Source organism: Paracoccus xiamenensis (genome assembly GCF_011308835.1).
GTDB lineage: Bacteria > Pseudomonadota > Alphaproteobacteria > Rhodobacterales > Rhodobacteraceae > Paracoccus > Paracoccus xiamenensis.
Map to the genome: position 1 here is coordinate 1 of NZ_JAAOHY010000002.1, position 226,826 is coordinate 226,826.

219 protein-coding genes, 1 tRNA gene and 4 pseudogenes (1 of these 224 running past the window's edge) are annotated in these 226,826 nt (G+C 63.6%); 109 read left to right on the plus strand and 115 right to left on the minus strand.

Annotated features, from left to right (window positions below; genetic code table 11):
• Nucleotides 1-217: 217 nt before the first annotated feature.
• Both G7044_RS06795 and msrP read right to left on the minus strand, forming a co-directional pair.
• Complete coding sequence (locus G7044_RS06795) at nt 218-835, minus strand: protein-methionine-sulfoxide reductase heme-binding subunit MsrQ (protein ID WP_235931196.1); 618 nt, start codon at nt 833-835, stop codon at nt 218-220.
• Nucleotides 835-1,731 (minus strand): protein-methionine-sulfoxide reductase catalytic subunit MsrP, encoded by an 897-nt coding sequence (gene msrP, locus G7044_RS06800; protein ID WP_166327471.1) that lies wholly within the window; start codon nt 1,729-1,731, stop codon nt 835-837. Before msrP ends, G7044_RS06795 begins: the two co-directional genes overlap by 1 nt.
• A 365-nt stretch (nt 1,732-2,096) precedes the next feature.
• On the opposite strand from msrP, the gene G7044_RS06805 reads away from it, so the two are divergent.
• Entirely contained in the window at nt 2,097-2,366 is a 270-nt protein-coding gene (locus G7044_RS06805; RefSeq protein WP_166327473.1) for a hypothetical protein, read from the plus strand.
• Between the two features lie 60 nt (nt 2,367-2,426).
• On the opposite strand, the gene clpB is transcribed toward G7044_RS06805, so the two are convergent.
• From clpB to G7044_RS06820, 3 genes are all read right to left on the minus strand, one after another.
• Nucleotides 2,427-5,060, minus strand: a complete 2,634-nt coding sequence (gene clpB, locus G7044_RS06810; protein WP_166327475.1) for an ATP-dependent chaperone ClpB — start codon at nt 5,058-5,060, stop codon at nt 2,427-2,429.
• A gap of 129 nt (nt 5,061-5,189) precedes the next feature.
• The gene (locus tag G7044_RS06815; protein ID WP_166327477.1) at nt 5,190-5,462 is read right to left on the minus strand and encodes an NfeD family protein; all 273 of its coding nucleotides are present in this window, start codon (nt 5,460-5,462) and stop codon (nt 5,190-5,192) included.
• Entirely contained in the window at nt 5,459-6,352 is an 894-nt protein-coding gene (locus G7044_RS06820; RefSeq protein ID WP_166327479.1) for an SPFH domain-containing protein, read from the minus strand. Before G7044_RS06820 ends, G7044_RS06815 begins: the two co-directional genes overlap by 4 nt.
• An 85-nt stretch (nt 6,353-6,437) precedes the next feature.
• Between G7044_RS06820 and pyrF the strand changes: the two genes are divergently transcribed.
• The gene (gene pyrF / locus G7044_RS06825) at nt 6,438-7,124 is read left to right on the plus strand and encodes an orotidine-5'-phosphate decarboxylase (protein ID WP_166327481.1); all 687 of its coding nucleotides are present in this window, start codon (nt 6,438-6,440) and stop codon (nt 7,122-7,124) included.
• Here pyrF and G7044_RS06830 read toward each other — a convergent pair.
• The 4 genes from G7044_RS06830 to G7044_RS06845 are packed head-to-tail and all read right to left on the minus strand — an operon-like array spanning nt 7,121 to nt 12,337.
• Nucleotides 7,121-8,413: a TRAP transporter large permease gene (locus tag G7044_RS06830; RefSeq protein ID WP_235931197.1), complete on the minus strand. Its 1,293-nt coding sequence runs from the start codon at nt 8,411-8,413 to the stop codon at nt 7,121-7,123. The genes pyrF and G7044_RS06830 overlap by 4 nt on opposite strands.
• A 4-nt stretch (nt 8,414-8,417) precedes the next feature.
• Nucleotides 8,418-8,918, minus strand: coding sequence for a TRAP transporter small permease (locus G7044_RS06835; RefSeq protein WP_166327483.1), 501 nt, complete (start codon nt 8,916-8,918; stop codon nt 8,418-8,420).
• Nucleotides 8,919-8,977: 59 nt separating this feature from the next.
• Nucleotides 8,978-10,003 carry a TRAP transporter substrate-binding protein gene (locus tag G7044_RS06840; protein WP_166327485.1) on the minus strand — a complete coding sequence of 342 codons (1,026 nt, stop codon included), beginning with the start codon at nt 10,001-10,003 and terminating at the stop codon, nt 8,978-8,980.
• 36 nt (nt 10,004-10,039) lie between these two features.
• Nucleotides 10,040-12,337, minus strand: a complete 2,298-nt coding sequence (locus G7044_RS06845; RefSeq protein ID WP_166327487.1) for a cytochrome P450/oxidoreductase — start codon at nt 12,335-12,337, stop codon at nt 10,040-10,042.
• A 90-nt stretch (nt 12,338-12,427) separates the two neighbouring features.
• Between G7044_RS06845 and G7044_RS06850 the strand changes: the two genes are divergently transcribed.
• Nucleotides 12,428-13,078 carry an IclR family transcriptional regulator gene (locus G7044_RS06850; protein ID WP_166327489.1) on the plus strand — a complete coding sequence of 217 codons (651 nt, stop codon included), beginning with the start codon at nt 12,428-12,430 and terminating at the stop codon, nt 13,076-13,078.
• Between the two features lie 4 nt (nt 13,079-13,082).
• Here G7044_RS06850 and G7044_RS06855 read toward each other — a convergent pair whose 3' ends face one another.
• The 5 genes from G7044_RS06855 to G7044_RS06875 all read right to left on the minus strand — a co-directional run bounded on the left by G7044_RS06855 (nt 13,083) and on the right by G7044_RS06875 (nt 17,067).
• On the minus strand, nt 13,083-13,529 hold the full coding sequence (locus tag G7044_RS06855) for a MarR family winged helix-turn-helix transcriptional regulator (RefSeq protein WP_166327491.1): 447 nt from the start codon (nt 13,527-13,529) through the stop codon (nt 13,083-13,085).
• 13 nt (nt 13,530-13,542) lie between these two features.
• Nucleotides 13,543-14,829: a TRAP transporter large permease gene (locus G7044_RS06860; RefSeq protein ID WP_166327493.1), complete on the minus strand. Its 1,287-nt coding sequence runs from the start codon at nt 14,827-14,829 to the stop codon at nt 13,543-13,545.
• A 9-nt stretch (nt 14,830-14,838) separates the two neighbouring features.
• Nucleotides 14,839-15,318: a TRAP transporter small permease gene (locus tag G7044_RS06865; RefSeq protein WP_166327495.1), complete on the minus strand. Its 480-nt coding sequence runs from the start codon at nt 15,316-15,318 to the stop codon at nt 14,839-14,841.
• A complete protein-coding gene (locus G7044_RS06870) occupies nt 15,315-16,334 on the minus strand; it encodes a TRAP transporter substrate-binding protein (protein ID WP_166327497.1) in 1,020 nt (339 codons plus the stop codon). The genes G7044_RS06865 and G7044_RS06870 overlap by 4 nt, the downstream gene beginning before the upstream one ends.
• 109 nt (nt 16,335-16,443) lie before the next feature.
• Complete coding sequence (locus G7044_RS06875) at nt 16,444-17,067, minus strand: nucleoside/nucleotide kinase family protein (RefSeq protein WP_166327499.1); 624 nt, start codon at nt 17,065-17,067, stop codon at nt 16,444-16,446.
• A 162-nt stretch (nt 17,068-17,229) separates the two neighbouring features.
• Here G7044_RS06875 and G7044_RS06880 point away from each other — a divergent pair, with 162 nt between their 5' ends.
• The 5 genes from G7044_RS06880 to G7044_RS06900 all read left to right on the plus strand — a co-directional run bounded on the left by G7044_RS06880 (nt 17,230) and on the right by G7044_RS06900 (nt 21,303).
• Nucleotides 17,230-18,189 carry a PDR/VanB family oxidoreductase gene (locus tag G7044_RS06880; protein WP_166327501.1) on the plus strand — a complete coding sequence of 320 codons (960 nt, stop codon included), beginning with the start codon at nt 17,230-17,232 and terminating at the stop codon, nt 18,187-18,189.
• A gap of 11 nt (nt 18,190-18,200) precedes the next feature.
• The gene (locus G7044_RS06885; RefSeq protein ID WP_166327503.1) at nt 18,201-19,520 is read left to right on the plus strand and encodes an aromatic ring-hydroxylating dioxygenase subunit alpha; all 1,320 of its coding nucleotides are present in this window, start codon (nt 18,201-18,203) and stop codon (nt 19,518-19,520) included.
• On the plus strand, nt 19,517-19,984 hold the full coding sequence (locus tag G7044_RS06890) for an aromatic-ring-hydroxylating dioxygenase subunit beta (RefSeq protein WP_166327505.1): 468 nt from the start codon (nt 19,517-19,519) through the stop codon (nt 19,982-19,984). Before G7044_RS06885 ends, G7044_RS06890 begins: the two co-directional genes overlap by 4 nt.
• A complete protein-coding gene (locus G7044_RS06895) occupies nt 19,981-20,700 on the plus strand; it encodes an SDR family oxidoreductase (protein ID WP_166327507.1) in 720 nt (239 codons plus the stop codon). Before G7044_RS06890 ends, G7044_RS06895 begins: the two co-directional genes overlap by 4 nt.
• A gap of 84 nt (nt 20,701-20,784) precedes the next feature.
• Nucleotides 20,785-21,303, plus strand: coding sequence for a MarR family winged helix-turn-helix transcriptional regulator (locus G7044_RS06900; RefSeq protein ID WP_166327509.1), 519 nt, complete (start codon nt 20,785-20,787; stop codon nt 21,301-21,303).
• Here G7044_RS06900 and G7044_RS06905 read toward each other — a convergent pair whose 3' ends face one another.
• The 11 genes from G7044_RS06905 to G7044_RS06955 form a co-directional block, all read right to left on the minus strand.
• Nucleotides 21,304-22,905 (minus strand): ATP-dependent acyl-CoA ligase, encoded by a 1,602-nt coding sequence (locus tag G7044_RS06905; RefSeq protein WP_166327511.1) that lies wholly within the window; start codon nt 22,903-22,905, stop codon nt 21,304-21,306.
• A 5-nt stretch (nt 22,906-22,910) separates the two neighbouring features.
• Nucleotides 22,911-23,702 carry an aspartate/glutamate racemase family protein gene (locus G7044_RS06910; RefSeq protein WP_166327513.1) on the minus strand — a complete coding sequence of 264 codons (792 nt, stop codon included), beginning with the start codon at nt 23,700-23,702 and terminating at the stop codon, nt 22,911-22,913.
• 5 nt (nt 23,703-23,707) lie between these two features.
• Nucleotides 23,708-24,133 carry an organic hydroperoxide resistance protein gene (locus G7044_RS06915; protein ID WP_166327515.1) on the minus strand — a complete coding sequence of 142 codons (426 nt, stop codon included), beginning with the start codon at nt 24,131-24,133 and terminating at the stop codon, nt 23,708-23,710.
• 1 nt (nt 24,134) lies between these two features.
• Complete coding sequence (locus G7044_RS06920) at nt 24,135-24,758, minus strand: EthD family reductase (protein ID WP_166327517.1); 624 nt, start codon at nt 24,756-24,758, stop codon at nt 24,135-24,137.
• 4 nt (nt 24,759-24,762) lie between these two features.
• Nucleotides 24,763-26,073 (minus strand): TRAP transporter large permease, encoded by a 1,311-nt coding sequence (locus tag G7044_RS06925; protein WP_166327519.1) that lies wholly within the window; start codon nt 26,071-26,073, stop codon nt 24,763-24,765.
• Complete coding sequence (locus tag G7044_RS06930) at nt 26,073-26,585, minus strand: TRAP transporter small permease (RefSeq protein WP_166327521.1); 513 nt, start codon at nt 26,583-26,585, stop codon at nt 26,073-26,075. Before G7044_RS06930 ends, G7044_RS06925 begins: the two co-directional genes overlap by 1 nt.
• Before the next feature lie 71 nt (nt 26,586-26,656).
• Nucleotides 26,657-27,634, minus strand: coding sequence for a TRAP transporter substrate-binding protein DctP (gene dctP, locus G7044_RS06935; RefSeq protein ID WP_166327523.1), 978 nt, complete (start codon nt 27,632-27,634; stop codon nt 26,657-26,659).
• Between the two features lie 206 nt (nt 27,635-27,840).
• A complete protein-coding gene (locus tag G7044_RS06940) occupies nt 27,841-28,614 on the minus strand; it encodes a cyclase family protein (RefSeq protein ID WP_166327525.1) in 774 nt (257 codons plus the stop codon).
• A complete protein-coding gene (locus tag G7044_RS06945; RefSeq protein WP_166327527.1) occupies nt 28,611-29,864 on the minus strand; it encodes an SDR family NAD(P)-dependent oxidoreductase in 1,254 nt (417 codons plus the stop codon). The genes G7044_RS06940 and G7044_RS06945 overlap by 4 nt, the downstream gene beginning before the upstream one ends.
• Nucleotides 29,861-31,063, minus strand: coding sequence for a thiolase family protein (locus G7044_RS06950; protein ID WP_328803825.1), 1,203 nt, complete (start codon nt 31,061-31,063; stop codon nt 29,861-29,863). The genes G7044_RS06945 and G7044_RS06950 overlap by 4 nt, the downstream gene beginning before the upstream one ends.
• Nucleotides 31,064-31,215: 152 nt before the next feature.
• Complete coding sequence (locus G7044_RS06955) at nt 31,216-31,677, minus strand: MarR family winged helix-turn-helix transcriptional regulator (protein WP_166327531.1); 462 nt, start codon at nt 31,675-31,677, stop codon at nt 31,216-31,218.
• Between the two features lie 319 nt (nt 31,678-31,996).
• Between G7044_RS06955 and G7044_RS06960 the strand changes: the two genes are divergently transcribed.
• Together G7044_RS06960 and G7044_RS06965 are read left to right on the plus strand one after the other, a co-directional pair.
• On the plus strand, nt 31,997-34,144 hold the full coding sequence (locus tag G7044_RS06960) for a thiamine pyrophosphate-dependent enzyme (protein ID WP_166327533.1): 2,148 nt from the start codon (nt 31,997-31,999) through the stop codon (nt 34,142-34,144).
• Nucleotides 34,141-35,661: an indolepyruvate oxidoreductase subunit beta family protein gene (locus G7044_RS06965; RefSeq protein ID WP_166327535.1), complete on the plus strand. Its 1,521-nt coding sequence runs from the start codon at nt 34,141-34,143 to the stop codon at nt 35,659-35,661. The genes G7044_RS06960 and G7044_RS06965 overlap by 4 nt, the downstream gene beginning before the upstream one ends.
• Nucleotides 35,662-35,722: 61 nt before the next feature.
• Here the strand turns inward: G7044_RS06965 and G7044_RS06970 are convergent, their stop codons facing one another.
• The 6 genes from G7044_RS06970 to G7044_RS06995 are packed head-to-tail and all read right to left on the minus strand — an operon-like array spanning nt 35,723 to nt 41,521.
• The gene (locus tag G7044_RS06970) at nt 35,723-36,121 is read right to left on the minus strand and encodes a RidA family protein (RefSeq protein ID WP_166327536.1); all 399 of its coding nucleotides are present in this window, start codon (nt 36,119-36,121) and stop codon (nt 35,723-35,725) included.
• Nucleotides 36,118-36,525, minus strand: coding sequence for an acyl-CoA thioesterase (locus tag G7044_RS06975; RefSeq protein ID WP_328803826.1), 408 nt, complete (start codon nt 36,523-36,525; stop codon nt 36,118-36,120). Before G7044_RS06975 ends, G7044_RS06970 begins: the two co-directional genes overlap by 4 nt.
• 1 nt (nt 36,526) lies before the next feature.
• A complete protein-coding gene (locus G7044_RS06980; protein ID WP_166327538.1) occupies nt 36,527-37,687 on the minus strand; it encodes an acyl-CoA dehydrogenase family protein in 1,161 nt (386 codons plus the stop codon).
• Nucleotides 37,687-38,487, minus strand: a complete 801-nt coding sequence (locus tag G7044_RS06985) for an enoyl-CoA hydratase family protein (protein WP_207630217.1) — start codon at nt 38,485-38,487, stop codon at nt 37,687-37,689. The genes G7044_RS06980 and G7044_RS06985 overlap by 1 nt, the downstream gene beginning before the upstream one ends.
• Nucleotides 38,487-39,230, minus strand: coding sequence for an SDR family NAD(P)-dependent oxidoreductase (locus G7044_RS06990; RefSeq protein WP_166327539.1), 744 nt, complete (start codon nt 39,228-39,230; stop codon nt 38,487-38,489). The genes G7044_RS06985 and G7044_RS06990 overlap by 1 nt, the downstream gene beginning before the upstream one ends.
• Nucleotides 39,227-41,521 (minus strand): bifunctional salicylyl-CoA 5-hydroxylase/oxidoreductase, encoded by a 2,295-nt coding sequence (locus tag G7044_RS06995; protein WP_166327540.1) that lies wholly within the window; start codon nt 41,519-41,521, stop codon nt 39,227-39,229. Before G7044_RS06995 ends, G7044_RS06990 begins: the two co-directional genes overlap by 4 nt.
• A gap of 143 nt (nt 41,522-41,664) precedes the next feature.
• On the opposite strand from G7044_RS06995, the gene G7044_RS07000 reads away from it, so the two are divergent.
• The 6 genes from G7044_RS07000 (at nt 41,665) to G7044_RS07025 (ending at nt 47,055) form a co-directional block, all read left to right on the plus strand.
• Nucleotides 41,665-42,900 carry an acyl-CoA dehydrogenase gene (locus tag G7044_RS07000; RefSeq protein ID WP_166327541.1) on the plus strand — a complete coding sequence of 412 codons (1,236 nt, stop codon included), beginning with the start codon at nt 41,665-41,667 and terminating at the stop codon, nt 42,898-42,900.
• Between the two features lie 233 nt (nt 42,901-43,133).
• Entirely contained in the window at nt 43,134-44,621 is a 1,488-nt protein-coding gene (locus G7044_RS07005; protein ID WP_166327542.1) for an FAD-binding oxidoreductase, read from the plus strand.
• Nucleotides 44,618-45,025 (plus strand): DUF4383 domain-containing protein, encoded by a 408-nt coding sequence (locus G7044_RS07010; RefSeq protein WP_166327543.1) that lies wholly within the window; start codon nt 44,618-44,620, stop codon nt 45,023-45,025. The genes G7044_RS07005 and G7044_RS07010 overlap by 4 nt, the downstream gene beginning before the upstream one ends.
• Entirely contained in the window at nt 45,022-46,071 is a 1,050-nt protein-coding gene (locus tag G7044_RS07015) for a hypothetical protein (protein WP_166327544.1), read from the plus strand. The genes G7044_RS07010 and G7044_RS07015 overlap by 4 nt, the downstream gene beginning before the upstream one ends.
• Nucleotides 46,061-46,351, plus strand: a complete 291-nt coding sequence (locus tag G7044_RS07020; RefSeq protein ID WP_166327545.1) for a hypothetical protein — start codon at nt 46,061-46,063, stop codon at nt 46,349-46,351. Before G7044_RS07015 ends, G7044_RS07020 begins: the two co-directional genes overlap by 11 nt.
• Before the next feature lie 47 nt (nt 46,352-46,398).
• Nucleotides 46,399-47,055, plus strand: a complete 657-nt coding sequence (locus G7044_RS07025) for an HAD family hydrolase (protein ID WP_166327546.1) — start codon at nt 46,399-46,401, stop codon at nt 47,053-47,055.
• A 48-nt stretch (nt 47,056-47,103) separates the two neighbouring features.
• Here G7044_RS07025 and G7044_RS07030 read toward each other — a convergent pair whose 3' ends face one another.
• The 3 genes from G7044_RS07030 to G7044_RS07040 form a co-directional block, all read right to left on the minus strand.
• Entirely contained in the window at nt 47,104-48,426 is a 1,323-nt protein-coding gene (locus tag G7044_RS07030) for a TRAP transporter large permease (protein WP_166327547.1), read from the minus strand.
• A complete protein-coding gene (locus G7044_RS07035; RefSeq protein ID WP_166327548.1) occupies nt 48,423-49,046 on the minus strand; it encodes a TRAP transporter small permease in 624 nt (207 codons plus the stop codon). The genes G7044_RS07030 and G7044_RS07035 overlap by 4 nt, the downstream gene beginning before the upstream one ends.
• A 74-nt stretch (nt 49,047-49,120) precedes the next feature.
• Nucleotides 49,121-50,122: a TRAP transporter substrate-binding protein gene (locus tag G7044_RS07040; protein ID WP_207630218.1), complete on the minus strand. Its 1,002-nt coding sequence runs from the start codon at nt 50,120-50,122 to the stop codon at nt 49,121-49,123.
• A 188-nt stretch (nt 50,123-50,310) separates the two neighbouring features.
• Here G7044_RS07040 and G7044_RS07045 point away from each other — a divergent pair, with 188 nt between their 5' ends.
• The 3 genes from G7044_RS07045 (at nt 50,311) to G7044_RS07055 (ending at nt 54,790) form a co-directional block, all read left to right on the plus strand.
• The gene (locus tag G7044_RS07045) at nt 50,311-51,180 is read left to right on the plus strand and encodes a helix-turn-helix domain-containing protein (protein WP_166327549.1); all 870 of its coding nucleotides are present in this window, start codon (nt 50,311-50,313) and stop codon (nt 51,178-51,180) included.
• 95 nt (nt 51,181-51,275) lie between these two features.
• Complete coding sequence (locus G7044_RS07050; protein WP_328803827.1) at nt 51,276-52,682, plus strand: aldehyde dehydrogenase family protein; 1,407 nt, start codon at nt 51,276-51,278, stop codon at nt 52,680-52,682.
• A gap of 20 nt (nt 52,683-52,702) precedes the next feature.
• A complete protein-coding gene (locus G7044_RS07055; RefSeq protein ID WP_166327550.1) occupies nt 52,703-54,790 on the plus strand; it encodes a copper amine oxidase in 2,088 nt (695 codons plus the stop codon).
• Nucleotides 54,791-54,840: 50 nt separating this feature from the next.
• Here the strand turns inward: G7044_RS07055 and G7044_RS07060 are convergent, their stop codons facing one another.
• A complete protein-coding gene (locus G7044_RS07060) occupies nt 54,841-55,269 on the minus strand; it encodes an NUDIX hydrolase (protein ID WP_328803828.1) in 429 nt (142 codons plus the stop codon).
• On the minus strand, nt 55,266-56,144 hold the full coding sequence (locus G7044_RS07065) for an N-formylglutamate amidohydrolase (protein ID WP_235931200.1): 879 nt from the start codon (nt 56,142-56,144) through the stop codon (nt 55,266-55,268). Before G7044_RS07065 ends, G7044_RS07060 begins: the two co-directional genes overlap by 4 nt.
• A gap of 164 nt (nt 56,145-56,308) precedes the next feature.
• On the opposite strand from G7044_RS07065, the gene G7044_RS07070 reads away from it, so the two are divergent.
• From G7044_RS07070 to G7044_RS07080, 3 genes are all read left to right on the plus strand, one after another.
• Nucleotides 56,309-56,383 (plus strand) — tRNA-Val (locus tag G7044_RS07070).
• An 81-nt stretch (nt 56,384-56,464) separates the two neighbouring features.
• Nucleotides 56,465-56,590, plus strand: coding sequence for a type B 50S ribosomal protein L36 (ykgO, locus tag G7044_RS07075; RefSeq protein ID WP_042245282.1), 126 nt, complete (start codon nt 56,465-56,467; stop codon nt 56,588-56,590).
• 259 nt (nt 56,591-56,849) lie between these two features.
• Nucleotides 56,850-57,467, plus strand: a complete 618-nt coding sequence (locus G7044_RS07080; protein ID WP_166327551.1) for a TetR/AcrR family transcriptional regulator — start codon at nt 56,850-56,852, stop codon at nt 57,465-57,467.
• Between the two features lie 35 nt (nt 57,468-57,502).
• Here the strand turns inward: G7044_RS07080 and G7044_RS07085 are convergent, their stop codons facing one another.
• Complete coding sequence (locus tag G7044_RS07085) at nt 57,503-58,489, minus strand: asparaginase (RefSeq protein WP_166327552.1); 987 nt, start codon at nt 58,487-58,489, stop codon at nt 57,503-57,505.
• Nucleotides 58,490-58,635: 146 nt separating this feature from the next.
• Between G7044_RS07085 and G7044_RS07090 the strand changes: the two genes are divergently transcribed.
• Together G7044_RS07090 and rlmN are read left to right on the plus strand one after the other, a co-directional pair.
• Nucleotides 58,636-59,160: an invasion associated locus B family protein gene (locus G7044_RS07090; protein WP_166327554.1), complete on the plus strand. Its 525-nt coding sequence runs from the start codon at nt 58,636-58,638 to the stop codon at nt 59,158-59,160.
• Between the two features lie 123 nt (nt 59,161-59,283).
• Nucleotides 59,284-60,456 (plus strand): 23S rRNA (adenine(2503)-C(2))-methyltransferase RlmN, encoded by a 1,173-nt coding sequence (rlmN, locus tag G7044_RS07095; RefSeq protein ID WP_166327556.1) that lies wholly within the window; start codon nt 59,284-59,286, stop codon nt 60,454-60,456.
• 14 nt (nt 60,457-60,470) lie between these two features.
• On the opposite strand, the gene rbsK is transcribed toward rlmN, so the two are convergent.
• From rbsK to G7044_RS07135, 8 genes are all read right to left on the minus strand, one after another.
• Nucleotides 60,471-61,841, minus strand: a complete 1,371-nt coding sequence (gene rbsK, locus G7044_RS07100; protein ID WP_166327558.1) for a ribokinase — start codon at nt 61,839-61,841, stop codon at nt 60,471-60,473.
• Complete coding sequence (locus G7044_RS07105) at nt 61,838-62,926, minus strand: DUF4432 family protein (protein ID WP_166327560.1); 1,089 nt, start codon at nt 62,924-62,926, stop codon at nt 61,838-61,840. Before G7044_RS07105 ends, rbsK begins: the two co-directional genes overlap by 4 nt.
• On the minus strand, nt 62,927-63,916 hold the full coding sequence (locus tag G7044_RS07110) for an ABC transporter permease (protein ID WP_166327562.1): 990 nt from the start codon (nt 63,914-63,916) through the stop codon (nt 62,927-62,929).
• Between the two features lie 10 nt (nt 63,917-63,926).
• On the minus strand, nt 63,927-64,919 hold the full coding sequence (locus tag G7044_RS07115) for an ABC transporter permease (protein WP_166327564.1): 993 nt from the start codon (nt 64,917-64,919) through the stop codon (nt 63,927-63,929).
• A complete protein-coding gene (locus tag G7044_RS07120) occupies nt 64,916-66,427 on the minus strand; it encodes a sugar ABC transporter ATP-binding protein (RefSeq protein ID WP_166327566.1) in 1,512 nt (503 codons plus the stop codon). The genes G7044_RS07115 and G7044_RS07120 overlap by 4 nt, the downstream gene beginning before the upstream one ends.
• A 49-nt stretch (nt 66,428-66,476) precedes the next feature.
• On the minus strand, nt 66,477-67,520 hold the full coding sequence (locus tag G7044_RS07125) for an autoinducer 2 ABC transporter substrate-binding protein (RefSeq protein ID WP_166327568.1): 1,044 nt from the start codon (nt 67,518-67,520) through the stop codon (nt 66,477-66,479).
• Nucleotides 67,521-67,797: 277 nt separating this feature from the next.
• Complete coding sequence (gene mtgA / locus G7044_RS07130) at nt 67,798-68,529, minus strand: monofunctional biosynthetic peptidoglycan transglycosylase (protein ID WP_166327570.1); 732 nt, start codon at nt 68,527-68,529, stop codon at nt 67,798-67,800.
• A 44-nt stretch (nt 68,530-68,573) separates the two neighbouring features.
• Complete coding sequence (locus G7044_RS07135; RefSeq protein ID WP_166327572.1) at nt 68,574-69,125, minus strand: DUF1269 domain-containing protein; 552 nt, start codon at nt 69,123-69,125, stop codon at nt 68,574-68,576.
• A gap of 172 nt (nt 69,126-69,297) precedes the next feature.
• On the opposite strand from G7044_RS07135, the gene G7044_RS07140 reads away from it, so the two are divergent.
• Nucleotides 69,298-70,077, plus strand: coding sequence for an SDR family oxidoreductase (locus G7044_RS07140; RefSeq protein ID WP_166327574.1), 780 nt, complete (start codon nt 69,298-69,300; stop codon nt 70,075-70,077).
• A 346-nt stretch (nt 70,078-70,423) separates the two neighbouring features.
• On the opposite strand, the gene G7044_RS07145 is transcribed toward G7044_RS07140, so the two are convergent.
• From G7044_RS07145 to G7044_RS07170, 6 genes are all read right to left on the minus strand, one after another.
• Nucleotides 70,424-71,527, minus strand: a complete 1,104-nt coding sequence (locus G7044_RS07145; RefSeq protein ID WP_166327576.1) for a flagellar basal body P-ring protein FlgI — start codon at nt 71,525-71,527, stop codon at nt 70,424-70,426.
• Complete coding sequence (locus G7044_RS07150) at nt 71,524-72,537, minus strand: flagellin (protein ID WP_166327578.1); 1,014 nt, start codon at nt 72,535-72,537, stop codon at nt 71,524-71,526. The genes G7044_RS07145 and G7044_RS07150 overlap by 4 nt, the downstream gene beginning before the upstream one ends.
• Nucleotides 72,538-72,539: 2 nt before the next feature.
• Nucleotides 72,540-73,997, minus strand: coding sequence for a flagellar hook-associated protein FlgK (flgK, locus tag G7044_RS07155; protein ID WP_166327580.1), 1,458 nt, complete (start codon nt 73,995-73,997; stop codon nt 72,540-72,542).
• 13 nt (nt 73,998-74,010) lie between these two features.
• Nucleotides 74,011-75,372 carry a flagellar hook protein FlgE gene (locus G7044_RS07160; RefSeq protein WP_166327582.1) on the minus strand — a complete coding sequence of 454 codons (1,362 nt, stop codon included), beginning with the start codon at nt 75,370-75,372 and terminating at the stop codon, nt 74,011-74,013.
• 83 nt (nt 75,373-75,455) lie between these two features.
• Nucleotides 75,456-76,217 carry a flagellar motor protein MotB gene (locus G7044_RS07165; RefSeq protein ID WP_166327584.1) on the minus strand — a complete coding sequence of 254 codons (762 nt, stop codon included), beginning with the start codon at nt 76,215-76,217 and terminating at the stop codon, nt 75,456-75,458.
• A gap of 70 nt (nt 76,218-76,287) precedes the next feature.
• Entirely contained in the window at nt 76,288-77,880 is a 1,593-nt protein-coding gene (locus G7044_RS07170) for a GMC family oxidoreductase (protein ID WP_166327586.1), read from the minus strand.
• A gap of 181 nt (nt 77,881-78,061) precedes the next feature.
• On the opposite strand from G7044_RS07170, the gene G7044_RS07175 reads away from it, so the two are divergent.
• The 4 genes from G7044_RS07175 to G7044_RS07190 are packed head-to-tail and all read left to right on the plus strand — an operon-like array spanning nt 78,062 to nt 82,137.
• Complete coding sequence (locus tag G7044_RS07175; protein ID WP_166327588.1) at nt 78,062-78,745, plus strand: paraquat-inducible protein A; 684 nt, start codon at nt 78,062-78,064, stop codon at nt 78,743-78,745.
• Nucleotides 78,742-79,446, plus strand: a complete 705-nt coding sequence (locus G7044_RS07180; RefSeq protein WP_166327590.1) for a paraquat-inducible protein A — start codon at nt 78,742-78,744, stop codon at nt 79,444-79,446. Before G7044_RS07175 ends, G7044_RS07180 begins: the two co-directional genes overlap by 4 nt.
• Nucleotides 79,446-81,491, plus strand: coding sequence for a PqiB family protein (locus G7044_RS07185; protein ID WP_166327592.1), 2,046 nt, complete (start codon nt 79,446-79,448; stop codon nt 81,489-81,491). The genes G7044_RS07180 and G7044_RS07185 overlap by 1 nt, the downstream gene beginning before the upstream one ends.
• Nucleotides 81,492-81,495: 4 nt before the next feature.
• On the plus strand, nt 81,496-82,137 hold the full coding sequence (locus G7044_RS07190) for a PqiC family protein (RefSeq protein WP_166327594.1): 642 nt from the start codon (nt 81,496-81,498) through the stop codon (nt 82,135-82,137).
• Nucleotides 82,138-82,140: 3 nt separating this feature from the next.
• Here G7044_RS07190 and G7044_RS07195 read toward each other — a convergent pair whose 3' ends face one another.
• The 7 genes from G7044_RS07195 to G7044_RS07225 form a co-directional block, all read right to left on the minus strand.
• Nucleotides 82,141-82,929 (minus strand): 3'(2'),5'-bisphosphate nucleotidase CysQ, encoded by a 789-nt coding sequence (locus tag G7044_RS07195; protein WP_166327596.1) that lies wholly within the window; start codon nt 82,927-82,929, stop codon nt 82,141-82,143.
• A complete protein-coding gene (locus G7044_RS07200; RefSeq protein WP_166327598.1) occupies nt 82,916-84,253 on the minus strand; it encodes a TldD/PmbA family protein in 1,338 nt (445 codons plus the stop codon). Before G7044_RS07200 ends, G7044_RS07195 begins: the two co-directional genes overlap by 14 nt.
• Nucleotides 84,254-84,355: 102 nt before the next feature.
• Nucleotides 84,356-86,107, minus strand: coding sequence for a DUF2125 domain-containing protein (locus tag G7044_RS07205; protein ID WP_166327600.1), 1,752 nt, complete (start codon nt 86,105-86,107; stop codon nt 84,356-84,358).
• 246 nt (nt 86,108-86,353) lie between these two features.
• Nucleotides 86,354-86,695, minus strand: a complete 342-nt coding sequence (locus G7044_RS07210) for a DUF2853 family protein (protein WP_166327602.1) — start codon at nt 86,693-86,695, stop codon at nt 86,354-86,356.
• A gap of 101 nt (nt 86,696-86,796) precedes the next feature.
• The gene (locus G7044_RS07215; RefSeq protein WP_166327604.1) at nt 86,797-92,826 is read right to left on the minus strand and encodes a translocation/assembly module TamB domain-containing protein; all 6,030 of its coding nucleotides are present in this window, start codon (nt 92,824-92,826) and stop codon (nt 86,797-86,799) included.
• On the minus strand, nt 92,826-94,742 hold the full coding sequence (locus G7044_RS07220; protein ID WP_166327606.1) for an autotransporter assembly complex protein TamA: 1,917 nt from the start codon (nt 94,740-94,742) through the stop codon (nt 92,826-92,828). The genes G7044_RS07215 and G7044_RS07220 overlap by 1 nt, the downstream gene beginning before the upstream one ends.
• 82 nt (nt 94,743-94,824) lie before the next feature.
• Nucleotides 94,825-95,751, minus strand: a complete 927-nt coding sequence (locus G7044_RS07225; protein ID WP_166327608.1) for a glucokinase — start codon at nt 95,749-95,751, stop codon at nt 94,825-94,827.
• A 123-nt stretch (nt 95,752-95,874) separates the two neighbouring features.
• Here G7044_RS07225 and ahcY point away from each other — a divergent pair, with 123 nt between their 5' ends.
• Together ahcY and metK are read left to right on the plus strand one after the other, a co-directional pair.
• The gene (ahcY, locus tag G7044_RS07230; RefSeq protein ID WP_166327610.1) at nt 95,875-97,266 is read left to right on the plus strand and encodes an adenosylhomocysteinase; all 1,392 of its coding nucleotides are present in this window, start codon (nt 95,875-95,877) and stop codon (nt 97,264-97,266) included.
• A gap of 4 nt (nt 97,267-97,270) precedes the next feature.
• Nucleotides 97,271-98,458 carry a methionine adenosyltransferase gene (gene metK / locus G7044_RS07235; protein ID WP_166327612.1) on the plus strand — a complete coding sequence of 396 codons (1,188 nt, stop codon included), beginning with the start codon at nt 97,271-97,273 and terminating at the stop codon, nt 98,456-98,458.
• A gap of 137 nt (nt 98,459-98,595) precedes the next feature.
• Here the strand turns inward: metK and G7044_RS07240 are convergent, their stop codons facing one another.
• From G7044_RS07240 to hrcA, 3 genes are all read right to left on the minus strand, one after another.
• On the minus strand, nt 98,596-99,222 hold the full coding sequence (locus G7044_RS07240; protein ID WP_166327614.1) for an ATP-dependent Clp protease proteolytic subunit: 627 nt from the start codon (nt 99,220-99,222) through the stop codon (nt 98,596-98,598).
• Nucleotides 99,223-99,254: 32 nt separating this feature from the next.
• Nucleotides 99,255-99,746: a nucleotide exchange factor GrpE gene (locus G7044_RS07245; RefSeq protein WP_235931218.1), complete on the minus strand. Its 492-nt coding sequence runs from the start codon at nt 99,744-99,746 to the stop codon at nt 99,255-99,257.
• A 65-nt stretch (nt 99,747-99,811) separates the two neighbouring features.
• Entirely contained in the window at nt 99,812-100,867 is a 1,056-nt protein-coding gene (gene hrcA, locus G7044_RS07250; protein ID WP_166327618.1) for a heat-inducible transcriptional repressor HrcA, read from the minus strand.
• Between the two features lie 62 nt (nt 100,868-100,929).
• Between hrcA and rph the strand changes: the two genes are divergently transcribed.
• Genes rph through G7044_RS07275 form a run of 5 tightly spaced genes read left to right on the plus strand, consistent with a single transcriptional unit; the run spans nt 100,930 to nt 104,119 of the window.
• Nucleotides 100,930-101,640, plus strand: coding sequence for a ribonuclease PH (rph, locus tag G7044_RS07255; protein ID WP_166327620.1), 711 nt, complete (start codon nt 100,930-100,932; stop codon nt 101,638-101,640).
• Complete coding sequence (gene rdgB / locus G7044_RS07260) at nt 101,637-102,248, plus strand: RdgB/HAM1 family non-canonical purine NTP pyrophosphatase (protein WP_166327962.1); 612 nt, start codon at nt 101,637-101,639, stop codon at nt 102,246-102,248. Before rph ends, rdgB begins: the two co-directional genes overlap by 4 nt.
• Nucleotides 102,241-102,615, plus strand: a complete 375-nt coding sequence (locus G7044_RS07265) for a RidA family protein (RefSeq protein ID WP_166327622.1) — start codon at nt 102,241-102,243, stop codon at nt 102,613-102,615. The genes rdgB and G7044_RS07265 overlap by 8 nt, the downstream gene beginning before the upstream one ends.
• Nucleotides 102,615-103,766: a radical SAM family heme chaperone HemW gene (gene hemW / locus G7044_RS07270; RefSeq protein ID WP_166327963.1), complete on the plus strand. Its 1,152-nt coding sequence runs from the start codon at nt 102,615-102,617 to the stop codon at nt 103,764-103,766. The genes G7044_RS07265 and hemW overlap by 1 nt, the downstream gene beginning before the upstream one ends.
• The gene (locus G7044_RS07275) at nt 103,766-104,119 is read left to right on the plus strand and encodes a YbaN family protein (protein ID WP_166327624.1); all 354 of its coding nucleotides are present in this window, start codon (nt 103,766-103,768) and stop codon (nt 104,117-104,119) included. Before hemW ends, G7044_RS07275 begins: the two co-directional genes overlap by 1 nt.
• Here the strand turns inward: G7044_RS07275 and G7044_RS07280 are convergent.
• From G7044_RS07280 to G7044_RS07310, 7 genes are all read right to left on the minus strand, one after another.
• Entirely contained in the window at nt 104,116-105,000 is an 885-nt protein-coding gene (locus tag G7044_RS07280) for a ParB/RepB/Spo0J family partition protein (protein WP_166327626.1), read from the minus strand. The two genes, G7044_RS07275 and G7044_RS07280, sit on opposite strands and share 4 nt — an antisense overlap.
• Nucleotides 104,997-105,776: a ParA family protein gene (locus G7044_RS07285; protein WP_166327628.1), complete on the minus strand. Its 780-nt coding sequence runs from the start codon at nt 105,774-105,776 to the stop codon at nt 104,997-104,999. The genes G7044_RS07280 and G7044_RS07285 overlap by 4 nt, the downstream gene beginning before the upstream one ends.
• Nucleotides 105,769-106,362 (minus strand): 16S rRNA (guanine(527)-N(7))-methyltransferase RsmG, encoded by a 594-nt coding sequence (gene rsmG, locus G7044_RS07290; RefSeq protein ID WP_166327630.1) that lies wholly within the window; start codon nt 106,360-106,362, stop codon nt 105,769-105,771. Before rsmG ends, G7044_RS07285 begins: the two co-directional genes overlap by 8 nt.
• Nucleotides 106,362-108,200: a tRNA uridine-5-carboxymethylaminomethyl(34) synthesis enzyme MnmG gene (gene mnmG, locus G7044_RS07295; protein WP_166327632.1), complete on the minus strand. Its 1,839-nt coding sequence runs from the start codon at nt 108,198-108,200 to the stop codon at nt 106,362-106,364. The genes rsmG and mnmG overlap by 1 nt, the downstream gene beginning before the upstream one ends.
• 12 nt (nt 108,201-108,212) lie before the next feature.
• Nucleotides 108,213-109,472 carry a tRNA uridine-5-carboxymethylaminomethyl(34) synthesis GTPase MnmE gene (gene mnmE / locus G7044_RS07300; protein ID WP_166327634.1) on the minus strand — a complete coding sequence of 420 codons (1,260 nt, stop codon included), beginning with the start codon at nt 109,470-109,472 and terminating at the stop codon, nt 108,213-108,215.
• A 6-nt stretch (nt 109,473-109,478) separates the two neighbouring features.
• Entirely contained in the window at nt 109,479-110,750 is a 1,272-nt protein-coding gene (gene rho / locus G7044_RS07305) for a transcription termination factor Rho (RefSeq protein WP_166327964.1), read from the minus strand.
• Between the two features lie 141 nt (nt 110,751-110,891).
• On the minus strand, nt 110,892-111,338 hold the full coding sequence (locus G7044_RS07310) for a CopD family protein (protein WP_166327636.1): 447 nt from the start codon (nt 111,336-111,338) through the stop codon (nt 110,892-110,894).
• Between the two features lie 368 nt (nt 111,339-111,706).
• Between G7044_RS07310 and G7044_RS07315 the strand changes: the two genes are divergently transcribed.
• Genes G7044_RS07315 through G7044_RS07330 form a run of 4 tightly spaced genes read left to right on the plus strand, consistent with a single transcriptional unit; the run spans nt 111,707 to nt 114,824 of the window.
• A complete protein-coding gene (locus tag G7044_RS07315; protein WP_166327638.1) occupies nt 111,707-112,567 on the plus strand; it encodes a shikimate dehydrogenase in 861 nt (286 codons plus the stop codon).
• Nucleotides 112,564-113,163, plus strand: coding sequence for a dephospho-CoA kinase (gene coaE, locus G7044_RS07320; RefSeq protein WP_166327640.1), 600 nt, complete (start codon nt 112,564-112,566; stop codon nt 113,161-113,163). The genes G7044_RS07315 and coaE overlap by 4 nt, the downstream gene beginning before the upstream one ends.
• Nucleotides 113,156-113,875, plus strand: a complete 720-nt coding sequence (gene dnaQ, locus G7044_RS07325) for a DNA polymerase III subunit epsilon (protein ID WP_166327642.1) — start codon at nt 113,156-113,158, stop codon at nt 113,873-113,875. The genes coaE and dnaQ overlap by 8 nt, the downstream gene beginning before the upstream one ends.
• A gap of 49 nt (nt 113,876-113,924) precedes the next feature.
• Complete coding sequence (locus tag G7044_RS07330; RefSeq protein WP_166327644.1) at nt 113,925-114,824, plus strand: YihY/virulence factor BrkB family protein; 900 nt, start codon at nt 113,925-113,927, stop codon at nt 114,822-114,824.
• Here G7044_RS07330 and G7044_RS07335 read toward each other — a convergent pair.
• Nucleotides 114,806-115,909 carry a THUMP domain-containing class I SAM-dependent RNA methyltransferase gene (locus G7044_RS07335; RefSeq protein WP_407947394.1) on the minus strand — a complete coding sequence of 368 codons (1,104 nt, stop codon included), beginning with the start codon at nt 115,907-115,909 and terminating at the stop codon, nt 114,806-114,808. The two genes, G7044_RS07330 and G7044_RS07335, sit on opposite strands and share 19 nt — an antisense overlap.
• The gene (locus G7044_RS07340; protein ID WP_166327966.1) at nt 115,906-116,709 is read right to left on the minus strand and encodes a response regulator; all 804 of its coding nucleotides are present in this window, start codon (nt 116,707-116,709) and stop codon (nt 115,906-115,908) included. The genes G7044_RS07335 and G7044_RS07340 overlap by 4 nt, the downstream gene beginning before the upstream one ends.
• A gap of 92 nt (nt 116,710-116,801) precedes the next feature.
• Between G7044_RS07340 and G7044_RS07345 the strand changes: the two genes are divergently transcribed.
• The 9 genes from G7044_RS07345 (at nt 116,802) to trxA (ending at nt 129,218) form a co-directional block, all read left to right on the plus strand.
• Nucleotides 116,802-116,948, plus strand: coding sequence for a NepR family anti-sigma factor (locus tag G7044_RS07345; RefSeq protein WP_166327646.1), 147 nt, complete (start codon nt 116,802-116,804; stop codon nt 116,946-116,948).
• Between the two features lie 4 nt (nt 116,949-116,952).
• Nucleotides 116,953-117,543, plus strand: coding sequence for an RNA polymerase sigma factor (locus G7044_RS07350; protein WP_166327648.1), 591 nt, complete (start codon nt 116,953-116,955; stop codon nt 117,541-117,543).
• Between the two features lie 6 nt (nt 117,544-117,549).
• On the plus strand, nt 117,550-119,334 hold the full coding sequence (locus tag G7044_RS07355; RefSeq protein WP_166327650.1) for a histidine kinase dimerization/phosphoacceptor domain -containing protein: 1,785 nt from the start codon (nt 117,550-117,552) through the stop codon (nt 119,332-119,334).
• Between the two features lie 61 nt (nt 119,335-119,395).
• Nucleotides 119,396-120,454 carry an aldo/keto reductase gene (locus G7044_RS07360; RefSeq protein WP_166327652.1) on the plus strand — a complete coding sequence of 353 codons (1,059 nt, stop codon included), beginning with the start codon at nt 119,396-119,398 and terminating at the stop codon, nt 120,452-120,454.
• Nucleotides 120,436-121,866: a tRNA (adenosine(37)-N6)-threonylcarbamoyltransferase complex ATPase subunit type 1 TsaE gene (tsaE, locus tag G7044_RS07365; protein ID WP_166327654.1), complete on the plus strand. Its 1,431-nt coding sequence runs from the start codon at nt 120,436-120,438 to the stop codon at nt 121,864-121,866. The genes G7044_RS07360 and tsaE overlap by 19 nt, the downstream gene beginning before the upstream one ends.
• Entirely contained in the window at nt 121,854-122,534 is a 681-nt protein-coding gene (locus G7044_RS07370) for a nucleotidyltransferase family protein (protein WP_235931201.1), read from the plus strand. Before tsaE ends, G7044_RS07370 begins: the two co-directional genes overlap by 13 nt.
• Nucleotides 122,524-125,472, plus strand: coding sequence for a double-strand break repair protein AddB (gene addB / locus G7044_RS07375; protein WP_166327656.1), 2,949 nt, complete (start codon nt 122,524-122,526; stop codon nt 125,470-125,472). The genes G7044_RS07370 and addB overlap by 11 nt, the downstream gene beginning before the upstream one ends.
• Nucleotides 125,465-128,842 (plus strand): double-strand break repair helicase AddA, encoded by a 3,378-nt coding sequence (addA, locus tag G7044_RS07380; protein WP_166327658.1) that lies wholly within the window; start codon nt 125,465-125,467, stop codon nt 128,840-128,842. Before addB ends, addA begins: the two co-directional genes overlap by 8 nt.
• Nucleotides 128,843-128,897: 55 nt before the next feature.
• Nucleotides 128,898-129,218: a thioredoxin gene (gene trxA / locus G7044_RS07385; RefSeq protein ID WP_166327660.1), complete on the plus strand. Its 321-nt coding sequence runs from the start codon at nt 128,898-128,900 to the stop codon at nt 129,216-129,218.
• A 30-nt stretch (nt 129,219-129,248) separates the two neighbouring features.
• On the opposite strand, the gene G7044_RS07390 is transcribed toward trxA, so the two are convergent.
• Entirely contained in the window at nt 129,249-130,127 is an 879-nt protein-coding gene (locus G7044_RS07390) for a hypothetical protein (RefSeq protein WP_166327662.1), read from the minus strand.
• Nucleotides 130,128-130,226: 99 nt separating this feature from the next.
• On the opposite strand from G7044_RS07390, the gene hslV reads away from it, so the two are divergent.
• The 3 genes from hslV to G7044_RS07405 all read left to right on the plus strand — a co-directional run bounded on the left by hslV (nt 130,227) and on the right by G7044_RS07405 (nt 132,476).
• Nucleotides 130,227-130,784, plus strand: coding sequence for an ATP-dependent protease subunit HslV (hslV, locus tag G7044_RS07395; protein ID WP_166327664.1), 558 nt, complete (start codon nt 130,227-130,229; stop codon nt 130,782-130,784).
• A 72-nt stretch (nt 130,785-130,856) separates the two neighbouring features.
• Entirely contained in the window at nt 130,857-132,161 is a 1,305-nt protein-coding gene (gene hslU / locus G7044_RS07400) for an ATP-dependent protease ATPase subunit HslU (RefSeq protein ID WP_166327666.1), read from the plus strand.
• A 123-nt stretch (nt 132,162-132,284) separates the two neighbouring features.
• On the plus strand, nt 132,285-132,476 hold the full coding sequence (locus G7044_RS07405; protein WP_235931202.1) for a PLD nuclease N-terminal domain-containing protein: 192 nt from the start codon (nt 132,285-132,287) through the stop codon (nt 132,474-132,476).
• A gap of 3 nt (nt 132,477-132,479) precedes the next feature.
• On the opposite strand, the gene G7044_RS07410 is transcribed toward G7044_RS07405, so the two are convergent.
• Both G7044_RS07410 and G7044_RS07415 read right to left on the minus strand, forming a co-directional pair.
• A complete protein-coding gene (locus tag G7044_RS07410) occupies nt 132,480-134,030 on the minus strand; it encodes a PAS-domain containing protein (RefSeq protein ID WP_235931203.1) in 1,551 nt (516 codons plus the stop codon).
• Nucleotides 134,031-134,108: 78 nt separating this feature from the next.
• On the minus strand, nt 134,109-135,410 hold the full coding sequence (locus tag G7044_RS07415) for an ActS/PrrB/RegB family redox-sensitive histidine kinase (RefSeq protein WP_328803829.1): 1,302 nt from the start codon (nt 135,408-135,410) through the stop codon (nt 134,109-134,111).
• A 130-nt stretch (nt 135,411-135,540) separates the two neighbouring features.
• On the opposite strand from G7044_RS07415, the gene G7044_RS07420 reads away from it, so the two are divergent.
• From G7044_RS07420 to G7044_RS07430, 3 genes are all read left to right on the plus strand, one after another.
• Nucleotides 135,541-136,167 carry an SCO family protein gene (locus G7044_RS07420; protein WP_166327674.1) on the plus strand — a complete coding sequence of 209 codons (627 nt, stop codon included), beginning with the start codon at nt 135,541-135,543 and terminating at the stop codon, nt 136,165-136,167.
• 76 nt (nt 136,168-136,243) lie between these two features.
• A complete protein-coding gene (locus tag G7044_RS07425; protein WP_166327676.1) occupies nt 136,244-136,798 on the plus strand; it encodes an ActR/PrrA/RegA family redox response regulator transcription factor in 555 nt (184 codons plus the stop codon).
• 77 nt (nt 136,799-136,875) lie between these two features.
• Nucleotides 136,876-137,190: an H-NS histone family protein gene (locus tag G7044_RS07430; protein WP_166327678.1), complete on the plus strand. Its 315-nt coding sequence runs from the start codon at nt 136,876-136,878 to the stop codon at nt 137,188-137,190.
• 57 nt (nt 137,191-137,247) lie between these two features.
• Here the strand turns inward: G7044_RS07430 and G7044_RS07435 are convergent, their stop codons facing one another.
• The 3 genes from G7044_RS07435 to G7044_RS07445 all read right to left on the minus strand — a co-directional run bounded on the left by G7044_RS07435 (nt 137,248) and on the right by G7044_RS07445 (nt 138,987).
• On the minus strand, nt 137,248-137,811 hold the full coding sequence (locus G7044_RS07435) for an HD domain-containing protein (RefSeq protein ID WP_166327680.1): 564 nt from the start codon (nt 137,809-137,811) through the stop codon (nt 137,248-137,250).
• A 36-nt stretch (nt 137,812-137,847) separates the two neighbouring features.
• Nucleotides 137,848-138,357: a protein-export chaperone SecB gene (gene secB / locus G7044_RS07440; RefSeq protein ID WP_166327682.1), complete on the minus strand. Its 510-nt coding sequence runs from the start codon at nt 138,355-138,357 to the stop codon at nt 137,848-137,850.
• A gap of 81 nt (nt 138,358-138,438) precedes the next feature.
• On the minus strand, nt 138,439-138,987 hold the full coding sequence (locus G7044_RS07445) for an FxsA family protein (RefSeq protein ID WP_166327684.1): 549 nt from the start codon (nt 138,985-138,987) through the stop codon (nt 138,439-138,441).
• 107 nt (nt 138,988-139,094) lie between these two features.
• Between G7044_RS07445 and G7044_RS07450 the strand changes: the two genes are divergently transcribed.
• Both G7044_RS07450 and G7044_RS07455 read left to right on the plus strand, forming a co-directional pair.
• Nucleotides 139,095-139,757, plus strand: coding sequence for a Tim44/TimA family putative adaptor protein (locus G7044_RS07450; protein WP_166327686.1), 663 nt, complete (start codon nt 139,095-139,097; stop codon nt 139,755-139,757).
• Nucleotides 139,757-140,353 (plus strand): Smr/MutS family protein, encoded by a 597-nt coding sequence (locus tag G7044_RS07455; RefSeq protein WP_166327688.1) that lies wholly within the window; start codon nt 139,757-139,759, stop codon nt 140,351-140,353. The genes G7044_RS07450 and G7044_RS07455 overlap by 1 nt, the downstream gene beginning before the upstream one ends.
• Here G7044_RS07455 and G7044_RS07460 read toward each other — a convergent pair.
• The 6 genes and pseudogenes from G7044_RS07460 to G7044_RS07480 form a co-directional block, all read right to left on the minus strand.
• Nucleotides 140,338-140,685: a TfoX/Sxy family protein gene (locus G7044_RS07460; RefSeq protein WP_166327690.1), complete on the minus strand. Its 348-nt coding sequence runs from the start codon at nt 140,683-140,685 to the stop codon at nt 140,338-140,340. The two genes, G7044_RS07455 and G7044_RS07460, sit on opposite strands and share 16 nt — an antisense overlap.
• A gap of 12 nt (nt 140,686-140,697) precedes the next feature.
• A complete protein-coding gene (locus tag G7044_RS07465) occupies nt 140,698-141,834 on the minus strand; it encodes a saccharopine dehydrogenase C-terminal domain-containing protein (protein ID WP_166327692.1) in 1,137 nt (378 codons plus the stop codon).
• A 1-nt stretch (nt 141,835) separates the two neighbouring features.
• Entirely contained in the window at nt 141,836-142,090 is a 255-nt protein-coding gene (locus G7044_RS07470; RefSeq protein ID WP_328803830.1) for a GFA family protein, read from the minus strand.
• Nucleotides 142,091-142,139: 49 nt separating this feature from the next.
• Nucleotides 142,140-142,226: pseudogene (locus G7044_RS18280) on the minus strand (hypothetical protein); the annotation flags it as partial.
• Nucleotides 142,207-142,659 (minus strand): GAF domain-containing protein, encoded by a 453-nt coding sequence (locus tag G7044_RS07475; protein ID WP_166327693.1) that lies wholly within the window; start codon nt 142,657-142,659, stop codon nt 142,207-142,209. The gene G7044_RS07475 and the pseudogene G7044_RS18280, both read right to left, overlap by 20 nt.
• Nucleotides 142,660-142,713: 54 nt before the next feature.
• Nucleotides 142,714-143,193 carry an Lrp/AsnC family transcriptional regulator gene (locus tag G7044_RS07480; protein WP_166327695.1) on the minus strand — a complete coding sequence of 160 codons (480 nt, stop codon included), beginning with the start codon at nt 143,191-143,193 and terminating at the stop codon, nt 142,714-142,716.
• A 118-nt stretch (nt 143,194-143,311) separates the two neighbouring features.
• Here G7044_RS07480 and G7044_RS07485 point away from each other — a divergent pair, with 118 nt between their 5' ends.
• The 5 genes and pseudogenes from G7044_RS07485 (at nt 143,312) to G7044_RS07500 (ending at nt 147,456) form a co-directional block, all read left to right on the plus strand.
• Nucleotides 143,312-143,614: a DUF2849 domain-containing protein gene (locus G7044_RS07485; RefSeq protein WP_166327697.1), complete on the plus strand. Its 303-nt coding sequence runs from the start codon at nt 143,312-143,314 to the stop codon at nt 143,612-143,614.
• Nucleotides 143,614-145,275 carry a nitrite/sulfite reductase gene (locus G7044_RS07490; protein WP_166327699.1) on the plus strand — a complete coding sequence of 554 codons (1,662 nt, stop codon included), beginning with the start codon at nt 143,614-143,616 and terminating at the stop codon, nt 145,273-145,275. The genes G7044_RS07485 and G7044_RS07490 overlap by 1 nt, the downstream gene beginning before the upstream one ends.
• A pseudogene (locus tag G7044_RS17975) lies at nt 145,275-146,003 on the plus strand (phosphoadenylyl-sulfate reductase); the annotation flags it as partial. The gene G7044_RS07490 and the pseudogene G7044_RS17975, both read left to right, overlap by 1 nt.
• A complete protein-coding gene (locus G7044_RS18150) occupies nt 145,995-146,417 on the plus strand; it encodes a DUF934 domain-containing protein (RefSeq protein WP_268935370.1) in 423 nt (140 codons plus the stop codon). The pseudogene G7044_RS17975 and the gene G7044_RS18150, both read left to right, overlap by 9 nt.
• 76 nt (nt 146,418-146,493) lie before the next feature.
• Nucleotides 146,494-147,456 carry an NAD(P)H-dependent flavin oxidoreductase gene (locus G7044_RS07500; protein WP_166327701.1) on the plus strand — a complete coding sequence of 321 codons (963 nt, stop codon included), beginning with the start codon at nt 146,494-146,496 and terminating at the stop codon, nt 147,454-147,456.
• Between the two features lie 53 nt (nt 147,457-147,509).
• Here the strand turns inward: G7044_RS07500 and cobA are convergent, their stop codons facing one another.
• Complete coding sequence (cobA, locus tag G7044_RS07505) at nt 147,510-148,259, minus strand: uroporphyrinogen-III C-methyltransferase (RefSeq protein WP_166327703.1); 750 nt, start codon at nt 148,257-148,259, stop codon at nt 147,510-147,512.
• Between the two features lie 92 nt (nt 148,260-148,351).
• Between cobA and G7044_RS07510 the strand changes: the two genes are divergently transcribed.
• The 5 genes from G7044_RS07510 to G7044_RS07530 are packed head-to-tail and all read left to right on the plus strand — an operon-like array spanning nt 148,352 to nt 152,801.
• A complete protein-coding gene (locus tag G7044_RS07510) occupies nt 148,352-148,789 on the plus strand; it encodes a MarR family winged helix-turn-helix transcriptional regulator (protein WP_166327705.1) in 438 nt (145 codons plus the stop codon).
• 60 nt (nt 148,790-148,849) lie between these two features.
• Nucleotides 148,850-150,058, plus strand: coding sequence for a fumarylacetoacetase (gene fahA, locus G7044_RS07515; protein WP_166327707.1), 1,209 nt, complete (start codon nt 148,850-148,852; stop codon nt 150,056-150,058).
• 3 nt (nt 150,059-150,061) lie between these two features.
• Nucleotides 150,062-151,012 carry an MBL fold metallo-hydrolase gene (locus G7044_RS07520; RefSeq protein ID WP_166327709.1) on the plus strand — a complete coding sequence of 317 codons (951 nt, stop codon included), beginning with the start codon at nt 150,062-150,064 and terminating at the stop codon, nt 151,010-151,012.
• Between the two features lie 23 nt (nt 151,013-151,035).
• Nucleotides 151,036-152,619 (plus strand): FAD-dependent oxidoreductase, encoded by a 1,584-nt coding sequence (locus G7044_RS07525; RefSeq protein WP_166327711.1) that lies wholly within the window; start codon nt 151,036-151,038, stop codon nt 152,617-152,619.
• Nucleotides 152,616-152,801: a DUF2783 domain-containing protein gene (locus tag G7044_RS07530; protein ID WP_166327713.1), complete on the plus strand. Its 186-nt coding sequence runs from the start codon at nt 152,616-152,618 to the stop codon at nt 152,799-152,801. Before G7044_RS07525 ends, G7044_RS07530 begins: the two co-directional genes overlap by 4 nt.
• A 511-nt stretch (nt 152,802-153,312) precedes the next feature.
• Here the strand turns inward: G7044_RS07530 and infB are convergent.
• The 7 genes and pseudogenes from infB to pip form a co-directional block, all read right to left on the minus strand.
• Nucleotides 153,313-155,271, minus strand: a pseudogene (infB, locus tag G7044_RS07535) (translation initiation factor IF-2); the annotation flags it as partial.
• Nucleotides 155,272-155,432: 161 nt separating this feature from the next.
• Nucleotides 155,433-155,853 (minus strand): annotated as a pseudogene (locus G7044_RS18230) (translation initiation factor IF-2 associated domain-containing protein); the annotation flags it as partial.
• Between the two features lie 7 nt (nt 155,854-155,860).
• Nucleotides 155,861-156,475, minus strand: a complete 615-nt coding sequence (locus tag G7044_RS07540; RefSeq protein WP_166327717.1) for an RNA-binding protein — start codon at nt 156,473-156,475, stop codon at nt 155,861-155,863.
• 19 nt (nt 156,476-156,494) lie between these two features.
• Entirely contained in the window at nt 156,495-158,171 is a 1,677-nt protein-coding gene (gene nusA / locus G7044_RS07545; protein WP_166327719.1) for a transcription termination factor NusA, read from the minus strand.
• A 3-nt stretch (nt 158,172-158,174) separates the two neighbouring features.
• Nucleotides 158,175-158,789: a ribosome maturation factor RimP gene (rimP, locus tag G7044_RS07550; protein ID WP_166327721.1), complete on the minus strand. Its 615-nt coding sequence runs from the start codon at nt 158,787-158,789 to the stop codon at nt 158,175-158,177.
• A 115-nt stretch (nt 158,790-158,904) separates the two neighbouring features.
• Nucleotides 158,905-159,363, minus strand: coding sequence for a tryptophan-rich sensory protein TspO (gene tspO / locus G7044_RS07555; RefSeq protein WP_166327723.1), 459 nt, complete (start codon nt 159,361-159,363; stop codon nt 158,905-158,907).
• A complete protein-coding gene (pip, locus tag G7044_RS07560) occupies nt 159,360-160,328 on the minus strand; it encodes a prolyl aminopeptidase (protein ID WP_166327725.1) in 969 nt (322 codons plus the stop codon). The genes tspO and pip overlap by 4 nt, the downstream gene beginning before the upstream one ends.
• A 44-nt stretch (nt 160,329-160,372) precedes the next feature.
• Between pip and ubiG the strand changes: the two genes are divergently transcribed.
• The 3 genes from ubiG to G7044_RS07575 all read left to right on the plus strand — a co-directional run bounded on the left by ubiG (nt 160,373) and on the right by G7044_RS07575 (nt 163,871).
• Nucleotides 160,373-161,113 (plus strand): bifunctional 2-polyprenyl-6-hydroxyphenol methylase/3-demethylubiquinol 3-O-methyltransferase UbiG, encoded by a 741-nt coding sequence (gene ubiG, locus G7044_RS07565; protein ID WP_166327727.1) that lies wholly within the window; start codon nt 160,373-160,375, stop codon nt 161,111-161,113.
• A 93-nt stretch (nt 161,114-161,206) separates the two neighbouring features.
• On the plus strand, nt 161,207-162,559 hold the full coding sequence (locus G7044_RS07570; protein WP_166327729.1) for a DUF4123 domain-containing protein: 1,353 nt from the start codon (nt 161,207-161,209) through the stop codon (nt 162,557-162,559).
• Nucleotides 162,560-162,578: 19 nt separating this feature from the next.
• Nucleotides 162,579-163,871, plus strand: a complete 1,293-nt coding sequence (locus tag G7044_RS07575; protein ID WP_166327731.1) for a zinc metalloprotease — start codon at nt 162,579-162,581, stop codon at nt 163,869-163,871.
• Between the two features lie 63 nt (nt 163,872-163,934).
• Here the strand turns inward: G7044_RS07575 and G7044_RS07580 are convergent, their stop codons facing one another.
• Together G7044_RS07580 and G7044_RS07585 are read right to left on the minus strand one after the other, a co-directional pair.
• Nucleotides 163,935-164,318: a GFA family protein gene (locus tag G7044_RS07580; protein ID WP_166327733.1), complete on the minus strand. Its 384-nt coding sequence runs from the start codon at nt 164,316-164,318 to the stop codon at nt 163,935-163,937.
• Nucleotides 164,315-165,040, minus strand: a complete 726-nt coding sequence (locus G7044_RS07585; protein WP_166327735.1) for a rhomboid family intramembrane serine protease — start codon at nt 165,038-165,040, stop codon at nt 164,315-164,317. The genes G7044_RS07580 and G7044_RS07585 overlap by 4 nt, the downstream gene beginning before the upstream one ends.
• 125 nt (nt 165,041-165,165) lie before the next feature.
• Between G7044_RS07585 and G7044_RS07590 the strand changes: the two genes are divergently transcribed.
• The 3 genes from G7044_RS07590 to G7044_RS07600 all read left to right on the plus strand — a co-directional run bounded on the left by G7044_RS07590 (nt 165,166) and on the right by G7044_RS07600 (nt 168,367).
• Nucleotides 165,166-166,434, plus strand: coding sequence for a 4-aminobutyrate--2-oxoglutarate transaminase (locus G7044_RS07590; RefSeq protein WP_166327737.1), 1,269 nt, complete (start codon nt 165,166-165,168; stop codon nt 166,432-166,434).
• Nucleotides 166,435-166,667: 233 nt separating this feature from the next.
• Nucleotides 166,668-167,606, plus strand: coding sequence for an ABC transporter ATP-binding protein (locus G7044_RS07595; protein WP_166327739.1), 939 nt, complete (start codon nt 166,668-166,670; stop codon nt 167,604-167,606).
• Nucleotides 167,606-168,367, plus strand: a complete 762-nt coding sequence (locus G7044_RS07600) for an ABC transporter permease (protein WP_166327968.1) — start codon at nt 167,606-167,608, stop codon at nt 168,365-168,367. The genes G7044_RS07595 and G7044_RS07600 overlap by 1 nt, the downstream gene beginning before the upstream one ends.
• A 1-nt stretch (nt 168,368) precedes the next feature.
• Here G7044_RS07600 and G7044_RS07605 read toward each other — a convergent pair whose 3' ends face one another.
• Entirely contained in the window at nt 168,369-168,824 is a 456-nt protein-coding gene (locus G7044_RS07605; protein WP_207630222.1) for a hypothetical protein, read from the minus strand.
• A gap of 195 nt (nt 168,825-169,019) precedes the next feature.
• Here G7044_RS07605 and G7044_RS07610 point away from each other — a divergent pair, with 195 nt between their 5' ends.
• From G7044_RS07610 to ettA, 4 genes are all read left to right on the plus strand, one after another.
• The gene (locus tag G7044_RS07610) at nt 169,020-169,526 is read left to right on the plus strand and encodes an HdeD family acid-resistance protein (protein ID WP_166327741.1); all 507 of its coding nucleotides are present in this window, start codon (nt 169,020-169,022) and stop codon (nt 169,524-169,526) included.
• 91 nt (nt 169,527-169,617) lie between these two features.
• Nucleotides 169,618-170,982, plus strand: a complete 1,365-nt coding sequence (gene rimO / locus G7044_RS07615) for a 30S ribosomal protein S12 methylthiotransferase RimO (RefSeq protein WP_166327743.1) — start codon at nt 169,618-169,620, stop codon at nt 170,980-170,982.
• Complete coding sequence (locus tag G7044_RS17985) at nt 170,979-172,742, plus strand: sulfotransferase family protein (protein WP_235931204.1); 1,764 nt, start codon at nt 170,979-170,981, stop codon at nt 172,740-172,742. The genes rimO and G7044_RS17985 overlap by 4 nt, the downstream gene beginning before the upstream one ends.
• 59 nt (nt 172,743-172,801) lie before the next feature.
• A complete protein-coding gene (gene ettA, locus G7044_RS07630; RefSeq protein WP_166327745.1) occupies nt 172,802-174,457 on the plus strand; it encodes an energy-dependent translational throttle protein EttA in 1,656 nt (551 codons plus the stop codon).
• 224 nt (nt 174,458-174,681) lie between these two features.
• Here ettA and G7044_RS07635 read toward each other — a convergent pair whose 3' ends face one another.
• The 8 genes from G7044_RS07635 to hppD form a co-directional block, all read right to left on the minus strand.
• Nucleotides 174,682-175,254, minus strand: coding sequence for an outer membrane protein (locus G7044_RS07635; RefSeq protein WP_166327747.1), 573 nt, complete (start codon nt 175,252-175,254; stop codon nt 174,682-174,684).
• A gap of 226 nt (nt 175,255-175,480) precedes the next feature.
• Nucleotides 175,481-176,077 carry an outer membrane protein gene (locus G7044_RS07640; protein WP_166327749.1) on the minus strand — a complete coding sequence of 199 codons (597 nt, stop codon included), beginning with the start codon at nt 176,075-176,077 and terminating at the stop codon, nt 175,481-175,483.
• Nucleotides 176,078-176,465: 388 nt separating this feature from the next.
• Nucleotides 176,466-177,443, minus strand: a complete 978-nt coding sequence (gene nrdF / locus G7044_RS07645) for a class 1b ribonucleoside-diphosphate reductase subunit beta (protein WP_166327751.1) — start codon at nt 177,441-177,443, stop codon at nt 176,466-176,468.
• A gap of 8 nt (nt 177,444-177,451) precedes the next feature.
• The gene (gene nrdE, locus G7044_RS07650) at nt 177,452-179,596 is read right to left on the minus strand and encodes a class 1b ribonucleoside-diphosphate reductase subunit alpha (RefSeq protein WP_166327753.1); all 2,145 of its coding nucleotides are present in this window, start codon (nt 179,594-179,596) and stop codon (nt 177,452-177,454) included.
• Nucleotides 179,578-179,994, minus strand: coding sequence for a class Ib ribonucleoside-diphosphate reductase assembly flavoprotein NrdI (gene nrdI, locus G7044_RS07655; RefSeq protein ID WP_166327755.1), 417 nt, complete (start codon nt 179,992-179,994; stop codon nt 179,578-179,580). The genes nrdE and nrdI overlap by 19 nt, the downstream gene beginning before the upstream one ends.
• Nucleotides 179,995-180,027: 33 nt before the next feature.
• Nucleotides 180,028-180,249 (minus strand): glutaredoxin-like protein NrdH, encoded by a 222-nt coding sequence (nrdH, locus tag G7044_RS07660; protein ID WP_166327757.1) that lies wholly within the window; start codon nt 180,247-180,249, stop codon nt 180,028-180,030.
• A gap of 298 nt (nt 180,250-180,547) precedes the next feature.
• Nucleotides 180,548-180,892 (minus strand): Rieske (2Fe-2S) protein, encoded by a 345-nt coding sequence (locus G7044_RS07665; protein WP_166327759.1) that lies wholly within the window; start codon nt 180,890-180,892, stop codon nt 180,548-180,550.
• Nucleotides 180,889-181,992, minus strand: coding sequence for a 4-hydroxyphenylpyruvate dioxygenase (gene hppD / locus G7044_RS07670; RefSeq protein ID WP_166327761.1), 1,104 nt, complete (start codon nt 181,990-181,992; stop codon nt 180,889-180,891). The genes G7044_RS07665 and hppD overlap by 4 nt, the downstream gene beginning before the upstream one ends.
• A gap of 112 nt (nt 181,993-182,104) precedes the next feature.
• On the opposite strand from hppD, the gene G7044_RS07675 reads away from it, so the two are divergent.
• Nucleotides 182,105-182,572 carry an Lrp/AsnC family transcriptional regulator gene (locus tag G7044_RS07675; RefSeq protein ID WP_166327763.1) on the plus strand — a complete coding sequence of 156 codons (468 nt, stop codon included), beginning with the start codon at nt 182,105-182,107 and terminating at the stop codon, nt 182,570-182,572.
• Nucleotides 182,573-182,590: 18 nt separating this feature from the next.
• Here G7044_RS07675 and G7044_RS07680 read toward each other — a convergent pair whose 3' ends face one another.
• A complete protein-coding gene (locus G7044_RS07680; protein WP_166327766.1) occupies nt 182,591-183,349 on the minus strand; it encodes a TSUP family transporter in 759 nt (252 codons plus the stop codon).
• Between the two features lie 56 nt (nt 183,350-183,405).
• On the opposite strand from G7044_RS07680, the gene G7044_RS07685 reads away from it, so the two are divergent.
• Entirely contained in the window at nt 183,406-184,416 is a 1,011-nt protein-coding gene (locus G7044_RS07685; protein ID WP_235931205.1) for an NAD(P)H-dependent flavin oxidoreductase, read from the plus strand.
• On the opposite strand, the gene epmA is transcribed toward G7044_RS07685, so the two are convergent.
• Nucleotides 184,413-185,459, minus strand: a complete 1,047-nt coding sequence (gene epmA, locus G7044_RS07690) for an EF-P lysine aminoacylase EpmA (RefSeq protein WP_166327770.1) — start codon at nt 185,457-185,459, stop codon at nt 184,413-184,415. The two genes, G7044_RS07685 and epmA, sit on opposite strands and share 4 nt — an antisense overlap.
• Before the next feature lie 88 nt (nt 185,460-185,547).
• Between epmA and efp the strand changes: the two genes are divergently transcribed.
• Nucleotides 185,548-186,114 (plus strand): elongation factor P, encoded by a 567-nt coding sequence (gene efp, locus G7044_RS07695; protein ID WP_166327772.1) that lies wholly within the window; start codon nt 185,548-185,550, stop codon nt 186,112-186,114.
• A gap of 92 nt (nt 186,115-186,206) precedes the next feature.
• On the opposite strand, the gene serB is transcribed toward efp, so the two are convergent.
• Nucleotides 186,207-187,085, minus strand: a complete 879-nt coding sequence (gene serB / locus G7044_RS07700) for a phosphoserine phosphatase SerB (protein ID WP_166327774.1) — start codon at nt 187,083-187,085, stop codon at nt 186,207-186,209.
• Nucleotides 187,086-187,204: 119 nt separating this feature from the next.
• Here serB and lysM point away from each other — a divergent pair, with 119 nt between their 5' ends.
• Both lysM and G7044_RS07710 read left to right on the plus strand, forming a co-directional pair.
• Nucleotides 187,205-187,759: a peptidoglycan-binding protein LysM gene (gene lysM / locus G7044_RS07705; RefSeq protein WP_166327776.1), complete on the plus strand. Its 555-nt coding sequence runs from the start codon at nt 187,205-187,207 to the stop codon at nt 187,757-187,759.
• 137 nt (nt 187,760-187,896) lie between these two features.
• Nucleotides 187,897-189,789, plus strand: a complete 1,893-nt coding sequence (locus G7044_RS07710) for an acyl-CoA synthetase (protein WP_166327778.1) — start codon at nt 187,897-187,899, stop codon at nt 189,787-189,789.
• Between the two features lie 161 nt (nt 189,790-189,950).
• Here G7044_RS07710 and G7044_RS07715 read toward each other — a convergent pair whose 3' ends face one another.
• Genes G7044_RS07715 through G7044_RS07725 form a run of 3 tightly spaced genes read right to left on the minus strand, consistent with a single transcriptional unit; the run spans nt 189,951 to nt 194,449 of the window.
• Entirely contained in the window at nt 189,951-192,272 is a 2,322-nt protein-coding gene (locus tag G7044_RS07715) for a sulfatase-like hydrolase/transferase (RefSeq protein WP_166327780.1), read from the minus strand.
• Between the two features lie 3 nt (nt 192,273-192,275).
• Entirely contained in the window at nt 192,276-193,028 is a 753-nt protein-coding gene (locus G7044_RS07720) for a hypothetical protein (protein ID WP_166327782.1), read from the minus strand.
• A complete protein-coding gene (locus G7044_RS07725) occupies nt 193,025-194,449 on the minus strand; it encodes a hypothetical protein (RefSeq protein ID WP_166327784.1) in 1,425 nt (474 codons plus the stop codon). The genes G7044_RS07720 and G7044_RS07725 overlap by 4 nt, the downstream gene beginning before the upstream one ends.
• 156 nt (nt 194,450-194,605) lie before the next feature.
• Between G7044_RS07725 and G7044_RS07730 the strand changes: the two genes are divergently transcribed.
• The 5 genes from G7044_RS07730 to G7044_RS07750 are packed head-to-tail and all read left to right on the plus strand — an operon-like array spanning nt 194,606 to nt 200,252.
• On the plus strand, nt 194,606-195,424 hold the full coding sequence (locus G7044_RS07730; RefSeq protein ID WP_166327786.1) for a hypothetical protein: 819 nt from the start codon (nt 194,606-194,608) through the stop codon (nt 195,422-195,424).
• A 6-nt stretch (nt 195,425-195,430) separates the two neighbouring features.
• Complete coding sequence (locus G7044_RS07735) at nt 195,431-196,129, plus strand: FkbM family methyltransferase (protein ID WP_166327788.1); 699 nt, start codon at nt 195,431-195,433, stop codon at nt 196,127-196,129.
• Nucleotides 196,130-196,136: 7 nt separating this feature from the next.
• On the plus strand, nt 196,137-197,981 hold the full coding sequence (locus G7044_RS07740) for a glycosyltransferase family 2 protein (RefSeq protein WP_235931206.1): 1,845 nt from the start codon (nt 196,137-196,139) through the stop codon (nt 197,979-197,981).
• Nucleotides 197,982-198,017: 36 nt separating this feature from the next.
• Nucleotides 198,018-199,187: a nucleotide sugar dehydrogenase gene (locus G7044_RS07745; protein ID WP_166327790.1), complete on the plus strand. Its 1,170-nt coding sequence runs from the start codon at nt 198,018-198,020 to the stop codon at nt 199,185-199,187.
• A gap of 15 nt (nt 199,188-199,202) precedes the next feature.
• A complete protein-coding gene (locus G7044_RS07750) occupies nt 199,203-200,252 on the plus strand; it encodes a glycosyltransferase family 2 protein (RefSeq protein WP_166327792.1) in 1,050 nt (349 codons plus the stop codon).
• A gap of 48 nt (nt 200,253-200,300) precedes the next feature.
• Here G7044_RS07750 and G7044_RS07755 read toward each other — a convergent pair whose 3' ends face one another.
• From G7044_RS07755 to G7044_RS07765, 3 genes are all read right to left on the minus strand, one after another.
• Nucleotides 200,301-201,785 carry a tripartite tricarboxylate transporter permease gene (locus tag G7044_RS07755; RefSeq protein WP_166327794.1) on the minus strand — a complete coding sequence of 495 codons (1,485 nt, stop codon included), beginning with the start codon at nt 201,783-201,785 and terminating at the stop codon, nt 200,301-200,303.
• Nucleotides 201,786-201,788: 3 nt separating this feature from the next.
• The gene (locus tag G7044_RS07760) at nt 201,789-202,274 is read right to left on the minus strand and encodes a tripartite tricarboxylate transporter TctB family protein (RefSeq protein ID WP_166327796.1); all 486 of its coding nucleotides are present in this window, start codon (nt 202,272-202,274) and stop codon (nt 201,789-201,791) included.
• Nucleotides 202,275-202,356: 82 nt separating this feature from the next.
• On the minus strand, nt 202,357-203,310 hold the full coding sequence (locus tag G7044_RS07765; RefSeq protein ID WP_235931207.1) for a Bug family tripartite tricarboxylate transporter substrate binding protein: 954 nt from the start codon (nt 203,308-203,310) through the stop codon (nt 202,357-202,359).
• A gap of 362 nt (nt 203,311-203,672) precedes the next feature.
• Here G7044_RS07765 and G7044_RS07770 point away from each other — a divergent pair, with 362 nt between their 5' ends.
• The 18 genes from G7044_RS07770 to G7044_RS07855 all read left to right on the plus strand — a co-directional run bounded on the left by G7044_RS07770 (nt 203,673) and on the right by G7044_RS07855 (nt 219,856).
• Complete coding sequence (locus G7044_RS07770) at nt 203,673-205,661, plus strand: type VI secretion system Vgr family protein (protein ID WP_235931208.1); 1,989 nt, start codon at nt 203,673-203,675, stop codon at nt 205,659-205,661.
• A complete protein-coding gene (locus tag G7044_RS07775; protein WP_166327800.1) occupies nt 205,661-205,915 on the plus strand; it encodes a PAAR domain-containing protein in 255 nt (84 codons plus the stop codon). Before G7044_RS07770 ends, G7044_RS07775 begins: the two co-directional genes overlap by 1 nt.
• A 533-nt stretch (nt 205,916-206,448) precedes the next feature.
• Nucleotides 206,449-206,865 carry a GtrA family protein gene (locus G7044_RS07780; protein WP_235931209.1) on the plus strand — a complete coding sequence of 139 codons (417 nt, stop codon included), beginning with the start codon at nt 206,449-206,451 and terminating at the stop codon, nt 206,863-206,865.
• Nucleotides 206,862-208,478, plus strand: coding sequence for a hypothetical protein (locus tag G7044_RS07785; protein ID WP_166327804.1), 1,617 nt, complete (start codon nt 206,862-206,864; stop codon nt 208,476-208,478). The genes G7044_RS07780 and G7044_RS07785 overlap by 4 nt, the downstream gene beginning before the upstream one ends.
• Nucleotides 208,475-209,290 (plus strand): glucose-1-phosphate cytidylyltransferase, encoded by an 816-nt coding sequence (gene rfbF, locus G7044_RS07790; protein ID WP_166327806.1) that lies wholly within the window; start codon nt 208,475-208,477, stop codon nt 209,288-209,290. Before G7044_RS07785 ends, rfbF begins: the two co-directional genes overlap by 4 nt.
• Nucleotides 209,290-210,420, plus strand: a complete 1,131-nt coding sequence (gene rfbG, locus G7044_RS07795) for a CDP-glucose 4,6-dehydratase (RefSeq protein WP_166327808.1) — start codon at nt 209,290-209,292, stop codon at nt 210,418-210,420. Before rfbF ends, rfbG begins: the two co-directional genes overlap by 1 nt.
• Nucleotides 210,421-210,450: 30 nt before the next feature.
• A complete protein-coding gene (locus G7044_RS07800) occupies nt 210,451-211,644 on the plus strand; it encodes a DegT/DnrJ/EryC1/StrS family aminotransferase (RefSeq protein ID WP_166327810.1) in 1,194 nt (397 codons plus the stop codon).
• Between the two features lie 18 nt (nt 211,645-211,662).
• Nucleotides 211,663-212,892: a class I SAM-dependent methyltransferase gene (locus G7044_RS07805; protein WP_166327812.1), complete on the plus strand. Its 1,230-nt coding sequence runs from the start codon at nt 211,663-211,665 to the stop codon at nt 212,890-212,892.
• 13 nt (nt 212,893-212,905) lie between these two features.
• On the plus strand, nt 212,906-213,886 hold the full coding sequence (locus G7044_RS07810) for an NAD-dependent epimerase/dehydratase family protein (protein WP_166327814.1): 981 nt from the start codon (nt 212,906-212,908) through the stop codon (nt 213,884-213,886).
• The gene (locus tag G7044_RS07815; protein WP_166327816.1) at nt 213,883-214,863 is read left to right on the plus strand and encodes a glycosyltransferase family 2 protein; all 981 of its coding nucleotides are present in this window, start codon (nt 213,883-213,885) and stop codon (nt 214,861-214,863) included. The genes G7044_RS07810 and G7044_RS07815 overlap by 4 nt, the downstream gene beginning before the upstream one ends.
• Before the next feature lie 86 nt (nt 214,864-214,949).
• The gene (locus tag G7044_RS07820) at nt 214,950-215,564 is read left to right on the plus strand and encodes a ribonuclease D (RefSeq protein ID WP_166327818.1); all 615 of its coding nucleotides are present in this window, start codon (nt 214,950-214,952) and stop codon (nt 215,562-215,564) included.
• Nucleotides 215,565-215,573: 9 nt separating this feature from the next.
• Nucleotides 215,574-216,518 carry a KpsF/GutQ family sugar-phosphate isomerase gene (locus G7044_RS07825; RefSeq protein WP_166327820.1) on the plus strand — a complete coding sequence of 315 codons (945 nt, stop codon included), beginning with the start codon at nt 215,574-215,576 and terminating at the stop codon, nt 216,516-216,518.
• On the plus strand, nt 216,518-217,084 hold the full coding sequence (locus G7044_RS07830; RefSeq protein ID WP_166327823.1) for an LptA/OstA family protein: 567 nt from the start codon (nt 216,518-216,520) through the stop codon (nt 217,082-217,084). The genes G7044_RS07825 and G7044_RS07830 overlap by 1 nt, the downstream gene beginning before the upstream one ends.
• A 23-nt stretch (nt 217,085-217,107) precedes the next feature.
• On the plus strand, nt 217,108-217,596 hold the full coding sequence (lptA, locus tag G7044_RS07835) for a lipopolysaccharide transport periplasmic protein LptA (RefSeq protein ID WP_166327825.1): 489 nt from the start codon (nt 217,108-217,110) through the stop codon (nt 217,594-217,596).
• On the plus strand, nt 217,596-218,339 hold the full coding sequence (lptB, locus tag G7044_RS07840; protein WP_166327827.1) for an LPS export ABC transporter ATP-binding protein: 744 nt from the start codon (nt 217,596-217,598) through the stop codon (nt 218,337-218,339). Before lptA ends, lptB begins: the two co-directional genes overlap by 1 nt.
• A gap of 156 nt (nt 218,340-218,495) precedes the next feature.
• Complete coding sequence (gene hpf, locus G7044_RS07845; RefSeq protein ID WP_166327829.1) at nt 218,496-219,074, plus strand: ribosome hibernation-promoting factor, HPF/YfiA family; 579 nt, start codon at nt 218,496-218,498, stop codon at nt 219,072-219,074.
• Nucleotides 219,075-219,145: 71 nt separating this feature from the next.
• Complete coding sequence (locus G7044_RS07850; RefSeq protein ID WP_166327831.1) at nt 219,146-219,610, plus strand: PTS sugar transporter subunit IIA; 465 nt, start codon at nt 219,146-219,148, stop codon at nt 219,608-219,610.
• Nucleotides 219,611-219,664: 54 nt separating this feature from the next.
• Entirely contained in the window at nt 219,665-219,856 is a 192-nt protein-coding gene (locus G7044_RS07855; protein WP_166327833.1) for a hypothetical protein, read from the plus strand.
• Here G7044_RS07855 and mutY read toward each other — a convergent pair whose 3' ends face one another.
• Nucleotides 219,857-220,867 (minus strand): A/G-specific adenine glycosylase, encoded by a 1,011-nt coding sequence (mutY, locus tag G7044_RS07860; protein ID WP_166327835.1) that lies wholly within the window; start codon nt 220,865-220,867, stop codon nt 219,857-219,859.
• Nucleotides 220,868-220,950: 83 nt separating this feature from the next.
• On the opposite strand from mutY, the gene G7044_RS07865 reads away from it, so the two are divergent.
• The 3 genes from G7044_RS07865 to G7044_RS07875 are packed head-to-tail and all read left to right on the plus strand — an operon-like array spanning nt 220,951 to nt 223,309.
• Nucleotides 220,951-221,475, plus strand: a complete 525-nt coding sequence (locus tag G7044_RS07865) for a DUF721 domain-containing protein (RefSeq protein ID WP_166327837.1) — start codon at nt 220,951-220,953, stop codon at nt 221,473-221,475.
• Nucleotides 221,472-222,185 carry a DsbA family protein gene (locus tag G7044_RS07870; protein WP_166327839.1) on the plus strand — a complete coding sequence of 238 codons (714 nt, stop codon included), beginning with the start codon at nt 221,472-221,474 and terminating at the stop codon, nt 222,183-222,185. The genes G7044_RS07865 and G7044_RS07870 overlap by 4 nt, the downstream gene beginning before the upstream one ends.
• A complete protein-coding gene (locus tag G7044_RS07875; RefSeq protein ID WP_166327972.1) occupies nt 222,182-223,309 on the plus strand; it encodes a CaiB/BaiF CoA transferase family protein in 1,128 nt (375 codons plus the stop codon). The genes G7044_RS07870 and G7044_RS07875 overlap by 4 nt, the downstream gene beginning before the upstream one ends.
• Here the strand turns inward: G7044_RS07875 and lpxK are convergent.
• Genes lpxK through G7044_RS07895 form a run of 4 tightly spaced genes read right to left on the minus strand, consistent with a single transcriptional unit; the run spans nt 223,282 to nt 226,522 of the window.
• Nucleotides 223,282-224,283, minus strand: coding sequence for a tetraacyldisaccharide 4'-kinase (gene lpxK / locus G7044_RS07880; protein ID WP_166327841.1), 1,002 nt, complete (start codon nt 224,281-224,283; stop codon nt 223,282-223,284). The genes G7044_RS07875 and lpxK overlap by 28 nt on opposite strands.
• Nucleotides 224,280-225,521 (minus strand): 3-deoxy-D-manno-octulosonic acid transferase, encoded by a 1,242-nt coding sequence (locus G7044_RS07885; protein WP_166327842.1) that lies wholly within the window; start codon nt 225,519-225,521, stop codon nt 224,280-224,282. The genes lpxK and G7044_RS07885 overlap by 4 nt, the downstream gene beginning before the upstream one ends.
• A 2-nt stretch (nt 225,522-225,523) precedes the next feature.
• The gene (locus G7044_RS07890; protein WP_166327843.1) at nt 225,524-225,769 is read right to left on the minus strand and encodes a DUF4170 domain-containing protein; all 246 of its coding nucleotides are present in this window, start codon (nt 225,767-225,769) and stop codon (nt 225,524-225,526) included.
• A gap of 33 nt (nt 225,770-225,802) precedes the next feature.
• A complete protein-coding gene (locus tag G7044_RS07895; RefSeq protein WP_166327844.1) occupies nt 225,803-226,522 on the minus strand; it encodes a CbiX/SirB N-terminal domain-containing protein in 720 nt (239 codons plus the stop codon).
• A gap of 80 nt (nt 226,523-226,602) precedes the next feature.
• Here G7044_RS07895 and G7044_RS07900 point away from each other — a divergent pair, with 80 nt between their 5' ends.
• On the plus strand, nt 226,603-226,826 hold the 5' portion of the coding sequence (locus tag G7044_RS07900) for an NnrU family protein (RefSeq protein ID WP_166327845.1). It continues 457 nt past the right edge of the window; the window shows 224 of its 681 coding nt (coding positions 1-224); it begins with the start codon at nt 226,603-226,605; its stop codon lies off the right edge, out of view.

Consider the following 226,826-nt stretch of genomic DNA (forward strand, 5'->3'; position numbering starts at 1 on the left):
GCTTCCAGATTGTTGCCCCGTTCCCGAAGCAGAAGCCCTACTTAAGAACCACTTCCAAATCCGTCAAGACACAATCTCAACTTTTTCGTCCGCAGCACCTTCGCGCCTCCCCGTCCCCTTCCAGCGTTCCCGCCAGTCCGTTTCGGTGAGCGGGTATCTAGGCGGGCAGCGCAGAACCCGCAACCCAATTCCGACACAAAATCGAAATAAAATCATATCATGCTGATTTTACTTGGTAATTCTTGATGGCCCGCCCGACCGCAGGCAGGCGCACCCCAAGCAGCACCAGAATCACACTCGCACAGAACAGCGGCCATCCGGTCCACAGTTTCAGCGCCCAAAGCCAGTGCAGACAGGCCAGAATTGCCGCAGGATAGATCAGTCTGTGAAGACGAAGCCAGTTCCGCCCCAGCCGCCGAATCGAGAATCGATTCGACGTCAAAGCAAGAAGCAGAAGCGCAACGAAGGCCAGCATCCCGAAGACAAGATAAGGACGCTTCACCACGTCCTTCAGCATCTGCTGCCACAACAGCCCCATGTTGAAGACGATCCAGGACGCCAGATGCAGGCAGGCGTAGCTGAAGCTCAGCAGGCCAAGCGCGCGGCGCAGATGGGTGGCATTGATGCGGAACAGCTTGCGGATCGGGGTGACGGCAAGCGTCGCGATCAGGAAATACAGCGCCGTGCGGCCGAGGCGATGCTCGATGTCGCGCACCGGGTCGACGCCAAGCCCCCCGTTCAGCGTATCATAGACCAGCAGCGCCAATGGCAGCGCACCAGCCAGCCAGACCGCCCATTCCGGGATCCGCCGCAGAAAGAGATTCGCGCGTTGCATCAGTAATTCTGCGCAAGATCCATGCCGGCATAGAGACTGGCGACCTGATCGCCATAGCCGTTGAACATCAGCGTTTCCTGTCGCCCGCCCAGCAGCCCCGCGCCGATCCGACGCTCGGTCGCCTGGCTCCACCGGGGGTGATCCACGGTCGGGTTCACATTGGCATAGAAGCCGTATTCGTTCGATTGCAGCATCTTCCAGCTGGTCGGCGGCTCGCCATCGGTCAGAGTGATCTTCACGATCGATTTGATGGATTTGAAGCCGTATTTCCACGGCACCACCAGACGGATCGGGGCGCCGTTCTGGTTCGGCATCGGCTTGTCATAAAGCCCGGTTGCCAGGATCGTCAGCGGGTGCATGGCCTCGTCCAGCCGCAACCCCTCACGATAGGGCCAATCGATGCCGCCGCCATTCTGGGCCCGCATCTCAGACGGGCGCAGCAGGGTTTCAAAGGCGACGTATTTCGCGCCAGACTGCACGCCGGCCTTGTTCAAGACCGACGACAGAGGCACCCCCAGCCAGGGAATGACCATTGACCACGCCTCGACACAGCGCAGGCGGTAGATGCGTTCTTCAAGCGCGTTCTCCGGCGCCAGGTCTTCCACGCCATAGCTGCCGGGGCGGTCGACCATGCCGCCGATTTCGATGGACCACGGATCAGTGGTCAACGCCCCGGCGTGGCGCGCCGGGTCTTCCTTGTCAAAGCCGAACTCGTAGAAGTTATTGTAGTTGGTGATTTCCTCGAAGCTGTTCGGCTTTTCATCCGTAGAAAAGGCCGACCGCTTGCCGCTGAGCGCAAGCGCCGGACTGGCAGCCATAATGGCCGCGCCAGTAACGAAGGCGCGTCTGTTCAGCCAAACGCTCTCCGGGGTAACATCAGCCCAGCCGAGTTTCATCGCGCTCTCCTGCAATCCTGTTAAGGCCATCATGCCCGACAAGGCGGGCGGCCACCAAGAAAAGAGTTGTCACAAAAGCGTTTGCGCCATCCTGCACGGCAACCGGCGCAGCGGCTCCTTGACGCCCAAACAGCTGCCGCCCGAACTGCCCCCGCCGCGCGCCCCGTCAAACCGCATGGGGCAGGTCACGACAAAATCGTGTAAATTACCTTGTAATAACAACAGAATCGGCAGGGTGGGGGCCGATGCAGCGACTGCCAAATTGCTCCGCCCGATAGTGGGGGGATACTGCAATGCAAAGACAGACGACTGCCATTATCTGCGTCGTTTCCGGCTTCATGGCCCATGGTGTCGCCGCAGAGCCCATGATGATCGCAAACGAACAGCAGTTCCGGGACGCCGTCGCAGATAAGCCGATGGTTCGCGGTGGGGACGAAATCGTCGTCAATGCCGCCGGCCAGATCGTCGGGACACTGGACGGCAAGGCGATCACGGCCTCAAAATGGATGTGGGACGGGTCGACATTTTGCCGGGCCCTTCAAACGGCCGAGCGTGATTTTCCGTCTGCTTGCCAGAACGTAACCATGGATGGTCGCGAGGTCACCTTTGGGCAGACAACCTGGACGCTGAAATAGCGCGCGGAAACCGAAGGCCCCCGCCATTTCTGGCGGGGGCATCGCATCGTCAAGGCCGGCTTAGTGCAGCGTTGCGTCTTTCGGACCCTCGCCGACCGCGCCCAGCTTGTGACCGGCATGGCCGACATGATTGCCGACCAGCAACCCGTTTTCGTCCGCGCTGACATGAACGGTCTGGCCGTCCAGCACTTCACCCGACAGCAGCATTTCCGCCAGCGGGTCCTGCAAGGCGCGCTGAATCACGCGCTTCAGGGGACGTGCGCCGAAGACCGGATCATAGCCTTCATCGGCCAGCCAGGTCATCGCCTTGTCATCCAGATCCAGCGTGATCTTGCGGGCCGCAAGGCGCTGTTCCAGCAACCACAGCTGAATGCGGACGATGCCGTCCATATTCTCGCGCGTGAGGCGGCGGAAGATGATCATCTCATCCAGGCGGTTCAGGAATTCGGGGCGGAAATGGGCCCGCACCGCCTCCATCACCTCGCGCCGTGCGGCAGTTGAATCGGCGTCGTCGGGCAGCGTCGACAGCGCCTGACTGCCCAGGTTCGAGGTCAGCACGATCAGCGTGTTCTTGAAGTCGACCTTGCGGCCCTGCCCGTCCGTCAGTTGCCCGTCATCCAGCACCTGCAACAGCACGTTGAACACGTCGGGATGGGCCTTTTCGACTTCGTCGAACAGGATCACCGCATAGGGGCGGCGGCGCACGGCTTCGGTCAGCGCCCCGCCCTCGTCATAGCCGACATAACCCGGAGGCGCGCCGATCAGGCGGGCGACCGAGTGCTTCTCCATGTATTCCGACATGTCGATGCGGATCATCGCATGTTCATCGTCGAACAGGTATTCGGCCATGGCCTTGGTCAGTTCGGTCTTGCCGACGCCGGTCGGGCCAAGGAACAGGAAGCTGCCCAGCGGGCGGTTTTCGTCATTCAGGCCCGCGCGCGCACGGCGCACCGACCGCGAAACCGCGGTCACGGCCTCGTCCTGACCGATCACCCGCTGGCCCAGGATTTCTTCCATCTTCAGCAGCTTTTCACGCTCGCCTTCCAGCATCTTGCTGGTCGGGATACCGGTCCAGCGTTCGACCACCTCGGCGATCTGTTCCGGCCGCACGGCTTCTTCGACCAGCACCCCGTCGGCGTTGGTTTCGCTGTCGGCCAGCTGCTTTTCCAGCCCCGGAATGATGCCGTAGGACAGTTCCCCCGCGCGGGCGAGGTTGCCTTCGCGCTTGGCCTGGTCCAGTTCGGCCCGGGCGCGGTCCAGCTGTTCATTCAGCCCGCGCGCACCTTCCAGCTTGTCGCGTTCGGCCTGCCAGCGGGCAGACATGGCGCTGGATTTGTCCATAAGATCGGCCAGATCCTTTTCCAGCCGTTCCAGCCGGTCGCGAGAGGCCGCGTCGTCTTCTTTCTTCAGCGCCTCGGCCTCGATCTGCATCTGCAGGATCTGGCGATCCAGCTGGTCCAGTTCTTCGGGCTTGCTGTCCACTTCCATCCGCAGACGGCTGGCAGCCTCGTCCACCAGGTCGATGGCCTTGTCGGGCAGGAAGCGGTTGGTGATATAGCGGTTCGACAGTTCGGCCGCAGCCACCAGGGCGGCATCGGTGATGCGGACCCCGTGGTGAAGTTCGTACTTCTCCTTGATGCCGCGCAGGATGCTGATCGTATCCTCGACGGTGGGTTCCTCCACCATCACCGGCTGAAAACGCCGGGCCAGGGCCGCGTCCTTTTCGATGTATTTGCGGTATTCGTCCAGCGTGGTGGCGCCGACGCAATGCAGCTCGCCCCGCGCAAGCGCAGGCTTGATCAGGTTCGCGGCATCCATGGCGCCATCGGTCTTGCCGGCACCGACCAGCGTGTGCAGTTCGTCGATGAACAGGATGATTTCGCCAGCGGCGTTTTCGATTTCCTTGAGGACCGATTTCAGCCGCTCCTCGAACTCGCCGCGATATTTCGCGCCTGCGATCAGCGCGCCCATATCCAGCGCCCAAAGCTGCTTGTTGCGCAGGGATTCGGGCACATCCCCATCGACGATGCGCAGGGCGAGGCCTTCCGCAATCGCGGTCTTGCCGACGCCGGGTTCGCCGATCAGCACCGGGTTGTTCTTGGTCCGGCGGCTCAGCACCTGCATGGCGCGGCGGATTTCCTCGTCCCGGCCGATGATCGGGTCGATCTTGCCCTCGACTGCGGCCTCGGTCAGGTTGCGAGCGTATTTCGACAGCGCTTCATAGCTGTCTTCGGCGCTTGCGGTATCGGCGGTGCGGCCCTTGCGGATGTCGTTGATGGCGGCGTTCAGCGCCTGCGCGGTCACCGCGCCCTTCTGCAGCGCGTCGCGGGCATTGGTGTTCACGATCGCCAGCGCGGTCAGGATGCGCTCGGCGGGCACGAAGCTGTCGCCAGCCTTCTGGGCCAGCTTCGAGGCCTCATCCAGCACGCGCACAAGCGAGGGGTCCACATAGACCTGACCGTCCCCGCCATTCACCTTCGGCAGCTTGGCCACGGCCTGATCGACGGCCATACGCACGACCTGCGCATCGCCGCCGGACTTGTTGATAAGATTGGATGCAAATCCCTGATCGTCATCCATCAGGGCCTTCAGCAGGTGTTCCGGCACGACCCGCTGGTTCTGTTCGCGGATCGCAATGGTCTGCGCAGCCTGCATGAACCCGCGCGACCGTTCGGTGAATTTTTCCATATCCATGGACATCTCCTTCTCAGCCCCCGGCTTTTGTGCCGCCCGCATTGGCACGGCACGGTCCGGGTCTCGTTCGAATAGATGGGAAAGGAGTCCGCTTGCTGCAAGCCGGCGAGGCCGGGAATCTGTCGCCTGTCAGTCGTCGTTGATGTCGCGGTCCCAGATGCGGACCTGACCTTTGCGCACACCGACCAAGCGGCGCAGGATCAGCCAGGCGATGCCTGACAGCACGGCAATGCCGATCAGCAGGACTGGCAGGCTGGGGGCGGCCACGCCCGCCATCAATGCCAGACCGACGACCGCGCAGCCAATCGCAATGCCCAGAAAGACATAGCCGGGGGCCAGCACCTCCACCAGGCCCAACACGGCGGCAACGATGATCCAGAACCAGCCGCCTTGCCAGATCACTTGACCGCCCCCCGCAGCATCTTGAAGGCATCACCAAGCGCTTCCACCGCATTTGCCGGCAGCACCAGCGTCTGCTTGCCAGAGCCCTGCCCGATCTTGGCCAGCGTCTCGACCTGCTTCATCGCCACCTGATACTGCGCCGCTTCCAGCCCGCCCTTGGCGATGGCTTCGGAAATCGCGGTGGTGGCAAATGCCTCTGCCTCGGCCAGGATACGCTTGGCCTTGGCCTGCTGTTCGGCGGCGTAAAGATCGCCATCGGCGGCCAGTTCGACCGCGCGGCGCTTGCCCTCGGCCTCGGTCACCTGCGCACGGCGGGCGCGTTCGGCGTTCAGCTGCTGCAGCATGGCGGCGCGGGTGGCGTCATCCAGATTCACATCCAGAATCTCGGCCCGCGTCACCTCGACCCCCCAGTCATCGACCGCATTGGCAACGGATTCCTTCACCCTCTCGATCAGCTGGGCGCGGTTCGACTGGACCTGGTCCAGCTCCATCTGGCCGATTTCGGACCGCACGATCCCCGCCACGGTGGTCGAGATCGCCGCATCGATGTCGCGGATCCGGTAGACAGTCTTTTCCGGTTCCAGAATGCGATAGAAGACGCTGGTTTCGACCTGCACCAGCACGTTGTCGGCGGTGATCGCGTCCTGCGTGCTGCTGGGCAGCTGGCGCTCAAGGATCGAGATCTTGTGCTTCACGCGGTCCACGAAGGGCAGGATGAAGTTGATGCCCGGCCCCAACACCGCGCGCAGCCTGCCGAACCGCTCGACCACGTATTTTTCCGACTGTGGCACGATGCGGACGGCCAGCATCACGGAAATGAAAATCAGGGCCGCGATCAGGATCAGCGCGGAATTTTCGGTCAGGAACTCGGTAATCGACTGGCTGGGCATGGTATTCTCCGGTAAATGTCTTGCGCCGCAGCGTGGACAGCCGGGGCAGGAAATACAAGCGGAACTGGGCAATAAGGGGATAGCAATGGATGACCGTCTGATCGTGGCGCTGGATGTGGGTAATGCGGTGGCCGGGCTGGAACTGGCCGAACGCATCGGGGATGCGGCCAGCTTCTACAAGATCGGCCTTGGAATGCTGACCGGCGGCGGGCTGGCCCTTGCGCGCGAGCTAAAGGACGAACACGGCAAGCGCATCTTTCTGGACATGAAGCTGTTCGACATCGGCGCCACGGTCGAGGCGGCTGTGCGCGGCCTTGCACAGTTCGATCTGGATTTCCTGACCGTCCACGGCGACCCTCAGGTCGTGCGTGCCGCCAAGGAAGGCGCGGCGGGATCGAACACGAAGATCCTCGGGGTGACGGTGCTGACCTCGCTGGACCGGGCCGATCTGGATGCCTCGATGATCGTGCCGGGCGACATCCATGACATCACCGTCGAGCGCGCCGCCCGCGCGTTCGAGGCAGGCGCCGACGGTGTCATCGCCTCGCCGCGCGAGGCCGCAGCGATCCGCGCCCTGCCTCAGTCGGCGGGCCGTCTGATCGTGACGCCGGGTGTGCGGCCCGCGGGCGCGGCACTTGGCGATCAGAAGCGGGTGGAAACCCCGGCAGCGGCAATCGCCGCCGGTGCCGATCATATCGTCGTCGGCCGCCCGGTCTGGCAGGCGACCGACCCGCGCGCCGCGGCGCAGGCCATCGTGGCCGAGCTGGCCTAGAACCCGGCCACGACCAGCCAGGGAAAGAACAGCAGCAGCGCCAGCCGAAGAATGTCGGCCACGATGAAGGGCAGGATGCCGCGTATGACGGTTTCCTGCCGCAGCCCCGGCGCGGTCGCCTGCACCACGAACAGGTTCATCCCGACAGGTGGCGTGATCAGCCCGATTTCGGCCACCGTCACCACCAGCACGCCGAACCAGACCATGTTGAAATCCAGCGCCACCGCGACCGGCGCCAACAGCGGCACGGTCAGCAGGATCATCGACATCGAATCCATGAAACACCCGAGGATGACATAGAAGATCAGGATCAGCACCATGACAACCGTCGGGTGCAGGCCTGACTGGCCGATGGTTTCGGCCAGCATGCGCGGCAGCCCGGTCGTTTCCAGAAAGAAGTTGAAGAAGGCCGCGCCGATCAGGATCAGAAAGATCATGCCGGTCAGGGCTGCGGTTTCGCGGGCGACCTCGCGCAGGACCGGCAGGCTCAGCCCGCCCATCACAAGCGCCAGCAGAAAGGCACCGACCGCGCCCACGGCGGCGGCCTCGGTCGGGGAAAACCAGCCAAGCTGCATGCCGCCGATCACCATGCCGAACAGCAGCATCACGGGCCAGACCCGGCCCAGCAACGCGATCCGGCGCCCCCATGGGCTGCGCTGCCCGGCGGGTGCCAGCGCCGGATTGCGCCGCGCCCGGACGATCACCGCCAGCGCATACAACACCGCGCCCAGCACGCCCGGCAGGATCGCACCCATGAACAACGCCCCGATCGAGGTCTGCGTCAGGAGCCCGAAGATCACTAGAATGATCGAGGGCGGGATCAACACCCCCAGCGTCCCCCCCGCCGCGACCGAGGCCGAGGCAAGGCTGTCGTCATAGCCATAGCGCCGCATTTCCGGCATGGCGACGCGGCCGATGGTGGCGACCGTGGCCAGCGACGACCCGCAGATCGCCCCGAACACGGCGGACGCGCCGACGGTCGACACCGCCAGCCCGCCGCGCCAATGGCCGACAAATGCTTTTATCAGGTCGAACAGCGACCGCGACAGCCCCGCATGGGCAGCAAAGACGCCCATCAGCACGAAAAGCGGGATGACGCTGAAGGAATAGGGAAAGATCGCCTCGAACGGCGCGGTGGACAGGACGTAAGCGGCCTGATCCCAGCCGCCGCTCAGCGCGATGCCGCCAAGGCCCACGACCGCCATGGCGATGGAAACCGGAAAGCCGAACGCGATCAGCGCCAGCGTCAGAAGAAACCCGGCCAGACCGAGGAAAGGTGTCGACATCATCGCCTCAATGTGCTGCGTTGCGGGTCAGCGGCAGGTTCATGACCAGCCGCAACAGGATCGGGATCAGCGCCAGGATCGAGGCCCCGACCCCGATCAGCAGCGGCAGCCAGTACAGGCTGATCGGAATGCCAAGCTGCTGCGACTTGTCACCCAGCATGACCTGCAACCGATATGCCTCGCTGCATTTCCACAAGATCAGCGCCATCAGCACCATCGCGGCCACCGCAGCCAGCCCGCGCAGCAGCCGCTGCCAGCCCTCTGGCATCCGATCGACCAGAAAATCGACGCCAACATGACCGCCAACCGTGAAGCCCCAAGGGATCGACAGCCACGCACCCGCCATGATGAAAAGCTGGACGAGGTCGACGACACCCGGAACGGGCGTGCCTATTCGTCGGCCGATCACATCGGCAACGCTGATCAGCGCCGCGGCGGAATAGGCCAAAAGGCCGATCACGGCCAAAATCTCGATCAGGCCGTCGATGCGGCGCAGTAACTTGGGCATGTGCTGTCCTGTTCGCAAAAGAAGGGGGCGCAGACCTGCCGCGCCCCCTGTGACCCGGCTTATTGCGCGGGCTTGGTTGCCTCGAATTCGGCGACCTTGTCCTGAAATTTCTGATACAGAACGTCCGCGTCCTCGACGCCTTCGGATTTCATCGTCTCGATGTATTTCTCGGCCATCGGCTTCAGCGCCTCGCGCCAGCGGTCGCGTTCCTCATCCGACAGCACGGTGATCGTGTGGCCTGCGGCCTCGGCCTCTTCGCGGCCGGCGGCATCCCACTTGTCCCACCAGTCGCCGAATTTCGGCACCAGCGCATCGCCCGAGGCCTGATCGATACAAGTCCGCACGTTTTCCGGCAGCCCGTCATATTTCGCCTGGTTCATCACGAAGAAGAACGACACCGTATAGGCACCCATATCCAGGTGGTCGGTCAGCACCTCGTTCAGCCCGAAGCTTTTGACCGGATCCCAAGGGAAGACCGTGCCGTCGATGACCTTGCGCTGAAGGTTTTCGTAAACCTCGCCCGGCGGCAGGCCCTGCGGGGTCGCACCGAGGAAGGTCAGCATTTCCGATACCGGCGGCGATGGCGTGCGGATGCGCAGGCCCTTCATGTCCTCCATCGTCTCGACATGCTTGCCATTGGTGTGCAGCAGCCCGCCATTATGGGCATGCAGCGCCAGCACCTTCAGGCCCTTGTATTCATCGCCCAGCTCGCCCTCGCCATAAAGCGACCACAGCGCATGTGTCGCAGCGCCCGCGTTGCGGGTCAGGAACGGCATTTCGACCAGCGAGGTCCGGTTGAACCGCCCGCGCGGGATGCCCGACAGCCCATGCGCGATGTCGACAACACCCGCCAGAACCTGTTCCTGCTGCTTGGCGACATTGCCCTTCTGGGTGCCGCCGGGGAAGATTTCAAAGGTGACTTCGCCGCCGGTGCATTCGGTGATCTGCTTTGTCCACGGCTCGATGAAATCGGTGTGGATGCCGTGCACCGCCGGCAGGTAATGGCTCAGCGACAGCCGGGTTTCCGCCAGCGCAGGCGCGGCAATGGTCATCGCCAGAATGCTGGCGGTGATGGTGGTCTTCATGGTTCTTACCTCCCAGTGAACCTGTTTTGTCGGGGCTTATATTTTCAGCACCAGCCTGCCTTTTCCCCGTGAACAGCAGGTGATGATCCTGTCCGCGCCAGCCCGTTCGCCGGCGGTCAAAACGCGGTCGCGGTGGTCGATTTCGCCCGCCGCCACGGCCAGCTCGCAGCTGCCGCAAAGCCCTTCCTCGCAGTCTGAGGGCACGTCCAACCCGGCGGCGCGAAGGGTCTGCAGCAGGCTGCGATCCTCGGGCACGTCAAGGGTCAGGTCGCTATCGGCGCAGACGACCTGGAATGGCTGGCCCGAGGCCATATCGGCGGCGCTGTCATCGCTGGCGAAATGTTCAAACCGCAGCGTCAAATCGGGCCGGGCCGCCACCAGCACATCCAGCGCGTCCAGCAGCCGCGCCGGCCCGCAGGCGGCGATAAAGCTGCCCGCCGGCGCGTCTGCCACCAGCGCCGCCAGATCAGCGCGGCCCCCGTCTTCCGAGACATGCAGATGCAGCCGCTCGCCGTGATCGGCGCGGGCGCGGTCAAGAAAGGCCATCCGCCCCCGCGCGCGCCCGGCGTAATGCAGCGCATAGTCGCGCCCCAGCGCCCGCAGCCGGTCGGCCATGGCCATGATCGGGGTGATGCCAATGCCCCCCGCGATCAGGATGTGGTGGGGGGCGTCTTCCTCCAGCCGGAAATGGTTATGCGGCCCGCGCACCCGCAGGGCTGCGCCGGCGCGGGCGTGGTCGTGCATCCAGCGAGAGCCGCCGCGCCCCGCTTCGTCGCGCAGCACGGCGATGCGCCAATCCCCCGACCCCGCAGGCCCGCACAGCGAATATTTCCGGCTGCCGCCCTCGGGCAGTACGATGTCGATATGCGCGCCGGGTGTCCAGGATGGCAGCGGCGCGCCCGAAGGATCGGTCAGCGTGATCCCCAACACCCCGTCAGCAAGCTCCGCCGCATCGGAAACCGTCAGTTGCCGCACGATCGCCTTGCGATCCGGCGCGCCGACCGGAAAATCCCGCCCCCCTTCACGCAGCGCCGGATCGGCGCGTTCGGGGTTCTGCGCCACGTCCCAGCGCACCCGCAACGCCTCAGGGCCGCGCAAAGAGATATTGGGCAGATAGGTGAAGTCCTGCGCTTCCAGTTGCAGATGCGGGATGCGCCGCGTCAGCTCCTCCAGAATGATCGCCATTTCCATGCGGCCGATATTCTTGCCCATGCATTGATGCGCGCCATACCCGAAGGTCAGGTGATCGGCGGCATTGTCGCGCCAGATGTCCAGCTGGTCGGGGTTTTCGAAATGGCGCGGGTCGTGGTTGGCCGAGGCCATGACCATCAGGATCTTGCCGCCCTTCGGAATGGTCACGCCGCCGACCTGCGCATCCTTCGCGGCGATCCGCCTCCATGCCACCATCGACCCGGAATGGCGCAGGCATTCCTCGACCGCCGCCGGGATCAGGGCGGGATCGTCGCAGATCGCCTGCCACTGGGCACGGTGGGTCAGCAATTGCCGCAGCGCATTGGCCGATGCCAGCGCCGTGGTTTCATGCGCGGCCACGATGATCGCCATCATCATCGAATGCAGATAGCTGTCGGTGACGATTTCGGGAAATTCGCGGTTCTGACGGATCATGTCGTACATCCAGCCATGCACGTCTTCGCCGGCATCGACCTGCGCCGACATCCGGGCCAGCACCTCGCCCGAATAGTTCCAGAACTTCGCCACGCCTTCGGCCACGGCGACCTGCTGTTCCGGCGTGGGCTTGCCCCAGGTATTGACCGTATGCGCGACCGAAAAACCGCGCAGCGTCACCATGTCGTCTTCCGGCACGCCCAGAAATTCCAGCGCCACCGTCAGCGGCACGTCCCACAGCATGTCCTCGACCAGATCGGAATGGCCGCGATCAATGATCGCGTCCAATTTCGCGCGCACCAGCTTGCGGACCATGGGGGCGTGGGCCGCCAGCGCCTCGGGCGCAAAGGCATCCAGCAACAGGCGGCGGCGCGCCATATGGGCGGGCTCGTCCTCATTCACCAGGGTGCGGTTCATGCCGTAGCCTTCGCGCTTCAGCACCGCCAGCGCCTCGGGCGTGGCGGGGGTGATTTTTTCCAGCGCATTGGCGGGCGAGAAGGTGATGTTGTCACGAAACACCGCCTTGATGTCGTCATAGCGGCTGACAACCCAGTACCCCATGGCCTCGCTGAAAAACACCGGCTCGGCGTCACGCGACCAACGCAGCGCCTCGGCGGGATCGGCGCTGTAGGCCGGGCCAAACGGATCGAAAGCGCGGGCCTGCGCGGAAAAGGGACATGCGGTCGCTGCGGGTTGTGCTTTCAACATGGCCTCCCGTCCTGTTGTCGAATATCGCACTGCCTGTTACATATACCGTAATCTGTGATTCATGTTTCTGTCAACGAACAGGTTTGACCAATGGTAACGACGACCTTGCAGACGCTGGACCGGGGCCTTGCCGCCCTGTCGGTGCTGGCCGAGGCCCCCGCGGGTCTGAAGCCGGCAGAGCTGGCAGACAGGCTGGGCGTCCACAAAGCCATCGCCTATCGCTTGCTGGCGACGCTGGAAGGCCACAGCCTGATCCGCCGCCTGCCGGACGGGCGCGCGGTGCTGGGGACCGGACTGATTCCGCTGGCCGCAAAGGTGGAAAAGCAGCGCCTGACGGCGGCGGCACCGCTGCTGGCGGCGCTGTCAGCCTCGACCCGGACGACGTCCTGTCTGGTGCTGGCGGACGGGCCGAATGCGGTGGTGGCGCTGGTGCATGAAGGGGGCGACGGCTATCTGCGCGTCACCTACCGGCTGGGCGTGCGCCATCCGCTGACGCGCGGGGCGCCGGGGCTGGCGATCCTGTCAGCCCGCACGCCCGCCGAGGACGAACCGCCCGGCGTCGCCGAAGCCCGCGCGCGGGGCTATGCCCTGACGAGGGGAGAGTTGCAGCCCGGCGCGGTTGGCATCGCCGCCCCCGTTTCGGACGAGGCTGCCATTTCCATTGTCGCCCTGCAGGAACTGCCCGAGGGCGCCCCCGACGAAGTCATCGCCTGCGCCCAGGCAATCGCAGAGCTTTGGTAGCCGTTCAGCCCGCCGGGTCGGCCATCAGCTTGCGCAGCAGGTCGTGAAAGACCCGCGTATCCTCGGCCCCCAGCCGATCAAGGATTGCCGCCTTTTCGTGCGCCTTGGCCTGCGCCACCAGATCGGCGGCAAGGGTGGCACCTGTGGGCGTCAGCGTCACCTCGACATTGCGGCGGTTGCGGCTGCTGCGCTTGCGGTCGACCAGCCCGCGCGCCTGCATTCGCCCGATCAGATGGGTCAGGCGCGACTGTTCCATCAGCGACAGCCGTGCCAGGTCGGTCACGCTGGCGGCCTTGCGGTCGTGAAGGCAGGCCAGCACCCGCCATTCCGGCACTGACAGCCCCTGATCGGCGGCGATCCGGTGAAACTCGGCGCTGACATTCGCGCTTGCCATCGCCATCAGGAACAGCGTGTAGGATTCCAGGAATCCGCTTTCGTCGCCCTCGGCCATCGCCCCCGCTCCCTTACATCGAGCGGGGGATCGCCAGCGCCAGGATCGGGAACAGGATCAGCAAGACCAACCGCACCAGATCCAGAATGACAAACGGCACCACGCCCTGAAATATCTGGCCGATGGGCACATCGCGCGCGACCACGCGCAGCACGAAGACATTCATCCCCATCGGCGGCGTGATGTAGCTGAGTTCGGTGGCCACGACAAGAAACACCCCGAACCAGATCGGATCGAACCCCAGCGCGGTGACGATGGGAAACAGGATCGGCGTCACCAGCATGACCATGGACAGGCTTTCCAGCAGGCTGCCCAACACCAGCAGCATCAGCATGATCATCACGATCACGCCCAGGGGCGGCATGTCCAGCCCCAGCACCCAATTGCGGATGTCGGTCGAAAGCCCGGAGAGGTTGACGTAGTTCAGGAAATACAGCGCCCCGAACAGCACGAAGAACATGACGGCGGTGGTCTTTCCCGTCTCGAACAGGGTGTTCAGCGTGGGCCGCCAGGTCAGCTTTCCGCGCAGCGCTGTCAGCAGGATCGCCGCGCCCGCACCCATGCCGGCGGCCTCGGTCGCGGTAAAGATGCCCAGATAGATGCCGCCCAACACAAAGGCGAACAGCAGCAGCGCGGGCGCCACGCCTCGGGTCGCGGCAAGACGCTCGGCCAGCGACAGGCGGGGCAGATCGGCGATCTTTTCCGGCCGCATGACCAGCGACAGCCGCACCGCCAGCATATAGCCGATCACGCCCAGCAGGCCCGGCACGATGCCGGCCAGAAACAGCTTGCCGATATCCTGCTGGGTCAGGATCCCATAGATGACCAGAATGACCGAGGGCGGGATGATGATCCCCAGCGTCCCCCCGGCGGCAATCGCCCCCGTCGCCAAACTGTCGGAATAACCATGCCTCCGCATGGCCGGCAGCGCGATCCGGCCCATCGTTGCCGCCGTCGCCAATGACGATCCGCAGACCGATCCGAAGCCGCCGCAGGCGACGATGGTCGCCATCGCCAGTCCGCCCTTGCGGTGGCGCAGCCAGGCATTGGCGGCGTCATAGATCTCGTCTGCGATGCCGGACTGCACGATCATGTTGCCCATCAGCAGGAACAGCGGCACCACCGACAGGGTATAGCTGCGCCCGGCATCGGAATAGACCTGCCCGATCATCGCCAGCGCCGGGTCAATGCCGATGATGCTGGCCACACCGGCAAAGCCGACCAGCGTCAGGCAGTAGCCGATGGGAATCCCCGAAAACAGCAGCGCAAACAGGATTGCGGTTCCGATGGGCCAATCCATACGCGCCCCCTAGCCGCCCTGCGGCGCGCGGCTGATCGCCAGCGCCGCCACGATCACCGCCGAGGCAGCACAAACCACCGCCGCGACCTGAATCACGGGCCCGACCGGGATGTGCAGATAAACCGTCGTCTGGCCATAGCCGGCCAGCCGCGCCCCATGTTCCCACATCTGTTTCGCAATCAGCACCAGCGCCACCACCGCACAGGCCCGCGCCGCGAACAGCTGCACCGTCCGGCCCCTTTGTCCAAGCTGATGCGACAGCAGGTCGGCGGTGACATGGCCGTCATCCAAAGAGATCGCCGGCAGACCGGTGAAGATGACCGCCATGACCAGCAGTTCCGTCAGTTCGGCACCGCCCGGCAGCGGCGCGTTCAGCAGATAGCGCCCGGTCACGTCCAGCACGGTGATGCAGGTCAGCGCCAGCAGCATCATGCCCACAAGGACCGCCGTTGCCGTGCCGACCCGCTGACGCAGACCGGCGATCTTCACGGCTGCACCTTCGCCAGTTCTTCCTGAAACATCGCCAGCGCGGCATCGAAATCGACACCCTTGGCGGCGTAGTTCTGGCGCACCCGGTCATAGATCGCATCGGCATCGGTCTTGAAGGTGGCGATCTCCTCCTCGGTGGCGTCGTGGAAGGTGACCTTGCCATCCAGCGCGGCCAGCCCGGCGGCATCTGCGGCGTCCCAGGCCTTGCCCGCCATCCGCGCCAGCGCCTGACCCGAGACCTGGTCGATGGCGGCGCGGTCAGCCTCTGACAGGCTGTCAAACCGCGCCTGATTCATCACGAAGAAGAAGGATACGTTATACATCCCACCGGGCACCCGCAGGCCGTTCTTGACCAGCCCGTCCAGCTTGAAGAAAGGTACGGATTCGTAAGGAAACACGATCCCGTCGGCCACACCGTTCGACAGCAGTTCATAGCTTTCCGATGACGGTGCCTGCACCGAAACCATGTCCAGCCCCTGCACCAGCTGATCGGTCACGGCACCCGCTACCCGGATCTTCGCGCCTTTCAGACCGTCCAGTGGCGAGACCGGGCGTTCCGTCGTGAACAGATGCCCCGGCCCGTGGCCAAACAGGCCCAGCACCTTGACGCCGGCATGTTCGCCCTTGTCGGCCAGCATGTTCGACCAGACATTCCACAGCGCGACCGAATTCGCCTCGGAGCTGGGGGTGAGGAATGGCAGTTCGGCAATTTCGGTCAGCGCGAAACGGCCGGGCGTATAGCTGTGCGCCGAAAAGCCCAGATCGGCGGCGCCGCTGGCGACCAGGTCGAAATGCGCCGGCGGCGGGCCAAGTGGCGCATCCAGGATCTGGACCGCGACCCGGCCCTCGGTCGCTTCGGTCACCTGTTCGGCCCAGGGCACCATGATGTCCTTGACCACCGGATGCGACGGCGGCAGCCAGTTCGACAGCCGCAATGTCACCTCTTGCGCGTTGGCACCGGCCGCGAATGCCAGCGCCATCAGGCCCGGCAGAATGAATTTCCCCGTCAGTCGCATGTCACTCCTCCCGTAGCGCATAGCTGCGATTCTTCAGGGAAGCCTGCCACCGGCTGATATTTCAGGCAAGAAAAATATGAATTTTCACCTTTTTAAATTTGAAGCACTGTCAGGAAGGGTGCAGCAAATAATCGGGTGCCGCACTTTCGTGCAGAATAAGCCGGCCATTGGGCAAGTCGTTTTCATCCAGCTTGAAGGCGATTTCGGCCTCGGTCAGGCCGTAACCTATCCAGCGCCGGGTCAGGCGGCGGCGCAACTCATCCTCGGGAACCTCGATGCGGACGGTCAGGTCAAACAGCGGGCGCAGGCTGGGCCAAGGCGCGCGGTTCAGCAGCAGGTAATTGCCCTCGACCAAGATCAGCCGCGCCTCGGGGCCGATGATGCGGGCACTGCCGCGCGAGATTTCAAGATCGCGATCAAATACCGGCACCGAAACGGCGCCCTCGGCCCGATCTCGCAGCCGCGAGAGGGTGCTGCGCAGCCCGCCCACGTCGAAGGTGTCGGGCGCACCCTTCCAAGGCCTGCGGCCCATCTGGTGCAGCACCGCATCGTCATAGTGAAACCCGTCCATCGGCAGAATCGCCGTATCAGCCAGCGATTCGGCCAGCCGTTCGACCAGCGTCGACTTGCCAGAGCCCGGCGCGCCGACAATCGCGATCACCTGACGCCCCGGTCGCGCCGGAAGGTTCTGCGCCAATGCAACAAGGCCGTCAAAATCAATATCTTCCGACATATTCGCCCCTTCAAGCTGGCCGCCAGATTATGCCAGTTTACAGCCGCCGCCAAACCCAATCGCCGGGCTGCACATATATGAATTTTCACTATTTCAAACTTAAAGCTTGACGAAATACGGGCCTCTCCCGGATAGTTTTCCCATCACCCACGTCCAGCAGGGATGAAGGCATTGACCGATTTGACGCTGATCGTCCGGCGCACCGACGATGTCGGAGAGCTGATCCGGGAAATCGAACTGACCCGCCCCGATGCAGCGCCCCTGCCCGCATTCGAAGCCGGCGCACATATCCTGCTGACCCTGCCGGGCGGGACTGAAAACGCCTATTCGCTGATCGACCTTACCGGCGATCCGGCGACACCGGGCAGCTATATTCTGGGCGTACGCCGCGACGCGAATGGCGCGGGCGGCTCGCGTTTCATGCATGATCTGAAACCGGGCGATCAGGTCACCGCCAGCCTGCCCAAGAACCATTTCCCGCTGGATCCGGGCGACGGGCCGGTGCTGCTGCTGGCCGGCGGCATCGGGGTGACGCCGCTGATCTCGATGGCGTCGGCGCTGGCGCGGCGGGGGCGCGATTTCCGCATCGTCTATGCCAGCCGCAGCCCGGCCGCCGCAGCATTTGCCGACCGGCTGGCCACCCATGGCGACCGGCTGCGCCTGCATCACGACGACCGCGACGGCGGCCCGCTGGACGTGGCAGCACTGATCGCCGAAGCCGACCCCGCCACCCATGTCTATGTCTGCGGCCCGAAGCCGATGATCGACGCCACCCGCGCCGCGATGGAGGCCGCCGGCCGCGCCGACCTGTTCCATGCCGAGCTGTTCGAAAACGTCTCGCACCAGTCCGGCGACAAACCGTTCGAGGTCGAGATCGCCTCGACCGGCCAAGTTTTCACCATCCCCGCCGACAAGACCATCATCGAGGTGTTGGAGGCCGAGGGCATTGACCTGATCTTCGACTGCCAGCGCGGCGATTGCGGGATCTGCCAGACCGACGTGCTGGAAGGCACACCCGACCACCGCGACGTGGTGCTGTCCAAGGATGAACGCGACAGCGGCAAGGTCATGCAGATCTGCGTCAGCCGCGCGCTGTCCGCACGCCTGAAACTCGACCTTTGAAGGAGAAAGCCATGACCGACGCCGCCCTGCGCGACCGTATCGACGCGCTGATCCGCCCCCAGCAGGTTCACCGCGATGTCTACACCAGCCCGGAAGTCTACCAGCTGGAAATGAAGCACCTGTTTCCGAATGCATGGGTCTATATCGGCCATGAAAGCCAGACCCCGAACAAGGGCGACTACATCACCGCCCAGATCGGCGACCAGCCGCTGCTGATGGTGCGCCATACCGATAACGAAATCCACGTCCTGTATAACCGCTGCCCGCACAAGGGCACCAAGATCGTCATCGACAAGGCGGGCAATACCGGCAAGTTCTTCCGCTGTCCCTATCACGCGTGGTCCTTCAAGACCGATGGCTGCCTTTTGGCGATCCCTTTGAAGAAGGGATACGAAGGCACCGGGCTGGAGGAGACAGAGGCCGCAAAGGGTCTGGCCCCGGTCGGCGACATGAAGAACTATCGCGGCTTCGTCTTTGCCCGACTGGCGAAAGAAGGCATCAGCTTCGAAGATTTCTTCGGCGATTCCCTGTCCTCGCTGGACAATATGGTCGACCGCTCGCCCCAGGGGACGCTGACCATTGCCGGTGCGCCCCTGCGCTATATGCACAAGTGCAACTGGAAGATGCTGGTCGAAAACCAGACCGATACTTGCCACCCGATGGTCGCCCACGAATCTAGCGCCGGCACCGCCGTGAAGATCTGGGAGGAGATGGACAAGCCCGAAGGCACCCCCAAGCCCCCCGCGATGGAGATCATCGCCCCCTTCATGTCGCCCTATGAGTTCTTCGAAAACATGGGCATCCGCACCTGGCCGAACGGGCATGGCCATACCGGCGTGCACCACTCGATCCACTCCGATTACTCGGCCATCCCCGGCTATTACGACGCCATGGTCGAGGCTTATGGCGAAGAACGGACGCAGGAAATTCTGGGCGAGAACCGGCACAACACCGTCTATTTCCCCAACATCATGATCAAGGGACCGATCCAGCAGTTGCGGAACTTCATTCCGCTTGGTCCCGACAAGACGCTGGTCGAAAGCTGGATCTTCGCGCTTGACGGCGCGCCTTCGGAACTGACTGCCCGCACGGCGATGTACAACCGGATGATCAACGCCCCGACCTCGATGGTGGGACACGACGATCTGGAAATGTATGAACGCGCGCAGGAAGGGCTGATGTCGGACGGGCTGGAATGGGTCAACATCCAGCGACTTTACGAAGACGGCGAGGATTTCACCGAAACGGCAGAGCTGAACGGCACCACAGAACGCCAGATGCGCAACCAGTTCGACGCATGGAAACGCTTCATGCTGGGGGGTGCGGCATGAACCGCGAGGAAGTCACCGATTTCATCTATGACGAGGCATGGATGCTGGACGAGGGCCAGTTTCACGAATGGCTGGATCTGTGGCTACCCGATGCCGTCTATTGGATGCCACTGAACTGGAACCAGCAGGATCCGGTTAATGAGACCTCGCTTCTGTATGAAGACAACTTCATGCTGCGCCTGCGGATCGAACGCCTGCACGGCGCGCGCACCTTCAGTCAGAAGCCCAAAAGCCGCTGCCATCATGTGCTGAACCGCCCTCGCATTCTGGAACTGGCCGAGGACAGCGCCAAGGTCGTGACCAAGATGCATTATGTCGAGACCCGGCTGGACGAACAGCAGATGCTGGCGCTGACCGTCACCCACGATCTGAAGGCCACGCCGGACGGCATCCGCATCGCCGGCAAGCGCGTCGATATCCTGAATTGCGACGCCGCTTTCGGCAATATCCAGTTGCTGCCATGACCGAATACACAGCCGTCATCACCGGCGGAAACAAGGGCATCGGCGCCGATCTGGCGGCGGCGATGCTGGCGAAAGGCTGGCATGTCGTTTCGCTGGCGCGGCACGAGGGCGAGGCGGCGGATGTCGAACATATCATCTGCGACCTGTCCGATCCGGTGGCCGTGGCGCAGGTGGGCGCGGACATTGCCGCGCGCCATCAGGTCACCCATTTCGTCCAGAATGCCGGGATCATCCTGCCGAACCTGATCGAAGACGCCGGGCCCGAGGATATGCTGGCGCTGACCCAGCTTCACCTCGGCGCCGCGCTGTCGCTGACGCAGGCCTTTCTGCCGGAGATGAAGGCGCGGGGCTTCGGGCGCATCCTGTTCAACGCCTCGCGCGCGGCACTGGGGGCGAAAACCCGCACCGCCTATTCGGCATCGAAGGCCGGGATGATCGGCATGGCGCGGACCTGGGCGCTGGAACTGGCCGAACATGGTATCACCGTCAATGTCGTGGCCCCCGGCCCGATCCTGACCGACAATTTCTGGGGCATCGTCCCCAAAGGCAGCGCGCAGGAAGGTGACCTGGCCCGCCGCATCCCGGTCGGACGGCTGGGCACGGTTAACGACGTGAGCCGCGCGTTCATGTTCCTGGCCGACCCGGATGCCGGTTTCATCACCGGCCAGACGCTGTTCGTCGATGGCGGTGCCAGTATCGGAACGGTGCCCATCTGATCGGACACAGGCCAATGCAAAATTTTGCTCTTAAAATATTTGTGGTTGATGCAATATGAATATATCCGAACCACGGAACACATGATGAGCAATGATTTGAGCACCGATATTCATTCCCGATCCGCCCTCGGGTCCGAGGACGATCCCCTTGCCATGCGCCGCCTCAAGCTGTGGATCCGCATGTTGGGCGTGACCCGGCAGGTCGAAAATCAGCTACGCGAATTTCTGCGCGTCAGCCATGATACCACCCTACCCCGCTTTGACGTGATGGCGGCGCTGCATCGCTGGCGCGACGGGCTGACCATGACCGAGCTTTCACGTACGCTTCTGATTTCCAACGGTAACGCGACCACGGTGGTCAATCGACTGGTCAAGGACGGGCTGGTCGCCCGCATCCACTCCGAAGAAGACCGCCGCCGCATCACCGTCCGCCTGACGCCCAAGGGGCTGGAAACGTTTGAGGCCGTCGCCGCCGAACATCGCGACATGGTCAATGATCTGTTCGGCGACATGACCGAGGCAGATCTGGACGCGATGCGCGGCGTACTGCGCCGTCTGCGCGACGGGCTTTCGACGCAGAACGTCAGTTTGCCGATGGAGTGATCAGCGCCGGACGGTCACGCCCGCCGCTTCCCGGTCCCAGGTCGCATCTGTCACGCCGCGCTCGCGCAGGATGAATTTCTGCACCTTGCCATTGGCGGTCTTGGGCAGCTCGGCCATGAATTCGACGTAACGCGGCACGGCGAAATAGGACATCTTGCCCTCGCAATGGCGGATGATCGCCTCGGGGTCGGGCGCGGCCCCGTCATGCAGGATGATCGCGGTCATCACCTCGTCCTCGGCCAGTTCGGATGCCACGGGGAAGACCACCACCTCGGCCACATCCGGGTGAGCGGCCAGCACCTGCTCGACCTCATAAGACGAGATATTCTCGCCCCGGCGGCGGATCGAATCCTTCATCCGGTCGAGGAAACGGAAATAGCCGTCAGGCGCGCGCAGCATCCGGTCGCCCGTATGCAGCCACAGGTTCTGCCATGCCTCGGCGGTTTTTTCGGGCATGCCGAAATATCCCAGCGACATGGCAAAAGGTTCATCGGCGCGGATCACCAGCTCTCCTGCCTCGCCATCGGGCACGGGGTTGTCGGCCTCATCCACGATGCGGGCGTCGAAACCGGGCAACAGCAGCCCGGTCCAGCCGGGCTTCAGCGTCGATTCCGTAGTGCCGATCACCACGTTGCTTTCGGTCGCACCGTAAGCGTCCAGCAGCACGACCCCGGTGCGGCGGGTGAATTCCTCGGCAGCGGGTGCCGGCACGCCGGGCGCCAAAGCCACGCGGACCGTATGCGCCTTTTCATCGGCGCCTTCGGGCCGCGACAGCAGCATCGGCACCATCGCCCCCAGCACATAGGTCACCGTCGCACCTGATGCCCCCATTGCACCCCAGAAGCCCGAGACCGAGAATTTCTGCTCAACCACCTGCTGACAGCCGTTCAGCAGCGCCTGGAAAAAGCAGTTGAGCGCATTGGTGTGAAACAGCGGCAGCGGTGTGTGCAGCACATCGCCTGTCCGCAAGCCCAGCATGTGGCCGGTATAGACGCCCCACCAGAAGAATTGCGCATGCGGGCAGACCACACCTTTCGACAGGCCGGTCGTCCCAGAGGTGTAAAGGATCGTCAGCGCATCGCTGGGTTTGACTGCGGCAGCGGTGGCCTCGGTGTCGGTCTGCGGCAGGTGCTCGACACTGATGCCGGGCAGATCCGGCAACGCGCCTTCGCCGATCACCCAGATGCGCTGAATGGCCAGCTTGTCTAGCTCAAGACCCTCCAGCACCTCCAGCAGGCTGTCCTCGATCACCAGCAGCTTCGCGCCTGAATTCGACAGGATATGCTGCAGCTGAAACCCGCGCGACGCGGTGTTGATGGGAACCGAGACCGCCCCCATCCAGCCGCAGCCCAGAAAGACCGGCATGAATTCGGGTCGGTTGCCGCAGATGATCGCGACCCGGTCGCCCTGCGCGATGCCGCCAGCTTCCAGCGCCGCCGCCGCCTGCGCAGCCGCCCGCCGGGTCTGGCGATAGGTCAGCTTCGCCTCGCCGCAGGCAAACAGCGGCGCGTCGGAAAAGCGCGCCTCTTGCGCCAGCAGAAGCTTGGGCAGCACACGCTCGGCCGGAGGGAAGGCGGATTTGAAGGCTGCAATCTCGGTCATTTGGGTCAATCCTTCCCGGCAGAATGGCGGGCCAGAAGGCCGCGAAAATCACTGATAGCCTGCGCACCGGCGCGGGCGCAGAAAGGGCCGCGATTGGGTTCAAGCCCGTTCAGCGCGAACAACCGCGCCTGCATCTCGGCTTGCAGCAGGGCAACGGCGACGCGGTTGAGCACCGGCGCATCACCGATGCACAGACCCCGCTCGCCACTGATCAGCAGCCCCGGTAACACCCCTGCCGGCACGATCACGTCACAACCGGCATCGACCATCGGCTGGGCGATGCGGCGCAGTTCGGCGATCATGCGATCCTTCGCCGCGCCGTCGCCGCGAAAGGCATCGGCGAAATAGCCCGGCGTGACATTCAGCCCAGAAACATGCGTCACGCGCTCGCCAAGGCCGTAGCGGTCGGCCTGTTCGTGATGCAGGTGCCGAAACGTCTGGTCCAGCGTGATCAGCCCGATCTGGCGGCCAAGCTGAGCGGCAAAATGCAGGCTGGCCTCGCCCACGCCGATGACGGGGATGCCGATGGCGGATTTCAGTTCCATCAGGCCGGGGTCCTGGAAATGGCCCAGCACCACGGCGTCGAAACCGTCGGCCTCGGCGTCGATGGCCTGATCTATGGCCTGAATGGCGCAGCGGAACTCTGACAAGCGGCTGAAATCCCGGTCGGGCGGAGAGATGCCGCGCAGCGTGACCTGCGTATCCGCTCCGGCGATCTGGTTCAGATAGGCCGACAGCCGGGCCATGTAATCCGGGTTCGATTCCGCGTCGATGAAGCTTTGCCAGAAGATCCGCATCGCACTCAGGCCAGCGTCAGCTGAACGTCGATATTGCCGCGCGTGGCATTGGAATAGGGGCAGGTCTGATGCGCCTTTTCCACCAGCGCCTGCGCCACGTCGCGGTCCAGCCCCGGCAGATGCACGACCAGTTCGACCGCAAGGCCATAGCCGGTTTCAACCTTGCCGATGCTGACCTTCGCCGCGACCTGCACATCGTCAGGCACGGCAACCTTGTCCTGCCGCCCCGCGACCTTCAGCGCGCCGATAAAGCAGGCGGAATAGCCGGCGGCGAAAAGCTCCTCGGGGTTGGTTCCTTCGCCGCCCGGCCCGCCAAGCGCGGTCGGCACGGTCAGCTTCAACGGAAAGCTGCCATCGGGCCGGTTCGAGGTACCGTCCCGTCCAGCGGTCGAGATCATTTCGGCGGTATAGATCGCTTTTTCAAAGGGCATTTCAGGATTCCTTTCTGATTGGGCGGATCGCCTCGGTCAGCATGGTGAAATGAAAGACGCCGCCGTGATATGGTGGATAGGCATCGACATCGGCGCGCATCGCCGCGCGGATGGGCGATGCAAGCGCGGCGGCCAGATCCTGCGGGCTGTCGAAGGCCACGCGATTGCGCTGCATGTGATTGTCGCGCGGGAATGGCAGGGACGAGAGGTGGTCGATCCGGGTCAGCATCTCGACCGCGCGAATGCCGGGAAGGCGACACATCAGCGGGATGTGGTGATCCGCATAGTGTTGCAGCCATCCGTTCCGGTCCTGCGCGGGGCCGGGATAGTGGACCAGATAGGAACAGCCACCCTCGCCCGGTTCGGCAACCGAGTAGCTGCGGCGCAGGAATGCTTGCTGGCGCGGGCGACCGGGTAAAGTCCGCAACGCGCCGTCTGGGCCACAGGCGGCTTCCAGTGCTTCGATGCCGTCGAATTCCAGTTGCATCGCCATTGCCGGGGCGTCCGGTTCGGCGCCTGTGGGACAGTGGATCAGCCCGCGTTGAAGTCCCGGCAGCTGAGCAAACGGCAGGCGCAGATCTCCCCCGATCTCCTTGTCCCAGACCAGCATCAACACGCAGGTCATGGCGTCAGATCAGGCTTGGCAGCAGCAGCGCCAGCTGCGGGAAGACAACCACCAGCACGATCAGCACCAGCGTCAGCAGCACATAGGGCAGCGCCGCCATCGCGACCGTCTTCAACCCCATATCGCCGCTGGCCGATCCCATCACCACATACAGAAGCAGGCCGAAGGGCGGGGTGGACAAGCCGACCTCGAACGCCAGCAGCAGGATAAGGCCCAGCCAGACGGTATCAAACCCGTATTGCGCCGCGAATGGCATGAACAGCGGCAGGGTAATCAGCATCATGGACACCTGATCCATGAACATGCCCAGAACCAGAATAACCAGCACCATAAGCAGGATGATGCCATAGCGCCCCAATTCAAGGCCGATCACCGCATTGATGAAGCCGTTCGACGCCCCCGAGAAGGCGAAGATCTGCGAAAACGTCATCGAGGCCGAGATGATCAGGAAGGTCATCCCCGTCACCTTCATCGCGTCGTCCAGCGACTGCCAGACCACCGACCAGCTGAACTTGCGATAAACGACTAGAAGCGCCGCCACACCGACACAGCCGAGGCCCGCCGATTCCGTCGGGGTCGCAATGCCAAGGATGATCGTGCCGACCACTGTGAAAACCAAGAAGGACATGGGCAGGATGTTGACCAGCACCCCGCGCCATTTCTCGCGGCCTGACACCTCGGGGACGGGATATTGCGGCGCGGCCTCGGGGTCGATCTTGGTCTGGAACCAGATCAGCCCGCAAAACATCACCGTCAGCAGCAGCCCCGGCAGAATGCCCGCGATCAGCAGCGCGCCCACGTCAATCTGCGCCAGCGACCCAAGCAGCACCGCCAGTGTCGAGGGCGGAATGATAACCGCCAAGTTACCCGCGCCCAGCACCGGGCCATAAGCCATATGCGGCTTGTAGTTCCGCTTCAGCATTTCCGGGGCCATCAGCGATGACATCATCCCGGCATTGGCAAGGCTGGACCCCGACAGCGCAGCAAAGATCGCGCCTGCCATCAGCACCACATAAGACAACCGCCCGCGCAGATTACCAACAGCGATATCCAGCGCGTGGATGACCCGCTCTCCCAGTCCCGAACGGAAATACAGGCTGCCCATGACCAGGAACATCGGCAGCGGCGCCAGCGCATAGGTGCCCACGGCCTCGGAAAAGTTGGCGACCATCTGCGTGATGCCGCGCTGCCCGCCGAAGAACAGCATCAGGCCAAGGATATTGGTGGCGAAGAAGGCGAAGGCGACCGGCAGACCCAGCCCCATGAGGGTGATGATGGTGCCAATCAGGATCGCGAAGGGGTATAGCCAATCCATCACATTCCCTCGGCTTCAAGTGGGCTGGCGTCATAGATGGATGCGGGCGTCAGAAGGAAGCGCAGCCATTCCAGCGCCGAAAGCGCAAAGCCCAGAAAGATCGGCAGGAAGATCGCCCATTTCGGCATGTCGAAGGTGCGGCTTTCGAAGCTGGCCTTCTCGATCGCGGTCACCATCGACGCCCATGCGACCCAGCCGAGATACAGGCACAGCAGGATGCAGACCACATAGACCAGCCTTTCCAGAAGCTGCTGGATGGCTGGCGGGAACAGGGCGCGCAGGAAGACCACGAAGACGTGGCCCTTGATCCGGACCAGCCAGGGCATGGCCAGAAAGGTGATATACAGAAGGCTATATTCGGATGCCGAGATCGCCCAGGTCATCGCCTTCAACCCAAGGTTTCGGGCGACGACATCGGCCACCACCATCAGGATGACCGCGCCGATCAGCAGCTTCGCCGCCGAGGCAAGAAGCCAGGAGATATAACCGACAATATCAAAGAACCGTTCCATGGGATGCCTTGGCGTTCCTGCGTTGCGGTGCGGGGATCAGCCCGGCCGCGGCAGGCGGCCGGGCACTTGGATCAGTTGAACAGCTCGCGCAGTTCCTCGACATGGGTCGGGTCGCGTTCGGTCAGGCGGTCCCAGCTGGATTTGGCGGCGGCGTCCAGAAAGGCGTCACGGCCTTCGCCCGTCATCTCGACGACCTGCATGCCTTCGGATTCCATCAGGGCGCGGGTTTCCTCATCCTCTTTGCGGATCGCGTCCGAGCTTTCGCGTTCGAATTCCTGCGCGGCCTTTTCCAGCACCGCCTTGGATTCGTCCGACAGGTCGTTCCACGCGTCGAGATTCATCGAGATCAGCACATCCATCCCGAAAAAGCTGGGATCGACGCGGTAGCGGGTGAACTTGTCCCAGCCGAATGCCTTGTACCCGATCGAGGGATAGGCCAGCCCGTTGATCATCCCGCGTTCCAGCGCCGTATAGGTATCGCCCATCGGCATCACCACCGCCTGCGCGCCGATGCTGTCGAAGAACTGTTTGTAAAGCGGCGAGGCGCGCAGGACGAGACCGTTGAAATCGAGCATGCCATTGTCCTGCACCTTGGGTTCATCCACGGTCCAGATGTGGAAGCCGACGCCGGTATCGACCCATGCGATCAGCTTGGCGTTGCCCTTTTCCTGATAGACTTGGTCGATCTTCTCCCACGCGCCGTTTTCGCGCGCTTCCCAAGGCGTGATCGTGGCGGCCGAAAACGCATCGCCTTCCGGCACGATTTCCAGATACAGGCCGGCGGGGTTGTTGATCATGTCGATCAGCCCGGATTGCTGCGCCGCGCCCAGTTGAGTGTTCGGGATCACTTCCGGACCGCCGCGCACCTCGATCCGCACCACGCCTTCGCCGGCCGCGTTCACCTTGTCGACAAAGCGCAGGAAACTTTGGGCAAAGCCCACCTGCGTCGGCGTGAAATGCACGGCATTGATGACATCTTCGGCCCGTGCCGGCAGCGCGAAGGCGCTGGCGATGATGGCGGCGAGCGCGGTATTCTTCCACATCTTCATCTGGCTACCCCTGTCAGGATGGAATCATTCTGTTTTGATTCATGTTACGCATGAGTTTTCATGGAATCAAATTTAAATTCAAAATATTCGTGCTTGATGTAGATTTCCGCGCAACTTCAGGGCCAGAGGGCAGTCCCCTTTGCGCCAAACAAAACGACCTGCCCAAATATCGGGCAGGTCGCTGTCGGCTAGCCAAGGCCGAAGGTTCAGTTTTCGATCAGCGCCATGACCCGCAAGGGGCTGCCGGTGCCGCCCTTGATCTTCAGCGGTGCGGCCAGCAAGACCGCCCCGGTCGGCGGCAACTGATCGAGATTGCGCAGGCATTGCAGCCCGTATTTACCGGCGCCGTGCAGGGTGAAATGCGCGGGATAGGGCGGTGTGTAATGGCCACCCTGCCCCGCATCCGTGCCCACCGTTTCGGTGCCAAAGCCGCGAATGTCGCGATCATGGACCAGCAACTGGATCGCCTCGGGCGTGGGGCCGGGCGAATGGGCGCCGTCGTCGCGCAGGTTCAGATATTCAGCGCCGCTTCGCTTGGACCAGTCGGTCCGCAGCAGCACCCATGATCCGGCAGGGATGCGGCCATGTTCGGCCTCCCACGCCTCGATGATCTTTGGCGTCAGTTCGTAATCGTCATCCTGCGCCGCGCCTGCGGAGCAGTCGATCACCACCACCGGACCGACAAAGACGCCGGGGTCGATTTCGTCCACCGCCCCGTTCGGCACGTCGCGCCCGGAAATCCAGTGGCTTGGCGCGTCGAAATGGGTGCCGGTATGTTCGCCCATGCTGATATTGTGCCATTTCCACGCCGGGCCGCGTTCATCATAGGCACTGATCTCCTCAATCCGGAAGCGGGCGCATTGGCCGAATTCCGGGGGCAGCACGATGACCGGGAAATCCGGGTCCAGTGTGTGGGTCAGGTCGACCACCCGCACCGCTCCTGATGCAAGGGCCTGTGTCAGTCCGGCAAGCGCGCTCATGATCTTCCTCCCATGGTCATTTCGCGTTCAAGCACTTTCGGGCCGGCGCGGAAGCGCGCGACCAATTCCTTCGCGACATCGCCGCAATAGACATCCTCCAGCCCGGCCTGCAGACCCTTCACGAGGTCGTTGGCCAGCGATCCGGGCGCGACCTTGGGCGGCGGCAGAGGCTGATGCCAATCATCCTCGGTCGGGCCGACAAAGACATGCATGACGCGCAACCCGCTGTCACGGAACTCGCCGCGCAGCGACTGCCCCAGCGACAGCGCCGCCGCTTGCGAGGCCGCGAAGCTGCCGAACTCCGGCATATTCACCAGCGCATAGGCCGACAGGATGTTGACCCATGCCACGGCAGAGTTCACCCCGTCCGCCGTCCGCGCGCACATCCCCGGCCCGAAAGCCTGCGCAAGCCGCATCAGACCCATCACGTTCACGTCGAATTCCTGCTGGGCAAAGGCGGTATCGCCCCGCGCCAGCACACCGCCGGGGCGGATGAAACGGGCGTTGTTGATGAGAATATCGACCTTGCCGCCGATCTCGCCCGCCAGTTCGCGGATGCTGGCGCTGTCGGTCACGTCCAACGGCAGCACCTGCACGCCGGGCACGGCCTGCAAGGCGGCGCGATGCGGGTTCGGGCGCCAGCCTTCGGCCTCGCCCACGAAAATGGTCGTGGCACCGGCCTTGTGCAGCGCCTTGGCGATGGCCGGGGCATTGTCGCTGCGCCCGTCCACGATCAGCACGCGGCGCAGTTTCGGGTCCGAGGTCATGGCACGCAATTGCGGATCATCCTCCATATCCGGGGCCGGAGTTTCGGGCATGGCCAGCAGCACGCCCTGCCCGGCCCGGTCCAGCCGATTGGTCATCACCACGCGGGCGCGCGGCGGTACATCGCCATGAATATGGCAGATGATGATCGGCCCGGCATCCAGCCGCACGGTCCCGGCCCGCCACGGCGCGCGTTCGCGGAAATACAGGTTGGTCGAGGTCCGCACCGTGGTTTCGGCCAGCAGTTCGCCGCGTGGGTCCACATCCTGCCAGCTTAGTTCGACTGACAGGCACTTGTTGCAGGCGTCGCGCGCCGGATACAGCACCGCCCCGCATTCGCCGCAAACCTGCATGGCAAAGCGGCCCTCGGCGGCGGCGGCGGTCAGGCCCATCGCGGCACGGCTGCGCGCCTGCGGGGGTATCGTCGGGGACAGCGTGCGCCGTTCGGGGTTCTTCTTCGGCGGAGGCCTCAGCGGCGTGGTCATGGCCCGTTTCCTTTCAGGATCGCCGCCCCCGAACACAGCCCGCGATCATAGTTGATCATCCCAAAGCCCGACACCATCGCCCGACGCGCCCCCGGCACCTGCGTCGGTCCTGCGGTGCCGGTCACCTGCCGGATCGCCTCGACCAGCCCCAGAAAGCCACCTGCGGCCCCCGCCTGCCCGGCCGACAGCTGCCCGCCAGAGGTGTTATGCGGGAAATCCCCGTCAATGGTCAGGTCGTGGTCGCGGACGAATTGCGCGGCCTTGCCCTTGGCGCAGAAGCCCAGATCCTCAATCTGCATCATCGAGATCACCGGATAGTCGTCATAGGTTTGCAGCAGGTCGATATCCTGCGGGGTGCAATCCGCCATCTGATACAGCTGATCGGCGTCCACCGTCCAACCGCCGCGCAGCTGGATCGGGTCGTCGGGATTGGCGTTGTGACGTTCTATCGCGGCTTCAAGCGTGGCATAGGGAAGGTTGCGCCGTTCAGCCTCGTCCACGGTCATCACCAGGAACGCCTCGGCCCCGGCGCAGGGCATCACGCAATCGAACAGCGCGATGGGGTCGGCGATGGGGCGGGCATCCAGATATTGCTGCAGGCTCAGCGGCTTTTTCATCAGCGCATTCGGGTTTCTCAGCGCATTGTCGCGTTGCGACACGGCGATTCGGCCGAAATCTTCGCGCGTGGCGCCGTATTCATGCATGTAGCGGTCGGTCAGCAGCGCGAAATTCGCATTCGGGCCGCCATAGCCATAGGGATAGGCAGCGTCGGCCTGAAAGCGCGAAAAGCTGGACAGAAGCTGACGGAAGCTGTCGATGTGGTTGGTGTCGCCCGCCACGCAGGCAACGATATCGGCGTCGCCGGATTGCACCGCGCGCGCCGCACGGCGCAGCGCCACGATGCCGGCCGCGCCCCCCATCGGGATATGATCCAGCCAGCGCGGCGACAGGCCCAGATGCTGGGTCAGACCGACGGCGGTATCGGGAAACAGGGTAAAGCTGGCCATGGACAGCCCGTCCAGGTCGCCCGACCGCAGCCCCGCCGCATCCAGCGCCATCCGCAGCGCGCGGGCAATCCACCAATGCGCGGTCTGCGTCGAATAACGCTGATAGGGAACGCTGGCGGGTGCCACCAGTGCAACGCCCTCATATGACTGCCGGGGGCGGCTGCGGGTGGTTGGGCTTGCGGGTGTCGGCACGAAACTCCCCCATCTCATCACCGGCCGGGATCAGTCGAAACGCGGCGGCATGCTGGCATTTAAATGAGTATTCATATAGTATTGTGCTGTGGCAAGCTTTTTGATTTCCACAGCACAATATATAATTTTCAACAGGTTATGACCGCACGGCTTCAGATCTGGCGCAGATTGGCCAGCACGCGGGTCAGCCCGGTCAGAAAGATTTCGCGTTCGGCGGCGCTGAATCCGGCCATCATCGAATCATTCACCCGCGAGATCTCCGGGTGGATCTTGTCAAAGACCTTTTGCCCCTCCGGCGTCAGACTGACCAGGCGCAGCCGGCTATCCTCCAGGCTGACCTGGCGTTCGATCAGCTTCTGCTTTTCCAGGCTGTCCAGCGCGCGGCTCATGGTCGGCTGTTCGGCGATGGCATAGCCACACAGCTCATTCACCGTAAGCCGGCCATAGATCTTCAGCGAGATCACGATCCGCATTTTCAGCGTCGAGGCCCCCACCGATTTCAGCCGCGACTGCAGCACCCGATGGTATTGATGAACAATATGGTTCAGCAAAAACGAGGGCATCCGTTCCAGATCAATCCCCGGTGCGGTCCCTTGTTCATCCTGTTTCGCCAAGTCCATCCGCCTTCTGCCGCCTAATGGATTCGATTGCTAACGCTGTTCTTCGACATCCGCCAGCAACCTTGTTGGTGGTGTGACATCCCATGACTCTGCCGATTCGTTGCAGGAAATGCCAGCCCAGCCCCCTGTAAACGCCCGGAAATAATTTTGAACACAAAACATTTGCGCGATAATATGATTTTTCATACACTAAGTCCAACCACCCCGACAGATACCGCGCGAGGGGTGGCGGGACCGGATACCGGCCGCGCGGCCAAAGCTGGCCCAGCTTGCCAACAGGCAGCGGGCAAACCCATGATTTCAGGGAAACGCCATGGCAGAACGTTCATTCAAGGCCGAAGTGCAGCACCTTAAGCTGGGGCAGGGTCAGACCTTCACCGGCGAGGGCATTCTTGCGATAACCAAGGCGTTGCTGGAATCGGGCGTGGGCTATGTCGGCGGTTATCAGGGGGCGCCGATCTCCCATCTGATGGATGTTCTGGCCGATGCCGAGGAGCTGCTGCAGGATCTCGGCGTCCGGTTTGAGGCGAATGCGAACGAGGCCGCCGCCGCCGCCATGCTGGCCGCATCCGTCCATTACCCCATCCGCGGGGCGGTGACCTTCAAGGGCCCGGTGGGCGTCAATGTCGCATCAGACGCGCTGGCTAATCTGGCATCCAGCGGCGTGACCGGCGGCGCACTGGTGATCGTGGGCGAGGATTACGGCGAAGGCTCGTCCATCATGCAGGAACGCACCCATGCCTTCGCGATGAAATCGCAATTCTGGCTGCTGGATCCGCGCCCCAACCTGCCCAGCATCGTCAAGGCCGTCTCGGACGGGTTCGACCTGTCCGAGGTCTCGAACACGCCGGTCATGCTGATGGTCCGCATCCGGTCCTGCCATGTCACCGGCAGCTTCGAATGCCGCGACAACAAACGCCCGGACTTCACCGTCAAGGATGCAGTGGCCAATCCGCGATCCGATTTTGCCCGCGTGGTGCTGCCGCCAGCATCCTATCAGCATGAACAGGACAAGGTGAAAAACCGCTGGCCCGCAGCCGAGAAATTCATCCGCGACCGCAAGCTGAATGAGGTCTTCGGCCCCGAAAAGGCCCCCGTCGGCATCGTATTGCAGGGCGGCATGTATAACGGCGTGGTGCGCGCGCTGCAGCATCTGGGCCTGGCCGACATCTATGGCAACAGCCAGATCCCGCTGTATGTGCTGAACGTCACCTATCCGCTGGTGGCCGACGAATATCTGGATTTCTGCAAGGGCAAGAAGTCGATCCTGGTGGTCGAAGAAGGCCAGCCGGAATTCATCGAAAACCAGCTGAGCGCGTTTCTGTATCGCGCCCGTTCAGATGTCAGCCTGCACGGCAAGGACGTGTTGCCGATGGCTGGCGAATATACCGGCGCGGTCATGCGCGATGGCATCGCCGCCTTCCTGAAGGAAGCAGCCCCGGACATGCTGTCCGACGCGTTGCGCGCACCGAACACCACGCCGCCGGCCATTCCCGATCTGTCCAAAACCGTGCCGATCCGCCCGCCCGGCTTCTGCACCGGCTGCCCTGAACGTCCCATTTTCGCGGCCATGAAGCTGGTGGAAAAGGAACTGGGCAAACATCAGATCGCCGCCGATATCGGCTGCCACCTGTTTGCCTCGCTGCCGCCCTTCGAAATCGGTGGCGCGACCATGGGTTACGGCCTTGGCCCGGCAGCAAACGGCGCCTTTGACGGGGGCGGCGACAAGCGCGCAGTCGCCATCATCGGCGATGGCGGGTTCTGGCATAACGGGCTGTCCTCGTCCTTCGGGAACATGGCCTTCAACAAATCCGACGGCGTCGCCATCGTGGTCGACAACTTCTATTCCGCCGCAACCGGCGGGCAGGACGTCATGTCCTCGCGCGCGTCGAACAAGTCGAAATCGACGAAGAACCCGATTTCGAAGGCGCTGGCGGGGATCGGCATCAACTGGGTGCGCCAGATCGACCGCACCTATGACGTGGCCCATATGCGCGACACCATCCGCGAGGCGCTGACGACCGAGGAAAAGGGGCCGAAGGTCATCGTCGCCTCGTCCGAATGCATGCTGAACCGGCAGCGACGCGAAAAGCCGCTGCGCGCGGCCGCGATCAAGGAAGGCCGCCGCGTGGACGTGCCGCGCTTTGGCGTGGACGAGGAAGTCTGCACCGGCGATCACGCCTGCATGCGGCTGTCGGGCTGCCCCTCGCTTTCGCTGAAGAAGCTGGATGATCCCCTGCGCGACGATCCCGTCGCCAGCATTGATGTCAGCTGCGTTGGCTGCGGCAATTGCGGCGAGGTCGCCGATGCCGCCATCCTGTGCCCCAGCTTTTACCGCGCCGATGTGGTCCACAACCCCGGCAAGCTGGAAACCCGGCTGGCGCGCTGGCCCGAAGGTTGGCGCAGTTTTCTGACCAAGCGCCGCGCCGCGCGCCGGCTGGATCTGGGGGTGGCGGAATGAACACGCATGTGAAACCGGGCGATCTGTCAGCCGATACCAGCATCATCAAGGTGGCCATTCTGGCCGTGGGCGGTCAGGGCGGCGGCGTGCTGACCAGCTGGATCGAAGGGCTGGCCCGCGCCAATGGCTATCTGGCGCAGGCGACCAGTGTGGCGGGCGTGGCGCAGCGCACCGGTGCCACCGTCTACTACGTCGAGATGGCGCCCAAGGGCGACCAGCTTCCGGTGTTTTCACTGATGCCCGCCGCGGGCGACGTGGACGTGATGATCACCGCCGAGATGATGGAGGCCGGGCGATCCATCATGCGCGGTTTCGTGACGCCAGACCGCACCACGCTGATCACCTCGACCCACAGGGCGCTGGCGGTGTCGGAAAAGATGGTGCCCGGCGACGGCATCGCGTCCAGCGACGAGGTGATGGCAGCCGCCGAGCTGGCCGCGCGTCAGCTGGTCGCTGCGGATTTCGATGCGCTGGCGATTGCCAATGGCTCTGTCATTTCGGCGACGATGTTCGGCGCGCTTGCCGGTTCGGGCGCGCTTCCCTTCCCCCGCGCCGCGTTCGAGGACGCCATTCGCGCCAGCGGCAAAGGGGTCGAGCCCAGCCTGCGCGCCTTTGCTGCCGGCTTCGATGCCGCCTCGGGCACGACCACCGAAGCGCCCCCCGATACAACCGAGGCCACGACCCACACACCGACGGGCCCCGACGCCCTGCTGCGTGAATGGGACGCCTTGCGCGCCAGCCTGTCCGACCTGTCACCAAAGGCTGCGACGATGGCCGAAGCAGGCCTGCGCAAGGTGGTGGATTTTCAGGATCTCGATTACGGGCGCGACTATCTGGACCGCCTGCGCCGGATTGCGTCCCGCGACCCCGGCGATGGCAGCCTGACGGCCGAGGCCGCGAAATATATCGCCAATGCCATGGCCTATGACGACATCATCCGCGTCGCGAATGCCAAGACCCGGCCCCAACGCGGCACTCGGATCGCCCGCGAGATGCGGCTGAAGCCCGGCCAGCTGATGCAGGTGACCGAGTTCCTGCATCCGCGCGCCGAAGAAATCGTCTCGCTTCTGCCCGCCCGGCTGGGCGCGCGCTGGCAAGCCAATCCCAAGCGGATGGCGCTGATCGACCGGCTGTTCAATCGCGGGCGGCGCATCCGCACCGATGGCATCATCGGCTTTTCCATGCTGTATCTGCTGGCCGGCGCAAAGGGCTGGCGCCGCCGCACATTACGCCATGCCGAGGAGATGGCGCATCTGGAAAGCTGGCTGGACCGCGTCGCGGCAGCGCCCCCACCGGTCGCGATCGAATTGCTGCGCAACCAGCGCCTCATCAAGGGTTATTCCGACACCCACGCCCGCGGCCAATCGAAATTCGCCCGCGTGATGGAGGGCGCGCGCCTGGTCGAACATCGTGAGGACGCCGCCGACTGGATCCACCGCCTGCGCGAGGCGGCACTTCAGGATGAAGAAGGCCGCGCGCTTGACGGGGCGTTGCAGACGGTAAAAAGCTTCACGTGAAACGAAAGGCCCGGCGGGAAAGCCGGGCCTTCGATATGCAGACCGCGACGGCGCTGACGCCTCAGCTGCGGATATAGGCGGTCGCCTCGATTTCGATCAGCGCCTCGTCTTCGATCAGGTCCTTGATGACCAGCATCGACATGGCCGGGAAGTGCTTGCCCATGACACGACGATAGGCTTCGCCGATAGCGCGTTGATTGGCGACATAATCGGCCTTGTCCTTCACGAACCAGGTCAGCCTGCCAATATCGGTGACCTCGCCGCCAGCGGCGCGAACAACCTCGGCGATATTTTGCAGGCATTGCTCCATCTGACCGATAAAGTCATGCGCTTCGAACACCTTGTCCCGGTTCCAGCCGATCTGGCCGCCGATATGCAGCGTTCCGTCAGCCATCAGCATGCCGTTGGCGTATCCAAGCGCGGGTGCCCAGCCCTCCGGGTGAATCGTCACTGGCTTCATACCGAGCCCTCCATGATGTCATTGATTTTCGCGCGGACCGGATCGGGCCAGCTTCGCGGCTTGCCATTCGTGTCGGTGCAGACCAGCACCTGATCGACGGTGAAGCGGACCTCGCCGCCCCGCGCGACAATGGTCAGCGCCATGCTGGACCGGCCCAGCCGGTCTATGGTGATATCCAGCTGGATCTGATCGCCAAGGCGGCAAGGCGCCTTGAAGTCGATATTCAGTTTTGCCGTGGGCACCCCGCCGGTCTTTACGATCTCGGCGAAAGACCAGCCGAGGCAGTCGTCGAACATCGCCTCGACCGCGTCATTGATGATCTCGACATAGCGGGGGTAGAAGCCGATCCCTGCCGGGTCGCAATGCTTGAACAGGATTTTCTGCGGAAAGCTGAAATGCGCCACCTCAGCCCCCTTCATGCGCTGAAAGCGCCTGCCGGGCGATGACCACGCGCTGCACGTCCGAGGCACCTTCATAGATGCGCAACGCCCTGATCTCGCGGTAAAGCCGCTCGACGACCTCGCCCGAACGCACGCCGTCGCCGCCGAAAAGCTGCACCGCCTTGTCGATGACCTGCTGCGCCTGTTCAGTGGCGAACAGCTTCGCCATCGCGGCTTCGCGCGTGACGCGGGGCGCACCGGTATCCTTGGCCCATGCGGCGCGGTAGACCAGCAAGGCGCTGGCATCCACATCCAGCGCCATATCGGCGATATGGCCCTGCACCATCTGCAGATCGAACAGCGGCGCGCCCTGCACCTGACGGGCGGTCACGCGGGTCAGTGCCTCATCCAGCGCGCGGCGGGCAAAGCCCAAAGCGGCGGCGGCAACGGTCGAGCGGAACACGTCCAGCACCGACATGGCGATGCGGAAGCCCTGCCCCGGCTGGCCCAGCATCGCGCTTGCCGGGATGCGGCAATCGGTGAAGCGCAGGGTGGCAAGGGGATGCGGCGCGATGGTCTCCAACCGCTCGGCGATCTCGAATCCCGGCAGTCCGGCGGGCAGGATGAAGGCCGACAGACCTTTCGCGCCCGGCGCCTCGCCCGTCCGCGCGAACAGCGTATAGACATCCGCGATGCCACCGTTCGAGATCCACGTCTTTTCGCCATTCAGCACGTAATCGTCACCGTCGCGCGTGGCGGTCATGGTCGAGTTCGCCACGTCCGATCCCGAACGCGGCTCGGTCAGGGCAAAGGCCGAAATCGCCTTGCCCGCACGGGTCTGCGGCAGCCATTCGTCCTTTTGCGCATCCGTCCCGAACAGCGAAATCGCCCCCGTCCCCAACCCCTGCATGGCAAAGGCGAAATCAGCGAGGCCGTCGTAACGCGCCAAAGTCTCGCGGATCAGGCACAGACTGCGCACGTCCAGCGTGCCGCCTGCCGGATCGACGGCGGAATGGGTCAGAAAGCCCGCATCGCCAAGCGCCGAGACCAGCGAACGGCAGGCGGCATCGGTGTCGTGATGGTCGATCTGCGCCAGCGCGCCGGGCGCCCATGCCTCCAGCGCCGCCGACAATTCGCGGTGGCGGTCGTCGAAGAACGGCCAGTCGAGGAAGGATTTGTCCGCCATCAGTCGCCCTCGAATACAGGTTTTTCCTTGGCGACGAAGGCGTGATAGGCGCGGTGGAAATCCTGCCCCTGCATGCAGATCGCCTGCGCCTGCGCCTCTGCCTCGATCGCCTGATCGAGGCTCATCGACCATTCCTGCGCCAGCATGGTCTTGGTCATCATATTGGCGAAATTCGGCCCGGAAGCGATGCGCGCGGCAATATCGCCCGCCTCATCCATCAGCTTCGCCTGCGGCACGACGCGGTTGAAGAAGCCCCATGCGAGGCCTTCATCGGCAGTCATGGCACGGCCCAGATACAACAGTTCCGCCGCGCGCCCCTGCCCGATGATGCGCGGCAGGATCGCGCAGGCGCCCATGTCGCAACCCGCCAGACCCACGCGGTTGAACAGAAACGCCGTCTTCGCCTCGGGCGTGGCGACGCGCAGATCGGAAGCCATGGCGATGATCGCACCTGCACCTGCGCAAACGCCGTCCACCGCCGCAATGATGGGCTTGCCGCAGCCGATCATGGCCTTGACCAGATCGCCCGTCATACGGGTAAAGCGCATCAGCTCTTTCATGTTCATCTTGGTCAGCGGCCCGATGATTTCATGCACATCCCCGCCAGAGCTGAAATTGCCGCCATTCGGGGCGAAGATCACCGACTTCACGTCGTCGTCGTAATGCAGATCGCGGAACCAGTCGCGCAGCTCGGCATAGCTGTCGAAGCTCAGCGGGTTCTTCCGCTCTGGCCGGTCCAGCGAGACGGTGGCAATGCCGTCCGTGATTTCGCAGTTGAAATACTTTACGTCGCTACGCATCAGATCTCTCCTCCCGACAGGGTCAGGGTGTGGCCATTGACGGAACGCGCCGCGTCCGAAAGCAGATAAAGCGCGGCTTCCGCCACCTCGTCGGTCTGGATGAAACGCTTCTGCGGGTTGTCCTTGACCAAAGCGGCCCGCGCGTCCGCTTCGCTCATCCCGGTCTTTTCCACGATATTCGCGACCGAGCGGTCCAGCATCGGCGTGTCGATGAAGCCGGGGCAGATCGCGTTAACGGTTATGCCAGCACCCGCGAGCTCCAGCGCCAGCGCGCGGGTCAGCCCAACGACACCATGCTTTGCCGCCACATAGGCAGAGACGTAAGCATAGCCCTTCAGCCCCGCGGTCGAGGCCACGGCAATCATCCGCCCCCAGCCCGCCGCCTTCATATCCGGCAGCGCCGCCTGCCAGACATTGGCGACGCCGATCAGGTTCACCGACAGCATATCAGCCAGCATTCCGGCCGGCATCTTCGCGAAAGGCTGGCTTTCCGCCGCGCCGGCATTGGCGATAACGCCAAGGATCGGCCCCTGCGCATCCCGCGCCGCCGCAAAAGCCTGCGCCACGGCATCAGCATCGGTCACGTCGCAGATCTGGTAAGCTAGACCCTGTTCGCGCAGCGGCCCCTCGCGCCGGCCCATGACTGTGACGCGCGCGCCAGCTGCTGCCAACGCCTGCGCAGTGGCCGCGCCCACGCCAGAGCCGCCGCCGGTGACGACGATATGCCTGCCCTCAATGCTCATGCCCGGATCGCCTCGGCCTCGCGTTCGGCCAGCCGCCAGGACTGGTCGCGGCCCGCCAGATAGGGGTCGGGCCATTCGGCGCTGCGATCACCGATCTTGGTCGCCTCATGGAAGGTCCAATAGGGGTCGGCCAGATGCGGGCGGCCCACGGCGACCAGATCGGCGCGTCCCGCCATCAGGATCGAATTGGCGTGATCGGCCTCATAGATATTGCCGACGGCCATGGTGGCGATGCCGGTTTCGTTGCGGATCCGGTCGGAAAACGGCGTCTGGAACATGCGGCCATAAACCGGGCGCGCATCCACCGTGGTCTGCCCGGCGGAAACGTCGATGATATCTGCGCCGGCATCGTGGAACGCGCGGGCGATTTCGACCGCCTCGGTCGGGGTGACGCCGCCGTCGCCGACCCAGTCATTCGCGGAAATCCGCACTGACATCGGCTTTTCGGCGGGCCAGACGGCGCGCATGGCGGCAAAGACTTCCAGCGGCCAGCGCAGGCGGTTTTCCAGACTGCCGCCATATTGATCCCTGCGCTGGTTCGAGACCGGCGAGATAAAGGACGAGATCAGATAGCCATGCGCCGCATGCAGCTCGACCATATCGAAACCGGCGCGGGCGGCCATTTCCGTCGAGGCGACGAATTCTGCCTTGATCGCGTCCAGATCGGCCTGCGTGGCCTCTCGCGGGACGGCATTGTCCTTGGACCACGGGATCGCCGAAGCCGAGACCAGATCCCAATTGCCTTGGGCAAGCGGCTTGTCCATCCCCTCCCACCCGATATTCGTCGAGCCCTTGCGGCCCGAATGGCCGATCTGGCTGCAGATCTTGGCGTCGGTTTCGGCATGGACGAAATCGACCAGCCGCTTCCACGCGGCCTGATGTTCGGGCGCGTAAAGACCGGGGCAGCCGGGCGTGATCCGACCCTCGGGCGAAACGCAGGTCATTTCGGTATAGATCAGCCCGGCGCCGCCCTTGGCGCGTTCGGCGTAATGGACGAAATGCCAGTCGGTCGGCGTGCCGTCGACTGCCTTGTACTGCGCCATGGGCGAGACCACGATGCGGTTCTTCAGCGCCATGTCGCGCAGCCGGAAGGGTGCAAACATCGGCGCCCGCACCGGGGCATCGGCAGCGGCGCCGGCCTGTTTCTGGAACCATGCCTCGGCCGATTGCAGCCATTCGCCGTCGCGCAGGCGCAGGTTTTCATGGCTGATCCGCTGGCTGCGGGTCAGCAGGGAATAGTTGAACTGCACCGGGTCGAGATCCAGATACCGCTCGACCTGTTCGAACCATTCCAGGCTGTTGCGCGCCGCCGATTGCAGGCGCAGCACCTCCAGCCGGCGTTCGTACTGATAGCGTTCGAAGGCGGCTTCCATGCTGGGTTCGCTATGCAGGTAATTCGCCAGCGTGATGGCGCTTTCGAAGGCCAGCCGCGAACCGGAGCCGATGGAGAAATGCGCCGTCGCCGCCGCGTCGCCCATCAGAACGATATTCTCGTGGTGCCAGCGCTCGCAGATCACGCGTGGGAAATTCATCCAGACGGCAGAGCCGCGCAGATGGGCGGCATTCGACATCAGGTCATGGCCACCAAGGTGACGTTCGAAGACCTTGCGGCAGGTTTCGACCGTTTGCTCCTTGGTCATGCCCTCGAACCCCCAGCGATCCCAGGTGTCCTGCTGGCATTCGACGATGAAGGTCGCGGTATTGTCGTCAAACTGGTAGACATGCGCCCACATCCAGCCATGTTCGGTTTTCTCGAAGATGAAGGTAAACGCGTCATCGAATTTCTGATGCGTGCCCAGCCAGATGAACTTGGTCTCGCGCATCTCGACATCGGGCTTGAACACATCGGCATATTCGGTCCGCACCCGCGAATTGATGCCGTCGCATGCCACCACCAGATCGTAATCCTTCTGGTAATCGCTTGCGGCCCCGAATTCGGTTTCGAACCGCATCTCGACGCCCAGCTCGCGCGCGCGTTCCTGCAGCAGGATCAGCATCTGCTTGCGCCCGATCCCCGCGAAACCATGCCCGCCCGAGACATTGCGCACCCCGTCATGGATCACCGCGATATCGTCCCAATAGACGAAATGGTCGCGGATCGCCTGCGCGCTGACGGGATCGTTCTGGGCCAGATTGTCCAGTACCTCGTCCGACAGCACGACGCCCCAGCCGAAAGTGTCATTGGCGCGGTTGCGTTCGATCACGACAACTTCATGCGCGGGGTCGCGGACCTTCATGGAAATGGCGAAATAAAGCCCGGCCGGACCGCCCCCAAGACACGCGATGCGCATGGAATCTCTCCTTACGAATTCAGCGGCATGGGTGATTCATGCCCGATCCCCCAGAGCCTACGCCAGAGCGTATATCACTTCAAGCTTGAAATATTTAAGCACGAACTTTAGAACGGCCCCATATTCCCATCCGCGAGAGTATCATGGACCAGATCACCCCCCGCACGCATGTCGCCACGCCCGAATCCGCACGCGCCCGGCTTGCGCCCCTGAACTGGGAAGACCCGTTCGGCATCGACAGCTTGCTGACAGAAGAAGAACGGATGATCCGCGACACCGCCCGCGCCTATTGCCAGGACAAGCTGGCCGCGCGCGTGATCGAGGCCAACCGCCACGAAATATTCCACCGCGAAATCATGTCCGAAATGGGCGAGTTGGGCCTGCTTGGCCCGACCATCCCCGAGGAATATGGCGGCGTCGGCGCCAACTATGTCAGCTATGGCCTTGTCGCGCGCGAGGTCGAGCGTGTGGACAGCGGCTATCGTTCCGCGATGTCGGTGCAAAGCTCGCTGGTGATGCACCCGATCTTTGCCTACGGCTCGGACGAGCAGCGGCAGAAATACCTGCCGAAGCTGCTGACCGGCGAATGGGTCGGCTGCTTCGGCCTGACCGAGCCCGATCACGGATCGGACCCCGGCGGGATGCTGACCCGCGCCAAGAAGGTCAATGGCGGCTATTCGATTTCTGGCGCGAAGAACTGGATCACCAACTCGCCCATCGCGGATATCTTCGTCGTCTGGGCCAAATCCGACGCGCATGGCGGCAAGATCAGGGGCTTTGTTCTGGAAAAGGGCATGAAGGGGCTGAACGCGCCGAAGATCGAAGGCAAGTTCAGCCTGCGCGCCTCCATCACCGGGATGATCCAGATGGATGAGGTGATGGTTACCGAGGACCACCTGCTGCCCCATGCCGAAGGTCTGGCCGGTCCCTTTGGCTGTCTGAACCGGGCGCGCTACGGCATCAGCTGGGGCGCCATGGGCGCGGCCGAGGCCTGCTGGCACGCGGCGCGGCAATACACCATGGACCGCAAGCAATTCGGCAAACCGCTGGCCGCCACCCAGCTGATCCAGAAGAAGCTGGCCGATATGCAGACCGAGATCTCGCTGGGTCTGCTGGGCGCGCTGCGGCTGGGGCGGATGATGGACGCGCATGAGAACTCGGCCGAGCTTATCAGCTTGATGAAGCGCAACAATTGCGGCAAGGCGCTGGCGATCGCCCGCGAGGCCCGCGACATGCATGGCGGCAACGGCGTCAGCGACGAATATGGCGTTATCCGCCACGTGATGAACCTCGAAGCCGTGAATACCTATGAGGGCACGCATGACGTCCACGCGCTGATCCTCGGGCGCGGGCAGACCGGATTGCAGGCGTTTCAGTAACCTGACCTAGCCCCCTCGCGCGGCCTTCAAAGGACCGCGTGAGAAGGCGAGGGGCAGGCCGCAACGGCAAAGCAAGATATTGGCCGTAGTCTCAATTCTCTGGCCCTGCCCTCAAGGTCATCGCGATTGGAAAAATCGCAGGCCGTTCCCGCCGCTGCGTGCCGCATAGCCTCGACATCAGCGGCGCGCACATCCTACAACAACCGGGTGCTTTGATTGGTGGTGATAGGTGAATGCGCAATCTGACCCGGCGGTCCCTTCTTCTTGCGGCGGGTGGCGCTGCGGGCTGGTACGCATCCGATCTTTTCCATGCCCGCCTGCCCGTTCTGGACGGGACAAGGTCCATCGCGCCAAGGCCTGCCAATAACATCCTTAATGATGCAAGCGGGCTGTCGCCCACGCCCATTCACCGCCACATCACCCTGACCGAGGATCCCGGCGACGCCCTGATCGCCGCCGTCCGGGCCGAAATGAAGTCCGCCGAGGCCGATGGCCGCGCCTTCAATATCGGTGCCGCGCGGCATTCGATGGGCGGGCAGGCCATCCCGCGCGACGGCGTGGCCGTCACCTTCGACAATGGTTTCGTCGAAGCCGACACCGCCGCCCGCACCTATCGCGCCCATGCCGGTGCCCGCTGGTCGCAGGTGATTGCGGCGCTTGATCCGCTGGGGTTTTCGCCAGCGGTCATGCAGTCCAACAACGATTTCGGCGTCGCCGCCACCTTCAGCGTCAACGCTCATGGCTGGCCGGTTCCCTTCGGCCCAATGGGCGCGACGGTGCGGTCCTTGCGGATGGTGCTGCCATCGGGCGATCTGGTCACAGCATCGCGCACCGAACGGCCCGAGCTGTTCAGCCTCGCCATGGGCGGATATGGCCTTGTCGGCGCGATCATCGACCTTGAAGTCGACATGGTCCCCAACACCCGCCTGCGCCCGACATTCGAGGTCATGCCGGCCAAGGATTACGCCGCCGCCTTCCGCGCTGCCGTGGACGATCCGGCCGTCACCATGGCTTACGGTCGCCTGAACGTGGAACGCGCCAGCTTCTTCCGCCACGCCCTGCTGATCACCTATCGCGAGGATGAGGATCAGACTGACCTGCCCCCGGCCTCCGGTTCGGGCTGGATGGCGTATCTGGCCAGCCGCGTCTATCGCGGGCAGCTGGGGAGCGAGGCGCTGAAATCCTTCCGCTGGTGGAATGAAACCATCGTCGGGCCAAAGCTGGGCGGCGGCGCGGTGACCCGCAACAGCCTGATCAACGAACCCGTGGTCACGCTGGACGACCGCAACCCCGACCGGACCGACATCCTGCACGAATATTTCGTCGATTTCGACCGCTTCGACGATTTCCTGACGGCCTGCCGACAGGTGATCCCCGACAGCTATCAGGAATTCCTGAACGTCACGCTGCGCTATGTCGCAAGCGACCCCGACAGCGTGCTGGCTTATGCCCCCACGCCGCGCGTCGCCGCCGTCATGTCCTTCAGCCAGGAACTGACCGCGCGGGCCGAAGACGACATGGCCCGCATGACCCGCGCGCTGATCGACCGGATCACCGAAATCGGCGGCGCGTACTACCTGCCCTACCGCCCCCATGCACGGGTGGACCAGCTGACCGCCGCCTATCCGCGCGCGATGGAATTCGCCACCGTCAAGCGGCTGGTCGACCCAAGGCTGGTTCTGCGCAACAATCTTTGGGACAGCTATCTGGGGGTGTTATGAGCCTGCTGCAGAAAATCGCCCTCGGGTACTTCGTGGCGCTGATGGGTGCCGCATCCATCAACTATATCCCCGGCCTGACGGATGAAAACGGCCTCGCCTTCGGGATCTTCGCGCTGGATATCTATGACGACGCGCTGCATGTCGCATCGGCGCTTTGGGCGCTGATCGCCGGGCTGCGGTCGCGCGATGCGGCGCGCACTTTCCTGATCCTGTTTGGTGCGGCCTATCTGATCGACGGCATTTTCGGCATGTTCACCGGTTACGGCTTCCTTGATCTGGCGATCTTCACCAACGCCTCGCTTGGCTTCGATCTGTCGCTGCCGCGCTGGCTGGCGAACCTGCCGCATCTTCTGCTGGGCGGGTTCGGCCTGTTCGCGGGCCTGTTTCTGGATCGCCGAGGATGAGGCGGCTTTTGCGCTGGCTGGGTCGCGGCCTGCTGGTCCTGCTGGTTCTGGTCCTGCTTCTGCTGGCCCCCGTCGGATATAACGAACTCGCCTGCCGTCCGCAGGGTGAGGCCGCGGCCTATGCCAGCATCCTGCCCGAGGTCGACCACCGCCCGGAATCGCGGACGCTGATGACCTATCCGGAATGGCATATCGTCCACGCCTATGATGATTACGCCCGCGTCATCCGCGACGGCGATCCGCATGATTACGGCTTTCTGCGCGGGATCGGCGGGTTCTGGTCCTCGCTTTGCGCGCTGTCCAAGGCCTCCGGCCCGCATGGCGGCGTCGATGGCGGGACCAAGCAGATGGTCTATGTGATCGGCACCAGCTTCACGGCAGAGCTGCTGCTGAAAGCCGCTTACGAGGAAACGCTCGGCCGCATCGCCACATGGGTGCGTGGGCCGGAACATGCGGCGACTGATGCGATCTCGGCCCGACAGGCGGCTGATTACGCAGCCTTTCTGCGTCAGACGCCGTGGTATCGCTGGGATTTCCAGCGCGACGCGGGGGAATTGCAGGGCAAGAGCGACACCTTCCGCGACTGGGAAAGGGCAACGGCACTTGGTTTGGAATACCGCGCCAAGGCCAGCTACGCCAAGGTGATCGAGGGCGCCGTCGCCAATGTCGGCCCCGACGCACTGCGCCTGAAGATGGTGGCGACCGGCGTGCCAGAGGGCTTCCTTGCCGCGCAAACCGAAATCACCGTGACCGAAACCCGCCCCGAGGGCACCGTCATCGAAACCCCGCACTATGCGGCGCTGACGGCGCTGCTGGCGGAAATGGCCTCAACCGGGGCGAATTTCGTCGAGATTGCCGGCAATGACGACATCATGTTCACGGCAATCTCGGACCGGCCAACAGAACCCGACGCGCTGACCGGCATGGCGCGGCAGGGTTACGGCGATTACCGGCATCTGATGCAGGTGAAGGTCGCGGATCTGGCGCAAAGCCTGCGCGAGCTGCCGGGCAAGGGGCTGCGGCTGGAACATATCCATGACTATTAGGCGGCTGGTGCTGTCACTGCCCCTGATGTTCGCGGGCTGGCTGGCGGTGCTGGTTGCGGTCGGGCTTATCAGCGATGCCGCGCCCGCCTATGTCGTACCGCTGCCGCCGGGCGATCTGATCGGGCGGCTTGATCCCGACATCTCGGTCATGGCGACCGGGGATTACAGCGTGACACTGACCTCGGACCAGCCGGGTGTGGCGCGCAGGCTTTATGCGGCGGGGGCGTGGCTGGTGCTGCCCGCAGGCCTTCCCGGATGCCTGCCGCTGCCCGCATCTTGACGCGGCGCAAGGCGCAGGCTTGGTTGCGAGAGAACAGGGAGGAATGGATGGCTGGAGTGGATCTGACGCGGTTCGAAGCGGCGGCTTTTGATCTGGACGGCACTTTGGTCGACAGTGAACCCGCCTGGGAAAAGGCCAAGCGCATCGTCGCCGAACGCTACGGCCTGCCAGTCACTGATGCCCAGATCGCCGCCAGCGTCGGACGCAGCATGGATGAATTGGTGGCGCAGGTCTTCGCCCCCGCCGATGCGACCGCCGCCCGCGCCATCGAGGAAGAAATCTTCGCCGAAGGCGCGATCTGGCTGCCGCAGGTGCGCCAGCCAATCCCCGGCGCCGCCGATTTCCTGCGCGACCTGCACGGGCGGGGCCTACGGATCGCGCTGTGCTCCTCGGCCCCGGAACGCTTTATCCGCGACGCGCTGGCACAGCTTGGCGTGCTGGAACTGGTCGAGCTGATCGTGTCCGCCGACCCGCTGCCGCGCCGCAAGCCCGACCCCTATCCTTATCTGCTGACGGCAGAGGGGCTGGGACTGTCGCCCGACAGGATCATCGGCTTTGAAGATGCCATACCAGGCGCAAGATCCGCCAAGGGCGCGGGCCTGTTCACGGCTGCCGTCGGGCCAGAGGCTCTGTCGGCCGCCTTCGCCTTCTGCGACCTGCAAGCAGGCGACTATCCCGATCTGCGCCGCAAGCTGGGCCTATAAACTGAAAGGGCCGCCCCGAAGGGCGGCCCGATCAATTTGTCATTCGCCCTACATGCCCAGCAATCTCGGGAGGAACAGCGAGATTTCCGGGATATAGGTCACCAGCATCAGGAAGGTCAGCGCGGTCAGCAGCCAAGGCATGGCGGCCTTGCTGACCTCGGTCAGGCCCAGCCGGGATATGGCCGAACCCACGTAAAGGTTCAGCCCCACCGGCGGGGTACACAGCCCGATTTCCATGTTGACCACCATCATGATCCCGAAATGTACCGGATCGACGCCCAGCTTGACGGCGACCGGGTACAGGATCGGGGCCATGATCAGCACGATGGCCGACGGCTCCATCACCATGCCGATCATCAGCAGCATGACGTTGACGATCAGCAGGAAGCCGATCTTGCCAAAGCCAAGCTCGACGATCCAGGCAGACAGCGACTGCGGGATCTGTTCACTGGTCAGGATGAAGGCAAACATCACCGCATTGGTAATGATATACAGCAGCATCGCCGACATCGCCGCCGAGGACAGCAGCACGCGGGGCACATCACGCAGGGTGATGTCCTTGTAGACCCAAACCGCGATCACGAAGGCATAAACGGCGCTGACGGCCGCGGCCTCGGTGGGCGTGAAGAAGCCGCCATAGATGCCGCCCATGATGATAACGATCAGCATCAGCCCCCAGACCGATTCACGGAAGGCCTGCCAGCGTTCGCCCCAGCTTGCCTTGGGCATGCGCGGATAGTCGTTGGACCGCGCCCGCCAATAGGTCGTGGCCCCCAGCATCGAGGCCAGCAAAATGCCGGGTATGACGCCGGCGATGAACATCGACCCGATCGAGGCCGACATCACCGTCTCGCCATTCGGGCCGGTCACGACCATGCCGGTGGTGGCGACCGAATACATAACCATGACGATGGACGGCGGGATCAGGATCCCCAGCCCCCCGGCGGTCGAGATCGCGCCGACGCCGAATTGCGCAGGATAGCCCTGCTTGACCATGGCCGGGATCAGGATCGAGCCGACCGCCATAACCGTCGCCGGCGAAGACCCCGAAATCGCCGCGAACAGCGCGCAGGCCAGCACCGCGGCCATCCCCATGCCGCCATACCAATGCCCCACCATCGAGGTCGCAAAGCGGATCATCCGCCGGGCGACGCCGCCATGGGTCAGGAAGTTGCCGGCAAGGATGAAGAAGGGGATCGCCATGATCTCGAACTTCTCGATCCCGGTGAACAGCTTCAGCGCGATGCTGTCCATCGGAATTTCGGTAAAGCCGAACAGGAAGGTGAAAACCGTCAGACCCAGCGCAATCGACACCGGCATCCCGGTGATCAGCAACAGGGCGAGAATAAGGAAGATGATCAGCGCGGTCATGCCTTGCCCCCCGCTGCGGTGTCAGCCTCGTCATCGACGCCTTCGACGGCGCCCAGATCGTGATGGGCGATATAGCCGGTGGTCAGATACCAATACAGCGCCTGAACGAAGCGAAAGCACATCAGCGCCGACCCAAGCGGCACGGCCAGATAGACAATCCACATCTTGATTTCCAGATCGGGCGAGGTCTGCCCGCCCTTGTACACGTGATAGACAAAGTCAGTGCCGATCCACGCGACGATGAAGGTGAAGATGATGCCGCCGGAAATGGCGATGATGGTCATGATCTTCTTCGCATTGCCCTCCAGCCGTTCGACCAGCACGTCAACGCCGACATGGATGCCGATGCGCACACCGTAGGCGGCCCCGAATTTGGCCATCCAGACGAACAGATAGATGCAAAGCTCTTGCGCCCAGACGAGGTTCAGCGTCCGCAGCCAGGAATAGAAGGACCGCGACCCGTTGCTGAGCCATTCAATCCCCCAGCCCCGGCTGGCCCGCACGAGGTCTGCTGTCAGATCAAGCGCATAGCGCTGGGTCACCGCGACAAAGATCAGCAGCGTCGCGGCCGCCATCAGCACGATGATCAGAGTTTCTTCGAAACGGTCCAGAAACCGCATCACCTGCCCCCCTGTTTATGTTGTTGGAACTTGGAAGAATGGGGCCGGATTCTGGCCCGGCCCCATCCCCGGATTTATGCGCCAGAGCCGGTCGCTGCCTTGATCTGTTCGATCAGCTCGGCCCCGATACGGTCGGCCATTTCCTCGTGGACCGGCGCCAGCGCCTCTTTCCAGGCGGCTTTTTCTTCGTCGGTCATCTCGTGGAATTCGGTCGTGCCGGCATCCATCATCGCCTGCAGCGCCTTTTCGTTTTCTTCCTGCGCGATGCCGTTCGCGAAGACGGTCGCCTCGGCCATGGCTTTTTCAAGATTGCCGCGCACGTCTTCGGGCAGGCCGTCCCAGAATTCCTTGTTCACGATCACCGCGTAACCAAGATAGCCGTGGTTCGACAGGGTGGCGTGCTTCTGCACCTCGTGCATCTTCTGGGTGTACATGTTCGAGGGCGGGTTTTCCGTTCCGTCGACCACGCCCGTCTGCAGGCCCTGATACACTTCCGAAAAGGCCATGACCTGCGGCACCGCGCCCAGCGCGTTCATTTCCGCTTCCAGCACTTTCGACGACTGGATGCGCATCTTCAGACCCAGGAAGTCATCCGGCACCATCAGGGGCGAGTTCGCCGACATGATCTTGAAGCCGTTATCCCAATAGGCAAGGCCGCGAATGCCCTTGTCTTCCAGCTTGGCCAGCATCGCCTTGCCGACATCGCCGTCGGTGACCATGCGCAGCTGGTCATAGCCGTCGAAGATATAGGGCAGGTCGAAGACTTCGAAATCCGGCACGCCCAGCGGGCCGAACTTGGCCAGCGACGGGGCCAGCATCTGCACCGCACCCAGTTGCAGGGCTTCCAGTTCTTCCTTGTCCTTGTACAGCTGGCTGTTCGGATAGACTTCGACCTTCACCTTGCCTTCAGTGTACTGCTCGGCCAGTTCCTTGAACTTTTCGGCCCCCTTGCCCTTGGGCGTGTCCGGCGCGACGACGTGGCTGAACTTGATGGTGATGTCCTGCGCCCAGGCACCAGCGCCCAGGCCAATGGCGATCACGGCCGCGAGACCTGCGGATACGAAACGTTTCATCATTACCTCCCCGGTAGTTTTGATTTTGGCATGACGGAGGCCGCCAAAACCTGCGGCAGCACCTCCCTCAGGACTATCAATAAGGTGATTTCTTCTGCCTGCCTATGCTGCAATTTGACCACGCCTCTGCGGACTTGACCGATTGCGGAGCGGCGCGATATGTTTTGAACATAAAACGGTTGGAGGCCCCTGTGCCGGAACCCCTGCCTGCCGCACAGGCCAGCGCCGATCCGCGCCGCTTTCAGGCCGATCTGCTGGCAGTATGCGGGATTTTTCGTGTGTCCCACTCGGCCCGCCCATGCGGCGCGGTCAGCAGCCGGCGCGTTTCCGGTTTCGACCTTGCCAGCGTCGCCACCAATGCCCGCGCCATCGAACGCGACGCCCGCGACGTGCGGCGCGATCACGATCCCTATTATTTCCTGATCCAGCAGCTGCGCGGACACGCGCATATGTGGCACCGCGACCGCCGGGCCGATGTCGGACCGGGCGACTATTTTCTGGTCAGCTCAACCCGGCCAGCGCTGTTTCGCTATGACGGCCTGTCGATACAGGCCTCATTGCACCTGCCCCGCGCCACCATGACAGAGGCATTCGGCCCCCATCCCGGCGCCGGGCTGCATCTGCGCGCCGGCTCGGTCATGGCTCGGGCGTTGAACCGTGCGGTTTGCAAGCTGGGCGACAATCCCGACGAGATCGTCGAGCTGCTGGCCATCGCCGCCCGCGATGCAGAGGATCGCGATCTGGACCTGACCGATCTGGCCCTGCGCCTGATCGAGCGCCGCGCCGCCGATCCCGGCCTGACCCCCGCAGCACTGGCAGGGGCGCTTGACGTGTCGCTGCGCGGGTTGCAACGCGCATTGGCGGCAAAGGGGATCTCGGCCACTGCCGCCATTCAGGACCAGCGCATGCACTGCGTCCGCGCGCTGCTGCACAGCCGTCCCGACATGACCGTTGCCGCCTGCGCCCAAGCGGCGGGCTTTCCCGACATCTCGCGCTTCACCCGCGATTTTCGCGCCCGCTATGGATGCCCGCCCGGCCAGTACCGCAGCCTGCCCGCCTGAACCCTGTCGCGATTCGCCAAGACTCCCCGCCCCGACCGGCCCTAGGCTGAGTGTCGGAGGGGGACGCCAAGCGTCCACAAGACAGGGGGGAAATCGTGACCACAACTTATCCCAATATCATCGACGGCGCGCGTGACGACGCGGGCGCGGGCTTCGATGTCATCAATGCATCGACCGGAGAAGTCGCCGGCCGCGCCATCAGCGCCGATGCCGAGACGCTGGACCGCGCCGTCGCCGCCGCGCGCCGCGCTTTTCCGGGCTGGGCGGCGACGCCATGGGCCGACCGGCAGGCTGCCTGTAACAAGATCGCCGGCCTGATCGGCGCGCATGCCGAGGACCTCGCCCGGCTGCTGTCGACCGAACAGGGCAAACCCCTGAACGGCGTCGGCGCGCGCTTTGAAATCGGCGGCTGTCAGGCCTGGACAAGCTACACCGCCAGCCTGACCCTGGAACCCGAGATTTTGCAGGACACGCCCGAGGGCCGGGTCGAGCTGCACCGCGTCCCCATCGGCGTGGTCGGTGCGATCACGCCGTGGAACTGGCCGGTGCTGATCGGCATCTGGCACATCATTCCGACCATCCTCGCCGGCAATTGCGTCATCATCAAACCGTCCGAGAACACGCCGCTGTCGACCCTGCGGCTGGTCGAATTGATGCAGGAGGCGCTGCCGCCCGGCGTTGTGCAGGCGCTGGCGTCTGACGGGGGTCTCGGGCCCGACATGACCACCCATCCCGGCATCGACAAGATCAGCTTTACCGGCTCGATCCCCACGGGGTCAAAGGTCATGGCCTCGGCCGCGAAGGACATCAAGCGGGTGACGCTGGAACTGGGCGGGAACGATCCGGGCATCGTGCTGCCCGATGTCGACCCCAAGGCCATCGCCGAAGGGCTGTTCTGGGGCGCGTTCATCAATAACGGCCAGACCTGCGCGGCGCTGAAGCGGCTTTATGTCCACGAGGACGTGCATGATGCCGTGGCCGAGGCGCTGGTAGGCGTCGCCAGCGCCATGCCCATGGGCGACGGTCTGGACGAGGCCAGCATCGTCGGCCCGATCCAGAACCGCAACCAATACAACATCGTCCGCGATGCCGTGCAGGACGCGCTGGATAAGGGGGCGGTGCTGCTGTGCGGCGGCATCCCCGAAGGCAATGACCTGTTCTTCCCGACAACCATCCTGTCGGGGGTCGAGCCTGGCATGAAACTGCACGATCTTGAACAGTTCGGCCCCGCCCTTGGCATCACCAAATGGCGCGATGAAGACGCGGTGGTCGCACTGGCCAATGACGATAAATGCGGGCTGGGGGCCTCGGTCTGGTCGTCGGATCCAGCGCGCGCGCGGCGTCTGGCCGACCGGATCAGCGCCGGCACCGTCTGGATCAACAAGCACGGCATGATCCAGCCCAACGCACCGTTCGGCGGCGTCCGCCAATCCGGCATCGGCGTCCAGTTCGGCGTCGATGGGCTGCGCGAATGCACCAATGTCAAAACGATCATCAGCTGATCGCACAGGGGGGAAATACGATGAAATCAACATTCGCAACCGGATTGACGCTGGCCGCGCTGCTGCTGGGTTCGGCCGCTGTGGCGCATCCGCTGGACGGTCTGACGGGCGACGAAATCCGCAAGGCGGGCGAGATCCTGCGCGGCGCGGGCGAGGCCGATGACAAGACCCTCTACCCGCTGATCGAACTGAAAGAGCCGCCGAAGGATCAGGTTCTGGCATGGAAGGAAGGCGACAGCCTCGACCGCCGGGTGATCGTCGATTACGCCACGCCCGAAGGGTTCAAGCGCGCGACCGTCAACCTGACGCAGGGCACGGTGGAAGACAGCGCGCTGACCTCGGGCCAGCCGATGGTGCTGTTTGGCGAATTCATGAAGGCGATGCAGGTGGCACTGTCCGATCCGCGCATGGTCGAAGGCCTCGCCAAGCGCGAGGTGACGCCGGACGAAGCCTTCTGCCTGCCGCTGACCGCCGGGAACTTCCTGACGCCCGAATATCAGGGCAAGCGCCTGATGAAGGTGCCCTGCTATGAGGCGCCGGGTGAGGCGTCGAACTGGTATGCCAAGCCGCTTGAAGGCCTTTACGCCATGGTCGACCTGGAAAAGGGCGAGGTGATCGAGGTCATCGACAATGGCGTCGTCGACAAGCCCACTGACAGCTGGGGCTATACCGAGGCCGAAATCGCCGAACGCGCGCCCCTGCGCCCGGCCAGCAATGCCGCCCGTCTGGCCCAGCCGGGTGGCGCGAACTTCACCATCGAGAACGGCGTTGTAAACTGGGACATCTGGCGCTTCCGTTATCGCACCGACAAGCGGCCGGGGCTGGTCTTGTCCAATATCGACGTGAAGGACGGCGAGGAATGGCGCAGCGTGCTGTATCAGGCCCATCTGTCCGAGGTCTTCGTGCCCTATATGGACCCGTCCGAGGGCTGGTACTGGCGGACCTATATGGACAGCGGCGAATACGGGTTCGGCCTGTTCCTGACGCCGTTGCGCAAGAATGTCGACTGCCCGTCTTATGCCACCTTCCTGCCCGCCATCGTCAATGACGACGCCGGGAATCCGATGGAAATCCCCGATGCCGTCTGCATCTTCGAACGCGACATCGGCGACCCGGCATGGCGCCATTTCGAGGTCTTCGCCCAAGGCCCCGACAAATTCACCCCCGCCGAGGGCCGCCCGGAAACCGAACTGGTCATCCGCACCGCGTCAGAGGTCGGCAACTATGACTATCTGATCGACTATCGTTTCAAGGAAAACGGCGCGATCTATATCATGGTCGGGGCCTCGGGGCTTGATGCGGTCAAAGGCGTGGCCTCGACCAGCATGGATGACCCGACGGCGGCGGATGATACCCGATATGGCAGCCTGATCGCGCCGAATCTGGTGGCGCCGAACCATGACCACTATTTCAATTTCCGCATGGATTTCGATGTCGACCAGCCGGCCAACATGGCCTCGACGCTGGATATCGTGCCGGCGGAAAACCTGCCCGCCGATGTGCCGCGCAAGTCGATGTGGCAGGTCAACGAGGTGATGGCCAATTCCGAACTTGAGGCGCGTTATACCTTCAGCGCCTTCAAGCCGCGCTATTTCCACGTCATGGATAGCAGCCGGAAAGGCCCGTTGGGCCATAGCCCGGCCTATATGATCCATCACGGCAACGTCGCCTACGGGCCATACGACTTCGAAAACGACCCGCCGTTCAAGCGCAACCGCTATCTGGAATACAGCCTGTGGAACACAGTCTATGACCCCGAACAGCGCTATGCCGGCGGTACGTTCGCCATGGGTTCGGACGGGTCCGACACGCTGGCGCAATGGGTCGAGGACGACCAGTCGCTGCACAATGCCGACATCGTGTCGTGGTTCACGGCGGGCTTCCACCATATCCCGCGTGTCGAGGATTGGCCGGTCATGTCGACTGAATGGAAGACCATCCACCTGATGCCGATGAACTTCTTCGCCATGAACCCTGCGGCGACCATCCGCCTGCCCGCCGACGACCCGGCCGCCCTGCCGGTCGAGGCCGCCGCATCTGCCACAGACGAGGTGGAGTCAGCGTCCGAGATGGATTCGACTGCCCCCGCCCCCAAGCCGGCGCAATAGTCGGCTGGGGAATCTTGCAAAGGCGGGCCCCGAGGCCCGCCTTTCGCATGTCAGGGCCGCGTCAGCCCAAGGCAATGCGCGATCTGCGCCGGAAAATGCGGCACTGCCCGCGGATGGGTCAGGTATTCGGCCAGCGGCATCATCCGCCAGCATTGGCCCTCATCGCCGAATCGGATGCCCGCGATCTCTGCCGGGGTGATCCTGCCGGTGAAAAAGACGGAATAGCGACCGGCGCGGTGGGGATTGGGAAAGGTAAAGCCCGCTTCCAGCCGAGCGGGGGGAAAGCGCAGGCCAAACTCCTCCTCCAACTCACGCAGGGCGCAGCCTTCGGGCGTCTCGCCCGGTTCGGCGCCGCCGCCGGGCAGGTCCCAATGGGCCGGCCAAGGAATATGTTCGAGATCATCGCGCAGGCAGACCAGCAGATCGTCGCCGCATGTCAGGATCAGCTTGGCCCCGGCAAAATCCTGTGCGGGCCTCACTCGGCCGCGACCTCGCTGCGCCCGGCATCGGGCCGCAAATGGGCCGCCCGCGAAAGGAAACGGCCCAGCCGTTCTGCCAGCGCATCATAACCTTCAGAGGGCTGCATCCGCACCGGGTCCAGGTACAGATTGCGGTCGATCTCGATCTGCAGGACATGGACATTCTGCGCCGGGCGACCGTAGGCATTGGTGATATAGGCGCCGGAAAACGGCGCGTTGAGGCGCAGCCGAAAGCCGGCCTGACGCATCAAGGTGCAGATCATCTCGCGCAGGGCCGGACCGCAACTGACACCGTGGCGGTCGCCGATCACCGCGTCGGGCAATGGCGGCACCAGATGCGAGATGGCGTCATGGGGCATCGAATGCATGTCGATGACGATCGCCCAGCCGAATCGCGCCAGCGCCTCGTCGATCAGCCCGCGCAAGGCGGCATGATAGGGCCGCCAATAGCTGTCGATGCGGCGCCGCGCCTCGGCCATGGGTATGGGCGCAAAGCGAATCGGGCGCGCGCCCGAAACGACGCGGGGAATCACGCCAAGCCCCGCCAGCGCGCGCGGCGAAGGGTTGCGGCCCGGCCCACATTCCACGGCACCGGGATCCAATTCCGAGGCGGCGCGGTTCAGATCGATGATGCTCCGCGGCAGCCGGGCAGTCAGCGTTACCGCCCCCGCAGCCAATGCAGGCTGGATCAGGCGATCGATGAACGCGTCTTCGGATGACCTCAAGGAATTGATATCTATGCAGGATTCGGACAGAAACCAATCTGGATAGTCGCGCCCCGAATGTGGCGAACAGACGATAACGCCGCTGGCCCATTCAACCGGGCGCTGCAGATCGTGGCCGAATTCATCCGCTGGCATCGCGCCCTGGATCATGGACCTTTCCCCGTGTCCGGGCGTATTTTTCACCGCCCTACCTGCATGTTTTATACCGTCGCGTTTTTCTGTCGCCAACCGTCTTGAAACCCCTACAGACTGCCTATATAGACCCACGAACCGAAGCGAATCCCGCCTCTGACGGGGCGGATGCGCACGGGAACGGGCGGTTAGCTCAGCGGTAGAGCACTACGTTGACATCGTAGTGGCCACTGGTTCGATCCCAGTACCGCCCACCATTTTCGCGCCCCCGGGCTGATGACCGGGGGCATTTTGAGTTTCAAGGCGCTTGGCTGAGCGCCGCGATGAGGAACAGAACGATGAAGGTTCGCAACTCGCTCCGCTCGCTCAAAAGCCGCCACCGTGACTGCCAGGTGGTGCGCCGCAAGGGCCGGATCTACGTGATCAACAAAACCAACCGTCGCTTCAAGGCCCGCCAGGGCTAAGTGCGACGGACGGGCCTGTTTGGCCTGCACCTTGAAACCCGCCGCAGCGATGCGGCGGGTTTTTTCTTGGCCGGCCAGCGGGTGGTCACCGGGACCAGCGCGCGCTGGCAATCAAGGCGACGCAAAAGGGCCAGCATGTTGATATTTCGGATCAACATACGCTCCGCCAAAAAAATGTAATACCTGCTTACATCCCTGTATACATGTATAGATTGTGCGACAAATATCCTGACAATATCCTCGCCTTGAGGAGTGCAGCATGCCCGCAGAACAGAGGCCGTATCACCACGGCAACCTTGTCCCGGCCCTGATCGAGACGACAATCCAACTGGTCGAAGAAATCGGCGTCGAGAAAGTGACCGTGCGCGAGGTCGCCAAGCGGGCCGGTGTTTCCCCCGGCGCCCCCTTCAGGCATTTCCGTTCGAAATCAGCGCTGCTGACGGCGGTCGCAGAACAGGCAGTCGAGCGGCTGTACGACGCAGTTACCGCAGCCCAGGACCCGGCACTGGAAAATGATCCGCTGGGCCAGCTGGAACGGATCGGCCAAGGCTATCTGGCATGGGTGCGCACCTATCCGACGCATTTCCAGATCGTCAGCGACCGCAAGCTGATCGACTTCCACACCTCGGAAATCTCTACCGCGCTGAACGCGCGCATCCGCATTCGCATGGTCGATCTGCTGACCCGCGCCCGCGACAACGGTCAGCTGGCCCCCGGTCAGGATATCGAGACGATTATTCTAGATTCGCGCGCCATGGTTTACGGGCTGTCACGCATGTATACGGACGGGCATTTCCGTGACTGGCAGCCCGACGGTGACCCTTTCGAGTGGATGAAACGCGGCCTGTCAGCCTTCATCGCCCGCCTGCGCGCCTAGCGCGACACGACCCGCCAGCCCGGCGACCCAGTGGATCAGCTGGGAAAGCCGGGGGCGATACGCAGCCCGCCGACGTCGATCCCGCGCCAGTTCTTCATCGGGTTGGTCAGGTATTTTCCGACGACCGGGTGCCCCTTGTCCAACACCCCCAGATGCACCAGCAGCGCCGTGATCGCAGCCTGCGATGCGCGGGTGCCGCCATCCTCGATCTTGACCGCAACACCCAGCTTCCTCTCCGGGATGATGGCGATAAAGACAGCTTCCGCCCCGGTCTTGACGGCAACACGGCCACCCATGGCGCGCATCAGCTCGGTACAGGCGCGACCTTCGCCGGCGACCAATTCGGGATAAGCGGTCATGGCCTGAACCAGACGCTCCATCGCCTGTCCGCGGGCGCCGCTGCCGGGCTGGGCGAACGCCGCCATGGCACGCGCCAGACCGGTGATGGAGCCCGCGAAATTCGGTGCCGAACAGCCGTCGATGCCATAGCCTGCCGGTTCTTCGGCCATCACCTCGGCTGTGGCCTGCCGGATGGCTTTCTGCAGCGGGTGGTCGATCTCGACATATTCAGGCCCGGCGCCCGCATGGCGCGCCCAGGTCAAAAACCCCGCATGCTTGCCCGAACAGTTGTTGTGCAACTGACTGGGCTTGTGATCCGAGCAGGTCAGCCTGCGGCTTTCGTCCTTGTCCCACGGCATGTGACAGCCACAGCGCAGATCGCCTTCGCCAAGCGCCAGCCCATGCAGCCATGCCCCGACCTTGTCGGCATGCAATGCCGCCCCATTATGCGAGGCACAGGACAGCGCCAGTTGTTCCGGACCGAGCCCGGCGGCATCGGCCGCGCCGGATTCCAGCAGTGGCAGCGCCTGAATCATCTTGCAGGACGAGCGCGGGAAGATCACCTTGCCCGGATCGCCCCATGCCGCCACGACCTCGTGCCCGTCATGGATCACGGCGTGACCGCGATGCACGCCCTCCAGCAGGTCGCCGCGCCACAGTTCGATCATCTCCGCCGCAGACATGACCACTCCTTATCCAAATTTGGTGACAAATACGCGATTTCCTGCCGATTGGGGTTTTTTCGCCCATCGATTTGGCGCTATCTTGACGGGGAACCGCATCAAAGGCCACAGGCATCGTCAAGAACGCTATCGGCAGGAGGCAGAACATGACCATCACAAAGCTGCGCGGCGCGGCCGCAATTATCGCTGTCGCGACCGGACTGGCCGGGCCCGCGCTGGCACAGGAATCCACCAATGTCGTTGCGACCGAAGGCGATTGGACCGTCTTCGCCGGCAACAACCCCAAGGAATGCTGGGCGGTGTCGCCGCCCAAATCCTCGGCCAATACCCGCGACGGGCAGACCGTGCAGGTCGAACGCGGCGATATCCGGCTGTATGTCGCCTATCGCCCCGGCGCATCGGGCGAAGTCAGCTTTACCGGTGGCTATCCGTTCAAGCCCGGCTCGACCGTGGCAGTGGATGTCGGCGGCCAGAAGTTCGACCTGTTCACCGAGGGTGAAAACGCCTGGACCGGCTCGAACGGCGAGGACGCCAAACTGATCGCCGCGCTGCGCGCCGGCTCGAACGTGACGCTGACCGCAATGTCGTCGCGCGGCACCCAGACGGTTGACACTTTCAGCCTGTCAGGCATCACCGCTGCGACCAACGCGGCGAAGTCGAACTGCCAGTAATGCCGCGCCGGGGGCTTCGCGCCCCCGGACCCCCACGGGATATTTGAACCAGAATGAAACGCCCGCCTTGATTGGCACGGCGTTTTTCATTATGTCTGCGGTCTTCCCAAGGAATCTGCCGCCATGACCGCCCCGATCACGCAAGACGTGCTGACCATTCCACGCAAGCTGCCCGAAACCGGGCGGGTGAATATCGTCGGGCTGACCCGGGACCAGCTGCGCGAGGCGCTGATCGATGCGGGCACGCCCGAAAAGCAGGCCAAGATGCGCGTGGGTCAGGTCTGGCAGTGGATCTATCACTGGGGCGTGCGGGATTTCGCCCAGATGACCAATCTGGCCAAGGATTACCGCGCCTTGCTGGCCGAGAAGTTCGAGATCACGGTGCCGGATGTTGTGACCCGGCAGATCTCGGAAGATGGCACGCGCAAATACCTGCTGAAAATTGCCGGCGGTCACGAGGTCGAGGCCGTCTATATCCCCGAGGAAAACCGCGGGACGCTGTGCGTGTCTTCGCAGGTCGGCTGCACGCTGACCTGTTCGTTCTGCCATACCGGGACCCAGAAGCTGGTGCGCAACCTGACCGCCGGGGAAATCGTCGGCCAGGTCATGCTGGTGCGTGACGATCTGGGCGAATGGCCCGAACCCGGCGCCCCGAAGGACGAGACCCGGCTGGTCAGCAATGTCGTGCTGATGGGCATGGGAGAGCCGCTGTACAATTTCGATTCCGTGCGCGACGCCATGCGCGTCACCATGGATGGCGAAGGGCTGTCGCTGTCGCGTCGCAGGATCACGCTGTCGACCAGCGGCGTCGTGCCCGAGATCGCCAAGACGGCCGAGGATATCGGCTGCCAATTGGCGATCAGCTTTCACGCCACCACCGATGAGGTGCGCGATCGTCTGGTGCCGATCAACAAGAAGTGGAACATCGCCACGCTGCTGGATGCACTGCGCGACTATCCCAAGCTGTCGAACAGCGAACGGATCACCTTCGAATATGTGATGCTGGACGGTGTGAATGACAGTGACGAGGATGCCCGCCGTCTGGTCAAGCTGATCCGCGGCATCCCGGCGAAGATCAACCTGATCCCGTTCAACGAATGGCCCGGCGCCCCCTATAAGCGGTCAAGCTGGGAGCGGATCGAGAAATTCGCCGACATCATCTATAAGGCCGGCTATGCCAGCCCGATCCGCACCCCCCGCGGCGAGGATATCATGGCCGCCTGCGGTCAGCTGAAATCGGCGACAGAGCGCGGGCGGAAGTCCAGGGCTCAGGTTGCGGCGGAAGCGCAGGGCTGAACCCGAGCGCACCGTCACACCTTGAAGCTGGCCTGAAAGCTGACCTCGTTTCCTGAATCGCAATGCCCGTGAAAGCTGATCTGCCAGCCTTCGTCGGCAGGTGTGATCGTCATCGTTCCGCTGGTATAGCGCCCGTGATCCCAGAAATACAGGAAGTCGTCGAACCAGATATCGGGGTCGTCCTGCTCCGATATGGTGATCGTTTCGCCATCGACAGGAAGTCGCGGAACCGGTGGGTTGAGGTTGACGATCACTGCGGATTCCCAGCCCTCGACGCCGCGATCATCCGGCGTTTCGCCGGGGCGGGTTGTCTGGATCCAGATGCTCAGCCGCTGCTCGCCGCCCCTGCCGGTAGAAGGCTTGATCTGGGCCTGGTGAATCTCTTGCGTGCGCGGCGGTCCGCCCTTCGGTGTAAAGACGAAGGAGTGGACATCTGCGGTAATCCGCTGCTCTTTCGGGCGGCTGCTGAATGAGAAGCCGTCCAGCTCGCTTGCGGTGAGATAGGATTTTTGCGTCCCGCGGCGGGTGATCGAGGTTGCCGCATAGCGTGCGGCCTCGCGCAGCGCCTTCGGCGCGCCCATGCCTGACGCCAGATAATGTGCGAAACTGCCGATAAAGGCATCGCCTGCGCCGGTGGTATCGACTGGCGTGACTTTGACCGGGGCGATTTCCTGAACCGCGTCCGATGTCACCAGCCGCGCACCCCGCCCGCCAAGCGTGACCACCACCTGACCGATCCCCTGCGCGATCAGATGACGCGCCGCCGCGACGATATCGGCATCGGTGCCCGTGGGCATTCCGGTCAGGGTCGCAAGCTCGGTCTCGTTGGGGCAGAAGAAGGACAGGCCGGCCAGCCGGGAGACATCCAGATCGGGCGAGGCCGGGGCCGGGTTCAGAACCGTGGTGATCCCCTGCGCGGAGGCCCAGGCGATGGTGTGATAATTCACCTCCAGCGGCACTTCGAGCTGCATCAGGATCACCGCGCAATCGGCCAGCGCCGGCGTCGCCTGATCCACATGCGCAGGCGACAGGGCCGCATTCGCCCCCTTGATGATCAGGATCGAGTTCTCACCCGACGGCTCGACGAAGATCGGAGCGACCCCAGACGACTTGCCGGAAATCACATGGACATGACTGCCGTCAATGCCATTGTCCTGAAAGTTCTGGATCTGCTGATCGCCGAACATGTCGCCACCCACGCAGCCGACCATCATCACCTGCGATCCCAGCCGGGCGGCCGCAACGGCCTGATTGGCACCCTTGCCGCCGAAGCCGAGTTCGAAATCCGGGGCCTCGATGGTTTCACCCGGTCCCGGCATCCGGTCGGTATAGGTGATAACGTCGATCATGTTCGACCCGACGACGCCGATGCGGCCCTTGCTCATCCCTCGCCCCCTGTCTGTGCGATCAGTTCGGCCAGCTTCTCGGCCTCGGGCGCCGAGACATAGCCGAAGCGGATACTGAATTCGGCCTGCGCGCCGGGCGCAAGCTGGATGACATTGCCCTTGGCCAATTCGGCGGTGCGGCCTTCGGGTTCGCTGGTCGCAGGCAGTGCGAAGGCGGCGACCTTGGTATCGCCATTGGCCATGATCCAGCGCACCAGTTTGGGCAGCTGCGCCGGCAGGTAGGACAGCGCGATGCCGTCACCCTTGGGTCGGCGCAGCATCAGATGCGCGCGGCCCTCGGCATCGGTGCCGGGGTCGCGGATATAGAAGACCTGTTCGGGGTCATACTGATCGCGGTCCAGCACCCGCATCTTGCCCGGATCGGCGGCGAGTTCGTCGATGAAGGCCAAATAGTCAGCGTTTGGGGTGACATGCGCGGGCACGGCGCGGCGGACTTGTGTGCGTTCGGGCGTGAAGGGCGCGGGCTGGTGGATGGTGGCGCCGGGCAGGAAGGCGGGGTTCAGATGCGCCATGTATTGCAGCGGCATTGGGAAGGCCGATCGGTTGTAGACCCGCATCCCCCAATCGATCATCGTGTCGGTTTCATAGATGCGCACGGTGGGTTCGGCATCGTAATGGGGGCCGAAGCCCTCGACATGGTTGCGCCGTCCCCACAGCTCAACCCAGCGGCCGCGCGCGTCCTCGCCGGCGAACAGCGTCGCCTGATCCATGCGGCAGGTCGGCAATTCGCCATGGACGGGGTGGCTGTCCTCTGGACCCGGCACGCCATTGGCCAGCACCCCGGAATGAAAGCCCAGACAGCCATAGGTGCCGATGATCGTTGGCGCGGGCCGCGGGTTGTCGAACTGGCTGGACATGCCCAGATACAGCCCCTCAAACGCGGCATCCCACAACATCTGGCCCATAAAGGGCAGGATGGTGACGTGTCCCTTGAGGTTGCGGATCTGTAGCATCTCAACGCCCGTAGGCGCGCGCCAGATGTCGGCGCGGATCTGGCCGTGATGCAGCACGGCGCGGCCGGTTTCGAAAAACTGGTCACGATAAAGCGGGACGGCGACGGTCATTCAGCCCTCTTTCCTGCTGCTCAGCAGATAGTTCAGCACCAGAACGCCGATCAGGAAGGCGCCCCAGATGAAGTCTATCAGGTGGTTCGACACGCGCATCATCTGGAAGCCCGACGACAGCATCACCAGCGAAATCAGCGCCAGCGCCACACCCAGCACATTGCCGCGCCCGCCGGCCGGATTGGTGCCGCCAAGCACCGCGATCAGCACCGCCTGCAGCAGATATGATGCGCCGTAATCCGACTTCGCCGCATTGGTCCGCCCCGACAGGATGATCCCCGCCATCGCCGCCAGCAGCCCGGTCAGCGCATAGCTGTAGACCAGCATCCGCGCCCGGTTAATGCCGGCAAAGACGGCGGCGCGGGGATTGGTGCCGATCAGCATCAGTTGCAGGCCAAAGGCGGTGCGCGTCAGCAGCAGCCAGACGCCGACGCAGACCGCGATGAAGATCACGAAGGGCAGCGGGACCGGCCCCAGCTTGCTGTTGCCAATGGCATTCCAGCCGGCCGGAAAGCCCACGATGGCCGGGCCGCCGGTCAGCACCAGCGCCAGCCCGGTGAACACCTGCCCGGTGCCCAGTGTCGCAAGGATCGGCGTGATCCGCAGGCGCGAGATCAGCAGCCCGTTCACGATCCCGCCCAGCAGCCCGACGCTGAGCGCGATGGCGACGCCGATCAGCACAGTGCCGATGCCGGCCTCTGCCCCGCCCATGCGCTGAAAGAACAGCCCGGCCGTGATCGCCGCCAGATTGGCCAGCCCGACGATGGACAGGTCGATTCCGCCCGTCAGCATGGCGATCATCACCGCGACGGACAGGATGCCCAGTTCGGGCAGGAAGAACGCCATCGATTCGAAGTTATAGGCGTTCAGGAAACGCGGATTGGCAAAGCTCATCGCGATCAGCACGACAAAGCAGACCAGCAGCAATTGCAGATTGGTGGCACCACCGGCGGCGCGGGACAGGCGGGCGGTCAGGCTGGGATTGGTCATCTGGCCCTCCTCATACGATGGCCTTGCGGTCGCGCAGCGCCGTCAGCGCCACCGCAGCGATCAGCATGGCCCCCACCACGACGCGCTGCCATGTGGTGTCGATGCCCATCAGGATCAGCGAATTCTTGATCATCACCAGAATGAACACCCCCAGCATCGTCCCCAGAACCGAGCCGCGCCCGCCAAAGATCGAGGCGCCCCCCAGCACGACGGCGGCGATCACGTCCAGCTCCCACCCGACGAAGTCGCGCGGATTGGCCATCCAGATCATGGAACTGTGCAGCAGTCCGGCAAACCCCGCCAGCGCGCCCGCCGTCACATAGACGAAGATCAGCGAGCGCCCGGTGCGGAAGCCGACGCGCTTGGCGGCCTCTGGCGCGGCGCCATAAGCATAGACCGACCGCCCGATCATCGTCCGGCTGAGCACGAAGTGGATCGCCAGCGCCAGCCCCAGATAGGCCAGCACCGTCGCCGGCAGCCCGAAAGTCGCCCCCTTGGCGTTGGTCATGGTGACAAGATCGGTCTTGCCAAATTCGATCAGTGATTTCGGATACTTGTTGATATTCACGTTCGAGGTGCCAACGACGCCGTTCAGCAGCCCGCGCGCCATCGCCGCCGTGCCCAGCGTCACGATCAGCGGGATCATCCGCAGCTTCCAGACCAGCGTGGCGTTCACCAGACCCATCGCCGCCCCGGCCAGCGTCGCCAGCAGAAACGGGACCAGCACGCCCGTGGGCCAGCCCCAGTCGACCATGGCGCGCACCACCAGATAGGCCGCCGCAGCCGCAAAGGCAGGGAAACTGACATCGATCCCGCCAGAGATCATTATCAGCAGCACCCCCAGCGCCATGATCCCGATCACCACATTGGACCGCGCCAGGCTGAACAGGTTTTCAAGCGACCAGAAGGCAGGATTGACCAGCCCGATCAGCACCATCGCCAGCAACAGGATGCCGGCGACCATCGCCTCGGTGCTTTTCCACCACGCGTTTTGCGCGCTCATGCGGGGACCTCGATATTCAGGCGCAGGCTATCGTTCAGCGCGTCCTCGGTCAGGGTATCGCCGGACAGTTCGGCGGTGATGCGGCCGTGGACCATAGTGACGACGCGGTTGCAGTTGGCCACCAGCTCGGGGACATCATCCGAGATCATCAGCACCGCCAGCCCTTCCTCGCGCGCCATGCGGTGGATGATCGCGTGGATGGTGGCCTTGGATCCGACATCGACGCCCACGGTCGGGCCGTTCAGGATCAGCACCTTCGCGCCCGTCATCAGCCAGCGGCCAATCATCACCCGCTGTTGGTTTCCGCCCGACAGCGTGCCGACCGCAACCTCGGGCGAGGGGGCGGCGATGGCCATGCCGTCGAACATCTCGCGCGTGGCGTCGGCGGCAGCCTTGCGGTTCAGCCCCAGGCCGGGCGCAAAGCGGCGGATCGAGGAAACGATGGAATTGTCGCGGATCGAGCGGGTCAGGAACAACCCTTCGGACAGCCGATCCTCGGGGACATAGGCGATGCCGGCGTCAATGGCCTGCTGGACCGACCGGGGCGTGACATCCTGCCCGTCGACCAGAACCGCGCCCGTCGCTGGCGGCAGCATCCCGAAAGCCGCCAGCGCCAGCTCAGTCCGGCCCGAACCGATCAGCCCGCTGACGCCCACCACCTCGCCCGGCCACAGCTTCAGCGACACGTTGCTGAGATGGCCGGGGACTGATACATCACGGAATTCCAACCGCGGCGCGCCTTCGGCAGCCGGGGCGTCGTAATGCCCGACCTCCAGCGCGCGGCCGGTCATGGCGTGGGTGATCGCGGCCTCGTCGAAATTGACAATCGGACCCTCGGCGACCTTGCGGCCGTTGCGAAACACCGTCAGCCTTTCGGAAAGGTCCAGCATCTCCCGCATCTTGTGGCTGACGAACAGGATGGCGATGCCATGCGCCTGTAGATCGCGGGTGATGCGGAACAGGCGCTCGACCTCTCGCCCGGTCAGCGCGGTTGTGGGTTCGTCCATGATGATAAGGCGCGCATCGGCCAGCACCGCGCGCGCAATCGCCACCAGCTGACGGCCCGAGGTCGGCAGCGTTTCCACCGCCGCATCCAGCGGCAGATCGACATCCAGCCGCGCCAGCACCTCGCGCGCCATGGCCCGCGCGCGCTTGCGGTCAACCAGCCGCGCGCCTTCGTGAAGGAAGCTGTTGATGGTCAGGTTTTCCACCACCGACAGCGCCGGAAACAGCGAAAAATCCTGATAGATGACCTGTATCCCGGCGGCGGTCGATTTCACCGGATCCAGCACCCCGGCAGGCTTGCCGTCGATCAGAATGGTGCCGGCATCGGGCTGATAGACGCCTGACATGACCTTGATGATGGTCGACTTGCCCGAGCCGTTTTCGCCTGCGAGACAATGGATCTCGCCCGGCATGATCTGCAGGGACACGTCATCCAGCGCGGTGACGCCGCCGAAGCGCTTGGTGATGCCGCGCATCTCGATCAGGGGAGTGTTGGTGGTCATAGCGCCATCCCGGAAAAGCGACCGGCCGGAATCCCGGCCGGCCCGCCGATCAGAAATCGTATTCGGCCATATTGTCCTTGGTCACGCCGACCCAGCCCGCACCGTACAGCTTGTTCGGCGCAGCCGCGTCGGGGGCGATCAGGTCCTCGTATCCTGCAAGGCCAAGGTTCAGGCCCGGCTTGATCTGATCCTGCTTCCCTTCCAACGCCGCCACGGCCAGCATGTTCATGGCGTAACCGGCGACGGCGGGATCCCAGAACTGGATATATTCGACGGCGCCGTTATCCAGATATTCCCCCGCAACAGATACCAGCCCCGTGCCCGAGAAATGCACCTTTCCCGCAAGCCCGGATTCGGTGATCATCCGCCCCGCCCCGGCAGAGGTCGGCATCGGCCCACCGACAATGCCCGCGATATCGGGCTGGGCGGTAAACGCCTCTTTCAGCTTGGTATAGTCCTGATTGGCGTCGTCATAGGTTTCCAGCCGATCCATGGCCAGGCTCATCTCGGGGAAGTTCGCCTCTTGATAGGCGACCGCGCCGTCGATCCATTCCATCTGACTTTTCGAGGTCAGGCTGCCCACCGTGGCCACGTATTTCCCCGTGCCGCCCATCGCCTCGCCCAGAACCTTCATCAGGTTTTCGCCATAAGCGAAGTTGTCGAAGGCCTCGATGTCGTAATCGGCGTTCTGGATGTTCGAGGCCTCGTGCGAGATCACCACGATCCCCTGATCGCGGGCCTTTTGCAGCACCGGCTCAACCGCCTCGACGCTGAAGGGCACAACGCAGATCGCATCGACGCCCTGGGCAATCAGGTTCTCGATCATCTGCACCTGCGCGGCAGCGTCTGCCTGCGACGGACCGACCATGAAGGTGTCGTTTCCGGTGTCGTCCTTGAACTGGTCCACGCCTTCGCGCATGCGGTCGAACCAGGCAATACCGTCGACCTTGACCACCGTGGCGATGGTATAGGTCTTGCCCTCGGCCGACGTGATCAGCTCTTTGTTCACATTGGTCACATCGACCGGACCCTCGGCATAGGCCGCACCGGCCGCCATCACCCCCAGAAACGTCGCCGCCAGAAAATGTTTCATGTTTTCCTCCCCTATGCGGACAGCGTGCCTCAGTCAGGCACAGCCGCCCTTCTCCTCCGCCCAGCACGGTTGCATTGGAAAACCCATGCGTCAAGCTGGCCCCACGGGCAGGAAAGTTTGCGCCCGAAGAAGGGTAAATTCAGTTATATCACTGTTTTATAAATAAATTTTTGAACGCCCCGCGATCTTGCAGGTTATCGCAGGGCGGCGTTTCTCTCATTCCGGCATGAGGAAATTTTGAGCTTGAACCAAACATCGCAACCACAGGCTGCGCAGCTTAGCGGAAGCAGGCGTCCCGGCCATCAGCCGCAATGGTCGCCGCACCGTCTGCAATCGCCCGCGACCGCCGCGACGCCTGAGCCGTCCCGCGCAATTTCGGCGCCGGCAATACCGCCGCCAACCGCGCCGCCTGCCGGGCGGTCAGCCGGTCTGGGGTTGTGCCGAAATGGTGTTGCGCCGCCGCGTGGACGCCGAAGACGCCGGGCCCGAACTCGGCCACGTTCAGATAGACCTCAAGGATGCGGCGCTTGGTCCAGACCCCCTCGACCAGTGGCGTCATCACCGCCTCGATGGCCTTGCGCAACCAGCTTCGGCCCTGCCACAGATAGACATTCTTCACCGTTTGCTGGCTGATCGTCGACGCCCCACCCTGCTGCCCCGAGGCGACGACCCGCCGGATCTCAGCCATGTCAAAGCCCCAGTGCAGGCAGAAATTCGCGTCCTCGGCAGCTACGACCGACCGGGCCATAACGGGCGCAATATCTTCCAGATCCGCCCATTCGCGGCGTTGGATCGGGTAATCGCGGGCGTTCTGGATGATGGTCAGCGTGGTCGGCGGATTGAACAGTGCGAAAAGCAGCACCGACACAAAGGCCGCCAGGGCCAGGCGGATGCCCACATACCAGGCCCAGCCCGCCAGCCACCGCCCAAGGCGAAGCCGCCGCCGCGGTGTCACGGCATCGGGAATATTCTTTGTCTTGCTCGGGTTGCGCATGGCTGCTCGTCTCATGCAGCCCTGCGCATCGTCAAGCCCGCAAGCCGAAAACCCCGCGCTTACACCTTCGGCGCAGGGGTGGCGTTGCCTGGCGCAACATCTTCGGATGGAACGGGCGCGCCGCCACCTGCCAGGGCCTCGCGCAGACGCTCCTCATCCTGCTTCGACAACGAGCTTTGGATAACGCGGCCGCGCTTGTGAAAATCGGCGATGCGGTCCAGCACCTTGTCGGTTGTCATCTCGCGCACCAATAGAAACAGCGCCGAGCCGCCAGGCGTCACCTTCTGCCCGATCTCGCGCATGAAATCGTCGTTGATGCCGTAATCGGTCAGATACCCCGCCAGCGCGCCGGACCCCGCGCCCACTGCCGCACCGACCAGCGGATTGAGGAACAGCAGCCCGACCAGCGTGCCCCAGAACGTGCCGCCAACCGCCCCGGCAGCCGTCAGGTTCAGCGACTGATGCAGCTGAATGTCGTCTGCCGCCGGCCGCGTGACGACAACCGCGTCCTCCAGCTTGATCAGGTACTCATTCTGCAGCTTGACCAGTTCGGTCCGCAAATCGAACGCCGAGTTTTCGTCGTCGAACGCAATCACCAGAAGATCGGACATGGTTTCCCTTTCAATGTGATTAAATGCCCAGCCATTCACAGCCGCGCCTGCCCCGGGGTCAATAGCCGGCCATAGACGGACGAACGCAAAACACCGCAACGCCGGTCGAGTTCCGCTGGACAAACCTGCTCTGCCGCGTTTCCCTGCTGCCGGAAAACGACAGGAGAACGCGATGGATCTGGGCATCAAGGGCAAACGCGCGCTGGTGTGCGCCGCATCGAAAGGGTTGGGGCGAGGCAGCGCCGAGGCGCTGGCTGCCGAGGGCGTCGACCTGATCATCAACGCACGCGGTGCCGAGGCCCTGCAGCAAACCGCCGCGGATCTGACCGATCGATACGGCGTCTCGGTGCAGGCCGTTGCCGCCGATATCACCACCGAGGCCGGCCGGGCGAAGGTGCTGGATGTGGCCGGGCCAATCGACATTCTGGTCAATAATGCAGGCGGCCCCCCGCCCGGCCATTGGACCGAATGGACCCGCGAGGATTTCATCAAGGCGCTCGATGCGAACCTGCTGACGGCAGTGGCGCTTATCCAGGCCACCGTTCCCGGCATGATCGAACGCAAGTGGGGCCGCGTAGTCAACATCACTTCGGCCGCCGTGCGGTCCCCGATTCCGATCCTCGGGCTGTCGAACACCGCCCGCACCGGCCTCACCGGATTCGTTGCCGGCCTGTCGCGCGATGTGGCCAAGCATGGCGTCGTCGTGAACAACCTGCTGCCGGGGTTGCACGCAACTGATCGCGCAGACAGTCTGGACGGCAGCGCCGCACAAGCAGAAGGCATCTCGATCGAACAGGCCCGTGCCCGCCGACAATCCGGCATCCCAACCGGGACCTACGGTTCAGCCGCAGATTTTGGCGCCGCCTGCGCATTCCTTTGCAGCCAGCAAGCCAAGTTCATTATCGGCCAGAATCTGCTGGTCGATGGCGGCACGCTGAATGTCACAATGTAGCATAAATCCGAAATGCCGTTGGGCCGTATTTCGATACTAATCTTGATCGTACACTAACGGCCAAATCGGACCACCAAGGCGGGGCCGGTCAATCTGACGATCCCCAGATACACCAGCTTAACCTCAAGGTGCTTGCAAAAGCGCCTTGAGGCAACGTGAGCAGACATTAAAACTCGTCAGTCGAGGTCAGCTTATTCTCGCACCCGCAACCCTCGCCGCACCGCCAAGCCCCCCGCATGATCGATGCTTCTGCGCCTGTCTTCTTTCTCGCACCGCCGGCAGCCTTGAACGCCCCACCCGACAAAAGACTTCCCTTCTGAAAATCTGATATGGCCGGCACCGACCGTCAGTTCACGATCAAGTCGGCGTGCAGCGCACCCGCCGCATGAATTGCCTTCAGAATGTCAATCAGATCCCGCGGCGACACACCCAGCGCATTCAGCCCCTCAACCACATCGGACAGCGACGAACTTCCCTGCACTTCAGCAAAGCCGATGCCCGGCTCTTCCGTAATTTCTGCCGCACCCTGCGTTACGACGACCGTTTCACCATCTGCAAATGGGTTGGGCTGCGAAACCTGCGGCACCTCCTGCACACGCAAAGTCAGATTGCCTTGCGACACCGCAACTCGCGAAACCCGCACATCCTCTCCCATGACGATCGTACCAGAACGATGATCCACGACCACGCGCGCCTTGCCGTCCGTTTCAACAGTCAAATTTTCAATTCGGCTAAGCAACCGAGCCGGATTAACGTTAGTGCTGCCCGAAAGGTCAAGAACCACGGTTCCGGCGTCAACCATCTCTGCGATACGCCCGACGCCACTGCCGTTCACAACCCTCTCTATCCGCGAGGCCGTCGTAAAATCAGGCTGTTTCAAAGCCAGCCTGATATTGCGTAGAGTTGAGAAATCAAAGTTAACCTCTCGCTCCACCCGCGCCCCAGAGGGTATTGCGCCCGCAGTCGGCACACCCTGAACAACAGCAGCATTTTCCGCTTTCACCGCAACGCCGCCTGCAATGACCGAACCCTGCGCAACGGCGTAAACATCCCCGTCAGCAGCGCTCAACGGTGTCATGATCAATGTGCCGCCCATCAAGCTATCTGCATCGCCGATTGCCGAGACGGTGACATCCACTTGACTGCCAGCGCGCGCAAATGGAGGAAGAACGGCCGTCACCATGACGGCAGCGACGTTTTTCGGTCGAAACTGATCCGAGCTGACATTGACGCCCAACCGTTCCAATAGGGTCACCATCATGTCTTCGGTATACGGGGCATTGCGCAGGCTATCCCCGGTGCCATTTAGCCCGACGACCAGACCGTAGCCCACCAGGTCATTCCCCCGCACCCCGTCGAACACGACCACGTCCTTCAACCGAACGCTAGCCGCATTCGCACCCGGTAGGTATGCGAAAAGGGACAGGGCTAGAATTATGAGGATTCTCATAGATATTTCGCCAAGCTGAGGTTGGATAGTCGCGCAGTCATCGCAAACAGGGCCTCGAGTTGGGCTTCCGCTTGGATCAACTGGCTGCCCGCTTCATAGGTATCCGCTTGGATCAGGTTGCTGCGCTCCAACTGAAGATTGGTCAGCATCGCATCCAGCCGAACTGAACTCCGCTCAATCACTTGCTCAGTGACCCCAAGATCGGAGCGGACAAGTGCCACGCCGGCGTTGCCTTCGATCAATGCGCCGCCACCGGCGCGCATCATCGCCGCTTGGGCAGTATGGTCGCCATCAAATGCGCCCTTGGAGACGAGCGCGCCAATGGTAAGGCCTAGCAGAATTTTCCGCGTTGATGCGTCGTTTGCATTGTAAGTGAAGCGTATTTTGGTCGAGGCATCTATTCCAAATTCCCCATCCTGGCCCACTGATCCTTGATAGGCCGTATCCGAAAACCCTCCTGCACCAGAGGCTGCAGCAAACCAATCGCCCAATCTCTGAATCGCCTCGTCCGCGGTTGCTGCCCCAGCGATAACCGTTTGCGCCTGAGCAACCAGATCATCTGCCGATACCACTGCTGGCACGTTCACTTTGCTGCCCGAAAAAACAAATCGCCCGCCGACATTCGTATTGAGCGTCGAAATCGCGCTGTCGAGGTGACTTGCGGCCATGGAGGCCATTAACTTCAGGCTGTCGTTGACGGCCAGCGCGGTGTCGGAAAGCATGTTTCCACCCGTCGCATCGGCGATATCCTGCAGAACCCCCAAAGCGGCCTGCATCGACGACGACACCGACGCTGCTTCCGCGGAAGTGCGGCGAAATGCGCGCGCGCGACCAAGCTCATGCTCAATTTTGGAAAACTCGACAAGGTCACCGTTCAGATGCTTCGGAATATCCGACTGCAGTCCCGTCGTCACCTCTTGCGAAAGCCGCTGGATATCCGATCGGAGGCTTGCATTAGAGTTCCGCAGTGTAAACATCCGAGAAAGGTCGCCAACTGATACAAAATTCATCGTCAAATCCTCAGAATATTATCGAGCATTTTATCTACCGCCTGAATGACCTTCGCATTGGCGGCATAGGATTTTTCAAGCTGAAGCAGCATTTCCATTTCGCGGTCACTATCAACCGCATCGGTGAACAAGGCGCTTTGCAGGGATGACTGCAATGTCGCGTCACGCGACTTGTTCGCTTCAAAGGTCAGGCGCGTCGCTGAAACATCTGACAGAACGCCCGCCACCAAGTTTCCCAAGTTGCCTGCAGTATTCGTTGCGTTCGCAGAGTGGTATTGTCGTATTGCACCCATTGCATCGGCCAACCCATCGATCAAATTCGAACTTCCAATATCGCCGGGGACATTGGCTTGAATACCATCGCGAATCCGCCACAGCGCCCCGCCTTGGGAAGGATCGACGGCAGAGTTGACTCGCAAACGCGATGACAGTCCGCGTTCGTTTGCCGGATCGAAATTGTTCAGCCCGTCGGTAAACAGACCGGACACACCGGAAGGAAGCGTCCCATCAACCGTGGCATCGGCAAAGCGATCATGCAATTCGCGGGCAATAGCATCCAAAGAGGCCTGAGCAGTAACGCCATATTCGTCGCGAACCTTGTGCAATTCAGATAGAGAGCCACCACGCAAAAGATCCATTTGCGCGGATGATGCTGGCTCTCCGTCGATGGTCAGCCGGCCCAAAACGGCCGAGTTGCCGTCGATATCCGGCACCAGGCGACCGGTTGGTTGAAATCCAAAGGTGGTCGGTGTCATGCTGTCCAGAAGTACAGCGCCGCCCGTCGTGAACAGCGCAACACGTCCATTTTCGCGTGGCATCTCCCGCACGGGGACAATACTAGAAATCCTGTCAATCACGGCCTGACGGGCATCAACAAGAGAAGCGGTGCTGCGACCGTTCGCGCCCTCGACAATGATCTGCTTGTTTAGTCGCGCGACTTCCGAGAGATCATTGTTAAGTGCATTGACCTGCAGCCCGATTTTCCGATCCGCATCGGTACGATTGTCCTGGATCGTGTCGCTGATCGATCTGAGTTTGGCGGTAAGCTGATCGGCTGCATCAAAGACACCGCGCAGCCGCACTTCGCTGTCTGGTCTGCTGGCAGCAGAAATGAGAGCATTTTCGAGCCCCGTCATCTTTACGGACAGTGAACCGCTGTCCTGGGGCAGGCCAATCGCTGCTTCGATTGATTTGTAAAATCCATGGCTGACCGAAGATCGAGCCAGACCTGAGCTGGCCAGGCGAAACTCCCCCAGGACCGCATCAGATACAATCCGATTCACGGCATTGATATGAACCCCGCCGCCATTCCCGGAAAGGGTCCGAGACGACAGTTCCAGTTCGCGGCGACCATAGCCGGGCGTCAAAGCATTGGCGAGGTTCGAGGCAACCACCTCAGTCCCGCGGGCAGCGGCTGTAAGCCCGCTTATCGCGTTGTTGAGTGCGTTGACGATGCTCATGGCCAATCAACCCTTAGCGTTTGATATTGGTGGTTTCTTGCAGCATTTCGTCCACGGTCTGGATGACCTTGGCATTGGACGAATAGGCGCGCTGCGTTTGAATCAGGTCGGTCAGTTCGGCGGCAACATCGGTGGCAGAACCCTCGCGGGCGTAGCCGACAACTGCACCTGTCGGCCCGTCGCCGGCATCCCACAGGAAGAACGAACCAGAATCAGGGGAAACCTGATACGTCTGATTATTCAGCGATGTCAGACCATTGGGGTTAGGCACATCGACCAACGGGATCTGATAGATCGTCTTAATGAAGCCAGTGTCATACGTCGCGCGAATGTAGCCGTTTTCGTCCACCTCCAGCGCGGTAAAGTTGCCAACCGGCGAACCGTCCTTGGAGATATTCGTCTGAGCGAAGTTGTCGCCCAACTGGGTCAAGCCATTCGGGTCACCAAGCTTGCCGATCGTTACAGCCATGGCATCACCGGGATATGTCGACGTGGCACCGACGGTAACCCCAAGCGCGCCAGTCGCCGGGTCATAATCGGGATGAGGATTGCCTGCGCTATCCAACACCTGCGCGAGCATCCCCCCTTTGGACTGATCAGGAGCGAAAACGACTGTGAGCGTTGCGATCACACTTTCATCAACCGGGGTCAGCGGGTCGTTTTCAGTCGCGGAATCCCGCAGCTCTACCTTCCAGGTATTCGACATACCCGACGCATGCGAGGTGTCCGGCGTGAAGCTTACGCTCATCGATTCCGAGGTGCCAAGATTGCCGAAATATTCGATCTTCGAGCTCAAGGCATCGGTCGCCCCGCCCGCTTCGGTAAGGGTCGCAGGCAAGTTGATCCCCAGCGTCATCTTGGTCGTGGGGTCGCCCGCCGTCTGGTTGGCATTAATGACAACCGGCTGCAGCCCGCCCATCGTATCGCGCGGCATCAGCGGGATTGTCCCATCAGCGTTGGCCGGCCAACCAAGCAATACAAGGCCCGATTCCGTGCGCAGGACCCCATCAGCATCAGTGCGGAACGAGCCGGTGGTGGTCATCATCATCGGTTTGTTGCTGAATTGACTGTCCATCGAGACCGAGGGCGTCACCGGCAACATGCCCCGCCCCGAAATTGCAAGGTCGGTTGGGTTCGAGGTCGGCACCACCGGCCCGCGCTGATCGATCAGCCGAGCGGTGGATGCCCGCACCCCGCCGGCCGAGTAGACACCAGCACCACGCGCCTCGTTGATAACCATACCTTCGAAATCAGCAATCATCCGCTTGTAGCCGAAAGTCGCCGAGTTCGAGATATTGTCGGAAATGGTCGCCAGACGCGTCGCGTTTGCGGCAAGCCCGGCAACACCGGCGTTCAGCGAAGACGAAATCGACATTCAGTCACCTTTTTCATGAGTCGTTCCGGGCAGGTTGCGCGACAATGTTTAAGATCGCCCTAACGTGTCCGGGTTCCGACGGGTTACTTCAGTAAAATTAGCTCGATACGGTTGTTCGACGGCGCGGCAGGGTTCGCGGGCTGGCTGCGTCGATCGGCATAGCCGGTCACCCGTTGGATACGCTTGGCCGGCAGGCTGGTGTTTTCCAACAGCTCACGCACCGCATCCGCACGCTGGTTCGACAGATCCCAGATCGGCGATCTGGCCAGCACGGCGGGATAGGAGCGGACATGCCCGGCAATTGCCACCTGATTGCGCGTCCGAGAGATGGCGCGGGCAACGATTTCTGCCAGTTGGCGCAAGGTGGGGGTCGGTGACGCAGTATCCTCGGTGAAAAGCGGCTCTTCCACCAGATCGCTGAGCTCGATCACCAAACCTTCATCGGTGACGCGCGTGACGACATGGCGCAAGATGTTCCGCTTCTGCATCGATTCCGCACCGATGCCCTGTAATTGGTTCTGGATATGGCTGTTCAGCGCTGCCAGCGGATCCTGTTCGGCCCGCACATCCTCCTCAGCCGGCTTGCCGCTTCCGTCGCCTTGATCGGCACCTTCGCTGCCTTGACCGGACTGCATCCGAACCACTGTGGGGCTGAAATAATCGGCCAGGCCCTGTCGCTGCTTCTCGGTGGTCGCGTTCAGCAGCCACATCAGCAGGAAAAAGGCCATCATCGCGGTCACGAAATCCGCATAGGCCACTTTCCAGGCGCCGCCGTGATGGCCGCCTTCTTCACTTATCGTGATCCGCTTGATCACGATCGGCGCATTGCCGCCACGCGTGGTCATGTCACCATCCATTCATCCGATGCACCCGGACAAAGGTCTAGCGCCGCTCGCCTAATTCCAAGTTAACAGATCAAATGCCACGCATTTCCCGCAGGATCATGTCGGCGGCCTTTTCAGCGATCATGATGGTCGGTGAGTTGGTGTTGCCTGACACGATGCGCGGCATGATCGATGCGTCAACGACCATCAGGTCGCCAATCCCCTTCACGTTCAATGCCGGGTCCACGACGGCCTCGGGGTCTGCGCCCATGCGCGCGGTACCCACGGGATGGAAGATGGTCGAGCCGATGCTGCCCGCAGCCTCGGCCAGTTCGGCATCACTGTCACCGCCCGGGCCTGGCCTGAATTCCTGCGGCTGATAGCGCGCCATCGGCTCGGCCGCCATGATCCGGCGGGTCAGCCGAATCGCATGAGCGGCTGTCACGCGGTCCGACTCGGCGCTCAGATAGTTGGGCGAGATTTCGGGCGCGGTCATCGGGTTGGCCGAGACGATATGCACGTGCCCCCGGCTGTCGGGCCGCAGCGGCACAACCGAGGCCGTGATCGCCGGGAAAGCATGCAGGGGCTCGCCAAAGGCATCCAGCGACAGCGGCTGAACGTGATATTCAAGGTCCGGCGTCGCCATGTCGGGGGTCGACCGCGCGAAGGCACCAAGCTGGCTGGGTGCCATGCTCATCGGGCCAGAGCGGTACAGCGCATATTCGGCGGCGATCCGCGCCTTGCCCAGCAGGCTGCCGGCCATCTGGTTCAACGTCTTCGCACCGCTGACGCGATAGGCGCAGCGGATCTGCAGATGATCCTGAAGGTTCTCGCCCACGGGGGCGTCGCGGATGACCTTGATCCCGTGGCTTTGCAACAATGCCGCCGGGCCGATCCCCGACAGGTGCAGGATCTGCGGCGACCCAACCGCGCCGGCGGACAGGATCACCTTGCGGCCCCGAATGGTCTGAACCTCGCCGTCGCGCAGGATCTCGACGCCGATGGCGCAACCGTCGCGGATCAGGATGCGACGCACATGGGAATGCGTTCGGACCTGCAGGTTCCGGCGTTTCAGCGCCGGGCGCAGGAAGGCCTTGGCGGCCGAGACGCGAAAGCCGCCGCGCTGGTTGACCTTGAAATAGCCCACGCCCTCGGCGTCGCCGGTGTTGAAATCGTCGACCTCGGGGATGCCGACCGTGGCGGCGGCGCGGGCGAAATCGTCCAGCACCTCCCAGCGGAGCCGCTGCTTTTCCACCCGCCACTCGCCACCGGCGCGGTGATGTTCGCTGTCACCGTCAAAGTAATCCTCGGATTTCAGGAAATAGGGGCGCACGTCGTCCCAGCCCCAGCCGGTGCAGCCCATCTGCCGCCAGCCGTCGTAATCCTGCGACTGCCCGCGCAGATACAACATCCCGTTGATAGAACTGCACCCACCCAGCACCCGGCCGCGCGGATAGACCAGCTCTCGCCCATGCAGGCCGGGCTGCGGCGCGGTGCGATAGCCCCAGTCGGTGCGCGGGTTGCCGATGCAGTAAAGATAGCCGACTGGGATATGGATCCACGGATAGTTGTCGCTGCCGCCTGCCTCCAGCAGCAGGACTCGTGTGCCGGGATCGGCCGAAAGGCGATTGGCCAGCACACAGCCCGCACTGCCTGCGCCGATGATGATAACGTCGTGATCCATGCGCACCCCCTCTTGCCATCGGATTGACGGGCAATGCAGCGGTCAAGGCAACCGTTTTCGTTAAATGGCGCGACAAATCGCGGTCTTCCGGGCCGTTGGTCGCGCAACGAAATTTCGTGATATGCTGGTCTTGCGTACGATCCGCCCTTGATGCGACCGCGTGCGGACGTATCTTTGCAGCATGTTGAGGCAGGATGCATATGATCTGACCACCGGCGCCGGGCTGATCGCCTGCCCGCGCTGCGATGCCCTGCATGTCGAGGAAGAGCTTTCTGTGGGCGAGACTGCCCGCTGCGTGCGCTGCGGGGGCGTGCTGGCGCGGCCGCAAAGCGGTGCGTTCACTCAGATCATCGCACTGGCTGTCACGACCATGGTGCTGGTTTTCGCCTCGGTGTTCTTTCCCTTCCTGGAAATCTCGCGCATGGGGTTAGGGCACGGAACCTCACTGTTCGGCGTGGCCATGGCGCTGGCGGATGGGGCAATGGCGCCGCTTGCGGTGGCGCTGCTGGGGCTGGTCGTCGGGCTGCCGGCGGTCCGGGCCCTTCTGCTGGTCTATACGCTGTGGCCACTGGCCCGAAAGCGCCCACCCTATCGCCATGCGGTCCGCGCCTTTCGGTTGTCTGAACAACTCAAGCCCTGGTCCATGGCCGAGATCTTCATCATCGGCACTGCCGTGGCGATGGTAAAGGTGGCCGGTCTGGCGACGATCAGCTTTGGCCCGGCCTTCTGGGCCTTCGTGGCGCTGATCTTCGTCAGCGTCGCCAATCGCAGCTTCATGTGCTCGACCACCATCTGGGACGCGCTGGAAGATGCCGGTGCCAGCACCGATGGCCGCGAGAAGGTCGAGGAAACCAAGCCAGCATGATCGATGCAACCAATGACGGCCCCGTCACCGACGCGCCAGACCACGACCCCGCAGCCTTCACGGACGGCCAAGGCGCGCCAATTCTGACCGCACATCGCGCCGGCTTGCTGGGTTGCCGCAGTTGCGGCCGGGTCTGGCCCGAGGATCACACCACCTGCGCGCGCTGCGGTGCCAAGCTGGTGCCACCGGACCGGCGCGGACTGGCGGCGGTCTGGGCCTGGCTGATCACCGGCATGATCTTCTATATCCCGGCAAACTTGTTGCCGATGATGACCACGCAGTCGCTGGGCCGCAGCACCGATTCCACCATCATCGGCGGCGTGCTGGTTCTGCTGGATCACGGTGACTGGTTCATCGGCGGCGTTGTCTTTGCTGCCTCGGTACTGGTGCCGGTGGGCAAGTTCATCGCCATCATCTGGCTGGCGCGCATGGCCGGAAAGCCGGCCACCGTCGAGGATGCCCACACCCGACTGCATATCTACGAAGTGGTCGAATTCATTGGCCGCTGGTCAATGATCGACGTGTTCGTGGTGGCCATCCTTGCCGCCCTGGTGCAGCTGGGCTTCGTGGCCGCCATCAAGCCAGGACCGGCCGCGGCGTCATTCGCCCTGTCAGTTGCATTTACCATGCTGTCAGCGCAAAGCTTCGATCCGCGACTGATCTGGCGCGGCCTGCCGCTGCATACCCGGAAAGACCATTAATGAGTGACAATAACAGCTTCCGCCCGGCCAGCCCGGCCAGACGTACTGCCACGCGCGCCGCTCAAGCAGGATTTTCACTGATCTGGCTGGTGCCGATCCTGGCGCTTGCGGTGACACTGGGCCTGACCTGGAACGCCTATTCAACTCGCGGAGAGCTGATCTCGGTCGAGTTCAAGGACGCAACCGGCATTACCCCCGGTGAGACAACGCTGAAGTTCCGAGAGATCACCGTGGGCGAGGTCGAAGCCGTCCGCTTCACCGAAGACCTGCGCAACGTTCTGGTCGAGATCCGGGTCGACAAGGACGTGATGCCCTATATCGACGCCGACGCCGAGTTCTGGATCGTCCGGCCGACAGTCTCTGCACAGGGGATTTCGCGCCTTGATACGGTGCTGTCGGGCGTCTTCATCGAAGGCTTCTGGGATTCCGAACGCGGCCCAAGGACCACGCAGTTCGTCGGCCTCGACAAGCCGACGCTGACACGCCTGGCGGGCGAGGGCACCCTGGTCACGCTGTCCTCTCCGGGCGCAAAGGGTCTGGCGGAGGGCGCGCCCATTACCTTCCGCGGGCTGGAGGTCGGCCGGATGCAGAACCTGCGGCTGTCGGAAACCGACGAATCTGTCCTGGCCGATGTCTTCATCGAGGCCCCGCATGACCAGCGACTGACCACCACCTCGGTCTTCTGGGACACGTCCGGCTTTTCGGTCTCGCTGGGGGCCAAAGGGCTGAGCTTGAATGTCGATTCGCTGTCAAAACTGGTGCAGGGCGGTGTGGCTTTCACCACCATGACAACCGGCGGCGACAAGGTGGAATCCGGGCACATCTACCGGCTGCAACCGGACGAGGAGACGGCCCGGACCAGCCTGTTCGGTTCGGCCGCCGAGGACGTGCGTCTGACGATGTTGGTGGACAACGACATTTCCGGGCTGGCCACCGATGCCGATGTGATGTTCGAGGGGCTGGTCGTCGGCCGCGTGACCGAACTTGGCGTCGATGTGGACGAAAACCGCCCCGAGGATGAACAGGTCCAGCAACGCGTGACCTTCGTCGTCGCACCGGGCCGGCTGGGGCTGCAACAGGGTGCAAGCCATGACGACGCGCTTCGCTTCTTGCAGGACCGCGTGGCCAAGGGGCTGCGGGCGCAGGTCGCCTCGGCAGGGTTTCTGGGCACCACGCTGGCGATCCAGCTGGTCGAAGAACCGCTGATGCCGCCGGCCACGCTGGACATCAACCAGCAACCCTATCCGATCATGCCCTCGATTCCGCCCGATATTTCAGATCTTGGCGGGTCGGCAGAGGGGCTGATGCAGCGGATCGGTAGCCTGAACATCGAAGAATTGCTGCAATCGGCAACCAATGCGCTTGACGCGATCACCAACGTCGCCGCGTCGCCCGATACTCAGGCGGTGCCCAAGGCACTGCGCGAAACGCTGGACGAAGCCCGCAGCGCCGCCGCCGACGTCAAGGCCATGACCGCCGAGCTGCGCGAAGCGAATGCCGCCGCCAACCTGTCGCGCCTGCTGGACGAGGCCGCATCGGCCGCCGAGGCGGTCAAGCTGGCCGCAGCCGACGTGCCGGCCATGGTCGAGGAAATCGACGCCACCGCCGCCAAAGTGGGCGAGATAGGCTTTGCCGAGATCTCGGCCGAGGCCGAGGGGATCCTTGCCGACCTGCGCGCCATGCTGGGCAGCGAGGACGCCGAACAGCTGCCGCGCAACCTGTCCGACACGCTGGAGGCGGCTTCGGGCCTGCTGAACGATTTGCGCGACGGCAATGCTGCGGGCAGCCTGAACGACGCCCTGGGTTCGGCCAAGATTGCCGCCGACGAGGTGGCAGTCGCCGCCCAGTCCTTGCCCGAGCTTTCGGCGCGCTTCCAGCGTCTGGCCGCGCGGGCCGAGGCCACCGTTGCCAGCTATGGCGACACGGGCGCCGTCAACCGCGAGGCGCGGGCGATGATTAACGAACTCAGCCGCGCCGCCGCCGCATTCGGGTCGCTGGCGCGGACCATCGAACGCAACCCTCGGGCCTTCATTCTGGGACGATAGTGACATGAACCGTTTCGCCTTCTGCCTTGCCCTGACGACAACCGCACTGGCTCTTGCCGCCTGTGGGAACGGTACCGGCACCGCCCGATACATCATCGACCCGCCCTCATCGCCGCAGATCACCGGCGACCAGCTTGGCGCGACCGAGCTGAAGACCGTTTCCCTGCCCGATTATGCGGCGGCCGATGCGATCGCGTGGCAGGATCCCGACGGATCCGTGCGCGCCAGCACCAAGGTGATCTGGGCCGACAAGCCCGAACGCGCCTTCACGGAAACGCTGGCGCGGACAATCTCGGAAATGTCGGGCGCATCGGTCATTTCCGAGCCCTGGCCGCTGGCCTCGCCGCCGCAGCACAAGCTGGATGTACGGGTGGAAAAGGCGCTGGCGTCCAACGATGGCTATTATCGGCTGAAGGGTCGTTATTTTCTGTCCACCGAGGGCAGCGGCACCGGCAACCACCACACCCGCAGCTTCGATATTGCCGTGCCGGTCGACCCCGAAAACCCGGCCGCAGTGTCGCAGGCGGCCGCGCAGGCGATCACGATGCTGGCCCAGCAGATCGCCTCGCTGGGTGGCGCGGGCACCACCATCGTCGCCACACGGCCGGGCAACGATCCCTATGCCGGGCTGCCGCCGCTGTTCTAGGCGTCAGATCCGGGGCAATCGCGCCAGCCGGTCGACCAATTGGCGGTGCAGCGCCGGGCCGGCGATCACCAGCCCGTCGACCCGCGCCTGCGCCGAGTTGAAGCGCATCGCAGCGCCGTGCATGTCGGTGACGGCACCGCCCGCGCGTTCAGCGATCAGGCTGCCGGCGGCAATGTCCCATTCCCATGCGGCGCGCAGGGACAGGGTGGCGTCAAAGCGGCCCTCGGCCACCAGACATAGCCGCCAGGCCAGCGAAGGCCGGAAATGGCGGCGGAATTGCGGCGGCTGACCGTCCTTCCAATAACCGGGTTCCAATACAGACCGGGATGTCAGCACATCCGCCTCGGGCAGGGTGGCGCCGCTGACATGGATGGGTTCGCCGTTCAGCGTCGCCGGGCCGTCGGCCGTGGCGGCATAGGTCAGACCCATCACCGGCAGGTGGACGACGGCGGCAACGATGCGGTCGCCCTCGGCCACGGCCAGCGAATGGGAAAACCCCTCCTGCCCGTCGATGAAGGCGCGGGTGCCGTCGATCGGGTCGATGATGAAACAATGCGCGGCGTCCAGCCGGGCCGGGTTGTCGGGACTTTCCTCGGACAGCCAGCCGTAATCGGGCCGCGCGCCCAGCAAGCGCTGGATCAGGAAGTCATTGACGGCCAGATCGGCCTCGGTCACCGGGCCGGCGCCGTGGTCCTTTTCCCAGATCTCCGGCTCTTGCCGCCAATAACGGCGGGCGATCTGCCCGGCGTCCTCGGCGGCGCGGATCAGCAGGTCCAGATCAGGCCCCGGCAACGGTCATCCCCTCGATCAGCAGGCTGGGCACGCGGATATTGCGCCAGTCGCGCGCGTCATTCGCCGGGGTCAGGCGCATCAGCATCTCGCGCAGGTTGCCGGCGATGGTGCATTCGTTGACGGGATGGCTGATCTTGCCGCCCTCGACCCAGAAACCCGAGGCGCCGCGCGAATAATCCCCGGTGGTCGGGTTGATCGACGCCCCCAGAAGCGAGGTCACCACCAGCCCTCGCCCCATCTGGCCGATCAGGTCATCGCGGCTGTGGGTGCCCTCGGTCATCACGATATTCGACACACCGGGCGAAGGCGACGAACCCAGCCCCCGAACCGCGCTGGCGGTGCTGTCCAGCCCCAGCTTGCGCGCGGTCGCGAGGTCCAGAAACCAGCCGCGCAGGATGCCATCGGCGACGATATCGCGCGGCTGGGTCGCCAGCCCTTCGCCGTCGAACACACGAGAGGCCGACATGCGCGGCAAATGCGGGTTTTCGTGCAGTGTGATGCCGTCGGGCAGCACCTGCATATCCATCGCGTCGCGCAACCAGCTGGAGCCGCGGACGATGGCGCTGCCATTCACCGCCGCCAGCAGATGCCCGATCAACCCCGAGGATATGCGTTCATCGTAAAGGATCGGGAAGGCCCCGGTCGGCGGCTTGACCGCGCCCGCCCGCGCCACCGCGCGTTCGCCGGCCAGCAGGCCGATTTCTTCGGGCGTGGGCATGTCGCTGGCCCAGATCCGGCCCTCGCCGGCATGGTCCCGTTCCATCCGCAGCCCGGTCCCGCTGATCGCCGTGCAGCTAAGCCCGTGCTGGCTGCGCCGATGCCCGCCTTCGAACCCGTTGCTCAGCGCCAGCCAGCTTTCGCGCTCGGAATAACTGGCGCTGGCACCCTCGACGGTGCTGATGCCGGCAACCGACAGCGCCGCCGCCTCGGCCGCCATGGCGCGGTCTTCCAGCGTCTGGGGGTCAGGCTCGGCACCCGGATCGAACAGTTCCAGCGCGGACGCGTCGCGGTCGCGCGCAAGCTGGTCAGGATCAGCCAACCCAAGGCTGTCATCGACCGGCGCGCTGCGCGCCATCGCCACCGCCCGGCGGGCCATGGTCTGAATGGTTTCGAGGCTGTGGTCGGCGCCTGAGACATTCGCCTGCCGGCCGCCGATCAACACCCGCAACCCGATCTCGATCCCCTCGGCGCGTTCGGCATGTTCCAGCCGCCCGCCGCGCACGTCTATGCCAGTGGCCGAAGCGCGAAGGGCCAGGGCCTCGGCCTCGTCAGCGCCGGCATCGCGCGCGGCCTGCAGCATCGCATGGGTCAGGGATTTCAGCATGGCGGTCCTTGCGAAAAGGGGCCGCTTCGCATGCTGGCCCTGAATGAATACGGGCCGCCACGACGATGCGGGCGGCCCGGTCGTGTCGATCTGAGGATCGTTTTACTTCACCTGCTGGCCATTGGCAAAGATCTGGCCTTGCTCATTGAACTCCAGTTCGGTGGTCAGAACCTCGGGGTTCTGCGCGTCCGGCTTGCTGAACATTTGCAGCATCATCTTGACACCCATCATCTGTTCAGCCGGGACCAGACCGGCCGCGCCCAGCTTGTCCAGCAGCGCGTTGACGCCCTCGAACCGGCCCGAGATGGTGCCGACCGGTGTTTCCATGTCGCCCTGTTCCGGCGCGGCCAGCTTGCCGGTCACCTCGGCCTTGGCACCCATAAGATCCAGCGCCACCTTGTTGATGGTCAGGTCGCGCAAATCAGCTGGCGGCGCCATCATTTCTTCCATGAGGGCGTTGCGCTCCTCCTCGGACAGGTTCGGGTCTTCCAGCTTCTCGGCCGTATCCAGCGAGGCGGTGTCGAAGAAGTCGCGCAGCACTTTGACCGAGCCGGCAAGATCCAGGTCGAGGCTGGCCGGGTCACGCGGCAGCGCGCCCTGCGGATCGAACAGCCCCCACACGCCGTCGGTCAGCGTCACATCGTCCAGCTTGTAGGTCACCGCGAAATCCTGCGCCTGCTCGGCCATGGCAATCGGGAAGTCGACGTTGAAGCTGGCACTGCCGACACCATAGCCGACCGGAACCGGCAGATCCGGGATGGTCATTTCGGCATTGGTTGCACCCCCGGTCCCGGCATAGCTGATGCGGGACTGGTCCATGGCAAAGGTCACCGCGCTTTCGGCGCCATCGAATTTCATCGTCACCGGGCGGGTCTGGCCCTCTTCGTCCTTGGTGACCATGTCCAGGTTGCCGGTCACGCTTGCGATCTTCAGATCGCCCTTGACCGTCATGCCGGCCTTCAGCATCTCGGTCAGGTTATCAGAACCCACAGAATAACCGGCCGGCGTCCCGGTATCGCTGTTGATGCCAACGCCGTTCAGCACAAACTGGCCCTTGCCGGATTCACCGTCATCGCCGGTGATATCGAGGTTAAAGGTGATGCTGTCGGTGGTGGCCGATTGCACGATCTTCTGCGCGTCGGTCCCTTCAATTCGATCGCTGCCCTTCAGGTTGGCGAAGGCGATCGTTGCCGGGTTTTCGATGATCTTGCCGTCGTCCAGTTCGATCTGGGCCACGGTCACGTCCAGCTTCGGCAGCAGATAGTCATAGACCATGGCGTCGCCGTCCTCGCGGATGGTGATGTCCTCATCCGCGATCTGGGCGTTGAGGGTGATCTTGCGCGGCTCGGCGCTATCATGCGCGGCCATGGCGGCCTCAGCATCCGCAGCCGCATCCGCAGCGTCGGCCATTGCCTCGTCGGCTGCGGCGGCATCACCTTCGGTCGCCGCATCGGCAGCATCGGCCGCCTGCCCGGCGGCTTCGGCGGCGCTGTCTGCTGCATCTGCCGGGGCCTCCATGGCGGCTTCTTCGGCCGGGTCGGTTTCGGGCAATTCCACCGTCACCGTCAGCTCATCCGCCATATCCATGCGCACAGCGCCGTCACCGGTCGCGGTAAAGACGACATCGCCCATATCGACACGGGTTTCGGCGCCTTCGGCCTGCTGGTGCAGCACCAGATCGTTCACGGTCAGTGTATCGCCGGCCTCATCGACGCTGGCGGTTTCGACCGTCAGCCCATAGCGGTCGTAATAGGCGTTCAGGTTTTCCCAGACCGATTTCGGCGTAACTTCCGCCAGCGCGGGCGTCGCGGCGAGGATCATGCCAATGGCGGTGGCGGAGGTCAGTCTTTTCATAAATATCACCTTGTGCACGGTATCAGAACGTGAGGGCCTGATCGCTAACGCGCGAGATCGTAATGCGGTGCCGAAACTTCGTCCAGAAATGTAATGAGGGTTTACACTCACGGCCGGGAAGTTTTACGTGATCGGCCGCAAGGGCCTGATCAGGCGCCTTTTTTGCGCGCGCCAACGGATTGCTGCAAACACGAAAAAACCCGCCGCTGGGATGCGGCGGGTTTTTATGCGGCAAAACATCAACCGTCAGGCGTAGACGGCTTCCTTGCCGAAATGCTTGGTCAGCATGTAATAGACGACCGCCCGGTATTTGTTGCGATTGGCGCTGCCATAATCGGCCATGACCTTGCCAATCGCCTCGTGCAGGGCCGGCCCATCCGGCAGGCCCAACTTCTTCATCAGGAAGTTGTTCTTGACCCGGTCCAGTTCAGCCGCATCGCTGCCTGCGACGGTTTCGCTATCGGCATTATAGATCGACGGGCCGCAGCCGATCACCACCTTGGTCAGCAGATCCATGTCGGCGGCGACACCCAGCTTGTCCTTCATGTCGGCGGCGTATTTCGCGATCAGATCGTCACGCTTGCTCATTCATCGTCTCCCTGCGGTTCCGCGACTGATCTTCGTCAATCGCCCCCGCAGCCTAGAGGCGTGGAATCCATCCGTAAAGTTCTGCGATCGTCACAGCCGGCTCAATAGTCCTTTTCGAACACCACGCCAAAGCTGGTCTCGCCGTCGCTCGCGACAGAACCGCGCGCCGTCATCGCCTTCGTCACGTCGAGATTGAGGTTGATCTGGGTCTGGCCTTCGTCGTCCAGCTCGACATCGGTATAGACGTTGCGCGTCAGGTATTTTCCGGCGCGCACGGCAACACTGCCGTCGTCGTCAATGGTCATGTCCAGATCGTCAAGGCCGGTCGCCTCGCGGATATTGCCGATCACGCCGATACCGCCCCGCCCGGCAAGCACCGCAAGCGCATTGGCAAGCTGGGCTGCCTGAAGCGGGCTGATCTGGTCCAACCCGCGCCCGAACAGCAGATAGGACAGCACCTCTTCCTCGGGCAGTTCGGGGTCGGATTCGAACGTGATGTCCGGTTCGCGCAGGTCGCCGTCGATGATGATGCGGATGGTGATGTCGTCTTCGGTATGGATGGCGACCAGTCGCAGCACCGGCACCAGACTGCCCTGCAACTCGATCAGGCCCTCGAACAGGTCGAAACGCTTGCCCAGCAGGTCGACCCGGCCACGGATCAGCGAGAGGTGCCCGATCGGGATGGGCGCGCGCGCGTTGCCGGTCAGGCGCATGTCGCCGCCCAGTTCGGCATCGACACCACGGCCGCGCACGAAGATCTGGTTCGGGGCGTTGATCGTCAGATCAAAGCGTGCCGGATTGGCGGGAGGTGTGGCCGCAGGTCCGGCCAGCCCGGCGGCCTGTGCGGCGGCGCTGCCATAAGGCTCCAACCCAGCGCGCGCGCGGGTGGCGGCGGCGCGCCAGTCATCGCCGACATGGATGATGTCGGGGATCGCCTTCGCCCCGCCCAGCCCGGTCGAGGGGATGCGGAATTCGGCCTCGATGATGTTGATGGTGCCGCTGACCAGCGGCCCGTCCGCAGCCCGCCCGCTGATCGAGACGGTGCCGTCGGCGGTCAGTTCATACAGGGACGGGTCGCGCAGCACGGCGCGATTCAGCCGCGCCGTCAGGTCCAGAACCGGACTGCCGCTGCGCAGGTCGATGCTGCCATCCACCGCAACAGAGCCGCCGCTGCCGACATTGCCGTCGATATCCACCCCGATTGCGCCACGGTCAAGCTGCGCGGCAAGGTTCAGATCCTCGACCGTCAGGCCCAGCCGTGGCTCTGCCAGACGGGCATCGCGAACGTTCAACGTGCCGCTGATCGCCTCCAGCCCCGGCGTGCCTTGCATGCGCAGGTCGAAATCCACCGGCCCCTCGATGCTGCGGGTGCGCAGCAGCGGATTGGCCACGGCGGCATCGCTGACGCCTGACAGGCGCAGATCGGTCGCCTCGCCCGCCAGCGTACCCGACACCTGCGCGCGGGTGCCGCCGGGCGCGGTGATGGCAATGTCCAGATCGTTGCGGCCCTCAGCCTGCCGCAAGGTGCCGGTTGCCTGGGCGGGACCGTCAAGGCCCGGCACCAGCACCCCCAGATCCGCCAGCCGGGCGTCGATGTTCAGCGCCTCGGCAGGGTTGCCGTCGGCCAGAACCTGCACCTGCGGGTTACGAGCGTCCAGCCGTTCCAGCACGATACCCTGCGGGCCCTGCACGGCGGCAAGCTGGAAACGGGTCTGCCCGCCCAGCAACCCGTCAACGCGGGGATTGCCAATACCAAGCCCGTTGGCGCTGCCTTCGGCGGTGATGCGGCGCTGTCCGTCGGGCAGGTCGACCACCTGCGCCGCGCCGTTCAGGCTGCCTTGCAGGTTGTCGGTGACAAAGCCGAGACTGGCCGCCTCCAGCTCGGCGCGCAGATCGGTCTGCCCGGCGCCGTAAGTGCCCGAGGCGGTGGCCGTGATCTGCCCGTTCTCGGCGCGCGCTTCCTCCAGCCGGATCAGCGCGCCGGCACGGGTGCCACGGGCAACGAAAGTCGTGTCGCCGCGCAGCGCACTGTTCAGCTGCGCCGAGCCAGCCGAGATATTCGTGCCGGTGCCGGTCACGTCGAAATGCGTCAACCCGCCCTGATCGCGCAGCTTGACCGCGGCCTGAACCGCGCCGCCATAGCCTTCGCCAAGGAAAGCAAGGTCGCGACTGATCGCCTGCGCGTCGAAATTCGTCTGCCCGCCGCCGATGACACCCTGACCGTCAACCTGCACCTGCGGGTTTTCGGCCTGCATCCGGGTAATGGTGAAGCGGCCGCCATCCTGTACCGCCTGCACCGCCAGCCGGGTTTCGCCCGCCAGCGCCGCGTCGGCCTGCGCATTGCCGACCTGAAGCCCTTGCGCGGTGCCGGTTACATCAAAGCTGCGGCCCTCGGCCCCATCGGCGATATTGACCTGCGCATCCAGCGCCCCGCCAAAGCCGCGCCCCAGAAAGCCCAGATCGCCCGCGCGCAGGGTCGCTTCCAGATCGGTCTGCCCGGTCCCCAATACGCCAGAGGCATTCGCCGCCAGTTGCGGATGGTCGATCTGCGCCTGCTCGATGGTGATCAGCTCGCCCTTCTGGCTGCCCCGCGCCTGAATCCGTGCCTCACCCTGCAAGGCGCGGTCTGCGCCGGCCTGATTCAGGGCCAGATCGGTCGCGGTGCCGGTCAGGGTGAAATTGCGCCCGCCCTGCCCGTCATCGGTCAGCGTGGCATCGGCATTCATCGCGCCAGAGGCACCCAGCCCGAAATCGGCCAGATCGCCCAGCCGCAATTCGGCCCGCGCATCTGTCCCGGTGGGCGCGATCACGCCAGAGGCGCGGATCTGGTTCTGCTCGGACAGAAGATCTGCCTTTTCAATCGTATAGGTACCGTCGCGTTCCACCGCCGAGATGTCGATCTGGCTGCGACCATTCTCGCCCTGAAGCCCGACCTGCCCCAGCGCAAGGTTGTCACCTTCGCCGGTCACGGTCAGGCGGCGCGAACCATCGCCAGTATCGGCAAAGCGGGCATCCACATCCAGCGCGCCCTGCAAGCCCAGCCCCAGCGAGGCCAGGTCACGGACCACGATATCGGCCGTCGCATCGGTGCGATCGTCACCGATATCGCCCTCGGCCGCGATGTTCAGCTGGTCATTGACGACATTCGCCCGCTCAACATGAATGGCGCCGGTGCTGGCCTGTTCGGCCACGATATCCAGCGTGGTCGTGCCGGTCAGTGCGGCATCGGCCTGCGCCTGTCCCAGCCGGATATTCTGGCCGGTGCCGGCGATCTCGACACGGCGGGTGCCGGCGTCATCCGTGCTGACGGTCGCCGTCGCATCCAACGTGCCCTGCCAGCCGCGCCCCAACAACGACAGATCCTGAAGCTGGGCTGCCGCCTGCCCGTCAATCGCCGTGCCCTTGATCCGGGCCGAGGCGTTCGCCGTCATCTGCGGGTTGCGGATATCGACGGATTTCACCTCGATCGTGCCATCGGGGGCCTGTTCGGCAAGCAGCGTGATATCGGTCTGACCCGACAGCGCGCCATCGGCATTGACCTGACCCAGCGCGATATTCTGGCCGACCGCGTCGACGCGCAGGTTGCGGGTGCCGCCCGGCCCCTCGGTCAGGATCGCATCGGTGCTAAGCGCGCCCTGCCAGTTCGCCGCCAGCGCGCCCAGTGTGCCAATCTCTGCATGGGCGTTGAGGTTGGTCCCAGAGCTCGACATCGCGCCGCTTGCCGTCGCCACGATCTGACCGTTCTCGGCCCGCGCCTCGGTGATGTTCAGCAGATCGCCCTTTTGCTGGGCGTTCACGGTCAGCCGCGTCTCTCCGCGCAGGGCATTGTCGGCCTGCGCCTGCCCGACCGACAGATCGGTGCCGGTGCCGGTTACGGTAATATTACGGGTATCGGCGTCGGTCTGGATCTGGGCGGTGGCATTCAGCAAGCCGCCGAAATTCTCGCCCAAGGCGGCCAGATCGCTGAAGTTCAGGTCAAACCGCGCATCGACGTCACTGCCGGCGATGCTGCCGGCGCCGTCCAGCACAAGCTGCGGGTTCTTCAGTTCCAGCGCGGTCAGGTTGAAGCTGCCATCGGCCTGTTCCTGCACGGTGGCCGTCAGGTCGGACTGGCCTGCAAAGGCACCATCCAGCGCCGCAATACCCGTCTTCAGCCCCGTCGCCTGACCGTTCAGCGCCACCTGCCGCCCGCCGGGCGTGCCGGTCAGACGCGCCTGCGCGGTCAGTGCGCCTTCGAATGCGGGGTCGATATCGGCCAGCGTCGGCATGTTGAAATTGGCGGTCAGATCGACATTGTCGTCGGTCAGGTTGCCGTTCGCTGTCAAACTGATGCGCTGCGCATTGACCGCCAGTTCGCGCAGTTCGGTTCCGTCCTCGGTCCGCCCGGCCGAGATGTCGATGGTCGATTGCCCGGCCAGCAGCCGGTCCATCCGCGGGTCGTCCACTGTCAGGTCGGTGCCGGTCACCCTGCCCTCGACATCGAAGGCACCGGTCAGCACCTGAAAATAACCCGCCAGATCAGCCTGCGCGCGCCCGGAAAGCTGCCGTCCGGCAAGTTCCGACAGGTTCGACAGATCGTCATGCCGCGCAATCAGCTGCGCCGTCGACAGCACGATCCCCGAACTGAGCCCGTCTGCCGTCAGTTCGCCTTCAAGCCCGTAATCCTTGCCCGAAATCTGCATTCCGGTCAGCGCCAGCACCTGCCCCGGCGTGAATTCGAACGAGGTCGACCCGGAGATACTATCCCCAATCACCTTCTGCAGCCGTTCGCTGACAAGCTGGATGCCGCTGGCATCAAAGCTGAAGGTGCCGGTATCCTGTGCCAGCGCGCCGCCCTCGGTTCGGGCGATCCGGCCCTGGCCGTCCAGATCCAGCCGGTCGACGCGGGTGCCTTCGCGGTCGATCTCGGCCAGCCAGCCCTTCAGGGTCCAGTCCGGCCCCTGTGCGGTGTCCAGACCGACCGCCAGATTGCCCGACAGCACGGTGACCGGCGGATCGACAAAGGGGATCTTCACCGGCAGGGTTTCAGCCCCGGCCTGCTGTCCGAAGTCGACATTCAGATCCACCAGTTCGGGCGCATTTTGTGCGTTCACCACCAGCCGGCCGTCGATCTTCAGCGCATCGGTGTCGAGGCTGAGCGATTCAATATCCAGCCGCCCGCTGTCACCGCGCCAGCCCTTGGCGAGGATCTGGGTGCTGGTGCCGAAGAATTCGCGGTTCTGCGGCGGCAGCAGCGTCGACAGGTCGCCACCGATCTGCAGATCAAAGCTGTTGCCGTCGGTTCCGTCAGCACCCTGCGCACCATTCAGCACCAGACTGCCGGTCACCCGGTCGACGCCATCGGTGGCCAGCTGGATCTCGCCCGAAAATTCATCCAGCGGACCAGAGCCCTTGATGGTCGCCGCCACCGCCGGGCGGCCCTCGATCCGGGCGATGCGGCTGAAAATGCCGTTCGGATCCTCGTCCAGGGTCAGATCGATATTCAGCACCCGGCTGTCATTGTCGAAGCCGCCCTTGAAGATGAAATCGCCCTTCTTGCCGTCGGTGCGGGCAATGACGACATCCGCCGTGCCTTCGCCGCCTTCCAGCGACATCGCCCCGGTGACGGAAATTTCGGCATCCTCGCCGATCACCGGACTGCCCAGCACGACGCGCGGGGCAGAGATCTGTTCGATATTAATCCCCACCGGAAGCTCGGGCAGGTTGAAGCTGCGGGCCTCGGCGCTGGCGGCCTCAGGCTCTTCTTCCTCGGATTGGGGCAGTCGCGGGATCTCGATCAGCGCGGCGCTGAGTTCGCCGACCTGAACGCGTCCACGCAACAGGGCCGAGCGCGTCCACTGGATCGCGCCGTCATGCAGGACCAGCCATGCGCCTTCCTCATCGGAAATGGTGATGCGTTGGAACGTCGCGCGCGAAGACAGCGCGCCTTCGAAACCGTCGATTTGCACATCGCGACCGGCACCCGACAGCCGGCTTTGCAGGAAGCGGGTCAGGAAACCCTTGTCGTCCTCGGCCTCCAGCGCCATTTGCGCAATCGAGGCGTCGTCCTCGGTCTCCTCCTGCGCGGGGGCGGGACCGGCAAGCGGCAGCATGATGGCCAGCGACAGAAGAAGAAGGATACGCCGCAACATCAGAACGCCTGCCCCAGACCAAGATACAGTTGAACCCGGCTGGAATCGTCGTCGCTCGGGTTGATGGGGGTGGCAACGTCCAGCCGGATCGGCCCGATCGGCGTGTCATAGCGCACGCCCACGCCTGCACCGGCCTGCCACAGGGAATTACCTTGCCAGGCTGCGTCGTCCCAGATCTTCGCCGCATCGACAAAGACCACCGCCCCGATCTTCGGCCGGACCTGATAGCGGCCCTCAAGGCTGACATTCACCACGCTTTGGCCGCCGACATAGGCCTCCTCGTCAGTTCCCTCCAGTGGGATATCGAAGCCCAGCGATTCATAGGAATGGCCGCGCACGCTGCCGCCGCCGCCTTCGAGGAACAGGTAATCGCGCTGTATATCAAGGATGTCAGGCCCGATCACGGTGCCTGCACGCCCACGGGCGGCGAAGGTCAGCTTGTCGTCCTGCAACATGCTGCGATAGATGCGCCCCTCGCCCAGAATCTGCGCGCCAGAGCCGGTATCATCCAACCCGAGAAAAGGGGTGAACCCGCCCGACAGCCAGTATCCCCTTTTGGCATTATAGCTGTCGTCGCGACGGTCCCAGGTGACCGAAGACGGCAAAGAGATGGTACTGAAGTCGATATAGCCGTTGCCGTAATTCACCCGCGAACGCTCAAACCTCAGGGCGATATCGGCAGTCAGTCTTTCACTGCGATAATAATTGAAGCCGAGGGCAAAGGCGGCGCTTTTTTCATAGTATTCCGGCTCGTTCTCCTCCTCCAGATCGAGATCGAGATAGCCGGTGACATCAGGGTGCAACGTCGCCGGCCGATCCAGCCGCATCCCGAACGAATAGTCACGCACATCGGAATCGGCCTTGATATCGCTGACCTCGGCATCGACGCGGAAGCGTTCGCCCCCGCCCAGCAGGTTGCGATGCAACCAATAGGCCGAGACCATGCCGCCATCCGTGGTCGAGAATTCAAACGCCGCCCCGATCCGGCGCGGCTTCTGTTCCACCACGGTCAGACCCACATCCATCGAATTGTCGGGATTCAGCGTCTCTGCCTCGACCAGTGTGATGGCCGAGAAAATCCCTGTACGACGCAGGCGCTTGCGCACCTGTTCCAGCTTTTCCGGGTCGAAGCTTTCTCCTTCAGGAAAGCCCGCGATCTTCAGCAGCCGCCGGGTCGACAGGCGCTGGTTCCCGGTCGTTTGCATCTTGCCGAAGGTCACCGGCGGCCCCGGATTCAGCACGATATTCGATTCCAGCATCGAGACATTGTGGTCTGCAATGATTTCCTGCGCGGCGACTTTGGCCTTGGCATGGCTGTCATCGCGCCAGTCGCTGATCGCGGTCGAAGCGGCGCGCTTGATGACCCCGGTGCCGGCGATCTGGCCGACGCCGTAAGGCTCGATCGGGCGGGTGCCGGGGGCGAGCTGGCCGATATCGGCGCGGGCATAGCGGAATTGCGGCCCCGGATCGACCGAGACAACGACACGGCCGACATAGCGCGGCGCGTCCAGCGGTGCGATTTCAGCCGCTTCGACGCCGTCCAGCGTGATGTTGATGATGGTCGAGAAATACCCCTCGTCATACATCACACCCAACACACGGGCGTAATCCCCGCGCGCGGCGGCCAGAACGTCCTGACCGGTGGCGCGATCCTCGGCCAGGGCAGCCGCCACCAGCGAGGCATTGCGCAACAGATCCGACAGTTCCTCGGGGCCGTTTACGACGACGAAATCCAACTCGACCGGCGGGCCAAGAACCTCTCCGTCTTCGGTGGTGACCGGCTTCTCGCTGCGGTCGAAAAGCCGCTTCAACCCCGCAAACGGGTTGGACGATGACGCCGATTGTGCCGCCGCCTGCACGACCACCGCGGTCGCCAGCCCCATGGCGATGATGGCAACCTTTGCGGCTTGCTTCATCCCTGCCCCTCTTGCCCCTGTGAGGCGAGTTTTGCAGCATCGGGTCGGAAAATCCAGCGGGACCCGTGCCGATCAGCAAAAATCAGGTAATTGCGGCCAGACAGCCCTGAAGGGCGGCCATATCGTCGCGGATCAGCAACAGTGGAGTGTTTTCGGGGATATGCCGCATATAGGGTTCGGCCAGAAAAGCGGCCTCCAGCTGTTCGGTCCGATGCGCGAAACTGCGCGCGACCGAGCCCGCCAGATACATCCCGTTCAGCGGCATGAATCGCAGCGCCAATTCGCGCAGCAGCAGGCCGAACAGCTCGGTGAACAGGCGATAGGTTTCCTCGGCCTGCGGATCGCCCTGCATGGCGGCAGTGGAAATCGTCTCGGCCCGGTCGACCTCGACCCCGTGCATGGCGCGGTGCATCTGCGCCAGCCCGCGCCCGGCAAAGGTTTCCTCGGTCGAGAAGAAGGCCGCCATTTGCCCTGCGCCCACGCGATCAGCCAGACGCAAGGCGATATTGGCAGGCAGGCTGGTATGTCCTTCCTCGGCCTCGCGGCACAGAACCCCGCCCTGCGGCATTTGATGCACCGGGCAGACATTGAAGCCGGTGCCGGCGCCCACGACCAGCGATTGCCCGTTCAGCGCCCGATGCACCGGCGCGGCACGCAGCTGCGACAGCCCCTCGGGCGAGATCCGGTCGGTCGCATAGCCAAGAGCAGTCAGGTCATTGATAAGCCGGACATGGTCGGCATCGGTCAGGCGCGCCAGCCGATCCTCGGCGAAATCCCAGTCGCGATTTGTCAGCTCTGCCTTGCCGCCGGAAACCGGCCCGGCCACCGCCACGCAGACGGCGCTGAGGCGAGGGTTGTCCTGTTCCGTCAGATAGGTCTGCACGACCTTGTCAAAGCTGTCGTAATCGTCGCCGCGATAGCGGGTGATGGTGCTTTCCTCGATCACCCCGTTCCGCGCCAGTGCCAGCCTCGCATTGGTACCACCGACATCGGCCAAAAGCATCGCCATCGCGTTCCCCTCCCTGCTTCACCTTGCGATACGTCAGCCCGGAACGCCGTGCAAGCCGTGCCGATTCATTGAATATTATTGGTCTCGGTGTTATGGCCGCGATATCACCTGAAGGGCCCCTCCATGACCGATTACATTATCAAGGACATTTCTTTGGCCGATTTCGGCCGGAAAGAACTGGACATCGCCGAAACCGAAATGCCGGGCCTGATGGCGCTGCGCGCCGAATATGGTGAATCCAAGCCGCTGAAAGGCGCGCGCATCGCCGGCAGCCTGCACATGACCGTGCAGACCGCGGTGCTGATCGAAACGCTGACCGCATTGGGCGCCGATGTCCGCTGGGCATCGTGCAACATCTATTCGACCCAGGACCACGCGGCGGCGGCGATCGCGGCCTCGGGCGTGCCGGTTTTTGCCATCAAGGGCGAAACGCTGACGGAATACTGGGCCTATACCGATCAGATCTTCCAGTTCGCGGAAGGCACGGCGAACATGATCCTGGACGATGGCGGCGACGCGACGCTGTACATCCTGCTGGGCGCGCGGGTCGAGGCGGGCGAAACCGCCCTGATCGACACCCCGACCAGCGAGGAAGAAGAGGCCCTGTTTGCCCAGATCAAGAAGCGTCTGGCCGCTTCGCCCGGCTGGTTCACCCAACAACGCGACGCCCTGCAAGGGGTCAGCGAAGAAACCACGACCGGTGTGCATCGCCTGTATGATCTGCACAAGAAGGGCCTGCTGCCCTTCCCGGCGATCAATGTGAACGATTCGGTCACCAAGTCGAAATTCGACAACAAGTATGGCTGCAAGGAATCGCTGGTCGACGGCATCCGCCGCGCCACCGATGTGATGATGGCCGGCAAGGTCGCCGTGGTCTGCGGTTACGGCGATGTTGGCAAGGGCTCGGCGGCCTCGCTGCAGGGTGCCGGCGCCCGCGTCAAGGTGACAGAGGTCGATCCGATCTGCGCGCTTCAGGCCGCCATGGACGGGTTCGAGGTTGTGACTCTGGACGATGTCGCCGCCAGCGCCGACATCTTCGTCACCACCACCGGCAACAAGGACGTGATCCGGCTGGAGCATATGCGCCAGATGAAGGACATGGCCATCGTCGGCAATATCGGCCATTTCGACAATGAAATTCAGGTCGCCGCCCTTAAGAACCACAAATGGACGAACATCAAGGATCAGGTCGACATGATCGAGATGCCCTCGGGCAATCGCATCATCCTGCTGTCGCAGGGTCGTCTGCTGAACCTCGGCAACGCCACCGGGCATCCGTCATTCGTGATGTCGGCCAGCTTCACCAATCAGGTGCTGGCCCAGATCGAGCTGTTCACCAAGGGCGATAAATACGCCCCCGGCGTCTATATCCTGCCCAAGCATCTGGATGAAAAGGTGGCCATGCTGCACCTCGACAAGGTCGGCGCCAAGCTGACCAAGCTGTCTCAGGAACAGGCCGACTATATCGGCGTTCCGCAGGCTGGCCCCTTCAAATCCGATCATTACCGGTACTGAAAACATGAGCGAATACAACATCTTCACCTCGGAATCCGTATCCGAGGGTCATCCCGACAAGATCGCCGACCAGATTTCGGACGCGGTTCTGGACGCCATCATCGCAGAAGACCCGCGCGCCCGCGTGGCCTGCGAAACCATGGTGAAAACCGGCGTGGCCATCATCTCGGGCGAGATCACCACCAGCGCTTGGGTCGATCTGGAATCCATCGTGCGCGGGGTCATCAACGACATCGGCTATACGTCTTCGGACGTGGGCTTCGACGGGGCGACCTGTTCGGTCATCAACATCATCGGCAAGCAATCGCCAGAGATCAATCAGGGCGTCGACCGTGCCAGCCTGGAAGAACAGGGCGCGGGCGATCAGGGCTTGATGTTCGGTTATGCCTCGGATGAAACCGACGTGCTGATGCCGGCACCGATCACCTATGCCCACCGACTTGTCGAACGGCAGTCGCTGGTTCGCCGAAACGGCATGCTGCCTTGGCTGCGCCCCGATGCGAAATCGCAGGTGACCTTCCGCTATGACGATAACGGTCACCCGATCGGGGTCGACGCGGTCGTGCTGTCGACCCAGCACAGCCCCGAGATCGGCCTGAATGAGCTGCGCGAAGCCGTCACCGAAGAAATCATCAAGCCGGTGCTGCCCGCCGAATGGCTGTCCGACAAGACGAAATTCTTCATCAACCCGACCGGCAAATTCGTCATCGGCGGTCCCGTCGGCGATTGCGGGCTGACCGGGCGCAAGATCATCGTCGACAGCTATGGCGGCATGGCACGCCACGGCGGCGGCGCATTTTCGGGCAAGGACCCGTCCAAGGTGGACCGCTCTGCCGCCTATGCGGGCCGCTGGGTGGCCAAGAACATCGTCGCCGCTGGCCTTGCGAAACGCTGCGAGATCCAGGTCAGCTACGCCATCGGCGTGGCGGAGCCCACCTCGATCAGCCTGAACACCTTCGGCACTGAAACCGTCCCGGTGGAAAAGATCATCGCCGCCGTGCGCGAGGTCTTCGACCTGCGCCCCTACGCGATCATCCGCGAGCTGGACCTGTTGCACCCGATCTATCGGGCCACGGCCAGCTATGGCCACTTCGGCAAGGATCCTGCCGACATCACCTATGCTGGCAAAGCCCATCGCGGCTTTACCTGGGAAGACACCTCGCGCGCCGAAACACTGAAGGCCGCCGTCTGAGGCATAGGCCCGCCACTTTCCGCGGCGGGCCCTTCACTCTGGCCTAAATATCCATCCGGCGATGCCTCGGGTACAAGTGGCGGAAATGAAAAGGGGCGGCCCCGCGGGACCGCCCCTTTCTAAATCTCGAAACGGGCTTATTTCAGCTCGTTGACCGAGGTGATGACCTTGCCCAACAGACCGTAATCCAGCGCCTCTTGCGTGGTCAGCCAGAAATCGCGCTGGGTGTCCTCTTCGATCTTCTCGACGCTCTGGCCCGTAGCATCGGCAAAGATCTGGTTCAGACGTTCGCGCATGATACGGACCTGCTCGGCCTGGATCATCATGTCGGACGAGGTGCCGCGAATCCCGCCCGAGGGCTGGTGCAGCAGGAACCGCGTATTGGGCAGGCAATAGCGGTTTTCCTTCGCCGCACCGACAAAGATCAGCGCCCCGGCCGAGGCCACCCAGCCCGAACCGATGCAGCGCACGGTGGGGCGGATGAACTTGATCATGTCGTGGATCATGTCGCCGGATTCGACATGACCGCCGGGCGATGAGATCATCATGTTGATCGGCGCGTCGCTTTCCTCGGCCAGGGCCAGAAGATGGGCGACAGTGCGCTGCGCCAGCTTGTCATTGATCTCGCCCGCGACGATGACATTGCGCGACTTGAAATACAGCTTGCCGATATTGGCCGTGTCGGGCAGGCCAAGGCCTTGTTCTTGCTGACCTTCTTCTTCCCGCTCGTCGTCGTCTTCGTCATCCAGAACGAATTTCGGCATGATATCCTCTTCCTTGGAAAATCGAACCCGGATCAGTTGACCCGGTTGGAGCTGACGCCGACCTTGGCAGGGCGCAGCAGGCGGTCATGGATCATGAAGCCCGGCTCCATCAGCTGGATGATGTCGCCTGCGGCGGTGTTGGGCAAGGGTGCCTCGAACATGGCCTCATGCAATTGCGGGTCAAAGCGGGTGCCGACCTCTGGGCGCAGGACGGTAATGCCGTGCTTGCCGAAGACATTGCCAAGCTCGCGCAGGGTCAGCTCCACGCCTTCCAGCAGGGCGGCATTGGCGCCGCGCTGATCTTCGGGCACGGCGTCGATGGCGCGGTGCAGATAGTCATAGACCGGCAGCAGATCGCGGGCCAAACGCGAGCCGCCATATTGTTCGGCGTCGCGGCGTTCCTTATCGGCGCGCTTGCGGGCGTTTTCGGCATCGGCCAACGCGCGCATGAAACGGTCGCGCATCTCGTCACGCTCGGCGGTCAGGCGTTGAACCTCGTCGCCGGGATCGGCCAGCGGGTCCATGAAATCTTCGTCGAGGGGGAGGTCTTCGGGTGGCAGTCCGCCAGTGTTCTGATCGCTCATCGTCTTCATCCTTTCAAGCCGGACAGCGCGCGCCCGACCAGCTGCGCGGTGTAATCGACAATCGGCACGATGCGCCCGTAATTAAGCCGCGTCGGACCGATCACACCCACCGCACCAATGATCTTCCGGTCGGAGTTCATATAGGGAGAAACCACCAGAGAGGAACCCGAAAGTGAAAAAAGCTTGTTCTCGGAACCGATGAAAATGCGCACCCCGTCGCCGCCTTCGGTCAGATCCAGAAACTGGGCGATGTCGCGCTTGCGTTCCAGGTCGTCAAACAGCACCCGGATGCGGTCCAGATCGGCGGCTTCGGTCTCGATCAGGTTGGCGCGACCGCGCACGATCAGGCGGGCATCGGTGGCCCCGCTTTCCCAGCTGGCAAAGCCCTGCTCGATCAGATCGGCTGCCAGACTGTCCAGTTCCTGCCTGCGGCTGGCGATGTCGCGGGCGACCTGACTGCGCAGCTCGCTGAGCGTGCGGCCCTCGGCGAGTGCATTCAGGAAATTCCCGGCCTCGCGCATGGAGGACGGCGTTTGGCCGGCCGGCGGGGTGAACAACCGATTTTCGACCTGCCCGTCGGAAAAGACCAGCACCACCAGCGCCCGTTCGGGGCCGAGGCTGACGAATTCGATGTGCCGGATTGGCGCCTCATGCTTGGGCGTCAGCACCAAACTGGCGCCGTGGGTCATGGATGACAGCGCGCCGCCCACCCGGTCCAACAGCGCGCCGATATCCGGCGACCCGCTGCCCAGCGTCTGTTCGATCCGTTCGCGGTCGGTGGGGGCGACCGGGTCGACCTCCATCAGGCCATCCACAAAGATCCGCAGGCCCGACTGCGTGGGGCGGCGACCGGCCGAAACATGGGGCGCGTCCAGCAGGCCGAGCAGTTCCAGATCCTGCATCACATTGCGGATCGTGGCGGCGCTGACGCGTTCGGACATGTCGCGGGTCAGCGTGCGCGAGCCCACCGGCTCTCCGGTTTGCAAATAGGTTTCGACCACGCGGCGAAACACCTCGCGCGAGCGGTCGTTGAGTTCATCAAGCAGGTGTCGCGTGGTCATGCGGGCTTGCGTCCGTCCTTTGCTGGCCTGTAATGGGGCGCCGAACCAGGAAAGGATATCCGATGCGTCCCTCGGGCAGAAACTTAAGCGAAATGCGGCCGATTTCAATTGAGACCGGCGTCATGCGGCATGCCGAAGGCTCCTGCCTGATCAAGGTGGGCGGCACGCATGTCTTGTGCAGCGCCTCGATCGAAGAAAAGGCCCCGCCATTCCTGCGCGGCACCGGCCAGGGCTGGGTCACGGCGGAATATGGCATGCTGCCCCGCGCCACCAACACCCGCAACCGCCGCGAGGCCGCATCTGGCAAGCAGGGCGGGCGCACCGTCGAGATCCAGCGCCTGATCGGCCGCGCCCTGCGGGCGGGCGTCGACAAGCGCGCCCTGGGTGAGCGCCAGATCGTTGTCGATTGCGATGTCATTCAGGCCGATGGCGGCACCCGCTGCGCGTCAATCACCGGCGGCTGGGTGGCCCTGCGTCTGGCGGTGAACAAGCTGATCGCCGCCGGGCTGGTCACCTCTGACCCGCTGATCGACCACGTCGCCGCCGTGTCCTGCGGGATTTATGCCGGTCAGCCGGTCGTCGATCTGGACTATGCCGAGGATAGCGAGGCCGGCACCGACGGCAATTTCGTCATGACCGGCAACGGCCAGCTGATCGAGGTGCAAATGTCGGCAGAAGGCGCGACCTTTAGCCGCGACCAGATGGCGCAGCTGCTGGATCTGGCCGAGGCCGGCGTGGCGCAACTGGTCGCGGCGCAGAAGGCGGCAATCTGATGCGGCGCTTCGAAGGCAAGAAGCTGCTGGTGGCCACGCATAACGCCGGGAAGCTGGCCGAGATGCGCGCGCTGCTGGCGCCCTTCGGCGTCGAGGTCGTCGGCGCAGCAGAGATGGGCCTAGCCGAGCCGGTCGAGACCGAGGACAATTTCGTCGGCAATGCGCGGATCAAGGCGCATGCCGCCGTCGCCGCGACCGGACTGCCCGCGCTGTCAGATGACAGCGGGATCAGTGTCGATGCCCTTGGCGGCGCGCCCGGCGTTTATACCGCCGACTGGGCTGAAACCGGCAACGGCCGTGATTTCGGCATGGCCATGGAGCGCACATGGCGCGAGCTGGAAGCTGTGGACGCCCCCCACCCGCGCAATGCGCAATTCCGCTGCACCTTGGTTCTGGCCTGGCCGGACGGGCATGACGAGGTTTTCGAAGGCGTGCTGCCGGGTCAGGTCACCTGGCCGCCGCGCGGGGTTGAAGGTCACGGCTATGATCCCATCTTTGTGCCGGATGGCCATGAAATCACGCTGGGCGAGATGAGCCCCGACGCGAAAAACACCCTCAGCCATCGTGCGATTGCAGTGGCCAAGATGCTGGAGGCGAGTTTTGCATAGGATCACAACCGGATCCCCGTTCGAGGCGACGATGGGCTATAGCCGCGCCGTGGTGAAGGGACCTTGGTGCTTTGTGTCGGGCGTGACCGGCTATGACTATGCAAGCATGAACATGCCTGACGATGTAGCAGAGCAGGCGCAAAACTGCTTTGCCACGATCCGTCGGGTGTTGGACGAAGCGGGTTTTGACATGGGTGATATCGTGCGTGTGCAATACACGGTGACCGATGCCGGCCTGGTGGATACGATCGTACCCGTTCTGGGTGCGCAGTTGGGTCAGATCCGGCCTGCGGCGACTATGGTGGTCGCCGGTCTGATCAAACCGGAAATGAAGATCGAAATCGAAGTGACTGCGCTGAAAGAATGATCGAGGACTGGCAGAATGGCGGGTTCGGGCTGTATGTCCATTGGCCATTTTGTGCCTCGAAATGCCCCTATTGCGACTTCAACAGCCATGTCGCGACATCCATAGATCAGGCGCGTTGGGCCGAGGCCTATCGCGCCGAGATCGCCCGCGTTGGTGCGATGACCTCTGGACGTGTACTGAACAGCATCTTCTTTGGTGGCGGCACGCCGTCGCTGATGGCCCCCGATACCGTCGCCGCCGTGCTGGAGGCCGCGCGCGGCGCCTGGACGTTCGCCAATGATATCGAGATCACCATGGAAGCCAATCCCGGCAGCGTCGAGGCGGGGCGCTTTCGTGGCTATGCCGATGCCGGGGTCAACCGGTTGTCGATGGGTGTGCAGGCCCTGAACAACACAGATCTGCGGCGACTGGGGCGGATGCATAGCGTGGCCGAGGCGCGCAAGGCCTTTGATCTTGCCCGCACCAGCTTTTCGCGTGTCAGCTTTGACCTGATCTATGCGCGGCAAGATCAGGACGCGACGGCGTGGCGAGCGGAACTGAACGAGGCGCTTGCGATGGCGGTCGATCATCTGTCGCTGTATCAGCTCACCATCGAGGACGGGACGGTTTTTGGCGCCCGCCACGCGGCCGGTCACTTGCGCGGCCTTCCAGATGACGATATTGCCGCCGATATGTATTTGGAAACACAGGATATTCTTGGTTCTGCCGGGATGCCTGCCTATGAGGTTTCAAACCACGCCGCACCCGGCAAAGAGTCCCGTCACAATCTGATTTACTGGCGTCAGGGCGACTGGGCGTCGGTCGGACCAGGTGCACATGGGCGGCTAAGTTTGGCCGCTGGCCGTATCGCGACGGTTGCAGAGCGAACCCCCGGAGGGTGGCTGGCGTTGGTTGGCGAGAACGGCAGCGGAGATATTGAGCATGAATTGCAGTCCCAAGAAGATCTGGCTTCGGAGTATCTGCTGATGTCGATGCGCCTTGCGGAAGGCATGGATCTGGGCCGCTATCACGCCAAGGGCGGCGCGCTGGATTCGCGGCGCACCGCGCGCCTGATTGAGAACGGGTTGCTGGAGCTGTCAGACGACCGTGCACGGGCGACCGCTGCGGGGCGACCACTGCTGAACTACGTCTTGCGGGAAATGGCGGGCTGATGCGGGTGCTTTATCTTGGTATCGGCTGGCTGGCCGTGGGCTTCGCATTCGTCGGGGTCTTCCTGCCGATCCTGCCAACGGTTCCGTTCCTGCTGATCGCGCTGTGGGCCTTTGGCCGTTCTTCCGAGCGGCTGCGGGCACGGCTTCTGGCTGATCCGGTATTCGGCCCGGATATTCGTCGTTGGCAAGAACGCGGCGCGATCCGCCGGTCTGCCAAGGTTCTGTCACTGACTGCCATGACGGCAAGCGTCGCGCTTTCGCTGGCGATAGGCGTCCCACCGCAGGCGGTCACCATTCAGGCAGCAGTCCTGACCGCCGTAGGCCTGTTCATTCTATCCCGCCCTGAAGCTTAGGCGTTGCCTGCCAGCATCTGGCAGAGCCGATCGAGCTGATCCAGATCCTTATAGGTGATTACCAGCTGGCCACCATCCGCGCCCGCATGCTTGATCTGGACCCGCATTTTCAACGTCGCGCTCAGATCCCCTTCCAATGCGCGGGTGTCGGCGTCTTTTTCAGCCGCGCTGCGTGGCTTGGCGGGCTTGGTCGATTTCTCGCGCATAAGCGATTCGACTTCGCGCACGGACAGGTCCTTGTCGATGATCTTCCGTGCGATCACGGTCGGGTTTTCCGCCGTCACCAATGCCCGCGCGTGTCCGGCCGATAGCTTTTCTTCGCGCACCCATTCCTGGACCTGATCAGGCAGGTTCAGCAGACGCAGAAGGTTGGCAATATGGCTGCGGCTTTTGCCAAGCGCCTCGGCCAGCTTTTCCTGGGTGTGGCCAAAGCGGGTCATCAGCTGACGATAGGACGCCGCCTCATCAATGGCGTTCAAATCGGCGCGCTGGATGTTTTCGATAATGGCAACCTCCAGCATCTCCGCATCGCTGAAGTCGCGGATGATGACGGGAAGTTCGTGCACCTGGGCAATTTGCGACGCCCGCCAGCGGCGTTCGCCAGCCACGATCTGATAGATATTGGCGTCCTGAGGGTGACGGCGGACGATCAGCGGCTGAATGACGCCCCGCGTCCTTATGGAGTCAGCCAGCTCGGACAGCGCCGTCTGGTCGAAAATTCGACGTGGCTGATCGGGGTTAGGCGCAATCTGCTCAGTCGGGATAAGCATTGTTCCCTCGCGCGGGCCAGCGTCACGGGCGGCAGGCGCTTCGTCGGTCTGGAGATCCGCCATCAGTGCCGAAAGGCCGCGGCCTAGGCTGCTGCGTTTGTTCTGGCTCATTGGTGCATCTCCTTCTGGCGGACGAGAAATTCCTCGGTCAGCGCGCTATAAGCGCGGCTGCCGGTTGAGTTCGGATCATAGGCAATCACAGGAAGCCCATGAGAGGGCGCTTCGGAAATACGGACGTTGCGGGGGATGACCGTATTATAGACCAGCTCTCCCAGAGTCGCGCGGGCATCTGCTTCGACCTGTTGGGAGAGGTTGTTGCGGCCGTCATACATCGTCAGCACCACGCCATCCAGACGGAGGTCGGGGTTGGCGTTCTGACGAACCTCGCGCACGGTCATCAGCAACTGGGAAAGCCCTTCGAGCGCGTAGAACTCTGCCTGCAACGGCACGAGAACAGAATCTGCGGCGACAAGCGCGTTTACAGTGAGCAGACCCAGGGCAGGCGGACAATCAATGAGGATGTAATCCTGATCATTCGCTTGATCCAGGACGGACTTTAGCAGCCTGACCCGCTCGCGCCGATTGGCGAAATCAATATCGCCAGAGCTGAGGTCCGGCGTCGAAGGGACCAGCGACAGGTTCTCGACACTGGTTGGCAGGGTCGCTTCGGCAAGATCATAGCGCCCGGCCAAAAGGTCATAGGAGGTCGCGTTGCGTCCCTTGACGGGGCAGCCAACACCCGTCGAAGCGTTGCCCTGCGGATCAAGGTCGATGATGAGTGTCGTATGTCCCTGCCCCGCGAGGCAGGCACCGAGATTAACGGCGGTCGTCGTCTTGCCGACGCCACCCTTCTGATTGGCAACAGCGATGACGGTGGGACTAGGCATTGGGCTCGATCTTCCTCAACTTCATGGCCACCGATTCTGCGTCGGTGATGCTTGGATAGGTCTCGATGTCAAACGACCAGGTTGCCCGCGCAGCCTCGACCTCTTGCTGCCACGTGCGTCCCTTCAATAGCCAAGCCTCACCAGTGCTGGCAAGCTGCGCTGCAATCATTGGAAGAAGATCCTTCAATGGTGCCAGCGCACGGGCACTGACGAAACTGAACTGCCCCTGTTCAAGCTGTTCAATCCGCGCGGGTTTTATGGTGACGTTGTCGAGCTGAAGCTCTCGTCGGACTGTGGTCAGGAAAGCGGACTTTCGCCGGTCGCTTTCGACCAATGTCACCGGCAGCGACTGCTTACGGCCGAGAATTGCAATCACGATTCCGGGCAGACCGCCGCCGCTTCCAAGATCAAGCCAGCTGCCGCTTTTTGGGGCCGCATGCGTAAAAAGCTGGGCCGAATCGTCGATGTGACGATAGCGAAGGTCCGGCAAGGTACCCGGCGCCACCAGATTTATTGTGGGATTCCATTTGGCAATCAGATCGGCATAGCGCGCAAGCATTGCGTCCGTTTCACGTGAAACATCCATTACGCGCGGCTCGCGCGCCGACTGGACGCAATCAAAAGCGACAGCGCCGCTGGCGTCATCCCTTCAATGCGCGCCGCAGAGGCGATCGTTTCCGGTCGCAGTGCCGTTAGCTTTCCTTGCAGTTCCTTGGACAAGCCGGATAGCGCTGCATAGTCGAAATCGCGTGGCAAAGCAGCCGCTTCGTCGCGCTTCAGGGCGAGCGCTTCACGACGCTGCCGCTCTTCATATTGCGCATAGGTGGCGTCGATCTTGACCTGCTTCCTGGTCAGGTCGTCGAAATCAGGGATTGCGGGGTCGATAATGGCCAGCGTCTCGAAACCAACATCAACGCCAGAGAGAAGTTCGAATGCCGTCCGTCGCCGTCCGTCACGGCCTGTTGGGATGCCAGCTGCGGACAGTTCCTTGCCGCCATAGCTGCGCGCTTCCAGATCAGCCCGCGCGGCGGACAGCCGATCCATCTTCTGATCAAAATGCTGCTTACGTTCCGGGCCTACGCAACCAAGCGCCATTGCACGCGGCGTTAGCCGCTGATCCGCATTGTCGGCCCGCAACGATAGCCGATACTCGGCGCGTGAGGTGAACATGCGGTAAGGTTCTGTCGCACCCCGCGTCGTCAGGTCATCAATCATCACCCCGATATAGGAATCGGCCCGCGAGAAATGTACCGGTTCCTCACTGGACGCATTCAGACCCGCAGCAAGGCCTTGCGCCCCTGCCTCTTCATAGCCGGTGGTTCCGTTGATCTGGCCGGCCAGATAAAAGCCGTCGACCTCGCGCAGTTGCAGACCACGATCCAGCGAACGGGGGTCGACGTAATCATATTCCACGGCATAGCCAGGCTGCAGGATTGCGGCGCTCTCCAGCCCCATGATGGAGCGAATATACGCCTCCTGAACGTCAACCGGCAATGATGTCGAAATTCCGTTTGGATAGATCACGTCGGTGGTCAAACCCTCAGGTTCCAAGAAGATCTGATGGGAATCCTTGTCCGCAAAGCGATGAATCTTGTCCTCGATCGAGGGGCAATAGCGTGGGCCGACCCCTTCGATTTTTCCGCCATACATGGCCGAACGCGACAAGTTGCGGCGGATAATATCGTGGGTTGCCTCGTTCGTATGGGTAACGCCGCAGTTGATCTGCCGCAGGCTAACGGCAGTCGACATGAAGGACAGCAACTCCGGTTCGTCGTCGCCCGGCTGCTGACCAAGGAGATCCCAGTTGATCGTCTTCCCATCCAGCCTCGGTGGCGTCCCAGTCTTGAGACGGCCGAAAGACACTCCGAGGTCGCGCATAACCGCAGCAAGGCGCGACGACGTCCCGTCGCCCCAACGGCCGGCGGGGCGGCTTTCCTCGCCGATATGGATCAGCCCATTCAGGAAGGTGCCCGTGGTCAGGATAACGCGCGGCGCCAAGATCTTCTGATCTCCCACCATGACGCCATTAATCCGTCCGGAAGAGATGAGCAGATCTGTGACTTCACCGAGTACAACCTCCAGCCCTGAAATGGCACTCACGGCACGGTTCGCAGCAGCACGATAGGCCTGTCGATCCGCCTGCGTCCGAGGCCCCTGCACTGCCGGCCCCTTGCGACGGTTCAACAGCCTGAACTGTATGCCCGCAGCGTCGGCCAACCGCCCCATCAGCCCATCCATGGCGTCAATCTCGCGCACCAAATGGCCCTTCCCCAGGCCACCGATGGCGGGATTGCACGACATCGTTCCAAGATCCTGCTTCGACATTGTCACCAATGCGACAGCTTTGCCCATCCGCGCAGCTGCCGCGGCGGCTTCGGTGCCGGCATGCCCGGCGCCAATGACGATCACATCGTAATGTTTCACGTGAAACAGTCCCTATTTACCGACGCAGAACGTGCTGAAGACCCGATCAAGATAGTCGTCCACATCGATCTTGCCAACCAGTCGCTGCAAATGGTGAAGCGCTTCGCGCATGGCCTCTGCCAGCAACTCGGGTGCTAGCCCCTCTGGCAGGTCCAAAGCATCAACCGCTGCCTGCATCGCCTCTGCCTGTCGGGCATGGCTGGCGACGCCTGACGTTGCAAGCCGGCGCCGCAGACTGTCGAACACCTGCTCAAGCAGCCGATCAACCCCTGCTCCCGTCAGACTTGAGATCGCCCCGGAGGCACCTGTCAAATCCCCTTTCGTCTCAATGAACAGGTCCCCATCGCGGGTCAGATCGCGGGCGGCATCGGGAACTGGACCCAGGAAGATCCGCAGGTCTGCATCGGCGGCGCGATCCCGTGCCCGGCCAATGCCGATTCCCTCCACCATGTCGTCGGTCTCGCGAATCCCCGCAGTATCCAGGAAGATGACCGGAAGCCCGCGCAGATCAGCGCGAAACTCGACGACATCTCGGGTCGTCCCTGCATATTCCGTGACAATCGCGACATCCCGCCGGGCAATCGCATTCATCAGCGACGACTTGCCCGCGTTAGGTGCCCCCAGCAACGCAACTTCAAACCCAAGGCGCAGGCGTTCCCGCGCTGGAAACCCGGCAAGCTCCGCCGCTATCGAGCTCCGCACCCCGGCAATAACGCGCCAGACATCTGCCGCGACCTCGTCAGGGATTTCCTCATCCGCAAAGTCGATCGAGGCCGTAATCATTGCGCCAGCATGCACCAGCCCCTCGCGCCATTCCTCAGCCAGACGGCCAAGCGCGCCAGAACTCGCTTCTACAGCCAGCTTCCGTTGCGTTTCGGTCTCTGCCGCCAGCAGGTCGGACAGTCCCTCCACCTCGGCAAGGTCCATCTGACCCGAAGTGAAAGAGCGCAACGTAAACTCGCCAGCCTCAGCACGCCGCAGACCGCGCGCAACCAGGGCAGCTTCCAGCCGTTTAACGACGACCGGCGCACCATGCAGATGAAACTCGCAGCTCTCCTCACCGGTAAAGCTTGCGCCAGCTTCAAAGCGCATCACCAATGCGCGGTCGATCAGGTCATCGCCGTCACGAACACTGCGGTAATAGCAATAGCGCGCCTCAGGCAGCGCGCCGGCCAGATCCTCGGCAACCTGCCGCGACTCCGGCCCGCTCAAGCGGACGATTGACACGCCCCCCCGACCAGGCGGCGTCGCTTCTGCAAAGATCGTAGCCATGATGCATTACGCGTTCATCGATTCGAAGAATTCGCCGTTGTTCTTCGTCTGCTTCAGTTTCGAGATCAGGAATTCGATCGCATCCGTGGTGCCCATCGGGTTCAGGATACGCCGCAACAGATAGGTTTTCTGCAGATCTTTCGAATCCACCAGCAGCTCTTCCTTCCGGGTGCCGGATTTCAGAATATCCATGGCGGGGAAGACGCGCTTGTCGGCGACCTTCCGATCCAGTACGATCTCGCTGTTACCGGTGCCTTTGAATTCCTCGAAAATCACCTCGTCCATGCGCGAACCGGTGTCGATCAGCGCCGTCGCGATGATGGTCAGAGAGCCGCCTTCTTCAATATTCCGCGCCGCACCGAAGAAACGCTTCGGCCGCTGCAACGCATTTGCATCCACACCACCGGTCAGAACCTTGCCAGAACTCGGCACGACCGTATTGAAGGCCCTACCAAGTCTTGTGATCGAATCCAGCAAGATAACAACATCTCGCTTATGCTCAACCAAACGCTTGGCCTTTTCGATCACCATCTCCGACACAGCAACGTGCCTGCTGGCCGGTTCATCAAAGGTAGAGGAGATCACCTCACCCTTCACCGACCGCTGCATGTCGGTCACCTCCTCGGGGCGCTCGTCGATCAGCAGCACGATCAGATAGCACTCGGGATGGTTCTTCTCGATTGAATGGGCAATATTCTGCAACAGCACCGTCTTACCGGTGCGCGGGGGTGCCACGATCAGCGAACGCTGCCCCTTCCCGATCGGTGCGACAAGGTCGATGATCCGGGCCGAGCGATCCTTGATCGTCGGATCCTCGATTTCCATCTTCAGCCGTTCATTCGGATACAGCGGGGTAAGGTTGTCGAAGGCCACCTTGTGGCGCGCGCGCTCCGGGTCCTCGAAATTGATCTTCTCGACCTTGGTCAGCGCAAAATAACGCTCATTCTCGCCCGGGGCGCGGATCACGCCTTCAACGGTGTCGCCGGTGCGCAGGCTGTGCTGGCGGATCATGTCGGGGCTGACATAAATGTCGTCAGGACCCGGCAGATAGTTCGCCTCGGTCGAGCGCAGGAAGCCAAAGCCGTCCTGAACGACCTCCAGCACGCCGTCGCCACCGATATCGTAACCGTCCTCGGCATGTTCTTTCAGGATCGAGAACATCATCTCGCCCTTGCGCATGGTCGAGGCGTTCTCGATTTCCCATTCTTCGGCCATCGACAGCAGATCTTTCGGGCTTTTCGCCTTCAGATCGGACAAATTCAAACGCTCTTCGCTCATCGCATCACCGGAATTCGCGCCCGCACGCAGCAGGCGAACATCATTGTCATGGAAAATATCCGTGCCGGACGGCCGGATCGTTAGCCGCCCCATATCGGGAACGACGATTCGAGTCAATCTATCAGGGAAACAAGCCCCGGTTCAGAACTTCACGATGACCGAGACCACAATCACGACCATCAGCAAGGTCGGCAGCTCGTTCATCATCCGATAGGTCCGGCCGCTCAGCCCGCGCCCAGCTGCCAGCACCCGCCGCTGCCTGGCAAGCCACATGTGAAACCAGGTCATCCCCAGCACTGAAGCGGCCTTCAACCAGGGCCACAGCATCGACCAGTCGACAATCCCAGGTGTCAGCACCAACGCCAATCCGCAAATCCAGGAAACGATCATCGCCGGATTCATGATCATCCGCAGCAGCTTGTCTTCCATGATCTGAAAGGAAGCAGCCGGTTCACCGACATTCTGACCACGTTCAGCGTGATAGACGAACAGTCTGGGCAGATAGAACAGCCCCGCCATCCAGGACAGCACGGCCATAACGTGCAGGGATTTGATCCAAGGGTAAAGGGAACTGAGAAGATCGGTCATGCCAATCCTTTAAATCTTAAAAGATAAGGAAGAAAGATGATGTTGTTTGTAGGGCCTGTGGGTAGCGGTATATCTGCTCTGCGCAGATTTCATCCACAGCATGGCGAGCAGATTTTCTGAAAGAATATTATTCTTATCAAAAGGTTATCTGAAAACAATCATTTTATCCACAAGATGTGCACAGGTTGCGTTTGGCTGTACCCCTGTGGATGAAAGCGCTGCGTTCTCGCTCTGTTCTGGGTGCTTATCCCTGTCTTCAATCATCCCGGATTCCATCCGTGCGCTTTTCCACAGATTCGCCCCCTGCCATGGCGTCACCATTAGGGTTTTGACTTCCCACGGCACCGCGCTGCGGCTATCCAAGTGACATGACTCAGGATAGCTCTCCCGATCCTCAGCCGCCGGTGTCGCATGCACCCCTGGCTGGTGTAATTGGCTGGCCAATCGCGCATTCTCGCTCGCCATTGCTGCATGGGCATTGGCTGCAACGTTATGGGCTTGCAGGGCATTACATCCCTATCCCTGTGCGGCCTGAAAATCTGGCCGAGGTGCTTCGCACCCTGCCCCGAATGGGTTTCGTCGGTGTTAACGTCACCATCCCGCATAAAGAGGCGGTGCTGCAGATTGCCGATATCGTCACCGACCGCGCAGCTCTCATCGGTGCCGCTAATACGCTGATCTTCCGCGAAGACGGAAAGATTCACGCCGACAATACCGACGGCTACGGTTTCATCGCCAACCTGACCCAGAACGCCCCGGATTGGTGCCCCGATCGGGGGGCCGCGGCGGTGATTGGGGCAGGTGGGGCCGCGCGGGCTGTGGTTGCATCACTTCTGGAAAGCGGCGTGCCGGAATTGCGGATCACGAACCGTACCAAGCTGCGCGCCGACCAGATCAAGAACGAGTTCGGCGCCAAGGTTGTCGTCTACGACTGGGCGCAAGCCGGCAACATGCTGGAAGGCGCGACAACGGTCGTCAACGCGACCTCGATGGGCATGACAGGAAAGCCGGCGCTACGGGTGCCACTGGATGCGTTGTCACCCGGAACGCTGGTTACCGATCTCGTGTATACGCCGCTGATGACCGATTTCCTGTTGGAAGCGCAGTCACGCGGCTGCCAGGTCGTCGACGGGCTGGGCATGCTGCTCCATCAGGCCGCTCCGGGGTTCGAACGCTGGTTCGGCCGCCGGCCAGAGGTCGACGAAGCGTTACGGCAGGCCGTGCTGTGAGCTTTCTGCTGGGTCTGACCGGGTCGATTGGCATGGGCAAATCGACGACCGGGCAAATGTTTACCGAACTTGGTTACCCGCTGTGGGATGCAGACGCGGCTGTCCACAGGCTTTACGCGCCGGGTGGTGCGGCCGTCGATGCGGTCGCCGCCGCCTTTCCGGCGGCCTTGCAGGATGGCGCCATCGACCGCGTGCGGCTGAAGGCGGCGCTTGCCGCCGATCCTGCCGGGCTGAAGCGCCTTGAAAGCATCGTTCACCCTTTGGTTGCCGCTGATCGCCGCGACTTCATCGCCAAGGCTGCCCGGGACGGCGCGCGGATTGTGGTTCTCGATATTCCGCTGCTGTTCGAAACCGGGGCCGAGGGCCAGATGGACGGCGTGGCCGTCGTTTCGACCGATGCCGAAACCCAGCGCAGGCGCGTCTTGGCCCGCCCCGGCATGACGGCGGAAACCTTCGCGATGATCCTGTCGCGGCAGATGCCCGATGCCGAAAAACGCGCCCGTGCGGATTGGGTGATCCCGACCGATACGCTTGATGGTGCCCGCGCGGTGGTGACTGCTATATGTGATGAAATTCTGGGACGACAAGATGCGTGAAATCGTTCTCGACACCGAAACCACCGGCTTTGATCCGGCGACGGGCGACCGCATGGTCGAAATCGGCGCGGTAGAGCTGCTGAACCACTTGCCCACCGGTCGCACCTTCCACAAATACCTGAACCCCGAGCGCGAGGTGCCGGCGGACGCAGTCGCAATCCACGGCCTGACCGATGAATTCCTGCGCGACAAACCGCTATTCGCGGATGTGGCCGCCGAATTCATCGCCTTCATCGGCGAGGATGCCAAGCTGGTCATCCACAACGCCGCTTTCGACATGAAATTCCTCAATGCTGAGCTGAAAATGGTCGGCAAGCCGCAGCTTCCATGGTCGCGGGCGCTGGATACGCTGGCACTGGCGCGCGAGAAATTTCCCGGCGCACAGAACTCGCTTGATGCGCTGTGCCGGCGGTTCGGCATCGACAACTCCTCGCGGACATTGCACGGCGCGCTTCTCGACAGCGAAATTCTGGCCGATGTCTATCTGGAACTGATCGGCGGCCGCCAGCCCGATCTGGTACTGGCCGCGCCGGAACCCTCGGGCGGCACCGACCCGTCCGCGCCCAGCCAGCCGCGCGGTCAGGCCCGCCCGCGCCCCGCCCCGCTGCCGCCGCGCCTGACCGAGGCCGAAAACAGCGCCCATGCCGAGATGATCGCGCGCATGGGCGACAAGGCGATATGGCTGCGATATTCGACCGTCGGCAAAGGTTGATCTTGTCCGGCATAGCGCCGATGCTCAGTTCAAGGGACGGGCAAGCAGCATGATCGAGCTACTTCGCGATATCTGGGGCTTCATCGCATCCGTGGGCGAGCGGATGGACAAGATCCACATGGGTCTCATCGCCGCCGGCGTGGCCTTCTACGCCATGTTTGCCGTTTTTCCGGGACTGGCCGCGATCATCGCGCTTTGGGGGCTGTGGTACGATCCGGTTGTCATCCAGGGTTATGTCCATGTGGCAGAGGAATTCCTGCCACCCGAAGCCATGGCCATCCTCAGCGCGCAGGTCGATGCGTTGATTTCGGGCGGGCGCACGCAGCTGGGCTGGGCGTCGCTGGTCTCTTTCATGATCGCCACCGTCGCGGCGCGCGCGGGCGTGGATGCGCTGGTGCGGGGGCTGAACGCGGCATATGGGGTGCGCGCCCATTCGACCGTCGTCGGCTTCCTGCTGGCTTACGGGCTGACATTGGCGATTGTCGGGGTGGTCTTCCTCGGCCTCGCCACCATCGTCATCGTGCCGCTGATGCTGAGTTTTCTGACCATAGCGCCGCTGCGTGGCTGGCTGCTGACCGCGCTGCCCTGGGGCGGGATGATCCTGATCGTGATGATCGCGATCGGCCTTCTTTACCGCTATGGCCCGAATGTCCGCCGCCCGCGCACGCCGATCTTCACCTGGGGCTCGCTTGTTGCAGGGCTTGCCTGGGCGCTCGCATCCCTGGCATTTTCGACCTATCTGGGCAGCTTCAACAGCTACAACCGCATCTACGGGTCCATCGGGGCGGTCGTGGCATTGCTGATGTGGTTCTATCTGGGGGCGTTTTCGGTGATGCTGGGCGCGGTCTTCAACGTCGAGCTTGCCCGCCGCCGTCGCATCCGTGCCGCCCGCCAGGCTCGCGCCTCGCTACGCGAAGAGGCGCAGGACGCTCAAAGCGGGTCGGTCTGATACAGGCGCACTTTCAGCCCGCCATGGGCGACGATGGGGCCGGGTTCGCGGAACGGCAGACCGGTCGCCCGCGCAAGCGAGGGCTCGGACGTCACGATCCCCACACGCCACCCCTTGAACCGGCCGCGCAGAACCTCACCCATATTGGCGTGCAGCCCGTATAGCGGCCCCTTGTTGCCGATCCGGGCGCCATAGGGCGGGTTAATCATTACCAGTCCCGGCGGCCCCTCCGGCGGTACGGCGTCAGCAATCGGGCCCAGTGTGAAATCACACCAATCGTCGACACCCGCCCGCGCGGCATTGGCCGCGCTCATCCGCACGGCGCCGGCATCGCGATCCGATCCGCTGAACCGGAATCGCGGCGCATGTGCGGCGCTTTCCGCTTTCATTCTGGCCCAAATATCCAAATCGAAACTTGCGAAATCCTCGAAGGCAAAGTGTCGGCTTCGCCCCGGCAACAGGCCCGTTGCGATCTCTGCCGCCTCGATCACGAAGGTGCCCGATCCACACATCGGATCATAAACCGGCTCGGTCCCGCGATAGCCGCATTCCCGCAGGAACGCGGCCGCCATTGTTTCGCGCATTGGGGCCTTGGCTACGGCTTCCTTGTGGCCGCGCTTGTGCAGGCTCTCGCCTGAGGAATCGAGGCTGATAACCGCCAGGTCGTCCTCGATCCGCAGCTTGACGACGATGGCCGCGTCATCCGTCAGGGGCGCGCCCAGCACATCGGTGATCGCGCGCTCGATCCGCTGCGCGGCGGCACCGGCGTGATAGATGCGCGACTTGCGGCAGGTGGCTTCGACCCGGACCGACTGATCTGGTCTAAGTATCTGATCCCATGGAAATTTATGGGCGCGCTTGTCCAGTTGCGCAAGATGCATGGCGCGGAACTCGCCGACGCGCACCAGCACCCGCGTGGCGCAGCGCAGGACCAGATTTGCGCGCCAGACCTCGGGCCAGTCGCCACGGGTTTCCACCCCGCCGGGCACGACGACCGGGTCGGCAAAGCCGGCGGCGCGTGCCTCGTCGGCCAGCGGCTGTTCCAGCCCCGGCGTGGCGACAAGGAAGATCCCCAGCGTGGTCAGGTCGCTTCCAGCCCCTCGGTCGAGGCGAAGAACATCGCCTGGCTGACAGCCGAGCTGACCTGATCCTCGGTATAAGGCTTCGAAATCAGGAAGGCAGGCTCTGGCCGGTCGCCGGTCAGCAGCCGTTCCGGGAAGGCAGTGATGAAAATCACCGGCATTTCACCCATCGAGGCCAGCAGCTCGTTCACCGCATCGACACCAGAGGAGCCGTCGGCCAGCTGGATATCGGCCAGGATCAGGTCGGGGCGGTCGCTGCCGGCCAGTTCGATCGCGGCGGAATGGGTGCGGGCGATGCCGGTCACGTCATGGCCAAGCGCCTGCACGATGCCTTTCAGGTCCATGGCGATGATGGTTTCATCCTCGATGATCATCACCTTGCCGCGGATGGCGCGGCCCATCTCGTCCATGGCGATGCGCACCAGGTCAGAAGCTTCGTCCTGACCGATCTGCATGATCTCGCCGATCTGGTCAAAGCGCAGACCCTCGATCGAATTCAGCAGCAGCGCCTCGCGCGAATTGGGCGTCAGCCGGGCCAGATGGGCCTGCGCGCGCGTCGCGCGGGCACCGCCATCGGCCTCGGCGACAGGTTGGCCGCTGGATTGCCAGATCGCGTGGAATGCGCGGAACAGCCCGACGCGGGGATCAAGCCCGTCCATCACGCTGCGATCGGACAGGATCGCCTCCAGCGTGGCGGCGGCATAGTTGTCACCGGCCGTCTGGCTGCCGGTCAGCGCACGCGCATAGCGGCGCAGAAAGGGCAGTTCGCGGCCGATGGACTTTGCAAGCTCGGCAGAAGACATATAAACCTCAATCGTCACGGTCCCTGATGGAACCTGAACATGGTCTATCGGTTGAAGCCTGTGCGCACAAGATTGTCGGGATTAACAAAAACATGACGAGCAAGCGGGAAGATCGCAAGAAGGTCGCGTTGGACAAGCAGATCGACGAGAACCTCAAGCGTGTCTACGAACAGGCCACCGAGGAGAAGGTCCCAGACCGTTTCCTTGAACTTCTGGAACAACTCCGCGAGCAGGAGTGAAGCGATGTCCAAATCCGTGAACGCTGCGCAGGGTGCGAAATCCGGCGACAATCCGCGTGACGAGCTGGTTGACCACCTGCCCGCTTTGCGCGCATTCGCGCTGTCGCTGACCCGTGAAGGCGCCGCGGCCGATGATCTGGTGCAGGACACCATCGTCAAGGCCTGGACCAATATGGACAAGTTTCAGCCTGGGACGAACCTGCGCGCCTGGCTGTTTACCATCCTGCGCAACACCTTCTATTCCGCCCGCCGCAAGACCAAGCGCGAGGTTTCGGATTCTGATGGCATCCACGCGGCCCGGCTGGCGACCCGGCCGGAACATGACGGCCGTCTGGCGCTGAACGATTTCCGTGCCGCCTTTGAAAAGCTGCCCGACGAACAGCGCGAGGCTCTGATCCTGGTCGGCGCATCGGGCTTTTCCTACGAAGAAGCGGCAGGAATGACCGGGGTCGCCGTCGGCACCGTCAAATCGCGCGCCAATCGCGGTCGCCGTCGTCTGGCCGAGCTGTTGCATCTGGAAGACGGCGAAGAGCTGGAGATGACCGACCGTGCGACACTGGCGGCGATGGCGGCGAACGCGCCCGTCATGCGCTGAGGTACGATGCTGGGGAAACTGACCGAGGCGTTTCAATTTAGCAAAGGCCTCGGTTTTCGGCTTGCGGCGCTTTTGTCGGTGGCAATCCTGCCCATCGGGCTGATGTCCCTGATTCAGACCATGTATCTGTCAGGCGAGGCCGAACGCTCGGCCGAGACGGCGATCGTCGGACGCACCGGCGCCGCAGCGGCGGGCGAACGCGCCCTGCTGCAAGGGGCGCTGGGAACTGCCGACGCGTTGGGTCCGGCAATCCTGCGCGAGATCAACAACCCACAGCTGTGTTCCGACATGCTGAAAAGCTTTGTCGAACGCGGGGCCACCTATGTTTATGCCAGCTTCGTGCAATTGAACGGCATGACCGAATGCAACTCTGGCGGGGTCGAAACCGACATGCGCGGCTTCGCCACTTACGAACATTTCATCGCCAATCCGACGACGATGGTGGTGCCGATGCGTCAGGGCTCGATCAATGGCAAGCCTGTGGTGGTGGTGGCTCAGCCACTGTATCGCGACCGCGAACTGCTGGGCTATGTCGGTGTCTGGCTGTCGCAGGAACTGCTGCAATCCACCCACAGCTCGATTTACGGGACCCGAGGCGCGCGCACGATCACCTTCAACGCCGATGGCGACATCCTTTCGGCGGACGAGGAGGTCATCAGTGAAATCGGCGGCGCATTGCCACGTAACGAAACGCTGGGCAGCCTGATTTCGCGGGCGGAATCGACCTTTACCGATGTGACGGCGGCAGGTGAGCAGCGGGTTTTCGCGGTCGTGTCGGTGGTGCCGGGGCTGGTTTATGCACTCGGCAGCTTCAGCACGCAGGAGGCGGGCGTCCAGGGTTACCGCGTGACCAAGCTGACAGCGGTGCTGTTCGCGGTGGCGCTGTGGGCGGTGTCGCTGGGCGTGGCCTATTACGCGGTCTACCGTTTGGTGCTGCGCCACGTGCGGGAATTGCGCAGCCAGATGCGGCGCTTTGCCGTTGGCGACCGCGCCGCGCCGCCGCGCATCATGGAAGACGCACCTACCGAAATCGCCGACGTGTCGCGGACCTTTCACAACATGGTCCGCATTCTGAACCGCGACGAGGCCGCGCTGGAAGCCGCCATCGACGAAAAGACCGTGCTGCTGAAAGAGGTCCACCACAGGGTCAAGAACAACCTTCAGCTGATCGCCTCGATCATCTCGATGCAGGGCCGGGTGATCGAAGATGACGATGCCAAGCGGGTGCTGCGCTCTGTTCAAGATCGTGTGGCTTCCCTCGCCTCGATCTACAAGAATTTGTATCAGGCAGAGCATCTGGAATCCGTGGATGCCGACCGCCTGATTTCCGAGATCATCAACCAGATGACCCGCGCCTCGACCAGCCCCGGCTGGCGGCTGCATGTCGAAACCGAACTGACGCCGCTGGTCCTTCAGCCCGATCAGGCCGTGCCGCTGACGCTGCTGACAAACGAGGCCTTCACCAATGCGCTGAAATATGCCGGCGTCCCGCCCGGACATGATCAGGCATGGGTGCGCGTGCGACTGACCCGAGAGGATGACGACCATGCCCGGCTGGAGGTCACCAACTCCATCGGAGAACAGGAACGGACGATGGAAGGCACCGGCCTTGGCAGCCAGCTGATCGAGGCCTTCGCCATGCAGCTTGACGGCGAGGCCAAGCTGACAACGACCGAAACCGAATACACCCTGTCGCTGATCTTCAGGATCGAAGAAATCACCCCCCTTCCGGTCGAGGATCGCACCTTTGTCGTGCTGACCTCGGCCGCGCGCGACGGGGCGCGGCACTAGCCAGCGGCCTTTCCATCACCGCCCGCGGGTAGTAGCGTCACGCCGACGCACAGGAGACAGCATGAAACGCGAAAAACTCGGCCATAGCGACGTAGAGGTCAGCGCCTTCAGTCTTGGCACCATGACCTTCGGCAACCAGACCGATCAGGCTGATGCCCATGCCCAGATCGACCGCGCGCTGGATGCGGGCATCACCTTTCTGGACTGCGCCGAGATGTATCCGGTCAACCCCGTCCGGGCCGAAACGGCGGGCCGGTCCGAAGAAATCATCGGCAACTGGATCGCCCGGACCGGTCGGCGTCAGGATATTGAAATCGCGACGAAAGTGTCCGGCAATGGCTCTGCCGTGCGCGATGGCGAGGGCTATGACGGCGCGATCATCCGGCGCACCATCGACGCCTCGCTGAAGCGGCTTCAGACCGATGTGATCGACCTGTATCAGCTGCATTGGCCGATGCGCGGCAGCTATAACTTCCGGCAAAACTGGCGCTTTGATCCCTCGGGTCAGGACCGCGCCGCCAACATCGCCCATATGGAGGACGTGCTGGCCGCGCTGACCGAGGCTGTCGCTGCCGGCAAGATCCGCGCCTTCGGCCTGTCGAATGACAGCGCTTGGGGGACCATCCGCTGGATCGACACGGCGGAACGTGTGGGCGGGCCTCGGGTGGCCTCGGTCCAGAACGAATATTCGCTGCTGGCGCGGCTTTACGACACCGACATGGCAGAAATGGCGGTGAATGAAGGCGTGACCCTGCTGGCCTATTCACCGCTGGCGGCGGGGCTGCTGACCGGCAAATATCAGGACGGCGCGATGCCGGATGGCAGCCGGATGGCAGTTGATATCGCGACGGGCGGCAAGGGCAATCTGGGCGGGCGCAAGACCGCGCGCGTGTTCGATGCCATCGCCGCCTATCATGGGCTTGCCCGCGAATATGGGCTTGACCCGATCCATATGGCGCTTGCCTGGCTGCGGACCCGGCCCTTCCCGGTGGTTCCGATCCTGGGCGCGACCAGCCTGTCGCAGCTGGAACACCAGCTTGTCGGGTTGGACACGCCCATCCCCGAGGCGCTGAAAACCGCAATAAACGACCTGCATCACGAATGGCCGCTGCCCTACTGACCCTGATCGGCGATGCCGACCTGACGGCGGCCTTCGCCCGCGCGCTGGCGCCCGAACTGGGCGCCGGCGACACGCTGCTGCTGGAAGGTCCGGTGGGCGCCGGCAAGTCGCATTTCGCCCGCGCGCTGATCCGCGCCCGGCTGGCGAACCCGGCCGAGGATGTGCCCAGCCCGACCTTCACCCTTGTCCAGACCTATGACGGCACGCCGCCGATCTGGCATGCCGACCTGTACCGCCTGACTGACCCGTCCGAGATCGACGAACTGGGCCTGATCGACGCGCTGGAAGACAGCATTGCCGTGATCGAATGGCCCGATCGCATGGATCCGGTGCCCGGCGCGCTGACCCTGCGCCTGTCGAACGACCCCGACCCCGCCCTGCGCCGGATCGAGATCCTCGGCGATCCTACCCGTTGGGCCCGTGCCGTGCGGGCCGCCGAACGCGCGGGCTTCGCGCAGGGCGCGGGTTGGGCGGAGGCGCAAGTGGCGTTTCTGGCCGGGGACGCCTCGGCCCGGCGCTACTTCCGGCTGGAACGTGACGGTAAAACCGCCGTGTTGATGGATGCCGATGCGGACACGCTGGCGCCTTATCTGGCAATGACCGACTGGCTGCGCGACCGAGGTTTCGACGCCCCGCGCGTGCTGGCCGCTGATCGAGACCGCGGGCTTTCCTTGATCGAGGATTTCGGCGACGCCCAACTTGCTCGTGTGATCGAATCCGATCCGGCAAGCGCCGGGCCGCTGATGGAACGGATCGCCGCGATGCTGGCGCGGCTGGCCAGCTTTCCGCCGGCGCCGGGCATTCTGCAACTGGATGGCCCGGAAATGGCCCGGCAGGTCGGCATGTTCGCCGATCACTACCCCGAAGCCGCCGGGGCGGATGCCGAGGCCATGGCGGCGGCTGCGCAGATCGCGCCGACGGTCGCGCGCCTGCACGCGCACCTTTGCGCCGACTTGCCCCCGGTCACCAGCCTGCGTGACTTCCATGCCGAAAACCTGATCCTCACAGCTGACAACCGGCTGGGATTGCTGGATTTTCAGGACGCCGTGGCAACGCATCCGGGTTATGATCTGGTGTCTGTCCTGCACGACGCCCGCCGCAGCCTGCCAGCCGAGGTCGAGAAGGCCGCCATCGCCCGCTTCCTTGCCGATACCGGGCTGGATCCCGACCGCTTCCGTGCCGCCTTTGCGCTGCTGGGCGCACAGCGGAACCTGCGGATCATGGGCATCTTCACCCGGCTGTGCCTGCGCGATGGCAAGCCGCGCTACCTGTCCTTCATGCCCCATACCTGGGCGCTGATCGGCCGCGAAACCGCACATCCCGCCCTGGCCGATCTGGCCCGGTTGATCGGCCGCATACCGGCCCCCACACCAGAGATTATCGAAAGGATCAGGTCCCGATGCCGCCCCTGATGATCTTCGCTGCCGGCAAGGGCACCCGCATGGCGCCGCTGACCGACTCCCGCCCGAAACCGCTGATCGAGGTCGCGGGACGCAATCTTCTGGACCGCGCCCTGCAAATGGGACAGGCGGCAGGCGCCGGGCAGATTGTGGTCAACACGCATTACCTTGGCCAGCAGATCCGCGACCATCTGGCGGGCAGCGCGGTGCTGATTTCGGACGAGTCAGATCTGCTGCTGGAAACCGGTGGCGGGTTGCGCAAGGCGCTGCCGCTGCTGGGCGCAAGCCCGGTGATGACGCTGAATCCCGACGTGATCTGGACCGGGACGAACCCGCTTACAGCGCTGCAACTGGCCTGGGACGCGCGCCGCATGGACGCGCTGCTGATGCTGGTTGCACATGATCGCGCGCGGGGCCGCGTGGGACCGGGTGATTTCCGTCTGGACCATACCGGGCGGATCAGCCGCAAGGGCGATTTCGTCTATGCCGGATGCCAGATCATCCGGACCGAGCGCCTGGCAGAGATTGATGAGGACATCTTCTCGCTTAACCGGCTGTGGGATCTGATGATCGCCGAGGGTCGCGCCTACGGTGTCACCCATCCCGGCGGCTGGTGCGACCTTGGCCGCCCCGAAACCATCCCGCTTGCCGAAGCGATGCTGGCCGAAGATGTGGTCTGACTGGGAAAACGGTACATTCGCGCTGCCCTCTGGCGCGGACTTCTGCCGTGGCGTGGTCGCGGGGCTGATGCAGCGCGCCAAAGGCAAACCGCCCGAGGCCCTGCCCGCCGTCACCATCTACGTCAACGCGGGGCGCACGCTGAACACGCTGCGCGGCGCCTTTGATGCCCATGCGCAGCAGCATGGGCCGCTGCTGCTGCCCCGGCTGAAGCTGATCAGCGATCTGGGTGGCACGCTGCCGGGAGAGCGCGCCGCGCCGCTGGGTCGGGTGCTGGATCTGGGCAACCTCGTCTCGCGCCTGATCGCCCGCGATCCGGGGCTGGGCGCGGGGCAGTCGGTGCCGGAACTGGCGCAGTCCCTCTCGGACCTGATGGGCGAGATGCAGCAGGAGGGATGCGGTGCCGAGGCCCTGCAGCGCATCGACCCGCGCGAACATGCCGCCCATTGGCAGCGCAGCCTGCAATTCCTGCATATCGCCGCCGGTTTTTACCTGACCGAACCGACTGTTGATGGCCCCGCCCGTCAGCGCAGCGCGGCCGAAACGCTGGCTGCCGCCTGGGCGATGGGTCAGCAGCTGCCCTCGGGTCCGGTGCTGGCCGTCGGCTCGACCGGTTCGCATGGGGCGACGCGGCTGTTCCTGCGCGCGGTGGCGGCGCTGCCGATGGGCGCGGTGATCCTGCCTGGCTATGATTTCGACCAGCCCGAACCCGTCTGGCGTGGCTTGGCCGAGGGTGCCGACGACCACCCCCAGTCGCGCCTTGCCGCACTGCGTGAGGGCGGCGTGAAGCCGTGGATCGCGGTCCCGAACGACCCGCGTAACAAACTGATCTCACTTGCGCTTCGTCCCGCCCCGGTGACCGATCAATGGATCGCCGAGGGGCCGTCCCTGCCCGATCTGGCCGGCCCGACCGACGGCCTGACCCTGATCGAGGCCGACCAGCCGCAAGAAGAAGCCGAGGCCATCGCCACCCTCATCCGCGACGCGGTCGAACGTGGCCAGCCCACCCGGCTGTTCGCCGCCGATCGCGGGTTGGTCCGCCGCGTCGGTGCGGCGCTGGATCGCTGGGGCCTGTCGCTTGACGACAGCGCAGGTGAGCCGCTGCACCTTTCCGCGCCGGGCCTGTTCCTGCGTTTCGTCGCCGGGCTGTTCGGCCAGAAGCTGGCCATCGACGGGTTGCTGGCGCTGCTGAAGAACCCGGTGACGGCGACCGGCGCCAGTTACGGCGACGCCCTGCGCCATACGCGCGATCTTGAGCTGCGCCTGCGCCGCCACGGCCCGGCCTTTCCCGATGCTGCGACCTTGCGGGATTGGGGCGAGCGCGGCGATGAAAGCCGCAAGATCTGGGCGCAATGGCTGGCAGAAGCACTGGATCTGGTGGATCGGGCGGCAACGGATACGGCTCCGCGCCCTGTGCCTGACCGACTGGCGGATCTGCTGCATCTGGCCGAATGGCTGGCGGCAGGGCCGGGCGGCGATGTTGCAGAATCGCGGCTTTGGCAAGACGCGGACGGTCATGCCGCGCAGGCTGCACTGGCGCATCTGGCCGATCACGCCGGTCGCGCCCAGCCGATGGGGCCGGGCGATTTTTCCGATCTGATCCATAACCAGCTGTCCGCCCATGCTGTCCGCGCCAGAGACCGCGGTCACCCGCTGATCCGCGCCTGTGGCCCGCGTGAGGCCCGGACCGAGGCGAACATCTCTGACGGGGCCGTCGTGATCCTTGCCGGGTTGAACGAAGGCGGCTGGCCGCAGGCGCTGCCGCCCGATCCGTGGCTGTCGCGGGCGATGCGCACGCAGGCCGGGCTGAACCTGCCCGAACGGCAGATCGGCCTGTCGGCGCATGACTTTCAGCAGGCCATCGCCGCGCCGCAGGTGGTGCTAAGCCGCGCCCGTCGCGACGCCGATGCTGAAACGATCCCCTCGCGCTGGTTGAACCGATTGACGAACCTGATGTCGGGCCTGCCCGAACGCGGCGGCCCGCAGGCGCTGGCCGCCATGCGCCTGCGCGGCGCGCATTGGCTGGGTATCGCCCGGCAACTGGCGCAGCCGCGCTTCCGCACCGATCCCGCACCCCGGCCGGCACCGATCCCGCCCGGGCCTGCTTTCGATGCGATCTCGGTCACGCAGGTGAAGACGCTGATCCGCGATCCTTATGCGATCTATGCCGGCAAGGTGCTGGGGCTGCGGCCGCTTGACCCGCTGCGCCCCGAACCCGGCGCGGCCCTGCGTGGGCAGGTGCTGCACAAGGTCTCGGAACGGCTTCTGACCCCGCCCCCTGCGCCCGATACGCCGGTCGAGGCATTGCGCGACCGCTTCCTGACCATCACCAGCGAGGTTCTGGCCGAGGATGTCCCCTGGCCCGCCGCCCGCGCCTTCTGGCAGGCCCGGATGGAACGCATCGCCACCCAGATCGCCCGTGACGAGGTCCGCCGCCTGCAATCCGGTCGCCCGCTGGTGGTCGAGGCCACGCATAGCCTGCCGGTGCCGGGGCTGGACCTGAAACTGACCGCCAAGCCCGACCGCATCGACCGGCTGGGCGAAGGGGCGGCGGCGCATGTCTATGATTACAAATCCGGCAAGCCACCCAGCGACAAGGAAATGGAACATTTCGACAAGCAGCTGATGCTGGAGGCCGCGATGGTTGAAAAGGGCGCCTTTCCGGCGTTGGGGCCGCTTGGCGTGGGCGGCATCAGCTATATCCAGCTGGGTGGCGAGGGCGCGACGTTTTCGCGCAAATTCAGCCCAGAGGCAGCCGAGGAAACCTGGCAGAAATTCATCCTTCTCGCGCGCCATTACCTGCGTCACGGGCGCGGTTTCACCGCCCGCCGGGCGCTGCAAAAGGCGGGCGATGCCAGCGATTACGACCACCTCTCGCGCTTTGGCGAATGGGGGGCGGGGGATGCGCCGGTGAAGATCAAGGTGGGCGATCATGGCTGAGGCCCCGAACCCCGCCACCCTGCGCCAGATCACGGCAGCCGATCCGGGGCGTTCGACCTGGCTGACGGCCAATGCGGGTTCCGGCAAGACGCGGGTGCTGACCGACCGCGTGGCGCGGTTGCTGCTGGCCGGCACGCGCCCCGAACGGGTGCTGTGCCTGACCTATACGAAGGCCGCCGCGACCGAGATGCAGAACCGCCTGCTGGGTCGGCTGGGCGAATGGGCGATGCTGCCAGACGCGCCCCTGCGCGCGGCGCTGGAAAAGCTGGGTGCCGGTGGCGATGCCGATCTGTCCGCCGCGCGCCGCCTGTTCGCGCAGGCGATCGAGACGCCGGGCGGGCTGAAGGTGCAGACCATCCACAGCTTCTGCGCCTCGCTTCTGCGCCGCTTCCCGCTGGAGGCCGGCGTTCCGCATGGCTTCACCGAGCTGGACGACCGCAGCGCTTCCCTGCTGCGCGCCGATGTGCTGGAGGAGATGGCCGAGGAAAACCTGCCCGAGATGGCCGACCTGACCGGCATCCATTCGGGCGAGCGGCTGGACAGCCTGCTGGCGCAGGCCACGCGGGATTTTGACGCCGATCCCGACGGGGCAGAGATCTGGCGCGCGGCGGGGCTGCCCGCCGGCTTTTCCGAAGCGGATCTGCTGGCGCAGGTCTTTGACGGGACCGAAGCGCGCTGGATGGGGCCGCTGACGTTGGCGCTGAGCACTGGCGGCAAGACGGATAACGACCTGGCGGTGAAGCTGGGCCGGGTGAACTGGGACGCGCCCGACATGGCGGCGCTGGCGGTTCTGGAAGGGGCGCTTCTGTTCGGCGGCACAGCCAAGGATCCTTTCGGTCCGAAGATCGACAAGATCCCGACCAAGGCCCTGCGCGAGGGCGCCTGCGCCGAACAGATCGACGACCTCAACGACCTGATGACACGCGTGGCTCAGGCGCGGCCCCGTCGTGTGGCGCTGGATTTTGTGACCCGCACGCTGGCGCTGCGCCGCTTTGCCCGTGCCTTCGCGGCGCGCTATCAGGCGCGTAAATCCGCCGCCGGCTGGCTGGATTTCGACGATCTGATTACCCGCGCGGCGGCACTTTTGTCCGATGCGGCCATGGCGCAATGGGTGCTGTTCCGGCTTGATGGCGGGATCGACCACATCCTTGTCGACGAGGCGCAGGACACCTCGCCCGAACAATGGCGCGTGATCGAGCGGCTGACGGCGGAATTCACCGCCGGTACCTCGGACCGGGTGCGGACGCTGTTCGTGGTTGGCGACCCGAAGCAGTCGATCTATTCCTTTCAGGGCGCCGATATCGCCGTCTTCGAATCCCGCCGCGCGCAATTTGGTGCGGCCTTCGCCGCCGTCGAACAGCCGATGCAGCAGCTGGATCTTGAACACTCGTTCCGGTCCTCGCCCGCGATTCTGCGGGCCGTTGACGCCAGCTTTGCCGGTGAGGCCGGGCGCGGTCTGGGGCAAGACAGCCTGCACCGCGCCTTTCACGACAGCCGCCCGGGCCGGGTCGATCTGTGGCCGGTGGTCGAAACCCCGGACTCGCCCGAGGAAACCGCGTGGGAGGATCCGGTCGACCAGCTTGCACCCGATGCCGCGCCGACCCGGCTGGCCGAAGAAATTGCCCGCCAGATCAAGGTGATGCTGGACCCGGAAACGGGTGCCTCGATCATCACCCGTGACGGCCACGCGCGGCGGATCCATGCGGGCGACGTGCTGATTTTGGTGCAGGGGCGACGCTCGGCCCTGTTTGGGGAAATCATCCGGGCGCTGAAGGCGGCGGGGCTGCCGGTCGCCGGTGCTGACCGGCTGAAGCTGGCTGCCGAGCTGGCGGTCAAGGACATCCGCGCGGCGCTGAATTTCCTGGCCACGCCCGAAGACGACCTGTCGCTGGCGGCGCTGCTGCGTTCGCCCCTGATCGGGCTGGACGAAGACGCGCTGTTCCGGCTGGCCCATGGCCGCAAGCGTGGCGAATATCTGTGGACGCGGTTGCGCAATTCGGACCACGCAGAAGCGCGGGCGCTGCTGGGCGATCTGATCGACAATGCGATGCTGCGGCCTTTCGATCTGATCTCTCGCCTGCTGAACCGACATGGCGGGCGGGAAAAGCTGTTGGCCCGGCTGGGACCAGAGGCCGAGGACGGCATCGACGAATTGCTGACACAGGCGCTGGCATATGAGCGGACCGAGGTGCCTTCGCTGACCGGCTTTCTGGTCTGGCTGTCCGCCGATGATGTCGAGGTGCGCCGCCAGCCCGGCTCGGGCGCGGGGCTGATCCGGGTGATGACGGTCCACGGCTCGAAGGGGTTGGAAAGCCCGGTGGTGATCCTGCCTGACACCCACAAGCGGCAGGCCTTCCGCCCGCCCGAGGTGCTGCGCCCCAAGGACGCGGCGCCGATGCTGTCGGGGCGTGCCGACAGCCGCCCCGATTTCGCGCAGGAGGCGGTAGACGACGCCGCGCGGCTGAATGACGAGGAGCGCAAGCGCCTGCTTTACGTCGCCATGACACGGGCCGAAAGCTGGCTGATCGTGGCCGCCGCCGGCGATCCGGGCGATGCCGGCGAAAGCTGGTATGCGACGATCCGCGACGGGCTGGCGGCCAGCGGGTTGGATCGTCAGGACCTTGAGGGCGGGCTTGGCCCGGTGGCACGCTATGGCTTTGGCGAATGGCCGGATGTGGCAGCCGAGGCCCGGCCGGTGCCGCCGCCTGCGCCCGATGCGCCGTGGCTGTGGACCGATCCGCCGCCGGCCCGGCCGCGCGCGCTGCCGCTGACGGCCTCGGCACTGGGCGGGGCCAAGGCGTTGCCGGGCGTGGACGGCGACGACCCGGAAACCGCGATGCTTTTCGGCACCCGGCTGCATCTGCTGCTGGAACAGCTGCCGGATGTCCCGCGCGCAGACTGGCCAGGCCGCGCCCGCGACCTGCTGGCCGGGGGAGAGGGCGGTCTGCCGGATGCGCAGATGTTGGCCGCACTGACCGAGGCCGCTGCCTCGGTCCTTGACGCGCCGGATCTGGCGCAGGTCTTTGCCCCGCCCGAAGGGGCGACGGTGCTGACCGAGGTCGAACTTTCCGCCGATCTGCCCGGCATCGGGCTGATGCACGGCATTGTCGACCGGCTGATCGTGGCGCCGGATCGGGTGATTGTCATCGACTATAAAACCAACGCCACCCTGCCCGCCACGCCTGATGAGGTGCCGAGCGGCATCCTGCGGCAGATGGCGGCTTACCGTGCGGCGATGGCAGGCATTTATCCGGGTCGGGCCGTGGAAACGGCGGTGCTGTGGACGGCGGCGCGTCAGCTGATGTGGCTGCCCGACGCCGTGCTGGACGGTGCCATGGCTGCCCTTGACCCAAGGCCGCACCGCCCCTAGCTGTTAACCGAAGCCCATTCCGCCGGCACGTCCGGCCGTATTCAGGAGAATCCGCATGGCCACTCAACCCGTTTCGGACGCACAGTTCGACGCCGAGGTCGTGAAGTCCGACACCCCCGTCATCGTCGATTTCTGGGCAGAATGGTGCGGCCCGTGCAAGCAGATCGGCCCGTCGCTGGAAGAGCTGTCGGATGAATATGCCGGCAAGGTGAAGATCGTGAAGGTGAACGTGGACGAGAACCCAGAAAGCCCCGCCGCCCTTGGCGTGCGCGGCATCCCGGCGCTGTTCATGTTCAAGGACGGCAAGGTCGTATCCAACAAGATCGGCGCGGCACCGAAAGCCGCGCTGAAGGCCTGGATCGACGAGAACGTCTGATTCCGGCGCGAAGCCATCGGGGGCGGTTGGTCAGATCGGCCAGCCGCCCTTTTTCATGGCCTTGAGGATGCGTTCTTCGGCATAGGGCGCCATGGCATCGATGGCTTGTTCGTGCAGGCGCCAATACAGGTATTTGGCGTAGTCCGCCTTGTGGGCGGGGACGTAATCCAGCGCCTCGTCCACGCCCATATCGGCCACGTTCACGGCGATATGGTGCAAGTCGCTCTGACCGAACAGAACCACCGGCCGGGCCAGCAGATAGGCATCCATCGCCACCGAACTGTTCTGAGCCGCGACATATTCCGCGCCAGCCAGCAGCGCCCGGCTGTCGCCGCCGATGGTCAGGTTGGGGAACTGATGCGCCAATGCCTCAAGGGCCGCAATCTCCTCGGGCTGGTAGGTTTCGTTCGGATGCAGCGTGGCGATGCAGCGCTTTGCAGTGCGGGCGACAGCGGCGACCATCTCGACCGGGCTGATCGTTTGGAACGAACGGGTCTCGGTCAATTGGCCCTGCAAAGGGATGAGGACGTGGCGCGGCTCGGTCGGGGTCAGGCCCGGCATGATGCGCTGGCGCAGCTTGTGGATGAAACGGCGGGCATCGGGCCCGTCAATCTGGCCGGGACGGAATTTCGCCCCCGCGACCGGCCAACGCCAGCGCTGCGGAACGGTTTCGATATGCCAATAGGGATAGTAATAGCAGCGCCGGAAGACCTTGGTGCGGCGATGCAGCGGCCCGCTCATGTGGTGCAGCGCAAAATGTCCCGGCGCGGGCGGATCGGCCGTTTCAGGCAGGATCTGCACCTGCCAGCCCTTGCTCTCGGCAGCGGCGCGGACGCGGTTGATGAAGTTGAAATGACCCGATTCCGTGCGGGCCCGCATCGGGTCGTCCAGATGAATCTGAAGGGTCATCTCGTTCATGCCGGCAAGCTAAGATGAGGCGCGTCGCGCCGCAATGGCTTGCGACACCGCAGGGCCGCGCCTATCTGACCTGCAACGAAGGAGAGTTTCATGGCTGACGACAAGTTTCCTGGCTGGCATGGCACCACGATCCTTGCGGTCAAGCGCGGCGGCAAGGTCGTCGTCGCGGGCGACGGGCAGGTCAGTGTCGGGCAGACGGTGATGAAAGGCACGGCGCGCAAGGTGCGCCGCCTGTCGCCCGGCGGACGCGACGTGGTGGTGGGGTTTGCCGGCTCGACCGCCGACGCGTTCACCTTGCTGGAGCGTCTGGAAAAGAAGCTGGAAGCCGCACCCGGCCAGTTGCAGCGCGCCTGTGTCGAGCTGGCGAAGGACTGGCGGACTGACAAGTATCTGCGCAATCTGGAGGCGATGCTGATCGTCACCGACGGCGCGCAAATCTATGTCGTGACCGGGGCCGGCGACGTGCTGGAACCGGAACATGACGTGGCTGCCATCGGATCGGGCGGGAATTTTGCGCTGGCGGCGGCGCGTGGGCTGCTGGAAAGCGATCTGGATGCCGAAGGCGTGGCCCGCAAGGCGATGGCGATCGCGTCCGATATTTGCGTCTATACGAATGGCAATCTGACGGTCGAAGTTCTGGGCGCGTAGGCAAGGGGGCTTTGCCCCCGTCGCCTGAAGGCGACTCCCCCAGGATATTTTCCCCAGAATGAAAGAGAGAGCATGACCGACCTGACCCCCCGCGAAATCGTGTCCGAGCTGGATCGCTTTATCATCGGCCAGAAAGACGCCAAGCGCGCGGTGGCTGTTGCGCTGCGCAATCGCTGGCGGCGGCGGCAGTTGGCCGATGATCTGCGTGACGAGGTTTATCCGAAGAACATCCTGATGATCGGGCCGACCGGCGTCGGCAAGACCGAGATCAGCCGCCGTCTGGCCAAGCTGGCCCAGGCGCCCTTCGTCAAGGTCGAGGCGACCAAGTTCACCGAGGTCGGCTATGTCGGGCGGGATGTGGAACAGATCATCCGTGACCTGGCCGACGCTGCCATGGTCGAGACGCGTGAGCGGATGCGCGAACAGGTCAAGGCCCGTGCCCATCAGGCGGCAGAGGACCGGGTGATCGCGGTTCTGGCCGGTGAGGGCGCGCGCGATCAGACCCGCGCCATGTTCCGCGACAAGCTGAAGCGGGGCGAGCTGGACAACACGATGATCGAGATCGAGCTTCAGGACACCTCGAACCCCCTGGGAATGCTGGACATGCCGGGCGGTCAGCCGGGCGGAATGGGGATGATGGATCTTTCGGGTCTGATGAAGGCCTTTGGCGGCCGGAAGGTGAAGCGCAAGGTCACCGTATCCGAAAGCTATGACCTGCTGATCGCAGAGGAGGCCGACAAGCTGCTGGATGACGAGGCGGTGAAGGCGGCCGCGCTGGACGGGGTGCAGCAGAACGGCATCGTCTTCATCGACGAGATCGACAAAGTTTGCGCCCGCGCCGATGCGCGCGGGGCCGATGTCAGCCGCGAAGGTGTGCAGCGCGATCTGCTGCCGCTGATCGAGGGCACCACGGTCGGGACGAAATACGGGCCGGTGAAGACCGATCACATCCTGTTCATTGCCTCGGGCGCGTTCCATGTTGCCAAGCCTTCGGACCTGCTGCCGGAACTGCAGGGGCGCTTGCCGATCAGGGTCGAGTTGCGTGCCCTGACCGAGGAGGATTTTGTCCGTATCCTGACCGAGACGGACAACGCCCTGACCCGGCAATATACCGCCCTGATGGGGACCGAAGGCGTGGTTGTCGAATTTGCCGAGGACGGCATTGCCGCATTGGCGCGAATTGCGGCCGAGGTGAATGGCAGCATCGAGAATATCGGCGCCCGCCGCCTGTATACCGTGATCGAGCGGGTGTTCGAGGAACTGTCTTTTTCGGCCCCCGACCGTGAGGGCGACCGGGTTACGGTCGATGCGGCCTTTGTCGAGACACATCTGGGCGATCTGTCGCGGTCTGCGGACCTGTCACGCTACGTGTTGTGATGTGAATCACCGGCCATAACCGGTCGAACGCAGCGGCCCGCATCCGGAATTGGAACCGGGTGCGGGCTGCTTTCGTTAGGGACTAATGGCAAGGAAAATACGAGACGTCTTATGGCTTTCAACATGTTCTCTGGCCTGATCGGCCTCATCATTTTTGCGCTGGATGTCTGGGCGATCGCGCAGATTATCAATTCACGCGCAGAAACCACGCCGAAAATCATCTGGATTGCCGTCGTGGCCCTGCTGCCCGTTGTGGGCCTGGTGGCCTGGTACTTGGCCGGACCGAAATCCGATCTGCGACTGCCGCCCAGTTAAGCGTCAAGCCCTGACGGTTTGTGTGCCGATATCGGTGCTGGCCGCTGATTGCTTGTCTGGCGTGCTTGCGGGCGGGGCAGTGGTAAAGCGAACCATCCGCTTTCCGCCCGGTAAGGCCGTCACTGTCCATCCGAGGACGCCAGTATCGGCCGGGCCGAAGACGACGCCGCGGTCCTGACCCAGGGCATCCTCGCGGCCCAATTCCCGTTCCAGTTCAGCAAGGCCCGGGGCTTCGGTCCATTCGCCGCGCCAGATCTGCAACGCTTCGGTCATGCGACCGGGCGCGGGGCCCCAAATATCGGTATAGGACTTGTTCGCCATGACCACCTGGCCCACGGCGTTGAAGACAATCAGCGCCTGATCCAACCCGTCCAGGACTTGCGACCCAAGCGTCAGTTCGGCGCGGAACTTCCGAGTCAGCGTGATTTCCGAGGTGATGTCGTCGAACAGGAACGCCACCGCGCCGCCGGGATGTGGTCGTCCGGTGACGCGATAGGTGCGGCCGCCCGGCAGCGACCACGTCTCGACATGGTGGCCGGCTGATGCAGCTGCTTCGAGCGTGGTGATCTGTTTGCGCCAGGAACGATAGTCGCGGGGTTCGGGGATCATCCGTAGTTCACGCAGCTGATCCAGCACACTGTACAGTGACGGGCGGCTGGTCAGGAAGCCCGCCGACAGGCCGGTCAGGTCGATCAGTGCGGGGTTGAACAGCTGCAATTGACGGTCGCGGTCAAAGATCGCCAACCCGATGGGCAGGTCGGCAAAGGTTTTGGTCAGCGTTTGCAGGAACTCGCGCAGGCTTTGTTCAGCGCGGACCTCGGCATCGGCGGGAAGGGCATAGGTGGTCAGCCCATTCGCGTCCCGATATTCATAACAATCGAACCAACTGGTCGAATCCGCGATCTCGACGCGGGCGCGACGGGACAAATTTTCAGTGCCAGCGGTCGTATCGGGCTGCAGAATTTCCTGCAGCGGCCAGGCGGTGGCCGCCGGATTACCGCGCTCGGCGGCGCTGAGATAGGCGGAGTTGGCCCAGACGATCCGGCCCGCCTCATCCCGGCGGGTCATCAGCATTGGCGCGCGCTCGACGATGGCGCGTAGCATGGCGAGCTCTTCTTCCATCGCCTGCTGGGAAAGGGAATCCACGACGATCCCGGCTGCTTCGGCGTCGGGGCGCACCAGCGTCAGCCGAAGCGCGCCATCTTCGGTCTGTTCTGCGAGTAGGCGTAGCCGGGCGGAACCGGAACCGGTTTGGCCGGTCAATTCGACCCGGCCCGATTGATCCGACAGCCGGTCCAATTCGGTCAGGTCGTCAAAGCGCTGCCCGAGCCAGATTTTCAATGCCGCCAAGTCATTGGTAGCGCAGCCATCCATAATCCTGCGCGCGGGTGGGGTGGCGTCGATCAGCCTGCCGCCACGAAACAGGAAGATACAAGGCGCCACCAGATCCGATGCGAGAAGCGCGGCATGTCGCGGACGTTCTGCCCATCTGACAGCAAAGGCCGCCAGCAGTACCGAAATGACAGATCCCGCGAGGGCAATGACTGTGGTCAATAACGGCTGCATGTTTGACCCGAGAAATCCTTAATGGAACAAGCCTCACATGCCATAAGTTAAAAATCAGTTAATGATTTAAGTTATTTGAGGGTTTTGTCGCAGCGGCGCCCGGTCATCGGCACGGATTCTGTCGATTGGCCAGAGAATGGTGACTTTTGCACCAGCCGCAGCGTTGTCAAACCGGATCCGCGCCCCGGTGCCTTCAAGCAGGGCGCGGGCGATGAACAGGCCCAGGCCCATCCCTTCATAGCCTGGCCGCCGGTCGTTGCGGCGGTTGACCGGGAAGGGGTCGGCAAGCTGGACCAGCGTGGGCGCGGGAAAGCCCGGCCCGTCATCTTCGACGGTGACGGCCAGCTGATCGGCGGTCCAGCTTGCATCGACCATGACGCGCGTTTCGGCGAAATCGACGGCATTCTGGATGATGTTGCGGAGCCCGTGGATCAGCCCCGGATCGCGGCGGATCACCGGCGGATCATCGCCAGAAGTCAGCCGGATCGTGACCGCGATTCCGCGGCCGGCATGGGGCTCGGCGGCTTCCTCCAGCACGGTATGCAGCGGGGCGGCGTGCAGTTGCAGGTCGTCCTTTCCGGCGCGGCCCATGGATCGCATGATGTCGCGGCAGCGATCAGCGGACTGCTTCAGCGTCAGCGCATCCTCGGCCAGGTCGGTGCGGTCGGGCAGGGCCTCGGCCAGTTCTTCCTGCATCTCTGCGGCGATCAGTTTGATGGTGGCCAGCGGCGTTCCCATCTCATGCGCGGCGGCGGCGATGACGCCGCCCAGGTGCTGCAGCTTCTGTTCACGCGCCAGTGCCATCTGGGTGGCGAAAAGCGCGTCTGTCGTCATCGCCAGTTCTCCCGAAACGCGACGTGCATAGGCGGCAAAAAAGGCCACCCCGATCAGGATCGCGACCCAATGCGCCAGTTGCAGGATCGGCGGCATTGCAAGATCCAGCGTTGCATGCTGCAGCGGCGCTGCCTGCCAGCCCGCCAACGAGATCATCACCACGGTCACTGCGCCCACCGCCATGGTCTGGCGGTTTTCCAATGCCGTCGCCGCGATCGTCACCGGCACCAATACCAGCAGCGCAAAAGGATTCGACATCCCTCCGGTCAGACCGATCAAAGCCGAGATCTGCACCAGGTCAAAGACCAACTGCCAGGTGGCCCCGCTTTGGGTCACCCGCGCGGGTGAGGCCGTCATCCACAGGTTCAGCGCCGCCCCTGCCCCCACCAGCGCCAGCGCTGGCCATACGGCAAAGCGCACGCCGATCAGCCATGCCGCCAAAATCGCCAGCAACTGACCCCCAAGCGCCACCCAACGCAGCAGCACCAGGGTTCGGCGGCGGATCGGTTCGGCCCTGGGGCGGTCGCCGGGCACCAAGGTCGCGCTAAGTTGAGGGCCCAAAGGCATGGCTGTCCTTTCTGCGGCATACGGCCCCGTTGATATCTGGGCCGTCATGCGCGATCAATGCGCGCGAAAGCGATGCAAAGGACAGGGTGGGCGCGATATGAACGACAAGCGGATTCTGATTACCGGAACGGTTGCTGCGGTAGCGCTGCTTGCTGGCGGCGCCCTGTGGCTGAATCGCGGCGGCAGCGACGGCGATGAGTTCGCGCAATGCCGTACCGGCGTGGTAGCTGGCGGCGCGGGCGCGTTGGGCGGGGCGTTCGAGTTAACGGATGAGACCGGCGCCCGCGTAACCGACGGGCAGGTCTTCACAAAGCCCTCGCTGCTGTACTTCGGCTTTACCTTCTGCCCCGATGTCTGCCCGCTGGACAGCGCCCGCAATGCCGAAGCGCTGGATTTGCTGGATGAACAGGGCATCGACGCACAGGCGGTCTTCGTTTCCGTCGACCCGAAACGCGACACGCCGCAGGTCGTCGCCGATTTTACCGATAACCTGCACGAGAAGATGATCGGCCTGACCGGCACAACCGAGGAATTGGATGCCGTCAGCAAGCTGTGGAAAAACTACTATCAGGTCAATGATGACGGCAGCGAGTATTATTCGGTCGACCATGCGACCAATACCTATCTGGTGCTGCCCGAGCAGGGGACGGTCGAGTTCTTCCGTCGCGACCTGACCCCTGAACAGCTGACAGAACGGGTGTCCTGCTTCGTGAATGCGTCCTGATGTGGCAGTGCCTGATAATTGATTCTCGCCGGATTTATGCCTAGACAGCCGAAAGGTAGTACAGGCGGAGAGGACCATGGCGGAAGAAAATCAGGTGAATCTTGGGTCCGATCCATCCCTGTTGCTGGTTGATGACGACGAGATCTTCGTGAACCGCCTTGCCCGCGCGATGGAGCGGCGCGGTTTCGTGCCCAAGGTAACGCTTTCGGTGGCTGATGCGCTTGCTGCGGTGAAATCCGCCCCAGCGGCCTATGCGGTGGTCGACCTGCGACTGGAAGACGGCAGCGGGCTGGACGTGGTCGAGGCGCTGCGCGAGGCGCGCGCCGATGCCCGGATCATCGTGCTGACCGGTTATGGCGCCATCGCCACCGCCGTGGCTGCGGTCAAGATGGGTGCAACAGATTATCTGTCCAAGCCGGCCGACGCGAATGACATCGTTTCGGCGCTTTTGCAGACTGGTGAAACGCTGCCGCCGCCGCCCGAAAATCCAATGTCGGCCGATCGGGTGAAATGGGAACATATCCAGCGCGTTTATGAACAGTGCGACAGGAACGTAAGCGAAACTGCACGGCGTTTACATATGCATCGGCGCACACTTCAGCGGATTTTGGCCAAAAGAAGCCCCCGTTAACATTAATTTTGTCAATCTGATTTGACATCTAGATTTGAATACCATTATTCACCCAAGTCTAACACTTGGAGTGATCGATGAACGATCTCGATAATCTAACGCTCAAAGAACTGCAGGAATTGCGCAACAAGGTTGAACGCGCCATTTCCAGTTTTGAAGAGCGTAAACGCCGCGAGGCGATGGCCGCTGCGGATGCCGCAGCGCGTGAGCACGGCTTTTCCCTGAACGAACTGACCGGCGCCAAGGTTGCCGGCCGTCGTGGCGGGAAGGTTGCGCCGAAATACGCCAACCCGCAAAACGCCGAGCAAACCTGGACCGGCCGTGGCCGGCGCCCGCAATGGGTGCAGGAAGCGCTGGCTTCGGGCAGGTCGCTGGAAGATCTGGCGATCTGATTAAAATGCCCGCCTGAAAAGGCGGGCATTTTCGTTTGACGTCAAGTCAACTATCTTTCAAATCACTGCAATCAATTCAGAAAATCGATTCAGATAAGCTTGGCGGACCTCGGCCGGTGGGCGCAGGCGAATTTCCAGGCCGACGCAATATGCAGGCTTTGGCACTTTGAAGATACCCCGGGCTTCGGTTTCAGAAAATCCAGCAATTTGAATGGCCTCCAGCCAGGCAGAGACTTGATCGGCCAGCTTGATCTGTTTCTTGACCGCCGCCGGGATTTTCGCCGGCAGGCCGAACCGGCGATGTACGGCAAGCGCGACACGCTCGTCCATTTCACCATATTCGCGGCCAAGCGCGCCCTTGACGGGCGAGATCATGTCGCCCAGCACATATTCCGGCGCATCATGCAGCAGTGCCGCCAGCCGCCATTGAGCGCTGGCATCGGGGCTGATCTGCCCAAAGGCCTGTTCGACCAACAGCGAATGTTCGGCCACGGAATAAGGCCAGTCGCCGCGCGTCTGGCCGTTCCAGCGTGCGACAAAGGCCAGCCCGTGGGCGATGTCCTCGATCTCGATGTCGAAAGGGGTCGGGTCGAGCAGGTCAAGCCTGCGGCCTGACAGCATGCGCTGCCAGGCCCTGTTCTTGGATCTTGCCACGGATCAGGAAACGGGCGCGTCCGCGGGGCGTTCGGCCTGGGCGCGGCGGGCGATTTCCTGGCGGTACAGCGCAACGAAATCCACCGGGTCCAGATTGACCGGGGGGAAGCCGCCGTCACGGGTGGTGTCGCTGATAATGCGGCGGATGAAGGGGAACAGCATCCGCGGGCATTCGATCATCAGGAACGGGTGCAACTGGTCCTCGGGCACGCCTTCGACGTGGAAGACCCCGCCGTAATCCAGTTCGCACATGAACAGGTTGGTTTCGTCGGCGGTGTTCTTGGACCCGACGCGGAACTTGCAGATCACCTCGTACTGGTGTTCGACGCTGCGCTTGCGCGCGTCCAGGCTGACCTGGACCGACACCTCGGGCGTGACTTCGGCACCGCTCAGGCCCTTTTGCGCCACGATGTTTTCGAACGACAGATCACGCACATATTGCGCCAGGATCTGCATGCGCGGCGGCTGCGGGGCGGAGGCATTGGGGGCGGCTTGCGGGGTCTCGTCGGTCATGTCTGATCCTCTTGCGTTCACATCTTGGCGACGTTCTAACACCCGTTGCGCATCGCCTCAACGTGACAACGGGTTTCGGGATCAATCGGGCCGGGTCCAGCCCGAGGGCCGGTTGCGGCCGGGCTTGGGATCGTCAGCTTTGGGTGCCGGCAGTTCGATATCGTCGCGGGTGGTATAGGGATCGTCCTGAACGACATAATCGCCGTCGATCACGTCATCCTCGCGCCCGGGCCAGCCATGGCGCGGTTCGCGCCCGGCATCGAAGCCAAAACCGGTGCGCGACACCTTCACATGGCGCGAGGCCCGCCGCATCACCCAGTCACGCACGGCTGGGATCAGCAGCAGCAACCCCAGCGTGTCGGTAAAGAAGCCCGGCGTCAGCAGCAGCATCCCCGCGAACAGGATCATCACCCCATGGGCCAGCGGCCGGGTTGGATCGCTGAGCGTGCGGAAGGATTGCTGCACCTCCAGCAGGGCGCGGCCGCCCTGGCTGCGGATCAGGACAGAGCCGATTGCAGCCGATAACAGCACCAGCCCGATGGTCGGCCACAGCCCGATCAGCCCCCCGACCTGGATGAACAGGGCAATCTCGATCACCGGGATCAGGATGAACAGGAAAAACAGCGGCATGACTCTCCTCGGACCGGGGGAAAACTGGACTTGGCCCCCATCGGTCCCTACATAGGTGCGGATAGCGAAAAAACAAACTGCCGAACCGCCGGCCTTAAGGATTACCGATGTCGAACCCGATGCTGCAACTGATCGTTCTGGCCGCCATCGCGGTGTTCCTGATCCTGCGTCTGCGCGGGGTTCTGGGCACGCGGGACGGGTTCGAACGCCCGCAGATCGACGAACGCGCCAGCAACCGCGATCTTGCCCCGATCGTTGACGATACGCGCAGCCATGGCACCGACGATGATCTTGCCGATCACGTCGACGCGTCCAGCCCGGCCTATGCGGCGCTGGCGGCGATGAAGCAGGCCGAGCCGTCCTTTTCGCTTGGCGAATTTCTGGGCGGGGCGAAATACGCGTATGAAATGATCCTGGTGGCCTTCGAAAAGGGCGATCTGGAACCGGTGCGCCCGTTCCTGTCGCCCGAGGTTGCCGCCGCTTTTGACAGCGTGATCGAGGCCCGCAGCGCCGCCGGCCAGACGGTCGAGGCGCAGTTCCTCGGCACCCGTGAAACCGCGCTGCAAGCGGCCGAATACGACCCCGCCACCCGTCAGGCCGAGCTGACCGTGCGCTTCGTGGGCGAGATGATCTCTGCCGTGAAAGACGCCAATGGCAACGTGATCGAAGGCGACCCGAAATCCCCGCGCAAGCAACGCGACAGCTGGAGCTTCGAGCGGGTGATGGGCTCGGACGATCCGAACTGGCGGCTTGTCGCGACCGGCGTCTGATGTCGCGTCGGCGCGGCCTGACGCCCGAGGATCGCGAGCTGTGGTCTCGGGTCGCGAAAACGGCGACGCCGTTGCATCCGCAGGCGCGACATCAGCCAGAGGACGCGCCGGCCTCTACCCCCACACCGTCCTTGCAACCCCGGCCCGCGCCGGGGTTTGAACTTCCGCCCAAGCTGCGGATCGGGGGCAAGGCGCTGCCCAAGCGCGCCCATGACCTTGCGCCCTCACCCGCCGATAAAATGCGCGCTGCACCGCTGCGCATGGATCACAAGACCCACAAGCAGATGACCCGTGGCAAGATGCGCCCCGAGGCGCGGCTGGACCTGCATGGGATGACGCTGGCCCAGGCCGGGCCGGAACTTGTCCGCTTCGTCCTGAGCTGCCATGCGCAGGGGCTGCGGCTGGTGCTGGTCATCACCGGCAAGGGCAGCCGTGCCGACGACGAAGGCCCCCTGCCCACGCGACCCGGCGCGCTGCGCCATCAGGTGCCACATTGGCTGCATACAGCGCCGCTCGCCGCCGTCGTTCAGCAGGTCGCCCCGGCGCATCTGCGTCATGGCGGCACCGGCGCCTATTACGTCTATTTGCGTCGCTGAGGCTTGTCCGGCAGCCCATCCGCAAAGCGAACGCCCCGCGCCACCCATTCGGCAAGCGCCTGCGTTTCCGCCAGGGCCTCGGGCGCGACGGTGACAAAGCCCTTCGGCGCGCGGCCGCCACCAATGCCCAGTGGCGCGACCTGCGGATCTGCCAGCGCCTCGACGGCACCGTCGGCGCCCAGCCGGACCATCAGCCGCTCGCCCGTCACCCCGCAGCAGATATGCCCGCGCCGCAGAAAACACAGCGCGCCCATCATCTGCAATTCTGCGGCACCGCCCATGCCATCCAGCAGATCGCGCACCCGCGTGGCCAGCAACCAGTCATAAGCCATATGCGCCTCCTGTCACCCAGATCGCGCGTGATTTTCGCGCAGGTGATTGATGCGCCGGAAATAGCCAGCCTCGTGGGTGATCTCGACAAGCCAGGCGGCGATCAGCTCGGGATCGGTCGGTCCGATATGCAGCCCCGGTTTCACCTGCCCTGCCACGATCGCCCGCGCCGCCAGTGCCAGCATCAGCGAATTCAGCCGGAACCGCGCCCAACCACTGCGTCCGCCGACCGCATCCAGCACCCATTCCCTGTGCCAGCGGGTGCGCCCGCCATTCTCGGCGCGCAGCATGACTGACAGCACGACGCGGTCGGCCTCGGTCGGCGCAAAGGGGTGTTCGGTCCACAGCGTGTCGGCCATGACCTGCAGGGCCTCTGCATTCTTTCCTGTCTGGCGGATCGCATCGAAAACCCCCGCCCAGCCGTCGCGCCACCCCTTCAGCCGGATCGCGCCGCGCTCTGCTGTCTGGATCTGCCAATCGGGATCAAATCCGTAAGCGGCAAGATAGGGGGCGACGTCATAATGCGGATAGACCTGATGACGCTCTGGAGTTGGCAGGTTGAGGTCATATTCGCGAATGGCGTCAAAGGGAAAATCGGCACGCTGAACGCGTCCCTCGCCGATCCAGCTTGTCGGCGTCGCCAAAGCGTTCAGCAGGGACAGCGGGCTGGTATTGAACTTGTGGCGGAAATTGTCGGGATATTTGGGCATGCCGCCGCCATAGGCGGTGAAATGCAGCAGATCGCCCGGCTGAGCGTCCTGACTGTATTCGTTGACCAGATCCCGCGCCATCAGATGCTCGATCCCCGGCACCATTCCGGCCTCGGCCAACACGCAAAGCCCCTTGTCGGCGGCCTCTTGCGCTGCCGCGCGCAGCCCTTCAGAGGCATGCCAGCCGACCGCCAGATGCGCACCGCGTCCCATCGCCAGCTGCGCCACCGCCAGATCCGTCGGCCGGGGCGCCAGAATGATGTCGCCGGGATTCACGGCCTGCCACAGCTGTTCCATATCCATCGGGTGCTGTATCTCGGCCGGGATACCGTCCAGCCGCCCCTCGCGCGTCCAGACCTGCACGGTGGCGGCGACATCTTTCAGGTGACCCAGCCCGAACAGCGCATCGGGGCCGGCATGAACCCAGTGGATCGTGGTCATCCTATTCCCTTGCGTCCTGCGGCAACCCGTCCGTGATGGTATAGTAGTCGCCCTTGTATGCGGTGAAAATATGACGGCTCAGCGTCAGGCCGGTGGGCGCGTCGACGCAGCCCAGCGATACGCTGAGCCGCCCCGCTTCCAGTTCGCGCCAGAATACGGACGCGCCGCATGTCCCGCAAAAGCCCCGCTCGGCAATATCGGAAGGACCGGTACCAGCGCAGACTGTCGCCGCTGATGTCGTGATCCACCAGATCAACCGTGGCCCAGGCATCCCCGGCCCAACGGCGGCACTGTTCGCAATGGCAGCGCGCGACCTCGCCCGATGGCTTGCCGCGAAATCGGACTGCCCCGCAAAGACAGGCCCCGGTGATCTCAGAGCGTTCCGAACACATCCGACAAAATCCCCTTCAACGCTTCTGCATCGGTCACAGTAAACGCGTCGGGCTGGTTGCTGTCGATATCCAGCACGCCGATCAGGCGGTTCCCCGCCCCGAAGACCGGAAGGACAAGCTCAGACCGGGTCGAGGATGCGCAGGCGATATGCCCAGGAAACGCATCCACATCGGGCACCAGCTGCACGTCGCCAGTGCGTGCGGCCGCCCCGCAAACGCCGCGCGCGAAGGGAATGACCAGACAGCCATGCCCGCCCTGATACGGCCCGATCTTCAGCAATTCCGGCCCGACCACCCGGTAAAACCCGGTCCAGTCAAAGCGCGCGTCCGAATGGTGCAGCTCGCAGGCAAGCGTGGCCATCAGCGCCACCTCGTCCGTCTCACCGTCCGTCAGCGCCGCAATCCGCGCGGCAAGCGCGACATAGTCTGTCATTTCATTCTGGTCCAAATATCCTGGGGGTTCCGGGGGCAAAGCCCCCGCGCGGCGCTAAACAGGCAACACCGTGGTCGATTTCAGCTCTTCCATCGACAGCAGGGCGGTGACGTTGAAGATCTTCACCTCTGCAATCAGCGCCTGATAGAACGCGTCATAGGCGCGCGCGTCTGATACCCGCAGCTTGACGATATAGTCGATCTCGCCCGCCAGCCGATGCGCTTCCAGCACCTCGGGCCGCGCCTGCAACGCATCCAGAAACTTCTGCTGCCAGCTTGCTTCGTGTTCGCTTGTGCGGATCAGCACGAAGAAGCAGGTGCCGCGATCGACCGAATCGGGGTCCAGGATTACCGTCTGCCGGGTGATCACACCGGCATCCTTCAACTTGCGGATCCGGTTCCAGACCGGCGTCTTGGACGAGCCGACCTTGCGGGCTATGTCATCCAGCGACTGGCTGGCATCGGCCTGCAACTCGGTCAGGATTTTCCGGTCCAGCTGGTCCAGGCGGAGTTTCTTTTCGCTGACATCATCCATGGCGGTGGTTTGTCCTGTTTGGCGTTCTCAACAGAACACTATTCCTTGTTTGCGTCAGATACTAGCGCCGAAGTGGAAAAATATCCTATATAGACACAGCAAGAAACGGAGATTCGCCATGGCCCGCGCATTTGAGCCTGTCGTCATTTCAGCCAACGACCTTTTCGACGGCCGCGTCATCTATCTGACCGGCAAGGACGAATGGGTCCCGCATCTGCGTCAGGCAGAGCTGATCACCGATGAGGAAACCGCGCGTCATCGCATGGCCCATGCGCTGGCGCTGTCGGATCATGCGGTTGGCGTGTTCCTGGCCCCGGCCAAGGCTGGCCCCGATGGCCCAGAGCCGGGCCACCCGCGCGAGGCGTTCCGTGCCCACGGCCCCTCTAATTACTTCCACGGCAAGCAGGCAGAAGAAGCGTAATGTACCATCATTCCGAATTCGACCGAGCTTTCGTCGTCGACCGCGCTGCGCGGTTCCGCGATCAGGTTAACCGCCGCATCTCTGGTGCGCTCACCGAAGAAGAGTTCCGCCCCCTGCGCCTGATGAATGGCGTCTATTTGCAGCTGCATGCCTATATGCTGCGGGTGGCCATTCCCTACGGCACCATCAGCCCCGATCAGATGCGCCAGCTGGCGATGATCGCGGACCGCTGGGACAAGGGTTATGGCCATTTCACGACCCGCCAGAACATCCAGTATAACTGGCCCAAGCTGGTCGATATCCCCGATATGCTCGACGCGCTGGCGGCGGTCGGGATGCATGCCATCCAGACCTCGGGCAACACCATCCGCAACGTGACCGCCGACCATTTCGCCGGCGCCGCTGCGGATGAAATCCTCGATCCGCGCCCCTATGCCGAACTGATCCGGCAGTGGTCGACCGATCACCCGGAATTCCAGTTCCTGCCGCGCAAGTTCAAGATCGCCATTTCCGGCAGCCCGAATGACCGCGCGGTGGTCAAGTCGCATGACATCGGGTTGCGCATGGTCGAACAGGACGGCCAGCCGGGATTCGAGGTCTCGGTCGGCGGCGGCCTTGGCCGGACGCCTCTGGTCGGCAAGGTCATCAGTGAATTCGTGCCGGTGGCGGATCTGCTGCCCTATCTTGAATCGATCCTGTCGGCCTATAACACGGTCGGGCGGCGCGATAACAAATACAAGGCGCGGCTGAAAATCGCTGTGCACGAGCTGGGTCTGGATCATATCCGCGAACTGGTGGATGCCCGCTTTGCCGAAATCCGCCCGCTGTTCGACGGCGCGGACCAGCAGATCCTGGAACAGATCAAGGCGCAGTTCACCGCGCCCGACCTGACCCTTGGCCGCAGCACCGCCGAATATGACGCCGCGCGCGCCGCCGATCCGATTTTCCGGTCCTGGGCGGACACGAACCTGCACGCGCATAAGAACCCCGATTACGCCATCGTCACCGTCTCGCTGAAAAAGCATGGCGCGACGCCGGGCGATGCGAGTTCGGATCAGATGCGTCTGCTGGCCGATCTGGCCGAGAAATACGGCTTCGGCGACCTGCGTATCAGCCATGAACAGAACGTGGTTCTGCCGCATGTCCACAAGGCCGATCTGGCGGCGCTGTACGCGGCACTGAAAGGCGCCGATCTGGCCACCGCCAATCTGGGCCTGATCAGCGACATCATCGCCTGCCCGGGGCTGGATTATTGCGCGCTGGCGACGGCGCGTTCGATCCCGATTGCCCAGCAGATCGCCACCCGCTTTGACGAGCTGAAGCTGGAACATGAAATCGGCGAGATGAAGATCAAGATTTCTGGCTGCATCAATGCCTGCGGGCATCACCATGTCGGGCATATCGGGATCCTCGGTCTGGATCGCGCGGGCGTCGAAAACTATCAGGTAACGCTTGGCGGCGATGCCACCGAAACCATGGCTGTGGGCGAACGCGCCGGTCCCGGTTTCTCGAAGGATGAGATCATCCCGGCGATCGAGCGCCTGGTGCATGGCTATCTGGACGTGCGCGAGGACGCCTCGGAAACCTTTATTCAGGCTTACCGTCGCCTTGGGCCGGACCCGTTCAAGGCCGCGCTGTACCCTCAGAAGGAAGCTGCGTAATGGCTCAGGTCGTCACCATTCCGACGCGGCCCGCACGGGTCGCGGCGCTGAACAACCGCTATCGCCACCACGCCGCGATCCGGGTTCTGGGCGATGCGCTGCAGGACCCGGAACTGGGCCGGGTGGCGATGGTGTCGTCCTTCGGTGCGGATTCGGTGGCGCTGCTGCATATGGTGGCACTGGTGGATCGCAACACGCCGGTGCTGTTCATCGACACCCAGATGCTGTTTCCCGAAACCATGGCCTATCAGCAAGAGGTGGCGAAGAAGCTGGGTCTGACCGATCTGCGCATCATCCGCGCCGATCCGACGGCGCTGGCGGCGAATGACCCGGATGGCGATCTGCACCAGTTCGACACCGACTCCTGCTGCAACCTGCGCAAGACCGTGCCGCTGAACCGCGCACTTGGTGATTTCGACAGCTGGATCACCGGGCGCAAGCGCTTTCAGGGCGAAACCCGCGCCACGCTGGAATTCTTTGAACCCGACCCGGCCGGGCCACGGATCAAGATCAACCCGCTTGCCCACTGGACGGCACGCGATGTTGCCGACTATATCGCCAATAACGACCTGCCGCGTCACCCGCTGGTTGCCAAGGGCTATCCTTCCATCGGCTGCGCGCCTTGCACCAGCCCGGTTGCGGAAGGCGAAGACCCTCGGGCCGGGCGCTGGCGCGGTCAGGAAAAGACAGAATGCGGAATCCACTTCGTGAACGGTAAAATGCAGCGTATCGCCCCATCCGAACCGGCCCCCTTTGTCCCGCAGGACGGGCAGCCGGTGATCGTGCGCGATGCGGGCTTTGGCCCCGAGGACTGGACCGGCCCGATTCTGGATCTGGCCCCCGATGCCGATCTGGACGATCCGAACCTGAATTTCATGGATGCGCCGATGATCCGCGTGGCCTTCCCCAGCTTTTCGGACGGGCGCGGCTTTACGCTGGCGCGGCGTCTTCGGGTTGCGGGTTACAAGGGCCGGCTGCGGGCGCAGGGCCATGTCATTGCGGACCAGTTCCCGATGGCGCGCCGTTCCGGCTTTGACGAGGTCGAGATCGACTTTGCCCTTGCCACGCGTCAGCCGTGGGATCTGTGGCAGCGGTCATCTGGCTCGCTGTCCTATCTGGATCGGCTGGGTCGCCGCGCCTAAGGCGCAAACTCCGCCACGTAACGCTTGCCTGACGGCGGGCGGTGGGAATGATGGGCCAAACCTTTGGAGGAAGCCCATGTCCCTGCCGCCCGTTCTGTCGCATCTGCGCATCCCCGTCATCGCCTCGCCGATGTTCATCGTCTCGAACCCGGATCTGGTGATCGCGCAATGCAAAGCCGGGATTGTCGGCAGCTTTCCCGCGCTGAATGCCCGCGAAAAGGATGGTGAGCCGATTCAGCTGGAGGCATGGCTGACCCGCATCAGCGAAGAACTGGACCGCCATAATCAGGCCAATCCCGACAATCCGGCGGCACCCTTCGCGGTCAACCAGATCGTGCACCGCTCGAACGTCCGGCTGGAGCGCGACATCGAGATCTGCGTCAAGCACAAGGTGCCGCTGTGGATCACCTCGCTTGGTGCCCGGCCAGAGGTGAACGAGGCCGCGCATTCCGTCGGTGGCATCGTGCTGCATGACATCATCAACAACACCTTCGCGAAGAAGGCGATTGAAAAGGGGGCGGATGGGCTGATCGCGGTCGCCGCGGGAGCTGGCGGCCACGCCGGGATGCAGTCGCCTTTCGCGCTGATTCAGGAAATCCGCGGCTGGTTCGACGGCCCGATCGCATTGTCGGGGTCGATCGCCACGGGTCGCGCTGTGCTGGCGGCGCGGGCGATGGGGGCAGATCTGGGCTATATCGGCAGCCCCTTCATCGCGACCGAGGAAGCCAATGCCGTCCCCGAATACAAGGACATGATCGTCAATTCCGGGGCCGAGGATATCGTCTATTCCTCGCTGTTCACCGGGGTGCATGGGAACTACCTCAAGCCGTCGATCCGCAATGCGGGGCTTGATCCGGATAACCTGGAACATGCCGATGCGTCGTCGATGAATTTCAGCCAGGGCTCTTCCAAGCCCAAGGCGTGGAGCGCGATCTGGGGCGCGGGTCAGGGCATCGGCGCGATCGACAAGGTCCAGCCCGCAGCGGCCTATATCGACCAGCTCGCCCGCGAATATGCCGAGGCCAAAGCGGCGCTGTAGGGTGCGTGTTCACACGCACCATTGACCGCCAAAGGTGCGTGCGAGCACGCACCCTACGGGGTTAGCAACTCTACCGCCGCGTCGCTGATTTCGGCCAGTGGGCCATAGAAGATCAGGGCGGGCGCGGCGCTTGGGCCTTCGCGGCGCAGCGCTTCGGCCAGTTCGGTGACGGTTCCGCGCCGCACACGCTGGCCGGGCTGGGTGATCGCCTCGGCGATCAGGGCGGGGGTGTCGGCGGGCAGGCCATGTGCGATCAGCCCGGCGGCCATGTCGGGAAAGCTGCGCTGCCCCATGAAGATCACCGTGACCGCGTGGGGATCGGCCAGTGCGGGCCAATTCAGATCCTGCGGCAGCTTGCCGGTCACATCGGCCCCGGTCAGATACTGCACCCGCCGCGCCGTCAGTCGCCGGGTCAGCGGCAGCCCCGCCGCCGCAGCCGCCGCATTGACCGAGGACACGCCCGGCACAATCTCGAACGCGATGCCCGCACCGCGCACGGCGGCCAGTTCCTCCTCTAGCCGGCCAAACATGCCCGCATCGCCGGATTTCAGCCGCACCACGCGGCGCCCGGCCTGCGCATGTTCAAGGATCAGCGCATTGACCGCCTCTTGCTTGGCGCTTGGTCGCCCGGCGCGCTTGCCGACCGGAATTAACTGGGCCTGCGCTGCCAGCGCGAGGATCGGACCTGACGACAGGTCGTCGTAAAGCACCACATCCGCCCGCGACAGCCGGTCGGCAGCGCGACGGGTCAGCAGGTCAGGGTCGCCCGGACCCGAGGAGACGAAGGATACAAAGCCGTTCATCCAAACTGCCTTGCGCGTTTCCGCCGCATTGGCAAGAGATGGTTGCATATGCGACAGTTGCCGCGCGAAAGCTGCCCAAAGATGGATCACGGATGAACGAATTCAGGCTTGATGATTTCCTGCCCTACTTGCTGAACAACGCGGCCGAATCCACCAGTCGCGCCTTTTCGGAACATTACCGCAGGGAATATGGCATGACCCGCGCTCAATGGCGGATCATGGCGCATCTGGGCACTTTCGGGGCGCTGACCGCATCGGAAATCTGCACGCGGGGATTCTTGGAAAAATCCAAGGTCTCGCGCGCCGTCGCGGGGTTGGAGGACGCGGCCCTGCTGCGCCGCCAGCCCTCGGCCCATGACCGCCGGGCAGAGCTGCTGACCCTGACGGACAAGGGCCAGCAGGTCCATGCCGACCTGGCCGCCTATGCCCGCAGCTTCTCGGACACGCTGACCGACCGGCTTGGGTCAGACCGCGCCGCTCAGCTGGCCGAGATCCTGCGCGACCTGATCGACCCACAGCCGGGCGACTGAAAGCCTTGCGCCAGGGCCTCCTGCATGTTAGTTGCATTTGCAACATAAGAAGGGGGGAACATGACCGAAGCGACCAAAAGCTGGATCGAGGCGGCGAATGCGGCCGATTGCGAATTTCCGATTCAGAATCTGCCTTATGGGGTGTTTTCCGTGGACGGGCAGGCCCCGCGCTGCGGTGTGGCCATTGGTGACCGCATCGTCGATCTGGCGGCCTGCGAAGCGGCGGGGCTGATCGACGCGGGCGGCACCTTCTCGCAGCCGCAACTGAACGATTTCATCGCCCTTGGCCGCGCCAAATGGGACGAAATCCGCGCCGCGCTGACGGCGCTTCTGGCGACCGGCGGCAACAGCGCCACCCCCACCGTGGCCATGGCCGATGCAAAGCTGCACCTGCCGATCCGTGTGACCGAATACACCGACTTCTACGCGTCGAGGAACCACGCCTTCAACGTCGGCGTGCTGTTCCGTGGGCCGGAAAACGCGTTGCCGGCGCAATGGACCCACATACCCATCGGCTATAACGGTCGGGCCTCGTCGGTTGTCGTTTCGGGCACGGATGTGATCCGGCCGATGGGGCAGCTGAAGACCGATGACGGCCCGATCTGGTCCCCCTGCAAGCGGCTCGATCTGGAGCTGGAGCTGGGCGCCATTGTCGGTGCGCCGTCTGAACTGGGCGACCGTGTCAGCGTCGATCGGGCCGAGAGCATGATTTTCGGCTATGTCCTGCTGAATGACTGGTCGGCACGCGACATTCAGGCATGGGAATATCAGCCCCTCGGGCCCTTCCAGTCCAAGGCTTTCGCAACCACGATCAGCCCGTGGATCGTAACGCAGGCCGCACTGGAGCCGTTCCGCAGCGAGGGCGCTGAGCGTTTGAACCCGCTTCTGCCCTATCTGCACGAAACCCGGCCCGGCTTTTACGACTTGAACCTGTCGTGGAGCCTGAACGGCGAGACCCTCAGCCGTACGAATTACAACGTGATGTACTATTCCTCGGCCCAGCAACTGGCGCATCACACCTCCTCGGGTTGTCCGATGCGGGTGGGCGACATGCTGGGCTCGGGCACGATTTCGGGGCCTGCGCCGGACCAGACCGGGGCGCTGCTGGAAATGACCGAGGGTGGCAAGAAGCCGGTGAAGACCGGTGACGGCGATCGCACATTCCTTCAGGATGGCGATACGGTCACGCTGAACGGCTATGCACAGGGCGACGGTTATCGCGTGGGCTTCGGCCCCTGCACCGGCACCATCCTGCCCGCGAAGGAGTAAGGGATGTCCAAGCAATTCGCCTCGGCTGGCGATATGGCCGAAAAGAAGATCAGCTTTACCGAGATCGGCGCGGGCCTGTGGGCCTTCACGGCGGAAGGTGATCCGAATACCGGCGTCATCATCGGCGACGAATCGGTGATGATCATCGAGGCGCAGGCGACCCCCCGTCTGGCCCGCAAGGTGATCGAAAAGGTGCGCGAGGTCACGGACAAGCCGATCAGCCATCTGGTCCTGACCCATTACCACGCGGTGCGAGTGCTTGGCGCCTCGGCCTATGGCGCGCCGACGATCATCATGGGCGAAAAGGCCCGCGCCATGGTCGTCGAACGCGGGCAGGAAGACTGGGACAGCGAATTCGAACGCTTCCCCCGGCTGTTTCAGGGGCACGAGGAAATCCCCGGTCTGACCTGGCCCACGGAAACCTTCAGCGACCGCATGACCGTCTATCTGGGCAATCGCCGCGTCGATCTGATGCATCCGGGCCGCGCACATACCGCCGGCGATATCGTCGCCTATGTGCCGGACGCCAACGTCATGTTCACCGGCGATATCGTCGAATATCACAGCGCCTGCTATTGCGGCGACGGCCATTTCGCAGACTGGCCGGCGACGCTGGAGGCGATACGCGCCTTCGATCTGGACGCCATCGCGCCCGGTCGCGGCGATGCGCTTGTCGGGCGTGACATGGTGAACGCGGCGCTGGATAACACTGCCGATTTCGTCCGCTCGACCTTCCAGCCAGCGGCCCGTGTGGCCCGTGGCGGGGGGACGCTGAAACAGGCATGGGACGCGGTGCGCGCTGAATGCGACCCGAAATTCGGCGACTACGCGATCTACGAACATTGCCTGCCCTTCAACGTCGCCCGCGCCTATGACGAGGCGTTGGGCATCGACACCCCGCGCATCTGGACCGCCGCGCGTGACAAGGAGATGTGGGACATGCTGCAAGGCTAACGCCGGTCAGGGAGGGGAGGCCCATGGCAGACGCGAAGATCTTCGAACAGTCGCTTTATCCCTATCAGCGCCACCCGGATCAGGACGCGGCGGCACCCGTCCGGCATCCGGTCATCGTGGTGGGCGCGGGGCCGGTCGGGCTGACCACGGCCATTGACCTCGGGCTGCAGGGCGTGCCGGTGGTGGTGCTGGACGACAATGACCGCGTGTCCACTGGCAGCCGCGCGATCTGTTTCGCCAAGCGCCCGCTAGAGATCTTCGACCGCCTCGGCTGCGGGCAGGTCATGGTCGACAAGGGCGTCGTCTGGAATACCGGCCGCGTGTTCATGGGCGAAAGGCAGGTCTATGAGTTCAACCTGCTGCCGGAGGGTGGGCACCGCCGCCCGGCCTTCATCAACCTTCAGCAATATCACCTCGAACAGATGCTGTTGGACCGGTTGCGCGAATTACAGGCCGAAGGCGCGCCGATCCAGCTGCGTGGCAAGTCCCGCGTTTCCGCCATCGGCCAGCATGACGACCACGCGACGGTGGAAATCGACACGCCGGAAGGGTCATACGACCTTGAAGCTGATTGGCTGATTGCTTGCGACGGGGCCGGTTCGCCCACGCGCAAGATGCTGGGCCTCGATTTCGTCGGCCGCGTGTTCGAGGATAACTTCCTGATCGCCGATGTGACCATGCAGGCCGATTTCCCGACCGAGCGTTGGTTCTGGTTCGATCCCCCCTTCAACCCCGGCCAGTCGGCGCTGCTGCACAAGCAACCCGATGGCGTCTGGCGCATCGACCTGCAACTGGGCTGGGATATCGACAAAGAGGTCGAGAAGCGCCCCGAAAACGTCATCCCCCGTATCAGGGCGATGCTGGGCGAGGATGTGGCTTTCGATCTGGAATGGGTCAGCGTATACACCTTTCAATGCCGCAGGATGGAGCGTTTTCGCCGTAACCGCGTGATCTTCGCGGGCGACAGCGCCCATCAGGTCAGCCCCTTCGGCGCGCGCGGCGCGAACAGCGGCATCCAGGACGCCGATAACCTGTGCTGGAAGCTGAAGCTGGTGCTGGAGGGCAGCGCGCCCGAAGCGCTGCTGGACAGCTATGATGCCGAGCGTGTCCACGGGGCCGAGGAAAACATCCTCAATTCGACCCGCTCAACCGATTTCATCACGCCGAAATCCGAAATCAGCCGCATCTTCCGCGATGCCGCCCTGCACCTGTCCGAACGCCACGCCTTCGCCCGGCCCTTCGTGAATTCGGGCCGGCTGTCCGTCCCCTGCACTTATGACGGATCGGCGTTGAACACGTCGGACGCCATGCCTGAAGCCCCCGCGCGCAGTCGCCCCGGCAGTCCCTGCCCCGACGCGCCGCTGGCGGATGGCTTTCTGCTGGACCGGCTCGGCGGGCGCTTCACGATCCTCGCCGTGGGTGTCGAGGGCGAGGCGGTGGGCATGGCCGACCTCCTCTCCGTCCCTGCAACGGGCGAGATGGCCGAGCGTTACGCAAGCGGCATCTACCTGATCCGCCCCGACCAGCATATCGCCGCCCGCTGGCCCGCATTCGACGCCGACATGATCCGCGCGGCCCTGTCCCGCGCCACGGGGAACACGCCATGAGCCTGAATCTGCAGCCGAATCTGAAATGCCCGGACGACGCCTATGCGCTGCTGCTGGAGGCGCATGAGGGCCTGACAAAGGCAGAATCCGACGCGCTGAATGCCCGGCTGATCCTGGTTCTGTTGAACCATGTCGGGGATATGGAGGTGCTGAGGGAGGCGATTGAGGCGGCGAGGGGGTAGCGCTGTAAGATGGAAGTATTTTCCACCTTGCGTGCATGACTCATCAATGATTCAATGGTTTGGTGACGCCCGCGCGTCGCTTCAGGTCAGTCTCGGTGTCCGGTGAAAGACATTACCGAGACGGATACGAGCGGCAGTGTGCACATACGTGCTCCCACCGCCCAAGCCGAAACCGGATATATGAGCATACGCTCACCGGTTTCGGCCAACCACAGTTTATCACCATGATGTTTCTCCATTATAATCCGGGCATGTCCCGGCCCATGGAGTACCCCGTGTACCCCTGATCTCAATCTCTGGGGCTTAGAGCAACATATGGTGTGACGGCGGGCGTCGAGATCAATATCTCCTAAGTCACCCCCACGCTTCAACTGGAAAAAGCCGAAATCTGTGGGCAAACCTATGGGTAATTCTGTGGATAATTTGCAGACGCCTAGATGCAGATGAGAAAAGGGCCCGCTATTAGCGAGCCCTTTGTATTCTCAAACCTAAGGTTAAAGCGGATGTGCCCTTACAGCGTCCGTGCGACCTCTTCACGCTCGAAGATCTCGATGACGTCGCCGGGGCGGATGTCGTCGTAGTTTTCGAAGGCCATGCCGCATTCCTGACCGCTCTGCACTTCCTTCACTTCGTCCTTGAAGCGCTTCAGCGTTTTCAGCGTGCCTTCGTGGATCACAACGTTGTCGCGCAGCAGGCGGACGCCGGCGGAACGACGCGCCACGCCTTCGGTGACCAGACAGCCGGCAACCTTGCCGACGCCCGTAACCTTGAAGACTTCGCGGATCTCGGCATAGCCGATGAAGTTTTCGCGCACTTCGTTGGACAGCAGGCCCGAGGCCGCCGCTTTGATGTCGTCCACCAGATCGTAGATGATCGAGTAATAGCGGATCTCGACACCCTTCTGGTTGGCCGAGTTGCGGGCGGGCGCGTTGGCGCGGACGTTGAAGCCGATGACCGGCGCGCCCGAGGCTTCGGCCAGACCGATATCGGATTCGGTGATCGCGCCGACGCCGTAATGCAGCACGCGGACGCGGACCTCATCGTTGCCGACCTTTTCAAGGGCCTGCACGATCGCCTCGGCCGAGCCCTGCACGTCGGCTTTCAGCACGACCGGCAGTTCCGACACGCTTTCATCGGCCTTGGCCTTGGCCATCAGCTGTTCCAGCGTCGTCGCGGCACCGGCGGCGGCGCGTTTGTCCTTGGCGGCCTGCTCGCGGTAATCGGCGATTTCGCGGGCCTGCGCTTCGGTTTCGACCACGTTCAGAACGTCGCCGGCTTCGGGCGTGCCGTTCAGACCCAGAACCTCGACCGGAACGGACGGGCCGGCTTCTTCGACGCGTTCGCCCTGATCGTTGATCAGCGCGCGGACCTTGCCCCACTGTTCGCCGACGACGAAGATATCGCCGCGACGCAGGGTGCCGTTCTGGACCAGAACCGTGGCCACGGGACCGCGACCCACATCCAGCTTCGCCTCGATCACGGCGCCCTGGGCAGAGCGGTCGGGGTTGGCCTTCAGTTCAAGGATCTCGGCCTGCAGGGCGATGGCTTCCAGCAGGTTATCAAGGCCAAGGCCAGTCTTGGCCGAAACCTCGACCGCCTGAACCTCGCCGCCCATTTCCTCGACCACGACTTCGTATTGAAGCAGGTCTGTGCGGACCTTCTGGGCGTTGGCGTCGGGCTTGTCGACCTTGTTGATCGCCACGATCATCGGCACCTTGGCCGCCTTGGCGTGGTTGATCGCCTCGACCGTCTGCGGCATCACGGCGTCATCCGCCGCAACCACCAGCACGACGATGTCGGTGACGTTCGCGCCGCGCGCACGCATGCTGGTAAAGGCCGCGTGGCCGGGCGTGTCGAGGAAGCTGAGCACCGCGCCGCTTTCGGTCGTCACCTGATAGGCGCCGATATGCTGGGTAATGCCGCCCGCTTCGCCGGAAACGACGTTTGCGTGACGGATCTTGTCCAGCAGCGAGGTCTTGCCGTGGTCGACATGGCCCATGATCGTGATGATCGGCGGGCGCGACTGCAGGTCTTCGGCCTTGTCCTCGATCTGGTCGATGACCTGTTCGACATCGGCGTCCGAGACACGAACCGCGCGGTGGCCGAATTCATCGATCACCAGTTCGGCGGTGTCGGCGTCGATGGATTGGTTCATCGACACCATCATGCCCATTTTCATCAGCGACTTGACCACATCGGCGGCGCGTTCGGCCATGCGGTTCGCCAGCTCGCTGACAACGATGGCTTCGGGCAGCTGCACTTCGCGCACCTGCTTTTCGGCGCGGACCGATCCGCCCATCGCCTTCTGCTTGGCGCGTTCCTGCTTGCGCTTCATCGCGGCCAGGCTGCGCTGGCGGCCACCTTCGCCCGAAAGCGCAGCGGTGACCGACAGTTTGCCGGTGCGGCGGGCGTCGCGGTCGTTCTTGTTGCGCGAATCGCGGTCGTCGGTGGCGCGCTCGCGGTCCGGGCGGGCCGGACGGGTCGAGACGCCCTTGGTTTCGGCGCGCGAAGCAGCCGCCTGGGCTGCCGCCGCATCGACTGGGGCCGCAGCCGAGGCCGCGCCAGAGGGCTTGCGCACCTCTTCCTTCTTCTGGGCGCGCAGCTTGGCTTCTTCGGCCTTGCGGGCGTCCTCTTCTTCCTTGGCGCGCAGCATTTCCTCGCGCTCGCGGTCCTCACGCTCCTTCGCCTCGATTTCGGCGCGGCGGCGTTCGCGTTCTTCTTCGCGGGCCTTTTCCTCGGCGGCGCGGGCGGCGGCTTCCTCGGCCTCGCGGGCTTTGGCGGCTGCCAATGCCTTCAGGCGACGCTCCATTTCCGCGTCGGAGATGCCGGCCGGGCGCTTCGTGGACGAGGCAACGGCCTTGGCCACGTTTTCGGGCGTGGCCGAACGCGATTTGTCACCTGTTGCCGGCGCACCCGGTTTCGGCACCACAACGCGCTTGCGCTTGGTTTCGACCACGACACTTTTCGTGCGGCCATGGCTGAAGCTCTGTTTCACCTGACCCGGGCGGTTGCCGCCGAGACCCAGTGGTTTCTTGCCGTCTGTATCGCTCATCTGCGTCTTATTCCTTCCCGGCCCGGATGGCCGATTGCCCCCGCAGGCCATTCAGCCTGCCAGCGTCCCGGATGACCTTGTCTGCGAGTCCGCCCCTTGAAAGCGCGCTGTGTATGACATGATCGCGCCCGAAAGCCAAACCCAATTCTGATGCGGTGAGACAGCCAAACCAGCGTGCCCCTTCTGGTGTCCACAGCTTCCCCTTGCCGCGTTCGGATCCGTCCGACGCCTGAAGAAGAACCTTCACCTGACCGGCCGCAAGCCAGTCCTTTACCTTTTCGAAACCGGCCACGGCGCGGCCGGATTTCCGCGCAAGCGATACGAGTTCGATTACCCGCTTCGCCAGTCCGGTTTCCAACAGTTCTGCCAAGCCCTCCGGCGGTTTCGCGGGTGCCTTGGCGCCGCGTGAAAACAGTCCCTTGGCGATGGCGCGGTCGATCACCGCACGATCTGCCGCCAGCCAGAATCCACGGCCGGGCAGCTTTTCGGCAAGATCGGGCACCACGATCCCGTCGGGACCCAACACGAAACGGATCAGACCCGCTTTCGGTTGCACCTCGCCGGTGACGAGGCAACGCCGTTCGGCCAGATCCGTGTCTTTTTCGCGTCCGCCCCGCGTCATGGCGCCCGTTCCGGGGCGATCAGGCCCCGGCCTCCGCGTCTTCAACGGTCTCGTCTTCCTCGGCCGAGGCGAGTTCGTCGGGATCGACCCAGCCCAGCATGACGCGTGCGGTCATGATCATGTCCTGCGCGGCTTCCAGCGTGACGCCGAAAGGTTCAAGCAGGCCGTCATCCTTGACGCGCTGGTTGTTCACCGTGGTCCAGCCGCCGGCCAGTTCCCAGTCGGCGCAGGTGGCAAAGTCTTCCAGCGTTTTGACGCCGTCCTTGGCCAGTGCCTCAATCATCTGGGGCGTCAGGCCCTCGAATTCAACAAGGCTGTCCTCGACGCCAAGCGCGCGGGCGTTTTCCAGTGCCTGACGGTTGGCAGCTTCGATCACGTCGCGGGCGCGGGCCTGCAATTCGTTGGCGGTATCTTCGTCCACACCGTCGATCGACAGCAGCTCGTCCTGATCGACGTAAGCGACTTCTTCCAGGTTGGTGAAGCCTTCGGCGACCAGAAGCTGAGCGAAGAATTCGTCAAGGTCCAGATTGTCCATGAACAGCTTGGTGCGGGCGTTGAATTCCGCCTGGCGCCGCTTGGATTCTTCTTCCTCGGTCAGGATGTCGATGTCGAGGCCGGTCAGCTGGCTGGCCAGACGCACGTTCTGGCCGCGACGGCCGATGGCCAGCGACAGCTGTTCTTCGGGCACCACCACCTCGATCCGGGGGGCGTCTTCGTCGACGACGACCTTGCTGACTTCGGCCGGTTGCAGCGCGTTCACCAGGAAGGTGGCCTGATCTTCATTCCACGGAATGATGTCGATCTTTTCGCCCTGCAATTCGCCCACAACGGCCTGCACGCGGCTGCCGCGCATACCGACACAGGCGCCGACCGGGTCAATCGAGTTGTCATAGCTGATCACCGCAATCTTGGCGCGGCTGCCCGGATCGCGGGCGACGGCCTTGATCTCGATCACGCCGTCATAGATTTCCGGCACTTCCATCTTGAACAGTTCCGCCATGAATTGCGGATCGGTGCGCGACAGGAAGATCTGCGGGCCGCGGGTTTCGCGGCGGACATCCTTGACATAGGCGCGGATGCGGTCGTTCGGGCGATAGCTTTCGCGGCCGATCTTTTCGTTGCGGCGCAGGATCGCCTCGCCACGGCCGACATCGACGATGATGTTGCCGTATTCCTCGCGCTTGACGACGCCGTTGATGATGGTGCCGGCGCGGTCCTTGAATTCTTCATACTGACGGTCGCGTTCGGCCTCGCGGACCTTTTGCAGGATCACCTGCTTGGCCGATTGCGCGGCGATGCGGCCCAGTTCGACCGGGGGAACCTGTTCCTGGAATACGTCGCCGACTTGCGGCAGGCCTGCGAAATCTTCCAGCTTCTCGCCTTCGCGCGACCAGTAGTTCGCCGGATCCTTCTGGCGTTCGAAATAGGGCTTGGCCTGTTCGGCGGTGAATTCGGCCTGGTAGTTTTCAACCAGTTCGTCTTCGACCACGGTGCGGACGCGGGTGAAGGTGGCGTTGCCGGTCTTGCGGTCGATGCTGACGCGGATGTCCATCTCGGCGCCGTAGCGCGACTTGGCGGCGCGGGCGAGGCTGTCTTCCATCGCCTCGATGACGAGACCCGGTTCGATCATCTTCTCGCGGGCCACGGCCTCGGCGGTTTGCAGCAGCTCCAGCTGGTTGGCAGAGGTGATTGCCATCACTTACTCCTTCGTTGCGGCGTCGTCTTGGTCGCCGTCTTCGGTTTGGATTTCGTCGAACATTGATTCGTCGAGATTGTCGATCTCGACCCCGGCCTCTTTCTTCTGGCGCAGCATTTCGGCGATCAGCTCGTCGGTCAGCAGCAGTTTGGCATCGGCCAGCCAGTCGAAATTCAGCCCGATGGTCTGGGTCTCGCCCCCGACCTCGATATTGATCAGAACGTCCTCGCCCTCGACCCCCGCCAGCACGCCGGTAAAGCGCTTGCGGCCGTCGATGGACTGGTTGGTTTCCAGCTTGGCGTCATAGCCTTCGAAGGTTTCGAAATCCTTCAGGCGCGTCAGCGGCCGGTCGATGCCGGGGCTGGAAACCTCAAGATTGTATTTGTCTTCAATGGGATCCTCCACGTCCAGCGTGGCGCTGACCATGGTGGAAATTTCTGCGCAATCGTCGACATTGATGCCGCCTTCGGGGCGGTCGGCCATGATCTGCAGCGTCGCAATCTTGCCACCCTGCAGGCGCAGGCGGACAAGTTCAAAGCCCATATCCTCGATTACGGGGATCAGGATTTCCGCCAGTCGGCGGTCGATGGCAGTCTTGGCAATCAGGTCGTTCGACATGAGCATCCCAGAAATGAAAAACGGGCCCACAGCGGCCCGTCATGCTTTCGGTGGCGCAGGGGGTGGAAGCCTGCACCGCTGTTGGATGTGGATATAGTCCCGGATTTGCCGGAAATCAAGCTGAATCGCGGTTGTCCCGCCAGATGCGCCAGTTCAGCGCCGAGGCAAGCCCGACCCAGGCGAAATAGGGCAGCATCAGAAGTCCCGCAATCAGGTCGATGCGCAGGAAGACCACGCAGGATATCGCCAGAACCAGCCAGAGCAGCGCAATGACGATCATTCCCATGCCCATCCGATGCGCCCCGAAGAAAACCGGTGTCCACAGGGTGTTCAGCGCGATCTGCAAAGACCACAACGCCAGCCCCGGTGCGGGATTGTCGCTCAGCGCGACGCGCGTCGCCGCGATTGCCGACGCGACGTAGAGCGCCGTCCAGACAATCGGAAAGGCCTTTTTCGGCGGCGTCCAGTCGGGTTTCTTGAGCGACTGATACCACGCCCCCGGCAGGAACAGGCTGCCAGTTGTTGCGGCAGCAGCGGCGGCTGAAAGGAAAACCAGAAAGTAAAATGCTGTCATGCGCTGTCGCCCCTCATCTCGTCCATGACCGCGACCAGTTCGGCGGCGATGCGCGGCTCGCTTAACGCATGGCCGGAAACCGGGATCAGGCGCAGCTTGCAGCCCGGCCAGCCCTTGGCCAGGCGCCAGGCGGCATCGGGCGGACACACCATGTCATAGCGGCCCTGCACGATCTGGCAGGGAATATGTTCGATCCGGGCGCGGTCACGCAGCAGCTGGCCTTCGTCCAGAAAGCAGCCGTTGCGGAAATAATGGCTTTCCAGCCGCGCAAATGCGCGCGCGTAATCCGAGGCCGCGCCGCCGGGATGGGCGATGTCCATGCCGGCCAGCCCGTTTTCCCACATCAGCCAGCGGCGGGCAAAGTGCCGCTCGGTCGCGTCATCGCCGGAAAACAGCCGGGCGTGATAGGCGGCGATCATGTCGCCCTGCTCCTCGGCCGGGATCGGGGCGCAGAATTCCGCCCAGCGGTCGGGCCAGAACCGCGCCGCGCCGCCGCCATAAAACCAGTTCAGCTCTGCCTGCTCGCCCAGAAAAACGCCGCGCAGGATCAGTGCGGTGACGGCCTGCGCGTGGGTCTGTGCGTAAGCCAGCGCCAGCGTCGCCCCCCAACTGCCGCCAAAGACGGCCCATTTGGCGATGCCCAGCGTTTCCCGGATCTTCTCGATATCGGCGATCAGGTGGGGGGTGGTGTTTGCCTCGACGCTGGCATGGGGCTTGGACAAGCCGCAACCGCGCTGATCGAACAGAACGATGCGGTAATGTTCGGGGTCGAAGAAGCGCCGCATGAACGGGCTGCATCCGCCGCCCGGACCGCCATGAAGCACCACGACCGGCCGGCCCCGGGGATTGCCCGACTGCTCGACATAAAGCGTATGGCCGTCGCCCACCTCGATCCGGTGCCGGTCGAAGGGTTCGTGATGGGGGTAAAGGCGTGCTGCGCCGATTTGCCCTGCTGTTCGATCCATGACTATCCTATATACGCCGCCGCAGGGGCGTGAAAGGACCGACCATGACCACCGACAGCCGAGACCCGTCTGAAATCGCCAAATTCGAGGCGATGGCCGCCGAGTGGTGGGACCCGAAGGGCAAGTTCAAGCCGCTGCACATGATGAACCCGGTCCGGCTGGGCTATATCACCACGCAGATCGCCACCGAATTCGGCCGCGACCTGAAATCGCCTCGGCCCTTTGAAGGTCTGCGGCTGCTGGATATCGGCTGTGGCGGCGGGTTGCTGTCCGAACCCATGGCGCGCTTGGGCGCGACGGTGATCGGTGCCGACGCCGCCGCGAAGAATATCGAGGTCGCCCGCCTTCATGCCCAGCAGGTCGGGCTGGACATCGACTATCGCGCCGAAACCGCCGAGGCGCTGCTGGCCGCCGGTGAAAGATTCGATGTCGTTCTGGCCATGGAAATCGTCGAGCACGTGGCCGAACCGCCCGCTTTCGTCCAGACTTGCCATGACCTGCTGCGTCCCGGCGGTGTGCTGGTAATGTCGACGCTGAATCGCACCGCCCGCAGCTTTGCCGCCGCCATTGTCGGGGCCGAATGGGTGATGCGCTGGCTGCCCAAGGGCACGCATGAATGGGCGCGCTTCATCACGCCCGAGGAGCTTGCGGCGATGATGCAGAAATCCGGCCTGCGCGTGGTGGACCGGCGCGGAATGGTGTTCAACCCGCTCAGCTGGGGCTGGTCGCTGTCGGATCGCGACATGTCGGTGAACTATGCCGCGACGGGCGTGCGGGCCGCCTGATTGCGCGTTTGACCTGACGTCCACGTCATCGCTTCCGCCGGTGTTGGCTTTATGCTACCCGGAGAATGCGTGTTTTTTGTGGATGCTTGCTAAGTGTCTGGTGATTGGTTTGACGATGTTTGGCAAGCGTCACATGACGCAACCTCTCCGGCGGTAAGTGCCGCGCCGCGCTTTCTGACATTTCAACAGATCAACGGGATCGAACCGCCCGGCGATGATATGGGCGTCGTGCCGGCGGCACTTGCGGATATTCTGTTTCCGCCCGATCAGGACGGCGTTCACAACTATGCGCTGCTGGACGCGGCGCGCATTCCCAGCCTGCCCGAGACGCTGGAAACCTCGCGTCTGGATCATGTCTGCCTGTTCCGGGGTGCCAGTTTCGAACAGATGAAGCCGGTCGCGCCCTGGCTGGTTCGCCTGAACGACAGCGGCAAGTTCACCCGCAACCTGTTTCGCGCCTCGACCCGGCCGTGGCATCTTTGGGACAAGGGCGCAGGGATCTTCATCCGCAGTGCCGCCCCGCTAGAGGAGCTGTGCGCCCATCTGCGCCGCTTCACCAAGGTCAGCGACAGTGCAGGGAAATGGGTCTTCTTCCGCTTCTGGGATCCGCTTGTGGCGCAGATCTATTTCGGCGGCATGGCCGATCATCCCGAACGGATCGGGCAGATCTTCACGACGCCGTCGGGCCAGCGGATCGAGATGATCGTCCAGACCGGCCCGCAACAGATGCTGCGGATGACCCCCTCGGCAGTTCTGCCGCCCAGTCAGCCGCGCCGCGCTGTCACGTTCGAGGCCGCCGACATGGCCCTGCTGGCAGAGGTCAGTTATCGCGCGCTGTCGCGGCAGATCGCGCAGTGGCTGGCGCAGGAATATCCGGGCGATCTGGCCGACAGGTCTGCGACGCAGATGCAGGCAATCGGCGCGCATGTGGTGGCGACCGGGCGCTGGCTGGGCCTGACGATGAAGCAGGATTTCGCATTTCTGGCGCAGATGATGATGACCTCGGGCGGGTGGTTCCTGCATGACGGCACCCTGCCCGCGATGCATCCGCTGATTGCCGCGGGGCCGGCGCCAAGGGCCGGGGCGATGGCCGCCGCCTATGCCGATTTGCAGGCGCAGAGCCCCCAGGCCGAACTGCTGGGCCAGTGGTCGGATCTGCGCGGTCATCTCGCTGAATTGCCCGACGATCAGGTGCTGACCCAGAACCGCCTGCACGACCTGATCCAGACGTTCCTGCCCAAAACGGCGCGACAAGTGCCGCTTGCGCTTGCGTCGACCCGGAGGCGGCTGAAGGACTTTGCGCTGCTGGAGGAGATCACCGAGGGCAGGGCGATGCTGCTGGCGCTTTTATTCGGCCCGCGATTCTTCGAAGATCCTTTCAAGCCGTGGGCGCAGTCCGACCCCGAAGCGGCCATCGCAGCTGCATGGCGCATTTTGACAGAGTGAGGTCGAAAGGTAATTGGTTATGGCAACAGCGCAGGCGAACACCCCGCCCGTTCAACCTCCGGCGACATGCCTGTCGGCAAACGCCCCGACCGGAACCGTCAGCGCGACGGTGGATTGCTGCCCCTTGGTGGCGACATTCGGCAATCCCGGCCCGATGGGGCCGCCCATCTATGGTTTTGACGCGCTCAGCAACCGCCCGTTCGATCCGCACGAGCGATTGGCGGCTTTGAATGCGGGCAAACCCGACCCTGCGGCCAAGGGGGCAGCCAATTACTGGGACGAGCCGACTGCGGCCAAGACGTTGCCGGCCGACAGGGAAACCCTTGATGGGGCAGTCTGGGTGTCGGTGCCGCTGAATGGTGAAACCGCCGTGATGATCGAGTTGGTGGGTTGTTCCAGCACCGCGAACTGTAGCTATGAAATCGTGCCCTCGACAGTCGCGGCGATTGTCGACCCCAAGCCCGTTGGCGAGGGCAGCATGTTGAAGATCAGGGGATTGGCCGAAGGCGAGGCGAGCCTGAAGATGATGTGCCGGGGCAAGTTGGTCGGCTATTTCCATATCTGGTGCCGTAAAATGGCAACCATCAAGGTCGGTCTGGGCGGCATCTCGGTCCGCAGCGCGAAATATCGCAATCCGAATGACGGCACCCGCCTGCATGTCAGGCAGGTGCCGGGGCTCAGCGAATATGCAGCCACCCTCAAGGAGCATCTGGATAAGGTCTACAGGCAGGCGCTGATAAGCTTCGATGTCCGCTATCTCGGCGATTTCGATGCCGATGCGGAGCCCCCGGCCATCAGGGCCGCAGCGCAGGGACTGGTCTTTGACGGGCCGGACGCGATTTTCGGCGCGGACGGGGACATCAATGATCGTCTTAGGCGCGTGCTTTTTGACAATGAGGATCTGCCCGAGTGGTGGCTGAAGTCACTGCGGCAGGTCGGCGATCTGGCGCGCGCAAGTCTTGGCAGCCATGGCGCCAAGTCGATCTGGGTCATGCCGCAACCCAATAAGGGGGCAGCGGTCATGGGTGGATTTGCCGCGGGGCTCGGTTCGGATCACGTCTTCATCAACAAGATCGACGAAAGAGCGGCGCATATCGCGGCGCATGAACTTGGTCACGCGCTGGGGCTGGCCCACCCAATCGCCGCGCTTCAATATAATGAGGAACAATATCCGGAACGCCTGCGCGCCGAGGTCGCGTTCAAGAACCACGGTGCCTATCATCCGTCCGACCCAGAAAACCTTATGGGCAACAGGATGCCGGATAACGAAAACCTACTGTATCGACAGTGGAAGGCCTTGCCGCGCAGTTGATCCGGAAGCCCGCAGGCAGAAACCGCGCGACCGGAACGCCGTGGTCATGCTGCGCGAAAGCGCCTAGCGATCAGACGGATGGTTGACCCCGTCTGACCATGGCACCGGGTCGAGATCGCGGGGGTTCACCCCCTCCAGCGCGCCGGCATTGACGCCATATTCGTTCGGGTTCGACCGCCGTTGGTGGTGGGTATAGATGCCACAATGCTTGCAGAAGTAATGCTTCGCGGTGTTGGTGCCGAACTGATACAGGCCTAGTGCGTCTTCACCCCTGACGATGCGGATGCCGTCCAGCGGCGCGCTGACCGCGACGGCACCGCGACGGCGGCAGAACGAACAGTCGCAGCGGCGCGCGGTGGCCAGCCCGTCGGACAGGGTCACCGCCAGCTCGACCGCGCCGCAATGGCAGGTCAGGCGGTGCGGGTTGTGAATCTCGGGCAGGGTCATCGGCGGACCTGCGGGACGCGGCTGCGGGTATATTCCACCGGCGGATGCGGCGGGTGGCCGTGCGTGCGGTTCCAGAAGCGGGGGCCGCCCCGGCGCAGAAACAACGGAACCGCCAGGATCATCCCCGCCACGAAACCACCAGCATGCGCCCAATAGGCGACGCCACTGTCGCCGCCCCAGGTCCAGAAGCTGCTGAACAATTGCAGCAGGAACCACAGGCCCAGCATGACCCAAGCCGGGATGGTCAGCATCTTGATATAGATGATGATGATCGCGATCACGTCGACGCGGGCCTTGGGGAACAGCAGCAGATAAGCCCCCATCACCCCGGCAATCGCGCCCGATGCGCCGACCATGGGGACGCCTTCGTTCGGGTTGGCGGCGATCTGTGCACCCGCCGCCGCCAGCCCACAAGCCAGATAGAAGACCAGAAACCCGACATGGCCCATCTGGTCTTCCAGATTGTCGCCGAAGATCCACAGGAACAGCATGTTTCCGGCGATATGCATCAGTCCCGCATGCAGGAACATATGCGTGACCAAACCCCACATGTTGTAGCCATTGACTACCGCCACCGGATACAGCGCCAGCCTGTCCCACAGCTCGACCATGCCAATGGCCCAGGGCATGGTCAGCAGGAACATGACCACATTCAGGATGATCAGCCCGATGGTGACATAGGGCGTGCGCTCGGAAGGGTTATGGTCGCGAATGGGAAACATCGGGGACTTTCATAGGCTTTTGGGGACGATGCCCGACCGAGGCCCCGCGTGCAAGCGGGGCCTGTTCGACTTCATTTCCCGACGCTAGGATCGCGCCCGACAGATTCCATTTAAGGGGGGAGCAAATGTCCACGCTGACAGACCGCAAGAACGCTGCCATTTCGCGCGGGGTGGGCATGACCACCCAGATCTATGCCGATCGCGCCGAAAACGCCGAGATCTGGGACAAGGACGGCAATCGCTATATCGACTTTGCCGCCGGGATCGCGGTGGTCAATACCGGGCATCGCCACCCGAAGGTGATGGCGGCGGTCAAGGACCAGCTGGATCGCTTCACCCATACCTGCCACCAGGTCGTGCCCTATGAAAACTATGTCGAACTGGCCGAGCGTCTGAACAGCCTGCTGCCGGGGGAAGAGCCGAAGAAGACCATCTTCGCCACCACCGGCGCCGAGGCGGTGGAAAACGCCATCAAGATCGCCCGCCACCATACCGGGCGGCCGGCGGTGATTTCCTTTGCCGGCGGCTTTCACGGCCGCACCTTCATGGGCATGGCGCTGACCGGCAAGGTCCAGCCCTACAAGGCCGGCTTCGGGCCGATGATGAACGACATCTGGCACCTGCCCTTCCCGAACGAGCTGCACGGCGTCAGCCAGCAAGAGGCGCTGGATGCGCTCGACCGGCTGTTCAAGGCCGATCTGGAACCCGGCCGCGTCGCCGCGATCATCATCGAACCAGTGCAGGGCGAGGGCGGCTTCTACGAAGTCCCGGCGGGCTTCATGCAGAAGCTGCGCGAGGTCTGCGATGCCCACGGCATCCTGATGATTGCTGACGAGGTGCAAACCGGCTTTGCCCGCACCGGCAAATTGTTCGCCATGGAACATCACGGCGTTGCCGCCGATATCACCACCATGGCCAAGGGTCTGGGCGGCGGTCTGCCGATTTCCGCCGTGACTGGCCGGGCCGAGGTGATGGACAGCCCCGGCCCCGGCGGCCTTGGCGGCACCTATGCCGGCAACCCCCTGGGCGTTGCCGCCGCCCATGCCGTGCTGGACGTGATCGAAGAAGAACAGCTGTGCGACCGCGCCGAACGGCTGGGCCAGCGGCTGAAGCAGCGCCTTGCCGGTCTGCGCGACGAGGTGCCCGAGATCGTCGACATTCGCGGCCCCGGCTTTATGAACGCGGTCGAGTTCAACATCGCCGGCACCGACAAGCCAAACCCCGAAATGACCAACCGCGTCCGCGAGGAGGCGCTGAAGCGCAACCTCATCCTGCTGACCTGCGGGGTTTATGGCAATGTCGTCCGCTTCCTCGCGCCGCTGACCATTCAGGACGAGGTCTTCGCAGAGGCGCTGGATATTCTGGAAGAAAGCGTCAAGGCCGCGCGCGGCTGATCGGGGTCTGGCCGGGCCATCGCGGCCCGGCCTGCTTTCGCGGCGCCCGTGCTGTGGGTTGCGGCGGTATTTCCGGGGCCAAACCCCGTTGCCCCTTGTATTGCGGCCATTGATGGATATGTGCGGCACCCGCCTGTCTTTACCCCGATGCGTATGCAGGCGGGGCTGGCCGGTGCCGATGGACAAGGCCAGAGTCGCGCACTAGCGTCCCGATGAAATTCAAGGAGTCGCCCATGAGCGCGATCATCGAAGTCGACCATCTCAGCAAGCAATATCCGCGCGGCCCCAAGGCCCTGAACGATGTCTCGCTGAGCATTGACGAAGGCGAGATCGTCGCCATGCTGGGCCCGAACGGTGCCGGCAAGACAACGCTGATTTCCATCATCTGCGGGCTGGTGGTGCCAACAGGCGGCACGGTTCGCGTAGGCGGCCATGACATCCGCGACGACTGGCGCGCGGCGCGCAAGCTGATCGGGCTGGTGCCGCAGGAAATCACGCTGGAACCGTTCGAGACGGTGCTGAACACCGTGCGCTTTACCCGCGGTCTTTACGGCGCGCCGCCTGACGACGCCTATCTGGAAAAGGTGCTGCGCAGCCTGTCGCTGTGGGACAAGCGCGATGCCGCCACGCGCGAGTTGTCGGGCGGCATGAAGCGCCGCGTGCTGATCGCCAAGGCGCTGTCACATAACCCGAAAGTTCTGTTTCTGGATGAACCCACGGCGGGCGTCGACGTGGCCCTGCGCCGCGAAATGTGGCAGGTGGTCGATCAGTTGCGCCGTGACGGGGTGACGATCATCCTGACCACCCATTACCTTGAAGAGGCCGAGGAAATGGCTGACCGTATAGGCGTTATCAACAAGGGCAACCTGCTGCTGATGAAGCCCACGGCCGAACTGATGGGCGAATTTGGCAAGAAGCACCTGACGATCGATCTGTACGAGCCCCTGCCCGCCTGCCCGCCCGAACTGGCCGAACGCGGCATCACCTTGTCCGCGGATGGCCGCAGTCTGGGCTATGATTACGATACCCGCTCGGACCGGACCGGAATCGCGCATCTGCTGGCCGATCTGGCGCGGCTGGGCATTCAGGTCCGCGACGTGGCGACCAAGCAATCCAGCCTTGAAGAGGTGTTCATGTCCCTTGTGACCGACAAGGCGGAGGACGCCGCATGATCAACCGGGGCGCGGTGCGCGCGATCTACACCCATGAAATGACGCGCTTCTTCCGCACGGTGTGGCAATCCATCGCCTCGCCGGTGCTGTCGACGGTGCTGTACTTTGTGGTCTTCGGCGCTGCCATCGGCGGCCGTATCCAGGCGGTCGAGGGTATCCCTTACGGCGCTTTCATCGTGCCGGGTCTGATGATGCTGACAGTGTTGCAGCAATCGGTGTCCAACTCCGCATTCGGGATCTATTTCCCGAAGTTCTCGGGCACGATCTATGAATATCTCGTGGCCCCCGCGGGCTGGATCGAGGTCACCGCCGGCTTTGTCGGGGCCGCCGCCAGCAAATCCATCCTGATCGCGCTGATCATCCTGCTGACCAGCTTCTTCTTCGTCGGGGTGCATATCGCGCATCCTTTCTGGATGCTGGCCTTCCTGTTCCTGACCGCCTTCGCCTTTTCGCTGCTGGGCTTCATCATCGGGCTGTGGGCGAAGAATTTCGAGCAGCTTCAGATCGTGCCGATGATGGTCATCACGCCGCTGGTTTTCCTTGGTGGCGCCTTCTATTCGGCCTCGATGCTGCCGCCGTTCTGGGAGGCGGTGGCCAAGATGAACCCGGTGCTTTACCTGATTTCCGGTTTCCGCTGGTCATTCTTCGGCCTCGCTGACGTGCCGGTCGGGCTGTCGCTGCTGGCGGTTGGGCTGATGATCGTCGTCTGCCTTGGCACGATAGCCTGGATCTTCCGCACCGGTTGGCGCCTCCGCGAATAGGCTAGGCCTTGCACAGAGGCGTCGCCGGATCCAGCCGTTTGTATTCCCGCGCGCTGATCTTGACCATCTTCAGGCTATGGCGCCATTCCTCGTTCCATTTCCGCAAGATGCCATTGCGATAGAAATGCGCCATGATCTGATCGACATAGGGCGGGATGATCTTGGTGTTGGGAATGCGCGGGGCATGGAACCCGACGGTGGCATTGGGCGAAAGGCAGGCGTTGCGCATCGTGATCAGCATCGTGCAGGCCGACCGGCAATAGCCGCGGATCCGCACTTCCTTGCCAGAGCGTTCCAGCCGCTGCCGGGTCTTCACCATCTCCAGCACATTGCCGCCCTTGTCATTCGACACGGCGATGAAGTCGTCCTTGACGATGATCCTGGCCCCGGCCGACAGCGGCATCAAGGCAAGGACAAGCAGAAACGCGATAAGGCGAAACGGGGCTGACTGGTTCATGCGCGCATCATGCAATGCCGTCGGTGCACTGAAAAGCCACAGCTGCGTGAACTATACCTTGCGCGCAAATCGTTCGCGTTTGCGCAATAATGTGACACCGGCAAAGAATATCCCTCAAATCTCTATTTCCGAGTATTCGGCAAGCCTCTGATATGAGACAGTTTTGCCACTGGATCAATTCAGGAGTTCGCTTCTATGAAAATTCTCTGGATAATAATCGGTATCATTTCGATCATCGCCGGCATATTGGCACTGGCCAATCCAATAGCCGCAACATTGGCGGCGGAACAGATTGCCGGCTGGGGCTTTCTGATCGTTGGTGTGCTGGAAATCTTCCTGGCCTTCCGGGCAGAGGGCTGGGGCGCGCGCATCTGGGCAATCCTGGCGGCCATTGCCTTCGTTCTTCTGGGTATCGCCTTGCTGGGCAATCCGCTGGAAGGCATCGTGACGCTGACCGTTCTGGCCGGCATCCTGTTCATGTCGACCGGTATCTTCCGGGTCATCATGGCCTTCCAACTGCGCGGAACCGGTGCCTTCTGGCTGGTGCTGCTCAGCGGGTTGCTGGCGATTGTGCTGGCGGTGATGATCTTCGCCAACTTCCCCGCCTCGGTGGTCACGCTGCTGGGCGTGCTGCTGGCGATCGAGCTGATCTCGAACGGGGTGTCGATGATCGCGCTGGCTTCGGTCGTGCCGGACAGATAAGGCCCCTGCCCGGCCGGTTCGCGCCGGCCGGGCATTTCAGCCAGTCTGGACAGCTTGCTTTTGCGCAGGGCTGATCCTATTTGACCCCACCATGAGCCAGAATCCGCCCCAGCTACGCCCCGACCTTGCCCGCGCCGCGATTCCCGATGTGCGCCGCGACGGTCAGCCCACCATCGGCATGGTCAGCCTTGGCTGTCCGAAGGCGCTGGTGGACAGTGAACGCATCCTGACCCGGCTGCGTGCCGAAGGCTATGCGATCAGCCCCGATTATTCCGGCGCCGATGCGGTGATCGTGAATACTTGCGGCTTTCTGGACAGCGCCAAGGCCGAAAGCCTTGATGCCATTGGCGAAGCGCTGAAGGAAAACGGCCGCGTCATCGTCACCGGCTGTCTGGGGGCCGAACCCGACTATATCACCGGCACGCATCCCAAGGTTCTGGCCGTCACCGGTCCGCATCAATACGAACAGGTGCTGGATGCCGTGCACGGTGCCGTGCCGCCCGCGCCCGATCCTTTCGTCGACCTGCTGCCGGCCAGCAGCGTCAGCCTGACGCCGCGCCATTACAGCTATCTGAAGATCTCGGAAGGCTGCAACCATCACTGCAAGTTCTGCATCATCCCCGACATGCGCGGCCGTCTGGTCAGCCGCCCGGCCCATGCGGTCATGCGAGAGGCCGAAAAGCTGGTCGCGGCGGGCGTCAAGGAATTGCTGGTGATTTCGCAGGATACCTCGGCCTATGGGGTGGACCTGAAACATGCCGAGGATCGGGGCCACCGCGCCCATATCACCGATCTGGCGCGTGATCTGGGATCCTTGGGCGCCTGGGTGCGGCTGCATTATGTTTACCCCTACCCCCATGTGCGCAACCTGATCCCCCTGATGGCCGAAGGTCTGGTGCTGCCCTATCTGGACATCCCCTTTCAGCACGCCCACCCGGACACGCTGAAACGCATGGCCCGGCCCGCGGCGGCGGCAAAGACGCTGGACGAAATCGCCGCATGGCGTGCGGCCTGCCCTGACATCACCCTGCGTTCGACATTCATCGTCGGCTATCCCGGCGAAACCGAAGCGGAGTTTCAGACTCTGCTGGACTGGATGGACGAGGCGCAGCTGGACCGCGTGGGCGCCTTCCAATACGAAAACGTCAAGGGTGCGCGCGCCAACGACCTGCCCGATCATGTCCCTGAGGAGGTCAAGCAGGACCGCTTTGACCGTTTCATGGAAAAGGCGCAGGCCATTTCCGAGGCCAAGCTGGCCGCCAAGGTCGGCACCCGCATTGATGTGATCGTGGACGAGGTCGACGAAGACGGCGCCACCTGCCGCACCAAGGCTGACGCGCCCGAAATCGACGGCAACCTGTTCATCGACGAAGGATTCGAGGCGCTGAAGCCCGGCGATATCGTCAGCGTCACCGTCGATGAGGCCGGCGAATACGACCTTTGGGGCAAAATTTGACGCGTGCATGGGATGCCGAGGGCAAGCCGCGCAAGCCGCGCGTGGTCTGCATCGGCGCCCAGAAGGCCGGCACAAGCTGGCTGCATCAGCAGTTGAACCAGCATCCGAAGATCTGGACGACGCCCTTCAAGGAACTGCACTATTTTAACGCCCGCCACTGCCCCGAACATCGGAAGTGGCTGCCTTGGCATTTCCGCGAGGCCCTGCGCGCGACCGAGCGGCGCTTTCGCCAGCGCGGCGAGGAGATGCCCGACGAGATGGTCCGCTATCTGGTCGAGATGACCGCGGATCCCATGTTCACCCAGAAATGGTATCGTCACGCCTTCGCCCCTGCCCCGCGCGGCATGCTGCCCGTCGACACCACGCCCGAATATTCGACCCTGCCCGATGCCGGCGTCGACGAGGTGGCGGATTTCCTTCCACGGGCGAAGTTCATCTATCTGATCCGCGATCCGGTGGCGCGGGCGATCTCGCAATTGCGGATGAACCTTGCGCGCCGGAAGGCGCTGCCCAAAGCGCCACAGGGCTATCTGCGGCATCTGGACGATCCCGATCTGGCCGAGCGCGGCGACTACGCGACTTACCTGCCGCGCTGGCAGTCGCGGATCCCGCCGGACCGGCTGCTGGTGCTGCCCTACGGCCGCATCGCCAGCGATCCAGCCGGGCTGATGGCAGAGGTCGAGGCCTTTCTGGGCCTTGATCCGTTCCGCTACGCTGGCCTCGACAAGGTGATCCACAAAGGCGCCGAAGCGGTCGAGTTCCCCGAGGAAGGCCGCGCCATCCTGCGCGCGCGTCTGGCCCGCCAATACGACTTTTTGACCGATAATTTCGACAATGATTTCAATGCGCAACTGGATCTGACCCAGCAGGCCGCGCCGTCAATCATCCGTAACGCGGCCGCCAATGACTGGGCCGCAAATCCGCAGCCGCGCAAGCCCTCGGTTCTGGGGATCGGGGCGCAGAAGGCGGGCACCAGTTGGCTGTTTTCAGCGCTGCGCCAGCATCCCGGCCTGTGGACCCCGCCGATCAAGGAATCGCATTACTTCGACCATCTGTTCTGCCCCGATCATCGCAAATGGACCGGCCGGAACATCCGCAACTCTGCCGACGGTGTGCGCGCGCGCTATGCCCGGCAGGGCAAGCCGACACCGCCGGCGCTGTCTGCCTGGTTGGATCGGATCGAATCCGCCCCGCAATTCACCGAAGACTGGTATCAGACCATCTTCGCCCCTGCCCCGCCGGATCGTCGCCCGGTCGAAATCACCCCGGCATATAGCGGCCTGCCGCCCGAGGGGCTGGAGTATCTGACCGCATTCCTGCCGGATGCTCAGTTCATCTATCTGCTGCGCGACCCGGTCGACCGGCTGATTTCCCAGCTGCGGATGAACCTTCAGCGCGCCGGTCGCACGCCCGCGACCCTTGCCGACTGGCAGCGCGAGGCTCGCGACCCGGTGCTGGAGGCGCGCGGCGACTATGCCACCTATGTGCCGCGCTGGCAGGCGCGGATCCCGCCGGACCGTCTGCTGTTCCTGCCTTACGGCCGCATCGCCCGCGACCCCCACGGCCTGATGGCCGAGGTCGAGCGCTTCCTTGGTCTTCAGCCCCACCGCTATGAGGGGCTGGACAAGCGTGTTTTCGCGACCAAGGGGGCCGAGGACGTGCCCGACGCCCTGCGCGTCGAACTGACCGCCCGGCTGGCGCCGCAATACGCCTTTCTGGCGGCAAATTTCGATGCCGGCTTCAACGCCGCCCTGCGCTGACGCTTCAACTTCGCGCGGCGATCACCTAAATAGCGTCAAAATCCGTTTGCGAGGACCCCATGGCCAATTACGAATTCGTCTATCACATGGACGGTGTGTCCAAGACCTATGCCGGCGGCAAGAAGGTCTTTGAAAACATCCGCCTGAACTTCCTGCCCGGCGTGAAGATCGGCGTTGTCGGCGTCAACGGCGCCGGTAAATCGACACTTTTGAAGATCATGGCCGGCATGGACAAGGATTTCACTGGCGAGGCATGGGCCGCCAAGGGCGCGAAGGTCGGCTATCTGCCGCAGGAGCCGCAGCTGGACGAAAGCCTGAACGTCCGCGAAAACGTCATGCTGGGCGTGGCGGAAAAGAAGGCCAAGCTGGATCGCTATAACGAAGTGGCGATGAACTATTCGGACGAAACCGCGGAGGAAATGGCGCAGCTTCAGGACGAGATCGACGCCGGCAACCTGTGGGATCTGGACAGCCAGATCGACGTCGCGATGGAGGCTCTGCGCTGCCCGCCCGACGATGCCGATGTCTCGACCCTGTCGGGCGGTGAACGCCGCCGCGTCGCGCTGTGCAAGCTGCTGCTGGAAGCGCCCGACATGCTGCTGCTGGACGAACCGACCAACCACCTTGATGCCGAAACGATTGCATGGCTGCAAAAGCACCTGATCGAATATCCGGGCACGATCCTCGTCGTCACCCACGACCGTTACTTCCTGGATGACATCACCGGCTGGATCCTCGAACTCGACCGCGGCCGCGGCATTCCCTACGAGGGCAACTATTCCGCATGGCTGGAACAGAAGGCCAAGCGGCTGGAACAGGAAGCGCGCGAGGACAAGGCCAAGCAGAAGACGCTGGAGCGCGAGCTTGAATGGATCCGCGCCGGTGCCAAGGCCCGTCAGGCCAAGCAGAAGGCCCGGATCAACGCCTATAACGAACTCGCCGGCCAGTCCGAGCGTGAAAAGCTGTCCCGCGCCCAGATCATCATCCCGAATGGTGAGCGCCTTGGCGGCAAGGTGATCGAGGTCGAGGGCCTGAAAAAGGCCATGGGCGACAAGCTTCTGATCGAGGATCTGAGCTTCAGCCTGCCGCCCGGCGGTATCGTCGGCGTGATCGGCCCGAACGGCGCGGGTAAATCGACCCTGTTCCGCATGCTGACTGGTCAGGAAAAGCCTGACGCGGGCGAGCTGACCTATGGCGACACGGTGAACCTGTCCTATGTCGACCAGTCGCGCGACGCGCTGGCGGGCGACAAGACCGTCTGGGAAGAAATCAGCGGCGGGGCCGAACAGATCGTGCTGGGCGACGCGCAGATGAACAGCCGCGCCTATGCTTCTGCCTTCAACTTCAAGGGCGGTGACCAGCAGAAGAAGGTCGGTCAGTTGTCGGGGGGTGAGCGTAACCGCGTCCATCTGGCCAAGCTGTTGAAAGCTGGCGGCAACGTGCTGCTGCTGGACGAACCGACCAACGATCTGGACGTCGAAACCCTGCAGGCGCTGGAAGCGGCACTGGAAGATTTCGCTGGCTGCGCCGTCATCATCAGCCACGACCGCTTCTTCCTTGACCGCCTGTGCACCCATATCCTCGCGTTTGAGGGCGACGCCCATGTCGAATGGTTCGAGGGCAACTTCGAGGACTACGAGGCGGATAAGGTGCGCCGCCTTGGCCCGGATTCGATTGAGCCGAAGCGGGTGAAGTATAAGAAGTTTACGCGGTAAACGTATCGCCGCCAGAAACGGCGGCTGAATGATCGACCTCAAGGCGGGCAGCGTGGCACAACGCAGCCCGCCTTTTGAAATTGCAATAGGCTGAATTGGTTAAAGCCGGATACCGAACGATGCATCAGGGATCCACAGGCCGAGGGCAATGCCGCGCCCTGTGCAAGCCATGAAAAAAGCGGCCCACGAAAGGGCCGCTTTTCCGAATTGCCGTCAACTTCTGATCAGAAGCGGAAGGCGGCACGCAGTTGGACCATGTCGGTGTTCAGATCCAGTCCATCGACGCCGTTGAAATCGTTGAAGTCCTGCTTGCTGTATTCAGCCCCGACGGTGAACTTGTCGTTCACTTTGAAGTCTGCGCCGATGCCATAGGTCACGCCGTTTTCCGAAAGGTCGCCGTCCGCAACATGCGCAGCGCCAACGGTGATGTAGGGCAGAACGCGGCCCAGGTCATAGCCGGCGCGGGCGCGAAGACGGATCAGATCCGCGCCGTCGCCGTCGTTCAGCTTGTTGAAATCCAGTTCGCCGCCAAAGACGAAAGTCCCGAAGTCGCGCTGATAGCCGCCATGGACACCGTAAGCTTCGACATCGCCTTTTTCTTCAAAACCTCGGTAGGACACTTTACCATTCCCGGTACCAACTTGGGCACCAGCGTAGAAGCCGGTCCAGTCGGTCGAATCGGTGACGACGACGTCCTGAACGATCACGTCCTGCTCTTGGACCGGCGGGTTATAGCTACCAGCAAGGGCCGAACCGGCGAGAACAGTGGCGGCGACGGCTGCGAGTACGAATTTCATTTAAGTTCCAATTCTTCAGGTAGTTACGAGATCGAACAGCTATGACGACGATTATCAAATGTTAATATGGATCATCTATATCGGGTGAATGTGTGTCGCTCGTGCAACTATATGGCGATGAGGCAATGCAATGCTGGGGCTGACGGCGTCAGATCGTCCCATAGGTTAGTCCCAATAGAAAAAGGCGGTCCCGCAGGACCGCCTTTTCCTTTACGTGATGCGCCAATCAGAAATGATAGGCCGCGCGCAGTTGGACCATGTCGGTGTCCAGATCCAGACCGTCGATGTCGTCGACATCGCTGAAGTCCTGCTTGGTGTACTCGGCGCCGACGGTGAAGGCGTCGGTGACCTTGAAGTCGCCGCCGATGCCATAGGTCACGTCGGTTTCCGAGATGTCATAGCCGTCGCCATCCATCGACAAATGCGCGGCGCCCAGCGTGACGTAGGGCATGAAGCGACCCATGTCGTAACCGGCGCGGGCGCGCAGGCGGGTCAGGTCGCCTTTGTCGTCGACATTGTCGATGTCCAGCTTGTTATAGTCCAATTCGCCACCCAGAACGAACTTGCCGAAGTCGTGCAGATAGCCGCCATGCAGACCGTAAGCGTCCATGTCCTCGTCGGCGTCAATGCCGTTGCCCGACAGCTCGAAAGAGCCCTGGCCGTACTGCGCACCAGCGTAGAAGCCGGTCCAGTCCGACGGATCCGCGACCACGATCGGCGCGGCGACGATCGGCTCAGGCGTGGTGACCGGCGCGGTGTAACCACCGGCAAGGGCCGAACCAGCAACCAGCGAGGCGGCGAGGGAAGCAAAAACGAGTTTCATCTGAAATCTCCAACTCAGAGTGTCGTTGTGTGAGGCAGAGGTAGACCTGCGCCCAATCCCTTTAAAGGCGCGCACCGGCCGCATGGCGCGGGGCGTGGCGCGGCTGCATCCACGCCCGCGTGAGTTGTAGTGATCTGTGTCTGGGGCGCGGACAGAAGATATATTTAATATAGTGGGTTGCGGGTTTACCGCCGCTCTCGCGGTTGGGAAATGACAGCTTGTTGAGCGGTAAATTCCAGCGGGTTCCTTGCGCATGGCAGGTTTGCGCCTGGCGCAAATCTGGGTGAGCCGTCTTGCCGGTGGCAGCCGAAGGACCGGGCAAAAACGAAAAAGATGCGCCAAGGCGCATCTTTCCGGAGCATCCGTGTTTTGCGAAGGCCGCGCGGGATCAGAAGTCCCAATCGTCATCTTCCGTCGCGACCGCCTTGCCGATCACATAGCTGGAACCCGAGCCAGAGAAGAAGTCGTGGTTTTCGTCCGAGTTCGGCGACAGCGCGGCCAGGATCGCGGGCGAGACCTTGCAGGCTTCCGGCGGGAACAGCGCCTCGTAACCCAGGTTCTGCAGCGCCTTGTTGGCGTTGTAATGCAGGAAGGTCTTCACGTCCTCGGTCAGGTTAACCGGATCGTAAAGGGTTTCGGTGTATTTGGTCTCGATCTCGTACAGATCGAACAGGAGAGCAAATGCGAAATCCTTCAGCTCGGCGCGCTCGGCCTCGGTCAGCTTTTCCTGGGCGCGCTGGAACTTGTAGCCGATGTAATAGCCGTGGATCGCCTCGTCCCGGATGATCAGGCGGATCAGGTCGGCGGTGTTGGTCAGGCGCGCGCGGCTGGACCAATGCATCGGCAGGTAGAAGCCCGAATAGAACAGGAAGCTTTCCAGGAAGACAGATGCGATCTTCTTCTTCAGCGGGTGGCTGGCGCTGTCATATTCGTCCAGGATCAGGCGCGACTTGGCCTGAAGCTGTTCGTTTTCCGACGACCAGCGGAAGGCCTCATCAACTTCCGAGGTCTGGCACAGGGTCGAGAAGACCGAGGAATAGCTGCGCGCATGAACCGCCTCCATGAAAGCGACATTCGTCAGCACGGCTTCTTCATGGGGCGTCAGCGCGTCGGGCAGAAGGGAAGGGGCGCCCACTGTGTTCTGGATCGTGTCCAGCAGCGTCAGCCCGGTGAAGACGCGGATGGTCAGCGTCTGTTCCTGCGGCGTCAGCAGCGACCAGCTTTGAATGTCGTTCGACAGCGGCACCTTTTCCGGCAGCCAGAAATTGGCGGTCAGGCGGTTCCAGATTTCCAGATCCTTGTCGTCCTGCAGCCGGTTCCAGTTGACGGCGGCGGGAACGGCACGGGTTTTGGCGATGTCTTTCATGGCAGTCCTCACAGCGTGCAGGAAACGCAGCCCTGAACCTCGGTCCCTTCAAGGGCGTTCTGGCGCAGGCGGATGTAATAGATGGTCTTGATGCCCTTCTTCCAGGCGTAGATCTGGGCGCGGTTGATGTCGCGCGTGGTGGCATCGGCGGGGAAGAACAGCGTCAGCGACAGGCCCTGATCGACATGCTGGGTTGCCGCGGCATAGGTGTCGATGATGGCGTCGGGGCCGATCTCGTACGCGTCGCGGTAATATTCCAGGTTGTCGTTGTTCATGTACGGCGCGGGGTAATAGACGCGGCCGATCTTGCCTTCCTTGCGGACCTCGATCTTGGCGGTGATCGGGTGGATCGAGGAGGTGGCATAGTTGATATAGCTGATCGAGCCGGTCGGCGGCACCGCTTGCAGGTTGCGGTTATACAGCCCGTCCGCGATCACCGCGTCGCGCAAGCTGGCCCAGTCCTCACGGGTGGGGACGGTGATGCCGGCGGTCTCGAACAGCTCGGCCACGCGTTCGGTTTCCGGCAGCCAGTCGCGGGTGACATATTTGTCGAAGAAAGACCCGTCGGCATATTGCGAGTCTTCGAAACCGGCGAAGCTGCGGCCGCGCTCGCGTGCCAGTGCATTCGATTCCCGCAGCGCGTGATACAGCACGGTGGCAAAGTAGATATTCGTGAAATCAATACCTTCCGGCGATCCGTAATGGATCCGCTCGCGCGCAAGATAGCCGTGCAGGTTCATCTGGCCCAGCCCGATGGCATGGCTTTCGTCATTGCCCTTGCGGATCGACGGCACCGAATCGATGGCCGACATTTCCGACACAGCATTCAGCGCCCGGATCGCGGTGCCGACGGTGCCGGCCAGATCGCCGCCATCCATGGCCTTGGCGATGTTCAAGGACCCGAGGTTGCAGGAAATATCCGTGCCCATTTCGGCATAGGACAGGTCCTCGTTGAACTCGGACGCGCTGTTGACCTGCAGGATCTCGCTGCACAGGTTCGACATGGCGATGCGGCCCGCGATCGGGTTGGCGCGGTTCACCGTGTCTTCGAACATGATATAGGGATAGCCGGATTCGAACTGGATTTCGGCCAGGGTCTGGAAGAAGGCGCGGGCGTTGATCTTCTTTTTGCGGATCTTCGGGTTGTCGACCATCTCGTGATATTTCTCGGTCACCGAGATATCCGAGAAGGGCACGCCATAGACCTTCTGCACGTCATGGGGCGAGAACAGGTACATATCCTCGTTCTTTTTCGCCAGTTCAAACGTGATGTCGGGAATGACGACGCCAAGCGACAGGGTTTTGATGCGGATCTTCTCGTCCGCGTTTTCCCGCTTGGTGTCCAGGAAGCGCAGAATATCGGGGTGGTGCGCGTTCAGATAGACAGCGCCCGCGCCCTGACGCGCGCCCAGCTGGTTGGCATAGCTGAAGCTGTCCTCAAGCAGTTTCATCACCGGGATCACGCCCGAGGACTGGTTGGCGATGCCTTTGATCGGCGCGCCATGTTCGCGGATATTGGTCAGCATCAGGGCGACGCCGCCGCCGCGCTTGGACAGTTGCAGGGCCGAGTTGATGGAGCGCCCAATGCTTTCCATGTTGTCTTCGATCCGCAGCAGGAAGCAGGACACGAATTCGCCGCGCGCCTGCTTGCCGCAGTTCAGGAAGGTGGGCGTCGCGGGCTGGAAACGGCCGTCGATGATGTCTTCCATCAGCCGCGTCGCCAGCGCCTCGTCGCCCTGTGCCAGCGTCAGGGCGACCATGACCACGCGGTCCTCGTAACGCTCAAGGAAGCGCTGCCCGTCCCAGGTCTTCAGCGTGTAAGAGGTGTAGTATTTGAACGCGCCCAGGAAGCTTGGGAAGCGGAACTTCTTGCCATAGGCCTCGTCCCAGATCTTGCGCTGGAAGTTCTTGGAATACTGGTCCAGCACGGCGGCATCGTAATAGCCTTCGTCGACCAGATAGCCCAGCTTTTCGTCCAGGCTGTGGAAGAAGACCGTGTTCTGGTTCACATGCTGCAGGAAATACTGCCGCGCCGCCTTGCGATCCGCATCAAACTGAATCTGACCTGCATCGTCGTACAGGTTCAGCATGGCGTTCAGCGCGTGATAGTCCCCCGTCTCTGGTGCGGGACGGTTCAGGCGGTCATCAAGCATGTCTCTCTCCAGAAGCGGGTAAGCCCGTCGCGGATGCGGGCAATGTCGGTTTCGGTGCCGGCCAGTTCGAACCGGCACAGCAGGGGGACCCCGCATTTGCCGGAAATCACGTCGCCTGACGAGGCGAAAAGCGCACCGAAGTTACGATTTCCGCTGGAAATGACGCCGCGGATCAGCGCGCGCCGGTCAGGATCGTTCAGGAATTGAATGACTTGCTTGGGAACGGCACCGCGGCCTTCCCCGTCAGCATAGGTCGGGCAGATCAGCACATAGGGCTGATCGGGCAGGGGCATCGGGTCATCGGCACTGATCGGGATGCGCAGCGCGTCCAGCCCCAGCCGGGCGACGAATTTCGCCGTATTGCCCGAGCGAGAGGAGAAATAGACGAGCTGCGCCATGTCGAAATGCCAATTTGCGATGCCGGGCAGGGATCAGGACAGCGTGCCGATCAGGTCCGGGCGGAAGCCCGACCAATGCGCGTCGCCGGCGATGACGACCGGCGCCTGCCGATAGCCGAGGCCCGAGACATGGGCATAAGCGTCCTCGTCCTGAGTCAGGTCGACGACGTTGAATTCGATGCCGCGGGCTTGCAGGGCGCGGGTGGTCGCGGTGCACTGGACGCAGGCCGGCTTGCTGTAAACGGTGATGCTCATCTTGTCCCTCATGTCTGGTTCGCGGAGGGCAGAAGGCGGGCGTTCGGAAAAAGCCATGCCTTTCCGATTGATACGCCCAGGGTCCCTGCCGCAGGTTTGTCTTTCGCCTTGGCGCCTGTTGTCGCGGGATATGTGCCGGTGCTTGTGCGCCCCGTTTCTGTCCCGCGCCGGGATGATTCCCAGCTTGCCGCAGCCCGTCCATATTGTGGCGGCGTCACGGTTCTGTCAACTAGATATGGTGTGTTTGGCTGCGATTTTACACTAGCCTTGGGAATGCTGGGCGTTTGTTGTCCGTGGCCTAGCCAGCGATGAAAATCTTCCCATTTTGTTCCCGCAATGGCACCGAATCCAGACCGCAATCGGCCGGGCCGGCGCAGACCTCGCCGGTGACGGTGTCGAATTGCGCCTGATGCGCGGAACAGATCAGCCGCGCCCCATCCGCCGACAGGATGCGGTCACCGTGAAAGTCCAGCGGCAGATATTGATGCGGGCAAAGGTTCACGAAGCCACGCAGGCCATGCGCATCGCGGATGACCAGCAGCGGAAAGCCGTCGAGGTCGAAGGCGTGAAGGCCCTCGACCTGATCGGCGGTGCAGATGACCGTGCCCTCGGCGGGCGCGGCCGAGAAGTCCTGCCAGCTCATTCGGCGTTCAGCACGCCGCGGCGCAGCTGGTCTTCCTCGATGGATTCGAACAGGGCGCGAAAATTACCCTCGCCAAAGCCGTCATCGCCCTTGCGCTGGATGAATTCGAAGAAGATCGGCCCGATCACCGTTTTGGAAAAGATCTGCAACAGGATCCGGGTCGTGCCGCCATCGACCACGCCCTCGCCGTCGATCAGGATGCCGTGCTTCTTCATCAGCTCCAGCGGTTCCTCATGCCCCGAGACGCGCTTTTTCGACATCTCGTAATAGACTGCCGGCGGGCCGGGCATGAATTCCAGCCCCTTGGCGGCGATGGCGTCGGTGGCCTTGTAGATATCTTCGGTCGCGACGGCGATGTGCTGGATGCCCTCGCCTTTGTACTCGCGCAGATATTCCTCGATCTGGCTGTGTTCGTCGGCGGATTCGTTGATCGGAATGCGGATCTTGCCATCGGGCGAGGTCAGCGCCCGGCTGAACAGCCCGGTCTGCTTGCCCTTGATATCGAAATAGCGGATCTCGCGGAAATTGAAGGTGTCGTGGTAGAACTTGTACCAGGTGTCCATGTTGCCGCGAATGACGTTATGCGTCAGGTGGTCGATATAGTAGAAACCGACGCCTTCCGGGCGCGGATCGGCTTCGCCCAGCCAGTCATAGCTGTCCGACCACGCGCTGCCGGTATCGTCATACTTGTCGATGAAATACAGCAGGCTGCCGCCGATGCCGTAAACGGCCGGGAAATCCAGCACCTTGCCGGGGCCGGTATATTCTTCCGCCCCCAGTTCGACGGCGCGTTTCAGCGCGTGCTGGGCGTCGACGACGCGCCAGCCCATCGCGGGCGCACAGGGGCCGTGATCCGTGATGAACTGGCTGGCGTGGCTGTCCGGTTCGGCATTCAGCACATAGTTGATGCCGCCCTGGCGATACAGCGTGACGTTCTTCGTCTTGTGCTTCGCCACCGGAACAAAGCCCATCTTGCGAAACAGCGCGTCCAGCTCCTGCGGGTTCGGATGGGCGAATTCGACGAATTCGAAGCCATCGGTGCCGGCGGGGTTGGTCGTGCTGATTTCGGCCTTGGGTGCGTTATGTGGGAAAGGGCCCATGATATCCTCCTGTTCGCTTGGGAATATTATGCCGCAGCGACCGCACAAGAGGTTTGCATTCGTGGCACGAATTTGCAGTATGGTGCATCATTCATGTAGATTTGGCCGTGTTATGCCCAGTTCCACGCATGATAGCTTTGATCGTGCGATTCTTGCTGCATTGCAGCGCGATGGCGCGCTGACCAATGCCCAGCTGTCCGAGATCGTCAATCTCTCACCCTCGCAATGTTCGCGGCGCCGGGCTGCGCTGGAACGTTCGGGCGTGATCCGGGGCTATTCGGCGCGGCTGGACGGGCGCGCATTGGGCTTTGGCATCCGTGCCTTCGCGCGGGTCAACCTGCGCAGCCACGGCGCCGCCAATGACAAGGATTTCGCCAGCTTCATCGCCGCCCAGCCAGAGGTCCGCGCCGCGCATTCCGTATCCGGCGATGCCGATTATGTGCTGGAGCTGCATATCCGCAATCTGGATGCGCTGGCGGATTTCATCCATGACCGGCTGCTGCCACATCCGCAGGTGATTCAGGTCCGGTCCGAGATCGTGCTGAAATCCGCCAAGGAAGAAGGCGGCCTGCCGCTTTAGGCGTCGCGGCGGGGCGGCCTAGAACAGGTCATAAATCAGCTTCAGCGCCAGCGTGGTCGAGGTGACGACCAGCAGCGGCTTGATCAGCTTTGCCCCGATGCGCATGGCCAGTCTGGATCCGACCCAGGCCCCGGCGATCTGCGCCGCACCCATGGCCAGCCCGGTAATCCACAGCGGCTTTCCTACCAGCGCAAAGGCCACCAGCCCACCCAGATTTGATGCGAAGTTCAGCAGTTTCGTATGCGCCGTGGCCCGCAGGATGCCATAGCCCGCCAGCATGACGAAACCCAACATGAAGAAGGCGCCGGTGCCCGGGCCGACCAACCCGTCATAGAAGCCGATGAACGGCACCACGAACAGGGTGAAGGCCGCCGGCGTGATCCGCGCCGTGCGATCGGCATCAGAAAGGCCCGGTTTCAGCGCGAAGAAGGCGGCAATGGCGATCAGAATCAGCGGCAGCACATAGCGCAGCGCCTGCGTCGGGATCAGGCTGACGCAGAACGCGCCTGCCAGCCCGGCCAGAAAGGCGATCGCCGCCGCGCCCATCTGTTTGCGCAAGTCGACAAGACCGGATGAGGCATAGCTTAACGCCGCCGTCGCCGCCCCGAAAACGCCCTGCACCTTGTTTGTCGCCAGCGCCTGCGCAGGCGGCAGTCCCGCCAGCATCAGCACCGGCACGGTAATCAGCCCACCACCGCCGGCAATGGCATCGACAAAGCCCGCCGCGAAGGCAGCGGCGATCAGCAACAGGGTGACATCAAGCGCGAGTTCGAACATGCCCGCTTGATCCTGCGCGGCGATGGGATTGTAAATGGCAGAAAATGGAGGATGCGATGCTTCTGGAACGGATCGGGGTGGCGGTGCCTGTCGTGCAGGCGCCGATGGCGGGTGTAACGACGCCCGCACTTGCGGCGGCGGTGGCGAATGCAGGGGGCCTTGGTTCGTTGGGCGTGGCGGCGATGGATGCCGCGCGGGCAGGGCAGGAGGTGCGCCAGACCCGCGCGCTGACAGCGGCGCGCTTTAACGTGAATGTCTTCTGCCACCGCCCGCCAAGGCGCGATGCAGCGCAGGAGGCCGCGTGGCTTGATGCGCTGGCACAGGATTTCGCGCGCTTTGGCGTGGCCCCGCCCGCAGCGCTGGAAGACGGCTACCGCCCCTTCGCGCTGGATCCCGACATGCTGGCAATGCTGCTGGCCGAAAAGCCCGGTGTGGTCAGCTTTCATTTTGGGCTGCCGCCTGCCGATCAGATTGCGGCGCTGAAGGACAGCGGCGCGGTGCTGCTGGGTTCGGCGACGAACCTAGCCGATGCGCAGAAGATCGTGGCGGCAGGGCTGGATGGAATCGTCGCGCAGGGCTGGCAGGCTGGCGGGCATCGCGGGCTGTTTGACGAGAACGGTCCCGACGAAAGGCTGGAGACGCTGGACCTGCTGGCCGTGCTGAAAGACGTGGGCCTGCCGCTGATCGGGGCCGGCGCGATCATGTCGCGCGCGGACGTGCAGGCGGTTCTGGCGGCGGGCGCGGTCGCCGCGCAATGCGGCACTGCATTTCCTGTGGCGGATGAGGCCGGGACCTCGGCCGCGCATCGCGCCGCGCTGGCTGGCGGGGCTACACGGATGACGCGGGCGATTTCGGGGCGCCCGGCGCGCGGGGTAGAGAACCTGATCAGCAGTCGCGATGACAGCGCCGCGCCGGATTATCCGCTGCCTTATTCGGCGCTGAAGGCGCTGCATGGGGTCGCCGCAAAGGCCGGCGAAAACGGCTACGGCCCGTTCTGGGCCGGGACGGAATGCGCACGGGCGCAAGCCGGCATGGCGGCGGAGATTCTTGCGCGGCTGGCGCCTTAGGCGGGGTCGGGGACGGGCGCCCACATCACCGCCTCGATCGACGGGGCGGCGGTGGCCAGCATGACCAGCCGGTCGAAGCCAAGCGCAATGCCCGATGCCGGGGGCATGATCGCCAGCGCCGCCAGCAGGTCTTCGTCCAGCGGATAGGCCTCGCCATAGATCCGCGCCTTTTCGGCCATGTCGGCCTGAAAGCGGGCGCGCTGTTCTACCGGGTCGGTCAGCTCGCCGAAACCGTTGGCCAGCTCGACCCCGCAGGCATACAGTTCGAACCGTTCGGAGACGCGTGGGTCGTCAGGGGATCGCCGCGCCAAGGCCGCCTCGGGCGTGGGATAGCGGTCAAGGATCGTGGCCACGCCATGCCCCAGATGCGGCTCGACCCGTTCCGCCAACACCCGAGAGAAGATGTCCGACCATGTGTCATCATCGGCCACGCGGATGTCTGCGCCCGCAGCCAAAGCGGCCAGCCCGTCGCGGTCGGTTGTGCCATCGGCGGCGATGGTCGCCAGCAGGTCGATGCCGGCATGTTCCGTGAAGGCCTCGGCCACGCTGATCCGTTCGGGGCTCGCGAAGGGATCGCAAGCAGCATCGCGAAAACGGAATTCGTTTGCGCCCGCCGCCTCTGCCGCCAGCATCAGGAAATCGGCGCAGTCATCCATCAGCACGGTGTATTCCTGCCCGATCCGATACCATTCCAGCATGGTGAATTCGGGGTGATGCAGCGCCCCGCGTTCGCGGTTGCGCCAGACATGGGCAAAGGCGGCGATGCGGCTTTCACCCGCCGCCAGCAGCTTTTTCATCGCGAATTCGGGCGACGTGTGCAGATACATCGGCCGCGTCACACCATCATTGCCGATCATGCCGGTCGAAAACCCGTGCAGATGCGTCTCGTTTCCGGGGCTTATCGCCAGCGCTGCCGGGTCGACCTCCAGAAAGTCATTGCTGTCCAGCCAGCCGCGAATGGCGCGCTGGATGCGGTTGCGGGCCAGCAGGGCAGGGCGGCGGTCAAGGTGGCGGTGGGGTTGCCACCATTGGGGATCGCTCATGGTTTCTCTGGCAATGGGGCAAATCATGGGGTAGGGACGCGCACAATGCGCTTACGCGCACCCCGACAAGTTCGCAAGGAACCCACAGATGAAAGTCATCGCCTCCAGCCTTCGCAAAGGCAATGTGGTCGAAATCGACGAACGCCTTTACGTCGTTCTCAAGGCCGAAAACTTCCACCCCGGCAAGGGTACGCCGACCACCAGCGTCGACATGCGCCGCATCGCCGATGGCGTGAAGGTGACTGAACGCTGGAAAACCACCGATCAGGTCGAAAAGGCGCATGTCGACGAACGCGCCTATGACTTTCTGTATGAAGACGGCGAAGGCTATCACTTCATGGAGCCCGAGACCTATGAGCAGGTCGTGGGCCCCGCCGATGTGATCGGCGATCAGTCGGTTTACCTGCAGGAAGGCATGCGGGTGTTCCTGCAGGTCTTCAACGGGGTGCCGATCGCGCTGGAACTGCCGCAGCGCATCACCGTCGAAGTGACCGAGACCGAGCCGGTCGTGAAGGGCCAGACGGCGTCGTCGTCCTATAAGCCGGCGCAGGTCGACAACGGGCTGCGGGTCATGGTGCCGCCGCATATCGGCGCGGGGACCCGGATCGTCATCAACACGGCCGATAACAGCTATGTGGAACGCGCCAAGGACTAAGGCCCGGTTCCCGAAGATGCAAAGGGGCGCCCGCGAAGGCGCCCTTTTTCATTTGCAGCGGGATTGTGTGCTTGAAGCTGCCGGCCTCTGCGTCACTCAATAACGAATTCGTCGCGGCCGTAACCCTGGATATACAGCAGCGCCGTCAGGTCACCATGGTCGATCCTGACGCCCGCCTGCGCCGCCACCACGGGTTTGGCATGCAGCGCGACACCGGTCCCGGCAAGCTGGATCATGCCGAGGTCATTGGCCCCGTCGCCGACCGCGATGGCCTCGGCCGGGGTCAGGCTGTGCTGGGCGGTGATGTCCTGCAGGGCTTCGATCTTGGCTTCGCGGCCGAGGATCGGCAGGCCGACATGGCCGGTCAGCACACCGTCATCGGCCAGCAGGGTGTTGGCGCGGTGTTCATTGAAGCCCAGCTCGGCCGCGATGGCGGCTGTAAAGGCGGTGAAGCCCCCCGATACCAGCGCGCAATAGGCGCCTTGCGCCCGCATGGTTGCGATCAGGGTCCGGCCACCCGGTGCGATGGTGATGCGTTCGTCCAGCACCTGCTGGATCACCCGCTCATCAAGGCCGGCCAGCAGGGCCACGCGCTCGATCAGGGCTTCGTGGAAATTCAGCTCTCCATTCATTGCGCGCGCGGTGATGTCGGCCACCCGAGGGCCGACGCCGGCCATGTCGGCCAGTTCGTCGATGCATTCCTGCTGGATCATGGTCGAATCCATGTCGGCCAGCAGGACCGCCTTGCGCCGCCCTTCCGTCGGCTGGATGACCAGATCGAAACCGGCCATGCGGGTGTCGTCGGCGATGGCGGCGGCGTCCTCGGGCAGGGCATCGGTGGGGAACTCGGCGGCGATGCTGTCATCCAGCCAAATGATGTGCCCGCCGGCGAACAGGTCGCGCAGGGCCTCGACGCGTTCCTCGGTCAGATCGGCGCGGGCAGGGGCGGCAAGGATGGTGACGGTATACATGGCATTTCCCCGGATCGTGTCGGCCGAAGCGATAGCGCGAATGGCGTCGCTGCGCCAGCCGGGGAACCGGCGCGCCGGCGGGGCGTTGAGGGCGCGCAACAGCATGGAAGGACAAGCCGATGGCTTTCTGGGATTTCGTCAAGGATGCGGGCAAGTCGGTCTTCGGTTCCGCCGAAGCGGCCGAGGCAAAGACGCCTGAACAGGCTGATACCGACCGCAAGGTCAAGGCGCTGGAGGCCGAGGTCAAGGCGCTGGGACTGGATTCGGGTGATGTGCACCTGACCCTGCGCGGGGATACCGTGAAGGTCGAATCCAAAGGTGCAGACCGCGAGACCATGGAAAAGCTGATCCTCGCCGTCGGCAACATCAAGGGCATCGCCAAGGTCGAGGCCGACCTGCCGCCGCGCCCGGTGCCCGCTGGTGCCGCCGCTGCCGCCGAACCCAAGGTACCGCCGACGCCTGCAGGCGATGCGCCGAAAGACGCCGCCCCGGCTGCCGCCACCGGCGACGTCCCGGTCTTCCACACCGTCAAGAAGGGCGAGACGCTGTCGGCCATCGCCCAGCACTATCTGGGCAAAGCCAGCCGCTATCCCGAGATTTTCGAGGCCAACCGCCCGATGCTGTCTGACCCCGACAAGATCTATCCCGGCCAGACGCTGCGCATTCCGGCCTGACAAAAGCCCGGGACGCCGCGTCACTGACGCTGCGTCCCACGGTCACGGTGTCGCCAGCAGGCTTGCCCCGTGACCGTGTTTTGGCCCATTCTTCCGCGCAAATCTACGGCCGCGACACGGTCGGCAAGGGGGGAATTATGGCCAAGAAGATCTCTTTCGGCGGAATCGCTGATCGTGACGCCGTCGAAAACGCGATGCCTTACGAGGCGCGCGGCAACGCCAGGACGATCTATGAATTCCTGTCGCAAACGGCCGAGCGCTTCCCCGAACGTCCGGCGGTCTCGTTCCAGCTTATGTCCGGCCCCCGCGACCACGCCACCACGCTGAGCTGGCGCGAGCTGCGCGAGCGGGTGACCGAAACCGCCAACCTGCTGCGCAAGCTGGGCGTTGGCCCGACCGATACCGTGGCCTATCTGCTGCCCAACTCGATCGAGACGCCGGTGGTGCTGCTGGCCGGGATGACCGCCGGTATCGTCAACCCCATCAACCCCTTGCTGGAGGCCGAGCACATCGCCGGCATCCTGCGCGCTACCAACGCCAAGGTGCTGGTGACGCTGAAGGCCTTCCCCAAGGCCGACGTGGCGCAGAAGGCGGCCGAAGCCGTGGCCATGGCTCCGAATGTCCAGCACGTGCTGGAGGTGGACCTGAACCGCCACCTGACCGGGGTGAAGAAGTTCATCGTCCCGCTGATCCGTCCGAAGGTGACGGCCAAGCATCAGGCCGAGGTCCATAATTTCGAGGCGGCGGCCTCGGCCGAGAACCACAACCGGCTTGATTTCGACGATCCCAAGCAGGACCGCGTCGCCGCCTATTTCCACACGGGTGGCACCACCGGCCTGCCCAAGGTGGCGCAGCACAAATATTCCGGCATGATCTATAACGGCTTTCTGGGCGGCACCTTGCTGTTCAACGAGGAAGACGTGCTGATCTGCCCGCTGCCGCTGTTCCACGTTTTCGCCGCCTATCCGGTCCTGATGAGCTGCATTGCGTCGGGCGCGCATATGGTGATGCCGACCCCCGCCGGTTACCGGGGCGAGGGCGTCTTCGACAACTTCTGGAAACTGATCGAGCGCTGGCAGGTCACCTTCCTGATAACCGTCCCCACGGCCGTTTCGGCGCTGGTGCAGCGGCCGGTGGATGCGGATGTGTCCTCGTTGCGCACAGCGATTTCGGGATCAGCTCCGCTGCCGGTCGAGTTGTATAACCGCTTCAAGGCCGCCACCGGGGTTGAGATCGCCGAAGGCTACGGCCTGACCGAGGCCACCTGCCTGGTCAGCTGCAACCCGGTCGACGGCGAGAAAAAGGTAGGCTCTGTCGGGCTGCCGCTGCCCTATACCCATGTCCGCATCCTGCGGACCGACGGCAACGGCGGCTTCACCGAATGCGGCACCGATGAGGTGGGCGAGATCTGCGTTGCCAATCCGGGCGTCTTCGAAGGCTCGACCTATACCGAGGCCGACAAGAACCATGACCTGTTTGCCGAGGACCGTTTCCTGCGGACCGGCGATCTGGGCCGGATCGACGATGACGGCTATCTGTGGATCACCGGGCGGGCCAAGGATCTGATCATCCGCGGCGGCCACAATATCGACCCGGCCGAGATCGAGGACGCGCTGCTGTCGCATCCCGCCGTTGCCTTTGTCGGGGCCATCGGTCAGCCCGATGCCCGCGCGGGCGAGCTTCCTTGCGCCTATGTCGAACTGGTGGCCGATGCGACCGTGACCGAGGCAGAGCTGATGGACCATGCCCGCACGCATATCCATGAACGCGCCGCAGTGCCGAAGCATCTGGAGGTTCTGCCGGAACTTCCGAAAACCGCCGTCGGCAAGATCTTCAAGCCCGACCTGCGCAAGCTGGCGATCCGGCGTGTCTACGATCAGGCGCTGGAAGGCACCGGCGCCAGCGTGGCCGCGGTGGTCGAGGACAAGAAGCTGGGTCTGGTGACCAAGATCAACCGTGCCGAGGGCACCGACGAGGCCGCGGTCGCCGCGCGTCTGGGCGAATTCACCCGGCCATGGAACTGGGCGTAACGCCCCTTCGGCATGACCCGAAAAACACGGCCGCGCGCGCCCGCATCCATCCGGGGCGCGTGCGGCCTTTTAATGTGCGCCGACTGGCCGGAACGGCGATCCCATCAAGACCGGCGGCGCGAGTCCTTCCTCAGCGACTTCGGCCGCGTTTCAGCCTGCTGTCAGGTGAGGGTGGCCGGCATCACGCATTGGGCCGCCAGATCCGCCTCTGGCGGCAGATCGGGCAGCATCAGGCAAGAGCTTCCGGCATGGATCATCCGGCCGCCGCCGGGCGCGGGCGCGATCTGCGGCGGCAGTGTCCATGCCGACAGGTCATAGCGTTGCGCCGCGTCCCAGCCGATCAGCTCGACCGTCGCACCAGCGGCCAGCACGAAGGTCTTGGCCCCCGGTCCGGCTTCGATTGTATTGGGGCCGGGCCCGATGGTGACGTGATGATCGCCCTCGGCAAGGGTCAGGTGGTTGCGTCCCGGTCCGGTGTCGATACGCGAATTTCCGGGGCCGTCTTCGATCCGGTCATTGCCCGGCCCGGCGATGATGGTGTTGCGTCCCGGCCCCGCAATGATGTGGTCATCGCCCGATCCGCCGTCCAGCGTATCCGGCCCCGCGCCGCCGATCAGCGTGTCATTGCCCGATCCGCCGTAAAAGCTGTTGCCGTCGCGCCCGCGCCGGGATTTTGCCCGCAGCAGGTCGTCACCGGCGCCGCCATGGAACACCGCGCCGCCATAGCTGGGCCCAATCATCACGTCATCCCCGCGTGAGCCGATCACGTCGACCGCGACCCGTTCCGAGGTTTCGAACCGGAACGGGCTGTCGGGATGGCCGACGACATGGATCGCCTTGCCGACGCGTTCCGCCCCGCTGTCCTCGCGCCGGGCAACAACGGTGGCGATGCGAATATCCTCGACATGGGGGGGCAGCTTGACGACGTAATCGTCGGGGCCACCCAGATACCACAGACGATCATGGCCGCCATCGGCATCTTCGCGGATCTTCTCGATCCCGTCGCCGTAGGCCCAGTAATCGTTATCCCGCGCCCCGCCCGCCAGCACGACCGAACCGTCGACCGCCATCATCGCATTGATGCCGTCGGCGGGGTTTTCCGCGCCCGAAAGGTCCAGCCCCAGATCCAGCGCGCCGCGCGCCAACTCGTCCCGCAGCGCCGCCATCGGCGCGCGGTCGGGGGCGAGGTTGTCGGTCTCTCCCGGATCGGCGATCAGGTCATAGACGTGTTCCTCGCCATTGGGATAGCGGAAATAGCGCAGGTGCTGCATGCCTTCGGTCGAGGGCCTGACCGACAGCGTCCCAAAGACCGAGGTGACCGGCGATTTCGCCTGGTTGAAGCCGCCGAAACTGTCGTCGATCAGCGGCAGCAGGCTTTGGCCCGACACCCAATCGGCCCGGCGCGGCAGCCCGGCCAGATCCATGATCGTGCAGGGCAGGTTGTGCAGCGACACCGGCATCTCGATCACCCGGCCTTCCTCCATCCGCGGCGACCAGATGCCAAGCGGGACGTGGGCGGCGCTGTCCCATTGGCTCATCTTGTGGAAGCTGTCGTGATTGCCAAGGTTGAAGCCGTTGTCAGACAGGAAGATGACCGTCGTGTTCTGCCCCAGCGGGCTTTCACGCAACGCGTCCAGAAAGCGGCCGATTTCGTGGTCGACATGGCTGATCGCGGCGAAATAGGCGCGCACGACTTGCCGCCAGCCTTCGTCCCCAGCCTTTTCCGGGGTCCAGTTCCCATTGGCGATATAGGCGGCCTCATACACCGCGAAGCCGGGCTGCGGACCGAAGAAATCCTCGGGCGCGGCGATCGAGGGCCACTGGATCGCGGCCGGGTCGTACATCTGATAAAAGCGGTCGGGGCATTCCAGATTGAAATGCGGATGCTTGAAACCAAGCTGGATCAGGTGCCGGCGCGACGGATCGGCGCGGCGGAGGTGGTCGATGGCGTTCTGTGCCACCCAATAATCATAGAAGCGGTCGTCCTGGCTGCCATCGTCATCGGGGTGGTTCACGCCCGAAATCCCCGGCCCGCGCCCGCCCAGATATTCCTTTACGTTCTTGCGCCCGCCCTTGTCGCTGCATTCCGGTTCCTCGTGGAACAGCACCCGGCGGTATTCCTCGGGCATGGGCTTGTAATTGCTGTCCACCTTGCCGGTGGTGAAGTTGTAAAAGCCCGCCCGGCGCAGGTCGAAGGCCCAGGCGCGTTCTGGCGGCATCTCGTCGCGCCAGAAGCGGTTCAGGTCCACCAGCCCGGTGCGATAGGGCGACAGGCCGGTGGCGATTTCCGCCCGGCACGGGGCGCAAAGGGGCACGCTGGCATAGGTATTGGCAAAGCGCACGCCCTCGCCCATCAGCCGGTCGATATTGGGGGTCTGAATGGTGATGCCGAAAGTGTCGCGCCAGGTGAAGATGTCGATCATGTCATCCACCCAGATCAGGCAGATGTTGTCTTCGCGGATCGTATCGCGGTCAAAGGCCATGGATCACAGCTCCCACAGGCAGAGGTTGGCGAAGGCATCGCGCAGCGACCGGGCGGCGGGGGTGGGATCCGCGGCCAGCAGGTCGTGGCCGGGCCAGACCAGCACGCCGCCGATGGCCCCTGCGCCCAGCGTCTTGGGCATTCCTGCACGGTGGCTGCGCGCCCCGATCAGCAGGTCGGCCATGGCGGGCAGGTCGCCCGTGACCATGCCTTCGGCGCGGGCATCATCGGCGGGACGCCAGATGCGCAACTGTGCGCCTGCGCGCGCGATCATCACCGCCTGCCAGCCATCGCCCATCGCGGGCAGGCGCAGGCTGGCGGTGCCGTCATTGTCGCGCAGCTCGACCTCCAGCGCGGCATCCTGATGCAGATACAGGTAGTTCGCCTTGCCTTCGCCGCGCGCGGCCAGAAGGCTGCGGGTTTCCTCGGCCGCAGGTGCGGGGTGCCAGATCAGCGCCGCTGACCAGATGCCGCTGTCCAGCAGCTTCTCGACCCGGTAGCCGCAGTTTTCGCCGGTGCTGAGGATCAGTGCCTGGCGTCCGTCGATATCGTCGAACAGGGCAGGGGCCTGGGGCATATGCGCCTGCGCCACCCGCCGCGCGGCAGACCGATCCGCCCATTGGCCCGGTTCCGCGCCCGGCCGGGCGGCATCGAACCAGGACCCGCCGATCTGGGTATTCAGGTCTGACAGCGCGCGCGCGGCGTGGTCCAGCAGCGCCCCTTGCGGCGCCATGACGGGGATATGCAATTCGCTCATCGGATCACCTGAGAGGCGGGCAGCGCCCAACGATAGACCGGCGCGCCAGTGCCGGTTTCACCCTGCCAGTCGTCGCGCAGCGCACCTGCCCAGCCGGGCAGGCGGCTGTCGGGATCGGGCGCGCGGGGCATGGCATACTCCAGCCGCGCCGCGACCTCGCGCGGCAGATCGGCGTTCAGGGTCAGGCGAATCGCGCGCGGGTCCTGCGGGTCGATGCCGATTTCGCTGATCTCGATTCCCTCGGGCGCGCCGGACAGCGCAAATCCGGCCAGCGGGCCCGCGCCCATCGGATCACCCGTGTCGATCACCAGCGGGGCCGCCGATTTGAACAGCGCCCGCAAGCCGCGCGGGCCGTCGCGTTCGACAAGGCACAGGATTGGCGCGGTCCAGTTCTCGCGCCCGGCAAGGGCCTCCAGCGCCCGCGATTCCAGTTCGGCCTGGATCAGGGCCGAGGCGCGCAGCGGCTGGCCCAACCGGTCCTGCGTCAGCGATGCGGTCGAACCGGTCAGCGTGAGGTCATGCGTACCCGGACACAGCGCCAGACGGCACAGCCCCTCGGCAGCGATGCGGGCGCGGGTAGGGTCGCTGCCCCACCAACCGCCGCAATCCAGCGTCATCAACATCCGCGCGGGTGGCAGGCCTGCTTCTGCGACAGCCTGCGCGATGGTGTCGAGCTGAGACAGAAGCGCGTGGTGGAAGGCGTCCGCGTTCTGATCCGGTGCCACCTGATCGGCGCTGACTTCCAGACAGATGGCGGCGACGCGGGGGGCCTTGTGCAGCGCGGCGCCAAGGGCGGCAAAGCGGTCTAGCGCGGCGCGAAAGGGGGCCAGATCGCCCTCGCGCGGGCAGGCGGCACAGGCAAACAGCGGCAGCGCGCGGAAATCGGCATGGCGACGGCGTAGAAGGGCGGCGGCCAGATCGGCATCCAGCCCGCAATGGCGCAGGTTGTCGAATAGCGGCGGATCTTCGTCCGCATCCTCGAACGCGGCGGTGCCAAGGATGTGGAAGGGGAAATCCGGCGACAGGCTGGGCGCGTTGAAGCGCCGCCCGCCGGCGATGGAAAAGATGCCCCGCACCGGCCCCGGCGTTTGCGCCAGCACCCCCGTGCCCGAGATATGACGCAGATAGCGGCGCGGGCCATCCGCACCCGGCAGGCGAGCAGTAAAGGACAGCCAGTCGCCCTGTCGGGTCACGTCCCAGCCGTCGATATCGCCCAGAATCGCCGGATCCAGCGGGATCGCGGCGGCGGCCTGGGCGGTCACGCTGTTGGGTTCTGCATGTGGCTGCGCGCCCGGCAGCGCGGCCAATCGTCGCGCGAGGTCGGCAACGACGCGATCGGACAGGCGTAGCACCAGCCCGGTCTCATCCGCGGCGAGGATCGGGCCGTTCTCGGCAGAAAGTAAGATCGTGCGGTTGCCCATGGCCGTCCTGATGTCCTTTCGGATTGCGCTTTCCGGTCTAATCGCACCGGCTTGAATTACAAGCCAATTGGCCCATTTGCCAGGATATGCCGGAAGCACTGGCGGCATACGGTCCGGTCGGCTAGAACATGCGGGTCATAACCGCCGAGGCCCCGCATGAATCTCGATCGCCGCCCTGTCGCCTCGCTCTGGATCGGAGCGGAGCTGCATTATCTCAACCAGTTGTGTCTGAAGTCGCACTTGCTGCATGGCCACCCCGTGACGCTGTACTGCACGGACGATGTGCAAAACGCCCCCGAAGGCGTGGTGATCCGCCCGGCATCCGAAATCATGCAGATCGACATGGATCTGGTGAACGACACCTCGGCGTCGTTCCTGTCGAACGTCTTCCGCTATAAGATGATCCAGAAGACCGGCGCGATCTGGATCGATTGCGATGCCTTCTGTCACAAGCCCTTTCCCGACGAATGGGAATGGATCTTTGCCGGCCACGGTATGCGCGGGGCACTGAACTGCGGGGTCGTCGGGCTGCCGCAGCAATGCGAACTGATGGATCAGCTGCTGGATTACTATGACAACCTGCCCGACTATCCGGCATGGTGGAACAAGCGCCAGCGCAAGCAGATGGACAAGATCAAGGACAGGGGCGGCATTACCCACGCCGCCGCGATCTATAAGGCAGAGCGTACGGCCTTTGGCCCGCAGGCCTTTACGTGGTTCGCCCAGCAGACCGGCGATATCGAACGCGCGATGACGCCCGACGTGATCTATCCGGTGCCGTTCCAGTTGAACGATATTTTCTATGATCCGCATGGCCGGGTCGAGGGCTGGTTCACCGACGATACCGTCAGCGTCCACCTGTATACCAACGGCACCAAGCCCTGGTGGCGCAAGAACCCGCCGCTGCCGAATTCCTATGCGGCGCGGATGTGCGAACTGGTCGGCATCGACCCGTCCAAGGCGCTGGAGGGCTGAGCGCGGATGTCCGGGGGCGATGACAGCGCTACTGCGGCCGATCTGGAGCAGCAGCTGAAAAAGCTGCGCCGCCGGCAGAAGCGGAATGAGCGCGCCGCTTGGGCGAATGGCCTCCTGACCGGCATCTGCGGTATGCTGCGGCCCGGCGATCTGGCGATTGATTGCGGCGCCAATGCGGGCGAGATCTCGGCGCGGCTGCTGGCCAGCGGTGCCGATGTCGTGGCCTTCGACCCCGAACCTTGGGCGAATGAACAGTTGACCCGGCGCTTTGGCGGTGAGGACCGGTTCACCCTGCACCCGGCTGCGGTCGGCACCTCGGAAGGGGTGGTCAAGCTGATGCGGGCCAACAATTTTGACGGCAACGCTGCGCAGGCTTCGGTGAAAAGCACAGTCGTCACGGGCGGGCGGCAGATCGATGAAAGCACCGAGAACGCCATCGAGGTGCCGCAGATCGACTTCATCTCTTTTCTGCGCGACACCATCGCCCGGCGGGGCGAGGTGGCGTTTCTGAAGATCGACATCGAGGGGGCAGAGCTTGATCTAGTCCCCGCCATTGACGCCGCCGGCCTGTTCGCCGCCATCCGCTGCACGGTGGTCGAAACGCATGAACGCAAGTTCCGCGACCGCGCCGCTGATTTTCAGGCGATGCGCAAGGCTATCGCGGAAAGATACGCCCCCTCGCATGTGAGCCTCGACTGGATCTGACGCCGCAATGGAATCCCGCCCGGAAATTGATACCACGCTGCAGCACCTGAAGCATCGCAGTCGGCACGGCACCGTCATGGCGGTGTCGATGATGAAGGACGAGGCGCCCTTCCTGCTGGAATGGTTCGCACATCACCTTGCCGTCGGCTTCACCGACATCCTTGTCTATACCAATGACTGCACCGACGGCACGGTCGAGATGTTGCAGCGGCTGGAGGCGTTGGGCCTGGGCTATCATCGCCCCAATACCATCCCCGAAGGTGTGAAGCCGCAGCCCTCGGCGCTGAACCATGCCCAGGCGGAGCCGCTGGTCCAGAATGCCGATTGGCTGCTGGTCTTCGATGCCGACGAATTCCTGTCGATCAACCACCCCTCGGGGCATCTCGACGGGATGCTGGACGATGTCGTGGCGCAGGGGGCCAACGGGATTGTCATCACCTGGCGAATCTTCGGCTCGAACGGCGTCATTGACTGGTCGCGCGACCCGGTCACCCAGCAATATACCCGCGCCGCGCCGCCCCTGTGGAACAAGGGTTGGGGCGTGAAGACGCTGTTCAAGTTCGACCCGGAATATTGGAAGCTTGGCATCCACCGCCCGGCGATCAAGAACAAGCATCTCAAGGACGATTTCCCCGAGACGGTGAAATGGCTGAACGGTTCCGGCCAGCCGATGGAAGACTATTTCAAGTTCCGCGGCTGGCGGTCGATCCGGCGAACGCTGGGATATGACTGGGCGCAGATGAACCATTACGCGGTCAAGTCCATCGACAGCTATGCCGTGCGCCGGTTCCGCGGCAATGTGAACAACAAGAAAGACAAGTATAACGCCGACTATTGGTCGCTGCAGGACCGCAATGAGGTCTCGGACACGCGCATCCTGCGCCATGCCGACCGCCGGGCAGAGATCATGGCCGCGCTGCTGACCGACCCGGTCCTGTCGCGGCTGCACTTCGCCGCGTTGGACGCGGTCGAACGGCGGCTGGACGAATATCGCGGATCCGCGGCCTATCAGGCGCTGAAAGACAGCCTGATCGAGGCCAGCAAGGTGCCGATCACTCAGGTCGAGGCCAAGCCGCCGCAGGCCCGCGACCCGGCCAAGATCGCGGCGCTGATGTCCGAGGTCGAGAAGAAGGCGGTGAAGAAATCGGCTGAGACGGCGAAAGACGCGCCCGTTTCGGGCTGGAACGCCATCGGCGTTGCGCATTACCCCGAAGGCCGGATTCGCCTGTCGCCCGAGGAAGGGCTGGAATGGGTGGCCTCGCAAGAGGTGCAATTGCCCTGCGATCCGCAGCTGTTCACCGCTGAGGCGTCGATGGCCGTGCTGGCCGGCAAGTTCGACCGCCGCCACGGGCGCAACATCATGGCCTATCTGGGCCAAAGCCAGCGGGTGCTGGATCTGGGCGCGGGAATCGGGCTGCCGTCGATGCGCGCCCTTCAGGTCCGGCCCGAATTGACGATCATGGTGCAGGACAGCCAGCCCGGCTTGGCGGCGGCGGCGGCGCGGATCCGTGCGCGTAACGGGCTGGAAAACGCGGCCCGGCTGCGTTTCGTGGACGGCCCGCTGTTCTTTGCCGGGGACGAAGGCGCGCAGGCCAGCGGGCTGGCGGCCTATCTGGGCGATTTCAATCCCGATACGCTGCGGATCTCTGGCCGTGCCGGGCTGACGGGGGCGCATCTGGCGAGGTTGGACCTGTCGCGTGTGTCCCGCGTGATTCTGCCCTTCGACGGTGACCCGGAATCGCTGCGCCAGTCCTTCGGTCCGGTTCTGGCGGAAAAGGGTTACGCTGAAGTTTCCGATGCGGCGTCACTTGGTTCGCTGCGATTTGATCGCCTTTCTGGCAAAAATGACTAAACTGCGCCGGCATGTGTGCCTGAAAGGGTTTGAAAGATGACGAATATTGCGGTCGCCGGGCTGGGCTATGTCGGCCTTTCCAATGCTGTTCTGCTGGCACAGAATAACCCGGTTATGGCGTTGGATATCACGCCGGAACGGGTGGCGATGATCAACAACCGGGTCTCGCCCATCGAGGACCGCGAGATTTCGGATTTTCTGACCAATCACCAGTTGAACCTGACCGCCACCCTTGACCCCGAGGAAGCGTTTCGTGACGCCGAATTCGTGATCGTCTCGACGCCGACGAATTACGACGTCAGGACCAACCGCTTCGACACCTCGACGGTGGAAACGGTGCTGGCGGAAATCAAGCGCATCAATCCGGACGCGGTGGCGATCATCAAATCGACCATTCCCGTCGGCTTCGTCGACCGTATCCGCGCCGAGCTGGACTGGCAGAACGTGATCTTCTCGCCCGAGTTCCTGCGCGAGGGCAAGGCACTGTTCGACAACCTCTATCCCTCGCGCATCGTGGTGGGCGAGAAATCGGAACGGGCGCAGAAATTCGCGGCCCTGCTGGCCGAAGGCGCCATCCGCAAGGACATGCCCGTGCTGTTCTGCGGCCCGGTCGAGGCCGAGGCGATCAAGCTGTTTTCCAACACCTTCCTTGCCCTGCGCGTCGCTTATTTCAACGAGCTGGACAGCTATTCCATCGCCCATGACCTGAACACGCGCGAGATTATCGACGGCGTCTGCCTGGATCCGCGCATCGGCGATTTCTATAACAATCCCAGCTTCGGCTATGGCGGCTATTGCCTGCCCAAGGATACGAAGCAGCTGCTGGCCAATTACGACGCCGTGCCGCAGAACCTGATCTCGGCCATCGTCGAATCGAACCGCACCCGCAAGGATTTCGTGGCCGATCAGATCGTTGCCAGAAAGCCGAAGATCGTCGGTGTGTATCGTTTGGTAATGAAGGCCGGGTCCGACAACTTCCGTGACAGCTCGATCCAGGGGATCATGAAGCGGATCAAGGCCAAGGGGATCGAGGTCGTCGTTTATGAGCCGGTGCTGAAGGACGATCTGTTCTTCAACAGCCGGGTGATCCGCGATCTGGATGCCTTCAAGGCGGAAAGCGATGTGATCCTGGCGAACCGGCTTTCGGCTGATCTGACCGATGTCGCGGGTAAGGTCTATACCCGCGATCTGTTCGGCGTTGACTAGGGGTCACAGCACGAGATGAGAATTCTGTCGGCAACCACGGTCCGTAACGAAGGCCCCTATCTGCTGGAATGGATCGCCTGGCACCAGGTCCTGGGGGTCACGGACTTTCTTGTTTATTCGAACGACTGCACCGACGGAACGGACCTGCTTCTGGACCGGCTGGCGGAACATGGGGTGCTGGTTCACGAAACCCATCAGCCACAGCCCGACCGCTCGATCCAGTGGAGCGCGCTGAACGCCGCATGGAAGCATCCGCTGCGCAAGGTGGCCGACTGGATGCTGGTCTCAGACCTGGACGAGTTTCCGGTGATCCATGCGGGCGAAGGGCGGCTGGCCGATCTAATCGCGGCGCTGCCCACCGGAACGGATGCGGTGGCGCTTGCCTGGCGACTGTTCGGGGCCAACGGAATCATCGGCATCGACGACAAGCCCGTGGTCGATCAATTCGTCCGCTCGGCCCCTGCGAACATGTCGCACCCGATTGCGGCGACCTTCTTCAAGTCGCTGTTTCGCCCGTCATCCTTTTCGCGGCTGGGCGTCCATCGTCCGCGCCACCGTAAGGACAGCCAGCCGCTTTGGGTTGACGGGTCAGGTCGGAAATTGCCGCCAGTCATGGGCGGCAATGACAAGCGAATGTCTTTGTCGGGCCTGCGCGACCATCGCAAGCTGGCCGAGATGCACCACTACTCTCTGCGCTCGGTTCAGGGGTTCATGGTGAAATCCGAACGCGGCCTGCCCAATCGCAGCGACAAGCAGATCGGACTTGGCTATTGGGTCGATCGGAACTTCAACAGCATGGAAAACACCGCCGCGCGGCGCATGTCGCCCCGCCTGCACAGCCAGATCGCGGCGCTGAAAGAGCTGCCCGGCGTGGCGGATCTGCACCTGGCGGCGTTGCAATGGCATCGCGACCGCTTTGCCGCGCTGGTGAAGACGCAGGCGGCCTATGATCTGTATTGCCAGATCCTGCATGCCTATGACAGCGCCGTGCTGCCGCCGGAATTGCAGCGGATGCTGCTGCATCTGTTCGCGGACGTCACTGACGCCAACCAGACAACGCAATAGAAAACGCCTGCCACCAGATCGGCGGCAGGCGCGTTAAGGACAGGGGGATCAGCCCCGCTGGCGCAGGCGCTTGACCAGCATCGGCACGATGAAGACCAGTGCCGCGACCGTCAGGAAGGTGATCGAAATCGGCGTCTCGATCAGGGTGGCCGGGTTGCCTTGGGCGGCGGTCAGTGCGGTGCGCAGCTGATATTCCGCCATCGGTCCCAGGATCAGCCCGATCAGCACCGGAGCGATGGGAAAGTCATAGACCCGCATCACATATCCCGCGACGCCCACCAGAACCATGACCATCAGGTCGAACTCTGACCCCGACACGCCCCAGATGCCGATCAGCGCAAAGATCAGGATGCCGGCGTAAAGCTGTGGTTTCGGCACTGACAGCAGTTTGACCCACATGCCAATCAGCGGCAGGTTCAGCACCAGCAGCATGATATTGCCGATATACAGGCTGGCGATAAGACCCCAGACCAGATCCGCGTTCGAGGTGAACAGGTTCGGCCCCGGCTGCAGCCCGTAATTCTGGAAGGCCGCCAGCAGCACCGCCGCCGTGGCCGATGTGGGCAGCCCCAGCGTCAGCAGCGGCACCAGCACGCCCGCAGCGGCGGCATTGTTCGCGGCCTCGGGGCCGGCGACGCCTTCGATGGCGCCATGGCCGAATTCCTCGGGGTGCTTGGACAGTTTGCGTTCCAGCGTATAGCTGAGCATGGTCGGGATCTCGGACCCGCCGCCGGGCAGGGTGCCCATCGGAAAGCCGATGGCGGTGCCGCGCAGCCAGGGCCGCCAACTGCGCGAAAAATCCTGCTTGGTCATCCACTTGCCGGAAACGACCAGCGGCGCCTCCTTGCCGGGGTCATAGCGCGAAACGACGAACAGGATCTCGCCAATGGCGAAGAGCGAGACCAGCACAACGGTCAGCTCGACCCCGTTCAGCAGCTCTGCCTGGCCGAAGGTCAGGCGCGGCTGGCCGGTCATGTTGTCGATGCCGATCACCCCCATCCCAAGGCCAAGAAACAACGAGATCAGCCCGCGAGTGCGCGAATTGCCCATCACCACCGCGACCGAACAGAAAGCCAGCACGATCAGGGCGAAGTAATCGGCGGGTTTGAAGACAAAGGCCAGCTCGGCCACGAAGGGGGCGACGAAGGTCAGCGCAAAGGTGGCCAGCGTCCCGGCGACGAAGGACCCTATGGCCGCCGTCGCCAGCGCCGCAGCACCACGGCCCCGGCGGGCCATGCGGTTGCCTTCCAGCGCGGTCATCATCGACCCCGCCTCTCCCGGTGTGTTGATGAGAATCGAGGTGGTCGAGCCGCCATACATGGCACCGTAAAACACGCCCGCGAACATGATGAAGGCCGAGGTTGGCCCGATCGACACCGTGACCGGCAGCAGCAGGGCGATGGTCAGCGCCGGGCCGATCCCCGGCAGCACCCCGATGGCGGTGCCAAGCGCAGAGCCGATGAAGGCCCACAGCAGGTTCATCGGTTGCAGCGCAACCCCGAAGCCATGCATCAGATATTCAAGGCTTTCCATCGCTCAGAACCCCGCGATTGGCAGAAACTGCCCGAGTTGAAGCCCCAGCCGGTCAAACAGCAGCCAGGCCAGGCTGCCCAGGACCGCCCCGGTGATCACATCCCTAACCAGCGCCCGCGAGCCGAAGGCGCGGGCCACCAGCGCAAAGATCGCCATCGCCGTCAGCGGCAGCCCAAGGGTCCGCAGCGTCAGGATCGGCAGAGTTGCCGCCGCCAGCACCATCAGCAGGGCGGCGTAGTTGACCGGGGCATGGGCGTCGGCATTTTCCGCCTCCTGCGCCTCGAAGCTCATCCCGCGCGAGATTTGAAGCGCAAGGATGATGCCCAGCAGCACCAGCGCGCCGCCGATGATGGTCGGAAAGGCGCGCGGCCCGATGCCGGCATAGCGCGAGGCCGGCGGCAGCGACGAAGCGCCCCAGATCCAGATCAGGCCGATCCCGATCACGATGGCAGCCAGCCAGTAGGGGCGTGGTCCGGTAGCAGGCGTCATGTCAGCGCTCCTGGGGGTTCTGGCCGGCGATGCCGAAGGCGCCCGCGGGGGACGCCTTCAGCCTTGGAGTTGGGGTCACGGCCTATTGGACCAGACCGGCATCCTTCAGGACGGTGCCGATGCGGGTGTTTTCGGCGGCAATGAATTCACCGAAGGGCGGGCCCGACAGATAGAAGGCGTCCCAGCCTTGGGTTTCCAGCACCTTCTTCCACTGTTCGCTTTCGTTCAGCTGGTCGAAGCGCGCAATCCATTCGGCGGCGTTTTCGGCCGGCATGCCGGGGGCGCCAAGGATGCCGCGCCAGTTGGCGATCTCGACATCATAACCGGCTTCCTTGAAAGTCGGCACGTCCAGACCCGGGCGGCGCTCTGCCGCGGTCAGGCCAAGGATGCGGATGCGGCCCTGATCCTGAAATTGCTGGAATTCCGAGATGCCGGAAATACCCGCCTTCAGCGTGCCGTTGACGATCCCGGTCACCGTTTCCGCGCCCGAGGCCTGCGGGATATAGTTCACATCCGCGACCGGAACGCCCGCAGACTGGGCCAGCAGCGCCAGCGCGATATGATCGACCCCACCGGCCGAGCCGCCGCCGACGGGCACCGCGCCCGGATCGGCTTTCATCGCGTCGACCAATTCCTGCAAGGTCTGAATTTCGGATTTCGCATCGACCGCGATCACCAGATGCTCGGCCGTCAGGCGGGCAATGGGCGTATAGGTCGACAGGTCGATGGGCGAGCTGTTGAGCATGATAGAGCCCACCGTGATCGCCCCGAACACCGCCAACGCATCGGGCTTGTCGCTCTGCGAATTCTGGAACTCTGCCAGACCGATGGTGCCACCGGCGCCGCCGGTATTGGTGAAGTTCACGCCTTCGGTATAGATCCCGGCCTCGTTCATGGCGGCAAAGGCCTGGCGGCCGGTGCCATCCCAGCCACCGCCGGGATTCGCCGGCAACATGACCGAAACATCGGCCGCGGCCATGGTGCCAATGCTGGCAACGACCGTCCCGGCCGTCAGGAACGTTTTCAGAAACATCATTTCCTCCCCTATGGGCCGGTGACGCAGGTTCCCTGCCCGCGTGCGCACCGGCGCAAGCAAAGTGAATACGACGCCGTGATGCCCGTCAAGCGAGGATGAGGGCGCGAGGCGGCAGCCTTGGCGGTTCTGACCGCCAGCCGCTGGCGGCCCATTTCAAGGCGGCGGCTGATTTGTAATGTGCTGCGGATTAAGGGGCTTGCAAATTCGTCTGCGCCGGGCTGCTCTGGTATTCGCGAAACGATGTGGCTAGATTGGCGGCATTATTCACGTTCATTAATGATTGCGGGAAGTCTGGTATGAATGCCCCCTTCAAGCAGGCCGAGCGCCTCGGCCGTCTGACGACAGCAATTGGCGCAGATGTTTTGGCACTTTTACGTTTCGACGGCACCGATCATTTGAATGACCTGTTTGAATACCGGGTCGAAGCGCTGTCGACACGCGATGATCTGGATTTTGACGCGCTCGTCGGCACCCATGCCACCGTCGAGATCGAGGCCCATGACGAAATGCGCCCGTTCGACGGCATCATTACCAGCGCTCGCTGGGCCGGCGTGGGCGAGAACGGGCATCGCTATGACCTGACGCTGCGTCCCTGGTTCTGGCTGGCCGGCAAACGCCGCAACCAGCGGATCTTCCACGACATGACCGTGGTCGAGATCTTGCAGGAATTGCTGTCCGACTATGCCGGGCTGGGCGAGCCGGCGCTGGAAATCAAGCTGAGCGAGACATATCCCAAGCTGGAATACACCGTTCAATACCGCGAATCCGACCTGGAATTCGCCCGCCGCCAGATGGAGCGGCACGGGATCAGCTTTCATTTCCGCCACGCCGTTGGCAGCCATACGCTGGTGCTGACCGATGACGTGCTGGCCCATGAAGAGATCGGGGCCCGCCCCTTCAAGCGTTACGATGGCCATCATCAATACGAGCAGGAACATTTCTGGGACTGGGCGCCGGAACGCAATCTGACCACCGGGGCGATCCGGCAGACCGATTACAACTTCAAGCGCCCCGATCAGGCGATGGAGACGGAATCGCTGGGTGATGCCGAATATGCCGAAGGTCAGATCGAAAGCTTCGATTACCCCGGTGACTATCTGGAACAGGGGATTGGCCGCATCGTTTCCGGACTGCGGACCGCGCAGGAACGCGGGGCCGACCGGCGCAACCGGGCGATCGGTGACTGCGTCAGCCTTGGCGCGGGAATGCGGCTGACCCTGTCGGGCGATCATGTGCCCGGCACCGGCGAAAGCTATCTTTGTCTGTCGGCCACGCATCACTTTGTCAGCGAAGCCTACGGCTCGGGTGGTGAGGGCAGCGATGGCTATGCCTTTACAGGGCGTTATGTGCTGATGCCCGACACCGCGCCGATGTTCCCGCCGCGCCGCACCCGCATCCCGACCGTCAAAGGCCCGCAAACGGCCGCAGTCGTCGGCGAGGGCGAGATCGATTGCGACGAATACGGCCGTATTCTGGTCAAGTTCCACTGGGACATTCACGAGAAATATTCGATGCGCTGCCGGGTCAGCCAGAACTGGGCCGGTAATGGCTGGGGCGGCATGGTTATCCCTCGCATCGGGATGGAGGTCGTGGTCGAGTTCCTGGAAGGCGATCCCGACAAGCCGCTGGTCACTGGCTGCGTCTATAACGGCAAGAACAGCGTGCCTTACGACCTGCCGGCCAACAAGACCGTCAGCACCTTCAAATCCGACACCCATCAGGGCGGCGGCTATAACGAATTCCGTTTCGAGGATCAGGCCGGGCGTGAAGAGGTCTTCATGCACGCCCAGAAGGACCACAACACGATCATCGAGAATGACGAAACACACGCAATCGGGCATGACCGCAGCAAGTCGGTTGGCAACGACCAATCGGAATCCATCGGTCACGACAAGACGATCAGCGTGGGCAACAACCATACCGAAAGCATCGGCAACGACATGGTCTATAATGTCGGTCGCAATCAGCAGGAAAACTACGGCAAGGATCACATCCACCGCGTCGGCAACGTGCATAAGCAATCCATCTATTCGGATCACCTTTACGAGGCGGGGCGCAATTTTGAAGGCGAGGTGTTTGGTCGCTATACGCTGGATGTGGGTGAATCGATCACCAATAACACCAAGGTCCACACCTTGATGGCCTTCCAGAAGATGCAGGTGAAGGGTCCGGGCGGCAAGATCACCATCGATTCCAGCGGCATCATCCTGGAGGCGCCGACGATCTGGCTGAAGGGAAATGTCATCATGGGCGGCTCTGGCGGGTCGCAGGTGCCGACGCTGCAAATGGCCGCGCGCGAGGGGCTGCCGCTTTGCGAGGAATGCGCCAGCTTTGATGATGAGAAAGCCTGATGCGCACCATCGCGCGCGTCGGCGACAAGCATCTGTGCCCCGTGCACGGGACAAATGTCATCATCGAGGGCGGCAGCGGTACTGTTGACGGCCGCGCCGTCGCCCGTGTCGGCGACAAATGCGCCTGCGGCGGCGTTATTGTCGAGGGCGAACCCGGCGCGTTATGCGACGGTCGTCCGGTGGCCTATTTCGGTGCCAAGACCAGCTGCGGCGGAATTATTGCCGATTGCCAGGGCACGGCCGTCCTGAAATAGGCGTGCTCGCTTTTCGTGTTGCAACCATGAATTGAATTTTCCTGATTGAGTCTCCTCTTTAGGGGAAATCTCAACTCATGCGCGAATTGCGCTTTGACTATCCTTTGCTGAAATGCGCGCCAAATGCCAATGCCGTGCCGCTTGGGCGGCGCAGTTCTCCGTCCGGGCCTGTATTCGTTATGGTTGTGTCAGGAGGCTTCTTTTTCACGGCAATTCATGGGCTTCGCAATTTTTTCCGACGTTTTCGCGCCAAAATCGGGCGAAACCGGGCATTAAGTCGGCCCGTTTGACATTAAGCTTTTACTTGAGAATCGAACGACCCTGCGGCAAGCTGATTGGGATAGTTTTGTTTTAACTTCCGGTGCTTGTTGTGATGTGCTGTCCGAGATCGCCGATTGGCGATCAAACCTTTCGCCGAAATGCGCGGGCCGCGATGCCCGAATGGGCCCCGCTGGGGCGACCCGATGGCGAATCGGCGCGGGATTGCGTGCGGGTGCCCTCCGGCCGGGCGGAGTGACCCAGAAAGAGCCAGAATGTCGCCGCTTCACAGGACCGCACAGCACGATCGGAACAGCGACAGGACGCTCCTGCGTTTTCTCGCTGTGGGTGTGGTGAACACGGCTTTTGGCTATTGCATCTATGCCTTGGCCGTTCTGGCCGGCGCGCCGCCGCAACTGGCGCTTATCCTGCAATTCGTGCTGGGCGCGCTGTGGAATTTCCAGATGCATGCGCGCCTTGTTTTCGCCGTGCGCGGCTGGGCGCGTCTGCCGGCCTATATCGGTGCCTACCTGCTGATCTATGCCGGCAACGCGCTGGCGCTGCGTCTGGTCATGGCGCAGGGCATCGGCGCGCTGATGGCGCAGCTTCTTATCCTGCCCGTCGTGGTCGCGGCCTCTTGGCTGCTGATCGGGCAGGTCATGGGCTATCGTCAGGGCAGGAGGCTGGATTGATCGGACCGTCCACCATGGGCCGCGCAGTTCCGGGGCGCGGGCAATATGCCCGCCAGGCCTTGCTGGCTGGGGCGGTGTTTCTGGCTCTGGTCGCGCTGTTCGGGCGGATCATGGGCTATGATCTGCGGCGCGATGAATTCATGTTCGTGCCCCCGGCGGTGCTGCTGGACGATTACCGGCTGTATCAGGACCTGTTCTATAACCACGTTCCCTATTCCGCCTGGCTGTTCAGGGCGGCTCATCTGTTGCTGCCGGGGCTGGGTCTGCTGGCGGTGGCGCGGCTGACGATCTTTCTGGCATGGATTTTGTTGCTGGGCGGCTCTGCATGGCTGGGGTGGCGGCTGACGCGTTCCGCCCTGGTCGCGGTGTTCGGGCCGGTCAGCCTGATGACGGCGGACGTGCTGCTGGGGCAGGCGGGGATGGCGGCGACGAACAACCTGCTGCCGCTGCCCTTTGCCATGCTGGGGTTGGGCCTGCTGGCGATTTCGCTGGTCGAGCGTGACTATGCCTTTGCGCGCCTGTTCGTGGCCGGGCTGCTGCTGTCGGTGGCGGCTGGGATGAAAGCCAGCGCGATTGCCTTCGTGCCGGCGGTGGCGCTGGGTTGTTTCCTGTTGCCGCGCGATTTGCCTTTCGCCCGGCGGGCGCGGGATATCGCGCTGCCGGTGGCGCTTGGCGGGGTTGTCGGCGCGGCACCGCTGCTGTGGCTTGCGGCGACGCAGCCCGACCTGTTTTTCGCGCATATCGCCAGCTATCACGGCGGCCCGCATGTCGCCTATTGGCGCGACAATGCCAGCAGCGAGCCGGGCATCGCGTTGGGGCAGGGGGCCAAGTTGCAGCTGGCCTGGGTCGTGTGGATGGCGGGCGCGCCGCTGCTGGCGCTGTTTGTCACCGCATTGGGCGGCCTGTTCGCGCGCGGCGTGGATGCAGGCGGGGCGGTGCTGATCGTGATGGCGGCGATGCTGTCGGCGGCGCTGTTTGCCTTTCTGCCGACGCCGGGATTTCCGCAATACTACATCGGACCGTTGATCTGCCTGCCGCTTCTGCTGGCGCTGTTCTGGCGCGGCAGCGGCAATGCGCGGGCGCTGCTGGACCCGGCGATGATGGTCGCTGTGGGGCTGATGCTGGTGATTGCCGCGCCCCGTCTGGCCCTTGGCCTGAATGAACTGCGCCACCCCGACAAGCTGACCGTGGTGCGCGTCCAGACGGGCGGCAACGCGCTGCGTGCGGCGCTGGCACAGCAAGGCCTGCTGGCTGCGGGGCAGGTGGCGACGCTGTCGCCGCTGTATCCGCTGGCGGCGGGGCTGCCGATCTATCCCGAATTCGCCCCCGGCCCATTTGCGATGCGCGTCGCGCCCTATACCGACGCGGAGCTGCGCGCCCTCTATGCCATGGCCGGGCCGGACGAATTGCCGGCGCTGTTCGAGGCCCAGCCCCCCGCCGCCATCATCACAGGGTTCGACCCCGGCCTGGATGCCGCGCTGGAGGCCTATGCCCAGTCGCGCGGGTATCAGGCGCAGGCCTTCCCCGCGATTACTGACCGTTATGGCGAGGCGAGGCTGTGGCTTCGCCCCGCCGCCATTCCCGAAACTGACCAGACAGGAGGCAATCCATGAAGACGATCCTGCTTGCGGGCGGGCTTGGTTCGCGCCTGGCCGAGGAAACCGTCGCCATCCCGAAACCCATGGTCGAGGTGGGCGGCCGCCCGATCATCGCCCGTGTGATGGATATCTACAGCCATTTCGGCCAGAACGACTTCATTGTGGCCGCTGGCTACAAGTGTTTGATGCTGAAGCAGTTCTTTGCCAATTATCACCTCATCGCCAATGATATCAGCGTCGATGTCGATACCGGCAAGCTGAACCTCAAGCCGATCTCGGCGGGTGGGTGGAACGTCAGCGTCGTTGATACCGGCGCCGAGACGATGACCAGCGGACGTATCCGCCGGCTGCGCGACTGGGTCGGGGATGAGGCCTTCATGGTCACCTATTCCGACGGGCTGGGAAATGTCGATATCGACCGGCTTCTGGCCTTCCATCGCGGCCATGGCAAGCTGGCGACGGTCACCGCGGTGCAGCCGCCAGCGCGCTTCGGCAATATGGAAATCGCGGGCGAGCAGGTGCAGGCCTTCACCGAAAAGGTTCGCCGCTATGAGACCTGGATCAATGGCGGTTACTTCGTCTTTGAACCCGGCGTCTTCGACTATCTCATCGACGATATGGAGCCGCTGGAACAGTCGCCCATGGTCAACCTGACCCGCGACGGGCAGCTTATGGCCTTCAAGCATTATGGCTTCTGGCATCCCATGGACACGGTGCGCGACCGCAACGCACTGAACGAGGTCTGTCACCAGAACCCGCCGCCTTGGCTGATGTTCGATGAGGCCTCGCAGGCGCCGGACCCGGCCCGGCCGGTTGCGGTGATCTGATGGCGGATAGCGGCGAGCGCGCGCAGGATCCTTTCGGCGGCGTCTTTGCCGGCCGGCGGGTGCTGCTGACCGGGCATTCCGGTTTCAAGGGCGGCTGGCTGACCATGTGGCTGGACCGGCTGGGCGCGCAGGTTCGCGGGGTCTCGCTGGCACCGGCGACGGACCCGGCGCTTTTCGACCTCGCCCGCGTCGATCGCAGTTGTGACAGCCGCTTCGCCGATATCAACGACCCCGCCGCACTGGCCGACGAAATCGCCGGCTTTGACCCTGATCTGATTGTCCATATGGCCGCCCAGGCCATCGTGCGCGACAGCTATGATTTCCCGGTCCAGACCTTCGCCACCAATGTGATGGGCACGGCGAATGTGCTGGAACTCGCGCGGCAATTGCCCTCGGTCCGGGGGGTGGTCGTGGTGACCAGCGACAAATGCTATGAAAACAATGAATGGGACTGGGGTTATCGCGAGTGCGACCCTTTGGGCGGATCCGACCCCTATAGTGCCTCGAAAGCCTGTACCGAGCTGGTCGCCCAGGCTTACCGCCGGTCCTTCTTCAGCGCGCCGGACGGGCCGCGGCTGGCCTCGGTCCGGGCGGGGAATGTGATCGGCGGCGGCGACTGGTCGGCGCATCGGTTGATCCCCGACATGGTCCGCGCCGCAGCCGCTGGCGTCGAGGTCGCGATCCGCAACCCCGGCAGCGTCCGCCCATGGCAGCATGTACTGGAACCGCTGGCCGGCTATCTGGCCGTCGCCGCCCGCCTGCTGGACGGGCGGGGCGACAGCGTGGCCGAGGCATGGAATTTCGGCCCCGATCAGGACGCGACCCTGCCGGTCGGGCAAATCTGTACCGCCTTTGCCCAAGCATGGGGCTCCGGCGGTCCGCGCATCGCGATCCGCCCCGATCCGAATGCCCCGCACGAGGCCGGGCTGCTGCGGCTGGACAGCACGCGGGCGCGGCTGCACCTGGGCTGGCATCCGCGTCTGGATATCCACGCGGCCCTGCGCCTGACCGCAGAATGGTATCGGGCCCATGCCGCCGGCGCGGATATGCGGGCGCTCAGCTTCGACCAGATCGACCAGTATCAGGCGCTGATGGTGCCGCTCGGGCAGGCCAGCGTCCCGATCAGATAAAACACGACTTCTCAAGACAGGGAGTGCGACATGCGCGTGAATTACGGCCAAACCGTTCATGGAGAGGAAGAAATCGAGGCAGTCGTGCGCGTGCTGCGCAGCTCGACCCAGATGGGCAAGCATGTCCGCGAGATGCAGGAACGGGTGGCGGCGCTGTTCGACAAGCGCCACGGGATCATGGTCAATTCCGGGTCGTCGGCGAATTTCATCGCCGTGGCGCTGCTGGACCTGCCGGCGGGGTCGCAGGTCATCACCCCGGCGCTGACCTTTGCCACCACCGTTTCGCCCATCGTCCAGCACGGGCTGGTGCCGGCCTTTATCGACGTGACGCCGGGCACCTATAACAGCGATGCCGACCAGATCGAATCGATGATCGGCCCCGAGACCCGCGCCATCATGATCCCCTCGTTGATTGGTAATCTGCCGGATTGGCCGCGTATCCGCGAAATCGCCGAAAAGCATGGCCTGCCGGTGATCGAAGACAGCGCTGACACGTTGGGCGCGACGATTGGCGGGGTCTCGACCGGGGTGAATTCGAACATCTCGACCACCAGCTTTTACGGCAGCCACGTCATCAACGGCGCTGGCAATGGCGGCATGCTGTGCGTGAATGACGACGACCTGGCCCGCCGCGCGCTGCTGCTGCGCAGCTGGGGGCGCACGTCGTCGCTGTTCGTTGACAGCGAGGCGATCGAGAACCGCTTCAATGTCGATCTGGACGGCATTTCCTATGACGCGAAATTCCTGTTCGAGGAACTGGGCTATAATCTGGAGCCGTCGGAAATCAGCGCCGCATTTGGCCTTGTGCAGTTGGACAAGCTGCAACGCAACATCACCGCACGCGAGGAAAACTTCGCCCAACATCTGGCCTTCTTCAAGGCCTATGAACACTGGTTCATCCTGCCCCGGCAACTGCCCGACAGCCGCACCGGCTGGCTGGCCTTCCCGCTGACCATCCGCGACGATGCGCCCTTCACCCGGCGCGAGATGCAGATCTGGATGGAGCGGCGCGAAATCCAGACCCGCCCGGTCTTCACCGGCAATATCCTGCGCCAGCCGGCAATGAAGAACGTGTCCGCAGTGACTCGCCCCGAAGGCTATCCGGTGGCCGATCAGGTGATGAAGGGCGGTATCCTGCTGGCCTGCCATCACGGGCTGGACCAGCCGCAGATCGACCACATGCATGACAGCTTTGCCGAGTTCGCCCGCCAGTACGGCAGCTAGAGCCCGAGGATTTATTAAATGCGTCCAAGCACCATGACCCATTGCCGCGCCTGTGGCTCGGACCGGATGTTTCTGTTCCTGCCCATGGGCGATCACCCGCCCGCGAATATGTTCGTGCGCCCCGAACAGGCGGATCAACCCCAGCCCGCCTTTCCGTTGAACACTCAGGCCTGTCTGGATTGCGGGATGATCCAGGTCGCCGACCAGATCCCAGACGGCTTCTTCCGGCACTATCTTTATATCCCGTCCGGCGCCGCCACGATGCACGGCCATTTCGAGGGGCTGGCTGGCGTGCTGGCGGATCGCGCCGATGGGGGGCTGATCGTCGATATCGGCTGCAATGACGGGCTGATGCTGGGATTTGCCAACCGCATGGGGGCGAAGACGCTGGGGATAGACCCGGCCGCGAACCTGGCAGAGAAGGCCGCCCAGAACGGGGTCGAGGTCCATGTCGCCTATTTCAGCCCCGAAACCGCCGGGGAGGTGCGCGCCAAACATGGCCCCGCGCAAGTGATTTCCACCACCAACACGCTGAACCATATCGGCGACCTGGTCGGTTTCGTCGACGGCATCAAGCGGCTTCTGGCTGATGATGGCTGGTTCGTGATCGAGGTTCCATGGGGTCGCGAAATCGTGGCCACCAACCAGTTCGACAACGTCTATCACGAACACCTGTCGGAAATGAGCCTGCGTTCTTTGGTCAAGCTGGCCGAACGCACCGGAATGGCGGTGGTCGATGTCACCCGGCATCCGGTGCATGGCGGCTCGATGCGGGTATTCATCCGCAAGGCAGAGGCCGCCGGTCCCCCCAGTGCCGAGGTCGTGCGGATGCTGGCCGAGGAGGACGCAGCCGGCATGAACGATCAGGCCACCTTCGAATCCTTCGCCGCCCGCGCCCATGACATCGGCGAAGCCTTGCGCAAGATTCTTGCCGATTTGAAAGCCGAAGGCGCCACGATTGCCGGATATGGCGCGCCGGCCAAAGGCAATACGCTGCTGAACTTTTTCGATATCGGGCCCGAGACGCTGGACTATCTGGTCGACCGTAACCCGTTGAAGCAAGGGCTTTTGTCGCCGGGCAAACAGATCCCGATTCATGACCCGGCGGTGCTTGCCGATGACCCGCCGGATTACCTGCTGGTGCTGGCCTGGAACTTCTTCGACGAGATCCGCGGCCAGCTTTCCGCGTATGAGGCCGATGGCGGCCGCTTCATTCTTCCCTTGCCATATCCTCACATTGTGATCTGAAATGGATCATGTGTTGGTAAGGGGTTTCGTCATGGTCAATGTGTTGATCGTCGGCGGCGCCGGGTTCATCGGCTCGCATCTGGTGCGCGACTGCCTGTCGCGGGGTGACAAGGTTACGGTGCTGACGCGGGCATCGACCGATATCTGGCGTATCGAGGATATTCTGGACCGGCTGACGCTGGTCCGCCTGAATCTGACGGATACGGAGGCGCTGATGACCGCGCTTCGACACCAACCGCCGCAGCGGGTATTCCTGCTGGGCGCGGTGACGCGTTTCGCGACGGCCAATAACGACCTGGCCGATGTCGCAGAGGCAATGCGGGTCAATCTGGATCCGCTGCGTGCGATTCTGGAAGCGCTCGGCCGGATGGATGTTCCGCCTCAGTCGGTGGTCCGTACCGGCACGCTGGCAGAGCTGTCCAGCGATCCCGGCATCGCGCGCTCGGCCACGCGGGAATGGCCGGAAACCACCTATGGCCTGTCGATCCTGGCCGGCACCCATTACCTGCGGATCTGGCGCGATCGCTGCGGTATCCCCGCAGTAACCGCCCGGCTGAGCCTGACCTATGGCGGCGGCCAGTCGCCTGATTTCCTGGTGCCAGGCGCGATTAGGCAGGGGTTGGCTGGTACGCCGATGATGCCGCGCCAGCCTGACGCCAGACGCGACCTGATCCATGTCGACGATGTGATTGAGGCGCTGCAACTGGTTGCGGATAACGCGGACAGATTGCCGCCGGTGGTCAATGTGTCGACTGGGCGCCCGATCCGCACTGGCGATCTGGCCGCGCGCATTGCCCGGTTGACCGGCCACAAGCCGCCGCCCGAACCCGCGAAGACGGGCGCCGGCAACCGCGTTTCGGCACCACCCTCGAAGGAATTGCGTGCGCTTGGCTGGCGTCCGCGGGTCTCGCTTCAACAGGGGCTGCGGCAGGTGATCGCCTGGGAACGCGCCCGCAAGACCGACAACAGACACCCCGAAAGGCGCAGCGCATGAGCCTGATTTCCATCCTCGTCCCGGCCTATAACGAAGAAGAAAATGTCCGCGCCTGTTACCAACGGATCGCGGCCGTTCTGGACGGTCTGCCCGGTGACGAGGCCGAAATCATCTTTACCGACAACCATTCGACCGACCGCACATTCGCCATCCTGTCGGAAATCGCCGCCGAAGACCCCCGCCTGCGTGTGTTCCGGTTTTCGCGCAATGTCGGCTATCAGAACTCGGTCATGTATGCCTACAAGGCGGCGCGGGGCGATTGTGCGATTCAGCTGGATGCCGATCTGCAGGACCCGCCTGAACTGATCCCGCAGATGCTGGACCTGTGGCGGCAGGGCAATCAGGTCGTCTATGGCATCCGCAAGAAGCTGCCCGACGGGCCGGTGATCGCCGCGCTTCGCCGCGGGTTTTACTGGTTCATCGACCGCATCAGCCCCGATGACCTGCCCCGCAACGTGGGCGAGTTCCGCCTGACTGATCGGGTGATTCTGGACCAGATCCGCAAAAGCGGGGACCGCTCGCCCTATATGCGCGGAATGATCAGCGCGATGGGGTTCAGTCAGGTCGGCTTCGATTATGACCGCGCGGCGCGCACGGCGGGGGAATCGAAGTTTCCGCTGAAGGCGATGATCTCGCTGGCGGTGGATGGTATGGTCAACCATTCGCTGGTGCCGCTGCGGCTGGCCTCGACCGTGTCGCTGTTTGCCGGGCTGATCACGTTTCTGGTGCTGCTGGGCTATCTGGTTGGCAAGCTGCTGTTCGGGCAGGAATGGCCGCCGGGCTTTGCAACGCTGGCCATTCTGCTGCTGATGTCGATGACCTTGAACGCGATGTTTCTGGGGATCCTCGGTGAATATATCGGCCGGATCTTCATGCAGACCAAGAATCTGAACGCCCCCATCGTCGAGGCGACGCTGAATGTCGAAGCCGACGTGACCGAGCCGGCGGCGGCGATCCGTTTCCCGATGGCGCGCTGATTACGGAATGCTTACAACTGGTTGAACCGCAAAGGGCTGACCTTGGCCGAAATCCGCCGTATAGACGGCGTCAAACGAGGATTCACATGGCCATTCACCTGTATCAGAACGACCTGCCCGACGGGCTGGACCTTGGCCCGGTCGTGGCCATTGACACCGAAACCATGGGGCTGGACCCGCGCCGCGACCGGCTGTGTCTGGTGCAGATGTCCTCGGGCGACGGGGACGCGCATCTGGTGCAGATTGCACCGGGCCAGACCGAGGCGCCGAACCTGACGCGCATGCTGGCCGATCCGGGCGTGGTCAAGCTGTTCCATTACGGGCGTTTCGACATTGCCGCGCTGCAAAACGCCTTTGGCGTCGTGACCGCGCCGGTCTGGTGCACCAAGATCGCATCGAAGATGATCCGCACCTATACCGACCGGCACGGGTTGAAATACCTGCTTCAGGCCTTGGTCGGGGTCGATGTGTCCAAGCAGCAGCAGACCTCGGACTGGGGCGCTGCCGAACTGACCGAGGCGCAGCTGGAATATGCAGCCTCGGACGTGCTGTATCTGCATCGCCTGAAGGAAGAGCTGGAAAAGCTGCTGGCCCGCGAGGATCGCACGGCGCTGGCGCAATCCTGTTTCGACTTCCTGCCCACCCGTGCCCAGCTGGACCTGCTGGGTTGGGGGGATGAAAACGACATCTTCCATCACTAAATGCCTGCGATGAGCGAATATCTGGATACCGCCCGCCGCGTCATCGCGACCGAAGCCGAAGGCTTGGCCGCGCTGTCGGCCAGCCTTGGCGACAGTTTTGACCGTGCCATCGAAACCATTCTGGCCGCGCGTGGGCGTGTGGTCGTGTCCGGCATGGGCAAATCCGGCCATATCGGGCGCAAACTTGCCGCGACCTTCGCCAGCACCGGCACGCCCGCGCAATTCGTTCACCCGGCCGAGGCCAGCCACGGCGATCTGGGCATGGTGGCGGAAGGCGACGTGGCCATCGTCATTTCGAATTCCGGCGAGACGCCCGAAATCGCCGATATCGTCGCCCACACCCGCCGCTTCAACATCCCGCTGATCGGGATTGCCGGGCGTGAGAACTCGACCCTGATCCGGCAATGCGACGTCGCGCTGCTGCTGCCGCCCGCGCCCGAGGCCTGCGGCAAGGGCATCGTGCCGACCACCTCGACCACTATGACGCTGGCGCTTGGCGATGCGCTGGCGGTGGCGCTGATGGAACATCGCAGCTTCACCCCCGAACATTTCCGCACCTTCCACCCCGGCGGCAAGCTGGGCGCGCGGCTGGCACGGGTGGGCGACCTCATGCATGCCGAAATGCCGCTGGTCGATGCCGACACTCCCATGACCGAAGCCCTGCTGACGATGAGCCAGATGGGTTATGGCGTCACCGGCGTGACCGGGACGGGCGGGCGGCTGGTCGGCATCATCACCGACGGCGACCTGCGTCGCCACATGGACGGTCTGCTGGACCACCGCGCGGCCGATGTGATGACCGCCAGCCCGCGTACCATTCGCGCCGATCAACTGGCCGAGGCCGCGCTGGCAGAAATGCAGTCGCGCAAGATCACCTGCCTGTTCGCCGTGGACGACGGCGTGCCGCAGGGTATCCTGAACATCCACGATTGCCTGCGCGCCGGAATGGTCTGATGCGGTCCTCGCTGATAGCATGGCTTCGGGTGCTGTTGCCGCTGGCGGCGCTGGCGATCCTGTCCACGCTGTTCCTGCTTGGCCGCACCCCCGATCCCGACGACGCCCTGCCCTATGCCGAGGTCGACGCCGAGGATATGGTCCGCGACCCACGCATGTCGCGGCCTGAATTTGCCGGCGTCAGCCATGGCGGCGCGCAGGTCACTGTGACCGCCGACCGCGCCAGCCCGGTGCAGAACGAAAACAGCTCGGCCGAATCGGTGCGCTTGACGTGGCGAGACCCGGATGGGCTGGCCGCCGACCTGACAGCGCCGCAGGCGCAGATGGACGGCCAGCAGATCCACCTGTCGGGGGGCGTGCGGGTGACCACCTCGGACGGATGGGCGATAACGGTGCCGCAGGTCGATACCGACCTGACCGCCGACCGCCTGCTGGGCACCGGCGGGCTGACCGGATTTGCCCCCCTGGGCCGGCTGGATGCTGACCAGATGGAGGTGACACGCAATGCCGACGGCGACTATCTTCTGAATTTAACCGGCGATGTGCGTCTGGTATATCAACCCTGATCCCCTCCGAAAGGATGCCTGCGATGCGCCGCGCCACCTGCCTTGCCCTGACGATCTCGATGCTGATGGCGCTGCCGGTCGCTGCCCAGATGGTGGCCTTTGGCGGCATCAAGGCCGATACCAGCGCGCCGGTTGAACTGTCGGCAGATAACCTGACCGTCAATCAAACCACCGGACAGGCGGAATTTACCGGCAATGTCCTGATCGGGCAGGGGCAGATGAAGCTGTCGGCCGACAAGGTGGTGGTCCAATATGTGCAGGGCGATACGCAGAAGATCGACAATCTGGACGCCACCGGCAACGTGACGCTGGTCAACGGCCCCGACGCGGCCGAGGCGCAGCAGGCCATCTATGAGGTCGCATCCGGCAATATCACCCTGATCGGCGACGTGCTGCTGACCCAGGGCCAGAACGTGATGTCGGGCGAACGTATGGTGGTGAACCTGGAAGACGGCACCGCGCAGATGAACGGCCGCGTCCGCTCGGTCCTGCAACCGGCGGAGCAGCAGTGATGCCCGACCATATCCCGCAGCAAGGGCTGGCGGTGCGCAATCTGCGCAAATCCTATCGCAAGCGGCCGGTGATCCGCGACGTGTCGATGGATCTTGACCGGGGCGAGGTGGTGGCGCTGCTGGGGCCGAACGGCTCGGGCAAGACCACCTGCTTTTACTGCATCGCCGGGCTGGTGACGCCCGACTCCGGCCAAGTCTATATCGACGGTCAGGCCGTGACGGCGCTGCCGATGTATCAGCGTGCGCGGCTTGGCATCGGCTATCTGCCGCAGGAAATGTCGATCTTTCGCGGGTTGACGGTCGAACAGAACATCACCGCCGTGCTGGAGGTGGTGGAACAGAACCCCCATCGCCGCCGCGACCGGCTGGAGGAGTTGCTGGGCGATTTTTCCATCGGCCATATCCGCAATGCCTCGGCCATGGCGCTGTCGGGGGGCGAAAGGCGGCGGGTGGAAATCGCGCGCTGCCTGGCCTCGAACCCGTCATTTCTGCTGCTGGACGAACCCTTTGCCGGGGTCGATCCGATTGCAGTGGGCGATATTCGCGCGCTGGTGCAGGACCTGAAATCGCGGGGAATCGGCGTGTTGATAACGGACCACAATGTCCGCGAGACCCTGGGCATCGTCGACCGCGCCTATATCCTGCATGACGGCCATGTGCTGATGTCGGGCACGACCGAACAGATCATCGCCGATCCGCGCGTGCGCGAGGTCTATCTGGGCGATACGTTCACCCTGGCCTGACCCTGCTGCACCGACGCCGGCATGCGAATCCCGGCCTGATTGCCCGCCGTCCGCGCGCGCGTCGTTGACAGACTCGGAACCCCGCCGCAGACTGGATGAGTCCGGTATGACCCTGCCCGCTTTCGGTGGGGGCCGGGCGAGGAAAGGGAAAAAAGAATGCGTTATCAGATCAGTGGTAAACAGATCGACATCGGCGAGGCTTTGACCCAACATGTCCAGACCGAGCTGGGCGAAACGGTTGGAAAATACTCTCAGCGACCCACCGAAGCCGTCGTCACCTTCTCCAAGAAGGCGCATATGTTGGTTTGTGACACCCTTGTTCACCTTTCCACCGGCCTGACCGTTCAGGCCAAGGGTGAAGATCCCGAGATTTACGCCGCCTTCGAAGTCGCGCGCGAGCGGATGGACAAGCAGCTGCGCCGATACAAGCGCCGGCTGAAAGATCATCACAAGGACAGGTCCGAACCGGTTGAATACGGCGCCGCCGGCCTGTATGTGCTGCCGGCCGACGAAGACGAATGGGAATCGCAGGGTGATACGGGCCTGCAACCGGTCATCGTCGCTGAAATGGAATCGCGTGTGCCGACCCTTTCGGTCGGTGACGCGGTCATGCAGATGGAATTGGCCGGGGCACCCTTGCTGGTGTTTCGCAACGAAAAACATGGGGGCGTGAACGTCGTACATCGCCGCGATGACGGCAATATCGGCTGGATCGACCCGCGCAATATCAGCTAGCCGCCTGGCGGCTTGTCGTGTACGGGGCGGGTGCGTGCGCCCGCCCCGATACGGCAGAAAGACGGACAGAGATGCAACTCAGCACCATTGTGAAGCCCGGCGCCGTGCGCACCTATCCGCAGGTGAGCTCGAAGAAGCGGCTGTTTCAGGACATCGCCGAACTGGCCCATCAGCTTTATGGACTGGATGCCAGCCAGACGTTGGATGCGTTGCAGGAACGCGAAAGCCTGGGCCCGACGGGCGTCGGCAATGGCGTGGCGCTGCCGCATGCGCGGCTGCACGGGCTGGACGGCGTGGCGGGGATTTTCGTCAAGCTGGAAAAGCCGCTGGATTTCGACGCCGTCGACCGTCAGCCGGTCGATCTGGTGTTTGCGCTGTTCGCACCAAAAGATAGCGGCGTCGATCACCTGAAGGCGCTGGCACTGGTGTCGCGGACGCTGCGCGACACCGATCTGCGCGCCAAGCTGCGGGCGAATTCCGACCCGGCGGCGCTGCATGCGATCCTGACCTCTGGGCCGGGAATGGCGGCGGCCTGATTTGGATTCCGGCTGATTCGGCGCTATAGTGGCCCATCAGCAGGAGGACGTCCGATGACCAAGACCCTGACCGATCACGAACGCAGCACCGGCTCGGGCCGGCTGCGGGCCTATGTGGCGCATGACCGCGAATCCGGCGTGCACCCGGCCATCGAGGCGCTTCACCGCCGCCCGCATGCCCGCGACGGGGATGACGGTCGCAAGACGGCCGAGTATGCCCGCATCGAGCGCGGCCGCGAGGAATAATCAGCCGGCCGCCTGAACCCGCGTCCAGACCTTGCGCATCAGTCCCGGCAGATCGCCGGGGGTAAATTCCGCGCGCGGCATCCAGAAGCCGCGTTCAGGATTGCCGCTGACATGGGCAACATGCACCTGCAGGTTCAGCGCAAAATGCGTAAAAATGTGCTGAACCGGGTCCAGTTGCTGCCATTCGGCGGCCAGCGGCGCGTCAAGGTCGCTGCCGTCCCATCCGGTCGAGGGGAAGGCCAGCGTGCCCCCCAGCAGCCCCTTGGGCGCCCGCCGCTCCAGCAGAATCGCATGGTCGTTCATTGCCACCCAGGCGACGCCCGTTCGCTGGGGCTTGGGCGGCTTGGGGGCCTTGCGCGGCAGCTCGGCCGCGATCCCGGCCCTCCTGGCCGCGCAAAGATCGCTGAGCGGGCAGATTCCGCAGGCGGGCTTTCGGGGCGTGCAGATCGTCGCCCCCAGATCCATCATAGCCTGCGCGAAATCGCCGGCGCGTTGCTTGGGCGTCAGTTGCTCGGCCAAGGCGACCAGTTCCGGCTTGGCCTTCGGAAGCGGTGTTTCGACCGCGAAAACGCGCGAGACGACGCGCTCGACATTCCCGTCCACCACCGTTTCCGGCAGCCCGTAAGCAATTGCCGCGATGGCGGCCGAGGTATAGGGCCCCACACCCGGCAGCGCCTGCAATCCGGCGCGGGTGGTGGGAAATCCGCCTGCTGCCGCCACCGTCCGCGCACAGGCCAGCAGGTTGCGCGCGCGGGCATAGTATCCAAGCCCCGCCCATTCGGCCATGACCTGCGCGTCTTCCGCCGCCGCCAGCGCCTGAACGGTTGGCCAAAGCGTGGTGAAACGCTCGAAATAGCCCTTCACCGCCGCCACGGTGGTCTGTTGAAGCATGATTTCCGACAGCCAGACCCGGTAAGGATCGGCCGCCCCGCCCCCCGGTGGCATCCGCCATGGCAGGGTGCGGGCGTGGCGGTCATACCAGTCCAGCAGAAGGGGTGCGACCTCACGCATCGTTCACAGCTTTTTTGAACTGGCTGGCTGGCATCCCTGCACCGGCTTGTTAAACTGCGCCCGTTCTAACCGCGGAGCGCCGCATGTCACAGCCCCCTCGCAGATCGCGCGGTTTCCGGCAGGCTTCCAGCCTGGTGGCCGAGCCGATCCGCCATGCCGCCGAAGGCCGGGGCTTTGCCGTGGCGCGGCTGCTGACCCATTGGGCCGAGGTGGTCGGCCCTGAAACCGCGTCCCGCGCCCGTCCGGTGAAGATCTCCCATACCCGCAACGGCATGGGGGCCACGCTGACGCTGCTGACCACCGGGCCATACGCGCCGCTGCTGGAAATGCAGCTGCCCGCCCTGCGCGACCGGGTAAATGCCTGTTACGGCTATAACGCGATCTCGCGCATTACGCTGACCCAGACCGCGCCGACCGGGTTTTCCGAAGGGCAGGCCAGTTTTGACCATGCCCCCAAGGCCCGGCCCCAGCCCGATGCCGAAACCCGCCGCGCGGCGCAGGCACTGGCCGCACAGATTTCCGATCCTGCCTTGCAGGCCGCCGTGGCGCGGCTTGCGGCACTCAAGCTGACCCGAAAGGGCAGAGCCAACCGAAAGGTCCCTGAATGAGCTTCCAAATCCGCAACTTCCTGTCCGTGTCGCTGATCTCGGCCGCGCTGGCACTGCCGGCCGCGGCCCAGACGACCCCCGCACCGGAAGCCGCGCCCGCGGCCCCCGCCGCGACCCCGGAAGCGCAAACCCCGGCAGAACAGGCCCCGGCCGCCGAACCGAAGATCGTCGAGGATCTGTTCCTGGGCGAGGAAAGCGCGCCGCTGACCATCTATGAATATGCTAGCTTCACCTGCCCCCATTGCGCGGCCTTCCACAAAGACAACTTCCCCAAGCTGAAGGCTGAATATATCGACACCGGCAAGGTGCGCTTCGCCACGCGCGAGGTCTATTTCGATCAGGTCGGCCTGTGGGCGGGCATCCTGGCTCGTTGCGACGATGCGAAATATTACCCGGTCAGCGGCATGCTGATGGATGAACAATCCGAATGGCTGGGTGCCCAGAATGGCGAGGAACTGGTCGCCAACCTGCGCAAGATCGGCGCCAAGGCCGGCATGACCGCCGAACAGATGGATGCTTGCTGGGCCGATCAGGCCAAGGTCGCCGATCTGGTCCACACCTTCCAGGTCAATGCCGAGGCCGACAAGATCGAGGCCACGCCCACCTTCATGATCGGTGGTGAGCAGGTCAAGAACATGGCCTGGGAAGATCTGAAAGCCAAGATCGACGAAAAGCTGGCCGAGGCTGAAGCAGCCGCGCCGGCCAACTGATGACGCCGCTCGCCGGTCTGAAGGTCGTCGAGCTTGCGCGTATTCTGGCCGGCCCTTGGGCTGGCCAGATTCTCGCCGATCTTGGCGCAGAGGTCATCAAGGTCGAGGCCCCCGAAGGCGATGATACCCGCCGTTGGGGGCCGCCGTTCATTGAACGCGAGGGCGACCGCTCGGCCGCGTATTTCCACGGGGCCAATCGTGGCAAGAAATCGGTGACCGCCGATTTCCGCACGCCCGAAGGCCAGCAGCGCGTCCGTGATCTGATCGCCGATGCCGATATCGTCATCGAGAATTTCAAGGTCGGCGGGCTGGCGAAATACGGGCTGGATTATGCCAGCCTGCAGGCCCTGAACTCGCGCCTGATCTATTGCAGCGTCACCGGTTTTGGCCAGACCGGGCCTTACGCCCACCGCGCGGGTTATGACTATATCATTCAGGGCATGTCCGGGCTGATGAGCGTGACGGGAGAGCCTTCCGGCCAGCCGCAGAAGGTCGGCGTGGCCGTTACCGACATCTTCACCGGCATCTATGCCGCGACGGCGATTCTGGCGGCGGTGGAAATGCGCCACCGCACGGGCCGGGGTCAGCATATCGACATGGCGCTGATGGATGTCGCTGTGGCGATCATGGCCAATCAGGCGATGAATTACCTGACCACCGGCAATGCGCCGCAGCGGATGGGCAATGCGCATCCGAACCTCGTCCCCTATGCGGTTTTCGACTGCGCCGATGGCTGGATCATCATCGCCACCGGCAATGACGGCCAGTATCGCCGCCTGTGCGATGTGCTCGGCCTGCCCGCGCTGGCAACGGCACCCGATTACGCCACCAATGCCGACCGTATCCAAAACCGCGAGGCGCTGACGGCGGCATTGCAAGCCGTTACCCGTGGCTGGTCCCGCGACGATCTGCTGACCGCGCTAGAGGCGCAGGGCATCCCCGCCGGGCCGATCAACGACATGGCCGATGTCTTCGCCGATCCGCAGGTCATCGCGCGCGGGCTGAAAATCACCCCCGACGGGGTGCCCGGCGTGCGCCTGCCAGTGGTGTTTTCGGATGCGGAACTGGCGACCGACCGCGCCTCGCCCCGTCTGGGTCAGGACGATCCGGTCAGTGCCGGCTGAAGCAGCCCGTCCAGCCGCGCCCAATCGTCCAGTTCCAGCCGCACCGGCAGGGCCAGCACATTGCGCCGGAAATCGAGCGGCAGGCGCACGGCGTCCTTTTCGGTGGTGACCAGCTGGGCGCCGGTCAGCTTTGCCTCGGCCGTCAGGCGTTGCAGCAGGGCGGGGGTGAAGGGCTGATGATCGTCAAGCCCCTCTCCCCGGACCAGATCGGCGCCCAGATCGCGCAGGGTGGCGAAGAATTTCTCGGGGTGGCCGATGCCGGCAAAGGCCAGCACCCGGTGGCCCTGCCAGTCGATGCCGGTCTGCAGCGGCTGCAACGCGCCCTTCAGATGCGGCAGGTCCAGCACATGACCCCAGGCGCGGGAAAAGCGGTCCTGCATCGGCGACAGCCCGATCGAGATCACCGCATCTGCGCGCCGCAGCCCATCCGCCACCGGTTCGCGCAAGGGGCCGGCGGGGATGCACAGCCCGTTGCCGAAGCCCTTGGCGGCGTCGACCACGATCAGCGACAGGTCGTGATGCAGGCTCGGGTCCTGAAAGCCGTCATCCAGCAGGATCGCCTGCGCGCCATCGGCGACAGCGGCGCGCGCGCCTTCGACGCGGTTGTCTGCGACCCAGACCGGGGCGAAGGCGGACATCAGCAGGGGCTCGTCGCCGACCTCCTCGGCGCTGTGCCTGCGTTCATCGACGCGGGTTGGGGCGGTGGTAGTGCCGCCGTAACCCCGGCTGACGATCTGCACGGCCACGCCTTGCGAGATCAGCCGCTGCGCCAGCGCGATCACGGTGGGGGTCTTGCCGGTGCCGCCGGCGTTGATATTGCCCACGCAGATCACCGGCACGCCCAGCCGGGTGCGTTCGCCCCCCTTCAGCCGCCGGGCGGTCGCGGCCCCGTAAAGCGCGCCCAGCGGACGCATCAGGTTGGCCCGCAGCGTCGGCGGGGTCTGGAACCAGAAGGCGGGGGCGCGGCGGCTCATGCGAGATCTCCCAGGATGGTGTCGCGGACGGCATGGGCGATCCGGTTGGCCACGCCCTCGCCCCCGGTGGAAACGCACCAGGCATTGGTGGCGATCTGGGCGGCCTGATCGGCGGCCAGAAGGGCGACGACCGCCTGCGCCAGACCGGCCGCGTCCTCGACCCGGCGGGCAGCGGCGGCACCGTCAAGCTGCGCCCATTCCGCCGCGAAGGGGCCGTCCAGCGGGCCGTGAATGGCGGCGGATCCCAGCGATGCCGCCTCGAACGGATCGCGGGCGGCGTCGGTCGGGCCATAAAGCGTCGTGCCCATGAAAGTCGACGGCGCGAGGCGATACCACAGGCCCAGCTCGAACAGGTCGTCGACAAGATAGACGCTGACTTCCTCGGTCGGGTCTTCGTCGTAATTGCGTTGGGCGACGACCAGCCCGGCCTCGCCCATGCGCGCGGCCATCGCCTCGGCCCGGCGGGGATCGTCGGGCAGCACGATCAGCATGGCGCGGTGGCTATAGCGCAGGACCGTCAGCTGGGCCTCGATCAGGGCTTCTTCTTCGGCCTCGGTGACGCAGACCGCCAGCCAGATCTGCCGGCCCTTGAAGGCCTCGGCCAGCGATTCGCGTTCGGCCTCCAGATGCTTCAGGGGCTGGCGGGACAGGGTGATCGGGCCGGTGATTTCGATCCGTTCGGGGGCGGCGCCCAGCTCCAGCGCCGCTTCGCCGCTGGCCGGGTCGGGCAGCAGCAGCAGCGTCAGCTGCGACAGCGCCGAGCGGCGGGTAAAGCCCGGCAGCGACCAGCCGCGCGGCGGCGCGACAAGGCGGGTCTCGGCCAGGATCACCGGGATGTCGCGGGCTCTGGCGGCCTCGATCAGGGGGCGCGGCAGGTCCGTGCCGACCAGCAGCACGGCATCGGGGCGCATGGCCGCCAGCTGCGCCTGGGCCATGCTGTCGGACAGCGCGCCATCGGCGACCGAGGTCACGCCCCGCGTCGCCAGATCGGGCACCCCGCCCACCGCACGGCTGACGGCGACCTGCAAGCCGCGCCGGCGCATCTGCATCAGCAGTTGGATCAGCGCCGGGGCAAGGCTGCCATCATCCGGGCCAGCCTGGTCATAGCCGGCGCCGATGCGCAGCCAGACCAGCGGGCCGTCACCCGTCGGCAGCGCCAGATCGGGCAGCGGCAGGGGCTGTGTGGGCTGGTCCAGCAAGCGCCGCACCCAACCGCGCAGCCCCTGCACGCTGCTCATGTTCAGGAACCCAGCTCGGCCGTCGGGCTGGTTTCGCGGCCTTCGTCCATCAGGCGGTGCAGATGGGCGATGAAATAGCGGGTCTGCGCACTATCCACGGTGCGCTGCGCCGCGCCCTTCCATGCTGCATGGGCCGAAGCGAAATCGGGGAAGACCCCAACAACGTCGATGGCCGAAGTGTCGCGGAACTCGGTCCCGTCAATGTCGATCAACTCACCCCCGAATACCAGGTGCAGTCGCTGCGTCATCGGAAAATCTCCTGCTTTATTCGATGCGCGTTACTAAGCGTCCGCGCGCCGTGACGCAATCGCCGCGTCGGCCCGGGTCAGCGCATCGACGATCAGGCCGGGCACTTCCGGGGCAAGCCCGATCGGCGGCAGGCAGGGGCCGGCAAAGCCCGCGCGTGCCAGACCCTTGGGGATGTCGTCGGTGACATGTTCCGCCGCCGTCGCGAAGAAGGGCAGCGCCAATGCGCGCGGCCCCAGATCGCGGGCGGCATCGGCCAGGAACGGCGCTTCCTCGATGAACCCGGTCACCACGCGGCCCATGCGCATCCGCAGCAGTTCGGCCATCGCCTCGGCCCCCTTGGCCGAGCCACGCGCCCGTTGCGAGCCATGCGCGATCAGCAGCAGCGTCACCTGATGAGGGTCCCAGCCGCAGGCAGCCGCCGCTTGGTAAAGCTTGTGCAGGCACAGCTCGGCAAGCGTTGGATCCAGCCCGAAAGGGGACAGGACGTCGATATCCCTGGCCCCCGCCGCCGCCAGCCGGCGCGGCAATTCGGTGCCGGTAAACCAGCCCGCCGCCATGAACATGGGATAGGCCATCGCGTCCGGCGCTGCCGCAACCGCCCGGTCCAACGCCCCCGGCATGGCCAGCGTCGCCCCCAGCACCCGCCGCCCCGACAGCGCCGAAACCGCCGCCGCCAGCCTGTCAATTGCGGCTTGCTGAGGTCCGGGGTCCGAGGGCTGGCCGTGGGCGATGATGATGGCGGGGCGTGGCATGGCTGGCATCCGAAACGGGTTGGCGCTATCTGTGCCCCCAGCCAATCACGCGCGGGGCGCGATCTCAAGTCGAGGTATTCATGTCCGGCTGGACTGAGCTTATTCTGGCCTTCACTGCCTTTTTGGCAGCACATGTGATCCCGATGCGACCAGCATTGAAATCTGCGCTGATCGCGCGGCTGGGGCGCACGGGCTATATTGCCGCGTTCAGCCTGCTGTCGCTGGGGCTGCTGTATTGGCTGCTGATGGCGGCCGGCCGGGCGCCCTTTATCGAGATCTGGCCGCAGGCCCAGTGGCAGCGTTG

Coding starts and splice junctions, on each gene's coding strand:
- G7044_RS07460 (WP_166327690.1), bottom strand. CDS start 140,685: ATGGCTTATGACTGGTTGCTGGCCACGCGGGTGCGCGATCTGCTGGAT.
- G7044_RS07480 (WP_166327695.1), bottom strand. CDS start 143,193: ATGGATGATGTCAGCGAAAAGAAACTCCGCCTGGACCAGCTGGACCGG.
- flgK (WP_166327580.1), bottom strand. CDS start 73,997: ATGAGCATCGTCAACGCACTCAACAACGCGATAAGCGGGCTTACAGCC.
- G7044_RS07850 (WP_166327831.1), top strand. CDS start 219,146: ATGCAACTCAGCACCATTGTGAAGCCCGGCGCCGTGCGCACCTATCCG.
- G7044_RS06930 (WP_166327521.1), bottom strand. CDS start 26,585: ATGGAACGGTTCTTTGATATTGTCGGTTATATCTCCTGGCTTCTTGCC.
- G7044_RS06920 (WP_166327517.1), bottom strand. CDS start 24,758: ATGACCTGCGTGTTGATGCTGGTCTGGGACAAGGAGATCGGGGGAGAT.
- ykgO (WP_042245282.1), top strand. CDS start 56,465: ATGAAGGTTCGCAACTCGCTCCGCTCGCTCAAAAGCCGCCACCGTGAC.
- rho (WP_166327964.1), bottom strand. CDS start 110,750: ATGAGCGAAGAGCGTTTGAATTTGTCCGATCTGAAGGCGAAAAGCCCG.
- G7044_RS07425 (WP_166327676.1), top strand. CDS start 136,244: ATGGCGGAAGAAAATCAGGTGAATCTTGGGTCCGATCCATCCCTGTTG.
- G7044_RS06965 (WP_166327535.1), top strand. CDS start 34,141: ATGAACACGCATGTGAAACCGGGCGATCTGTCAGCCGATACCAGCATC.
- G7044_RS07445 (WP_166327684.1), bottom strand. CDS start 138,987: ATGCCGCTGTTTTTCCTGTTCATCCTGATCCCGGTGATCGAGATTGCC.
- G7044_RS07640 (WP_166327749.1), bottom strand. CDS start 176,077: ATGAAACTCGTTTTTGCTTCCCTCGCCGCCTCGCTGGTTGCTGGTTCG.
- G7044_RS06885 (WP_166327503.1), top strand. CDS start 18,201: ATGACCGACGCCGCCCTGCGCGACCGTATCGACGCGCTGATCCGCCCC.
- G7044_RS07685 (WP_235931205.1), top strand. CDS start 183,406: ATGCTTCTGGAACGGATCGGGGTGGCGGTGCCTGTCGTGCAGGCGCCG.
- G7044_RS07715 (WP_166327780.1), bottom strand. CDS start 192,272: ATGGCCTTTGACCGCGATACGATCCGCGAAGACAACATCTGCCTGATC.
- G7044_RS06870 (WP_166327497.1), bottom strand. CDS start 16,334: ATGCGACTGACGGGGAAATTCATTCTGCCGGGCCTGATGGCGCTGGCA.
- G7044_RS07280 (WP_166327626.1), bottom strand. CDS start 105,000: ATGAGCCAGAACAAACGCAGCAGCCTAGGCCGCGGCCTTTCGGCACTG.
- tsaE (WP_166327654.1), top strand. CDS start 120,436: ATGGCCGCTGCCCTACTGACCCTGATCGGCGATGCCGACCTGACGGCG.
- hppD (WP_166327761.1), bottom strand. CDS start 181,992: ATGGGCCCTTTCCCACATAACGCACCCAAGGCCGAAATCAGCACGACC.
- G7044_RS06940 (WP_166327525.1), bottom strand. CDS start 28,614: ATGAGCGCGCTTGCCGGACTGACACAGGCCCTTGCATCAGGAGCGGTG.
- lysM (WP_166327776.1), top strand. CDS start 187,205: ATGGCTTTCTGGGATTTCGTCAAGGATGCGGGCAAGTCGGTCTTCGGT.
- G7044_RS07730 (WP_166327786.1), top strand. CDS start 194,606: ATGAATCTCGATCGCCGCCCTGTCGCCTCGCTCTGGATCGGAGCGGAG.
- G7044_RS07805 (WP_166327812.1), top strand. CDS start 211,663: ATGCGTCCAAGCACCATGACCCATTGCCGCGCCTGTGGCTCGGACCGG.
- G7044_RS07870 (WP_166327839.1), top strand. CDS start 221,472: ATGAGCTTCCAAATCCGCAACTTCCTGTCCGTGTCGCTGATCTCGGCC.
- G7044_RS07530 (WP_166327713.1), top strand. CDS start 152,616: ATGAGCCTGAATCTGCAGCCGAATCTGAAATGCCCGGACGACGCCTAT.
- G7044_RS07610 (WP_166327741.1), top strand. CDS start 169,020: ATGAAAATTCTCTGGATAATAATCGGTATCATTTCGATCATCGCCGGC.
- nrdI (WP_166327755.1), bottom strand. CDS start 179,994: ATGGCGCAGCTCGTCTATTTCTCCTCTCGCTCGGGCAATACGGCGAAA.
- G7044_RS06945 (WP_166327527.1), bottom strand. CDS start 29,864: ATGACCACGCCGCTGAGGCCTCCGCCGAAGAAGAACCCCGAACGGCGC.
- G7044_RS07360 (WP_166327652.1), top strand. CDS start 119,396: ATGAAACGCGAAAAACTCGGCCATAGCGACGTAGAGGTCAGCGCCTTC.
- G7044_RS06855 (WP_166327491.1), bottom strand. CDS start 13,529: ATGGCCGAGGGCGACGAAAGCGGATTCCTGGAATCCTACACGCTGTTC.
- nusA (WP_166327719.1), bottom strand. CDS start 158,171: ATGGCAATCACCTCTGCCAACCAGCTGGAGCTGCTGCAAACCGCCGAG.
- G7044_RS07145 (WP_166327576.1), bottom strand. CDS start 71,527: ATGAGAATCCTCATAATTCTAGCCCTGTCCCTTTTCGCATACCTACCG.
- G7044_RS07675 (WP_166327763.1), top strand. CDS start 182,105: ATGCCCAGTTCCACGCATGATAGCTTTGATCGTGCGATTCTTGCTGCA.
- G7044_RS07520 (WP_166327709.1), top strand. CDS start 150,062: ATGTCCAAGCAATTCGCCTCGGCTGGCGATATGGCCGAAAAGAAGATC.
- G7044_RS07720 (WP_166327782.1), bottom strand. CDS start 193,028: ATGAGCGAATTGCATATCCCCGTCATGGCGCCGCAAGGGGCGCTGCTG.
- G7044_RS07745 (WP_166327790.1), top strand. CDS start 198,018: ATGACGAATATTGCGGTCGCCGGGCTGGGCTATGTCGGCCTTTCCAAT.
- G7044_RS07590 (WP_166327737.1), top strand. CDS start 165,166: ATGTCCACGCTGACAGACCGCAAGAACGCTGCCATTTCGCGCGGGGTG.
- G7044_RS07510 (WP_166327705.1), top strand. CDS start 148,352: ATGAACGAATTCAGGCTTGATGATTTCCTGCCCTACTTGCTGAACAAC.
- G7044_RS07830 (WP_166327823.1), top strand. CDS start 216,518: ATGCGGTCCTCGCTGATAGCATGGCTTCGGGTGCTGTTGCCGCTGGCG.
- G7044_RS07855 (WP_166327833.1), top strand. CDS start 219,665: ATGACCAAGACCCTGACCGATCACGAACGCAGCACCGGCTCGGGCCGG.
- G7044_RS06990 (WP_166327539.1), bottom strand. CDS start 39,230: ATGAGCATTGAGGGCAGGCATATCGTCGTCACCGGCGGCGGCTCTGGC.
- rph (WP_166327620.1), top strand. CDS start 100,930: ATGCGTCCCTCGGGCAGAAACTTAAGCGAAATGCGGCCGATTTCAATT.
- G7044_RS07405 (WP_235931202.1), top strand. CDS start 132,285: ATGTTCTCTGGCCTGATCGGCCTCATCATTTTTGCGCTGGATGTCTGG.
- G7044_RS07490 (WP_166327699.1), top strand. CDS start 143,614: ATGTACCATCATTCCGAATTCGACCGAGCTTTCGTCGTCGACCGCGCT.
- pip (WP_166327725.1), bottom strand. CDS start 160,328: ATGGATCGAACAGCAGGGCAAATCGGCGCAGCACGCCTTTACCCCCAT.
- G7044_RS07275 (WP_166327624.1), top strand. CDS start 103,766: ATGCGGGTGCTTTATCTTGGTATCGGCTGGCTGGCCGTGGGCTTCGCA.
- G7044_RS07135 (WP_166327572.1), bottom strand. CDS start 69,125: ATGTCCGATCTTCTGGTGATTGCGTTCGACGACGAAAACTCGGCGTTC.
- dnaQ (WP_166327642.1), top strand. CDS start 113,156: ATGCGTGAAATCGTTCTCGACACCGAAACCACCGGCTTTGATCCGGCG.
- G7044_RS06805 (WP_166327473.1), top strand. CDS start 2,097: ATGATGATCGCAAACGAACAGCAGTTCCGGGACGCCGTCGCAGATAAG.
- G7044_RS06970 (WP_166327536.1), bottom strand. CDS start 36,121: ATGAAGCCAGTGACGATTCACCCGGAGGGCTGGGCACCCGCGCTTGGA.
- G7044_RS07225 (WP_166327608.1), bottom strand. CDS start 95,751: ATGGCGATGCTTTTGGCCGATGTCGGTGGTACCAATGCGAGGCTGGCA.
- G7044_RS07605 (WP_207630222.1), bottom strand. CDS start 168,824: ATGAACCAGTCAGCCCCGTTTCGCCTTATCGCGTTTCTGCTTGTCCTT.
- secB (WP_166327682.1), bottom strand. CDS start 138,357: ATGACCGACGAGACCCCGCAAGCCGCCCCCAATGCCTCCGCCCCGCAG.
- G7044_RS07030 (WP_166327547.1), bottom strand. CDS start 48,426: ATGACCGCGCTGATCATCTTCCTTATTCTCGCCCTGTTGCTGATCACC.
- G7044_RS07710 (WP_166327778.1), top strand. CDS start 187,897: ATGGCCAAGAAGATCTCTTTCGGCGGAATCGCTGATCGTGACGCCGTC.
- G7044_RS07760 (WP_166327796.1), bottom strand. CDS start 202,274: ATGACGCCTGCTACCGGACCACGCCCCTACTGGCTGGCTGCCATCGTG.
- G7044_RS07205 (WP_166327600.1), bottom strand. CDS start 86,107: ATGAAAAGACTGACCTCCGCCACCGCCATTGGCATGATCCTCGCCGCG.
- G7044_RS07885 (WP_166327842.1), bottom strand. CDS start 225,521: ATGAGCAGCGTGCAGGGGCTGCGCGGTTGGGTGCGGCGCTTGCTGGAC.
- G7044_RS07240 (WP_166327614.1), bottom strand. CDS start 99,222: ATGCCGAAATTCGTTCTGGATGACGAAGACGACGACGAGCGGGAAGAA.
- G7044_RS06890 (WP_166327505.1), top strand. CDS start 19,517: ATGAACCGCGAGGAAGTCACCGATTTCATCTATGACGAGGCATGGATG.
- G7044_RS07575 (WP_166327731.1), top strand. CDS start 162,579: ATGGCAACAGCGCAGGCGAACACCCCGCCCGTTCAACCTCCGGCGACA.
- nrdH (WP_166327757.1), bottom strand. CDS start 180,249: ATGAGCATCACCGTTTACAGCAAGCCGGCCTGCGTCCAGTGCACCGCG.
- G7044_RS06995 (WP_166327540.1), bottom strand. CDS start 41,521: ATGCGCATCGCGTGTCTTGGGGGCGGTCCGGCCGGGCTTTATTTCGCC.
- G7044_RS06905 (WP_166327511.1), bottom strand. CDS start 22,905: ATGACCGAGATTGCAGCCTTCAAATCCGCCTTCCCTCCGGCCGAGCGT.
- G7044_RS07500 (WP_166327701.1), top strand. CDS start 146,494: ATGTCCCTGCCGCCCGTTCTGTCGCATCTGCGCATCCCCGTCATCGCC.
- nrdF (WP_166327751.1), bottom strand. CDS start 177,443: ATGAAAGACATCGCCAAAACCCGTGCCGTTCCCGCCGCCGTCAACTGG.
- G7044_RS07665 (WP_166327759.1), bottom strand. CDS start 180,892: ATGAGCTGGCAGGACTTCTCGGCCGCGCCCGCCGAGGGCACGGTCATC.
- G7044_RS06880 (WP_166327501.1), top strand. CDS start 17,230: ATGAAGGCATTGACCGATTTGACGCTGATCGTCCGGCGCACCGACGAT.
- G7044_RS07430 (WP_166327678.1), top strand. CDS start 136,876: ATGAACGATCTCGATAATCTAACGCTCAAAGAACTGCAGGAATTGCGC.
- rlmN (WP_166327556.1), top strand. CDS start 59,284: ATGACCGCCCCGATCACGCAAGACGTGCTGACCATTCCACGCAAGCTG.
- lptB (WP_166327827.1), top strand. CDS start 217,596: ATGCCCGACCATATCCCGCAGCAAGGGCTGGCGGTGCGCAATCTGCGC.
- G7044_RS07200 (WP_166327598.1), bottom strand. CDS start 84,253: ATGCTGAAATCCCTGACCCATGCGATGCTGCAGGCCGCGCGCGATGCC.
- G7044_RS07340 (WP_166327966.1), bottom strand. CDS start 116,709: ATGTCTTCTGCCGAGCTTGCAAAGTCCATCGGCCGCGAACTGCCCTTT.
- mtgA (WP_166327570.1), bottom strand. CDS start 68,529: ATGAGACGAGCAGCCATGCGCAACCCGAGCAAGACAAAGAATATTCCC.
- msrP (WP_166327471.1), bottom strand. CDS start 1,731: ATGAAACTCGGCTGGGCTGATGTTACCCCGGAGAGCGTTTGGCTGAAC.
- G7044_RS07825 (WP_166327820.1), top strand. CDS start 215,574: ATGAGCGAATATCTGGATACCGCCCGCCGCGTCATCGCGACCGAAGCC.
- G7044_RS06985 (WP_207630217.1), bottom strand. CDS start 38,487: ATGCGTAGCGACGTAAAGTATTTCAACTGCGAAATCACGGACGGCATT.
- G7044_RS07680 (WP_166327766.1), bottom strand. CDS start 183,349: ATGTTCGAACTCGCGCTTGATGTCACCCTGTTGCTGATCGCCGCTGCC.
- G7044_RS07220 (WP_166327606.1), bottom strand. CDS start 94,742: ATGAAGCAAGCCGCAAAGGTTGCCATCATCGCCATGGGGCTGGCGACC.
- G7044_RS06925 (WP_166327519.1), bottom strand. CDS start 26,073: ATGGATTGGCTATACCCCTTCGCGATCCTGATTGGCACCATCATCACC.
- cobA (WP_166327703.1), bottom strand. CDS start 148,259: ATGAACGGCTTTGTATCCTTCGTCTCCTCGGGTCCGGGCGACCCTGAC.
- G7044_RS07085 (WP_166327552.1), bottom strand. CDS start 58,489: ATGTCTGCGGCGGAGATGATCGAACTGTGGCGCGGCGACCTGCTGGAG.
- mutY (WP_166327835.1), bottom strand. CDS start 220,867: ATGCGTGAGGTCGCACCCCTTCTGCTGGACTGGTATGACCGCCACGCC.
- pyrF (WP_166327481.1), top strand. CDS start 6,438: ATGGATGACCGTCTGATCGTGGCGCTGGATGTGGGTAATGCGGTGGCC.
- G7044_RS06960 (WP_166327533.1), top strand. CDS start 31,997: ATGGCAGAACGTTCATTCAAGGCCGAAGTGCAGCACCTTAAGCTGGGG.
- G7044_RS07475 (WP_166327693.1), bottom strand. CDS start 142,659: ATGACAGACTATGTCGCGCTTGCCGCGCGGATTGCGGCGCTGACGGAC.
- G7044_RS07090 (WP_166327554.1), top strand. CDS start 58,636: ATGACCATCACAAAGCTGCGCGGCGCGGCCGCAATTATCGCTGTCGCG.
- rimP (WP_166327721.1), bottom strand. CDS start 158,789: ATGTCGAACGACCTGATTGCCAAGACTGCCATCGACCGCCGACTGGCG.
- G7044_RS07595 (WP_166327739.1), top strand. CDS start 166,668: ATGAGCGCGATCATCGAAGTCGACCATCTCAGCAAGCAATATCCGCGC.
- G7044_RS07160 (WP_166327582.1), bottom strand. CDS start 75,372: ATGTCGATTTCGTCTTCGCTGAACGCCGGTGTTGCCGGGCTTGCCGCA.
- rimO (WP_166327743.1), top strand. CDS start 169,618: ATGAGCCAGAATCCGCCCCAGCTACGCCCCGACCTTGCCCGCGCCGCG.
- G7044_RS07170 (WP_166327586.1), bottom strand. CDS start 77,880: ATGGATCACGACGTTATCATCATCGGCGCAGGCAGTGCGGGCTGTGTG.
- G7044_RS07315 (WP_166327638.1), top strand. CDS start 111,707: ATGACTCAGGATAGCTCTCCCGATCCTCAGCCGCCGGTGTCGCATGCA.
- G7044_RS07080 (WP_166327551.1), top strand. CDS start 56,850: ATGCCCGCAGAACAGAGGCCGTATCACCACGGCAACCTTGTCCCGGCC.
- G7044_RS06980 (WP_166327538.1), bottom strand. CDS start 37,687: ATGGCGGACAAATCCTTCCTCGACTGGCCGTTCTTCGACGACCGCCAC.
- G7044_RS07820 (WP_166327818.1), top strand. CDS start 214,950: ATGGCCATTCACCTGTATCAGAACGACCTGCCCGACGGGCTGGACCTT.
- clpB (WP_166327475.1), bottom strand. CDS start 5,060: ATGGATATGGAAAAATTCACCGAACGGTCGCGCGGGTTCATGCAGGCT.
- G7044_RS07125 (WP_166327568.1), bottom strand. CDS start 67,520: ATGAAACATTTTCTGGCGGCGACGTTTCTGGGGGTGATGGCGGCCGGT.
- G7044_RS07010 (WP_166327543.1), top strand. CDS start 44,618: ATGAGCCTGCTGCAGAAAATCGCCCTCGGGTACTTCGTGGCGCTGATG.
- rfbG (WP_166327808.1), top strand. CDS start 209,290: ATGGCGGATAGCGGCGAGCGCGCGCAGGATCCTTTCGGCGGCGTCTTT.
- G7044_RS06845 (WP_166327487.1), bottom strand. CDS start 12,337: ATGTTGAAAGCACAACCCGCAGCGACCGCATGTCCCTTTTCCGCGCAG.
- G7044_RS07015 (WP_166327544.1), top strand. CDS start 45,022: ATGAGGCGGCTTTTGCGCTGGCTGGGTCGCGGCCTGCTGGTCCTGCTG.
- G7044_RS07755 (WP_166327794.1), bottom strand. CDS start 201,785: ATGGAAAGCCTTGAATATCTGATGCATGGCTTCGGGGTTGCGCTGCAA.
- G7044_RS07210 (WP_166327602.1), bottom strand. CDS start 86,695: ATGAGCAAGCGTGACGATCTGATCGCGAAATACGCCGCCGACATGAAG.
- fahA (WP_166327707.1), top strand. CDS start 148,850: ATGACCGAAGCGACCAAAAGCTGGATCGAGGCGGCGAATGCGGCCGAT.
- addB (WP_166327656.1), top strand. CDS start 122,524: ATGTGGTCTGACTGGGAAAACGGTACATTCGCGCTGCCCTCTGGCGCG.
- G7044_RS07000 (WP_166327541.1), top strand. CDS start 41,665: ATGGACCAGATCACCCCCCGCACGCATGTCGCCACGCCCGAATCCGCA.
- G7044_RS07420 (WP_166327674.1), top strand. CDS start 135,541: ATGAACGACAAGCGGATTCTGATTACCGGAACGGTTGCTGCGGTAGCG.
- G7044_RS07065 (WP_235931200.1), bottom strand. CDS start 56,144: ATGATCCAGGGCGCGATGCCAGCGGATGAATTCGGCCACGATCTGCAG.
- G7044_RS06875 (WP_166327499.1), bottom strand. CDS start 17,067: ATGTCGGAAGATATTGATTTTGACGGCCTTGTTGCATTGGCGCAGAAC.
- G7044_RS06910 (WP_166327513.1), bottom strand. CDS start 23,702: ATGCGGATCTTCTGGCAAAGCTTCATCGACGCGGAATCGAACCCGGAT.
- serB (WP_166327774.1), bottom strand. CDS start 187,085: ATGTATACCGTCACCATCCTTGCCGCCCCTGCCCGCGCCGATCTGACC.
- G7044_RS07775 (WP_166327800.1), top strand. CDS start 205,661: ATGCGCACCATCGCGCGCGTCGGCGACAAGCATCTGTGCCCCGTGCAC.
- rbsK (WP_166327558.1), bottom strand. CDS start 61,841: ATGAGCAAGGGCCGCATCGGCGTCGTCGGGTCGAACATGATCGACGTT.
- G7044_RS07635 (WP_166327747.1), bottom strand. CDS start 175,254: ATGAAATTCGTACTCGCAGCCGTCGCCGCCACTGTTCTCGCCGGTTCG.
- G7044_RS06840 (WP_166327485.1), bottom strand. CDS start 10,003: ATGAAGACCACCATCACCGCCAGCATTCTGGCGATGACCATTGCCGCG.
- G7044_RS07175 (WP_166327588.1), top strand. CDS start 78,062: ATGTTGAGGCAGGATGCATATGATCTGACCACCGGCGCCGGGCTGATC.
- G7044_RS06820 (WP_166327479.1), bottom strand. CDS start 6,352: ATGCCCAGCCAGTCGATTACCGAGTTCCTGACCGAAAATTCCGCGCTG.
- G7044_RS07485 (WP_166327697.1), top strand. CDS start 143,312: ATGGCCCGCGCATTTGAGCCTGTCGTCATTTCAGCCAACGACCTTTTC.
- hpf (WP_166327829.1), top strand. CDS start 218,496: ATGCGTTATCAGATCAGTGGTAAACAGATCGACATCGGCGAGGCTTTG.
- G7044_RS18150 (WP_268935370.1), top strand. CDS start 145,995: ATGCAGCGTATCGCCCCATCCGAACCGGCCCCCTTTGTCCCGCAGGAC.
- G7044_RS07815 (WP_166327816.1), top strand. CDS start 213,883: ATGAGCCTGATTTCCATCCTCGTCCCGGCCTATAACGAAGAAGAAAAT.
- G7044_RS07150 (WP_166327578.1), bottom strand. CDS start 72,537: ATGAATTTTGTATCAGTTGGCGACCTTTCTCGGATGTTTACACTGCGG.
- G7044_RS07345 (WP_166327646.1), top strand. CDS start 116,802: ATGACGAGCAAGCGGGAAGATCGCAAGAAGGTCGCGTTGGACAAGCAG.
- G7044_RS07455 (WP_166327688.1), top strand. CDS start 139,757: ATGTCGCGTCGGCGCGGCCTGACGCCCGAGGATCGCGAGCTGTGGTCT.
- G7044_RS07580 (WP_166327733.1), bottom strand. CDS start 164,318: ATGACCCTGCCCGAGATTCACAACCCGCACCGCCTGACCTGCCATTGC.
- G7044_RS07165 (WP_166327584.1), bottom strand. CDS start 76,217: ATGACCACGCGTGGCGGCAATGCGCCGATCGTGATCAAGCGGATCACG.
- G7044_RS07800 (WP_166327810.1), top strand. CDS start 210,451: ATGCGCGTGAATTACGGCCAAACCGTTCATGGAGAGGAAGAAATCGAG.
- G7044_RS07005 (WP_166327542.1), top strand. CDS start 43,134: ATGCGCAATCTGACCCGGCGGTCCCTTCTTCTTGCGGCGGGTGGCGCT.
- G7044_RS06850 (WP_166327489.1), top strand. CDS start 12,428: ATGGTAACGACGACCTTGCAGACGCTGGACCGGGGCCTTGCCGCCCTG.
- hslU (WP_166327666.1), top strand. CDS start 130,857: ATGACCGACCTGACCCCCCGCGAAATCGTGTCCGAGCTGGATCGCTTT.
- rsmG (WP_166327630.1), bottom strand. CDS start 106,362: ATGGATGTTTCACGTGAAACGGACGCAATGCTTGCGCGCTATGCCGAT.
- G7044_RS07735 (WP_166327788.1), top strand. CDS start 195,431: ATGTCCGGGGGCGATGACAGCGCTACTGCGGCCGATCTGGAGCAGCAG.
- G7044_RS07285 (WP_166327628.1), bottom strand. CDS start 105,776: ATGCCTAGTCCCACCGTCATCGCTGTTGCCAATCAGAAGGGTGGCGTC.
- G7044_RS06915 (WP_166327515.1), bottom strand. CDS start 24,133: ATGCCCTTTGAAAAAGCGATCTATACCGCCGAAATGATCTCGACCGCT.
- G7044_RS06900 (WP_166327509.1), top strand. CDS start 20,785: ATGAGCAATGATTTGAGCACCGATATTCATTCCCGATCCGCCCTCGGG.
- G7044_RS07035 (WP_166327548.1), bottom strand. CDS start 49,046: ATGCGGTTTCTGGACCGTTTCGAAGAAACTCTGATCATCGTGCTGATG.
- G7044_RS07055 (WP_166327550.1), top strand. CDS start 52,703: ATGAAATCAACATTCGCAACCGGATTGACGCTGGCCGCGCTGCTGCTG.
- G7044_RS07140 (WP_166327574.1), top strand. CDS start 69,298: ATGGATCTGGGCATCAAGGGCAAACGCGCGCTGGTGTGCGCCGCATCG.
- G7044_RS07525 (WP_166327711.1), top strand. CDS start 151,036: ATGGCAGACGCGAAGATCTTCGAACAGTCGCTTTATCCCTATCAGCGC.
- G7044_RS07180 (WP_166327590.1), top strand. CDS start 78,742: ATGATCGATGCAACCAATGACGGCCCCGTCACCGACGCGCCAGACCAC.
- G7044_RS06795 (WP_235931196.1), bottom strand. CDS start 835: ATGCAACGCGCGAATCTCTTTCTGCGGCGGATCCCGGAATGGGCGGTC.
- G7044_RS07895 (WP_166327844.1), bottom strand. CDS start 226,522: ATGCCACGCCCCGCCATCATCATCGCCCACGGCCAGCCCTCGGACCCC.
- G7044_RS07370 (WP_235931201.1), top strand. CDS start 121,854: ATGCCGCCCCTGATGATCTTCGCTGCCGGCAAGGGCACCCGCATGGCG.
- dctP (WP_166327523.1), bottom strand. CDS start 27,634: ATGAAGATGTGGAAGAATACCGCGCTCGCCGCCATCATCGCCAGCGCC.
- G7044_RS07465 (WP_166327692.1), bottom strand. CDS start 141,834: ATGACCACGATCCACTGGGTTCATGCCGGCCCCGATGCGCTGTTCGGG.
- G7044_RS06895 (WP_166327507.1), top strand. CDS start 19,981: ATGACCGAATACACAGCCGTCATCACCGGCGGAAACAAGGGCATCGGC.
- G7044_RS07540 (WP_166327717.1), bottom strand. CDS start 156,475: ATGACGCGGGGCGGACGCGAAAAAGACACGGATCTGGCCGAACGGCGT.
- G7044_RS07185 (WP_166327592.1), top strand. CDS start 79,446: ATGAGTGACAATAACAGCTTCCGCCCGGCCAGCCCGGCCAGACGTACT.
- G7044_RS07725 (WP_166327784.1), bottom strand. CDS start 194,449: ATGGGCAACCGCACGATCTTACTTTCTGCCGAGAACGGCCCGATCCTC.
- G7044_RS07780 (WP_235931209.1), top strand. CDS start 206,449: ATGTCGCCGCTTCACAGGACCGCACAGCACGATCGGAACAGCGACAGG.
- ahcY (WP_166327610.1), top strand. CDS start 95,875: ATGACCGATTACATTATCAAGGACATTTCTTTGGCCGATTTCGGCCGG.
- G7044_RS07585 (WP_166327735.1), bottom strand. CDS start 165,040: ATGTTTCCCATTCGCGACCATAACCCTTCCGAGCGCACGCCCTATGTC.
- G7044_RS07765 (WP_235931207.1), bottom strand. CDS start 203,310: ATGATGTTTCTGAAAACGTTCCTGACGGCCGGGACGGTCGTTGCCAGC.
- G7044_RS07025 (WP_166327546.1), top strand. CDS start 46,399: ATGGCTGGAGTGGATCTGACGCGGTTCGAAGCGGCGGCTTTTGATCTG.
- G7044_RS07390 (WP_166327662.1), bottom strand. CDS start 130,127: ATGACCCTTCAGATTCATCTGGACGACCCGATGCGGGCCCGCACGGAA.
- lptA (WP_166327825.1), top strand. CDS start 217,108: ATGCGCCGCGCCACCTGCCTTGCCCTGACGATCTCGATGCTGATGGCG.
- metK (WP_166327612.1), top strand. CDS start 97,271: ATGAGCGAATACAACATCTTCACCTCGGAATCCGTATCCGAGGGTCAT.
- G7044_RS07190 (WP_166327594.1), top strand. CDS start 81,496: ATGAACCGTTTCGCCTTCTGCCTTGCCCTGACGACAACCGCACTGGCT.
- G7044_RS07750 (WP_166327792.1), top strand. CDS start 199,203: ATGAGAATTCTGTCGGCAACCACGGTCCGTAACGAAGGCCCCTATCTG.
- G7044_RS07890 (WP_166327843.1), bottom strand. CDS start 225,769: ATGACGCAGCGACTGCACCTGGTATTCGGGGGTGAGTTGATCGACATT.
- efp (WP_166327772.1), top strand. CDS start 185,548: ATGAAAGTCATCGCCTCCAGCCTTCGCAAAGGCAATGTGGTCGAAATC.
- epmA (WP_166327770.1), bottom strand. CDS start 185,459: ATGAGCGATCCCCAATGGTGGCAACCCCACCGCCACCTTGACCGCCGC.
- hslV (WP_166327664.1), top strand. CDS start 130,227: ATGGCTGACGACAAGTTTCCTGGCTGGCATGGCACCACGATCCTTGCG.
- G7044_RS06835 (WP_166327483.1), bottom strand. CDS start 8,918: ATGCCCAAGTTACTGCGCCGCATCGACGGCCTGATCGAGATTTTGGCC.
- G7044_RS07110 (WP_166327562.1), bottom strand. CDS start 63,916: ATGACCAATCCCAGCCTGACCGCCCGCCTGTCCCGCGCCGCCGGTGGT.
- G7044_RS07020 (WP_166327545.1), top strand. CDS start 46,061: ATGACTATTAGGCGGCTGGTGCTGTCACTGCCCCTGATGTTCGCGGGC.
- trxA (WP_166327660.1), top strand. CDS start 128,898: ATGGCCACTCAACCCGTTTCGGACGCACAGTTCGACGCCGAGGTCGTG.
- G7044_RS07865 (WP_166327837.1), top strand. CDS start 220,951: ATGTCACAGCCCCCTCGCAGATCGCGCGGTTTCCGGCAGGCTTCCAGC.
- mnmE (WP_166327634.1), bottom strand. CDS start 109,472: ATGGCTACGATCTTTGCAGAAGCGACGCCGCCTGGTCGGGGGGGCGTG.
- G7044_RS07310 (WP_166327636.1), bottom strand. CDS start 111,338: ATGACCGATCTTCTCAGTTCCCTTTACCCTTGGATCAAATCCCTGCAC.
- ettA (WP_166327745.1), top strand. CDS start 172,802: ATGGCCAATTACGAATTCGTCTATCACATGGACGGTGTGTCCAAGACC.
- G7044_RS07330 (WP_166327644.1), top strand. CDS start 113,925: ATGATCGAGCTACTTCGCGATATCTGGGGCTTCATCGCATCCGTGGGC.
- G7044_RS07450 (WP_166327686.1), top strand. CDS start 139,095: ATGTCGAACCCGATGCTGCAACTGATCGTTCTGGCCGCCATCGCGGTG.
- nrdE (WP_166327753.1), bottom strand. CDS start 179,596: ATGCTTGATGACCGCCTGAACCGTCCCGCACCAGAGACGGGGGACTAT.
- G7044_RS07435 (WP_166327680.1), bottom strand. CDS start 137,811: ATGCTGTCAGGCCGCAGGCTTGACCTGCTCGACCCGACCCCTTTCGAC.
- G7044_RS07105 (WP_166327560.1), bottom strand. CDS start 62,926: ATGACCGTCGCCGTCCCGCTTTATCGTGACCAGTTTTTCGAAACCGGC.
- G7044_RS07120 (WP_166327566.1), bottom strand. CDS start 66,427: ATGACCACCAACACTCCCCTGATCGAGATGCGCGGCATCACCAAGCGC.
- G7044_RS07115 (WP_166327564.1), bottom strand. CDS start 64,919: ATGAGCGCGCAAAACGCGTGGTGGAAAAGCACCGAGGCGATGGTCGCC.
- G7044_RS07740 (WP_235931206.1), top strand. CDS start 196,137: ATGGAATCCCGCCCGGAAATTGATACCACGCTGCAGCACCTGAAGCAT.
- rfbF (WP_166327806.1), top strand. CDS start 208,475: ATGAAGACGATCCTGCTTGCGGGCGGGCTTGGTTCGCGCCTGGCCGAG.
- hrcA (WP_166327618.1), bottom strand. CDS start 100,867: ATGACCACGCGACACCTGCTTGATGAACTCAACGACCGCTCGCGCGAG.
- G7044_RS07355 (WP_166327650.1), top strand. CDS start 117,550: ATGCTGGGGAAACTGACCGAGGCGTTTCAATTTAGCAAAGGCCTCGGT.
- G7044_RS07245 (WP_235931218.1), bottom strand. CDS start 99,746: ATGGACCCGCTGGCCGATCCCGGCGACGAGGTTCAACGCCTGACCGCC.
- ubiG (WP_166327727.1), top strand. CDS start 160,373: ATGACCACCGACAGCCGAGACCCGTCTGAAATCGCCAAATTCGAGGCG.
- G7044_RS06860 (WP_166327493.1), bottom strand. CDS start 14,829: ATGGATTGGCCCATCGGAACCGCAATCCTGTTTGCGCTGCTGTTTTCG.
- G7044_RS06830 (WP_235931197.1), bottom strand. CDS start 8,413: ATGATGTCGACACCTTTCCTCGGTCTGGCCGGGTTTCTTCTGACGCTG.
- tspO (WP_166327723.1), bottom strand. CDS start 159,363: ATGACAGCATTTTACTTTCTGGTTTTCCTTTCAGCCGCCGCTGCTGCC.
- G7044_RS07350 (WP_166327648.1), top strand. CDS start 116,953: ATGTCCAAATCCGTGAACGCTGCGCAGGGTGCGAAATCCGGCGACAAT.
- lpxK (WP_166327841.1), bottom strand. CDS start 224,283: ATGAGCCGCCGCGCCCCCGCCTTCTGGTTCCAGACCCCGCCGACGCTG.
- G7044_RS07040 (WP_207630218.1), bottom strand. CDS start 50,122: ATGATGAAACGTTTCGTATCCGCAGGTCTCGCGGCCGTGATCGCCATT.
- addA (WP_166327658.1), top strand. CDS start 125,465: ATGGCTGAGGCCCCGAACCCCGCCACCCTGCGCCAGATCACGGCAGCC.
- G7044_RS07215 (WP_166327604.1), bottom strand. CDS start 92,826: ATGTTGCGGCGTATCCTTCTTCTTCTGTCGCTGGCCATCATGCTGCCG.